Source organism: Nocardia huaxiensis (assembly GCF_013744875.1).
Lineage (GTDB): Bacteria > Actinomycetota > Actinomycetes > Mycobacteriales > Mycobacteriaceae > Nocardia > Nocardia huaxiensis.
Map to the genome: position 1 here is coordinate 2,815,174 of NZ_CP059399.1, position 230,686 is coordinate 3,045,859.

The 230,686-nt window shown below is 67.6% G+C and carries 205 protein-coding genes, 3 tRNA genes, 1 other RNA gene, 2 pseudogenes and 1 riboswitch (2 of these 212 running past the window's edge); of the genes and pseudogenes, 122 read left to right on the plus strand and 89 right to left on the minus strand.

The genetic code is table 11. The annotated features are described in order from the left end of the window. Positions 1-209, minus strand: partial view of an HTH-type transcriptional activator FasR gene (locus tag H0264_RS12560; protein ID WP_181584115.1) — the 5' portion only. The gene continues 457 nt to the left of window position 1, outside the view; only the first 209 of its 666 coding nucleotides appear in the window; it begins with the start codon at positions 207-209; its stop codon lies beyond the left edge, outside the window. Positions 210-719: 510 nt separating this feature from the next. Between H0264_RS12560 and H0264_RS12565 the strand changes: the two genes are divergently transcribed. The 7 genes from H0264_RS12565 (at position 720) to H0264_RS12595 (ending at position 6,805) form a co-directional block, all read left to right on the plus strand. Next, positions 720-1,694 (plus strand): DUF3152 domain-containing protein, encoded by a 975-nt coding sequence (locus tag H0264_RS12565; RefSeq protein ID WP_231087130.1) that lies wholly within the window; start codon positions 720-722, stop codon positions 1,692-1,694. A gap of 118 nt (positions 1,695-1,812) precedes the next feature. After that, positions 1,813-2,997: an adenylyltransferase/sulfurtransferase MoeZ gene (gene moeZ / locus H0264_RS12570; RefSeq protein ID WP_181584117.1), complete on the plus strand. Its 1,185-nt coding sequence runs from the start codon at positions 1,813-1,815 to the stop codon at positions 2,995-2,997. 152 nt (positions 2,998-3,149) lie between these two features. Beyond that, positions 3,150-4,091 carry an RpnC/YadD family protein gene (locus H0264_RS12575; RefSeq protein WP_181584118.1) on the plus strand — a complete coding sequence of 314 codons (942 nt, stop codon included), beginning with the start codon at positions 3,150-3,152 and terminating at the stop codon, positions 4,089-4,091. A 194-nt stretch (positions 4,092-4,285) separates the two neighbouring features. Next, positions 4,286-4,609 carry a WXG100 family type VII secretion target gene (locus H0264_RS12580; protein WP_244976168.1) on the plus strand — a complete coding sequence of 108 codons (324 nt, stop codon included), beginning with the start codon at positions 4,286-4,288 and terminating at the stop codon, positions 4,607-4,609. Continuing rightward, positions 4,606-4,911: a WXG100 family type VII secretion target gene (locus H0264_RS12585; protein WP_181584119.1), complete on the plus strand. Its 306-nt coding sequence runs from the start codon at positions 4,606-4,608 to the stop codon at positions 4,909-4,911. Before H0264_RS12580 ends, H0264_RS12585 begins: the two co-directional genes overlap by 4 nt. A 36-nt stretch (positions 4,912-4,947) precedes the next feature. Further along, the gene (locus H0264_RS12590) at positions 4,948-6,351 is read left to right on the plus strand and encodes a deaminase domain-containing protein (RefSeq protein ID WP_181584120.1); all 1,404 of its coding nucleotides are present in this window, start codon (positions 4,948-4,950) and stop codon (positions 6,349-6,351) included. Then, positions 6,344-6,805, plus strand: a complete 462-nt coding sequence (locus H0264_RS12595) for an SMI1/KNR4 family protein (RefSeq protein ID WP_181584121.1) — start codon at positions 6,344-6,346, stop codon at positions 6,803-6,805. Before H0264_RS12590 ends, H0264_RS12595 begins: the two co-directional genes overlap by 8 nt. Positions 6,806-6,823: 18 nt before the next feature. Here H0264_RS12595 and H0264_RS12600 read toward each other — a convergent pair whose 3' ends face one another. Continuing rightward, positions 6,824-7,123: a hypothetical protein gene (locus H0264_RS12600; protein WP_181584122.1), complete on the minus strand. Its 300-nt coding sequence runs from the start codon at positions 7,121-7,123 to the stop codon at positions 6,824-6,826. Between the two features lie 377 nt (positions 7,124-7,500). Between H0264_RS12600 and H0264_RS12605 the strand changes: the two genes are divergently transcribed. From H0264_RS12605 to H0264_RS12615, 3 genes are all read left to right on the plus strand, one after another. Beyond that, positions 7,501-8,391, plus strand: a complete 891-nt coding sequence (locus tag H0264_RS12605; RefSeq protein ID WP_181584123.1) for a helix-turn-helix domain-containing protein — start codon at positions 7,501-7,503, stop codon at positions 8,389-8,391. Next, positions 8,388-8,597: a DUF397 domain-containing protein gene (locus H0264_RS12610; RefSeq protein WP_181584124.1), complete on the plus strand. Its 210-nt coding sequence runs from the start codon at positions 8,388-8,390 to the stop codon at positions 8,595-8,597. The genes H0264_RS12605 and H0264_RS12610 overlap by 4 nt, the downstream gene beginning before the upstream one ends. Positions 8,598-8,696: 99 nt before the next feature. After that, positions 8,697-9,548 (plus strand): TIGR02569 family protein, encoded by an 852-nt coding sequence (locus H0264_RS12615; RefSeq protein WP_181585500.1) that lies wholly within the window; start codon positions 8,697-8,699, stop codon positions 9,546-9,548. 123 nt (positions 9,549-9,671) lie between these two features. Here the strand turns inward: H0264_RS12615 and H0264_RS12620 are convergent, their stop codons facing one another. Both H0264_RS12620 and H0264_RS12625 read right to left on the minus strand, forming a co-directional pair. After that, positions 9,672-11,141: an MFS transporter gene (locus H0264_RS12620; RefSeq protein ID WP_181584125.1), complete on the minus strand. Its 1,470-nt coding sequence runs from the start codon at positions 11,139-11,141 to the stop codon at positions 9,672-9,674. Between the two features lie 197 nt (positions 11,142-11,338). Then, positions 11,339-12,010: a FadR/GntR family transcriptional regulator gene (locus tag H0264_RS12625; RefSeq protein WP_181584126.1), complete on the minus strand. Its 672-nt coding sequence runs from the start codon at positions 12,008-12,010 to the stop codon at positions 11,339-11,341. 221 nt (positions 12,011-12,231) lie between these two features. Between H0264_RS12625 and H0264_RS12630 the strand changes: the two genes are divergently transcribed. The 9 genes and pseudogenes from H0264_RS12630 (at position 12,232) to H0264_RS12670 (ending at position 21,773) form a co-directional block, all read left to right on the plus strand. Beyond that, positions 12,232-13,383, plus strand: coding sequence for an MFS transporter (locus H0264_RS12630; protein WP_181585501.1), 1,152 nt, complete (start codon positions 12,232-12,234; stop codon positions 13,381-13,383). Between the two features lie 257 nt (positions 13,384-13,640). Continuing rightward, positions 13,641-15,110, plus strand: coding sequence for a nitrate/nitrite transporter (locus H0264_RS12635; protein WP_181584127.1), 1,470 nt, complete (start codon positions 13,641-13,643; stop codon positions 15,108-15,110). Positions 15,111-15,139: 29 nt separating this feature from the next. Then, positions 15,140-17,704, plus strand: coding sequence for a nitrite reductase large subunit NirB (nirB, locus tag H0264_RS12640; RefSeq protein WP_181584128.1), 2,565 nt, complete (start codon positions 15,140-15,142; stop codon positions 17,702-17,704). A 65-nt stretch (positions 17,705-17,769) separates the two neighbouring features. Then, on the plus strand, positions 17,770-18,165 hold the full coding sequence (nirD, locus tag H0264_RS12645) for a nitrite reductase small subunit NirD (protein WP_181584129.1): 396 nt from the start codon (positions 17,770-17,772) through the stop codon (positions 18,163-18,165). Continuing rightward, positions 18,162-19,304: pseudogene (locus tag H0264_RS12650) on the plus strand (uroporphyrinogen-III synthase); the annotation flags it as partial. The gene nirD and the pseudogene H0264_RS12650, both read left to right, overlap by 4 nt. 434 nt (positions 19,305-19,738) lie before the next feature. Then, complete coding sequence (locus H0264_RS12655) at positions 19,739-20,527, plus strand: sirohydrochlorin chelatase (protein WP_181584130.1); 789 nt, start codon at positions 19,739-19,741, stop codon at positions 20,525-20,527. An 86-nt stretch (positions 20,528-20,613) separates the two neighbouring features. Beyond that, the gene (locus tag H0264_RS12660) at positions 20,614-20,781 is read left to right on the plus strand and encodes a hypothetical protein (protein WP_181584131.1); all 168 of its coding nucleotides are present in this window, start codon (positions 20,614-20,616) and stop codon (positions 20,779-20,781) included. A 147-nt stretch (positions 20,782-20,928) separates the two neighbouring features. Next, positions 20,929-21,144, plus strand: coding sequence for a hypothetical protein (locus tag H0264_RS12665; RefSeq protein ID WP_181584132.1), 216 nt, complete (start codon positions 20,929-20,931; stop codon positions 21,142-21,144). 224 nt (positions 21,145-21,368) lie between these two features. Continuing rightward, entirely contained in the window at positions 21,369-21,773 is a 405-nt protein-coding gene (locus H0264_RS12670; RefSeq protein WP_181584133.1) for a nuclear transport factor 2 family protein, read from the plus strand. Positions 21,774-21,780: 7 nt separating this feature from the next. On the opposite strand, the gene H0264_RS12675 is transcribed toward H0264_RS12670, so the two are convergent. Continuing rightward, positions 21,781-22,413 (minus strand): TetR/AcrR family transcriptional regulator, encoded by a 633-nt coding sequence (locus H0264_RS12675; protein WP_181584134.1) that lies wholly within the window; start codon positions 22,411-22,413, stop codon positions 21,781-21,783. A 114-nt stretch (positions 22,414-22,527) separates the two neighbouring features. Here H0264_RS12675 and H0264_RS12680 point away from each other — a divergent pair, with 114 nt between their 5' ends. Genes H0264_RS12680 through H0264_RS12700 form a run of 5 tightly spaced genes read left to right on the plus strand, consistent with a single transcriptional unit; the run spans position 22,528 to position 29,270 of the window. After that, positions 22,528-23,895, plus strand: a complete 1,368-nt coding sequence (locus tag H0264_RS12680; RefSeq protein ID WP_181584135.1) for a flavin-containing monooxygenase — start codon at positions 22,528-22,530, stop codon at positions 23,893-23,895. An 11-nt stretch (positions 23,896-23,906) separates the two neighbouring features. After that, a complete protein-coding gene (locus tag H0264_RS12685) occupies positions 23,907-25,055 on the plus strand; it encodes a serine hydrolase domain-containing protein (RefSeq protein WP_181584136.1) in 1,149 nt (382 codons plus the stop codon). Beyond that, positions 25,052-26,710 carry a steroid-24-oyl-CoA synthetase gene (gene casG / locus H0264_RS12690; protein ID WP_181584137.1) on the plus strand — a complete coding sequence of 553 codons (1,659 nt, stop codon included), beginning with the start codon at positions 25,052-25,054 and terminating at the stop codon, positions 26,708-26,710. Before H0264_RS12685 ends, casG begins: the two co-directional genes overlap by 4 nt. 6 nt (positions 26,711-26,716) lie before the next feature. After that, positions 26,717-28,462: an N-acyl-D-amino-acid deacylase family protein gene (locus H0264_RS12695; protein WP_181584138.1), complete on the plus strand. Its 1,746-nt coding sequence runs from the start codon at positions 26,717-26,719 to the stop codon at positions 28,460-28,462. A 25-nt stretch (positions 28,463-28,487) separates the two neighbouring features. Next, positions 28,488-29,270 carry an SDR family NAD(P)-dependent oxidoreductase gene (locus tag H0264_RS12700; protein ID WP_181584139.1) on the plus strand — a complete coding sequence of 261 codons (783 nt, stop codon included), beginning with the start codon at positions 28,488-28,490 and terminating at the stop codon, positions 29,268-29,270. Here the strand turns inward: H0264_RS12700 and H0264_RS12705 are convergent. Then, positions 29,233-30,348, minus strand: a complete 1,116-nt coding sequence (locus H0264_RS12705; RefSeq protein WP_181584140.1) for a GGDEF domain-containing protein — start codon at positions 30,346-30,348, stop codon at positions 29,233-29,235. The two genes, H0264_RS12700 and H0264_RS12705, sit on opposite strands and share 38 nt — an antisense overlap. Positions 30,349-30,537: 189 nt before the next feature. Between H0264_RS12705 and H0264_RS12710 the strand changes: the two genes are divergently transcribed. Together H0264_RS12710 and H0264_RS12715 are read left to right on the plus strand one after the other, a co-directional pair. After that, positions 30,538-31,173, plus strand: coding sequence for a hypothetical protein (locus H0264_RS12710; protein WP_181584141.1), 636 nt, complete (start codon positions 30,538-30,540; stop codon positions 31,171-31,173). Next, positions 31,170-31,370, plus strand: a complete 201-nt coding sequence (locus tag H0264_RS12715) for a hypothetical protein (protein WP_181584142.1) — start codon at positions 31,170-31,172, stop codon at positions 31,368-31,370. The genes H0264_RS12710 and H0264_RS12715 overlap by 4 nt, the downstream gene beginning before the upstream one ends. 43 nt (positions 31,371-31,413) lie before the next feature. Here H0264_RS12715 and narI read toward each other — a convergent pair whose 3' ends face one another. The 5 genes from narI to H0264_RS12740 form a co-directional block, all read right to left on the minus strand. Next, complete coding sequence (narI, locus tag H0264_RS12720) at positions 31,414-32,148, minus strand: respiratory nitrate reductase subunit gamma (RefSeq protein ID WP_181584143.1); 735 nt, start codon at positions 32,146-32,148, stop codon at positions 31,414-31,416. Beyond that, positions 32,145-32,825: a nitrate reductase molybdenum cofactor assembly chaperone gene (narJ, locus tag H0264_RS12725; protein ID WP_181584144.1), complete on the minus strand. Its 681-nt coding sequence runs from the start codon at positions 32,823-32,825 to the stop codon at positions 32,145-32,147. Before narJ ends, narI begins: the two co-directional genes overlap by 4 nt. Beyond that, entirely contained in the window at positions 32,825-34,543 is a 1,719-nt protein-coding gene (narH, locus tag H0264_RS12730) for a nitrate reductase subunit beta (protein ID WP_181584145.1), read from the minus strand. Before narH ends, narJ begins: the two co-directional genes overlap by 1 nt. Positions 34,544-34,554: 11 nt before the next feature. Further along, complete coding sequence (locus H0264_RS12735; RefSeq protein ID WP_181584146.1) at positions 34,555-38,274, minus strand: nitrate reductase subunit alpha; 3,720 nt, start codon at positions 38,272-38,274, stop codon at positions 34,555-34,557. Positions 38,275-38,647: 373 nt separating this feature from the next. Then, positions 38,648-39,388: an MHYT domain-containing protein gene (locus H0264_RS12740; protein ID WP_181584147.1), complete on the minus strand. Its 741-nt coding sequence runs from the start codon at positions 39,386-39,388 to the stop codon at positions 38,648-38,650. A gap of 247 nt (positions 39,389-39,635) precedes the next feature. Between H0264_RS12740 and H0264_RS12745 the strand changes: the two genes are divergently transcribed. After that, complete coding sequence (locus H0264_RS12745) at positions 39,636-40,274, plus strand: Uma2 family endonuclease (protein ID WP_181584148.1); 639 nt, start codon at positions 39,636-39,638, stop codon at positions 40,272-40,274. A gap of 15 nt (positions 40,275-40,289) precedes the next feature. Here the strand turns inward: H0264_RS12745 and H0264_RS12750 are convergent, their stop codons facing one another. Next, on the minus strand, positions 40,290-42,602 hold the full coding sequence (locus H0264_RS12750; RefSeq protein WP_181584149.1) for an arylsulfatase: 2,313 nt from the start codon (positions 42,600-42,602) through the stop codon (positions 40,290-40,292). Between the two features lie 166 nt (positions 42,603-42,768). On the opposite strand from H0264_RS12750, the gene H0264_RS12755 reads away from it, so the two are divergent. The 7 genes from H0264_RS12755 to H0264_RS12785 all read left to right on the plus strand — a co-directional run bounded on the left by H0264_RS12755 (position 42,769) and on the right by H0264_RS12785 (position 51,468). Then, positions 42,769-44,358, plus strand: coding sequence for an ABC transporter substrate-binding protein (locus H0264_RS12755; RefSeq protein ID WP_181584150.1), 1,590 nt, complete (start codon positions 42,769-42,771; stop codon positions 44,356-44,358). 70 nt (positions 44,359-44,428) lie between these two features. Then, positions 44,429-45,388 (plus strand): ABC transporter permease, encoded by a 960-nt coding sequence (locus tag H0264_RS12760; protein WP_181584151.1) that lies wholly within the window; start codon positions 44,429-44,431, stop codon positions 45,386-45,388. Continuing rightward, the gene (locus H0264_RS12765; protein WP_181584152.1) at positions 45,385-46,269 is read left to right on the plus strand and encodes an ABC transporter permease; all 885 of its coding nucleotides are present in this window, start codon (positions 45,385-45,387) and stop codon (positions 46,267-46,269) included. The genes H0264_RS12760 and H0264_RS12765 overlap by 4 nt, the downstream gene beginning before the upstream one ends. Further along, the gene (locus tag H0264_RS12770) at positions 46,266-48,020 is read left to right on the plus strand and encodes a dipeptide ABC transporter ATP-binding protein (protein ID WP_181584153.1); all 1,755 of its coding nucleotides are present in this window, start codon (positions 46,266-46,268) and stop codon (positions 48,018-48,020) included. Before H0264_RS12765 ends, H0264_RS12770 begins: the two co-directional genes overlap by 4 nt. A gap of 217 nt (positions 48,021-48,237) precedes the next feature. Then, entirely contained in the window at positions 48,238-49,020 is a 783-nt protein-coding gene (locus H0264_RS12775) for a helix-turn-helix domain-containing protein (protein WP_181584154.1), read from the plus strand. A gap of 77 nt (positions 49,021-49,097) precedes the next feature. Then, positions 49,098-50,276: an AMP-binding protein gene (locus H0264_RS12780; protein ID WP_181584155.1), complete on the plus strand. Its 1,179-nt coding sequence runs from the start codon at positions 49,098-49,100 to the stop codon at positions 50,274-50,276. Between the two features lie 19 nt (positions 50,277-50,295). Beyond that, complete coding sequence (locus tag H0264_RS12785; RefSeq protein WP_181584156.1) at positions 50,296-51,468, plus strand: thiolase family protein; 1,173 nt, start codon at positions 50,296-50,298, stop codon at positions 51,466-51,468. A gap of 156 nt (positions 51,469-51,624) precedes the next feature. On the opposite strand, the gene H0264_RS12790 is transcribed toward H0264_RS12785, so the two are convergent. After that, positions 51,625-53,373 carry an NTP transferase domain-containing protein gene (locus H0264_RS12790; protein WP_181584157.1) on the minus strand — a complete coding sequence of 583 codons (1,749 nt, stop codon included), beginning with the start codon at positions 53,371-53,373 and terminating at the stop codon, positions 51,625-51,627. A 337-nt stretch (positions 53,374-53,710) separates the two neighbouring features. Between H0264_RS12790 and H0264_RS12795 the strand changes: the two genes are divergently transcribed. Further along, positions 53,711-54,556 carry a helix-turn-helix transcriptional regulator gene (locus H0264_RS12795; protein WP_181584158.1) on the plus strand — a complete coding sequence of 282 codons (846 nt, stop codon included), beginning with the start codon at positions 53,711-53,713 and terminating at the stop codon, positions 54,554-54,556. A 53-nt stretch (positions 54,557-54,609) separates the two neighbouring features. On the opposite strand, the gene H0264_RS12800 is transcribed toward H0264_RS12795, so the two are convergent. After that, positions 54,610-55,491 carry an alpha/beta fold hydrolase gene (locus tag H0264_RS12800; RefSeq protein WP_181584159.1) on the minus strand — a complete coding sequence of 294 codons (882 nt, stop codon included), beginning with the start codon at positions 55,489-55,491 and terminating at the stop codon, positions 54,610-54,612. A 221-nt stretch (positions 55,492-55,712) separates the two neighbouring features. On the opposite strand from H0264_RS12800, the gene H0264_RS12805 reads away from it, so the two are divergent. Together H0264_RS12805 and H0264_RS12810 are read left to right on the plus strand one after the other, a co-directional pair. After that, positions 55,713-56,135, plus strand: coding sequence for a hypothetical protein (locus H0264_RS12805; RefSeq protein ID WP_181584160.1), 423 nt, complete (start codon positions 55,713-55,715; stop codon positions 56,133-56,135). A gap of 80 nt (positions 56,136-56,215) precedes the next feature. After that, positions 56,216-56,470, plus strand: coding sequence for a WhiB family transcriptional regulator (locus tag H0264_RS12810; RefSeq protein WP_181585502.1), 255 nt, complete (start codon positions 56,216-56,218; stop codon positions 56,468-56,470). Between the two features lie 26 nt (positions 56,471-56,496). Here the strand turns inward: H0264_RS12810 and H0264_RS12815 are convergent, their stop codons facing one another. Next, a complete protein-coding gene (locus H0264_RS12815; protein WP_181584161.1) occupies positions 56,497-57,261 on the minus strand; it encodes a VOC family protein in 765 nt (254 codons plus the stop codon). A 130-nt stretch (positions 57,262-57,391) separates the two neighbouring features. Here H0264_RS12815 and H0264_RS12820 point away from each other — a divergent pair, with 130 nt between their 5' ends. Then, a complete protein-coding gene (locus H0264_RS12820) occupies positions 57,392-57,880 on the plus strand; it encodes a DUF1269 domain-containing protein (RefSeq protein ID WP_181584162.1) in 489 nt (162 codons plus the stop codon). Positions 57,881-57,947: 67 nt separating this feature from the next. Then, the gene (locus H0264_RS12825; RefSeq protein ID WP_181584163.1) at positions 57,948-59,807 is read left to right on the plus strand and encodes a glycoside hydrolase family 15 protein; all 1,860 of its coding nucleotides are present in this window, start codon (positions 57,948-57,950) and stop codon (positions 59,805-59,807) included. Positions 59,808-59,823: 16 nt separating this feature from the next. On the opposite strand, the gene H0264_RS12830 is transcribed toward H0264_RS12825, so the two are convergent. Beyond that, positions 59,824-62,391: a winged helix-turn-helix domain-containing protein gene (locus H0264_RS12830; protein WP_181584164.1), complete on the minus strand. Its 2,568-nt coding sequence runs from the start codon at positions 62,389-62,391 to the stop codon at positions 59,824-59,826. A gap of 142 nt (positions 62,392-62,533) precedes the next feature. Between H0264_RS12830 and H0264_RS12835 the strand changes: the two genes are divergently transcribed. From H0264_RS12835 to H0264_RS12845, 3 genes are all read left to right on the plus strand, one after another. Next, a complete protein-coding gene (locus H0264_RS12835) occupies positions 62,534-62,929 on the plus strand; it encodes a DUF7144 family membrane protein (RefSeq protein WP_181584165.1) in 396 nt (131 codons plus the stop codon). Between the two features lie 252 nt (positions 62,930-63,181). Beyond that, on the plus strand, positions 63,182-63,973 hold the full coding sequence (locus tag H0264_RS12840) for an AfsR/SARP family transcriptional regulator (RefSeq protein WP_181584166.1): 792 nt from the start codon (positions 63,182-63,184) through the stop codon (positions 63,971-63,973). A gap of 113 nt (positions 63,974-64,086) precedes the next feature. Then, positions 64,087-64,902: a helix-turn-helix domain-containing protein gene (locus H0264_RS12845; protein ID WP_181584167.1), complete on the plus strand. Its 816-nt coding sequence runs from the start codon at positions 64,087-64,089 to the stop codon at positions 64,900-64,902. A 16-nt stretch (positions 64,903-64,918) separates the two neighbouring features. On the opposite strand, the gene H0264_RS12850 is transcribed toward H0264_RS12845, so the two are convergent. Then, positions 64,919-65,215, minus strand: a complete 297-nt coding sequence (locus H0264_RS12850) for an MGMT family protein (RefSeq protein ID WP_181584168.1) — start codon at positions 65,213-65,215, stop codon at positions 64,919-64,921. 4 nt (positions 65,216-65,219) lie between these two features. Beyond that, positions 65,220-65,996, minus strand: coding sequence for an alpha/beta fold hydrolase (locus H0264_RS12855; protein ID WP_181584169.1), 777 nt, complete (start codon positions 65,994-65,996; stop codon positions 65,220-65,222). A gap of 245 nt (positions 65,997-66,241) precedes the next feature. On the opposite strand from H0264_RS12855, the gene H0264_RS12860 reads away from it, so the two are divergent. The 4 genes and pseudogenes from H0264_RS12860 to nudC all read left to right on the plus strand — a co-directional run bounded on the left by H0264_RS12860 (position 66,242) and on the right by nudC (position 75,825). Beyond that, complete coding sequence (locus tag H0264_RS12860) at positions 66,242-69,790, plus strand: ATP-dependent helicase (protein WP_420832090.1); 3,549 nt, start codon at positions 66,242-66,244, stop codon at positions 69,788-69,790. Continuing rightward, positions 69,787-73,515 (plus strand): annotated as a pseudogene (locus H0264_RS12865) (ATP-dependent helicase); the annotation flags it as partial. The gene H0264_RS12860 and the pseudogene H0264_RS12865, both read left to right, overlap by 4 nt. Positions 73,516-73,783: 268 nt before the next feature. Then, entirely contained in the window at positions 73,784-74,869 is a 1,086-nt protein-coding gene (locus H0264_RS12870) for a potassium channel family protein (RefSeq protein WP_181584170.1), read from the plus strand. A gap of 47 nt (positions 74,870-74,916) precedes the next feature. Then, positions 74,917-75,825: an NAD(+) diphosphatase gene (gene nudC / locus H0264_RS12875; RefSeq protein ID WP_181584171.1), complete on the plus strand. Its 909-nt coding sequence runs from the start codon at positions 74,917-74,919 to the stop codon at positions 75,823-75,825. A gap of 63 nt (positions 75,826-75,888) precedes the next feature. Here nudC and H0264_RS12880 read toward each other — a convergent pair whose 3' ends face one another. Next, positions 75,889-76,140, minus strand: coding sequence for a mycoredoxin (locus H0264_RS12880; protein WP_276313938.1), 252 nt, complete (start codon positions 76,138-76,140; stop codon positions 75,889-75,891). Between the two features lie 26 nt (positions 76,141-76,166). Next, complete coding sequence (locus H0264_RS12885; RefSeq protein WP_244976170.1) at positions 76,167-77,405, minus strand: low temperature requirement protein A; 1,239 nt, start codon at positions 77,403-77,405, stop codon at positions 76,167-76,169. Positions 77,406-77,510: 105 nt separating this feature from the next. Between H0264_RS12885 and H0264_RS12890 the strand changes: the two genes are divergently transcribed. The 3 genes from H0264_RS12890 (at position 77,511) to H0264_RS12900 (ending at position 80,730) form a co-directional block, all read left to right on the plus strand. After that, on the plus strand, positions 77,511-79,745 hold the full coding sequence (locus tag H0264_RS12890; RefSeq protein ID WP_181584172.1) for an ATP-dependent DNA helicase UvrD2: 2,235 nt from the start codon (positions 77,511-77,513) through the stop codon (positions 79,743-79,745). Between the two features lie 143 nt (positions 79,746-79,888). Next, entirely contained in the window at positions 79,889-80,278 is a 390-nt protein-coding gene (locus H0264_RS12895) for a hypothetical protein (RefSeq protein WP_181584173.1), read from the plus strand. A gap of 167 nt (positions 80,279-80,445) precedes the next feature. Next, positions 80,446-80,730: a WhiB family transcriptional regulator gene (locus H0264_RS12900; RefSeq protein WP_181585506.1), complete on the plus strand. Its 285-nt coding sequence runs from the start codon at positions 80,446-80,448 to the stop codon at positions 80,728-80,730. An 86-nt stretch (positions 80,731-80,816) separates the two neighbouring features. Here the strand turns inward: H0264_RS12900 and H0264_RS12905 are convergent, their stop codons facing one another. From H0264_RS12905 to H0264_RS12915, 3 genes are all read right to left on the minus strand, one after another. Next, a complete protein-coding gene (locus H0264_RS12905) occupies positions 80,817-82,166 on the minus strand; it encodes an ABC1 kinase family protein (protein WP_244976171.1) in 1,350 nt (449 codons plus the stop codon). A gap of 80 nt (positions 82,167-82,246) precedes the next feature. Continuing rightward, entirely contained in the window at positions 82,247-83,137 is an 891-nt protein-coding gene (locus H0264_RS12910) for a TOMM precursor leader peptide-binding protein (protein ID WP_231083013.1), read from the minus strand. Positions 83,138-83,245: 108 nt separating this feature from the next. Continuing rightward, the gene (locus H0264_RS12915; protein WP_181584175.1) at positions 83,246-84,661 is read right to left on the minus strand and encodes a zinc-dependent metalloprotease; all 1,416 of its coding nucleotides are present in this window, start codon (positions 84,659-84,661) and stop codon (positions 83,246-83,248) included. A gap of 84 nt (positions 84,662-84,745) precedes the next feature. Here H0264_RS12915 and H0264_RS12920 point away from each other — a divergent pair, with 84 nt between their 5' ends. Continuing rightward, positions 84,746-85,771 carry a YlbL family protein gene (locus tag H0264_RS12920; RefSeq protein WP_181584176.1) on the plus strand — a complete coding sequence of 342 codons (1,026 nt, stop codon included), beginning with the start codon at positions 84,746-84,748 and terminating at the stop codon, positions 85,769-85,771. Positions 85,772-85,894: 123 nt separating this feature from the next. On the opposite strand, the gene H0264_RS12925 is transcribed toward H0264_RS12920, so the two are convergent. Next, complete coding sequence (locus H0264_RS12925; RefSeq protein ID WP_181584177.1) at positions 85,895-86,500, minus strand: PPA1309 family protein; 606 nt, start codon at positions 86,498-86,500, stop codon at positions 85,895-85,897. A 221-nt stretch (positions 86,501-86,721) separates the two neighbouring features. Here H0264_RS12925 and H0264_RS12930 point away from each other — a divergent pair, with 221 nt between their 5' ends. Then, on the plus strand, positions 86,722-89,691 hold the full coding sequence (locus H0264_RS12930; protein WP_181584178.1) for a UPF0182 family protein: 2,970 nt from the start codon (positions 86,722-86,724) through the stop codon (positions 89,689-89,691). 216 nt (positions 89,692-89,907) lie between these two features. On the opposite strand, the gene H0264_RS12935 is transcribed toward H0264_RS12930, so the two are convergent. Beyond that, on the minus strand, positions 89,908-90,441 hold the full coding sequence (locus H0264_RS12935; RefSeq protein ID WP_181584179.1) for a transglycosylase family protein: 534 nt from the start codon (positions 90,439-90,441) through the stop codon (positions 89,908-89,910). 491 nt (positions 90,442-90,932) lie between these two features. Here H0264_RS12935 and H0264_RS12940 point away from each other — a divergent pair. The 3 genes from H0264_RS12940 (at position 90,933) to H0264_RS12950 (ending at position 92,835) form a co-directional block, all read left to right on the plus strand. Beyond that, positions 90,933-91,006, plus strand: a tRNA-Met gene (locus H0264_RS12940). Between the two features lie 131 nt (positions 91,007-91,137). Then, positions 91,138-92,094: a GlxA family transcriptional regulator gene (locus H0264_RS12945; protein ID WP_181584180.1), complete on the plus strand. Its 957-nt coding sequence runs from the start codon at positions 91,138-91,140 to the stop codon at positions 92,092-92,094. 15 nt (positions 92,095-92,109) lie between these two features. Then, positions 92,110-92,835, plus strand: a complete 726-nt coding sequence (locus H0264_RS12950) for a DJ-1/PfpI family protein (protein WP_181584181.1) — start codon at positions 92,110-92,112, stop codon at positions 92,833-92,835. A gap of 7 nt (positions 92,836-92,842) precedes the next feature. Here H0264_RS12950 and H0264_RS12955 read toward each other — a convergent pair whose 3' ends face one another. Then, positions 92,843-94,207 (minus strand): DUF2252 domain-containing protein, encoded by a 1,365-nt coding sequence (locus tag H0264_RS12955; RefSeq protein ID WP_181584182.1) that lies wholly within the window; start codon positions 94,205-94,207, stop codon positions 92,843-92,845. Between the two features lie 154 nt (positions 94,208-94,361). Between H0264_RS12955 and H0264_RS12960 the strand changes: the two genes are divergently transcribed. After that, positions 94,362-95,237 (plus strand): DMT family transporter, encoded by an 876-nt coding sequence (locus H0264_RS12960; RefSeq protein WP_181584183.1) that lies wholly within the window; start codon positions 94,362-94,364, stop codon positions 95,235-95,237. A gap of 7 nt (positions 95,238-95,244) precedes the next feature. Here H0264_RS12960 and H0264_RS12965 read toward each other — a convergent pair whose 3' ends face one another. Next, positions 95,245-96,390 (minus strand): AI-2E family transporter, encoded by a 1,146-nt coding sequence (locus H0264_RS12965; protein ID WP_231083009.1) that lies wholly within the window; start codon positions 96,388-96,390, stop codon positions 95,245-95,247. A gap of 187 nt (positions 96,391-96,577) precedes the next feature. Between H0264_RS12965 and H0264_RS12970 the strand changes: the two genes are divergently transcribed. From H0264_RS12970 to H0264_RS39000, 6 genes are all read left to right on the plus strand, one after another. Beyond that, the gene (locus H0264_RS12970; protein ID WP_181584184.1) at positions 96,578-97,237 is read left to right on the plus strand and encodes a phosphate signaling complex PhoU family protein; all 660 of its coding nucleotides are present in this window, start codon (positions 96,578-96,580) and stop codon (positions 97,235-97,237) included. 143 nt (positions 97,238-97,380) lie between these two features. Beyond that, entirely contained in the window at positions 97,381-99,798 is a 2,418-nt protein-coding gene (locus H0264_RS12975) for an MFS transporter (protein WP_181585509.1), read from the plus strand. Between the two features lie 208 nt (positions 99,799-100,006). Then, on the plus strand, positions 100,007-100,438 hold the full coding sequence (locus tag H0264_RS12980; protein WP_181584185.1) for an MFS transporter: 432 nt from the start codon (positions 100,007-100,009) through the stop codon (positions 100,436-100,438). Positions 100,439-100,494: 56 nt separating this feature from the next. Beyond that, on the plus strand, positions 100,495-101,394 hold the full coding sequence (locus H0264_RS12985) for an SGNH/GDSL hydrolase family protein (RefSeq protein ID WP_181584186.1): 900 nt from the start codon (positions 100,495-100,497) through the stop codon (positions 101,392-101,394). Positions 101,395-101,539: 145 nt separating this feature from the next. Continuing rightward, positions 101,540-101,950: a hypothetical protein gene (locus tag H0264_RS12990; protein WP_181584187.1), complete on the plus strand. Its 411-nt coding sequence runs from the start codon at positions 101,540-101,542 to the stop codon at positions 101,948-101,950. 218 nt (positions 101,951-102,168) lie between these two features. Then, positions 102,169-102,936 carry a DUF6319 family protein gene (locus H0264_RS39000; protein WP_181584188.1) on the plus strand — a complete coding sequence of 256 codons (768 nt, stop codon included), beginning with the start codon at positions 102,169-102,171 and terminating at the stop codon, positions 102,934-102,936. A 57-nt stretch (positions 102,937-102,993) separates the two neighbouring features. On the opposite strand, the gene H0264_RS13000 is transcribed toward H0264_RS39000, so the two are convergent. Together H0264_RS13000 and H0264_RS13005 are read right to left on the minus strand one after the other, a co-directional pair. Continuing rightward, complete coding sequence (locus tag H0264_RS13000; protein WP_181584189.1) at positions 102,994-103,425, minus strand: excalibur calcium-binding domain-containing protein; 432 nt, start codon at positions 103,423-103,425, stop codon at positions 102,994-102,996. A gap of 40 nt (positions 103,426-103,465) precedes the next feature. Next, entirely contained in the window at positions 103,466-104,983 is a 1,518-nt protein-coding gene (locus H0264_RS13005) for a GGDEF domain-containing protein (protein WP_231083007.1), read from the minus strand. A 251-nt stretch (positions 104,984-105,234) separates the two neighbouring features. Between H0264_RS13005 and galK the strand changes: the two genes are divergently transcribed. After that, the gene (gene galK, locus H0264_RS13010; protein ID WP_181584190.1) at positions 105,235-106,404 is read left to right on the plus strand and encodes a galactokinase; all 1,170 of its coding nucleotides are present in this window, start codon (positions 105,235-105,237) and stop codon (positions 106,402-106,404) included. On the opposite strand, the gene H0264_RS13015 is transcribed toward galK, so the two are convergent. The 6 genes from H0264_RS13015 to H0264_RS13040 form a co-directional block, all read right to left on the minus strand. Then, positions 106,405-107,109: a DUF8020 domain-containing protein gene (locus tag H0264_RS13015; protein ID WP_181584191.1), complete on the minus strand. Its 705-nt coding sequence runs from the start codon at positions 107,107-107,109 to the stop codon at positions 106,405-106,407. 134 nt (positions 107,110-107,243) lie between these two features. Further along, complete coding sequence (locus tag H0264_RS13020) at positions 107,244-108,719, minus strand: PepSY-associated TM helix domain-containing protein (protein WP_338040146.1); 1,476 nt, start codon at positions 108,717-108,719, stop codon at positions 107,244-107,246. Between the two features lie 156 nt (positions 108,720-108,875). Continuing rightward, a complete protein-coding gene (locus H0264_RS13025) occupies positions 108,876-109,451 on the minus strand; it encodes a hypothetical protein (RefSeq protein WP_181584192.1) in 576 nt (191 codons plus the stop codon). Between the two features lie 207 nt (positions 109,452-109,658). Then, entirely contained in the window at positions 109,659-111,320 is a 1,662-nt protein-coding gene (locus H0264_RS13030) for an acyl-CoA synthetase (protein ID WP_181584193.1), read from the minus strand. Between the two features lie 224 nt (positions 111,321-111,544). Further along, positions 111,545-113,206 carry an acyl-CoA synthetase gene (locus H0264_RS13035; RefSeq protein ID WP_181584194.1) on the minus strand — a complete coding sequence of 554 codons (1,662 nt, stop codon included), beginning with the start codon at positions 113,204-113,206 and terminating at the stop codon, positions 111,545-111,547. Positions 113,207-113,329: 123 nt separating this feature from the next. Further along, entirely contained in the window at positions 113,330-114,175 is an 846-nt protein-coding gene (locus tag H0264_RS13040; protein WP_181584195.1) for an SDR family NAD(P)-dependent oxidoreductase, read from the minus strand. 105 nt (positions 114,176-114,280) lie between these two features. On the opposite strand from H0264_RS13040, the gene H0264_RS13045 reads away from it, so the two are divergent. From H0264_RS13045 to H0264_RS13055, 3 genes are all read left to right on the plus strand, one after another. Beyond that, complete coding sequence (locus tag H0264_RS13045) at positions 114,281-115,066, plus strand: helix-turn-helix transcriptional regulator (RefSeq protein WP_181584196.1); 786 nt, start codon at positions 114,281-114,283, stop codon at positions 115,064-115,066. Positions 115,067-115,091: 25 nt separating this feature from the next. Beyond that, on the plus strand, positions 115,092-115,904 hold the full coding sequence (locus H0264_RS13050; RefSeq protein ID WP_181584197.1) for an SDR family oxidoreductase: 813 nt from the start codon (positions 115,092-115,094) through the stop codon (positions 115,902-115,904). An 89-nt stretch (positions 115,905-115,993) separates the two neighbouring features. Further along, on the plus strand, positions 115,994-116,851 hold the full coding sequence (locus tag H0264_RS13055) for a S1/P1 nuclease (RefSeq protein ID WP_181584198.1): 858 nt from the start codon (positions 115,994-115,996) through the stop codon (positions 116,849-116,851). A gap of 60 nt (positions 116,852-116,911) precedes the next feature. On the opposite strand, the gene H0264_RS13060 is transcribed toward H0264_RS13055, so the two are convergent. From H0264_RS13060 to H0264_RS13070, 3 genes are all read right to left on the minus strand, one after another. Further along, positions 116,912-117,313, minus strand: coding sequence for a hypothetical protein (locus H0264_RS13060; RefSeq protein WP_181584199.1), 402 nt, complete (start codon positions 117,311-117,313; stop codon positions 116,912-116,914). Positions 117,314-117,467: 154 nt separating this feature from the next. Further along, positions 117,468-118,133, minus strand: coding sequence for a YdcF family protein (locus tag H0264_RS13065; RefSeq protein WP_181584200.1), 666 nt, complete (start codon positions 118,131-118,133; stop codon positions 117,468-117,470). A gap of 11 nt (positions 118,134-118,144) precedes the next feature. Beyond that, positions 118,145-118,915 (minus strand): GntR family transcriptional regulator, encoded by a 771-nt coding sequence (locus H0264_RS13070; protein ID WP_181584201.1) that lies wholly within the window; start codon positions 118,913-118,915, stop codon positions 118,145-118,147. 170 nt (positions 118,916-119,085) lie between these two features. Between H0264_RS13070 and H0264_RS13075 the strand changes: the two genes are divergently transcribed. Further along, complete coding sequence (locus H0264_RS13075) at positions 119,086-119,457, plus strand: hypothetical protein (RefSeq protein ID WP_244976173.1); 372 nt, start codon at positions 119,086-119,088, stop codon at positions 119,455-119,457. Between the two features lie 106 nt (positions 119,458-119,563). Here H0264_RS13075 and H0264_RS13080 read toward each other — a convergent pair whose 3' ends face one another. The 4 genes from H0264_RS13080 to H0264_RS13095 form a co-directional block, all read right to left on the minus strand. Then, positions 119,564-119,953 (minus strand): hypothetical protein, encoded by a 390-nt coding sequence (locus H0264_RS13080; protein WP_181584202.1) that lies wholly within the window; start codon positions 119,951-119,953, stop codon positions 119,564-119,566. A gap of 150 nt (positions 119,954-120,103) precedes the next feature. Further along, on the minus strand, positions 120,104-120,682 hold the full coding sequence (locus H0264_RS13085) for a hypothetical protein (protein ID WP_181584203.1): 579 nt from the start codon (positions 120,680-120,682) through the stop codon (positions 120,104-120,106). A gap of 170 nt (positions 120,683-120,852) precedes the next feature. Further along, positions 120,853-122,082: an acyl-CoA dehydrogenase family protein gene (locus H0264_RS13090; RefSeq protein WP_181584204.1), complete on the minus strand. Its 1,230-nt coding sequence runs from the start codon at positions 122,080-122,082 to the stop codon at positions 120,853-120,855. 77 nt (positions 122,083-122,159) lie between these two features. Continuing rightward, positions 122,160-123,554 (minus strand): acyl-CoA dehydrogenase family protein, encoded by a 1,395-nt coding sequence (locus tag H0264_RS13095; protein WP_181584205.1) that lies wholly within the window; start codon positions 123,552-123,554, stop codon positions 122,160-122,162. Between the two features lie 233 nt (positions 123,555-123,787). Between H0264_RS13095 and H0264_RS13100 the strand changes: the two genes are divergently transcribed. Both H0264_RS13100 and H0264_RS13105 read left to right on the plus strand, forming a co-directional pair. Then, positions 123,788-124,075 (plus strand): hypothetical protein, encoded by a 288-nt coding sequence (locus H0264_RS13100; protein ID WP_181584206.1) that lies wholly within the window; start codon positions 123,788-123,790, stop codon positions 124,073-124,075. Positions 124,076-124,169: 94 nt separating this feature from the next. Further along, positions 124,170-125,600 (plus strand): glycosyltransferase family 39 protein, encoded by a 1,431-nt coding sequence (locus tag H0264_RS13105; RefSeq protein WP_181584207.1) that lies wholly within the window; start codon positions 124,170-124,172, stop codon positions 125,598-125,600. Positions 125,601-125,613: 13 nt separating this feature from the next. On the opposite strand, the gene hisN is transcribed toward H0264_RS13105, so the two are convergent. The 4 genes from hisN to H0264_RS13125 all read right to left on the minus strand — a co-directional run bounded on the left by hisN (position 125,614) and on the right by H0264_RS13125 (position 128,432). Further along, entirely contained in the window at positions 125,614-126,399 is a 786-nt protein-coding gene (hisN, locus tag H0264_RS13110) for a histidinol-phosphatase (RefSeq protein WP_181584208.1), read from the minus strand. A 57-nt stretch (positions 126,400-126,456) separates the two neighbouring features. Further along, positions 126,457-127,053, minus strand: coding sequence for an NADPH-dependent FMN reductase (locus H0264_RS13115; protein WP_181584209.1), 597 nt, complete (start codon positions 127,051-127,053; stop codon positions 126,457-126,459). Between the two features lie 379 nt (positions 127,054-127,432). After that, positions 127,433-127,783: a DUF732 domain-containing protein gene (locus H0264_RS13120; protein ID WP_181584210.1), complete on the minus strand. Its 351-nt coding sequence runs from the start codon at positions 127,781-127,783 to the stop codon at positions 127,433-127,435. Between the two features lie 175 nt (positions 127,784-127,958). After that, on the minus strand, positions 127,959-128,432 hold the full coding sequence (locus tag H0264_RS13125; RefSeq protein ID WP_181584211.1) for a DUF4189 domain-containing protein: 474 nt from the start codon (positions 128,430-128,432) through the stop codon (positions 127,959-127,961). Positions 128,433-128,568: 136 nt separating this feature from the next. On the opposite strand from H0264_RS13125, the gene H0264_RS13130 reads away from it, so the two are divergent. The 12 genes from H0264_RS13130 (at position 128,569) to ssrA (ending at position 138,970) form a co-directional block, all read left to right on the plus strand. Then, positions 128,569-129,420, plus strand: a complete 852-nt coding sequence (locus tag H0264_RS13130) for a helix-turn-helix domain-containing protein (protein ID WP_181584212.1) — start codon at positions 128,569-128,571, stop codon at positions 129,418-129,420. A 245-nt stretch (positions 129,421-129,665) separates the two neighbouring features. Then, entirely contained in the window at positions 129,666-130,790 is a 1,125-nt protein-coding gene (gene prfB, locus H0264_RS13135) for a peptide chain release factor 2 (protein ID WP_181585513.1), read from the plus strand. A 6-nt stretch (positions 130,791-130,796) separates the two neighbouring features. Beyond that, complete coding sequence (locus tag H0264_RS13140; protein ID WP_181584213.1) at positions 130,797-131,654, plus strand: mechanosensitive ion channel family protein; 858 nt, start codon at positions 130,797-130,799, stop codon at positions 131,652-131,654. Next, positions 131,641-131,808, plus strand: coding sequence for an Rv3103c transmembrane domain-containing protein (locus tag H0264_RS13145; protein ID WP_181586147.1), 168 nt, complete (start codon positions 131,641-131,643; stop codon positions 131,806-131,808). Before H0264_RS13140 ends, H0264_RS13145 begins: the two co-directional genes overlap by 14 nt. Positions 131,809-131,865: 57 nt before the next feature. Continuing rightward, complete coding sequence (gene ftsE, locus H0264_RS13150) at positions 131,866-132,555, plus strand: cell division ATP-binding protein FtsE (RefSeq protein WP_181584214.1); 690 nt, start codon at positions 131,866-131,868, stop codon at positions 132,553-132,555. Further along, complete coding sequence (ftsX, locus tag H0264_RS13155; protein ID WP_181584215.1) at positions 132,555-133,460, plus strand: permease-like cell division protein FtsX; 906 nt, start codon at positions 132,555-132,557, stop codon at positions 133,458-133,460. Before ftsE ends, ftsX begins: the two co-directional genes overlap by 1 nt. 113 nt (positions 133,461-133,573) lie before the next feature. Then, entirely contained in the window at positions 133,574-135,844 is a 2,271-nt protein-coding gene (recQ, locus tag H0264_RS13160) for a DNA helicase RecQ (RefSeq protein WP_244976174.1), read from the plus strand. Between the two features lie 166 nt (positions 135,845-136,010). Next, a tRNA-Glu gene (locus tag H0264_RS13165) sits at positions 136,011-136,083 on the plus strand. A gap of 201 nt (positions 136,084-136,284) precedes the next feature. Further along, positions 136,285-137,487, plus strand: coding sequence for a lipase family protein (locus H0264_RS13170; RefSeq protein WP_181584216.1), 1,203 nt, complete (start codon positions 136,285-136,287; stop codon positions 137,485-137,487). Positions 137,488-137,561: 74 nt separating this feature from the next. Further along, positions 137,562-137,627: riboswitch (guanidine-III (ykkC-III) riboswitch) on the plus strand. A 10-nt stretch (positions 137,628-137,637) separates the two neighbouring features. After that, the gene (locus H0264_RS13175) at positions 137,638-137,952 is read left to right on the plus strand and encodes a DMT family transporter (protein ID WP_181584217.1); all 315 of its coding nucleotides are present in this window, start codon (positions 137,638-137,640) and stop codon (positions 137,950-137,952) included. Between the two features lie 85 nt (positions 137,953-138,037). Next, the gene (gene smpB / locus H0264_RS13180; protein ID WP_181584218.1) at positions 138,038-138,514 is read left to right on the plus strand and encodes an SsrA-binding protein SmpB; all 477 of its coding nucleotides are present in this window, start codon (positions 138,038-138,040) and stop codon (positions 138,512-138,514) included. Positions 138,515-138,597: 83 nt separating this feature from the next. Next, positions 138,598-138,970: a transfer-messenger RNA gene (gene ssrA, locus H0264_RS13185) on the plus strand. A gap of 346 nt (positions 138,971-139,316) precedes the next feature. Here the strand turns inward: ssrA and H0264_RS13190 are convergent. Then, the gene (locus H0264_RS13190; RefSeq protein ID WP_181584219.1) at positions 139,317-140,999 is read right to left on the minus strand and encodes an ABC-F family ATP-binding cassette domain-containing protein; all 1,683 of its coding nucleotides are present in this window, start codon (positions 140,997-140,999) and stop codon (positions 139,317-139,319) included. A gap of 48 nt (positions 141,000-141,047) precedes the next feature. Next, on the minus strand, positions 141,048-141,737 hold the full coding sequence (locus H0264_RS13195) for a DUF899 domain-containing protein (RefSeq protein ID WP_181584220.1): 690 nt from the start codon (positions 141,735-141,737) through the stop codon (positions 141,048-141,050). Between the two features lie 133 nt (positions 141,738-141,870). Between H0264_RS13195 and H0264_RS13200 the strand changes: the two genes are divergently transcribed. Further along, on the plus strand, positions 141,871-142,296 hold the full coding sequence (locus H0264_RS13200) for a nitroreductase/quinone reductase family protein (protein ID WP_181584221.1): 426 nt from the start codon (positions 141,871-141,873) through the stop codon (positions 142,294-142,296). Here H0264_RS13200 and H0264_RS13205 read toward each other — a convergent pair. Together H0264_RS13205 and H0264_RS13210 are read right to left on the minus strand one after the other, a co-directional pair. Then, positions 142,271-142,723: a hypothetical protein gene (locus H0264_RS13205; protein WP_181584222.1), complete on the minus strand. Its 453-nt coding sequence runs from the start codon at positions 142,721-142,723 to the stop codon at positions 142,271-142,273. The two genes, H0264_RS13200 and H0264_RS13205, sit on opposite strands and share 26 nt — an antisense overlap. A 266-nt stretch (positions 142,724-142,989) precedes the next feature. After that, the gene (locus tag H0264_RS13210; RefSeq protein ID WP_181584223.1) at positions 142,990-144,003 is read right to left on the minus strand and encodes an Lrp/AsnC family transcriptional regulator; all 1,014 of its coding nucleotides are present in this window, start codon (positions 144,001-144,003) and stop codon (positions 142,990-142,992) included. 101 nt (positions 144,004-144,104) lie between these two features. Here H0264_RS13210 and H0264_RS13215 point away from each other — a divergent pair, with 101 nt between their 5' ends. After that, positions 144,105-145,628, plus strand: coding sequence for an MFS transporter (locus H0264_RS13215; RefSeq protein WP_181584224.1), 1,524 nt, complete (start codon positions 144,105-144,107; stop codon positions 145,626-145,628). 13 nt (positions 145,629-145,641) lie between these two features. Here the strand turns inward: H0264_RS13215 and H0264_RS13220 are convergent, their stop codons facing one another. Then, positions 145,642-147,114, minus strand: a complete 1,473-nt coding sequence (locus tag H0264_RS13220; protein ID WP_181584225.1) for a serine/threonine-protein kinase — start codon at positions 147,112-147,114, stop codon at positions 145,642-145,644. A 157-nt stretch (positions 147,115-147,271) separates the two neighbouring features. Between H0264_RS13220 and H0264_RS13225 the strand changes: the two genes are divergently transcribed. The 4 genes from H0264_RS13225 (at position 147,272) to H0264_RS13240 (ending at position 151,463) form a co-directional block, all read left to right on the plus strand. After that, complete coding sequence (locus tag H0264_RS13225; protein ID WP_181584226.1) at positions 147,272-148,621, plus strand: MFS transporter; 1,350 nt, start codon at positions 147,272-147,274, stop codon at positions 148,619-148,621. A 117-nt stretch (positions 148,622-148,738) separates the two neighbouring features. After that, positions 148,739-149,416, plus strand: coding sequence for a VC0807 family protein (locus H0264_RS13230; protein WP_181584227.1), 678 nt, complete (start codon positions 148,739-148,741; stop codon positions 149,414-149,416). A 101-nt stretch (positions 149,417-149,517) separates the two neighbouring features. After that, on the plus strand, positions 149,518-150,009 hold the full coding sequence (locus tag H0264_RS13235; protein WP_181584228.1) for a VOC family protein: 492 nt from the start codon (positions 149,518-149,520) through the stop codon (positions 150,007-150,009). After that, on the plus strand, positions 150,006-151,463 hold the full coding sequence (locus tag H0264_RS13240) for an FAD-binding protein (RefSeq protein WP_181584229.1): 1,458 nt from the start codon (positions 150,006-150,008) through the stop codon (positions 151,461-151,463). Before H0264_RS13235 ends, H0264_RS13240 begins: the two co-directional genes overlap by 4 nt. Here H0264_RS13240 and H0264_RS13245 read toward each other — a convergent pair. Next, positions 151,439-153,922 (minus strand): DUF4132 domain-containing protein, encoded by a 2,484-nt coding sequence (locus H0264_RS13245; protein ID WP_181584230.1) that lies wholly within the window; start codon positions 153,920-153,922, stop codon positions 151,439-151,441. The two genes, H0264_RS13240 and H0264_RS13245, sit on opposite strands and share 25 nt — an antisense overlap. Positions 153,923-153,969: 47 nt before the next feature. Here H0264_RS13245 and H0264_RS13250 point away from each other — a divergent pair, with 47 nt between their 5' ends. Then, positions 153,970-156,087, plus strand: coding sequence for a prolyl oligopeptidase family serine peptidase (locus H0264_RS13250; RefSeq protein ID WP_181584231.1), 2,118 nt, complete (start codon positions 153,970-153,972; stop codon positions 156,085-156,087). A 15-nt stretch (positions 156,088-156,102) separates the two neighbouring features. Here H0264_RS13250 and H0264_RS13255 read toward each other — a convergent pair whose 3' ends face one another. Then, positions 156,103-156,732 (minus strand): TetR/AcrR family transcriptional regulator, encoded by a 630-nt coding sequence (locus tag H0264_RS13255; protein WP_181584232.1) that lies wholly within the window; start codon positions 156,730-156,732, stop codon positions 156,103-156,105. 52 nt (positions 156,733-156,784) lie between these two features. Continuing rightward, positions 156,785-157,381, minus strand: a complete 597-nt coding sequence (locus tag H0264_RS13260; RefSeq protein WP_181584233.1) for a TetR/AcrR family transcriptional regulator — start codon at positions 157,379-157,381, stop codon at positions 156,785-156,787. Between the two features lie 77 nt (positions 157,382-157,458). Between H0264_RS13260 and H0264_RS13265 the strand changes: the two genes are divergently transcribed. The 4 genes from H0264_RS13265 to H0264_RS13280 all read left to right on the plus strand — a co-directional run bounded on the left by H0264_RS13265 (position 157,459) and on the right by H0264_RS13280 (position 161,330). Then, entirely contained in the window at positions 157,459-158,850 is a 1,392-nt protein-coding gene (locus H0264_RS13265) for a YhgE/Pip domain-containing protein (RefSeq protein WP_338040147.1), read from the plus strand. Between the two features lie 172 nt (positions 158,851-159,022). Beyond that, on the plus strand, positions 159,023-159,769 hold the full coding sequence (locus H0264_RS13270; protein ID WP_181584234.1) for a GAF and ANTAR domain-containing protein: 747 nt from the start codon (positions 159,023-159,025) through the stop codon (positions 159,767-159,769). 112 nt (positions 159,770-159,881) lie between these two features. Further along, positions 159,882-160,592, plus strand: a complete 711-nt coding sequence (locus H0264_RS13275) for a GAF and ANTAR domain-containing protein (RefSeq protein WP_181584235.1) — start codon at positions 159,882-159,884, stop codon at positions 160,590-160,592. Positions 160,593-160,748: 156 nt separating this feature from the next. Further along, positions 160,749-161,330: a sigma-70 family RNA polymerase sigma factor gene (locus H0264_RS13280; RefSeq protein ID WP_231082985.1), complete on the plus strand. Its 582-nt coding sequence runs from the start codon at positions 160,749-160,751 to the stop codon at positions 161,328-161,330. Positions 161,331-161,357: 27 nt separating this feature from the next. Here the strand turns inward: H0264_RS13280 and H0264_RS13285 are convergent, their stop codons facing one another. The 7 genes from H0264_RS13285 to H0264_RS13315 form a co-directional block, all read right to left on the minus strand. After that, on the minus strand, positions 161,358-162,908 hold the full coding sequence (locus H0264_RS13285) for an MFS transporter (protein WP_231082984.1): 1,551 nt from the start codon (positions 162,906-162,908) through the stop codon (positions 161,358-161,360). Positions 162,909-163,000: 92 nt separating this feature from the next. Continuing rightward, the gene (mscL, locus tag H0264_RS13290) at positions 163,001-163,426 is read right to left on the minus strand and encodes a large conductance mechanosensitive channel protein MscL (protein WP_181584236.1); all 426 of its coding nucleotides are present in this window, start codon (positions 163,424-163,426) and stop codon (positions 163,001-163,003) included. A 149-nt stretch (positions 163,427-163,575) separates the two neighbouring features. After that, positions 163,576-165,114: a BCCT family transporter gene (locus tag H0264_RS13295; protein WP_181584237.1), complete on the minus strand. Its 1,539-nt coding sequence runs from the start codon at positions 165,112-165,114 to the stop codon at positions 163,576-163,578. A gap of 75 nt (positions 165,115-165,189) precedes the next feature. Beyond that, positions 165,190-165,516 (minus strand): hypothetical protein, encoded by a 327-nt coding sequence (locus H0264_RS13300; protein ID WP_181584238.1) that lies wholly within the window; start codon positions 165,514-165,516, stop codon positions 165,190-165,192. 8 nt (positions 165,517-165,524) lie between these two features. After that, positions 165,525-165,749, minus strand: a complete 225-nt coding sequence (locus tag H0264_RS13305; RefSeq protein ID WP_181584239.1) for a hypothetical protein — start codon at positions 165,747-165,749, stop codon at positions 165,525-165,527. A gap of 151 nt (positions 165,750-165,900) precedes the next feature. Continuing rightward, positions 165,901-167,196, minus strand: a complete 1,296-nt coding sequence (locus H0264_RS13310) for a D-arabinono-1,4-lactone oxidase (RefSeq protein ID WP_181584240.1) — start codon at positions 167,194-167,196, stop codon at positions 165,901-165,903. Positions 167,197-167,229: 33 nt separating this feature from the next. Then, positions 167,230-167,910 carry a TetR/AcrR family transcriptional regulator gene (locus tag H0264_RS13315; protein WP_181584241.1) on the minus strand — a complete coding sequence of 227 codons (681 nt, stop codon included), beginning with the start codon at positions 167,908-167,910 and terminating at the stop codon, positions 167,230-167,232. Between the two features lie 114 nt (positions 167,911-168,024). On the opposite strand from H0264_RS13315, the gene H0264_RS13320 reads away from it, so the two are divergent. After that, positions 168,025-169,521, plus strand: coding sequence for an MFS transporter (locus H0264_RS13320; RefSeq protein ID WP_181584242.1), 1,497 nt, complete (start codon positions 168,025-168,027; stop codon positions 169,519-169,521). An 85-nt stretch (positions 169,522-169,606) separates the two neighbouring features. Here the strand turns inward: H0264_RS13320 and H0264_RS13325 are convergent, their stop codons facing one another. After that, positions 169,607-170,746, minus strand: a complete 1,140-nt coding sequence (locus H0264_RS13325) for a lipase family protein (RefSeq protein ID WP_420832091.1) — start codon at positions 170,744-170,746, stop codon at positions 169,607-169,609. Positions 170,747-170,930: 184 nt separating this feature from the next. Between H0264_RS13325 and crcB the strand changes: the two genes are divergently transcribed. The 6 genes from crcB (at position 170,931) to H0264_RS13355 (ending at position 175,824) form a co-directional block, all read left to right on the plus strand. Beyond that, positions 170,931-171,341: a fluoride efflux transporter CrcB gene (gene crcB, locus H0264_RS13330; RefSeq protein ID WP_181584243.1), complete on the plus strand. Its 411-nt coding sequence runs from the start codon at positions 170,931-170,933 to the stop codon at positions 171,339-171,341. Positions 171,342-171,413: 72 nt separating this feature from the next. Next, on the plus strand, positions 171,414-171,758 hold the full coding sequence (locus H0264_RS13335) for a DUF190 domain-containing protein (protein ID WP_181584244.1): 345 nt from the start codon (positions 171,414-171,416) through the stop codon (positions 171,756-171,758). After that, positions 171,755-172,117 carry a fluoride efflux transporter FluC gene (locus H0264_RS13340; RefSeq protein WP_181584245.1) on the plus strand — a complete coding sequence of 121 codons (363 nt, stop codon included), beginning with the start codon at positions 171,755-171,757 and terminating at the stop codon, positions 172,115-172,117. The genes H0264_RS13335 and H0264_RS13340 overlap by 4 nt, the downstream gene beginning before the upstream one ends. Before the next feature lie 47 nt (positions 172,118-172,164). Beyond that, positions 172,165-173,805 carry a phosphoglucomutase (alpha-D-glucose-1,6-bisphosphate-dependent) gene (gene pgm, locus H0264_RS13345; protein ID WP_181584246.1) on the plus strand — a complete coding sequence of 547 codons (1,641 nt, stop codon included), beginning with the start codon at positions 172,165-172,167 and terminating at the stop codon, positions 173,803-173,805. Next, positions 173,798-175,024 (plus strand): MFS transporter, encoded by a 1,227-nt coding sequence (locus tag H0264_RS13350; protein ID WP_181584247.1) that lies wholly within the window; start codon positions 173,798-173,800, stop codon positions 175,022-175,024. The genes pgm and H0264_RS13350 overlap by 8 nt, the downstream gene beginning before the upstream one ends. A 62-nt stretch (positions 175,025-175,086) precedes the next feature. Next, positions 175,087-175,824, plus strand: a complete 738-nt coding sequence (locus tag H0264_RS13355; RefSeq protein WP_181584248.1) for a DsbA family protein — start codon at positions 175,087-175,089, stop codon at positions 175,822-175,824. A gap of 184 nt (positions 175,825-176,008) precedes the next feature. On the opposite strand, the gene H0264_RS13360 is transcribed toward H0264_RS13355, so the two are convergent. Further along, complete coding sequence (locus H0264_RS13360; protein WP_181584249.1) at positions 176,009-177,949, minus strand: DUF222 domain-containing protein; 1,941 nt, start codon at positions 177,947-177,949, stop codon at positions 176,009-176,011. A 127-nt stretch (positions 177,950-178,076) separates the two neighbouring features. Between H0264_RS13360 and H0264_RS13365 the strand changes: the two genes are divergently transcribed. The 3 genes from H0264_RS13365 to H0264_RS13375 all read left to right on the plus strand — a co-directional run bounded on the left by H0264_RS13365 (position 178,077) and on the right by H0264_RS13375 (position 178,915). Then, positions 178,077-178,149 (plus strand) — tRNA-Ala (locus H0264_RS13365). Between the two features lie 95 nt (positions 178,150-178,244). Beyond that, on the plus strand, positions 178,245-178,475 hold the full coding sequence (locus tag H0264_RS13370; RefSeq protein ID WP_181584250.1) for a ribbon-helix-helix domain-containing protein: 231 nt from the start codon (positions 178,245-178,247) through the stop codon (positions 178,473-178,475). Further along, positions 178,472-178,915, plus strand: a complete 444-nt coding sequence (locus tag H0264_RS13375; protein ID WP_220139970.1) for a PIN domain-containing protein — start codon at positions 178,472-178,474, stop codon at positions 178,913-178,915. Before H0264_RS13370 ends, H0264_RS13375 begins: the two co-directional genes overlap by 4 nt. Before the next feature lie 21 nt (positions 178,916-178,936). Here the strand turns inward: H0264_RS13375 and H0264_RS13380 are convergent, their stop codons facing one another. After that, positions 178,937-179,500 carry a PadR family transcriptional regulator gene (locus H0264_RS13380; RefSeq protein WP_181584251.1) on the minus strand — a complete coding sequence of 188 codons (564 nt, stop codon included), beginning with the start codon at positions 179,498-179,500 and terminating at the stop codon, positions 178,937-178,939. A gap of 124 nt (positions 179,501-179,624) precedes the next feature. On the opposite strand from H0264_RS13380, the gene H0264_RS13385 reads away from it, so the two are divergent. The 3 genes from H0264_RS13385 to H0264_RS13395 are packed head-to-tail and all read left to right on the plus strand — an operon-like array spanning position 179,625 to position 181,606. Continuing rightward, positions 179,625-180,041: a nuclear transport factor 2 family protein gene (locus H0264_RS13385; protein ID WP_181584252.1), complete on the plus strand. Its 417-nt coding sequence runs from the start codon at positions 179,625-179,627 to the stop codon at positions 180,039-180,041. Between the two features lie 60 nt (positions 180,042-180,101). Further along, entirely contained in the window at positions 180,102-180,923 is an 822-nt protein-coding gene (locus tag H0264_RS13390; RefSeq protein ID WP_181584253.1) for an SGNH/GDSL hydrolase family protein, read from the plus strand. Then, complete coding sequence (locus H0264_RS13395) at positions 180,923-181,606, plus strand: TetR/AcrR family transcriptional regulator (protein ID WP_220139971.1); 684 nt, start codon at positions 180,923-180,925, stop codon at positions 181,604-181,606. The genes H0264_RS13390 and H0264_RS13395 overlap by 1 nt, the downstream gene beginning before the upstream one ends. A 53-nt stretch (positions 181,607-181,659) precedes the next feature. Here the strand turns inward: H0264_RS13395 and H0264_RS13400 are convergent, their stop codons facing one another. From H0264_RS13400 to H0264_RS13420, 5 genes are all read right to left on the minus strand, one after another. Continuing rightward, positions 181,660-183,000 carry a lipase family protein gene (locus tag H0264_RS13400; RefSeq protein WP_181584255.1) on the minus strand — a complete coding sequence of 447 codons (1,341 nt, stop codon included), beginning with the start codon at positions 182,998-183,000 and terminating at the stop codon, positions 181,660-181,662. 269 nt (positions 183,001-183,269) lie between these two features. Beyond that, entirely contained in the window at positions 183,270-183,656 is a 387-nt protein-coding gene (locus tag H0264_RS13405) for a hypothetical protein (protein ID WP_181585520.1), read from the minus strand. A gap of 50 nt (positions 183,657-183,706) precedes the next feature. Then, on the minus strand, positions 183,707-185,119 hold the full coding sequence (locus tag H0264_RS13410) for a sensor histidine kinase (RefSeq protein WP_181584256.1): 1,413 nt from the start codon (positions 185,117-185,119) through the stop codon (positions 183,707-183,709). A 46-nt stretch (positions 185,120-185,165) separates the two neighbouring features. After that, entirely contained in the window at positions 185,166-185,936 is a 771-nt protein-coding gene (locus H0264_RS13415; protein ID WP_231082973.1) for a sigma 54 modulation/S30EA ribosomal C-terminal domain-containing protein, read from the minus strand. Between the two features lie 131 nt (positions 185,937-186,067). Then, positions 186,068-187,585 (minus strand): flavin-containing monooxygenase, encoded by a 1,518-nt coding sequence (locus tag H0264_RS13420; protein WP_181584257.1) that lies wholly within the window; start codon positions 187,583-187,585, stop codon positions 186,068-186,070. Positions 187,586-187,715: 130 nt separating this feature from the next. Between H0264_RS13420 and H0264_RS13425 the strand changes: the two genes are divergently transcribed. Continuing rightward, positions 187,716-188,711, plus strand: a complete 996-nt coding sequence (locus tag H0264_RS13425) for an AurF N-oxygenase family protein (RefSeq protein ID WP_181584258.1) — start codon at positions 187,716-187,718, stop codon at positions 188,709-188,711. Positions 188,712-188,714: 3 nt separating this feature from the next. Here the strand turns inward: H0264_RS13425 and H0264_RS13430 are convergent, their stop codons facing one another. Further along, the gene (locus H0264_RS13430; protein WP_181584259.1) at positions 188,715-189,911 is read right to left on the minus strand and encodes a 3-ketosteroid-9-alpha-monooxygenase, oxygenase component; all 1,197 of its coding nucleotides are present in this window, start codon (positions 189,909-189,911) and stop codon (positions 188,715-188,717) included. A 208-nt stretch (positions 189,912-190,119) separates the two neighbouring features. Between H0264_RS13430 and hsaA the strand changes: the two genes are divergently transcribed. Beyond that, on the plus strand, positions 190,120-191,283 hold the full coding sequence (gene hsaA / locus H0264_RS13435; protein WP_181584260.1) for a 3-hydroxy-9,10-secoandrosta-1,3,5(10)-triene-9,17-dione monooxygenase oxygenase subunit: 1,164 nt from the start codon (positions 190,120-190,122) through the stop codon (positions 191,281-191,283). A gap of 51 nt (positions 191,284-191,334) precedes the next feature. Here hsaA and H0264_RS13440 read toward each other — a convergent pair whose 3' ends face one another. The 8 genes from H0264_RS13440 to H0264_RS13475 form a co-directional block, all read right to left on the minus strand. Next, the gene (locus H0264_RS13440) at positions 191,335-191,520 is read right to left on the minus strand and encodes a hypothetical protein (protein ID WP_181584261.1); all 186 of its coding nucleotides are present in this window, start codon (positions 191,518-191,520) and stop codon (positions 191,335-191,337) included. Then, on the minus strand, positions 191,517-193,256 hold the full coding sequence (gene ctaD / locus H0264_RS13445; protein WP_181584262.1) for an aa3-type cytochrome oxidase subunit I: 1,740 nt from the start codon (positions 193,254-193,256) through the stop codon (positions 191,517-191,519). Before ctaD ends, H0264_RS13440 begins: the two co-directional genes overlap by 4 nt. Positions 193,257-193,558: 302 nt before the next feature. Then, on the minus strand, positions 193,559-194,533 hold the full coding sequence (locus H0264_RS13450) for a glycine betaine ABC transporter substrate-binding protein (RefSeq protein WP_181585522.1): 975 nt from the start codon (positions 194,531-194,533) through the stop codon (positions 193,559-193,561). An 8-nt stretch (positions 194,534-194,541) separates the two neighbouring features. After that, complete coding sequence (locus H0264_RS13455; RefSeq protein ID WP_181584263.1) at positions 194,542-195,291, minus strand: ABC transporter permease; 750 nt, start codon at positions 195,289-195,291, stop codon at positions 194,542-194,544. Continuing rightward, positions 195,288-196,472 (minus strand): ABC transporter ATP-binding protein, encoded by a 1,185-nt coding sequence (locus H0264_RS13460; RefSeq protein ID WP_231082967.1) that lies wholly within the window; start codon positions 196,470-196,472, stop codon positions 195,288-195,290. Before H0264_RS13460 ends, H0264_RS13455 begins: the two co-directional genes overlap by 4 nt. After that, complete coding sequence (locus H0264_RS13465) at positions 196,465-197,115, minus strand: ABC transporter permease (RefSeq protein ID WP_181585524.1); 651 nt, start codon at positions 197,113-197,115, stop codon at positions 196,465-196,467. The genes H0264_RS13460 and H0264_RS13465 overlap by 8 nt, the downstream gene beginning before the upstream one ends. Positions 197,116-197,187: 72 nt before the next feature. Continuing rightward, a complete protein-coding gene (locus H0264_RS13470) occupies positions 197,188-198,702 on the minus strand; it encodes a serine/threonine-protein kinase (RefSeq protein ID WP_181584264.1) in 1,515 nt (504 codons plus the stop codon). A 52-nt stretch (positions 198,703-198,754) separates the two neighbouring features. After that, complete coding sequence (locus H0264_RS13475; RefSeq protein ID WP_181584265.1) at positions 198,755-200,434, minus strand: tetratricopeptide repeat protein; 1,680 nt, start codon at positions 200,432-200,434, stop codon at positions 198,755-198,757. 110 nt (positions 200,435-200,544) lie between these two features. Between H0264_RS13475 and H0264_RS13480 the strand changes: the two genes are divergently transcribed. Next, complete coding sequence (locus H0264_RS13480) at positions 200,545-202,596, plus strand: M3 family metallopeptidase (RefSeq protein ID WP_181584266.1); 2,052 nt, start codon at positions 200,545-200,547, stop codon at positions 202,594-202,596. Here H0264_RS13480 and H0264_RS13485 read toward each other — a convergent pair. After that, on the minus strand, positions 202,561-203,160 hold the full coding sequence (locus H0264_RS13485; protein ID WP_181584267.1) for a TetR/AcrR family transcriptional regulator: 600 nt from the start codon (positions 203,158-203,160) through the stop codon (positions 202,561-202,563). The genes H0264_RS13480 and H0264_RS13485 overlap by 36 nt on opposite strands. A gap of 93 nt (positions 203,161-203,253) precedes the next feature. Between H0264_RS13485 and H0264_RS13490 the strand changes: the two genes are divergently transcribed. From H0264_RS13490 to H0264_RS13505, 4 genes are all read left to right on the plus strand, one after another. Further along, positions 203,254-203,700 carry a VOC family protein gene (locus tag H0264_RS13490; RefSeq protein ID WP_181584268.1) on the plus strand — a complete coding sequence of 149 codons (447 nt, stop codon included), beginning with the start codon at positions 203,254-203,256 and terminating at the stop codon, positions 203,698-203,700. Between the two features lie 84 nt (positions 203,701-203,784). Next, complete coding sequence (locus H0264_RS13495) at positions 203,785-204,765, plus strand: alpha/beta hydrolase (protein WP_181584269.1); 981 nt, start codon at positions 203,785-203,787, stop codon at positions 204,763-204,765. 94 nt (positions 204,766-204,859) lie between these two features. Next, positions 204,860-205,612 (plus strand): HAD family hydrolase, encoded by a 753-nt coding sequence (locus H0264_RS13500; RefSeq protein ID WP_181585525.1) that lies wholly within the window; start codon positions 204,860-204,862, stop codon positions 205,610-205,612. Then, positions 205,609-207,954 carry a glycoside hydrolase family 65 protein gene (locus tag H0264_RS13505; protein ID WP_181584270.1) on the plus strand — a complete coding sequence of 782 codons (2,346 nt, stop codon included), beginning with the start codon at positions 205,609-205,611 and terminating at the stop codon, positions 207,952-207,954. The genes H0264_RS13500 and H0264_RS13505 overlap by 4 nt, the downstream gene beginning before the upstream one ends. On the opposite strand, the gene H0264_RS13510 is transcribed toward H0264_RS13505, so the two are convergent. The 3 genes from H0264_RS13510 to H0264_RS13520 all read right to left on the minus strand — a co-directional run bounded on the left by H0264_RS13510 (position 207,939) and on the right by H0264_RS13520 (position 210,665). After that, the gene (locus H0264_RS13510) at positions 207,939-209,153 is read right to left on the minus strand and encodes an MFS transporter (RefSeq protein WP_181584271.1); all 1,215 of its coding nucleotides are present in this window, start codon (positions 209,151-209,153) and stop codon (positions 207,939-207,941) included. The genes H0264_RS13505 and H0264_RS13510 overlap by 16 nt on opposite strands. Before the next feature lie 77 nt (positions 209,154-209,230). Next, positions 209,231-210,022 (minus strand): hypothetical protein, encoded by a 792-nt coding sequence (locus H0264_RS13515; RefSeq protein WP_181584272.1) that lies wholly within the window; start codon positions 210,020-210,022, stop codon positions 209,231-209,233. Between the two features lie 97 nt (positions 210,023-210,119). Beyond that, entirely contained in the window at positions 210,120-210,665 is a 546-nt protein-coding gene (locus H0264_RS13520; protein WP_181584273.1) for a lipoprotein LpqH, read from the minus strand. A 148-nt stretch (positions 210,666-210,813) separates the two neighbouring features. Between H0264_RS13520 and H0264_RS13525 the strand changes: the two genes are divergently transcribed. The 7 genes from H0264_RS13525 (at position 210,814) to H0264_RS13555 (ending at position 219,028) form a co-directional block, all read left to right on the plus strand. Then, positions 210,814-212,136, plus strand: coding sequence for a hypothetical protein (locus H0264_RS13525; protein WP_181585526.1), 1,323 nt, complete (start codon positions 210,814-210,816; stop codon positions 212,134-212,136). Continuing rightward, positions 212,133-213,206 carry a hypothetical protein gene (locus H0264_RS13530; RefSeq protein ID WP_181584274.1) on the plus strand — a complete coding sequence of 358 codons (1,074 nt, stop codon included), beginning with the start codon at positions 212,133-212,135 and terminating at the stop codon, positions 213,204-213,206. The genes H0264_RS13525 and H0264_RS13530 overlap by 4 nt, the downstream gene beginning before the upstream one ends. Position 213,207: 1 nt before the next feature. After that, positions 213,208-214,755 carry a tetratricopeptide repeat protein gene (locus H0264_RS13535; RefSeq protein WP_181584275.1) on the plus strand — a complete coding sequence of 516 codons (1,548 nt, stop codon included), beginning with the start codon at positions 213,208-213,210 and terminating at the stop codon, positions 214,753-214,755. A gap of 213 nt (positions 214,756-214,968) precedes the next feature. After that, on the plus strand, positions 214,969-216,237 hold the full coding sequence (locus H0264_RS13540) for a CHAT domain-containing protein (protein WP_181585527.1): 1,269 nt from the start codon (positions 214,969-214,971) through the stop codon (positions 216,235-216,237). 9 nt (positions 216,238-216,246) lie between these two features. After that, complete coding sequence (locus H0264_RS13545; RefSeq protein WP_181584276.1) at positions 216,247-217,698, plus strand: MFS transporter; 1,452 nt, start codon at positions 216,247-216,249, stop codon at positions 217,696-217,698. Between the two features lie 11 nt (positions 217,699-217,709). Beyond that, positions 217,710-218,633 carry a cyclase family protein gene (locus H0264_RS13550; RefSeq protein ID WP_181584277.1) on the plus strand — a complete coding sequence of 308 codons (924 nt, stop codon included), beginning with the start codon at positions 217,710-217,712 and terminating at the stop codon, positions 218,631-218,633. 83 nt (positions 218,634-218,716) lie between these two features. Then, on the plus strand, positions 218,717-219,028 hold the full coding sequence (locus H0264_RS13555; protein ID WP_181584278.1) for a hypothetical protein: 312 nt from the start codon (positions 218,717-218,719) through the stop codon (positions 219,026-219,028). A gap of 68 nt (positions 219,029-219,096) precedes the next feature. On the opposite strand, the gene H0264_RS13560 is transcribed toward H0264_RS13555, so the two are convergent. Genes H0264_RS13560 through H0264_RS13570 form a run of 3 tightly spaced genes read right to left on the minus strand, consistent with a single transcriptional unit; the run spans position 219,097 to position 222,692 of the window. Next, entirely contained in the window at positions 219,097-219,288 is a 192-nt protein-coding gene (locus tag H0264_RS13560) for a hypothetical protein (RefSeq protein ID WP_181584279.1), read from the minus strand. 45 nt (positions 219,289-219,333) lie between these two features. Continuing rightward, positions 219,334-221,037: an AMP-binding protein gene (locus H0264_RS13565; RefSeq protein WP_181584280.1), complete on the minus strand. Its 1,704-nt coding sequence runs from the start codon at positions 221,035-221,037 to the stop codon at positions 219,334-219,336. Further along, complete coding sequence (locus H0264_RS13570; RefSeq protein ID WP_181584281.1) at positions 221,034-222,692, minus strand: AMP-binding protein; 1,659 nt, start codon at positions 222,690-222,692, stop codon at positions 221,034-221,036. Before H0264_RS13570 ends, H0264_RS13565 begins: the two co-directional genes overlap by 4 nt. Before the next feature lie 56 nt (positions 222,693-222,748). Here H0264_RS13570 and H0264_RS13575 point away from each other — a divergent pair, with 56 nt between their 5' ends. Further along, positions 222,749-223,609, plus strand: a complete 861-nt coding sequence (locus tag H0264_RS13575; protein WP_181584282.1) for a helix-turn-helix transcriptional regulator — start codon at positions 222,749-222,751, stop codon at positions 223,607-223,609. Positions 223,610-223,613: 4 nt separating this feature from the next. Here the strand turns inward: H0264_RS13575 and H0264_RS13580 are convergent, their stop codons facing one another. Further along, positions 223,614-224,033 carry a VOC family protein gene (locus H0264_RS13580; RefSeq protein WP_181584283.1) on the minus strand — a complete coding sequence of 140 codons (420 nt, stop codon included), beginning with the start codon at positions 224,031-224,033 and terminating at the stop codon, positions 223,614-223,616. Between the two features lie 150 nt (positions 224,034-224,183). After that, complete coding sequence (locus tag H0264_RS13585; RefSeq protein ID WP_181584284.1) at positions 224,184-225,023, minus strand: LysR family transcriptional regulator; 840 nt, start codon at positions 225,021-225,023, stop codon at positions 224,184-224,186. A 106-nt stretch (positions 225,024-225,129) separates the two neighbouring features. Between H0264_RS13585 and H0264_RS13590 the strand changes: the two genes are divergently transcribed. Beyond that, the gene (locus H0264_RS13590; RefSeq protein ID WP_181584285.1) at positions 225,130-225,855 is read left to right on the plus strand and encodes an SDR family NAD(P)-dependent oxidoreductase; all 726 of its coding nucleotides are present in this window, start codon (positions 225,130-225,132) and stop codon (positions 225,853-225,855) included. A 48-nt stretch (positions 225,856-225,903) separates the two neighbouring features. Here H0264_RS13590 and H0264_RS13595 read toward each other — a convergent pair whose 3' ends face one another. Beyond that, the gene (locus H0264_RS13595; RefSeq protein ID WP_181584286.1) at positions 225,904-226,254 is read right to left on the minus strand and encodes a ribosomal subunit interface protein; all 351 of its coding nucleotides are present in this window, start codon (positions 226,252-226,254) and stop codon (positions 225,904-225,906) included. Positions 226,255-226,376: 122 nt separating this feature from the next. Continuing rightward, the gene (locus H0264_RS13600) at positions 226,377-227,585 is read right to left on the minus strand and encodes a UDP-N-acetylglucosamine--N-acetylmuramyl-(pentapeptide) pyrophosphoryl-undecaprenol N-acetylglucosamine transferase (protein WP_181584287.1); all 1,209 of its coding nucleotides are present in this window, start codon (positions 227,583-227,585) and stop codon (positions 226,377-226,379) included. A 190-nt stretch (positions 227,586-227,775) separates the two neighbouring features. Between H0264_RS13600 and H0264_RS13605 the strand changes: the two genes are divergently transcribed. Continuing rightward, positions 227,776-229,950 (plus strand): terpene synthase family protein, encoded by a 2,175-nt coding sequence (locus H0264_RS13605; protein WP_181584288.1) that lies wholly within the window; start codon positions 227,776-227,778, stop codon positions 229,948-229,950. A gap of 31 nt (positions 229,951-229,981) precedes the next feature. Then, on the plus strand, positions 229,982-230,686 hold the 5' portion of the coding sequence (locus H0264_RS13610; RefSeq protein WP_181584289.1) for a polyprenyl synthetase family protein. The gene runs 354 nt beyond the window's last position; the window shows 705 of its 1,059 coding nt (coding positions 1-705); it begins with the start codon at positions 229,982-229,984; the stop codon falls past the right edge of the window.

Here is a 230,686-nt window from a genome sequence, read left to right on the forward strand (position 1 = left end):
TGGTAGAGAACGGGTTTGCTGACGCCCGCGCACTGCGAGATCTCGTCCATGCCCGCCGAGTGATAGCCCCGCTGTACGAAGACCTCGCCGGCGGCGGCGAGTAGCTGCGCGCGTCGCGCCTCGCGGGGCAGGCGGGTGCCGCGCTTAGTCGGCGCCATGGCCTCGGATGCCAAGCGGTGCGTGGTCATCCGGTCCACGAGGTCAGTCATTCCGATCTCCCAGTTGATTCCCGGCGGGAAGGATGTCACCGGGTATCCACCGAACGATACTCGCTCGGGCTCCCGATGCCGATCCAGGTTCCGAATATTGGTGTGCTGGATGTTCCCGATCTGTTCGGGAAACGCACGGTGTCGATATACCTCCGCAGGCGCGGAACGTTTCGTTGATTATGCGAGGCGGGTCACAGAAGTGGAACACATGTGCCGATTTGTGAGATGTGCCGCTTTTCTTACCGGATGCCTCGAACGAGTACGGGTTCGCCCCCCGCCCCTGAGTGTCACGGCGCCCTCTGTGAGACTCTGGTGATCGTGACCGACCATGGGGGCAGATACACCGGTGGCCGTGATTCACGCCGTCCGGTCGGAACCGGGGCGTCGCGGACGGCCGGTTCCAGGCGGCGCGGAAGACCCACGGGGCCGGTCTACGATCCGCTCGGCCTCTACTCCGAGCAGAACCCTCCGCCCACCGGCCCCGCCGCTCCGCCCGGCACTCTCGATCGGCTGCCGGAACCGGCTCAGCTGCCGGAACCGCATCAACCGCTGCGGGCGCGCTGGGATCCCACCGCACCGCCCGAAGGCGGGCCCGCCCGGCCGCGGCCGGAACGGGAGACCAAGAAGCAGAGCGCGCTGGGCCGTTTCGTCTCCGCCTACGGCTGGCGGGCGTACGCGCTGCCGGTGCTGCTGGTGGTGACCGTGCTGGTGGTCGTGGACGCCGTGCGCGGGGACGGTGGAAGTGTCACGGGGGTGCCGACTTTCGGCCGGCTGAGTGAGCGCGGGGACACCTCCGGCGTCTACGGCGCACCCCCCAAGGGCGACGGGAAGTTCGCCGCCGACCTGCCCACGGGCGCGGTTCCGGGTGGCGGTCCCTTCACCGAATCCGGCAAGGGGACTTGGCATGTGGTGCCGGGAACCACCGGCCAGGTCGGCACCGGCTCGGAACACGTCTTCACCTATACCGTCGAAATCGAGGACGGTGTCGACACTTCCGGGTACGGCGGTGACGACGCGGTCGCCAAGATGGTGGATGCGACGCTGTCCAATCCCAAGAGCTGGACTCATGATTCGCGTTTCGGATTCAGGCGCCTGGATGCCGGTGACCCGGATTTCCGGATTTCGCTGACCTCGCGGCAGAGCACGCGCAGCGCGTGCGGATTCGAGATTCCCATCGACTCCTCCTGCTACAACTCCGATTTGGACCGCGTGGTGATGTCGGAGGTGCGCTGGGTGCGCGGCGCGCTGGCCTTCGAGGGCGATATCGGCTCGTATCGGCAGTATCAGGTGAATCACGAGGTCGGTCATGCGATCGGCTATCACCAGCATCAGCCGTGTGATTCCGACGGCGGGCTGGCGCCGATCATGATGCAGCAGACCTTCGGCACCAAGAACAACGACATCGCCAAGCTGGATCCGGACGGCGTGGTGCCTTCGGACGGGAAGACCTGCACCTACAACGCGTGGCCGTATCCGCGCGGCTAGCCCTGACGATTCCCCGGTGGCGGCTGCCACCTACGCTTGGGAAGAACGCTCCGAGTCGTGGTGTTGCACGTATGCGCCGCGAGTTTTCGGCGAATTCGATTCTGAGGAGTCCGCACACGTGTCAACGCATAAGCCCCTGCCGCCCCTGGTGGAGCCGGCCGCGGAGCTGACCAAGGACGAGGTCGCCCGCTACAGCCGTCACCTGATCATCCCCGATCTCGGGGTCGACGGGCAGAAACGTTTGAAGAACGCGCGCGTGCTGGTGATCGGCGCGGGCGGCCTCGGTTCCCCGGCGCTGCTGTATCTGGCCGCCGCCGGTGTGGGCACCCTGGGCATCGTCGAGTTCGACGAGGTCGACGCCTCCAATCTGCAGCGCCAGATCATCCACGGCGAATCCGACATCGGCCGCTCCAAGGCCGACTCGGCGCGCGACTCCATCCTGGAGATCAACTCCGGAATCACCGTGCAGCTGCACAAGATTCGCCTCGAGCCGGACAATGCGGTCGACCTGTTCCGCCAGTACGACCTGATCGTCGACGGCACCGACAACTTCGCCACCCGCTACCTCGTCAACGACGCGGCGGTGCTGGCAGGCAAGCCCTACGTCTGGGGCTCCATCTACCGTTTCGAGGGCCAGGTCTCCGTCTTCTGGGAGGACGCCCCCGACAACCGCGGCATCAACTACCGCGACCTCTACCCCGAGGCCCCGCCGCCGGGCATGGTCCCCTCCTGCGCCGAAGGCGGCGTGCTGGGCGTGCTCTGCGCGTCGATCGGCTCGATCATGGTCACCGAGGCCATCAAGCTCCTGACCGGCATCGGCGACCCCCTGCTCGGCCGCCTCATGGTGTACGACGCACTCGACATGACCTACCGCACCATCAAGCTCCGCCGCGACCCCGACCGCCAGCCGATCACTGAACTCATCGACTACGACGCCTTCTGCGGCGTGGTCTCCGAAGAGGGCCAAGCCGCCGCCATCGGTTCGACGATCACCGCCCGAGAACTCAAAGACCTCCTCGACGCAGGCAAAGACATAGCCCTGATCGACGTCCGTGAGCCCGTGGAATGGGACATCGTCAATATCGAAGGCGCGACCCTGATCCCCAAGGACCGCATCCTCTCCGGTGAGGCCCTGTCCACCCTCCCGCAGAATCGCCCGATCGTCCTCTACTGCAAGACCGGCATCCGTTCGGCGGACTGCCTCGCTGCCCTGAAGAACGCCGGCTTTTCCGACGCGACTCACGTGCAGGGTGGAATCACGGCCTGGGCCAACCAGATCGACACCTCCCTGCCCACCTACTGAACCTCCGCCGAAGACTCGGGTCCGACCGATCGCCGAACCCGAGTCTTTTTGCCCTGCAAGGGAATACCTGTCGGACATGCCCAAGAAGCGACAACCCGGGCATGTCCGAGGATTCTGGAACGTCTGTTCGATCGGCCGTTTAGCGTCGTCGTGTGCCGTCCATCCGTCACGAGATCTCGCTGCAGTTGTTGCGTCATCGCGCCGAGGTCGCCCCGCTCATCGCTCGGACGGTGCTCGGTGTGCCGGTTCCTGACCTACCCTGCTGGCGACCGGGCCCGGAGACGGTGACATTGCTGTCTCCGGGTGAGCTGCACCTGGATCTGGTCCTGGTCGGTTCGACTGCCGACAAACCAGAGTTCGCGGTCATTCACGAGGTCCAGAACTCCTGCTGCGCTTCCGAACTCGACCGCATCGCACTCAGCTGGCCCGCCTATGTCACACACGTGCGACAGCGACTGGGGTGTCCGGTGGTGTTGCTGGCGTTCTGTCCCTCCGAATCGGTCGCGGGCAAGATCTCCACCCCGGTGGAGACCGGACATCCCGACTTCGTGTTCCGGCCCCGCACCTACTGGCCCGGCATGCTGCCCGCGATCACCACCGTCGCCGAAGCCGACCAATGGCCGGAACTCGCGCTGCTGTCGGCACCGGGGCATCTCGGTGACAACGAGCGACACAGAGTGCTCGCCATGGTGCTCGAGGCGATGCAACGCCTCGAGCCGGACTGGCGTGTCCACTACCATGACTACATCAGCAAATGCGTACCCGCCCGGTACCGGAAGGAGTGGGAGGACCTCGTGGCCATGGCGATCGAGAACTACCACTGGGAAAGCGATTTCGCCCGAGAGCATCAGGCCATCGGCCGAGCCGAGGGCCGCGTTGAAGGGCGCGCCGAAGGGCAGGTGGAGGCGCTGGCGGGGTCCGTTTTGCGGATTCTCGAGCGGCGCGGGCTCGACATCGACGAGGCCGTTCGCACACGGGTCACAGGCTGCTCGGATCTCGCGCAATTGACGCGCTGGCTGGATCTGGCGCTGGTGGTGGATTCCGCCGAGAAAATTCTCGAATCAGGGACGCACCCACGGGGCAAACCGCACTAGCAGGTCCGCCGACCGCGGAATCGCAGCCTGCGTCAGCAGGCCCTCAGCCCGCGAGGCCGAGCCAATGCGATGGAACGGTCGTGCGCCCGAACTGGCAGTCTTCCCATCGTCCTTCGTTGTGGAGGTGCAGTAAGCTGCCGCACGAACATGTAGAGCAGGACTGCGGCGGATGGAGCGCCGTGGAGGGGGCGGGCGTGGCGACAGAAGCGGGTGGCACCGGTACGTTCGGGGTGATTCCGGACGATGTGCAGGGTTTCGGGCGTGCAGCCTATGCGATCGCTGAGGAATTGCGTTCGGCTTCAGCCAATCTCGACACCGAAGTGCAGGGGTTGATGGCTACCTGGAAGGGTGCTGCAGCCGATTCCTATCTGGTGGGGTGGGATGAGATGCACAGCGGTGCAATGGATGTGTGGGACACGCTCTTCGCACTGGCAGAACGGCTCGGAATCACCGCCGAGAATTATCGCGATGCCGATACCGCCTACTCGGCGGCCGTGTCTTCGCTGGATCTGCCATGAGTGGGGTTGCGGGCGAAGGGTTCTCGGTTGATCTCGAGCACCTGGACTCGGTGACGGCGCGGATGCGTGCGTTGAAGAGTTTCGTCGTCGATCAGCTCGCGGCATTGGACGCCAAGGCGAACGCGGTGATGCCGACCTGGACCGGTGAGGCCGCGACCGCCTATCAGGTCGCGCACCAGGAATGGGCCGACGGCGCGACCGACGTCCAGGACGGGCTCGCCGTTTTGGAGAAAGCCGCGCAGACCGCCCACGGCAACTACACCGGCGCGATGGCCGCGAACCTGAAACGACTCGGGTTGTAAAGCGTTCCGTTCCAAAAGCTTTCGGGGATCTGGTAGATGAATCTCACGTTCGGCGCGTACTACGCCGTTGGCGAAGCGTGTTTCGACCTGGCCGATGCTTTGCAGACCGCGTTCACGACCGAGACAGCCACGCTGAACACCTGCGACGGTATGGCCGGTATGGACGAGGAGGGCAAGTCGTGGGCCACCGACTACGACACCCGGGTCAGCGAGCTGTTGACCCTGGTCGCAGACCTCGGCGAGGGTGTGCAGAAGCTGGGCCGGGTGGCTGTCCAATGCGGCTACGACCTCTACCTCGCCGACTACAACAGCATCGTCAACCCTGTCGGGCAACCGGCCGCGATGCCGACGATGCCAATTGTCGAGCGGCGATTCTATGGCGCACCGTGCAAAGCCGGAACCTCTCCACAGGGCGGGCTGCGTGACGCGGCGGACGATGTCATCGGGCTGGCCAACAAGGTCGGGATCGCGATCCCGGACGGCGACACCGACCAACTCGATGCCGCAGCCGCTGCGTGGAATCGGTTGCAGAACAACTACACCGCGAACTTGTCCTCGGTCCTGACCAACGCCGCCACGGTGATGGATGGCTGCGACGCCGACGACGCCCGCGCGATCGCGGAGAAGTTGCGTGGCCTGCAAGGCGTTGTCGACGACGTCCTGGCAGCTTGCGGCGAGCTGTCGGCGATGTGCACCGAGTTCAAGGACGCACTTTGGACTTTGCGCAAACAGATGCTGTGGAGCATCCTCGAGGAGCTCGGCTGGAAGGTCGCAGAAAAATTCGCCCTGACGGTCGCCAGCTCATTTCTCACCTTCGGCGCTTCCGCCGTGATCGGTGCCGCATCGATCGCGACCACCGTACTCGAGTATGCGGCCAAAATCGCCGACAAGGTCCGGGACTGGCGAAAGCTGAGAGCACAGGCCAAAGCGGTACGAAAGCAACGCGACCTGGGAGACTCTCAACGTAAGGCCAACGAAGCGAAGAACCTCGATGATGATCCATCATCTGGCAAGGGTGACGGCAAAACGCAAGGAAAGCTGCCGGAATTCGACGGTAAGCAGGAAGCTCAAGCTGTACGTGACCGGCTCGCGGCGAGCGGTCAGACCATCGCAGGCACCAGGAACGTAGCCGTGACTCGTGGACAGATCGATGGTCAAGATATTTCGTTGGATGCAGTCAGTGGAGGGAAAACGCCCGATGGAACGGTGGGTACGCCGAAAGAGCCGATGTTCAACCCAGTCTCTGAGGATGGGTCGGTAATTCGACCGACTGATTCTGAATACAAAATACTGGAAAATCTTGGACAACAACTCCGACCCGATTCGAAAGGTTCCATCAACTTGTACACTGAGCGAGAGCCTTGCGGCGCATGCCTGAGTGTGATAGAGCAGTTCAGGGCAAAATTTCCTGGAGTGGAGGTGAACGTAACCCATGGTTAGCTTTGAGCATGTCGAAGCGATGAAGGTCCTGTGTCGCGAACTGCTGGCCTCTGGAATTGCGACGGTCGATGAAATAGAAGGATGCTCTGCGTCCGAAATTGGTGAGGTAGTTTCCGCTGCGGCGCAATTCCCTCTCCCTGACGAGTACCTCGCATTCCTGCGGGTACTGGGTAAGAAGGCTGGAGCGCTGTTCAGGGGTACCGATCTATTCTTCCCGACGTTGTTGGAGGCGAAGGAAGCCGCTCTCGATATTGCTGAAGGACCTGATGAATCTTTGAAGCTGGAGGATCGCTTCTTCTTTGGCCATCATCAAGGCTACAAGGTGTACTTTTTCGAGTTGGGATCACCGGCTGTGTTCGCTTACCAGGAAGGGCATCCGGAGGTTGAGTTGTTGGCAGATTCATTTCTGAAGTTTTTGCAGCATGCGCTTGAAGTGCGTAAGTCCTTGATCTGAATGGGCTGAATTCTCCGCCTAATTGCAGTGGACGGTGTTGCTTGTGATGACGTCTTCGACCGGTTGTCCCGCGCCGCCTGGGGATTCGGTGCCGTCGAAGATTGCGTCGAGGATGTCGGCGCGGTCGAGGGTCGCGGGGATGCGGTGTGATGCGCGGGCGCTGAGGATCACCGCGTGTAGGACGGCCGCGTAGACCCGGGTGCGTGGCACGGTCAGACGCCACCCTCGCCGTTCGCACTCGAGCAGCCGGGTGTCGACTGCATCGAGCACATCCGCGATGACCTGAATCTCGATGTGGTCGGGGTCATCGGAGGGCATGGCGACCTCCGAGAAACAGTGTTCCCCAGCCGAATACCGCGATTCGCAATACGTCCAACAAACGCTCGCGGGTCGTTGCCGGTCTCCGGGCGGCTCGGCGGGCTGGTGCCGTGTGCCTGGCGGGGGTGGGCTGCCGCTTCTCGCGTTCGATGATTGCTTGTGCGGACCACGGATTCGGTTTGCTGCTCCACATCGTCGTTCTCCTCGTGATCGGGAGGTTGCGGTGTGATCAGGAGACCAGCGGATTCGGATGGGAACAAGCAGAATCGGACGTTTCACTCGGGTTGGTTCAATCGGCCAGGGCGTGGTTCGCGTCCGGCGTATGGTCTGTTCCGCGGTAGTGAGTGCTTCGTTCCGAAAATTCCGGGGATGCGAACATGACCAGTGATGACGAGCCGTCGACGCTGCCGCGACGGCAGTTGGGGCGATTTCTGCGTGAAGCCCGCGACAGCTGCGGGCTGTCCATGGATCGGGCGGCGCATTTGGTGGAGCTGAGTAAGACCGCCTTGCATCGCATCGAGACGGGCGGGGTGAAGAAGCTTCGTATTCGCGATATTCGAGCGCTGTGTGAGGTGTACGAGGTAGCGCCTGCGGATACCGATCGGGTCGTGGAGCTGGCGAAGCAGGCCCAGGTCACATCGTGGTACACAGCGTTCAGGGGTCTTTATGGTGATGCCACGTTCAACATGTATGTCGGTTTGGCCGCCTCTGCACGTCAATTGACGGCTTATCACGAGATCGTGCTGGGTTATCTGCAGACCGCCGACTACGCGCGTGCGCTGATCAGTGGGTTCTACGTGGACAGCAGCGTGGAGGACATCGACCGCCGTGTCGAACTGCGGATGAAGCGGCAAACGATCATCACGCGAAGAGCTGACCCCGTCAAACTCGAACTGCTGCTGCATGAATCGGCGCTACACCGCATGGTGGGCGGCCCGCGAGTAATGGCTGCGCAGTTGCGGCACTTGGCAGAGGTCGGCAAGCTGCCCAATGTCTCGCTTCGAGTGCAGCCCTTCGCTGGCGGATGCACCAGGGGCCTGTTGCATGGACCGTTCGTGATCCTCGAGTTCGGGGTCGATGCCAAGGTGCGCCCGATCGAGCCCCCGCTGGTCTACCTAGAGGGCGCCGGAAAACCCGACATCTACATGGAGAACGGTGACGACGTGCGGCGCTACCATGAAATCGCCTCTGCTATAAGGGAAACGGCCTTGACCGAGACCCAGACACGAGACCTGCTGCGGCAGGTGGCAAGGAGTTACGCGGTATGAGCACCGATCTGTCTGGGGTGCAGTGGTTCAAGAGCAGCCACAGCAGCGGCCAAACCGATTGTGTAGAAGTGGCGTGGTTGTCCGAGGGCATGGTCGGTGTGCGCGATTCGAAGAATCCCGCCGGCCCTGTGTTGACCTTTCGCCCCGGTGAGTGGGATGCGTTCACCGCCGGTGTGGTGGGTGGGGAGTTCTCGAGTCCCGCCTGATCGGATATCGGGGGAGCAACAGGACAATTCCGACCGAGCGGGCGCTCGGTGTGGCTTCCATTTCGGAAGTTGTTGCGGCGGTACCGTACGCGCGTGACCATGACTGCTGTGGAACCTCCCGAGCACGTGCGCTCGACCTTCGGGTTGCGCGAGGTCGTGCCGGATCCGCTGGGGAACTGGGACGGCGGGTGGCTGTGCGGGGATGTGGTGTTGAGTCCGGTGACGGATCATGCGCGGGCCGCCTGGTCGGCCAAGGTGCGGGAGACGTTGCGGGTGGACGGGCTGCGGCTGGCGCGGCCGGTCCGGGCCACCGATGGGCGATACGTCGTCAGTGGGTGGCGGGCGGATACCTATCTCGAAGGCGTGCCGGAGCCTCGGCACGATGAGGTCGTGTCGCTGTCGTTGCGACTACATCAGGTGACGGCGAAGCTGGAGCGGCCGCGGTTTCTGGTGCAGGCGCCGATCGCGCCGTGGGTGGATGTGGATGTGTTCGCGGCGGCCGATCGGGCCGCGTGGGAGGCGGTGCCGTTGCGCAGCCTCAAGGTGGGGGGCCTGCTGCCGGCCACCTCACCGGACGGGGAGCGGAGTTTGCAGCTCATCACGCAGCTGTCGACGCTGCGTAAGCCGGTGACGAGCCCGGCGCAGCTGGTGCACGGAGATCTGTTCGGCACGGTGCTTTTTCACGGTTCGTTCGCACCGGGGCTCACCGACATCACGCCGTACTGGCGGCCTGCCTCCTGGGCGGCGGCGGTCATCGTGGTGGACGCGCTGTCGTGGGGCGGAGCCGACGACGGGCTGGCCGAGCGCTGGCGGGATCTGCCGGAGTGGCCGCAGATGCTGGTGCGGGCGGTCATGTTCCGGCTCGCGGTGCACGCGCTGCATCCGCGGTCGACGCCGGAGGCGTTTCCCGGGCTGGCGCGCACCACCGACATGATTCGCCTATTGCTGTAACGGCATTCAGGGATCGAACGCGAAAACGACTGTCGCGCCGAGTGGATGAGAATCACTCGGCGCGACAGTCTTTTGGTGGGCGGGTGCGACGAATACCTGCCCAGGACTTACCTGTTCGCGGGACTAGACGTTGGCGTAGGCCAACGAGGGGACGCGGCTGACGGCGAACGAGGAGCGCAGGTAGAACCACCAGGTGGCGCCGGCCATGGCGAGGAAGACGACCGCGTAGGCGGTGAAGGCCGGGTTCATGCTGCCGAAGTTGATGTTGGACAACCGAAGTGCCTGCTGCACGAGCCAGCCGCCCGAGGCGCCGATCGCGCCGATCACACCGATGGCCGCACCCGCCTGCCGCTTGGCCGAGATGAGGGCCTCGGCCGGGGTCTGGCCGGTCTCGGAGGCGCGGCGCTTGGCCTCGGCGCTGAAGATGGACGGGATCATGCGATAGGTGGAGCCATTGCCGATGCCGGTGAGAACGAACAGCAGCAGGAAGGCGGTCAGGTAGAGCGGGAAGCTCTTGGCCGCCAGCGCCGCCATGATCAGCAGGGTGGACAGCGACATGCCGCCGAAGACATAGAGGGTGATCTTCGCGCCGCCGACCTTGTCGGAGATGAAGCCGCCGAAGGGACGGCTCATGGAGCCGACGAGCGCGCCGAGGAAGGCGAGGTTGCCGATGGTGCTCATCCAGCTGATCTTGGCCAGATCCGGGAAATTGGCCTTGAGCAGCGTCGGGAAGGCGAACGAGAAGCCGATGAAGGAGCCGAAGGTGCCGATGTAGAGCACCGACATGATCCACGTGTGCCGGTTGGTGAGGGCCAGCTTGTAGGACTTGCCGTCGGATTTCGCGCCGGAGATCGAGTCCATGTAGCGCAGCGCGCCGAACATGGCGACGAGGATGAACGGAATCCACATGAGCACGGCGAGGGTGATGCCGAAGCGGTAGCCGCCCGGATCCTTGGCGAAGATCATTGTGCCCAGGGTGATGACCAGCGGCACGAACAGCTGGGTCTGTGCCACGCCGAGGTTACCGCCGGCGGCGTTGATGCCAAGGGCCGCACCCTTTTTCCCCTCGGGGAAGAAGAAGTTGATATTCGCCATGGACGACGAGAAGTTGCCGCCGCCGACACCGGCGATGGCGGCCAGCAGCACGAACACCCACATGGGCGTGCTCGGCTGGTTCACGAAGTAGGCGATGCCGATGGTCGGGACCAGCAGCATGGCCGCGCTGAACACCGTGAACGCGCGCCCGCCGAAGCGCGGCACCGCGAAGGTGTAGGGGATGCGCAGGGCCGCGCCGACCAGGGTCGGGGTGGAGGTGAGCAGCAGGGCGTTGGAAACCGCGGTGGGATTGCCCTTTCCGAGGCCGGCGAGGAAGTCGAATCCGGCCGCGCCCATGGCGGTGACGATGGAGCCCCAGATAACCCAGACGCTGAAACCGAGATTCTCCGCGAATACGGAGAAGATCAAGTTTTTGCGGGCTGTTTGTTTACCCCCGTTTTCCCAGAATTCGGTGTTGTCGGGTTCCCAGTCGTCGAGCCAGCGGCCTCGCTTCTGGTACTTGAAGCTGGTCGTTTCCGGCGCGGCTGCAGTTGCCATGTGCGCTTCCTCTCGAGATGACGACCGCCCCTCATCGTGATCTCCGGATGGTGAATGTGGATCCGGAGGGATCCCTAGCGGTCGCACCTACCGTACGAAGGCACGGTTACGCCGACGTCGCTTTCAGTGACGTTGGGGGTAATTCCGGCTCACCTTCGGGGAATTCACATGGTGACCTTTCGGTTACCGATGAATTGTTAGCGAGCGTCAGGAAATTCGGCGATGAGGGACCCGAGGAAGCAGTTGGCCACGCGGGCCGCGCGCTCGGAGTCGCCGTCGATGACCGCGCGCACCAGTTCGGTGTGCTCGGTGTGGTACGCCTCGCCGGCCTTCTCGGAGCGGGACCGGATTCCGGCCTCGATCACCGGCAGCAGCGAGTCGTAGAACTCGAGGTACACGGCATTGTGGCTGGCGACCACGATGGCGCGGTGCAACTGCACATCGATCTCGATGGCGGCCTCGAAGTCGCTGTCCCACTTGCTCCGGCGTTCTTCCAGCAGCCGTTCCAGATTCGCGATGTCGATATCGTCGCGACGCCGGGCGGCCAGGGAGGCGGCGGTGGTGTCGAGGGCCTGGCGCAGTTCGAGGATGTCGCGCTGCTGCGATTCCGCGAAGTACTCGGTCAGGGCTCCGCCGAGGGTGGAGGTGGAGATGACATAGGTGCCGGATCCCTGGCGTCGCTCCACCATGCCGGCGTGCACCAGGGCCTGGACCGCCTCGCGGACGGTATTGCGGCCGGTGCCGGTGAGCTCGGTGAGCTCCGGTTCGGTGGGGATGCGGGAGCCGACGGGCCAACGGCCGGAACGGATTTCGGCACGCAGCTGTTCTGTCACCTGGGCGATGAGGCTGGTGCGCCGGACGGGTTGCACATTCGACAGCGTACCGTGCCTCACATTCGTTGCATCACATCATCGGGTCATCCTATGATTTCGTGGTGACTGCGACGCTGAACTCCACGACGGCCGCCACGCTTACCGAAGAAGCAGGCGGCCTTTCTTATACCGACAATCAGCGCACCCCCGATCCGCATCCGGCTCGCTCGCGCCGGGCGCTCACCGAGGGGCGGCTGCTCGTACTCGCCGCCATCCTCATGTCGGCCCTCACCTTGCGCGTCGCCGTCACCGCGTTCACCCCCCTTGCTACCCAAATCGGCCAGGACATCGGCTATTCCACCGCGATCGTCGGCGTCTTCGGCATGATCCCGACCGCCATGTTCGCGATCGCCGGTCTGCTGACCCCCGTCATGACCCGCCGTTTCGGCCTGGAAATGACCGCCCTGCTCGCCATGCTCATGACCGGTGTGGGGTCGGCCGTGCGCGCGTTCGTGCCCACCACCTGGGAGCTGCTGGTCTTCTCCGCCCTGGCGCTGACCGGCATGGGCATCGGCAATGTGGTGATCCCGCCGCTGGTCAAGCGGTACTTCTCCGATCGACTGGCCTTGCTGTCGGCCGTCTATATCGTCATGGTGCAGCTGGGCACGGTCATTCCCGCACTGGTCGCGGTGCCGGTCGCGGAGGCGCACGGCTGGCGAATCTCCTTGGGGCTGTGGGCCCTGCTGGCCTTCGCGGCCGCTCTGCCGTGGCTGGGTGTGCTGCGGGTACGCCGTCAGGCCGCGCTGGTGGACACCACCGAGTTGCCCGCCGACGCCGCCGAATCCACCGGCAAGGTGTGGAAGTCGCCGCTGGCGTGGGGCATGGCATTGATGTTCGGCATGACCTCGCTGATCACCTACTCGCTGTTCGCGTGGATGCCGACCATCTTCAGCGATGCCGGCGCGAACGCGGCCTTCGGCGGATCGATGGTGGGCATCTTCGCGCTCATCGGCCTGGTGGCCGCGCTGTCCGCGCCCATCGTGGTGGGCCGCATCGCCAATCCGTTCCCCATCGTGATCGGTTGTGCCGCTTTCTTTTTCATCGGATTCGCGGGCCTGCTGTTCGCGCCCATGAGCGCCCCGCTGCTGTGGGTGATCGCGGTCGGCCTGGGCCCGTCCACCTTTCCGATGGCGCTGACGCTGATCAACCTGCGCACCCGCACGTCCGCCGGTTCGGCCGCGCTGTCCGGTTTCACCCAGGGCGTCGGTTACTCCGTGGCCTGCCTGGGCCCGTTGCTGTTCGGCGCGCTGCACTCGATGACCGGAGGATGGCTGGCCCCGTTCGGCTTCCTCGTGGTCGCGGTGTTCGTGCTGCTGTTCGGCGGGTGGCAGGCGTGCAAGCCGCGCATGCTCGAAGACACCTGGAACTGAATTTCACTCCTCGAGTTGCGGTGCCGTGAGGTGCGCGCCATGCTGTGTGGCGGCGCTTACACCTCACGACCCGCGCTCGCCGATTTCGGTGATCGGTGACACTCGGAAACGCTTGTGTCACATGGCCGAAACATGGGCGAGATTCTCACACGATTTTCGGGGGAATCGTGAGCAACCGTTGATTTGCCGGAAATTTCGCGCAGCATCGCCGCAATACCGGTTTCCTACCTTTGGGTCATCCGATTTCAGGAGGACCCTTGTTGACGACGCTGAAGCGCAAGCGCGACATCGAGCATTGGGATGCAGAAGATGTCGAGGCTTGGGAAGCCGGTGGTAAAGACATCGCGCGCCGCAATCTGATCTGGTCGGTCTTCGCCGAGCATGTCGGGTTCTCTGTGTGGACCATCTGGTCGGTCATGGTGCTGTTCATGCCCGAGAACGTCTTCCACATCGACGCCGCGGGCAAGTTCTTCCTGGGCGCGGTGCCGACGCTGGTCGGCGGCTTCATGCGGATTCCGTACACCGTCGCGACCGCCAAGTTCGGTGGCCGCAACTGGACCATCTTCAGCGCGCTGGCGCTGCTGGTGCCGGTGCTGCTGACGCTGTACTTCATCAACCAGCCGGGTACCTCGTACACGACGTTCCTGGTCATCGCGGCCTTCGCGGGTCTGGGCGGCGGCAACTTCTCGTCGTCGATGTCCAACATCAACGTCTTCTACCCGCAGCGGCTCAAGGGCTGGGCCCTGGGCATGAACGCGGGCGGCGGAAACATCGGTGTGCCGGTGATCCAGCTGATCGGTCTGGCCGTCATCGCGACCCTGGGCAACGCTTACGGCAATGCCTCGGTGGTCTGCGCGGTCTACCTGGTCCTGGTCGTCGTGGCAGCCGTCGGTGCGGCGCTGTACATGGACAATGTCAAGAACCAGAAGGCCGACCTGTCCTTCATGATCACGGCGCTGAAGGTGCCGCAGTCGTGGGCGATCGCGTTCCTCTACATCGGCACTTTCGGTTCCTTCATCGGCTACTCTTTCGCCTTCGGCCAGGTGCTGCAGATCAACTTCAAGGCCGGTGGCGCGACTGCCGCCGCGGCCGCCCTGCACGCCGCGCAGATCGCCTTCATCGGCCCGCTGCTCGGTTCGCTGGCTCGGCCGTACGGCGGCAAGTGGGCCGACCGCATCGGCGGCTCCAAGGTGACGGTGTACATGTTCGCCGCCATGACCGGCGCGGCCGTCGTGGTCACCACCGCCAGCGCGCTCGGTGACAGCGCGGGCCGCCCGACCGGTCCGGTGCTGGGTCTGTTGATCGCCGGCTTCGTGGCGCTGTTCGTGATCTCCGGTATCGCCAACGGTGCGGTCACCAAGATCATCCCGTCCGTGTTCGAGGCCAAATCCCGTAGCCTGCCGGGTGATTCGGCCACTCGGGCCGCGTGGGCGCAGAACTGCTCCGGTTCGCTCATCGGCTTCGTCGGCGCGATCGGTGCACTGGGCGGCGTCGGCATCAACCTGATGCTGCGTTCCTCCTACGCCTCCACCAAGTCCGCGACCACCGCGTTCGCGGTCTTCATGGCCTTCTACATCGTGTGCGCGGTGGTCTGCTGGGCGGTCTTCCTGCGCCGCCCGAGCGCCAAGTCGCTCACCAAGGACTCCGACGTGGTCACCGAGGCCGAGGCCCTGGTGCTCGAGGCCGAGGCCAACGAATCCAACTCCACTTCGTCAGCGCGAGCCTGACCGAATCCCCTTCCACCGAAAGGACTGTCATGACGAACACAGTCGAACGCAAGATCGCGGTGGTTGTCGGCCACGGTATGGTCGGACACCGCTTCGTGGAGGCCCTGCGCTCCCGCGACGAGGCCGGGACCTGGCAGGTCATCGTGCTCAGCGAGGAGAAGCTGCCCGCCTACGACCGCGTGGGACTCTCGTCCTACGTGGGCATCTGGGAGACCTCCGCGCTGGCGCTGCCGGGCAACGAGTACGAGGGCGACGAGCTGGTCGAGGTGCGCCTGGGCGTGAAGGCCGACTCGATCGACAAGGCGGCCCGCAAGGTCACCACCTCCACCGGTGACGTGATCGGTTACGACGCACTGGTTCTCGCGACCGGCTCTTACGCCTTCGTGCCGCCGGTGCCGGGTCACGACCTGGAGGGCAACTTCGTCTACCGCACGCTGGAGGACCTGGACGGCATCCGGGCCGCGGCCGAGGCGGCCGGTCCGGGCGCGGTCGGCGTCGTGGTCGGCGGCGGTCTGCTCGGTCTGGAGGCGGCCAACGCGCTGCGCCTGCTGGGCATGACCCCGCACGTGGTCGAGTTCGCTCCGCGTCTGATGCCGGTGCAGGTCGACGAGGGCGGCGGCGCGATCCTGGAGTCGCTGGTCACCGAGCTCGGCCTGACCGTGCACACGGGTGTCGGCACCTCCGCGATCGAGATCGTCGAGGGCGCGGACCTGTCGGAGCGCCTCAAGGTCACCCTCTCCAACGAGGCCGAATTGCGTGCCGCCCTGGTGGTTTTCGCCGCCGGTGTGCGCCCGCGTGACGAGATCGCCCGCACCTCGGGCATCGAGGTCGGCCCGCGCGGCGGTGTCATCACCGACCTGGGCATGCAGACCTCGGACCCGAACATCTACGCCATCGGCGAGGTGGCCGCGGTCGAGGGCGTCTGCTACGGCCTGGTCGCCCCCGGTTACACCACCGCCGAGATCGTCGCCGACCGCCTGCTGGGCGGCGCGGGCGAGTTCCCGGGCGCGGACCTGTCCACCAAGCTGAAGCTGCTCGGCGTGGACGTGGCGTCCTTCGGTGACGCGCACGGCACCACCGAGGGCGCGCTGTCGGTGGTGCTGCACGACGCCGCCAAGGGCACCTACGCCAAACTCGTCGTCTCCGATGACGCCAAGACACTGCTCGGCGGCATCCTGGTCGGTGACGCCACCCAGTACTCGGCGCTGCGCCCGCTCGTCGGCCGCCCGCTGCCGGCCGATCCGGCCGCGCTGATCTCGCCCGCGGGTGCGGAACTCGGTGCCGACGCGCTGCCCGACGACGCCCAGATCTGCTCCTGCAACAATGTGTCCAAGGGCGCGATCTGCGGGGCCATCGCCGACGGCGCCTGCGACGTCCCGGCCATCAAGAGCTGCACCAACGCCGGAACCTCCTGCGGCGGTTGCGTTCCCATGCTCAAGAAGCTGCTCGAGCAGTCCGGCGTCGAGGTGTCGAAGTCGCTCTGCGAGCACTTCACCCAGTCGCGCGCCGAACTGTTCCACATCGTGCAGTCGACCGGCATCCGCACCTTCTCGGGTCTGATCGCCAAGTACGGCAAGGGCACCGGCTGCGATATCTGCAAGCCGACCGTCGCCTCCATCCTGGCCTCGACCTCCAGCGAGCACATCCTGGACGGCGAGCAGGCCGCGCTGCAGGACACCAACGACCACTTCCTGGCCAACCTGCAGAAGAACGGCACCTACTCGGTGGTGCCGCGCATGCCAGGCGGTGAGGTGACCGCCGAGCAGCTCATCGTCATCGGTGAGGTCGCCAAGGAGTTCGGCCTGTACGTGAAGGTCACCGGCGGCCAGCGCATCGACCTGTTCGGTGCGCGCGTGGAGCAGCTGCCGCTGATCTGGAAGCGTCTGGTGGACGCGGGCATGGAATCGGGTCACGCGTACGGCAAGTCGCTGCGCACCGTGAAGTCCTGCGTCGGCTCGACCTGGTGCCGCTACGGCCAGCAGGACTCGGTCGGCATGGCGGTGCTGCTCGAAAAGCGTTACCGCGGTTTGCGTTCCCCGCACAAGCTGAAGCTGGCCGTCTCCGGTTGCGCCCGCGAGTGCGCCGAGGCGCGCGGCAAGGACGTCGGCGTCATCGCCACCGAGCACGGCTGGAACCTGTACGTGGGCGGCAATGGCGGTCTGACCCCGAAGCACGCGGTGCTGCTGGCCGGCGACCTCGACGACGAGACGCTGATCAAGTACATCGACCGCTACCTGATGTTCTACATCCGCACCGCGGACCGGCTGCAGCGCACCGCGCCTTGGCAGGAGGCACTCGAGGGCGGCATGGACTACCTGAAGGCCGTCGTCTGCGACGACAGCCTGGGCATCGCCGACGAGCTGGAAGCCGCCATGGCCAAGCACGTGGACGGCTACAAGGACGAATGGGCCGCCGTGCTCGAGGACGAGGGCAAGCTCTCGCGCTTCGTGTCCTTCGTCAACGCCCCCGAGGAGTCCGATCCGACCATCGGTTTCGACGACAGCGGTGAGCGCAAGGTGCCCGTACTGCTGGGAATCCCGGAGATTCCCGTCGGTGTGGCCGCCGACACCGCATCCGCCACGAACGGGAAATGACCGCTTAACCGCTTGGAAACAGGGCGTCGGTACCAATAGGTAAGGCGTTCGGAGGAGAGTTACCGATGACCGTGATCGATACCCCCAACACGGCAGTCACCAGCATCAGCGGTTGGACCCAGGCGTGCCGGTTGGATTACCTGATTCCCGGCCGCGGCGTGGCGGTGCTGCTGAAGGGCGGCCGCCAGGCGGCCCTGTTCCTGTCCGACGACGGCACCCTGTACGCCGTCGGCAATATCGACCCGTTCGGGCGTGCGGCGGTCATGTCGCGCGGCATCGTGGGTGATCGCGGCGGCGTGCCGGTGGTGGCGTCCCCGCTGCTCAAGCAGGCGTTCTCGCTCATCGACGGGCGCTGCCTGGACGACGACTCGCAGAGCCTGCCGGTGTACGCGGTCAAGGTCGCCGACGGCGTGGTCTCGGTGTCCAACGACCCGCTGGCGTTCCCCGGCGGTACGGCATGACCGAGGTCGACGCGGGTACCCCGCTTGCCGGATTCACCGTAGGCATCACCGCGGCACGGCGCTCCGACGAGCTCGCCACGCTGCTGCAGCGCCGGGGCGCGAACATCGTGTCCGCCCCGGCCATCCGGATCATTCCGCTGGCCGACGACACCGAGCTGGAGCGCGTGACGCGCCAGCTGGTGGCCGAACCGCCGCAGATCACGGTGGCCACCACCGGAATCGGCTTCCGCGGCTGGATGGAAGCGGCCGAGGGCTGGGGCCTGGCCGAGGAGCTGCGCGACACCCTGGCCGCCACCCGGATGCTGGCGCGCGGCCCGAAGGCCAAGGGCGCCATCCGCGCGGCCGAATTGCGCGAAGAATGGTCTCCCGCTTCGGAATCCAGCGCCGAGGTGCTGGATCACCTGCTGGCCCAAGGGGTCGAGGGCGTGCGGATCGCGGTGCAGTTGCACGGCGCGACCACCGAATGGGAACCCGTCCCGGACTTCTGTGAGGTATTGCGCTGTGCCGGAGCCGATGTCGTGCCGGTGCCGGTCTACCGGTGGACGCCGCCGGAGGACCGCACCCCGATGGATCGGCTCATCGAGGCCATCGTCACCGCCAGCGTCGACTGCGTGACCTTCACCAGCGCGCCGGCCGTGGCCTCACTTCTCATGCGCGCCAAGGAAACCGGACTGCTCGAAGCGGTGCTGCACGCGCTGCGCGGCCGGGTGCTGCCCGCCTGCGTCGGCCCGATCACCGCGGCCCCGCTGGAGGAACTGGGCGTGCCCACCTCCATGCCCGGACGCGCCCGCCTGGGCGCGCTGGCCCGGCACGTGGCCGAGGAACTTCCCCGGCGCGCCAGCCGGATTCAGGCCGCCGGGCACATCCTGTCGGTGCGCGGCGCCTGCGTGGTCGTGGACGGCCAGGTCCGCCAGCTCGCCCCCGCTCCCATGGCGCTCATGCGCTCGCTGGCCCGCCAGCCCGGCCGCGTGGTCTCCCGCGAGGACCTCCTCGCAGCGCTCCCCGGCGGCGGCGAGGACACCCACGCCGTCGAAACCGCCATCGCCCGCCTGCGCGCCGGCCTCGGCACCCCGAAAGCCATTCAGACCGTGGTCAAGCGCGGCTACCGCCTCGCCCTCGACCCCGCCGAATGCGCCGACGACCCCCGCCCGGTCGCGATGAATCCCGCTGCCCGCCAGGCTGTTACGGGCCGCTCGGCGTTCGCCCGCCAGGACCTCCCGGCGCGCGGCCCGGCGGCCGCCCGCCCGGCCACTCCGCCGATCAACGGTGCGGCGGCCCGTCCGGCGGCCGTACCCGTGAACGGCACCGTCCGCCCGGCGGTCGCGCCCGTCAGTGGAAATGCTCGTCCCGTCGCTCCGGTGAACGGCACGGCGCACCCCACGCCCGCGCCGATCAGTGGAACAGCCCGGCCCGTCAGTGGTGCGGTGCGCCCCGCGCCCGCATCGGCCAACAGCCCTGCGCGCCCGGCATTTCCGGCTCGACCGGCGACTTCGCACGGCGGCGGACTGCCGCCGGTCTCGGGTTCCGGCGCTCCGGTCCGGCCCACCCGTCCCGCTCCGGCCACGGGGGCCTGGTGAGCACCCCGGCGCTGGTCCTGGTCGCCCACGGCACCAGGAGCGCGCGGGGCGTGCAGATGATCGGCGATCTGGCCGCGGCGGTGTCCCGCGAACTGGGTGCTCCGGCTCCCGGGTGCGGCAACACTCGTGAACTTGCCTCCGCCGCAACGGGTACCGGCGCGGTTTTCGGGGCCGCGCCGGTACCGCGGGTGCGCACGGCCTTCGTGGACGTGCTCGGCCCGGCTCCGGCCGAGGTGCTGCGGGATCTGGATCCCGTTCCCGCCGTGGTGGTTCCGGCCTTCCTGGCCTCGGGCTACCACGTGTATCAGGACGTGCCGCGAGAGGTGGCCGCGAGCGAGCACGCAGCGGTCGCGGTCACCCACGCGATGGGTCCGGATCCGGCGCTGGCCGCGGTCATGCGCATGCGACTGGTGGATGCGGGCTGGCGCCCGGGTGACGCGGTGGTCATGGCCGCCGCGGGCTCCTCGGACGCGCGCGCCCGCAAGGACGTCAAGCGGGCCGCGGGCATGCTTTCCGAGCAGATCGGCGCGCCGGTCCGCCTGGCCTACATCGCCACCGGCGAACCGCGGGTGCCGGAAGTCGTTGCCGCGGTGCGTGCTTCGGGTGCGCGCCGGGTCTTCGTGGCCTCCTATCTGCTGGCGCACGGGTTGTTCCACGAGCGGCTGCATCAGGCCGGCGCCGACGGCGTCGCCGAACCCATCGGCGTCCACCCCGCGGTGGTCCGCCTGATCGCCGACCGCTACCGCGCCGGCGCCCGCACCCTGGTCCCCGCCCGCGTCGCCTGACCTGCATTACAAGATCCCTTTCAGAACTTCCCATGCTGTGGCCGCACACTGGAGTGCGACCACAAGCAAGATCGGGAGGGACCCTCATGAAGAAGCTGATCGCCACCATCGGACTGTTCCTGGCCTGTGTCGCAGCCACTTTCGGCACCGCACACGCCGCGCCGGACCCGTGGGTGCAGGATCAGATCGACTGGGCCAACTGCATCAAGGAGCACACCGCGGCCGAGTGCCGCGCGATACTGAACCACAAGTAGCTACAAGATCGCTGCTGTTCCGGCGCAAGCCTTCTGGGGATTCCGGTCCACCCCGACCGGAATCGCCATAATTCCCGATCGTTTGGCGGTTCCCCGATACCGTGGCAATCTGTTCGCGATTTCGCTCTGATCGGGAGGATCCCTAACTTGAAGAAATTCGTCGTCACCGCCGGATTGTTCGCGGCCTGCGCCGCAGCCTCTTTCGCTCCGGCCTCCGCCGACCTGTACCAGCCCTACGATCCGTGGGTCGCGTGCAAGTCCGCGGGCAATTCCGACGAGACGTGCGCTCAGATGGCCGCCGGCCCGAATGCCGACCAGCAGAGCGGTTTCGGCTGGACCGGCTCCTCGGCCGTCACCCGCTGATTCCTCGCAATTACGCGGCTCGCCCGACACGAGCCGACCATTGCTGAATCAGGTGCATTTCAGAATTTGATGCGGTCCGGTGTCCTCGACACCGGGCCGCATCACATCTCGTGATCCACGCCACAATTGCCATGAGGTAACCGGGGTTTCCAAGGCCGCACCCGGCGTCCGATGATCGGGACCGGCGGTCGAGATTTCCCGCGCGGCATGGTGACGATGGCGGCATGACCGCCGAACATCCCGCCCGTCTGGCCGGCCTCGCCTCGCAGGCCGCCGTCCGCGCCAAGCACAAGGGCGACTGGCTGGCATTGTTCGCGGCAGATGCCCGGGTGGAGGATCCGATCGGCATCTCGCCCTACGACCCGGTGGGGGAGGGGCACTACGGCCTCGCGGCCATTGCGGCGTTCTGGGACAAGGCGATTGCGCGCAGTGTCATCGACTTCCGGTTCCCGGATTCCTTCGCCTGTGGCGACGAAGTGGCCTTCGTGGGAACCATCCGCAGCGAACGGTCCGGTGTGGCGGTCGAAGTCGATGGCGCATTCACCTACCGTGTGAACGAAGCGGGGAAAATCATTGCGCTGCGCGCCTTCTGGGAGCCGGCGCGCGCACGGACCACCCCGCTCGGCTGAATATCCCTCAAGCGCCCGGTGTTTGGAGCGCGGGGAACCAGATATCGGTGAGTACGACCGCCGCTTGTTCCGCGGTGACGTCCAGGGTGCCCTGCATGGCCCAGCGGGTGAAGAAGCGTTCCAGCTGGGCGACCAGCAGCTCTATCCGCAATTTGGCCTCGTCCTGTTGAGCGGCGGGCCAGCGGGACAGGTACGAGGTCATCACATTCGGCAGTGCGAGAATGCCCTCGCGCGCGACCTCGCGGAATTCGGGTTCCAGCGTGGTGGCCTCGTCCCAGGCGGGGAGCAGGTCCTTGTATTCCTGGAACCATTCGATGGCGCGGCGCATCCAGGCGGCGAACTCCTCGCGTGAGCCCGTGTCCAGCACATGGTCCAGATCTTCGTAGAAGTGCTGGACGCTGGGCAGGGTGCCCTGTTCGGCGATGGCGCGCAGCACATCCGGCTTCCCGGTGAAGTGCAGATAGAAGGTGGCGCGGCTGCAGCCCACGGCGGCGGCGATGTCGTCGACCCGGACGGGCGCGTAGCCCTGGGTGGTGAACAGCTGTTTGGCGGCCTCGATGAGCCGGCTGCGGGTGAGCCGTTTCTGCTCGTCGCGCAGGGAGGTGCGGCGGGTGGCTTCGGCCGGCTGTTCGGTCTGCATGCGGCCAATGATAGACGCTCGTACATTCACTAGACACTCTGTCTAGTGAGTGTTAGCGTGTGGATCAGATCACGTCCGGCAGGGGAATGTGACCCGCCGAACCAGGAGAGTGAATTGGAAACACGTGAATTGCCCCGGGTGTGCGTCATCGGCGCCGGACCGTCGGGAATCACCGCCGCCAAGCGGCTCGCCGAATACGGCATCCCCTTCGATTGCTACGAGGCCTCCGACGAGGTGGGCGGCAATTGGTACTACAAGAACCCGAACGGGATGTCGGCCTGCTATCAGAGCCTGCACATCGACACCTCGAAGTTCCGGCTCGCGTTCGAGGACTTCCCCGCCCCGGACGAGTGGCCGGACTTCCCGCATCACTCGCAGCTGCACCAGTACTTCAAGGACTATGTGGAGCATTTCGGCCTGCGCGATCGAATCCACCTGTCCACCAAGGTGATCTCGGCCGAGCGTGATGCCGACGGGCTCTGGGTGATCAGCACGAACACCGGCCGCACCGAGGTGTACGACGTGCTGCTGGTGTGCAACGGCCACCACTGGGATCCCCGGATGCCGGACTACCCGGGCGAATTCGACGGCGTGCTCATGCATTCGCACGCCTACAACGACCCGTTCGACCCGATCGACATGCGCGGCAAGCGCATCGTGGTGGTGGGCATGGGCAATTCGGGGCTGGACATCGCCACCGAACTGTCGCAGAAGTTCATCGCGTCCGAGTTCTTCCTGTCCGCGCGCCGCGGCGTGTGGGTGCTACCGAAGTATGTGAACGGCAAAGTCGGCGACAAGCAGTCGGTGCCGCCGTGGATGCCGTCCAAACTGGCGCTCAAGCTCAAGCAGCGGTTCGTGGTCAAGAATCGCGGGCACATGGAGGATTACGGCCTCCCCAAGCCGGATCACCTGCCGTTCGAGGCGCACCCGTCGGCCAGTGAGGAATTCCTGCACCGCGCCGGCTGCGGCGACATCACGTTCAAGCCCGCCATCACCCGATTGGACGGCAAGCAGGTGCATTTCGCCGACGGCACGGTGGAGGAGGTGGATGTGGTGTTGTGCGCCACCGGATATCACATCAGCTTCCCGTTCTTCACCGACCAGGAACTGCTGCCGGACGAGCGCAACAAGTTCCCGCTGTGGCGGCAGATGATGAAGCCGGGCGTGGGCAATTTGTTCTTCCTGGGCCTCGCGCAGCCCATGCCGACCCTGGTGAATTTCGCCGAGCAGCAGTCGAAGCTGGTGGCCGCGTATCTCACCGGCAATTACCGGCTGCCGTCGGAGACCGAGATGAATCAGGCCATTCGCGAGGTGGAGGAGAGCCGGTCCGGCCGGTACTACGACTCGCCCCGGCACACCATTCAGATCGAATTCGAGCCCTACGTCCGGGATCTGCAGAAGGAGATCGCGCGGGGCGCCAAGCGCGCCGCCGCCTACGGGTATGCGCTGCCGGTCGCGGCTCGCGCCGCCGTGCGAGTCTGAGGGGCGCACCGATGACTGTCGAGGGATTCTGCACCGGCGAATTCGCCGGGCTGCGTGCGGCTTTCACCGAGCAGGTGGAGTCGGGGGCGGAGCTGGGCGCGTCACTGTGCGTGACGGTGGACGGCGAACCGGTGGTGGATCTGTGGGGCGGCTGGGCCGACCCCGAACAGCGGAAGCCCTGGGGCGAAGACACTCTGGTGAACACCTTCTCGATCAGCAAGACCATGGTGGCGCTGTCCGCGCTGCTGCTGGTCGATCGCGGTGAGCTGGACGTGTACCAGAAGGTGGTGCACTACTGGCCGGAGTTCGCGGCCAATGGCAAGGCCGATATCGAAGTGCGGCACCTGCTTTCGCACACCTCCGGGGTGTCGGGCTGGGAAGCGCCGATCGAGCTCGCCGACATCTACGACCTGGAGGCGTCCACCGCGCGGCTGGCCGCGCAGCAACCGTGGTGGGAGCCGGGCACCGCGTCCGGGTATCACGCCATCAACTACGGGCATCTGGTCGGCGAGGTCATTCGCCGCATCACCGGGCTCACCCTCGGGAAATTCTTCGCCGAGGAGCTCGCCGGGCCACTCGGTGCGGACTTCCACATCGGCACCGGCGCAGCCGATTTCGATCGGATCGCCACTCTGGTCCCGCCGGAGTTCGGGGAGTTCGACCAGTCGCTCATCCCCAAGGACACCGTCCTCTACAAGACCCTGTTCCAACCCCTGCTGGACTTCGCCGAATGCGGAACCGCGGGCTGGCGGCAGGCCGAGATCGGCGGCGTGAACGGGCACGGCAATGCCCGCTCCATCGCGAAGATACAGTCCGTCATCAGTTGCGGAGGGGAGCTGGCGGGCCGGAAGTTCTTGTCGGACAAGACCATCGATCTCATTTTCGACCAGCAGTCCGACGGCGTGGATCAGGCGATTCTGGTGCCGCTGCGGTTCGGCATCGGATACGGTCTGCCGCAGCAGCAGACCGTCCCGCACGTCCCCGATCGCCGGGTGTGCTGGTGGGGCGGGCTGGGCGGCTCGATGGTGGTCAACGACCTGGAGAACCGGGTCACCGTCGCCTATGCCATGAACCGCATGGCTCCCGGACTGATCGGCTCGGAGCGCGCCGATGCCTACCTGCAAGCCACATTCGAAGCCGTTCGAGGACGTGAATCATGACCAATACCGTTGACCTGCAAGCGCTCGCGGCTCAGATCGCCGGCAAGCTGACCGGGCCGGGCGGGCCGTTCGAGATCACCGTGGAGCCGGTGCTGGGCGCGCCGATCCCGGTGTTCCGCAATCGGCGCCGCTCACTGCTCGAAATCCTGGACGCCTCCAAGGAACTGGGGGATCGGGACTACCTGGTCGCGGGCGAGCGGCGCTACACCTTCACCCAGCATCACGAGGCCGCCGGTGCGCTGGCGGCGGCGCTGCAGCAGCGCTACGGCATCGGAAAGGGCGACCGCGTAGGCATTCTCGCCGCCAACAGCCCGGAGTGGGTGCTGACCTTCTGGGCGGTACAGCGCCTGGGCGCGATCCCGGTGGGCTACAACGCGTGGTGGGCGCCCCGGGAGATCGCCTACGGGCTCGAGCACACCCAGCCGGTCGTGGTCGTCGCCGACGCCAAGCGGGCGGAACTGCTGGAGCAGACCGGAACCCGGATTCCGGTGCTCACCATGGAACGCGATCTGCCCACGCTGATCAGCGAATACGCAGGTGAGTACCCGGAAACCGCGGTGGCCGAGGACGATCCGGCCTGCATCCTCTACACCAGCGGCACCACCGGACGGCCCAAGGGCGTGGTGCACTCGCAGCGGAACATGGTGGCGGTCAGCGACTATCACCGCTTCACCGACGCCCTGGCGGCGGGTTTCCGCGGCCTGCCGTGGGACGGCAGCCCCACCGAGCGCCGCTATCTGAACACCTCGCCGCTGTTCCATATCGCGAGCCTGCACAATCTGGTGATCCCGCGACTGGCGACCGGTGACTCGGTGAGTTTCCCGACCGGCGCTTTCGAGCCCGACAAGATCATGAAGCTCATCGACGAGGAGCGGATCACCAACTGGGCGGCCGTGCCGACCATGGCCAGCCGGCTGCTCGAAACCGATATCGCGCAATACGACCTGTCCTCGCTGGCGGCGTTCTCGCTCAATGCCGCGCCGTCCTCGCCCGCCTTGCAGCAGCGGCTGCGGGAGCGGCTGCCGGTCGCGCAGGTGGCGTTGACGGTCAGCTACGGCTGCACCGAGAGCGGCACCGCGGCGACCGTGGCGACGCCCATGGAGCTGGCGGCGCATCCGGAGACCGTGGGGCGGCCCATCATCGGCGTCTCGATCGAGATCCGCGATCCCGAGGGCAAGGTCGTGCCCGACGGGACCGAGGGCGAGATCTGTGTGCGCAGCCCCTACGTCATGCTCGGCTACTGGAACGACGAGGCCGCGTCGAAGGCCGCCATCGACGAGAACCGCTGGCTGCGCACCGGCGACTTCGGGTTCCTCAGCGAGGGCCGGTTGCAGATGGCCGGTCGCCGTTCGGATCTCATTCTGCGCGGCGGCGAGAACGTGTACCCCACCGAGATCGAGAACGCGCTCGACGAGCATCCCGCCGTGCAGGAATCCGCGGTGATCGGGGTGCCGCACGAGGACCTCGGCCAGGAGGTGGCGGCCATTGTGGTCGTCGCCGACCCGGAGTCGCTCACCGAGGACGAACTGCGCGATCATGTGGCGCAGCGGCTGGCCTACTTCAAGGTGCCCGCGCGCTGGCTCATCACCTCGGAGGCGTTGCCGCGCAATGCGACCGGCAAGGTGCTGCGCCGTGAACTCTCACTAGGGGAGTGAAAACCCGTGTACGACACCATTATCAAGAACGGGCGCTGGTTCGATGGCACCGGTGCGCCGTCGGCCCTGCGGCATCTCGGGATCCGTGCCGGGCGGGTGGCCACCGTGAGCGCACAGCCGCTCGACGAAACCGGTTGTGCGCGTGTCATAGACGCGGCCGGGCAGTGGGTGATGCCCGGGATGCTCGACATCCACACCCACTACGACGTCGAGGTGCTGCTGGATCCGACACTGTCGGAATCGCTGCGGCACGGCGTCACCACGGTCATGCTCGGGTCCTGCTCGCTGTCCACCGTGCACGTGGACGGGGCCGACGCCGGTGACCTGTTCGGGCGGGTGGAGGCCATTCCGCGCAAGCATGTGGTCGAAGCGGTGGATGCGCTCAAGACCTGGAACAGCGCACACGGGTATGTGCGGGCGCTGGAGTCGCTGCCGCTGGGACCGAATATCGCTGCCTTCATCGGCCATTCGGATATCCGCGCCGCGCAGATGGGCCTGGAACGCGCCACCCGGCCGGACGAAGTCCCCACCGAATCCGAGCTGAAAGCCATGGAGCACAAGCTGAGCGAGGCGCTCGACGCCGGTTTCATCGGCATGTCCTCCCAGCAGCTCATGTTCGACAAGCTGGACGGGGAAGTGTGCCGATCCCGCACGCTGCCGTCGACCTATGCCACCGCGCGGGAACGGCGGCGGCTCAATCGGATTCTGCGGGACCGCAAGCGGGCCCTGCAGGGCGGGCCGGATGTGGCGCGCCCGCAGAGCCTGCTCGCCATGGCCGCCTCCAGCCTCGGCCTGTTCCGGCCGAATCTGAAGGTGAGCCTGCTGTCGGCCGCCGACATCAAGGCGATTCCCGGTGTGGTGCACATGTTTCCGCTCATCGCCAAGGTGCTGAACAAGCTGGGCGGCGACTTCCGGTGGCAGCACCTGCCGGTGCCGTTCGAGGTGTACTCGGACGGCATCGACCTGCCGGTGTTCGAGGAATTCGGTTCCGGCGCAGCGGCTTTGCACCTGTCGAATCAGCTGGAGGAGCGGCACGCGCTGCTCGCCGACGAGAACTATCGGCGCTGGTTCCGCAAGGATTACGACAAGAAGTGGGGTCCGCGGGTCTGGCATCGGGACTTCTTCGACGCCGAGATCACCGAGTGCCCGGACGCGAGCGTGATCGGCAAGACCTTCGGGCAGGTCGGCGTGGAGCGCGGCGGCGTGCACCCGGTCGACGCCTTCCTCGACCTGGTGGTCGAATATGGGTCGAAGGTGCGCTGGCGCACCACCATTTCCAATCACCGGCCCGAGGTGCTGGATCGGCTGGCCGCCGATCCCAGTGTGCAGCTGGGGTTCTCGGACGCGGGCGCGCATCTGCGGAACATGGCGTTCTACAACTTCGGGCTGCGGCTGCTGAAGCGGGTGCACAACGCGCAGCAGGCGGGGCGGCCGTTCATGACCGTGGAGCACGCGGTGCACCGGGTAACCGGGGAACTGGCCGACTGGTACGACCTGGATGCCGGGCACCTGCGGGTCGGGGATCGCGCTGATGTGGTGATCGTGGACCCCGCGCGGCTGGACGAGAGCCTGGAGGACTATGCCGAGAACCCCATCCCGGAGTTCGACGGCCTGTCCCGCATGGTGAATCGCAATGACGACACCGTCACCGCTGTGCTGGTGAACGGCGAATACGTGTTCGGACTGGGTGAGCGGGCCGCCGCGCTGGGCAAGACGCGGGTCGGCGACTTCCTGCGGGCCGGACGTCGGTGAATCCGGCCTCGAGACAAGGAATTTCATGAGTACAGCACGATTCGCCGGTAAGACCGCCGTGGTCACCGGTGCGGCGTCCGGTATCGGCGCGGCCATCGCCACCGCGCTGATCGCCGAGGGCGCGAATGTGGTCGCCCTCGATATCGACGAAGCCGGATTGCAGAAGAAGGCCGCCGAACTGGGCGACGCGTTCGTCCCGGCGGTCGCGGACGTGACCGTCGAAGCGCAGATCGAGGCCGGGATCGCCACCGCCGCAGAGCGTTTCGGGCGACTCGACGCGGCCTTCAATGTGGCGGGCGGCTCTCGGATCGGCGCGATCACCGATCTCGCCGAGTCGGATTGGGATTTCACCGTCGACCTGGTGCAGAAGAGCGTGTTCCTGTGCACCAAGCACGAGGCCCGGCTCATGCGCGATGCGGGCAATGGCGGTGCGATCGTGAATATTTCGTCGCTGGACGGCCGCATTCCCATGCCCGCGGGCAGCGCCTACGCCACCGGCAAGGCGGGGGTCGTCATGTTCTCCAAGAACGCGGCCCTGGAGCTGGCGCAGTACCGGATTCGCGTCAACGCGGTGCTGCCGGGTCTGGTGGACACCCCGCTGGTCGCTCCGATCATGGGTTACAAACCCGCCAAACAGATGTTCCTGGAACGCATTCCGCTGGGTGCGGCCGCCACACCGGAACAGGTCGCCGCGCCCTGCCTGTTCCTGGCCAGTGCCGACGCCTCCTACATCACCGGCACCGAGCTGGTGGTGGACGGCGGGTGGGAGGTCAGCAACTTCCCGAACCTGGCGAAACTGGCCGGCTGAGTTCGGCGCGGCCGTCCGCGTCCACCACAACGGTATTGCCGCCCAAACGTTTCGCCTGATACATGGCGGAGTCGGAGCGGCGGAACAGATCGTGGTAGGCGGCTTCGCCGCACGGCTCATCCCACTGCGTGGCGTCGAATACCGCGATGCCGACGCTGGTGGTGATGGGCACCGGCAGGCCCGGCAGGGTCTCGACCGCGCGGCGGAGTCGTTCGCCGGTGATGACGGCTTCGTCGCGCAGGTAGCCGACGATCACGAATTCCTCGCCTCCGGTGCGCGCCACCAGCGCATCGGAATCGGCTGTGCAGCTGAGTATCCGGGCGACGCCGGTGAGCACCTTGTCGCCCAGGGAATGCCCGTAGGTGTCGTTGACCGCCTTGAACCGATCCAGATCGAGGGTCGCCACGTAGGCCGCGTCCCGCTTGCGGCTGTCGGTGTGGGACAGCAGATACGAGTCGAGTCCGCGGCGGTTCAGCAAGCGGGTCAACGGATCCGACAGCGCGTCGCGGCGCAGCAGCCAGTGCGAGAACTGCATGAACGGCAGCATCACCCCGATCACCACCAGCATGACCAGCACCACCGAAAGCCCCACGGCGGCGCTGAACATCCGCACGGACAGCACCACGCTCGCCAGCAGCGACCACAGCACGTGCACCGCCAGCACCCGCGGACTGTGGAACACCGTCACATACGCGCCCATGGCGGCCAGCAGCATCAACCCCAGCACCCCGATGACGGGATCGTGCACCACCAGCGTGTTCCCCAGCGCATCCAGATCGAACAGTGCGATCCACGCCAGCGACTCCCGCTCGCCCGGCCAGCGCAGAAACCACCACCGCCACGTCCAGATCCCCGCGACCGCGGCCTCCGCGAGCCCCTGCGCGATCCCCGCGGGCCCCGCCAGCTCGTGCTGCGCCACCATCGCCAGCAGTGCGATGACCAGCATGACAATGCCCCCGGCCCCCAGCATGAACTTGAACCGCCCGAGCGCCCCGTGCGACTCGAACGTGCGCACCAGCCATCGGTAATCCACCCGGTCTCGCAACCAGGCCCGGAACATCGATCGACTGTCGGCCATCGAACCGCCTCACCCCGGCCTCACTGAAGAGCTGCCCTGGTACCGCACGTTCCCCAACCACAGAATTACTACTCGACAGTAAGTCGAGTTGATCACCCCCGCAATATGCGGCGACACACACCGGCGACGCGCCGATCTCTCGCGAATTCGTTCGAACAAAAGTTCGAATCTCGAGGTACCCTCATCGCCATGGTCGTTTCCACGCACGAGGAGTTGCACCGGATCCACCACGCCGTCCCGGCCGCCGCCCGGACCTTCCGCGCCCTCAACCTCCCGCTACCCGATCCGGTCGACGTGGCCCTGCTCCAGCCGGATCCCGCGGACCCGCCCGCGGCCCGCCATCGCCCGGATACCCTGCTGCGCATCACGACTCGCGTAGGCGCGTACCTGCTCCTGGTGCAGGCCCTCGCCTACGACGACCCGGCAAAGGCTTCGACCTGGGCCTACCACCTCGCCCATCTGTACGAAAAGTACCGTCTCCCACCGGTTCTCCTCGTGGTCTGCCGAGACAAGATCACCGCCATGTGGGCGGCCTGCCCCCAGGAAATCGGCCTCCCGCACTGGCCCGGCCTCTCCGTCCGCCCCCTGGTCCTCGGCCCGCACAACACCCCCTTCATGACCGACCCGAAGCAGGCTGCGAAAGACCTTCCCCTGGCGACGCTTTCGGCCCTGACCCATGCCGGTGGCCCTCAGGGCGCCGCATCTCTGCGCGCTCTCTCGATCGCCCTGCGCCGCACCCCTGCCGAAGACCGCCACCTGTTCACCGAACTAGCCGACCTGGCCTTCGCCCCTGTCCCACACCAGGAGTCCGGAACGGCCTCGTGACCCCCGACCCGCCCACCGAAAACCTGGCCGAAGCCATCCTCCGCATCCTGGACCGCCGCGGCATCCACCTCTCCGACGCCCACCGCGCCCGCATCAGCTCGGGAACGAACCTCGAACTCATGGATCTGTGGCTGATCGCCACCATTGCCGACCAGTTCGCGGACCAGCACGCCCCTGAATCCCCGCCGGAGACATGATCAGGGTTCCAGCTCGGACGGGCGGGGAATGTGTGTCGCTTGATCAGCGGGGTGGGAGGACGGGGGCGTCCCAGGCTCGGGAGTAGCGGCGCTTGTCCACGGCCTTGGTTTCCTTGCTGCGGTAGACGACGTAGGGGCGGACCAGGTAGCCGACGGGGGCGGAGAACATGTGGACCAGGCGGGTGTAGGGCCAGATGCCGATGAGGGCGAGGACCACCAGGCCGTGGGCTTGGAAGGTCCAGGGGGTGCCGACCATGAGGGTGGGTTCGGGGTGGGCGGTGAAGAGGCTGCGGAACCAGGGGGAGACGGTTTCGCGGTAGTTGTAGGTGCCCCAGAGCAGGTTGCTGCCCACCGTGTTGAGCAGGCCCGTCACCAAGGCCGCGCCCAGCAGGATGTACATGATCTTGTCGTTGGTGGAGGTGGCTTTGCGGACCGCGGGGACCGTGATACGGCGGTAGGCCAGGATGGCGGTGCCGATGATGACCGCTACGCCCGCAATGGTTCCCGCGGTGACGGAGAACAGGTGGTAGACGTGTTCGGAGATGCCGAGGGCCGCGGTCCAGGATTCGGGGATGAGGACGCCGATCACGTGGCCGCCGATCACGCCGAGCATGCCGAAGTGGAACAGCGGGCTGCCCAGGCGCAGCAGGCGGGACTCGTAGATCTGGGAAGACCTTGTGGTCCAGCCGAATTGGTCATTGCGGTAGCGCCACAGGTGGCCGAGGACGAAGGAGGTGAAGGCCACGTAGGGGAGGGTCATCCACAGGGTGGTGGTCATCGGCGGGACTCCGATCCGGTGAAGCTGAGGGGGTCCATGGCGAAGGGCTCCAGGCCGACTTCTTCCTCGGGGGGACCCTGGGCGGCGAGTTCGGCGATGCGGCGGCGGTCGGCGGTGGTCACCGGCGGCAGGGTCGCGGTGACGGCGGCCAGGATGCCGGCGTAGGGAGAACCGTTGTCGGACAACGAGAGCCGGAGCAGTTCCAGGACCGGAACGTGCTCGCCGAGCAGGCGCTCGCCGCCGACCGGGTCGACGGTGGCGGCGAACTCGAGCAGGACGGCCAGGTGGTCGGGCAGTTCCTCGTCGCCGAGTTCGACACCGGCCTGCCGGTAGGCGTGCTTGAAACGCAGCAGGGCCATACCGCGTTTGCGGGTGTCGCCGTAGGCGTAGAAGGTGAGGTGCAGGCTGGCGCGGCGGCGCATATCGAAGGTTTCGACATACTGCTGGGCCAGCAGGATCGGTCCGGTGGTGCGCAGGTGCAGCAGGAAGGCTTCCATGCCGGGCCGCACCGCATCGGGCAATTCGCTGATGGCGCCGGCCAATTCGTCGAGCATGGCCAGGGTCTGCTCACCGGGGTAGTCGAGCAGCAGCGCCGCGAGACGCCACACCAGGCGGCGTTCACGCTCGGACATCTGGACCGCCGGTTCGGGGCGGCGGCGCAGCTTGAGCAGGCTCATCAGTGGGCTCCGCTCGTTTCGGGCACGGCCTCGGCGGCGGCAGCGCCATTGGTGCCGTTCGCCGAATTCGCGGCAGCGCCATTGCTGCCGTTCGTCGTCGCGGCCGTGCTTCCGTTGGATCCGTTGCCGCCGTTCTTGCTCGGGATCAGTCCGTCGGTCTTCTTGCCGTCCCAGTTGAGCAGGTTGATGCGGGTCGACTTCTCGTCCGGCGCAGCACCATTGGTGTCGGTGAGGTGGAACTTCTCGGCCATGTAGTCGAAGGCCGTCATGCCCGGGCCGCCGTCGGTATCGAGGGAGCAGCCGGTGGCCAGCGAATCCAGTTCGTGCGCACGGGAAGTCGCGCCGGAGGGGATCACGTAGCGGTGCTCGTACTTGGCGATGGCGAGCAGCCGGTACATGGCCTCGATCTCTTCGGGTTCCAGGCCGACAGCGTCCGGAATGGTCAGATCGGGTTCCTGGCCGAGGTTGATCGACCGCATGAACGACCGCATGCCCGCCAGCCGCTGCAGAGACGCCCGCACCGGCCCGATTTCACCGGCGGTGAACAGTTCGGCCAAGTACTCCAAGGGAATTCGCAGCGCGTCGATGGCGCCGAACAGGTTGGAGTGGTTCTCGCCGTCGTGCCCGGTCTCGGTGAGCACGTCCACCACCGGCGACAGCGGCGGCACGTACCAGACCATCGGCATGGTGCGGTATTCCGGGTGCAGCGGCAGCGCGATCTGGTAGTCCACGATCAGCTTGTACACCGGCGAATCCTGCGCGGCGGCAATCCATTCCGGCGAGATCCCGGCGCGCTCGGCCTCGGCGATGACGCGCGGGTCGTGCGGGTTGAGGAATACGCCCAGCTGCGCCGGGTACAGCTCAGCGTCGTTCTCGACCGACGCCGCCTCCAACACCGCGTCCGCGTCGTACAGCATGACGCCGATGTAGCGCAGTCGCCCGACGCAGGTCTCCGAGCACACGGTCGGAATGCCGACCTCCACACGCGGGTAGCAGAAAGTGCATTTCTCCGCCTTGCCCGTCTTGTGGTTGAAGTAGATCTTCTTGTACGGGCACGCGGACACGCACTGCCGCCAGCCGCGGCACTTGTCCTGATCCACCAGCACGATGCCGTCCTCGGAGCGCTTGTAGATCGCGCCGGAGGGGCAGGCGGCCGCGCAGGACGGGTTGAGGCAGTGCTCGCAAATACGCGGCAGGTAGAACATGAAGGTCTCCTCGAATTCGAGTTTGACCTTGTCGGACAGCTTGGCCAGCAGCGGATCCTTGCCGACCTGCTCCGGGCCGGAGCCCAGCGAGTCGTCCCAGTTGGCGCCCCAGGTGACCTTGGTGTCCGCACCGGTGATCAGCGACTTGGGCTTGGCCGTGGGCGTGGTGTCCATCTGCGGCGACGACAGCAGATTGTCGTAGTCGTAGCTCCACGGGTCGTAGTAGTCCGACACCGTGGGCAGATCCGGGTTGGCGAAAATGTTCAGCAGCCGCTTCATGCGCGACCCGGACTTGAGGCTCAGGCGGCCCTTCTTGTCGCGGACCCAGCCGCCCTTCCACTTCTCCTGGTCCTCGTACCGGCGCGGATAACCCTGTCCCGGACGGGTTTCCACATTGTTGAACCAGACGTATTCGGTGCCGGCGCGGTTGGTCCACGCCTGCTTGCAGGTGACGCTGCAGGTGTGGCAGCCGATGCACTTGTCCAGGTTCATGACCATGGCAAGTTGAGCCATAACACGCATGATCAGTACTCGACTTCCTGCGAACGCTTACGAATGGTTGTCACTTCGTCACGCTGATTTCCGGTGGGGCCGTGGTAGTTCAGCGCGAAGGACTGCTGGGCGTAACCACCGATCAGGTGCGAGGGCTTGATCATGATGCGGGTCAGCGCATTGTGGATGCCGCCGCGTTTGCCCTTGCCCGCCTTGGTGTCGTCCGCGCCTTCGATGCGCGGCACGGCCACGGCGCGGTCCTGCGCGTGGTACATGAACACGGTGCCCTCGGGCATGCGGTGCGAGACGATGGCGCGCGCCACGACAATGCCGTTGCGGTTGATCGCCTCGATCCAATCATTATCGGCCACACCGATTTTCGCGGCGTCCTTCTCCGACATCCAGATGGCCTGACCGCCGCGCGAGAGCGTCAGCATGTGCAGGTTGTCCTGGTAGGCGGAGTGGATGGACCACTTGGAGTGCGGGGTCAGGTAGCGCACGGTGACGCCGTTGTCGCCGACAGTGCCGACCCCGGGCTCACTGAAGAGCGCCGACATGTCCAGCGGCGGACGGTAGATCGGCAACTGCTCGCCGAGTTCTGCCATCCAGTCGTGATCGAGGTAGAAGTGCTGCCGCCCGGTCAGCGTGTGCCAGGGCTTCTTGCGCTCCACATTGATGGTGAACGGCGAGTACCGGCGGCCGCCGGATTCACTGCCCGACCATTCCGGCGAGGTGATGACCGGCACCGGCCGAGCCTGGGTGTCGGCGAAGGTGATTCGCTTGCCCTCGGCTTCGGCGGCCAGGTCGGCGAGCTGGGTTCCGGTGCGCTTCTCCAGCTCGTGGAAGCCCTCCACCGCGAGCCGGCCGTTGGTGGTGCCGGACAGCGCGAGAATCGTCTCGGCGGCGTGGGTGTCCTTGGCCAGCGACGGACGGCCCTGTGCCACACCGGAAACCACGGTGCCGTTGACGCCCCTGAGGTATTCCACCTCGGCGTCGGGAATGGTGGTGACGGCCTTGGTGGTCACGCCGAGGGTTTCCACCAGCGGCCCGAGTGCGGCCATCTTCTCGGCGACGGCCGGGAAGTCGCGTTCCACGACCACCAGCTTCGGCATGGTCTTGCCCGGAATCGGTTCGCACTCACCGTATTTCCAGTCGAGCACCTTGCCGCCGGCCTGCGCCAGGGCATCCGCGCTGTCGTGCTGCAGCGGCACCGCGACCAAGTCCTTGCGCTTGCCGAGGTGCTTCTCCGCCATCCAGGAGAAGCCGCGGGCGATGCGGTGGAACGCCTCGAAGTCGGTGCGCGCCTCCCACGGCGGGGAGATGGCCGGGGTGAAGGCGTGCACGAACGGGTGCATGTCGGTGGAGGACAGGTCGTGCTTCTCGTACCAGGTGGCGGCGGGCAGCACGATATCGGAGAACAGCGTGGTGCTGGTCATCCGGAAGTCCAGGGAGAGAAGCAGATCCAGCTTGCCGGTGGCGGCTTCGTCGCGCCATTCCAGTTCCTGCGGGCGCACGCCGGTGGCCTCGCCGGTCTGCAGGTTGGAGTCCGCGCCGAGGAGATGCTTGTGGAAGTACTCGTTGCCCTTGCCGGAGGAGCCGAGCAGGTTGGCGCGCCACACGGTGAGCACGCGCGGGAAGTTCTCCGGGGCGTCCGGGTCCTCACAGGCGAAGCGCAGGTCGCCCGACTTCAAGCCGTCCACAACGTAATCCGCGGGAGCCTTGCCCGCGGCTTCCGCCTCGTCGACGATGTCGAGGGGGTTCTTGTTCAGCGTCGGGTACGACGGCATCCAGCCCAAACGCGTTGCGAGCGCGATATTGTCGGCCGCCGTGCGCCCGGCGAACTGTCCCTTGCCCAGCGGCGAGGAGAAGGTGTCGGAGGTGAACGGGTCGTAGCGCCACTGATCGTTGGTCAGGTACCAGAACACGGTGCCCTGCATCTGGCGCGGCGGGCGCTGCCAGTCGGAGGCGAAAGCCAGTGTGGCCCAGCCGGTTACCGGACGGCACTTCTCCTGGCCCACGTAGTGCGCCCAGCCGCCGCCGTTCACGCCCTGGCAGCCGGTGAGCAGCGTCAGCGTGAAGAACGAGCGGTAGATCTGATCCGAGTGGAACCAGTGGTTGGTGCCCGCGCCCATGAGGATCATGGACCGGCCCTTGGAACGCATGGCGTTGTCGGCGAATTCGCGCGCGATGCGCTCGGCCTGCTTGGCGGGGACGCCGGTGATGGCCTCCTGCCAGGCGGGCGTGTACGGCTCGTTGGCGTCGTCGTAGCCGGTGGGCCAGCTGCCGGGCAGCCCGGACCGCGCCACGCCGTACTGCGCCAGCAGCAGGTCGAACACGGTCGTCACACGTTTACCCGCGACGACGGTGGTCGGCACGCCGCGGGTGAGGACCTCCGCGGCGGGCCCGTCGAAGCGGGGGAACTGCACGGCCGCAGCATCTTCGGTGCGACCGTGCAGGGTCAGCAGGGGATCGACGTCCCCCAGATCCAGGTTCCAGTTGCCCTTGCCCGCCTCGGTGAAGCGGTGGCCCAGAGAACCATTGGGCACCTGCGGGTTTCCGTCCTGGTCGAGCAGAACGGTCTGGAATTCGACGCCCTCGCCCTCGATTCCGAGGTCGGCGGCGGTGAGGAATTTGCCGGGCTGGAAGATGTGCCCGCGGTATTCGCCCTCGGCGCTCCAGCCGCCGTCCTGCTCGTCGAGCACGACCAGGTACGGCAGGTCGGTGTAGCGCTTGATGTAGTCGTCGAAGTATTCGGTGGTCTTGTCGACGAAGAATTCCTTCAGCACCACATGACCCATGGCCATGGCCAGCGCGGCGTCGGTGCCGGGACGGGCGGGCACCCATTCGTCGGCGAACTTGGTGTTGTCGGCGTAGTCGGGGGACACCACGACGACCTTCTGGCCGCGGTAGCGGGCCTCGGTCATGTAGTGCGCGTCCGGGGTTCGCGTGACCGGGACGTTGGAGCCCCACATGATGAGGTAGCCGGCGTCGAACCAGTCGGCGGATTCCGGGACGTCGGTCTGGTCGCCGAACACCTGCGGGCTCGCCACGGGCAGGTCGGCGTACCAGTCGTAGAACGACAGCATGGAGCCGCCGATGAGCGAAATGAACCGGGCGCCGACGGCATGCGAGACCATCGACATGGCCGGGATCGGCGAGAAGCCCGCCACCCGGTCCGGACCGTACTGCTTGATGGTGTAAACGTGTGCGGCAGCGGCGATTTCGGCGGCTTCCCACCATTCGGCGCGCACGAAGCCGCCCTTGCCGCGGGCCTGCTTGTAGGTCTTGGCCTGCTCCGGGTTCTCGACAATGGACTCCCAGGCCAGCACCGGATCCTTGAGCCGGGTCTTGGCCTCGCGGTACATCTCCAGCAGCGCGCCACGCACGTAGGGGTAGCGGATGCGCGCCGGCGAGTAGGTGTACCAGGAGAACGACGCGCCACGCGGGCAGCCGCGCGGTTCGTACTCGGGCTTGTCGGCGCCGACGGACGGGTAGTCGGTCTGCTGCGATTCCCAGGTGATCACGCCGTCGGAGACGTAGATCTTCCACGAGCACGATCCGGTGCAGTTCACGCCGTGCGTGGAGCGCACCACCTTGTCGTGGGCCCAGCGGTCGCGGTAGAACTCGTCGGCGCTGCGGCCACCCACTTTGTGCAGGGTGCGCATATCCGCGGACACATCACCGCGATTGAAGTATTTTCCCAGCCGAAGCAGCGCATCTGCGGATGAGGATCCCGTTTGCAAGTTTGCCATGACGCCCCCATCGGGTGAGAAAAACCGGGCTGCTGCGTCGACTGTAAAGACGTCGCAGCGGGCGTCAAAACGATTCTCTCACAGTGCGCCTGGCCCCGTTGTGAGCTGTGAGGTCAGCGCAACGTGACGGTCACTGGGGGATAGCGGCAGTGCAGGTCACAATACGGTACGACCTGCGGGAATATGGTCGAATTGCTCGAATCCGGTCGTGCCGTGGAGGTTTCGGGAAGCTCCCGGTGAAGCTTTGGAAACGGCTGGTTCTTCGCGGGTTTACATTTGTTAACACAATTCGGAAGGGCCGCTGTACGCGCTTTTCCGCCAAACCGGCTATCGCTTACCGGTCTCGGAGTGACCTGCGTAACTCTCCGGCAATTCAGTTTGCTGATCGATTACTGCGTTCGTCCACCTCGGCCAGCCCGACCACGAGGATCAACACCATCATCACGATGGTGACCGTCATGAACAGCGGCGTCACCAACTGCATGCCGTCGGACCCCTGCGGCGGCGTCCAGTCGTGCATGCGATGCGCCCGCATGGATGCCATGCCCATGTAGTGCATGCCGCATACAGCCAGGCCCATGACGAGGGCGGCTCCGAAACTGGCGAGCAGCCCGCGGACGGTGACGGCGAACCACAGGGCCGCGGTCGCCGCCACGACCGCGATGAGCAGGGACAGCGCCACCAGCGGCAAGTGGTATTCGATGTGCGCGTTGGTGTTCATGGCGTACATGCCCAGGTAGTGCATGGCGGCCACGCCGAATCCGGTCACCAGCCCGCCCAGCGGCAGTGCCACCGCCTTGCGGGTGCCGCGCACCGCGACCGACAACCCGATCCACACCACCACGATCGCCACCCCGGCGCTCAGCAGCGTGACCACCCCGTCGAAGCGAATGGTGGCGTCATGAATGGAGAACCCCAGCATGGCGGTGAAATGCATGACCCAGATGCCCGCACCGCCCAAGGCCACGGCCCCCGCGATCAGCCACCCGTCCGGTTTCGCCGCCGCCCTGGCATAGGCCGCACACCGCAACCCCAGCATCGACCCCACCACCGATACCGCGTACGCCAGCGCCGGCGTGAACCACCCATAACTGAAATGATCGAGCTCTAGCACGCTCGCTCCCCCCGGAGTTTCGAGATTCTGGCCTGACGGCCGTGTGAAAACTAGTTCATCACAGCCGCTTTCGCACATCGATCCCCGAATTCCCCGGCAAAGCTCCCACCCTGAACCCCTCGACGAGGCCGAGTGAACCACCGATCGGCGCTACCCCGCATGCACAGAATGATCATGGCAATGTCCACCGCACACACATGGGCGGGAACACGCGATTCGGTGTAGTGCAGACACTACGCTGACTTCTATGAGCGAGGCGTACGACTGGTCCTGGATGCGCCATCCCATCCCGGTGATCGACCTGGACATGTATCTCGACATGCCTGCGGACCTTTCGCGTGCCATCGAGGTGAAGGACGGCATGCTCGTGCACTGTGAGTCGCCGTCGCCGAACCACATCGCGGTGACCTCGGCGATCGAACAGGGGTTGCGGCGAGCGATCCGGGAGCGCGCACCGTTCGAACCTTGTGTGCGGGCCAGCCGCGAAGTGGACATGCTCGTATCGGAGGTGCCGTTCAGTTTCCGGCGGCCGGATGCGATCGTCTACCGCTGCATCGACGACCCTCGCGAGAAATGGGGGCGTAAGCCGACAGCGGGTGACGCGCTCCTCGTCGTCGAGGTCGTCTCGCCGTCCACCGTGACTGCCGACTGCATCGAGAAGCGGGCGCTGTATGCGCGGCTCGGCATTCCGCACTATTGGATCGTGCGGATGGCCAATGATGACGGACCGGTGGTTTCGATCGAGCGACTTCGGTTGACCAGTGGCGGCGCCTACGTCACCGAAGATACCGCCCTGCGTTCCAAGGACCCGGTTGCCGCGGTGTCTGTCATCGATCCGTTGAAGGCCGAGATCACCTGGGCCGAGTTGGATCTCGACGTGGAGTGATGTTCGCCAGGTGTGTTATTCGGCGATGAGTTCGGCCTCCGAATCGAGGGTCTGCCGGGTTTCCTCCGGGACGCCGATCGCGCCGGGGGAGTAGGTGACTGCGCGGAGCGCGCCGGTGTAGCGGAAGACGCCGCGGCGGTCGCGGAGGTCCCAGTCGACGGGGCCGCGGGCGTCGAGACCGATGGAGATGCCGGTCCAGGGGGACATGCCCACGAGTTGAACCTGATTGGGGAGGGTGGCGGCGGGGATGGCGTCGATGGTCAGGGTGAAGTCCCAGCGGAGGTGGGGGCGGACTGTGGCGGAGAGGGTCAGGCGGCGAGTGGCTTCGGGGACGGGGCCGGCGTCGAGGGTGGTGAAGCGGCCGTAGGCGTTGTAGCCGAAGTGGAGGTGGTCGTTTTCGATGTAGAGGAGGTAGCCGCCGAGGGGGTCGCCGTGGGCGACGAGGACGCCTTCGTCGCCGGGGCGGTAACCCTCGAGTTCGACCGCGATGGTGAAGTCGCGGTAGGCGATCAGGCGTTGGGAGCGGTAGCGCTCGAGGGTGGGGGTGCCGGGGAGGATGCGGACCTCGTCGGTGAAGTGGGACTCCTCGGGGCGGCGTCGCGCGAGGTCCTTACGGGTGATGAGGGGGAAAACGGTGTTGTGCCAGGCGGCTTCGTCCCAGGCCGCGGCGAGTTCGGCGACTTTTTCCGGGTACTCCCCGGAGCGGTCGTGTAGTTCGGTGGGGTCGGTGCGGACGTCGAAGAGCTGCCAGTGCGGGTCGTCGATGTCGCGGGCGGGGTCGTGCAGGGCCAGGAGTTTCCAGCCGTCGCGGTAGAAGCCGCGGTGGCCGGTCATTTCCGAGTACTGCTCGACATGCCGGGATTCGGCGGCCGGATCACGGAGAACATCCACGGCGGATATTCCGTCGAAATCTTTGGCGGGCAAACCATTACGTACGGTGGGGCGCGACAGGCCGGCCAGCTCCAGGAGAGTCGGCGCCAGGTCGGTCACGTAGATGTATTCCCGGCGGATGCCGGTGTCGCCCTCGGTGCGAGGGAGTCCCGCAGGCCAGGAAAGGACGAACGGGACACGGACGCCGCCCGCGAAGGTCTGGCCCTTGTAGAACCGAAAAGGTGTATTGGAGGCTTGACCCCAGCCGCGCGGATAGTGCACACCGAGCTTCGCGGTGCCGATGAGTTCGTCGTCGTGCGGGACGTCGCGCTCCCAGTCGGGCTCGTCCACCTGAGCGAACTGCGCGAAGTAGGTGCGGGTGCCCTCCGGGCCGCCCTCGGCGGTGCCGCCGTTGTCGGAGGTGAACACGATGATGGTGTTGTCGAGTTCGCCGAACTGCTCGAGGGTGTCGACAATGTGGCCCAGGCTCTGGTCGATGCTGTCGACCATGGCCGCGTACACCTCCATGTATCGCTCGAAGCGAGACTGCTGTTCGGGGGTGAGCGAATCCCACTCCTGCGCTTCGTAACCCGGTTCGGTATTGCGCGGCTTCTGCCCGGTGCCGGGCGGGAACAGGCCCTGCGCGAGCTGTGAGCCGAACCGGCTCTGCCGCAATCGATCCCAGCCCTCCCGGTACCGGCCCCGATACTTGGCCAGATCATCCGGCTTGGCCTGGAGCGGCCCGTGCATGGCGGTGTGCGCGAAGTACAGGAAGAACGGCTTGGACGCGTCGTGCGCGCGCAATTCCTTGAGGTACCCGACCGCTTTGTCGGTGTAGTCGTCGGTGAGGTAATAGCCCTCCGGGTACTCGTCGAACTCGACCGCCGAGGCATCGGAGACGAGCTGGTTCGGGTAGTAGAAGGAGTTCAACCCCTCCAGCGACCCGTAGTACCGGTCGAATCCGCGCTGTGTCGGCCACGAATCGCGATTGGCCGCCGGATGCAGCGTGGCATCCCGCACCAGATGCCACTTGCCGACGGCGTAGGTGGCATATCCATTGGCGCGCAGGATCTCCGGCAGGGTCAGCACATCGTCGGCCAATTCCAGCCGCAACCCCGGATATCCCGGATCGGCATTGGCCACGAAGCCGAATCCCGCACGGTGCGAATTGATTCCGGTCAACAGCGCCGCCCGCGACGGCGAGCACAGCGGCGTGGTGTGAAAGTTGGTGAGCCGCAAGCCATTCGCCGCCAGTCGATCCAGCGTCGGCGTCTCGATCTCGGAGCCGAACGGCCCGATATCGCTGTAGCCCATATCGTCCACCAGCACCACGACGATATTGGGCGCCCCGGCGGGGGCGGCCGGCGGATACACCCACTCGGGTGTGGACTCGGCGGTGGTGCGGCCGAGCGCGCCGGTGAAGTTCTCGTAGCCGCGGGCATGGGACGGGACTGGCATTCTCCCAGCGAAGAGCCCGAAAACGATTCTTTCCAGGGTTTCACGCACGCTGCGTACAACCGCTGTCCGGGCCCGCACCGGCTGTTAGCGTCGCCGCTACTCAAAGTCTCCCGGTGCCGTCCGCGCACTCCGCCGTCCCGACGGCACGTATTTCGAGGTGTTCCAGATGAATTCGTCCCCCGGCGGTCTAGGCCGCCGCCATTTCCTGCGCAACTCCGGCATTGTCGCGGCCGCCATCGTCGGCGGCGCGGCGCTGGCCGCCTGCACCTCGGCGGTGAACCAGCAGAAGGGCGGCGGGGACGACAACGCGCAGCCGGTGCGCGGCGGCACACTGAAGTACGGCGTGAATGTGGACCTCATTCCGGCCAATATCCTCACCAATACCGGCACCACGCCGTATGTGATCGGGCTCGTGTTCGAGACGCTGGTGCGGTACCCGCACGACAGGCTGGAACCGCAACCGAGCCTGGCGAAGAGCTGGACTCTCGCGCCGGACGGGCAATCGATCACGCTGCACCTGCGCGATGATGTGAAGTTCCACAGCGGGCGGGCCTTCACCTCCGAGGACGTCGAATTCTCGCTGCGGCAGTACGCCGATCCGAAATGGTCGGCGCAGTTGAAGAGCACGGCGGCGGCCGTCACCGGTTTCGACACCAGCGATCCCCACAAGATCACGCTGACGTTCGCGCACCCGCTCGGCAACCTGTTCGATCTGCTCGACACGGTGCCGATTCTGGACAGCGAATCCATCGACCAGCTGGCCACCGGCGACAAGATCATCGGCACCGGGCCGTTCCGGTTCACCAGCCGGATTCCCAACTCGCAGTTGGTCTTCGAGCGCAACGAGCACTACTGGGTGCCGGAGCGGCCGTACCTGGACCGGGTGGAACTCACCGTCATCTCCGACAATCAGGCGCAATTGAACGCCCTGAAGTCCGGGCAGATCCAGCTGGCCGATGGCGTCAGCTACCGCGACAACGAAAACCTCGCCAAGACAGCCGGTTTCAAGACCATCGTCTACGAGGGCGCGGAACTGCAGCTGTACGTCGGCGCCAATGTGCAGGATCCGACCCTGGCCGATGTGCGGGTGCGGCAGGCCATCGCCTACGCACTGGACCGCGAGCGCATTATCAGCGAGGTGTTCCGGGGAGCCGGATATCCGCTGAATGTGCCGTGGCCCAAAGGTTCTCCGGCCTTCGACGACGCCCGCAACACGCGATACTCGCGAGATGTGGCCAAGGCCGAGCAGATCCTGTCCACCCTGCCCAAGCCCGGCAAGCTGCCACTGGCCTACAACACCGCACTGGCGACCTACGCGGCCACCGCGCAGATCGTGCAGGCCAACCTCGCCGAGATCGGCCTCGAGGTGGAGTTGGTGCCGACCGACAACGGCACCTTCATCAAACAGCTCATCGGCGCGCAGTTCCCGGGCCTGTGGATCACCGACCACTCGTGGGCGCAGTTCGTGCCGTCCACGCTCACCGTGAGCGCCTACCCGTTCAACGCGCGAAAGAATGCCTCCCGCTACGAATCTCCCGATTACGTGAAGGTCGCCGACGCGGCGTGGAAGCTGCCGCAGTCCACCGGGCCGGACGCGCAGCGGGCCTACCAGGCGCTCAGCGATCAACTCCTCGACGGGCTGTTCCTCATCGAGATCGGCGTGCGTTACGCCCAGGCCGCAGCCGGCACCACACTTCACGGATTCGACTGGACCAAGCGCCGGGAGACCGTCTTCACGGAGGCGTTCCTGGCATGAGCGGTCAAGCGCGTAGTCGGCAGCGGAGCGTAACCACGCAGCGCTCCGCTCATGCCCGAAACGGCGCAGCATGAGCGGGTACCTGCTCAGGCGCGTGCCCTCCGCGCTGGCGGTGCTGTTCGGCGCGTCGGTGCTGATCTTCCTGCTGCTGCGGCTGGTGCCCGGCGATCCGGCGAGCACCCTGGCCGGACCCGACGCCACACCGGAAACCATTGCGGCCATTCGACATCAGCTCGGATTGGACCGGTCCATTCCGGCCCAGTACCTCACCTGGCTGAGGGGCGTGGTCACCGGCGACCTCGGCCGGTCCTACATCATCGGCGGCCAAATCTCCGACCTGGTCGGGCGTGGGCTCACCAACACCCTGGTGCTCACCGGGTCCGCGCTGTTGCTCGCGGTGGTGGTGAGCCTGGCGGTGAGCATCTCCGCCGTCCTGTGGAACAGGCCGTGGCTGAATGCGATCGTGGCCGCGGCGAATACGGTCGCCGTCGCGATCCCGACCTTCGTCACCGGCGTGCTGCTGGTGCTGGTGTTCGCCGTCGCCATCCCGATTCTGCCCGCGGGCGGCGTCCCGCCGGACGGGTTCGTGGCGCACCCGGATATCGCCGTGCAATACCTGCTGCTGCCGTCGGTCTGCCTGGCGTTGCCGGTGACGGCGGCGCTCACCCGCTTCCTCACCGAGGCGCTGCGCACCGAACTGCGTAAGCCCTACGTGCTGACCGCACGGGCCCTGGGCATCTCACATCGGCAGATCGTCACGCGCGGCGCGCTGCGCAATGCGCTGCCGACCCTGCTCACCGTGCTCGGCATCCAAACCGGGCATCTGCTGGGCGGCGCGGTGCTGGTCGAAGCCGCCTTCGCGTGGCCGGGTATCGGACAGCTCATCGAACAGGGCATCAACCGCCGCGACTATCCGGTGGTGCAGGCGCTGCTGCTGTTCTCGGTCGTGGTGTTCGTGGCCATCCAGCTGCTCACCGATCTCGTGCATGCCTACCTCGATCCGCGAATCCGTCTCGGAGGCAAGGCATGAGCGAGATCGTGCGCGACCAGGCGGCCGTCGATACAGCGAAAATCGGTGAGCGCGAGCCGAATCCGGAAAACCCGCTGTGGCGGGCCCTGCGCAGGGGGCAGGGTTCGGCCGGGCTCGTGCTGATCGTGATCATCGCGGGGTCCGGGCTGGCCGCGGGCGTGCTCGCGAAATATGATCCGCTGACCCAGATTCCGGGCGCCAACCTGCTCGGTGCGAGCGGGGAGCACTGGCTGGGCACCGACAATCTCAATCGCGATCTGTTCTCACGGGTGCTCTACGGCATTCGCTCCAGCCTGCTGATCGCGTTCGTGGCGGTGCCGCTGGGCGCGGTGATCGGCTCCCTGGCAGGGCTGCTCGCGAGCGTGAACACCGTCACCGATGTGATCACCCAGCGACTGTTCGATCTGATCCTGGCCTTCCCGACACTGATCTTCGCCATTGCCCTGGCCGCCGTCACGGGCCCGGGCGCGCACGCGGTGATCATCGTGATCGTGGCCGCGGAGATCCCCATCTTCGGCCGCCAGATCCGCACCGCCATCCTGGCCGTGCGCGAGCAGGCGTTCGTGGAGGCGGCCGAGGTGATCGGCGCCGGCACCTGGTGGACCCTGCGGAAACATGTGCTGCCCAATGTGATCGAGCCGCTGACCGTACAGCTGTCGCTGTCGTTGTCGCTGGCGGTGTTCGTGGAGGCGGCCATGAGTTTCATCGGCATCGGGGTGCGCCCGCCGGACCCGTCACTGGGGTCGATCATCGCCGACTCGATCGCCGATCTGGACGCCAATCCGGCGTTCGCGGTCGGACCGCTGCTGGTGGTCTCCGGCCTCACCCTCGGATTCCTGTTGATCGCCCAGGCTCTGGGCCGTGCCCGGAGGATCGGATGAGCGAGTACACAGGTCCCCTGCTCGAAATCGCGGAGCTGGTGGTGCGTTTCGGCGACCGCACGGTGGTCGACGGCGTGCACCTGCGCGTCGGTCGCGGCGAAACCGTCGCGCTGGTGGGCGAATCCGGCTCCGGCAAGTCGCTGACCGCCCGCGCCGTGCTGGGACTGCTGCCCGACGGCACGCACGCACACGGGTCGATTCGGCTGGGCGGCACCGAAATTGCCGGAATGCCGGATGACGAGCTGCGGGTGCTGCGCGGTACCCGCGCCGCCATGGTGTTCCAGGAACCACACACCGCGCTGAACCCGGTGCAGCGCATCGGCACCCAGATCGCGCAGGCGCTGCGCGCGCACGGCCCGATCAGCAAGGCAGACGCGCGAACTCGCGCCATCGAACTGCTGACGCTGGTCGACATCCCGGAAGCGGAGCAGCGACTCGACTGGTATCCGCACCAACTGTCCGGCGGCCAGAAGCAGCGCGTGGTCATCGCGCTGGCCCTGTCGGGTGAACCGGACCTGCTCATCGCCGACGAGCCCACCACGGCGCTCGATGTCACCGTGCAGGCGGAGATCTTGGACCTGCTGCGAGAACTCCAGCGCCGCAAGGGAACCGCCATCCTGTTCATCACCCACAACCTGGGCGTGGTCGCCGAGATCGCCGACCGCGTGGTCGTGATGAACGCGGGCAGGGTGGTCGAGGACCAGCCCGTACGGGACCTGTTCGCCACACCGCGCGAGGACTACACCCGCACCCTGCTGGCGGCCGTCCCGAAACTCCCCGAGCCCGAACCGGAATCGGTACGGGAACAGGTATCCGTGACGTCCGTGCCCAGTCCCCCCGTCATTCCGGCGCGCTTGTGGCCGGAATCCACCACGGGCGATGGATCCCGGCCAAAAGCACGCCGGGATGACGAAGGTGGTGCACGCCGGGATGACGACGCGGACGTCCTGCGCATAACCGACCTCGATGTCGTCTACCGCAGGCGCGGCCGCGACTTCCAGGCCCTGCACCAGGTGTCGCTCAGCCTGGCCGCCCGTGAGGTGGTCGGCCTGGTCGGCGAATCCGGTTCGGGCAAGAGCACACTCGGCCGCACCGCCCTCGGCTTGATTCCCGCCACGGCGGGAGAGGTGGTGCTGCAGGGCGTTCCGCTCACCGGGCTGTCCCGGCGAGAGCTGCGCGGTCTGCGCAGGCAGGTGGCCCTGGTGCATCAGGACGCCACCGCCTCACTGGATCCGCGCCGCTCCCTGGCGGATTCGATCGGTGAACCACTGCTGGTGCACCGGGCCGCCTCCGGTGCGCTGCTGCGCGCCAAGGTCGGCGATCTGCTCGAATCCGTGCGTCTGCCGCGCTCCTACGCCACGCGGCGGCCGGGTGAGCTGTCGGGCGGTCAGCGTCAGCGTGTCGCCCTGGCGCGCGCCCTCGCGCTCGCCCCGCGGCTGCTGGTGGCCGACGAACCGACCAGCGCCCTGGATGTTTCGGTGCAGGCGCAGGTGCTGGAGCTGTTCGCGGATCTGCGCGCCGAATACGGATTCGCCTGCCTGTTCATCAGTCACGATCTGGCCGTGGTGAATCGGGTCTCCGATCGCGTGGTGGTGTTGCGCCAGGGGACGATCGTCGAAACCGGAACGGTGGAAAAGGTTTTCGGTAATCCCGCCCAGGATTACACCCGGCGGCTGCTCGCGGCCGTTCCCATTCCCGATCCGGCGCGGATTCGCGTCGATACTTCCGCTCGGGTCGCGGTCGGAGCATAATCGCGCTACCTCCTGGCATACGGCCCGGACCGGTGCAGATACCGTTCGGTCCGGTCGTCAACCAGGTAATTCACCCGGCTCGCCGCGCCGAACCATCCCTGACAGGATTACGCACTGATACAAACAGGAACAGTTCAGCGTGCGGGTTCATCCGATCTTCCGTGGGAGCATTCACCGGAAGGATGAACTCGATAGGGCACCGGCAAGGAGGACTGTGGTGGTCGCCGATGTGGGATGCGGACCGTATTCCGGCGAACTCGAGGCCCCTACTTTCGGCAACCTGCTGCGCCGCCTGCGCGATCAGCGGGGCGTTTCCCGGGAGCGCCTGGCCTTCAATGCCGGGGTGAGCGCAAGTTACATCACGCATTTGGAGAAAGGCGACCGCGGCAACCCGACCCGCGAGGTGGTGGAGGCGCTGAGCCGATATCTGGACCGGCTCATGCCCCTCTCCAGCTCCGATCACCGGCAGTTGATCGACCTCGCCGGACTCGATACCGGTGAGTTCCCGGAAGTGTCGGAGCTGCGGGCCGCCGTCACCACCGAAATGCGCCGGGTGCTCGACATGCACGGCCCGAATTTGGCCGCCTATGTCGATATCCGGGGAAATCTGCTGGCCTGCAACGACAGTTGGGACGCCGCGTTTCCCGGCGCCACCCTGGACGGCAATATGCTGCGCTGGTTCTTCAGCAGCGACATGGCCGCGCGGGTGCTCGTCAATTGGGAAGCCGATGTGCGCCGGACGGTCTACTGGATGCGCGGGCTCATCGGCCGCTCCGGCAATACCGACGGTTTCCTGGATCTGCTGCGCGAACTGGGCGAATTCCCGGCATTCCGGCAAGCCTGGGCCGAAGGCGGCGTGGAGTTCGCCCCGCACGTGTGGACCATGCATCTGCGCAATCCCGCGACCGGCCTGCGGCGCCGGATCGTCGCCCAGGCCGGTCGGCTGCAGAACGCTGTTCACCCCGGTCAGGTCGTCATGGTCCTGGGTCTGCCCGGGTGAGTGAGCTCGCCGTCAACGGGGTGTGGTGAAGATCGCTGCCGGGTTGCCGCACCGGTGATCGCACGTAGAGTCGAACAGTGCTGACTACCGCCGTTCCCGCCGTTCCGCTGCGGCCCGTGGTGCTGCCCGCGGACCCCGAACAGGCCGTCGATCTGCTGCAACGCGAAATCGAACGGATCCACCGGGACGGCCGCGCCATTGCCCCGCTCACCAGCGCGGAGCAGGGACAGGGGTTGCCGGAGACCGTGCCCGGCAGCACGGCGGTGGTGTTGTCCACCTCCGGTTCCAGCGGAGTCCCCAAGCGAACCATGCTGTCGCGCAGCGCATTGCGGGCCTCGGCGCGCGCCTCCTCCGCACGGCTCGGCGGGGCCGGTGACTGGTTGCTCTGTCTCCCAGCCGGTTTCGTGGCCGGATTCCAGGTGGTCTCGCGGGCCGTGCTCGGTGGCACCCGGGTGCTGGCCCTGGGCAGCGGGCCGTTCGACGCCGCCGGCTTCGCGGCCGCCACGCGCCGGCTCGGCGCGGGCCCGCGCTACACCTCGCTGGTGCCCACCCAGGTGAAGCGGCTGCTCGGCGACCCGGCGGGCCGGGCCGCACTGGCCCGCTACGACCGGGTACTGATCGGTGGCGCGCCCCTGGACCCGGACAGCGACCGGCGTCTGCGCGAGATCACCGGCGCGGTGGTCACCTACGGCATGACCGAGACCTGCGGCGGCTGCGTCTACGACGGCCTGCCGCTCGACGGCGTGCGAGTCCGGGTGGCGGACGGCGTGATTCACCTCGGCGGGGACGTGCTCGCCGACGGCTACCTGGACGCGGCGGCGGGCGAGGCCGGACAGTTCTACACCGAGGACGGGCAGCGCTGGTATCGGACGGCGGATCGCGGCCATTGGGCCGACGGGCTGCTCGTGCCCACCGGCCGCCTCGACGATCTGATCAATACCGGCGGTGTGAAGGTGTCCGCGCTCGCGGTCGAACAGGCGCTCGGCGCAATGGATTCGGTGGATTCCGCCGTCGTGCTGGGGTTGCCCGATCCGGAATGGGGAGAGCAGGTCGGCGCGTATGTCGTTCCGCGCGCGGGCTGTTCGGCCGATGCCGCGGCCCTGTGCGCCACGGTCCGGGAACGCCTGGGTCGTGCGGCCGTGCCCAAGCGGATCGTGGTCGGCGAAACCCTTCCGCTGCTGCCCAATTCGAAGGTCGACCGCCGGTCGGTGCGCGCGCGGCTGCTCGCCGCACCGCCGGTCACGCTCGGAAACTAGTTCGGGAGTAAGAAATGTCATGCGGGATGCGGTAATCGTCGCCGCGGTGCGGTCACCGATCGGCCGCGGCAAGCCGGGCGGAGCGCTGGAGCACGTGCACCCCGTCGATCTGATGGCGCACAGCCTGCGAGCGGTGGTGCGGCGCACCGGAATCGATCCGGCGTGCGTCGACGAGGTCATCGGCGGCGTGGTCAGTCAGGTGGGGGAGCAGGCCACCAATATGACCCGGCGCGCCGCCCTGGCCGCCGGGCTGCCGGAATCGGTGGCCGCCAGCACCATCGACCGCCAGTGCAGCGCCAGTCAGCAGGCGCTGCGCTTCGCCGCGCACGCCGTGATCGCCGGGGACTGTGACGTGGTGATCGCGACCGGTGTGGAGTCGGTGAGCCGAATTCCCATGGGCACCAGCCTGCTCGACGCCGACAACCTGGTCGGATCGGCCTTCATGGAACGCTATCCGCAGGGCGTGCCGTGGCAGGGCATCAGCGCCGAACTCATCACCGCCCGATGGGGATTGAGCCGCGCCCAGCTCGACGACTACGCGCTGGAGAGCCATCGGCGGGCCGCCGAGGCGACCAAGAACGGGCTCTTCGACGCCGAACTCACCGGTCCCATCGCCGATCTGGCGTTCGACGAGGGCATTCGCTACGAGAGTTCCGCGCAGGCGCTGAACGCCCTGCCCGCCTCGTTCCACAACCCGGCCATCGCCCGCCGCTTCCCCGAAATCCAATGGCGCATCACGGCCGGCAATGCCAGCCAGCTCGGCGACGGCAGCGCCGCGGTCATGGTCACCACCAGTGAACGCGCCCGGCAGCTGGGTCTGAAGCCCTTGGCGCGCATCCGATCCCACATCGCCGTCGGCGACGACCCGTTCCTCATGCTCACCGCCGTCATCCCCGCCACCGAACGCGCGCTGAAACAATCCGGCCTGAGCCTGTCCGACATCGACCTCATCGAGGTGAACGAGGCCTACGCCAGCGTCATCCTGGCCTGGTCCCAGGAAACCGGCGCCGACCTCGCCAGGGTCAATGTCCACGGCGGCGCCATCTCCCTCGGACATCCGCTGGGCGCCAGCGGCGTTCGCATCACCGCCACCCTCGTCCACGCCATGCGCGCCCGCGGCGCCCGCTACGGCCTCCAAACCATGTGCGAATCCGGCGGCCAAGCCAACGCCATGATCATCGAAGCGCTGTGAGCCCCACGCCATTCTGACTGACCGCCTTCGTCGTCCCGGCATGTTTTCGGCCGGGATACACCCGGACGGGCACATGAACGGCCAGTGTGGATTCCGGCCAAAAGCACGCCGGAATGACGGTGGTGGCTGTGAGCCGGAATCGCGGCCCGGGATGAATCAGCCTCGTAGGGGGATGAATTCGACCGGTGCGCCGTCTGGGGCGTCGGCGGGGACGATCACCAGGCCGTCGCGGTCGAGGAGTCCGGCCAGGTGGGCGGTGCGCAGGGCGGCGTCGCCGAGCCAGCCGCCCTCGGGCAGGGCCTGCGCCGGGACGATTCGCGGTACGGGACCGGCGATTTCGGCGGCGTTGGCCAGCGGGCCGATCAGCGGGCGGGTTTGGTCAACGCCGGTGAGGCCCTCCTTCAGGGCGGGGATCAATGCCAGCAGGGTGGCCACGGCGGCGTAGGGGTTGCCGGGCAGGCCGAGAACCGCGGGCCCGGAGTCCAATTGGGCCACCACGGTGGAGCCGCCGGGGCGCAGGCGCAGGCGGTGCACCAGCATGCGGGACTGTGCGCGGTCGAGGGCGGCGCGCAGCTGATCGGCCGCGCCGCCGCCGGTGGCGCCCACGATGACCAGCAGGTCGCAGTCGGTGGCGGCGGCCAGCACCTCGTCGAAGGCATTCGCGGTGTCGCGCAGGTGGACTCGATCGACCGTGGCCACGCCGTACCAGCCGAGCAGATCCGGCAGCACCGGACCGATGGAATCCCTTGTCTGCCCCGCGTACAGCGGGCCGTCGCTGCGAATCTCATCGCCGGTCATGACGATTCGCGCCCGCACCGGGCCGCGCACCGTCACGGTGCTCACCTCGGCCGACGCCGCGACCGACACCAGCGCGGGGGTGACCGGCCGCCCGGCGGGCGCGAGCTCGTCACCGGGCATCCAGTCCTCGCCACGGCGGCGCACATCATCGCGAATCGGGCTGTCCGGCAGGCGATGCAGTGATCCGTCGGCGGCGATCTCCACGAATTCGTCGCGCACCACCGTGCTGGTGCCGTCGGGCACATGCGCGCCCGTCGCGATGCGCACGGCCTCGCCGTCGAGCAGTCCCACCGGCCGCTGCCCGCCCGCGAAACCGATATCGCGGCGCAGCTGCCACGGCCCGTCCCCGCTGACCGCGTACCCGTCCATGGCCGACACGTCGAACCGCGGCAGCGCCTCGGCGGCGCGCAGCGGCTCGGCCAGCGCCGCCCCGCGCGCGGATCGCACCGGGGTCCGGTGGGCGGGCAGCCGGGAAATGTTCCGCCGGAGCAATTCTCGCGCCTCGGCCAGGCCCAGCGGCGCCGCCGACCGGGCCGCGGCCGCGCGGGCGTGGCGCACATCGTCGGGGGTGTCGCAGTCGGCGACTCCGGCCAGCCGCACGGTCACGGTATCGACCGGAACGAGAGCTTTCATCGGCCGATTCACCAGTGATTCCAGTCGATTCAACGCCTCGCACAACGCGGCGCGGCGCCATACGCCGACCAGATATTGCGGCCGCCCGGATTCATCCGCGGCGAATACCGCGTCGCTTCCGGATTCCCTTGCATTGGAAAGGAGTTCGTTCACTGCGTGTGCGGTCAGGAATGGCATGTCCGCGGCCAGCACCACGATCAGTCCGGCCGGAAACTCACACCCCTCGAGTACGCCCACACCGGCTGCGATGGCCGACACCGGACCCGCCCCGGCCGGTATCTCCTGTGCCTGAAGGATTTCCGCCGGCAATTCCGGCCGATGCGGTCCCACCACGACGGTTCGCGCACACCCGGCGACGGCGGCGAGCGCGGCATCCAGCATGGATTGCCCGCCCACCACGATGGCGGGCTTGTCCACGCCGCCCATGCGGCTGGCGCGCCCGCCCGCGAGCACAATCGCGTCGACAGTCGTCACAGGGCGAACTCCGGCGCGCAGTTGATCATGTCTGCCGATCGTAGTGGTTCGGTGTTTCCCGGCCGTGAACCGGTGACCGCGTCACTTCGAATGAGGCTTGCTAAGCAATTGCTCAGCTGTAAGCGACTATGCGATGTGTCGCGACACATAGTAGAAATGGTTACGTTTTGGACTGGTGCACAATGCAGTATGGCAGTATCCGAACCCAGAACTGGCGGCGTACCTGGGCGAATCGGCGCGGTTCAGAGGAGGCGCTGCAACCGGGTTCCACTCACCGGGACCCTGCACTCCGGCTGATGAGGGACGGTTGCTGAATGTTTGTGGAGAGGGAACGGACGTGACGTTGATCGTGAAGCCGAATAGAGACCCGGACGAGTTGAGGCCGCCCAGTTTCGGACTGCTCCTGCGCAAGCTGCGTGACGCCCGCGGCGTCTCCCGGGAACGTCTCGCCTTCAACGCCGGTGTCAGCGCCAGCTATATCAGTCATTTGGAGAAGGGCGATCGCGGCCATCCCACCCGCGAAGTGGTCGATGCGCTGCTGCGATACCTGGATCGAATAGATCCGCTTTCCACCGTCGAACGCCGGCATCTGCTCGATCTGGCCGGTCTGGGCACCAGCGAATTCCCCACGGTGGAACAACTCCGCGACGAAATCACCGACGACATGCGTCGCGCCCTGGATCTGCACGAGCCCAATCTGGCCGCCTATGTCGATACCCGATGGAATGTGCTGGCATGCAACGCCAGTTACTCCCGGGCCTTCCCCGGTCTGGAAGAAGACGTCAATATTCTGCGCTGGCTGCTCGGCAATCCGGCCGCGCGCGAAGTCATGCTGGACTGGGAGGAAGAAGTCCGGCTCACCATCCACTGGCTGCGCGGTTTGATCGCCGGTTCCGGCGACACCGCCTGGTCTGCGGATTACCTCTCAGAACTCGGACGTTTCGGGCTTTTCCGGGAAATGTGGGACGAAGGCATCGCCGCCTACGGCCGTCCCCGCGCCACTATGCATCTGCACGACACCATCTCCGGCCGCTGCCGCGCCATCGCGGTCCAGATGTTCAGCGTCTTCTGCGCGGCCTACCCCAATCAGATTCAGATCTTCCTCGGCATCCCGTCCTGGTGCTCCGAGGACGGCGAACCGCTCGATCCCGGTCACCTGCGCGACGCCGCGCAGGACGAATAGGCCGCGCGCTCGCACGCGGCCGCCCGATCGATCGAGTCCCGCCACAGCCCATCTCACCGGGCGATCTGGATCTCGCCCGCGCCGCGCCCCTTCAGCCACGGGCCGGACAGCGCCCGCGCCAGGCTGTTGTCGCGCCGTGCCGTCGCCCGCTGCACCAGCCGGATCAACAGCGGCGCCACCACATCCGGATGCGTCCAGGCCGCCCCGTGCCCCGCGCCGGGCACGGTCACCACCCCCGCCGCCCCGGGCAGTCCGGCGGCCAGCAGCTCGGACTTCTGCGCGGTGCTGGTGCCATCGTGGCTGCCGCGCACGATCAGCGCCGGCGCGGTGATCTCGGGCAGCCGGTGCAGCACCGAGCGCCGGTCCATCAGGCACCGCGCGGCCGGGGCCAGGGCCTGGCGGTCCGAGGCGTACCAGCGGCTGGTCCACACCCGCCACAGCCGCGGATCGGTGCCGCCGATGAGCTGCGGCGCGAGTTCGGCGACCAGCGGCGCCATCGGCTCCGGACTCAGCCAGCGCTCGAAAAAGGTGCGGTAGAAAGCCAATTCGGCGGGCGTGCAGGCATCGCCCTCGGTATCGAGCAGCGCCAGACCGCGTACTCGTTCCGGTTCCGCGAGCGCCATGCGCATTGCGGTGAATCCGCCCTGGCTCATTCCGCCGATTACCGCTTGTTCGATTCCCAGATGATCCAGGACCGCGAATGCGTCGGCCGCGAGATCCCAATAGCTGAACTGTTCGCCCTCCGGTGTCTGAGTGCGTCCGTGGCACCTCGCATCGACCGTTACGAGATTGATACCGGCCGCTGCCAGAGGTTCGCGCATCGGTTCGAACATCGACTCGTCCATGAGAAATCCGTGGCTGAGCAGAAGTGTCGGGCCGGAAATGTCGCTGGTGACGAAATGGACTGTGGCTGAACCTGATCGCACGTAAGGCATGGTCAGAACGGTAAACGACGAAGTGGCCGGTTCCTATTGTTTGCCGGAGCGGTGCCGAGCACGCTTCAGTGCTGTTCCCGATGAGTACCAACACTGGCCAGTGTCGGTACTGCTAGGGGTTTGCTCCAGATAGCTCCCGAGCTGGACAACGTGATGTCGAGCGCATTTAAATCAGGCCGTGGCGTTTTTGGGACAAGCGCCAAACACTTGGGAGGAAAGAAATGCTGGACATCACCACCGCCGCTCGTCGCAATGACTTCCGCGTGGATCAGGGTGCGGGTCTGCGTGAATCTCTGGAGGGACTCCTGCTGCACGACGGCGTCGGTTTGGATGCGCGTATGCGTCATGCCATCGCGGCCGTCGTTCACCTGGCCGTCGACGCGCCGCTGGGCGTTCCCGAAGACGCCGAGGAATTTCTGGGCCGGCTCGACGCCTCATGGCTGTTCGCCGCCTGGAACGATTGCGATTCCGAATTGTCGTTGCTCAATACCCTGGCCGGCGGCGAGGTTCCCGCGCTGTCCTGGTGCGAGCTCATGTTCACCACGGCATTGGCGCCCTGGTCCTCCGCTCCGGCCGCGGTGCACGCGCGCCGCGTTTTCGTCACCGGCGAGCAGGCCCGGCTGGCCGCCGTCGGCGACCGCTAGCAGTACGCGCGTGTCACCGAATTTCTGACGTATTGAAGGGGTGCTTTGAAGTGAAACTGCTTTTCACGAATTTCGATGCCATGTTCGAAACCATCGCGCGCCGCGACGAGTTCGAGCCCGAAGCCTGGCACAAGCGCGCATTGTGCACCCAGACCGATCCCGAGGCCTTCTTCCCGGACAAGGGCGGGTCGACCCGTGAGGCCAAGCGGATCTGCGGGTCCTGCGAGGTGAAGAAGGAGTGCCTGGATTACGCCCTGAGCCATGATCAGCGCTTCGGCATCTGGGGCGGGCTCTCGCCGCGCGAACGCCGTCGTTACGACCGCGGCGCCGCCTGAACTCAGGTGGCACGGGGGATTGCGAGTCAGTCGGAAGCCGCTCGCAGCAGACAGAATTCATTGGTTTCCGGATCGGCCAGCACCACCACCGGAGCATGCGCCGGCGGCGGGGCGAGGTTGATCGGCGAGGCTCCTGCGGCCTGCAGCCGAGCCGCCTCTTCGGCCGGATCATCGCTGGGGAAGGCGATGAGATCCAGATGCAGGCGACTGCGTTCCCCCATTGCCTCGGGGGTGCGCAGGAACTCCAGCCACGGGCCCTGCCCGGTGGCGGAACGAATTCCGGCATAACGGGCACTGTCATGGGTGACGGGCCAGCCGGAGGCCGCGGACCAGAATCGTGCCAGGCGTAGCGGGTCCTGGGTATCCACCACGATCGCGGCCACCGCTCCGGTGTCGACATAGTGCTCGCGCGGTTCCAGCACGCAGAATTCATTGCCCTCGGGATCCGCGAGCACCGTCCACGGCACCCCGTTCTGGCCGATGTCCAGCCGCCGCGCACCGAGCGAGAGCGCCCGATCCACCTGCACGCGCTGATGATCGAGCGAGCGGCTCGACAGATCCAGGTGCATCCGGTTCTTCGCCGCTCCACCCGTTCCGGCGGACCCCGCCGCGGCATGCCGGGCGGGCAGGAAGGTCAAGGCCACATCCAGCCCGTCCGGATCCGGCGCGGCCACATCCACCTGGCCCGGCCGGTCGACTGTCACCTCCCAGCCGAGCAATTCCGCCCAGAAACCTGCCACGGTCCTGGGCTCGACCGAATCGAACACCACGCACGCCAGACGGGTGGACATTCATCCACGGTAACCGCCGCGCCCGGCGTGGCGTGCGCGCTTCATCCGAAACGTGTGAGCCGTCCACCACGTCCCGGGTCCTACCTTCGGCGCTGCACACCGAACCGCTCGACCGATTCGAGGAGGACCCGTGGCAGGAACCCTGACCGTCTGGAAATTCCCCACCCCCGACGGCGCCGAAATCGCGGTGGAGACGCTGGAGGAACTGGCGAAGGAACAGCTGATCTCGGTGCACGACGCCGCCATCGTCAGCTGGCCCGAGGGCGCCAAGAAACCCAAGACCAAACAATTGCGCAAACTCACCGGAATCGGCGCCCTGGGCGGCGCGTTCTGGGGCCTGCTGTTCGGGCTGATCTTCTTCATCCCACTGCTTGGCCTGGCGATCGGCGCGGGCCTGGGCGCCATGACCGGCGCCATGCGCGATGTCGGCATCGACGACGAGTTCATCAACCGCCTGCGCGCCGAAATCACCGAGGGCACATCGGCTTTGTTCGTGCTCACCTCCGACGCCGTCCCGGACCGCGTGCTCGAGCGCTTCCCCGGGCAGGAGGCGCAGCTGCTGGCCACCAATCTGTCGCAGGCGCAGGAGGAGATGCTGCGCGAGATCTTCTCGGCCTGACCACCGTGCGCGCCGGAATCATTGCCGCGCAGGTGATTCCGGCGCTGCCGACGACAAGGAGCTGCACGTGGACAACTACCCACCCATTGCCGACCACGGACTCATCGGAGACCTGCAAACGGCCGCACTGGTGGCGACCGACGGCACCATCGACTGGATGTGCCTGCCCCGCTTCGATTCCCCCAGCATCTTCGGAGCCCTGCTCGACCACCGCCGGGGCGGGCACTGCCGGATCCGCCCCGCACCGGGCTTCCGCAGCAGGCAGATGTACTTCCCCGACACCGCCATCCTCATCACCCGGTTCATGACGGCGTCGGGCACCGGCGAAATCGTCGACTTCATGCCGCCGCTCACCGACCGGACCCCCACCGACAATCACCGGCTGGTGCGCATGCTGCGCTGCGTGCGCGGGCAGATCAGTTTCGACGTGGACCTCATGCCGCGCTTCGACTACGGCCGCCGCCCGCACACCACCCACATCCTGCCCGACGGCGCGGTCTTCGACGGCGGCGACCAGATGCTCACCCTGCACGCCGTGCGCGAGCCCGGCGACGCCCGCCTGGGCCGGATGCAGGTCGCGGGGGAGGGGCACGTGCGCGGCTCGATCACCTTGGAGGCCGGGCAGGTTCGCGGCATCGTGCTGGAATCCGGGGCGCGCACCACCCCGCACGCCATCCGGGTGAGCGAGATCGAGGAGCTGTTCGCCGACGCCGTCCGGTTCTGGCACGGCTGGCTCGCACAATCCACCTACCGGGGACGCTGGCGGGAGATGGTGCACCGCTCGGCCATCACCCTCAAACTCATGACCTACGCGCCCACCGGGGGGCTCATCGCCGCGCCCACCGCCGGACTGCCGGAACAGCTGGGCGGGGAACGCAATTGGGACTACCGCTACACCTGGATCCGGGACGCCTCGTTCTCGGTGTACTCCCTGCTGGCGCTCGGATTCACCGAGGAGGCAGCACAATTCGCGACCTGGCTGCGCGACCGCTACCGCGCGCACGGCGGCCCGCTGAAGATCATGTACCGGGTGGACGGCACCTGGGATCTGCAGGAGCAGATCCTCGACCACTGGGAAGGCTACAAGGGTTCGCGCCCGGTCCGGATCGGCAACGACGCCTCCGGACAGCTGCAACTCGACATCTACGGCGAGATGCTGGACAGCATCTACCAGGCCGACCGGCGCGGACTGCGCATCGGGCACCAGGGCTGGCACGACGTGGTCGACATGCTGGACTGGCTGGGCGACAACTGGGACCAGCCCGAGGAGGGCATCTGGGAAACCCGCGGCGGCAGAGCCGATTACACCTACGGGCGGCTCATGAGCTGGGTGGCCTTCGACCGCGCGGTGCGGCTGTCCGCCGAGCACAGCCTGCCCGGCCCGGTCGAGCAGTGGCGGCGGCACCGCGACCGGATCTACGCCCAGATCTGGGATCGCGGCTGGAATCCGGCCCGGCAGTCCTTCGTCCAGCGCTACGGCTCCGAGGTGCTGGACTCCTCGCTGCTGCGCATGGCCCAGGTCGATTTCGTGGCGCCGCGCGATCCGCTGTGGCTGTCCACGCTGGGGGAGATCAGCACCGACCTGGTCACCGACAGCCTGGTCTACCGCTACGACCCGATCGCCGCACCGGACGGGCTGCGCGGCGACGAGGGCACCTTCTCGCTGTGCACCTTCAACTACGTCAACGCGCTCGCCCGCGCCGGCGAATTGAGCCAGGCCCGGCTGGTTTTCGAGAAGATGCTCACCTACGCCAACCATCTCGGGCTGTACGCCGAGGAGATCGACCTCACCGGCGAACAGCTCGGCAACTTCCCGCAGGCCTTCACCCACCTGTCGCTCATCGACGCCGCCATCACCCTCGATGACGCCATGAACCGAACCCGGTCGGCCGATATCGGTCAGCTCGCCGGGCTGCTCCAGGGGTGAGTCCCCGCCGCGCCGGTCAAAGGAGCCCGGCGCGGCGGGCCTTGTCCAGCGCGGCCGTCCGCGAATTCACGCCCAGCTTGGCGTAGATGCCGCGCAGATGGGTCTTGACGGTATTGACCGACACTCCCAGGTCGACGGCGATCTGCTGGGCCGTGCGACCCGACGGAAGATGTTTGAGCACAGTCATTTCCGTCGCCGTGAGCTGCTGATCGGCCGAACGCCGCCGCGCCAGTGGATGATGCCGGACCCGATCGACGAAATCGTCGTGGTGGCCGAAACTTCCGGCCTGACCGTCGAGCACGGCAATGGCGTCGGGCACGTCCAGGAACGGTCGCACCAGGCAATCCGGGGCGGCGTAGGCGAGGGCCATCTCCAGAGCGCGGCGCACCTTGTACGGTGAGCGGCTGGCCTCGTGCCGGACCGCGTACAGCAGCCACAGCGTCACCCGATCGGCCACCCCGAACACGGTGTCGTCGGCCAGCAGCGGCTCCAGCACGACATCCACCGTCGCCGGTTTGCTCGTCACCAGAGCCAGTGCGGCCCTGGACAATTCCACCTCGGGACCATCCCCGTGCGCGGCGCGCGCCTGCTCGATCAGCAGCCGCGCCGTTCGCGGTTCGCGCACCGCGAGCAGCGCCCACACCACGTGGGTCAGCAGGCGGCCCGGCGTCATCGGCAACGGGCCGCCCTGGGTGAGCAACGACAGCATGGCCCGGCGCAGTTCCTCGACGGCGGTGTGGTGATCGGCCTCGGTCTGGCAGGCCAGCAGCCGGCCGACCACATGCGCCGACCAGCCGGCCGCGGGCCGGACCGACCCGTCCAGATGCTCCTGCATGGTCAGCAGCTCCGCGGTCTGCTCGACGGGCCACGAATCCCCTTGCAGATACGCCGCGAATCCCGCCAGGGCCGTGGCGTGGGCGGCGTCGGCGCAATGCTCCAGCCCGTACTCCGCGGCGATGGCCAGCGCCCGCCCGGCCCGGTCCCGCATGGTGGTGACCGCGCCGTCCATGGCCGCCGACATGGCCAGCCGGGTCACCGAACGCAGCGCCAGCTGAGGATGATTCGTGCTCTCCGCCAAGGCGAGCCCGCGCTGCAACTGCTCCTCGCCGCCCTCTCGGTCCCCGCGCAGCAGCATGGCGGTGGCCAGCTGGATGGTCAGGTAGCAGTCGATATCGGGATGCCCGACCGCCGGATGCGGACCGGTGCCGGGCAGCGCCGCCATATCGTCGGCGAGCAGGGCCGCGTCCACCCGGGCCGCCAGGGCCAGCGGCGGCAGCCAGGCCGCCGGAACCACCGAATCGCCGGTGCCGCCGGGGATTCGGACCATGGCCAGGTAGGTGGTGGCGCTGGTCGCGTCGCCGTGCGTCAGCGCGTCGATCGCGCGCAGCAGCCAGATGAAGGGGTCCTCGGACAGCGCCGGGCGCAGGCTGTCGAGCTGCGCGAACAGTCGAGCGCCGGCGCCGTCGAGCACGATGGCCATGCCGCGGCGGCGCAGGAACTCCACCAGCCGGTCGTGCGCCGAGTCGTCGAGCAGATGCGGCAGCGCCGACAGCGGCAGGCCCGCGTCGTCGTACCAGGCCGCGGCGCGCAGATTCAGGTCGTCGGCCAATTCCACACCGGCATGCCGGATTTCGGCGCGGAAGTGCGAGCGCAGCATGGGGTGGTAGCTGAGCCAGAGTTCGTTGTCGCGGGTGGTGCGGGTCATCGGATAGTTGACGCGCTCGAGTTCATGCAGCAGATGCCGGGCCGACGGCCCCGCCAGGGCCTCGGCCAGCCGCGGCGTGAACGACACCGGAATGCTGGTGTAGAGCAGGAATTGGCGCAGCGGCACGGGCAGCGCGTCGACCAGCTCGCCGAGCAGGAAGTCCGAGACCGCGGGGGGCGGCTGGGTCAGCATGGCCGGGGCGGCGCGCGGATCGTCGCCGTGGGCCGCGAGATAGCGCGCGGTGATGCGGACCAACGCCACCCAGCCGTGCGTCAAGGCCATCACCTCGGCCAATTCGGCGTCGTCGAGCCGACAGCCGTGCTGGGCGCACAGCAGGCGCGTTTCCGTCTCGGTCAACGCCAGATCGGCGGAACCGAATCGGGTGAGAACACCGCTCAGTTCGAGGGTGTGCCAGCGGAGCGGCGGGTCGAAGCGGGCGCAGACGACCACGATCACCGCCGTGGGCGGATACCGCAGGAAGTACTCGAGCCCGGCCAGCGCGGGCGGATCGGTGAGGCGATGCGCATCGTCGATGATCAGCACCCGGGGAACGTCCGGATCATCGAGCGCGGCAATCAGATTCGCCACCGGTGTGGTTTCCGAGCCGGAGTGGTCGTCGCGGGCGGGGGCGGGCAGGGCCAGGCAGTCGTGCACGGCCTCCCACAGTCGCCCCGCGTCGTCGAGCCGTTCGTCGATGGCCAGCCGGCCGACCACCGTGCCGGGGTAGTGCGGGCGACGGCGCAGCCAGTCCGCGATCGCGACGGTCTTCCCGGTCCCGGCGGCAGCGCACAGCAGCAGGACCTTTCCGCCGCCCGCGGCCGCGGTCTCGAAGCGGTCGTACAGCGCGGGCCGGTCGATCGAGGGAATCGGATCCAGCATCGAATTCTCCTTTCGGCGAACGAATCACCCCGATGTGATCTGCATTGCGTCGCGGACTCATCCGCCAAGGGTGAGGCGATCCCGGGTGCGGCGGCGCACAGTCGGAAGCGGGTCCACACCATTCGAGAGATAGGGGTTGACTATGACCGAACATCCCGTGCGGCAAGGTATTGCGGCCGGTACATCGATCGGGGCGGCAATACTTCTGCTGACCGTGGGCGTGCTGTCGGTCCTCGCGGGTATAGCCGCGGTGGCGAATGACGCGATGTACGTCGTCGGTTACGAGTACATCTACGAATTCGACATCACCACCTGGGGCTGGACCCATATAGCACTGGGTGCGGTACTGCTCATCTCCGGCGTGGGACTGGTGACCGGCAGAACCTGGGGACGCGTGGCGGCGATGTGCGTGGCCGCGCTGTCCATCGTCGCCAATTTCCTGTGGCTGCCCTACTACCCGTGGTGGTCGGTGCTCATCATCGCGCTCGATGCCGTTGTGATCTGGGCAGTCGCCACCTGGAAGGGATATGCCACCTGAGCGATCCGAACCTGATTGTGTGATCGACCACAGCTGACCTCCGAGTCATCGCTACGTTCAGCAGTCTCCGTCACTGCGCTTCCTGGCGACTTTCTGCTCAGTTCTCGAATGCTTGACAGGACAACGAGTTCGACGCGGAATATGACACGCTATGCGCATATTCAACTGAATAGTGAAGCGGATAGCTAACGTTCAGCAAGCCGGGGGCCCGGCGATGTGCTTCGAAAACATATAGGCGGACCGGGTGCTGTGATGAACGAGCGTCAGATACGAGTACTGGGGCCGCTGCGGGTCGTGATCGACGGAACGCCGACACCGATTCGCGGACGCATTCAGCGGGCGCTGCTGGGCCGCCTCGTGGTGGCCCACGGGCGTGCGGTGTCCACCGACCGACTGGTCGACGATATTTGGGAGGGGGAGCCGCCGCCGAGCGCCGCATCCGTGGTGCAGGTCCAGATCCACAATCTGCGAAGGGTTTTCGAACCCCGCCGGGCGCGTCGCGCCCCGGCCGCGGTGGTGGTGTCCGAATCCGGCGGATATGCGCTGCGCATGGCCTCGGACCAGGTTGATTCCTGGCGGTTCGAGGCCATGCTGCGCGCCTATCAGGACCGGGTGCGCGAACTCGGCGGCGAACTCGACCCCGGCGAAGGCTGCCGGCTGCTCGACGCCGTGCTGGGCTGTTGGCACGGACCGGCGCTGGAGTCGTTCGAAGGCGCCGGCTGGGCGGTCGGGGAGGCGGCGCGCCTCACCGACCTGTGGCTGCTGACCGCCGAGCTGCGCGCGCAGTGCGCACTGGAGCTCGGCCGGGCCACCGAAGTGATCACCGGTCTGCGCCCACTGCTGGAACAACACCCCGAACGCGAGGAGAGCGCGCGCCTGCTCGCCACCGCGCAATACCGTTTGGGGCAGCAGGCCGACGCGCTGGCAACCTTGCGGCGTGCCGGCGAATATCTGGTCCGGGAGATCGGGGTGGACCCGGGCCGACGGCTGCAACGGCTGGAAACCGCGATTCTCAACCAGGCGGAGGATCTCGGGGATCGCTGAAATAGGTCGCTCGCCTGCCCGCGGGTCGTTCCCGAGCTGATGAAACACGTTGTCTGGCAATACTGTTCGCGGGTCGCTATATCTATGTACAAACGGAGACAGCGAGGAAACCCATGGCATTGAATGCGGAATACGCCATAAGACCCGGGTATCTACAACCCCCGACATTGGGGAAACTATTGCGGAGATTGCGCGACGAACGCATGGTTTCGCGCGAGAAGCTCGCCTTCAACGCGGGCGTCAGCAGCAGTTACATCACACATCTCGAGAACGGAAACCGCGACCGTCCCACCCGCGAGGTGCTGCACGCCCTGGTGCGATATCTGGACCGCATCGGCCCGCTGTCGGCGGTGGAACACCGGCATCTGCTCGATCTCGCCGGACTCGGCGCCGGAGAATATCCGGACGCGGAACAGCTGCGCGCCTGGATCACCACGGATATGCACCACGCGCTGACATTGCACGAGCCCAACCTGGCCGCCTACTTCGATACCCGGTGGAATCTGCTGGCCTGCAATGACAGCTTCGCCCAGGCATTTCCGGGAATCGCCGAACAGGGCAATTTCCTGCACTGGTTCCTGGGCAACGCGATCTCCCGGCGCACGGTGGTCGAATGGGAGCAGGAGGTGCGGCTGCTGGTGCACTGGCTGCGTGGCCTGCTGGCCGGCTCCGGCGACGCCGCGGCCTCGGTCGCCTTCCTCGCCGAACTCGCGCAATACGAACAGTTCTGCCGCATCTGGGACGAGGAAGCGGTGGCCTACGGGCGGGACCGGCCGCTGCTGCACCTGCGCGACCTCGATACCGGTACGCGGCGCGGCGTGGTGGTGCAGATGTTCCGGGTGGACTCGGTGCCGCACTCCGACCGGATCCAGATCTTCCTCGGCATTCCCGTGGACAGCCTCGCACCCGTGCCCAGCGCCGCCGGGTGAGCGCCGATCCGGCGTCCTACGGGAACACGAAACGCGCGCGGCGCAGATCGACCCGATCGCCCGCCAGCGGACAGCCCTCCTCCGCCAGCAGCCGCAGCTGCCGCTGGGCCAGGTGCGAGGCCGGACTCCCGTCCGCGCGCAGCACCCGATGCCACGGCAGATCCGCGGAATCGGTGCGCATGATCCAGCCGACCGTGCGCGGGGTGGACAGGCCCGCCGCGGCCGCGATATCGCCGTAGGTGGCGACGCGGCCGGGCGGGATGGCGGCGACCAGTTCCCGCACGCGTTCGATATCGGCATCGGAGGTGGGCATGCGGTTATCCCAGCACGGATCGGACGAGTGCGGCGGTCTGTTCGGGACGCGACTGCTCGACCATGTGATCGCAGTCGAACTCGTGCACGGTCAGGTGTGCGCCGAGGTGTTCGGCGAGCGCGGCGCGGAAAGCCGGTGTGACGAACGGGGGTTGCACCTTCATGGCCTGCACCAGCACCGTGGGCAGGTGCGCCGGGGGTAGTGCGTAGTCGCGGGCCAGCTGACCCCAGTACGCGATGATCGCGGGCATTTCCAGCCGCCAGGCCACGCGGCCCTGCGGCGTCGGCACCAGATGTTCGGCCAGTTCGGCCTCCAGAAGCTCCGGATCCACCTCGCCCCAGGCGGTTTCGAGCTTGTCGAAACGCGCCTGCTCGATGTCCGCGTAATCCGGGTGTTCCAGAACGGAATTCGCGATCCGGAGCATGAACTCGGGGTCCAGGCCGATGGCCGGATCCAGCAGGACCAGCGCGCGCACCAGCTCCGGATGCCGCCGCGCCAGATGCACCGCCGTGGCGCCGCCGAACGAATGCCCGAGCACCACCACGGGTTCGCTCACCTCGCTCGCCAGCAGTTCCACCAGGTCGTTCACCAGGGTTTCGAAATCCCACGGCGGCACACCGGGCGACCTCCCGTGCCCGCGCAGATCCGGCGCAATAATCCGGACATCGGGCAGATATCGCTCGGCCAGTACTTGCCAGCGCCGACCGTGACCCGTCAGCCCATGCAGAGCCAGAACGACCGAACCGGTCGAAGGACCGAAGCGATGAACATTGAGATCCACTGTCCCGCCTCTCCGCGCCTTTGCGCACCGCTTGGGTGCCGCCGACCGTATCGCACGCGTGCCGGCGGCCGGGTGCCGAACCTGTTTCGGGCGTACCAGGTGAGTTACCCGGCTCACGAAATCAGTTGTTGTCGCCTTCGCCCTGACTGTGATCGACTGCACGGGAAACTCGGGGCAAACGAAAACTGTCGGGCCGGTCTGTTGAAATAGCCCGCGTGATGCGATCGGATAGCTCGGTGCAGCTTGTGCGCCGGGCAGCGGCAGCCTCCCCACCACGGGAGTGGGACGCCGCTATCCGGCCGCTGTTCACCGACCTCGGCGCGGACCCGGGCTGGAGCCCGTGGCAGGTGCTCGGCGGGCCCGGCACCGGCAAGACCTCGCTGCTGGTGGATCTGGCCGCCGCGCGGATTCTGGCCGGGGCCGAACCCGATTCGATTCTGCTGCTCACCTACTCCAAGCGCGCCGCGACCGCCGTGCGCAATGCCATCACCGCGCGCATCGCGGAAGCCGATCCGGAACTGGGCGGCGTACCGGGGGCCACCCGCGGGCCGCTGGTCCGCACGGTGCACTCCTACGCCTTCGGTCTGCTGCGCACCTTCGCCGCCACGCACGGCAATCCGCCGCCGCGCCTGCTCACCGGTTCCGAACAGGACATCGTGCTGCGCGACATGCTGCGCGGTGAACTGCTCGACGGCGCGGCGGACTGGCCCGAGCGCCTGCATCCCGCGCTGCCCGCCGCCGGATTCGCTGAACAATTGCGGGACCTCATGCTGCGTGCGACCGAACGCGGCCTCGGCCCCGAAGATCTGGTCGCGCTCGGCCACCAGCACGACCGCTCCGAATGGGTCGCCGCCGGCCGCTTCTTCGAACGCTACGAGCAGATCATGCTGCTGCGCTGGTCCGTCGGCATGGACGTCCCCGAAGCCAGCGCCCCCGCCCTGGACGCCGCCGAACTCGTCACCGCCGCCCTGGAAGCCTTCTACGAGGACCCCGACCTGCTCGTCGCCGAGCGCACCCGCCTGCACACCATCCTCGTCGATGATGCCCAGCACCTGGATCCCCATGCCGCACAACTCATCCGGCTGCTCGGCGCAGGCCCCGCCAGCACAGTTGTAGCAGCCGACCCCGACCAATCCGTCTTCACCTTCCGCGGCGCGGACTCTCGCTTCGCGGCCGACCCGCAGGCGCCCGAGGACCGCCGAATCACCCTGCGCCACAACCACAGATCCGCCCGCGCGATCCGGGAGATCGGTGCGCGGATCTCCGCCCGCCTGCCGGGCGGCGGCGCACACCGCGCGGCACCGGATCAGCCGGTAATAGCTCCCGGCACAACAGATTTCCTGCGCGAGCTGATGGAAGGCCCCGTTCCGGCGGAGCCGTTCGCAGACGGTCCCGTGGCCGAGATTCATCGCGAGGCGGACATCGCGGACGCGGCCGGACTCACGGCGGCATCCGAGCCTGGAGCGCGGATCGGCTGGGACGCAAGGACATCGGCCGGTGAGGTGCGCGTCCAGGTGCTGACCACTCCGGCCAAGGAGGCGGCGCTCATCGCCGATCACCTGCGCCGCGCCCATCTCACCCATGGCGTCCCCTGGTCACGCATGGCGGTCATCGTCCGCTCGGTGCCACTGTCCCTGGCCCCGCTCCGGCGTGCCCTGCTCGCCGCCGGTGTGCCGGTGCGCCAGCCACCCGCCGATGTCCCCCTGGCCCGCCGCCGCGGCGCGGCCTGGATGTTGCTGGCCCTGCGCGCCGTAACCGCAGGCGATCCCACCCACGTGGCCTACCCGCGGCCGATCCCGTTCACGGCCGAAGAAGCGCTCGACCTGCTGGCCGGACCCCTCGGCGGTGCGGATCAGATCAGCCTGCGCCGCCTGCGTCGTGGCATCCGCCGCACGGTCCTGGAACTCGGCTATCCGGAGCGGACGCCCACCGAGCAGGACGGCGACGAGCCGATCGCGGCGGACAAGACTGTGCGGCACCGTGATTCGGAAGGCTCCGAGGACGCCGAGGCGGCGGCGCGCTATGCGGATCTGGATCGGTCGTCGGCGGAGATTCTGCGGGATCTGTTGGTGGGAGCGGGGAATCGGGAGATTCTGGAGCGGCTCACGGAGGTGGAGTCCGCGCCGTTGCGGCGGGTGTTGAAGGCGGTGTGGAAGGCTCGCAAGGCGCGGCGGGACGGGGGCGGGCTGGAAGAGGTCATGTGGGGGTTGTGGTCGGGGTCGACGCTGGAGAAGCGGTGGTTGGGGCAGTCCGAGCGCGGGGGAGCGGTCGGGATGCAGGCGGATCGGGATCTGGACGCGGTGATCGGGCTGTTCGAGGCGGCCGCGTCGTATGTGGATCGGCTGCCGCGCGCCACCATCGAGGGATTCGTGGAATACCTGGAGCAGCAGGAGATTCCGCAGGACAACGCACCGCACACCGATCCTGGTGAGGCGGTGACCGTGTGCAGTGCGCACGCGGCCGCGGGACGGGAGTGGGACACCGTCGCGGTGGCCGGTGTGCAGGAGGGGATCTGGCCGAACCTGCGGCCGCGCGGCTCGCTGCTCGGGGTCGAAGATCTGGTGGATCTGCTTGCGGGCGTGGGAGATACCGGGGAGCGGGTGAGCCGCGCCGCGCCGCTGCTCGCGGAGGAACGGCGGCTGCTGCTGGTGGCCTGCTCGCGGGCGCGGCGGTCCCTGCTGGTGACGGCGGTGGAATCGGTGACGGGAGACCAGGATCTGGTGCCCTCGCGATTCCTGGCCGAACTCGACGCCGAAGGGGAGGACGGGCAGCCGGGGCGGATACCGCCGCCGGTGGATCCGGGACGAGCGCTGGCCATGCACGCGCTCATCGCCGAATTGCGCGGCGCCGCATGCGATCCCGAGACCACGCCGGAGCGGCGGGCGCGGGCGGCGCACGAGCTGGCGCGACTGGCGGAGGCCGGGGTGCGCGGCGCGCATCCGCGGGACTGGTACGGCATCGCCGAACTGTCGTCGCTGAATCCGCTGTGGGACAGCGAGGACGGGTCCATCTCGCTCTCACCCTCGACGGTGGAGCAGCTCAAGACCTGCCCGCTGCGCTGGGCGCTGGAGCGGCACGGCGGCGGGGATGGCGAGAATCCGCACGCGCTCAAGGGCAATCTCGTGCACACGCTGGTGCAGGCGCTCGCCGGGCAGGTCGACGAGACGCAGGTCAAGCAGGCGCTCGTGAAAGCCTGGAAGAAGGTCGATCCCAGCGCTCAGCACGGCGAGAACTGGCATTCCCGCGCCGAGCTGCGCCGCACCGAAACCATGGTCGACACCTTCCTGGCGTGGCTGCGCAATACCCGCGACGAGCTCACCGCCATCGGCGTCGAGGTGCCGGTGGACTGTGTACTGCCCGCACGCAATCCGGGCGAGCACGCGGTGCGCATCAGCGGCCGGGTGGACCGGGTGGAGCGAGATGCGCTGGGGCGCTTCGTCATCGTCGACGTGAAGACCGGGAAGACACCCATCTCCAAGCAGGCCGCCGAAGAGCACGCCCAGCTCGCCACCTACCAGGTGGCCGCCGCCGAAGGCGCGCTCGGCGAAGGCGAACCCGGCGGTGCGCGCCTGGTCTACGTGGCCAAACCCAGCAGCCGCGAGGGCGCGTCCCAGCGTATGCAGCTGCCCCTCGACGGCGAGGGAATCGACAACTGGCGCAATGTCATCCACGACGCCGCCGAATCCTCCAAAGGCCCCAGCTACCTGGCCATGCGCAATGACGGCTGCCGTCACTGCAAGGTCGCGGGCAGCTGCCCCGTCCAGGACACCGGGCGACAGGTGACGGACGAGTGAACGCGGCATCGCACGGCGATTCCGCGGCCGGTGACACCGGGCGCATCACGCCCCGGCAGCTCGCCGACGCCCTGGGCCTGCCCCCGCCCACCGACGAGCAGGCCGCGGTCATCGCCGCCCCGCCCGGCCCCACCCTGGTGGTGGCGGGCGCGGGCGCGGGCAAGACCGAGACCATGGCCGCCCGCGTGGTCTGGATGGTCGCCAACGGCCTGGTCGAACCCGAACAGGTGCTGGGCCTCACCTTCACCCGAAAAGCCGCCCAGCAGTTGACCACCCGCATCCGCACCCGCCTGGCCCGCCTCGCGGGCGCCCCCCTCGTGCGCGACATCGACCCCACCGGCCGCCTGCGCGCCCTGCTCACCGGCTCCGAACCCGAGATCAGCACCTACCACTCCTACGCCGGCCGCCTGCTCACCGAATACGGCCTGCTGCTGCCCGTCGAACCCACCGCCACCCTGCTGACGGTGACCCAGCTCTGGCAGCTCGCCTACCGTGTCGTCTCCACCTGGGACGGCGACCTCGACACCGACCGCAGCCCCGTCGGCGTCACCGAAGCCGTCCTGGCGCTGTCCGGCCAGCTCGCCGAACACCTCGTGGAACCCGCCCAATTGGCCGGCGCCCACCGCGAATTGGAGCGCCTGGTCCACACCCTGCCCGCCGGCCCCCGCCAGAAGGGCGGCCCCAAGAAGGCCCTCCTCGACCTCCTCCAGGTCCAGCACGAACGCATCGCCCTGCTGCCCCTGGTCGATCGCCTGCACGAAGAACTCCGCCGTCGCGGCGCACTGGACTTCGGCGCCCAAATGTCGCTCGCCGCCCGCCTCGCCGCGCTCCACCCCGAAGTCTCCCGCTCCGAACGCGACCGCTTCCACCTCGTCCTGCTCGACGAGTACCAGGACACCGGCCACTCCCAGCGCATTCTCCTCGCCTCCCTGTTCGGCTCCGCCCAGCCTGAAGGCACCGCGGATGAAGGTGCCGTCCCCGGGGCGACCGCCTTCTCGTCATTCCGGCATGCTTTCGGCCGGAATCCACAGCAGCGGGAGACATCCGACAGCGTGGATCCCGGCCAAGAAGCGCGCCGGGATGACGAGGGCGAAGGCGTCAAGTCGACGCAGCGGCCGGCGGCTCAGCGGCTTGCGGTGACCGCGGTGGGTGACCCGATGCAGTCGATCTACGGGTGGCGCGGGGCGTCGGCGGCCAACCTGCCGCGGTTCGCGACCGACTTCCCCGCTGCGCCAGGGGTTCCCGCGCCGATCCTGCCGCTGCTCACCAGCTGGCGGAATCCGCCCGAGGCGCTGGATCTGGCCAATCTGGTGGCGGATCCCCTGCGGCTGCGGGCCATCGAGGGCGGGGGTGTCACCGTGGACGCGCTGCGGCCGCGACCAGGGGCGACTCCGGGGGTGGTGGCGTTGGCGCTGGCCGAAACCGTTACCGAGGAACGGGATTGGCTGGCCGAGCGCATCGCGGCCGAATGGGAGGCGGCGGCGGACGCGGGGGAGGAGCCGCCCACCTCGGCGGTGCTGGTGCGGCGCAATGCCGATGCCGCGCCGCTGGCGGAAGCGCTGCGGGAGCACGGGCTGCCGGTGGAGATCGTGGGGCTGGGCGGGCTGCTGCACACCCCCGAAGTCGCGGATATCGTTGCGACGCTTCGATTGATCGCCGATCCGTCGGCGGGCAGTGCGGCCGTGCGCATCCTGACCGGGGCGCGATGGCGGATCGGCGTCTCCGATATCGCCGCGCTGTCGCGGCGAGCCCGGGAACTGTCCATCTCGCGGCCTGCCGGGCAGAGCGATGCCATCACCGACACCGCGACGCTCGACGACGCGCTGCGGGAGGTCGCGCCCGAGCCGTCGGAGCGGGCGGGACTCGGCGACGCTATCGCCGATCCCGGTGCGGCGGACCAGTATTCGACACAGGGGTACGCGCGGATCACCGCGCTCGGGCAGGAGCTGGCGCAGCTGCGGGAGCGCAGCGGGCAGCCGCTCGCCGAACTCGTCGCCGATGTGGAGCGCACCATCGGCATCGGCGTGGAGACGCAGGCGCGGCGGGTGCACGCGGCGGCCGGGCGGGAGCACCTGGATGCCTTCGCCGAAGTGGTCGCCGGATACTCGGCCGATCACCGCTCCTCGCTGAACGGACTGCTCGACTTCCTCACCGCCGCAGAGGAAGTCGAGGGCGGCCTGGAACCCGGCGAGGTGGAGGTCGCCCACGACCGCGTGCAGGTGCTCACCGTGCACGCCGCCAAGGGCCTGGAGTGGGAGGTGGTCGCCGTCCCGCACGTGGTGGACGGCATGTTCCCCTCCGGCACCGGCACCACCACCTGGATGGGCGCGCTCGCCGAACTCCCCACCTCCCTGCGCGGCGACCGCCAGTCCGACGACGCGGGCGACGGCGTGCCCGTCCTCGACCTGGAGGACATCTACGACCGCGCCGACCTGGAGCGCTCCCTCGACCTCCACAAACAGGCCCTGGCCCGCCGCCGCCTCGATGAAGAACGCCGCCTGTTCTACGTCGCCCTCACCAGAACCGAACGCGCCCTGTTCGTTTCGGCCCACCACTGGTCCGAGACCGGCAGCAAGCCCAAGGGCCCCTCCGACTTCCTCCTCGAACTGAAACAGGCCACCGAAACCCCCGACACCCCCCTCGCCCGAGCCGTCCGCATCGACCGCTGGGACGACCCGCCCGCCCCCGACACCCCAAACCCCTTCACCGACAACCCGCCCACCGCCGAATGGCCCCGGGACCCCCTCGGCCCCCGCCGCGAAGCGGTAGAAGACGGCGCCGCCCTGGTCGACGCCGCCCTGGCGGTCCTGCGCGCCCGCCAGGCCGCCCCCGACCTCGGCGACGAATTCGCGGGCACCGCAGCCGATCCCGTTAGCGCGACGGAGTCGGCGCGGCTGGTGGGTGGCCCACCCGCCAGGGCCGCGACCATGGACGTCGCGGAAGCCGCCGAAACAGGCCGGGCCGCAGCTGATTCCGTCGGATCCATCGAATCCGGCAGCGCAGCAGTGGATTCCGGCCGGGACGCCGACGTCGACCCGGACCCGGAGGGCTGGGCCACCGATGTGGACGCCCTGCTCGCCGAGCATTTCGCCGCCGAACAGGCCATCCGCGAGGTGGAACTGCCGGGCCAGCTGGCCGCCACCTCCCTGGTCGATTTGCGTTCCGACCCAGCCAAACTCGCCGCTCGCCTGCGCCGCCCACTGCCGTACCCGCCGAGCCCGTACACCCGCCGTGGCACGGCCTTCCACGCGTGGGTCCAGCGTTGGTTCGGCGCGGGCCGCCTGCTGGCCTTCGACGAGCTTCCGGGGGCCGCCGACGTCACCGACACCGACGCCGGGCTCATGCGTCTACAGGAGGCGTTCCTGGCCTCGCAGTGGGCCGACCGCAATCCGGTCGAGGTCGAGATCTCCTTCGAAACCTCGTTGGCGGGCACCGTGATTCGCGGCCGCATGGACGCCGTGTTCCGTGAGCCGGACGGCAGCTGGATCGTGGTCGACTGGAAGACCGGCTCCGAACCGCACGCCGACCAGGAGCAGGCGGTGGCCGTCCAGCTCGCCGTCTACCGCCTCGCCTGGGCGCGGCTCGAGGCCGCCCGCACCGGCGTTTCCGAAGCCGAGGTCCTCGAGCGCGTCACCGCCGCCTTCCACTACGTCCGCTCCGGCCGAACCATTGCGCCGGACCATCTTCCGGGCCCCGCCGAGCTGGAACGTCTCATCACCGCCGCGGCCCCGGTGCGCCGCGAGAGCAATGGCGCACCGCCCGGCACGGGCAATGGGGCACCGCCCGCAGCACCGCCGGAACCCGTCGAGGTCGAATCGCTGACGCCGCCGGGTTGGGAACCACCTCCGGATCCGCAGGCCGGCTGGGACTTCGAACCCCCGCCGGACCCGGAATCCTTGCCGCCGGACCTGTCCCGCTAGTCGCGACGCGCCCGCCGTCGAGGCGGCGATCGTCTCGCGAGCCGGGTACGCTGCGGTCCTGTGCCGCAGCTAGATGTCCCCGGAATGGCCGGTGATCCGCGTGTTCGCTGATAATCCGCGTGGGCTGGGCAGGCTCACCGACCGGCCGGATTTCGCGCTGGTGGGTATCCTGCGCATCCCGGAAACCCAGGAAAGCCCTTGGCGTTCGCTGTGGAAGCGGGTGGCGCTGGCGGCCCTGCTGCTGATCGCCGCGACCCTGGTGGTGTTCTTCGGCCGCGACGGCTACCGCGATAGTTCCGGCACCGAGCTGTCCCTGCTGGATGCCGCCTACTATTCGACGGTGTCGCTGTCCACCACCGGCTACGGCGACATCACCCCCGTCACTCCGGAAGCCCGGCTGGTCAATATCGTCGTGATCACGCCGCTGCGCATCCTCTTCCTCATCGTCCTCGTCGGCACCACTCTCTCGGTCCTGACCGAACGTTCCCGGCAGGCATTCAAGATCCAGCGATGGAGGCACACCGTGCGCAATCACACCGTGGTCGTCGGCTACGGCACCAAGGGCCGCACCGCGATCGACGCCATGCTGGGCGACGGCGTGCAGCCCGGGGACATCGTCGTCGTGGACAGCGACGCGAACATGCTCGAGCGCGCCGCCAATGCCGGCCTGGTCACCGTGCACGGCTCGGCCGCCCAGTCGGATGTGTTGCGCCTGGCCGGAGTTCAGCACGCGTCCTCGGTGGTGGTGGCCACCAATCGCGACGACACCGCCACCCTGGTCACCCTCACCGCCCGCGAGCTCAACCCCAAAGCCAAGATCGTCGCCTCCATCCGCGAGGCCGAGAACACCCACCTGCTGCGCCAATCCGGCGCCGACTCCGTGGTCGTCTCCTCCGAAACCGCGGGCCGCCTCCTCGGCATCGCCACCACCACCCCCAGCGTCGTCGACATGATCGAGGACCTCCTCACCCCCGAGGCCGGCTTCGCCATCTCCGAACGCGAGGTGGAACCGGAAGAAGTCGGCGGCTCCCCCCGCCACCTCCGCGACATCGTCCTGGGCGTGGTCCGCGACGGCGAACTCATCCGCGTCGGCGAACCCGAGGTGGACGCCCTCGAATCCGCCGACAAGCTCCTCTACCTCCGCCGCGTCCAGGCATAAACAAGCCCGAACCCGCCCGGAACGAGGCGGAGGGCAAAATAGGCAGAGTGTCAGGTTTTCAGCTGAATGCTGTTCCGGTTCTTTCTCGTTCGTCGCTCGATCGCGCGGAGCATCTGCGCGCCGACGAGCAGGCGTTGAAAGAAGGCTGGGCGCAAGCGAAATTGCTGCGGATGAACAAGCGCGGCCAGGTGCGCATCGCGGAGGGTGCTGTCGTCCTGGAGGCCGCCGTGACCCTCGCGGAGGAGCCCGCCGCCGATGCGGTCTTCCTCGGCGTCGACGAAGGCATCCACCTGTGGGCGGTGCGCGACAACGACATCGAGGGCGAGCTCACCGACCTGCGCGCCTTCGGCGCCACCTTCACCCTCAATGATTTCGACACCGGTCTGCTCTCCACCGCCATAGCCCTGCTGAACTGGCATCACGCCGCCCGCTACAGCAGCCGCGACGGCAGCCTCACCACCGCCACCAACGGCGGCTGGTCCCGCACCAGCGAGGCCGGGCACGAGGAGTTCCCGCGCACCGACCCCGCCGTCATCGTCCTCATCCACGACGGCGCCGACCGCGTCCTGCTGGCCCGTCAGCACACCTGGCCGCAGGGCCTGTTCTCGCTGCTGGCAGGTTTCGTGGAGGCCGGTGAATCCCTCGAGCGCTGCGTCGAACGCGAAATGCGCGAGGAGGTCGGCGTCGACGTCCGCGACATCACCTATCTGGGCAGCCAGCCGTGGCCGTTCCCGCGTTCGCTCATGCTCGGTTTCGCCGCCGTCGCCGATCCGGACGCCCCGCTGACCTTCCACGACGGTGAGATCGCCGAGGCGTTCTGGTTCACTCGCGCCGAGGTCCGCGAGGCCCTGGCGGCCGGTGCGTGGGGGAGCGGTGATCCCGATGCCCGCCTGCTGCTGCCCGGTTCCATTTCGATCGCCCGCACCATCGTCGAATCCTGGGCCGCGGCACGCTGACCCCGGACAGCACGAAGCCGCACACCCGGTGAGGGTGTGCGGCTATGTCGTGTTCACGGGCGTTCAGCCGATGGCGGCGAGCGCCTGCTTGACCTGTACGAGGCTGGGATTGGTGGCGGTCGACCCGTCGCTGTACTTGACGGTCGGCACCACGTGATTCCCATTGTTCACGCTGCCCACGAATTCAGCGGCCTCGGGATTCTCTTCGATATCGACCTTGGTGTAGGTGATGCCGGCCTCGTCGAGTTGCTTCTCGAGCCGGCGGCAGTAGCCACACCAGGTCGTCGAGTACATGGTCAGATCGGTTGCAGTCACGGTTCATGCAACGAGGTCGCCCCCGATCATGTTCCCTGGCCGCCCGCCCGCGCACCCGAGCCGCCGCGTCGCAGCCGATCGGCCCGGGTCTCCCAGGCCAGCGGCCACAGGATCACCACGGCCAGCCCGCACACCGCGCCCAGCGCCCCGATGTGCGGGGCGAGGATTCCGAGCGCCACCGCGGCGACAGCGCACGGCACCGGCCAGATCAGACTCCACTTCCAGCCCGGCCGGGTGCGCAGGCCGACCAGCGCCGTGATGGTGAAATACCCTGCCGCGCCGCCACACAGGGCCCAGCCGATTCCGGTGCTCAGATGGCCCGCGGCGTGGTCGATGGTCAGCCCCAGCCCGCCCGCGATCATGGCGATGGCCCCGGTGAGGAAGCAGTGCATGGCCAGGACGTGCCGGCGCGGGAATTTCTCGTCCGGCACCGAACCGGTGAGCAGCCGCGCCACCACGCCGTAGAGCAGGGTCAGCGCCCACAGTCCGGCGAGGATGACGAAGGCCGCGAAGCCGAGGGTCAGCACGCGCGCGTTCCAGGCGACGCCGCCCACGGCATTGATCACCACGATCACGCCCTCACCGAGCACGATGATCACGTAGAGGCCCAGCCGTTCGCCCAGATGCGCCGGATCGGTGTGCACCGCCTGGATTTTCGGCACCTGGTCGAGGTCGAAGTCGCGAATTCTGCGCATGCGCCGCAGCCGCCGATCGAAGTGCCCCTGCACTTCGGTGAGCAGTTTCTCGCCGGTGACGGCGAACATGACCCACACGTCGAGGGTGAGGCCGACGGCCCAGCACACGTACTTCCACGGTTCGGGCACCCACAGCGACACGAGCCACGGCAGCACGCCCACGCCGAGTTCGATTGTCGGCCAATCCACTACGACCTTGCCGCGCCCCCACAGCCGGCCGGAGGCGATGCGCACGATCACGTAGACGGCGGCGAAGGCGGTCGCGTGCCGGTCCGGGATGCCGGCCACGGCCGCGATCATGACGCCGAGACCGAGCATGGCGGCCAGCATGAGCGGCACCCGGGTGTGGTCGCGGGCGATATTGCCGTACAGCATGATCACCGCCCAGACCATCCAGAAGGCCAGGTAGAGCAGGGCGTACAGGGCGAAGTCGCCGAGCGCGGGCCCGCGGTGCAGCAGATGGGTGAGCTGGCCGATGCCGGCCACCGCGACGAGGTCGAAGAACAGCTCCATCCAGGAGGCGTGCCGTTCGTGGGTTTCGGCGGTCTCCGGGGGCGTGTCGGTTGTCACGAAAAGACAGTAATTGTGCAGAACGGTCGGTCCTGTGAGGCGGCCGCCCGAAGTCACCGTGCCCTCGGTGGGCGCATAGTGCCGACGCTGTCGGAGCCTGCTGCCATGATGGTGCGCGTGACTGCCGCGACGACCACCAAGCTCCGGCTCGACGACCTCGATGCCGAGCAGGCGGCGGCCGTGCGCGCACCCCGGGGCCCGGTGTGCGTGCTGGCCGGTGCGGGAACAGGCAAGACGCGCACCATCACCCATCGCATCGCACACCTGGTCTCGGCCGGGCACGTGCGGGCCGATCAGGTGCTGGCGGTGACCTTCACGGCGCGGGCGGCCGGGGAACTACGCAACCGCCTGCGGGAACTCGGGCTCGGCGGCGACGCCGGGCAGGTGCAGGCGCGCACCTTCCACGCGGCGGCGCTGCGGCAGCTCAAGTACTTCTGGCCGCAGGTGGTCGGCGATGTGCCGTGGCGGCTCATCGAGGGCAAGTTCCCGATCGTCGCGCAGGCCGCGCGCGGGGTCGGACTGTCCACCGACACCGAGACGCTGCGCGATCTCACCAGCGAAATCGAGTGGGCCAAGGGCTCGCTCATCGCCCCCGAGGACTACGCGGGCGCGGTGGCGCGACTGCATCGAGACGCGCCCTACGAGGCATCCAAGGTCGCCGACGTGTACGCCGTGTACGAGAAGCTGAAGGCCACCCCCGACGGCCTGCTGCTGGACTTCGACGATCTGCTGCTGCACACCGCGGCCGCGCTCGAGGACTACGTCTCGGTGGCCGAGGAGTTCCGCAACCGCTACCGCTGCTTCGTGGTCGACGAGTACCAGGACGTCACGCCGCTCCAGCAGCGGGTGCTCGACGCCTGGCTGGGCGAACGCGACGATCTGACCGTGGTCGGCGACGCCAACCAGACCATCTACTCCTTCACCGGCGCGAGTCCGGCCTTCCTGCTGGACTTCTCGCGCCGCTTCCCGGAGGCCACGGTGGTGCGGCTGGAACGCGACTACCGGTCCACCCCGCAGGTGGTGTCGCTGGCCAACCGGGTGATCGGCGCGGCGCGCGGCCGTATCGCGGGCACCCGCCTGCAACTGATCGGCCAGCGGCCCGACGGTCCGGAACCGGTCTTCGCCGAATTCGACGACGAGCCCGCCGAAGCCGCGGGCACCGCCCGCGCCATTGCCAAACTGCTCGAAAAGGGCGTTCCCGCAGCCGAAATCGCGGTCCTCTACCGCATCAACGCCCAATCCGAGGTGTACGAGCAGGCGCTCACCGAGGCCGGTATCCCGTACCAGGTGCGCGGCGGCGAAGGCTTCTTCCAGCGCCCCGAGGTGCGGCAGGCCGTCCAGGCGCTGCGCCAGGCCCACACCCGCGACGATCTGCCCGACGCCCGCGGCGCCAACCTGGTGACGCTCGTGCGCGCGATCCTGCGCGGCATCGGCCTCACCAAGGAGGAACCCACCGGCGCGCAGGCCCGCGAACGCTGGGCCTCGCTCATGGCCCTGGTCCAGCTCACCGAGGAACTCGTCGGCTACGACGCCGACGCCGAGCCTGTAGACGGAGACGCCGGGTCCGGCGACGAACGTGACGAAGCCGGGCTCGACGCAGACCCCGACTCGGGTCTCGATCTGACCGGCCTGCTGCGCGAGCTCGCCCTGCGCTCGGAGGCCAGGCACGCGCCGACCGTGCAGGGCGTCACCCTGGCCTCCCTGCACGCCGCCAAGGGCCTGGAATGGGACGCGGTATTCCTGGTCGGCCTGGCCGACGGCACCATGCCCATCCAGCACGTGCTCGGTTCCGACGGCGCGGTCGCGGACGAGACCGCCCTCGAGGAGGAGCGCCGCCTGCTCTACGTGGGCGTCACCCGGGCCCGCGAGCATCTCCAATTGTCCTGGGCCCTGGCACGTTCCGCGGGCGGCCGCAAGATCCGCCGCCGCTCCCGCTTCCTGGCCGGTCTGGTCCCCGACGATTCCCCGGCCTCGCGCATCGCCAAGCACACCACCGCCCCGCGCGGCCCGAAGCGGGTCCTGCCGACCTGCCGCGTGTGTGGCCGCCCGCTGCTCAATACCGCCGCGACCATGCTCGGCCGCTGCAACCGCTGCCCCGCGGATATCGACACCGGGCTGCTCGAGGCGCTCAAGGAATGGCGCAAGGAGAAGGCCGACGCCCTGTCCCTGCCGCATTTCGTGGTGTTCAGCGATGTGACGCTCACGGCCATCGCCGAGCAGCGCCCGGCCGACGATCGCGCCCTGGTCGCCATCCCCGGGATCGGCGCGAAGAAACTGCAGACCTACGGCGCGGATGTGCTCGCCATTGTGCGATCCAGATCCAACAGCGCGAACCAGTAGTGCGCAAGACCGCAAAAGTGCTGGTCAAAAATAGGTTGTGCGTACCCGTATATCTACCTAGGGTGTTTGACATGCACACGGGAAGGGTCTTCCCGGCGCGCATAGGAACTGATCGCTAACGAGTGAAGGAGGGAGGCAGACCAATGGTGAACATCACGAGCTTCGACCGGAACGGCAACTTTGCCGCGGCCGGCGCTGTCGCGTTCACACCCGCACTGTGCAACCAGTCGGCGTTGTCGGCCTCCCGGGGGATCCTCGCCATGCAGGGGATTCGTCTGTCCAGCCACAGCGAGCGCGGCTCCGATCTTGGCCTTCAGGTTTTCGCAACCAAAGCCCAAGCGCCGAAGCACATCGTCAAGCAGGACAAGCCCATGGGTGGCTGGCACCCGGCAGTCGCGTATGCGGCTACCGGAACCGTCGCCGTCGATATCGAAGCCGGAATCACTCTGGCCGACGTACTGGCAGCCCGCCTCCGCCCGACCACCCACCCAGCGACCGTGATCAGGAGTCGACACCGAAGTCGACTCAGGTAGGGATCTCACTCCCAGCCCCTGGCCACGGATCGCGATAGACGCGAAACCGTGGCCATATTTCTATCCGGCCCTTCGGCCACCGGCACCGGTTTCGCGGACCACCAACGAAACGACCGCTGCACGAGCTGAAGGAGCACGACGTGTCGAACACGGTTACCCGTGACCGCGTGACATGCCGCAACACCGTGGCCCCGACTACCCGCCGCCGGGTTGTCGCTTTGACCCTCCCTTGCCGAGTGGGCAACCCCGACCTGTGGTTCGCCGAGAGCCCGGCCCAGCTGGAAGAGGCGAAGGCGCTCTGCGCTGCCTGCCCGATCCGCCAGGGCTGCCTGTCGGCCGCCATCGATCGGGCCGAGCCCTGGGGTGTGTGGGGTGGTGAGATCTTCGACCAGGGTGTCGTGATCGCCCGCAAGCGGCCTCGCGGCCGCCCGCGCAAGGTCGCGGTGGCATGAGCCCCCTGTATGACGGGGGAGTAGAACCGATACGACCCGCTTACCTGACGGTAAGCGGGTCGTGTTGTTTTGTGGGGCAGCTGTTTTCAGCTGGCGGTGCGGTATTCGGCGTAGCCGGGCACCCAGTCGTGCATGAGCTTCATGAAGGGGATCTCGGCGTCGAGCTGAGCGCAGATGCCGACCGAACCGCCGAGGACGCGGAAGATCATGATGTGCTCGGCCGGAAGTTGCAGGGAGCGAGCGGTTTTCATCATGTCGGTATTGCTGATGTCGGTGGCCTTGCCCGCCACGCGCTGCATCCACTTGCGGGTGAAGTGGAAGGTCTCGGTCTTGATCGGATCGGTGAAGGGGCGCAGGTAATCCTGAATCTCCTGGCGGCTCACCGTTTTACCGGGAATCACCCAGCCGTTCGCGTGTAGCAGTTCGACCAGCTCGTCGTAGCGGTCCTCCACCTCGAGCGCCACCAGCTGACCCAGAATGGGCGGGAAACCATTGGGCAGCGGAGCGCAGGCGCCGTAGTCGATGACGGCGAGGCGGCCGTCCTCGAGCACCATGAAATTGCCGGGATGCGGATCGGCGTGCAGCAGGCCCGCGATGGCCGGTGAGCTGAAATGGAATTCGCCCATCAGGGCGGCGGTGCGATTGCGCAGCTCGACCGTGCCGGCCGGATCCGCCGCGCCGCGCTCGATGATCTTCGAGACCGGAGTGGCATTGTCCAGCCACTCGGTGACGATCACCTTCGGCGCGCTCGCAACGACTTTCGGCACCAGGAAGCGCGGATGCTCGGCGAACGCCTTGGCGAACTGACGCTGATGGCCGCCCTCGATGCGGTAGTCGAGCTCCTCTTCGGTGCGCTCGCTGATCTCGGCCAGAATCGGCTTCACATCCGCGCCGGGAATGAGCGCGCCGATCATGCTCGCCATGCGGTTGAGCGTCTTGAGGTCCGAGCGCAGCGCTTCGTCGGCACCCGGGTACTGCACCTTCACCGCGACCGTGCGCCCGTCGGACCATTCGGCCTTGTGCACCTGGCCGATGCTGGCCGAGGCGGTCGGGGTGTCGTCGAAATGCTTGAAGCGCTGCCGCCAGCCGGTGCCGAGCTGCTGGTCGAGCTGCTTGTGCACGGCGGCGGCCGGCATGGGCGGGGCCGCGGCCTGCAACTTGGTGAGCGCCTCGCGGTAGTGCTCGCCGAACTCCTCGGGGACCGCCGCCTCCATGACGCTCAGCGCCTGCCCGAACTTCATGGCGCCGCCCTTGAGCTCGCCGAGGACGGCGAAAAGCTGTTCGGCCGCCTTCTGATTCAGTTCGGCATTGATTTCCGTCTTGTCTCCCCCGGCAAGTTTGCGGCCGAATCCGACGGCCGCCCGCCCTGCGATGCCGAGTGGAATCTTGGCCAACTTGGCATTGCGGGAAGAGCGCTTGCTCACAATCTCTGACACGTTCCCATCATGCCGATGTCCCAGACGGGGCGCTATGGGAATTCGGTGTTCTCCCGGGTCACCCATGACCGTGTTATCCATCACAGTGCGACCCTCCCGCTCATAACTCCGCAGTCGCACTGCGGATGCGCAATCCAGCGGCGGCGATCCAACCGGTGCGAATCCAGATTCAGTTCGAGAGTGGCGTTCAACGTCGCGGGTGGATGGGACGGGTTGCCGTGCGCGACCGTCTCGAGCTCGTTGAGCGCCAGGGCGGCAGCCGCCGCGACACCGGCGGGGGAGGCGTAGCCGGTGCGGCCCAGTAGCTGTGCCGCGAGCCGCGGCCACTCCGGCTCGCGATCGCAGCGATGCAGATCGGCGCAGCGCAGGCAGCTGGTCTCACCGGGCAGCACCAGCGGGCCGATGACCCCGTGCCCGTCCCGGATGCGCACCTGGAGGTGGGGGATGCGCCTGCGCATGAGGTCCGCGGCGCAGGCGGGGTCGGGGACCAGCGCATCGGCCAGCACCACGAGATCGGGTCGCGCCGGATCCGGCCGGGCAGCCCGTGCCGTATCGGGCCGGGCCGATCGAGCGGGCTCCGCCTCGCCGGTTCGCGCCGCCCGCAACCCGATGCGCCGCACTCCTTCGAGCAGCACATCCGACAGCGGCCCCCGCCCGTGGATCCGCACGGTGCGCAACCGCCCGCGCGGTCGTTCGGGCAGCAGCAGTTCGGCGGCCGCGAGCTCCTCGAGCAGGGCGCGCGTGGTCGCGGCATCGAAACCCAATGTGCTTGCCGAACACAGGATCTGCGACAGCTCGGTGGTGCCGTCGAAGAGCCGCAGCAGTTTCGGCACGGCGTCCGGCGGACCTGGCAGCCGCACGATGACGGCGCGCTCGGAGTGCCAGCCCAGCTGCACCCGCCCGTCCCGGCGTATCAGCACGGCCAGTTTGGGATGCAGCATCGGGCCGCGGGTGCTCGTCGCAGTGGTCACCTCCGCAGTATGCGACGCCCCGGAAACGAAGAAACCCGCGAAAACGCCTGACCATCAGCGCTTTCGCGGGTTATCCACAGGTTCACCGATGCCGGGTCCGGTGCCGTCCTAAGCGGGCGAATCGCCGGAGTTGCCCTTGTCCTCGGGCTCCTCGGCCTTCTTCTCCTGCTCCAGCCGCTCCTTCTCCAGCGTCTCCGCCAGCTGCGCCAGCGGATCGTCGAAAGCGGTTGTGCCGCCGCCGATCACGGAGTCGATGAAGCCGGCGGGGGAGTCCAGGTCGGAGGAGTCCGGCAGCAGGTCCGGGTGCGCCCAGACACCGTCGCGCTTTTCGACGCCGGTGTCGGTGGTGAGCCGCCGCCACAATGCCGCGGCCTCGCGCACCTTGCGGGGGCGCAGTTCCAGTCCGACCAGGGTCGCGAAGGTCTGCTCGGCCGGGCCGCCGGTGGCGCGGCGCCGGCGCAGCGTCTCGGCCAGCGCACCCGCACCGGGCAGCCGGTCGCCGACCGCGTCGGTCACCACGACCTCCACCCAGCCCTCGATGAGCGCGAGCAGCGTCTCGAGCCGTTCCAGCGCCGCCTTCTGCTCCGGGGTGGTCTGCGGCTCGAAAGTGCCCTGCGCGAGCAGTTCTTCGAGCTTGGACGGGTCGGAGGCGATGGTCATCGGGTCGATGCTCTGCGCCGCCTGCTCGATGGCGGAGAAATCCATCTTGATGCCGCGCGCGTAATCCTCCACCGCGCCCAGCACCTGCTGGCGCAGCCACGGCACGTGCGCGAACAGGCGCTGATGCGCGGCCTCGCGCGCGGCCAGATAGACCAGGATCTCGCTCTCCGGCTGCTCCAGGCCCTCACTGAATTCGGCGATGGCCGCGGGCATGAGCGCCGCGGTGCCGGCCGGGCCGAGCGGCAGGCCGATATCGGTGGAGGTCAGCACCTCCTTGGCGAGCTGGCCCAGCGCCTGACCCAGCTGCGAGCCGAAGGCCAGGCCGCCCATCTGCCCGAGCATGCCCATCATGGGGCCCGCGATCTGCTTGGCCTCCTCCGGCAGGGTGGCGGTCCACATGCCCGAAACCTGCTGGGCGACAGGATCACACAGCCGCTTCCAGGTGGGCAGTGTCTCCTCGATCCAGTCGTTGGCCGTCCACGCCACGGTCTTGGTGGCGCCGGCCGGGAAGGTGGTGGCCTGATCCAGCCAGAGTTCGGCCAGGTGCGCGGCATCGGTGACGGCGCGCTGGGAGCCCGCGCTGACCGGGGTCACGCTCGCCCCGAGCTGCTGGCGGGCCAGCCGCTTGGCGATGTCGTAGTTCACCGGGCCGGACTCCGCGCCGCCCGGCGTGCTCATGCTGGTGAACATGGCGCCGAGCTGCTGGAGCATCTGACCGAGCTGCGAGGGATCGAACCCGGCTCCGCCGGACCCGCCGAGCGGGAATCCGAACGGATTGTTCGCACCGGAACCGCTGGACTGGTCGCCCGGCTTGCGCTCCGGGTCGTCGTCGCGATTCGAGAATCCGAACGGGAAATCACTCATAGTCACTACGGTACTGGAGCCGCGCAGGGTGCGAACCGGCGAGCGGACGCGGCAATCGGGCACACCATCGGTACCCTTGGCCCGGTGAACCGCCGCATATTCACCCTGCTCGCCGCCCTGATCCCGATTCTGGTGCTGGGAATCGTGGGCAGCGTCGTCACCGTCCCGTTCGTGGCGCTCGGACCTGGGCCGACCTTCAATACGCTGGGCGATGTCGAGGGAAAACAGGTGGTCGAGGTGCGGGATGTGCCCGTCGATCCGACCACCGGCAACCTGAATATGACGACGGTCTCCGTTCGCGATCGGCTGAATATCTTCGAGGCGTTCGGGCTGTGGCTGGACGGTCAGCACGGGCTCGTCCCGCGCGCGGAGGTGTATCCGCCCGGCGTCTCGCGTGAGGAAATCGACAAATCGAATCAGCAGGAGTTCAAGAACTCCGAAGACGACGCGGAATTGGCGGCGCTGAATTATCTGAAGATGCCGACCGCGGTCGAACTGGTGAATGTCACCGAGGACGGTCCGGCCAAGGACGCCGTGCGCAAGGGCGATCTGCTGGTGAGCGTCGACGGTAAACCGATCGTGACGGCCAAGGACGTGGTGGCGGCGGTGTCATCCACGAAGCCCGGCACGGTGATTCCGGTGGTGTTCAAGCGCGACGGCGTCGAGCAGCGGGCCGAGGTCACCGTGGGCGCGCGCCCCGACGACGCCGAAAAGGGTTATCTGGGAATCACTCCGGTGGAGAAGTCCACCGGCCCCATCCAGGTCGACTTCAACCTGGCCGAAATCGGTGGCCCCTCCGCGGGTCTCATGTTCACCCTGGCACTCATCGACAAGCTCACCCCGGGTGAACTCAGCGGCGGCAAGTTCGTGGCGGGCACCGGCACCATCGACCCCGACGGCAAGGTCGGCCCGATCGGCGGCATCCAATACAAGATGATGGCCGCCCGCGAAGCCGGCGCCGAAACCTTCCTGGTCCCCGCCGCCAACTGCAACGAGGCCCTCCAGCGCACCCCGGACGGCCTACGCCTGGTCAAGGTCGAAAACCTCGGCAGCGCAGTGGATTCCCTCGAAGCCATCAAGGCGGGGAAAGACACTCCCTCCTGCGGATAGCCCTCCCGTCATCCCGGCGCGCTTTTGGCCGGGATCCACACGGTCGGCTCATGCGCGGGACTGTGTGGATCCCGGCCGAAAACATGCCGGGATGACGAGGGTTGCCCTCAACGAGTTGGCGGCTCAGTCGAAGTCGTCGGGTTCGTTCTCGAAGGTGTGGCGCAGGGCCTGGACCAGGTTGGGGGCCAGGTTGGGGGTGGTGCGCAGGTCCAGGTCGGCGAAGGGGTCTTCCTCGTCCTCGCTGGGACGGACCTGGAGCAGCGACAGGGAGGTGCCGTCGCGCAGGACGCCGGCGAACAGGCGGGCGTCGCGGCGGCCCGGATGGGTGACGGCGGCGCGGCGGGCGGCGTGGTCGGCGGCGTCGGGGTCGGCGAGCAGGGGTTCGATGGCGTCGTCGAGGGTTTTCTCGGCGGCGGGCGGGAGCACCACGATCTGCTGCACCAGCACGCAGCCTTCGACGGCGTCGGGCCAGCTGGTGGTGGCCAGGAATTCGTCGAGCGCCATGGAGTTGCCGGTGATGTCGTCCGGGAACGGTTCCTGCGCAATGGGTGTCAGCGCCGCCGCGTCGTCGAGCTGATCGATCAGACCGGGTTCGGCGGCGACCAGGTCGGCGGTGGGCACGAGCGCGAACATCTGCGGCGGCCGATCCCAGCCTTCGCCGTCGACGTACTCCGCCACTTCGCGGATGCATCGGTACAGGGCGGACGCGGCCCACTGCTCAGGGTTCACGGCGGTAATCCTCGCATCGCGGAACCAGCTCCGGGAGCGCGGGTGCCGACCGATTTCGCTACCCGCTGAGATATGGCGTGTCGGGTGATGGGCCGGAATGCGGGCGTTTTACGTAGAGTGGGGCGCGAACGGTCCCCTGGGACCGAAACTCATCATCGGACTGCGGCGAACCGACCGGTAATTCCGGCGCGGGCGCCGCCGGACCCTGGGAGAGTGGCATCGTGGGCATGCGCCCCCCGAGCGGCTTACCAACGCTGTCTCGACGCAGCCGAATCCTGCTCGTCACAGCCCTGGTGCTGGCGGCTCTGTTATTGGTCGGGCCGCGGCTCACCGACGCGTACACCAACTGGCTGTGGTTCGGCGAGGTGGGTTTCCGCAACGTCTTCACCACGGTGCTGGTGACCCGGATCGTCTTGTTCCTGGTGGTCACCCTGGTGGTGGCGGCCATCATCTGGCTGGCGCTGTTCCTGGCCTATCGTTCGCGCCCGGTGTTCGTGCCGTCGGCCGGTCCGGGTGATCCGATCGCCCGCTACCGCACCACGGTCATGAGCCGGCTGCGGCTGTTCGGCCTCGGCATTCCGCTGATCATCGGTCTGCTGTCCGGCCTTGTCGCGCAGTCGAGTTGGGTGACGGTGCAGCTGTTCCTGCACGGCGGCGACTTCGGCGTGAAGGACCCGCAGTTCAATCTGGACGTCGGTTTCTACGCCTTCGATCTGCCGTTCTACCGGATGCTGGTGAACTGGCTGTTCGTCGCGGTGGTGATCGCCTTCTTCGCGAACCTGGTGACGCACTACGTGTTCGGCGGCCTGCGGCTGTCCGGCCGCGAGGGCACGCTGAGCACGGCGGCCCGCGTGCAGCTGGCCATCCTGGCCGGAATCTTCGTGCTGCTCAAGGCCGTCGCCTACTGGTTCGACCGGTACGCACTGCTGTTCAGTCAGCGCAAGGACACCTTCACCGGTGGTTCCTACACCGATATCAACGCGGTGCTGCCAGCCAAGCTGATCCTGCTGTCCATCGCGGTCATCTGCGCCCTGGCGTTCTTCGCCGGAGTCGTCCTGCGCGACTTGCGGATTCCGGCCATGGCGGCGGCGCTGCTGGTGCTGTCCTCGATCCTGGTGGGCGCGGTGTGGCCGCTGCTCGTCGAGCAGTTCTCGGTGCGACCGAACGCGGCCACCAAGGAGAGCGCCTACATCGAGCGCAATATCGCGGCGACGCGGCAGGCGTACGGCATCACTGAGGACACGGTGGAGTACAAGGACTACCCGCCCGCGGGTGCTCCGGCCGCGGCGACGCCCGAGTCCCAGAAGGCCGATCGCGAGACCATCAAGAACATCCGCCTGCTGGATCCGAACCTGCTGACGCCGACCTTCACTCAGCTGAAGCAGCGGCAGAACTTCTTCGGGTTCGCCGATCCGCTGGATATCGACCGGTACACCATCGGCAATCAGAAGCAGGACTACATTGTCGGCGCCCGAGAACTGGTGCCGCAGAACCTGTCCGACAATCAGAAGGACTGGATCAACCGCCACACCGTGTACACGCACGGCAATGGTTTCGTCGCGGCCCCGGCCAACAAGGTGAACGAGGCTCCGCCGCAGGAGGCGCAGGCCGCCTCGGGCGCGAGCGGTGGTTTCGGTTATCCGGTGTTCGATGTCGACGGCAAGACCTTGGTCATCGATTCGACCACCCCGGCGGAGAATCAGGCCATCAAGGTCGAGCAGCCGCGCATCTACTTCGGTGAGCTGATCTCCAAGACCGATGCCGACTACGCGATCGTGGGCGCCAACGGCCAGCCCGCCCGCGAGTACGACATGGACAATGCCCGGTTCTCCTACACCGGTTCGGGCGGCGTGCCGATCGGCAACTGGTTCAACCGGCTCGCCTTCGCGGCGAAGTACGCCGAGCGGAACATCCTGTTCTCCAGCTCGATCGGCGAGGATTCGAAGATCATCTTCAATCGCAATCCGCGCGACCGGGTGCAGGAGGTCGCGCCGTGGCTGACCCCGGACGGTGACGTCTACCCGGCCGTGGTCGGCGGCAAGATCCTCTGGATCGTGGACGCTTACACCACGCTCGACAACTACCCGTACGCCGAGCGCACCTCGCTCGACGGCGTGGTCGAGGACAGCATCGACCAGACCACCGGTCGTCTGCTGCCGCGCAAAGAGGTGAGCTACATCCGCAATTCGGTGAAGGCCACCGTGGACGCCTACGACGGCACCGTCACCCTCTACGAGTCGGATCCCACCGATCCGGTGCTGAAGGCGTGGCGCGGGGTCTTCCCGGGTTCGGTGAAGCCGGCCAGCGAGATCAGCGATGAGCTGCGCCAGCACTTCCGCTACCCGGAGGATCTGTTCAAGGTGCAGCGCGAGATGCTGTCGCGCTACCACGTGAGCGATCCGCGCGAGTTCTTCAATGCCAACTCGTTCTGGTCGGTGCCCAGTGATCCGACGGTGGAGGGTGCGGGCAATGCCCATCAGCCGCCGTACTACGTGCTCATGGGTGATCAGTCGACCGGCGATCCGACCTTCCAATTGACCAGTGCCATGGTCGGTTTCCGGCGGCAGTTCCTGTCGGCGTACATCTCGGTCCAGTCGGATCCGAAGAACTACGGCAAGATCACCATCCTGAAATTGCCGGGCGATTCACAGACCGACGGTCCACAGCAGACGCAGACGCGAATGACCAACGACCCCAGCGTCTCCAGTGAGCGAACGGTGCTGACCGGTGGCAATACCGCGAAGGTCAGGTACGGCAACCTGCTGACCCTGCCGATCGGCAGCGGCCAGTTCCTCTACGCCGAACCGTGGTATCTCGAACGGGCAAGCGGCTCAGCCAATTCCGCGTCCTTCCCGCAGCTGGTGCGCGTGCTCACCACCTACGACGGCAAGCTCGGCTACGCCCCGACCTCCGCCGAGGCCCTGCGCGAGGTGGGCCTGGACGCCGGCAGCGCCACGGTGGTGCCGCCCAGCCAGGGCAGCGCGAATCCGCCGAATCAGGGTGGGACACCGCCCAATCAGGGCACGGTGACCCCACCGGCCACCACCGGCAAGGACGAGGCGGTCAAACAGATCGACGCCGCCCTCAAGGCCGTCACGGACGCCCAGAAGTCGGGTGACCTGGCCGCCCTGGGCAAGGCGTTCGAGCAGCTGCAAACCGCCATCAACGCCTACAACAAGGCCGGCGGGTAAATTACCCAGGGCGACAACTGATTTCGTGCGGTCCGGGTAACTCACCGGGTACGCCCGAAATCGGTTCGGCTCTCGACCGCCGGCACGCGTGCGAGACAGTGAGCGGCTCTCAGCCGGGCGCTGAAGGCGCGGAGAGGCGGAACAGAAAGGCGCTGCCGTCACCATTGACGGCAGCGCCTCTCCTTTTCTCCGGTATGGGAGAGAAAAGCTGGTGGGTCAGCGACCCCAGGACTCGATGAGGGCGGCATTCTGCTCGAGCACCTGGTTGAACTGGGGCTCGACGCCGAACTGCTGGGCCAGGCCGCCGGCGACCTCCTTGGCCTGATCGATCAGGACCTGACGATCGGTGGGGGCGACGGGCGCGGGGGCGGGGGCGGGGGCGACGGGCTCGGGCTCCGGCTCGGAGACGCCCGCGCGCAGGTACTGGCCGCAGACCGGCCAGGCGCCGACGCCCTGGCTGACGAGGACGTTCTCGGCCACGCGGATCTGCTCTTCCTTGCTGGCGGTGTGCGCCATGCCGGTGCCGCCGTTGGCGACCCAGGTGCTGTGCGAGAACTGCAGGCCGCCGTAGTAGCCGTTGCCGGTGTTGATGCCCCAGTTACCGCCGGACTCGCACTGGGCGACTCCATCCCAGTCGTGCGTCGGTGCGGCGGAAGCGGTTGCGGAGAAGCCGAACGGGACGGCAACAAGTGCGCCGGTGACGGCCGCGAGGCCCAGGACGCGAGTGTTGATCTTCCGGTTCTGTTTCATGGCGATGTCCCTCCCTGTGCCCACCTACCAGGCCGAATGCTCGCCTGCCCTGCCCCCAGGAGGTCGGGGTACCCGACCGCGGGGCAGGGTTGCCGGTGTGCAGCGGTTCGGGTCGGAGCCCATCACAGGTTTGATCCGGGCCGCTCCTGACGATAACGACCAAATCTCGGCAGATCACGTCTTGATAACTTCTGAATTGCATGAAGCGAATGACCGTAAAAATGGTGTTGATGCAGGTTGGCTATGCTGTATTTGCGAATTCCGAGCGGTCTGTTATAGCACCGTGATGTGATGTATATCACCTTGAAATTGTGAACTACTTCACGTTTCGCGCAATTCCGGCCGTCAACGCATGTGAACACCCCGCTGCGCAGCCTTCGCAACGAGGTCCCGAAACCCCTGTTTCGTGATCACCGCCGCGCCCCCGAAACCCCCTCTGACCTGACGATTTGGCGTAGGTGTGCGGCCGTGTGTAATGTTGTGTTCACCGACGCGGGGTGGAGCAGCTCGGTAGCTCGCTGGGCTCATAACCCAGAGGTCGCAGGTTCAAATCCTGTCCCCGCTACAAAGCAGGAGGCCCGGAACCATCAGGTTCCGGGCCTCTTTGCTATCTCCTGGCAGTCACCGATCGGCATGGCCGGATTTGCAATAGTCGTGTCGTTGACGCCATCGGGGTCGCGGTCGCAGCCTTGAGGCATGCGGACAGTGCTGATCGTGGTGTTCGACGGGTTCCAGCTGCTGGACATGGCCGGGCCCGCCGATGTGTTCAGCTCCGCGACCACGCTGGGCGCGGAGCCCGGGTATCGGGTGGAGATCGCGGCGGCGCCGTCCGGGCCGGTGCGGTCGGCGTCGGGGACGACGGTGCTCGCGCCGCACGACCTCACCTCATGGACGGAACCGGTGGACACGCTGCTGGTGGCCGGTGGGCTCGATATCCGGGCGGCCACCGCGGACGAGCCGCTGGTGGCGGCGATCGCGCGCATGAGCGTGCGGGCCGAGCGGGTGGGGTCGGTGTGTTCCGGTTCGTTTCTGCTCGCGCACGCCGGAGTCCTGGACGGACGGCGGGCCACCACGCATTGGGCGGGCGGTCAGCGGCTGGCCGAACGGTATCCGCAGGTGATCACCGAACCGGACCGTATCTATGTGCAGGACGGGCGCGTGTGGACCTCGGCGGGGGTGACCGCGGGCATCGATCTGGCGCTGGCCATGGTGGCCGCCGATCACGGTCAGGGGCTGGCGCGGGAGATCGCGCGGTGGCTGGTCGTCTATCTGCACCGGCCGGGCGGGCAGAGCCAGTTCAGCGCTCCGATCGGCGCGCATGCGCCACAACGGCACGGGCTGCACGAGTTGCAGGCGTGGGTGGAGGAGAACCTGTCCGCCGATCTGTCTCTGGCGGCGCTGGCGGCCCGGGCGGGCATGAGTACCCGGCATTTCTCCCGGGTGTTCACCCACGAGCTCGGCACCACGCCGGCCCGCTACGTCGAGCGGGTGCGCGTCGACGCCGCGCGCCGGCTGCTGGAGACCACCGATCAGCCGCTGGATCGCGTCGCCGCCGCCGTGGGCATTGGCGCTCCGGAAACCCTCTATCGAATCTTCCACCGCCACTTGGGCATACCGCCGGGCGAATACCGCGCCCGGTTCACCGGTATCTGAAAGAAGGAGTGCCGCATGGCCTTCCAGATCGCTATCGTTCTCTATCCCGGCATGACCGTGCTGGACGCGATCGGCCCCTATGAGTCGCTGCGCATGCTGCCGGACAGCGAATTGCGTTTCGTCTCCAATGAAGTCGGGCCGATCGTGTCCGACAGCGGTGTGCTGGCGCTGGGTGCCACGCACACCTTCGCCGAGACGCCGAGCCCGGATCTGGTGCTCGTTCCCGGTTCGGAGGGCGCGACCACCGAGGCCATGGCCAATCGGGAGCTCATCGACTGGCTGCGGGCCGTGCACGAGACGACGCAGTGGACCACCTCGGTGTGCAGCGGTGCGCTGGTGCTGGCGGCCGCCGACATTCTGCGCGGCCATCCGGCCACCACGCACTGGCTGGCTCAGCCCATGCTCGCCACCTTCGGCGCGACATCGCGGCCGCACGATCGGATCGTACGGTCCGGCAAGATCGTCACGGCCGCGGGCGTCTCCGCCGGAATCGACCTGGGCCTGTGGCTGTTCGGCGAGATCGCCGGCGCCGAGGAAGCGCAGATCATCCAGCTGGCCCTCGAATACGACCCGCATCCGCCGTTCGACTGCGGCCATCCCGACAAGGCTCCGGCCGCCATTCTCAATCGCGCCCGGCTGCTGATGGCCAAGCGGGCCGCCAATCCCCGTGTCCCCCTGGAGATCGCCAGTACCTACTGGAATCTGACCCTCAATCGCATTCGCGCCCGCGCCGGGCGCTGATCCGCGTTCACTCCTCGGTGGCGGCGGTGATGCGTCCGGAATCGATTCCGGCCAACAGGGTTTCGTAGTCGCGCGCGGTCTGGTCGGCGTAGGCGAGAGCGAATTCGCCCATGGCGCGGTCGAATCCGTCGCTGCCGCCCAGATAGGCGGAGATGGCGACGCGGTCACCGGAGCGGGCGTGACCGCGGGCCAGGGTGTGGCCGCACAGGATCGCGTACTGCCGCAGCTGTTCGGCGGACATGTCCTCGATGGTGACCGAGCCCTTCATATCGCGCAGCTGCCGCCAGTAGTAGAAGTTGCCGTCGGGGCCGGTTGCCCAGCCGAGGAAGATGTCGCCGGCCGCCTGGGTGAGCCGCTGGCCGTGCACGACCCGGTGGCCCTGATGCCGGAAGATGCTGGCGCTCAGGTGTTGTGCGAGCACCGAGTCCTCGGCCTGCTTCACCTGGAGGAACAGCGGGTCGCCGGTGCTGCGGCCGGTGAGCAGCGCGACGAAGCAGCGGGTGCCGACACTGCCGACGCCGACGACTTTCATTGCGACATCCCGGAGTTCATAGCGGTCGAGCAGCACCCGGCGTTCCTCGGGCAGGCTCTTGCGATAGTCGGACAGCACCGAATCGATCTCCGCCAGCAGGGTTTTCGGAATGGGCATGAGCAGCGGCGGATCGTGGCGAATGATGGGCGTGCCGTCGGGTCCGGGCTCGGTGAGTTTGTCGAGCGCCTGCAAACTGGTGCGGGACTTCGCCTTCGAGGTCACCTTGTCGATGAGTTTGCGATCCTTCGGGCTGAGCAGGTCGGCCACGGTCTGGGCGTCGGTCATCTGATACCAGACATCGGTCTCGCCGAGCAGGGAGAATCGATTCATGGCCTCTCGATACGCGCCCGCAGCGGCCGTGGCCGCCGCGCCCGCGGCGGTGTCGTCGCAGCCATTGGCGCGGGCCGCCACCGCGAGGCTGGCGGCCAGCCGCTTCACATCCCATTCGAAGGGGCCGGGCAGGGTTTCGTCGAAGTCGTTGAGGTCGAATACGAGTGCGCGTTCCGGCGAGGCGAACAGCCCGAAGTTCGACAGGTGCGCATCGCCGCAGAGTTGCACGGTGAGCCCGGTGTGCGGGCCGGAGGCGAGGTCGGCGGCCATGATGGCGGGCGCGCCGCGATAGAACGGGAACTGTCCGGCGGCCATGCGCGCGTAGCGGATTCGCACCAGATCGGCGACGCGGGTGGCGGCCTGCTGTTCGAGGATGGCGAGCGGGTCGGCGCGGTCCTCGGGCGGGTTCCACGCGCCGAGCGCGGATCGGGCGATCCGTTTGCGCGCCGCGCGCCCGGTCTCGATGGCCGTGGGATCGTTCGCCGCCGCCTGCGCTTCCGGAGTCGCCATACCCTCGGACTCTAGCCCGGGAGGATCTCGGTCCGATGAATTGCCAAGTAGTTGCTGTGTCACGGCCCCGGCGGACCCTGTCGGACGTGTGCTCTACGCTCCTGAAGGTAAGCAGTGGTGGGATGAATTGCGAGGACGCCATGAGGGCCGGGCTGTGACCAAACGCGGGTGGGTGCTCTTCCTGACCATGGGCCTGATCTGGGGCGTCCCGTACGCCATGATCCGGGTCGCGGTCGCGGACTTCGATCCGGTGGTGGTGGCCTTCGGGCGCACCGCGCTGGGTGCGCTGGTGCTGCTGCCGATCGCGCTGTACCGCAAGGCTTTCGCGCCCGTCCTGCGGCGATGGGGCTGGGTGCTGGTCTATACGGTGGTGGAGATCGTCGGCCCGTGGCTGCTCATCGGCCAGGCCGAGACCACACTGAACAGCTCCACCGTGGGCCTGCTCATCGCGGCGGTGCCGCTGGTCGCGGTCGTGCTGGTCACGCGGCTCGGGCACGAGCGCCTCGACCTGCGGCGCATTGCCGGTCTGCTGGTCGGCCTGGCGGGCGTGGGCGCACTGGTCGGACTGGACATCGACGTCTCGAATCTCGGTGCGCTGGCGGCCATCGCGGTCAGCGTGGTCGGGTACGCGGTCGGTCCGATCATCATCAACCGGAAGCTGGCGGACCTACCTCCGATGGGCGTGGTCACCGGCTCGCTGATCATGGCGGCGCTGGTCTACCTGCCCTTCGCCGTGTGGCGGCGGCCCGAGCACTACCCCGCGGACGCCACCTGGTCCGTGGTAGGGCTCGGATTGCTGTGCACGGCACTGGCTTTCGTGGTGTTCTTCGCGCTCATCACGGAGGTCGGGCCGTCCCGGGCCACGGTCATCACCTACATCAATCCGGCGGTGGCGCTGTTGATCGGCGTCTCGCTGCTCGGCGAGCCGTTGACCGCGGGCATGGCGATCGGCTTCCCGCTGGTGATCCTCGGCTCGATTCTGGGCACCGCCAAGGCCAAATCGGCGACGAAGGAACCCGCGCCGGTCTGAGTCAGGACTACGAAGTGGACTTGCGGCCGCGCCGGTCGATGCGCGGATCGTCGGTGACCTCGTAGCGCGTGATGTACTCGCTCAGGAACGCCTGCACGGTGGCCGTGGCGGGAATGGCCAGCAGCGCCCCCACCGCACCCAGCAGCGCCGCGCCGACGATGACGGAAAGCAGTGCGACAGCGGGGTTCACATCCACCGTGCGGGCGGTGATGCGCGGTTGCAGGACGTAGTCCTGGATCCACTGGTAGACCACCACGAAGATGAGGATCCAGACGGCGTCGATGGGCCGGATGGTGAGCGCGACCAGGATCGGCAGGGTCCCGGCGATATAGGTGCCGATGGTGGGCACGAACGAGGCGATGACGCCGAACCACACACCCAGCGCGATGGCGTTCGGAAGTCCCAGCAGCGCAAGGAAAGCGCCGTGCGCGACGGCCGAGATGACCGCGAGCAGGGCACGGGAGTAGATGTAGCCGCCGGTCTTGTCGATGGCCAGATCCCAGGCGTGCAGCACCGTCGTCTGCTTGGCGGGCGGCAGCAGCGAGCACACCGCGCGCCGGAAGTTCGGTCCCGCCGCGGTCATGTAGATGGCGAACAGCGCGATGGTGAGCACGCGCGCCAGCCCGCCCAGCACGGTGCTCGACAGCCCCCAGGCATTGTTGGCCGCACGTTCGGCGTACCCGCTGACGATGTCGGAGTCGTGGAACATCCGGTCCCGCAGTTGATGCACGGTGAAATCCTGATGGAACGTGCGATTCACCCAGGCGACGGCGGAGTCGAGCAGTCCGGGCAGTTCGTCGAGCACACTGCCGACGGTTTCGACCAGCAGCACGCCGAGCGCGCCGGTGAAGGCGACGATGGCGGCCAGCACCAGGATGAACACGCCGGCGGTGGCGAGCCCGCGTGGCATGCCCCGGCTCGCCAGCGAATCCACGGCGGGTTCCATGGCGAGGGCGATGAAGAACGCCACCGCGAGCATGATGATGATGCCGAGCAGCCGGTGGGTGGCCCAGTTCGCGAGTTCGAAAAGGCCGAGGAACACCAGTGCGAGCACCATGGCGCGCGGCAGCCAGGCGGGCATGTGGTTGCCGGGCGGTTCGGCGCCGTCGGTCGCCGGGTCCTGCTCCTCGGGGGTGGTGGAGGGGGTGGCCACGGACCCAGTCTTGCCGGGCGGCCTGCGGTTTTGCCGTAGCGACGCACCGTCGTGTCCGTTGTGCCGGGAGTCTGGATCATAGAAACTGGTTGGTACTTGTGACGTTCAACTATCGAGACTCGTTCGCGGGCAAAAGATTTCCCCGCGATACTGTGCAGGGGTGCTTGTGGGCGGACAAACTATGCGGGTGCGGACGAAATTCTCCATCGAGCTCATGGCTCTGACCGATGAGCTGGCGCATATGGCCCGGCTGACCCATGAGGCGGCCGAGCGGACATCGGCGGCGCTGGCCGGAAGCGATCTCACCGCCGCGTACGAGGTGTTCGCGCTCGAGGAGCAGATTCAGGTCGAGCACGCCAAGTGCGAGGACCGGTCGGTCATCCTGCTGGCGCTGGAGGCTCCGGTGGCGCGGGATCTACGGCATGTGGTGACCGCCATGCAGATCGCCGATGACCTGCTGGCGGTGAGCGACGCGCTCAGCCGGGTCGCCGACAATGTGGTCCGGCGTTATCCGGAACCCGTTGCGCCACAGCACGTCGTGGACCTGCTGGTGGAAATCGCCGGGGCCGCAATAACAATCGTCGAGACCGTGGTGGGAGTCATTGCCGCACAGAGCCCGCCGCGCGATCAGGTGCTGGTGACCCGCGACGAGCGCATGGACCGGTTGCGCGCAGAGGTGCTGGAGATCGCCGCCGACGCCGAGTGGTCGCACGGGTCGGCCATGGCCATCGATCTGGCCATGCTGGTGCACCACTACGGCCGGTGCGTGGACCACAGCGTCCGGGTCGGGCGGCTCATCCGGTTCTTCCACACCGGGATTCCGCTGTACGCACAAGTGGAGGCATAACCTCCCCCGGCCCGTTCGTCGGATTTCGGGTCCGGGTAGGCTGCGGAATTGCTTCATGGCGAGGTCTTTTCGAGTAGCACCGCAGGTACGGACACCCGAATCCGACAAGGGCCCCAAACATGACGAATGTCACCGCCCGGGCAATGCCGCAGCAGGTGAGAGCCCGGGAGTTCGACCCTGATCCGAATGCCGTTCCGGCGCAGTCGTTGTCGCACCGGCAAATCTTGACCGTTTTGTCCGGACTATTGCTGGGCGTATTCCTGGCCGCGCTGGATCAGAACATCGTGAGCGTGGCGATCGTGCGAATCGCCAACAGCCTGCACGGATTCGACCAACAAGCCTGGGCCACCACGGCATACCTCATCACCGCCACCATCAGCACCCCGCTGTACGGCAAGCTCGCCGACATCTACGGCCGAAAACCCTGCTACCTCATCGCCATCGGGGTGTTCATCCTCGGCTCGATCGCCTGCACCTTCGCCGGCACCATGTATCAGCTCGCGGGATTCCGTGCGGTACAGGGCATCGGCGCCGGCGGGCTCATGTCGCTGGCCTTCACCATTATCGGCGATATCGTCCCGGCCCGCGAAAGAGTGCGCTACCAGGGCTATTTCATGATGGTCTTCGGCATCGCCACGGTGCTCGGGCCAGTCCTGGGCGGCTTCTTCTCCAATGCCGACCAGCTGCTGCGGCTGGAGGGCTGGCGCTGGGTGTTCCTGGTGAACGTGCCCATCGGCCTGGCCGCCATGCTGGTGGTGGCCAGGTTCCTGAACGTGCCGTTCCAGCGGCGGCCCCAGCGCATCGACTGGCTGGGCGCGATCACGCTCACCATGGCCACGGTCCCGATGCTGCTGGTCGCGCAGGAGGGCCGGGAGTGGGGCTGGCGGTCGGATCGCGCGCTGCTCTGCTACGGCATCGCGGCGGCCGGGCTGGTGCTGTTCCTGCTGGCCGAGTTCTTCATGAAGGAAGCCGCGCTGATTCCCCTGCGGCTCTTCCGCAGTGGGACGTTCTCGGTGGCCATCCTCGGCGGATTCATCGTGGGCGTGGCCATGTTCGGCGCGATCATTCTGGTGCCGCTGTATTTCCAAGTGGTGCGCGGATATTCGCCGACGGCGGCCGGGCTGTTCATGCTGCCGCTGGTGCTGGGCATCATGGTCGGCGCGCAGATCGCCGGGCTCATCACCAAATACACCGGACGCTACAAGGTCCTGCCGATTCTGGGGTCGCTCATCATTGCCGCCGGATCGGTGCTGTTCGCGCTGGTGCAGTACGACTCGCCGCTGTGGCAGCCGCTGGTGTACTGCGGCGTCATCGGTTTCGGCCTCGGTTTCTGCATGCAGACGCTCATCATCGCCACCCAGAACGCCGCCCCGGCAGCGGATATGGGCGTGTCCACCGCGTCGGCCACCTTCTTCCGGCAGATGGGCGGCACGCTCGGGGTGGCGGCCTTCCTCACCATCCTGTTCAACCTGCTGCCCGATCGGATCATGCGCGCCTTCGGCGGAGCGCTGCCGCCGGGATTCGATGCGGCCCAGCTGAATCAGGTGCAGAGCAATACCGGCGATATCGCGGCATTGCCGGAGGCGGTGCGCGATCCGATCCTGATCGGGTTCACCGACGCCATGAGCGGAGTCTTCTATGTGGCCGCGGCGGTGGCGGCCCTGGCGGCGTTCGTGCTGCTGTTCATGAAAGAGCTTCCGCTGCACGATCTTCCGACGCCCGTCGCGGAGCTGCCGGTCGAGGAGGAACCGGAGCCCGAGGGCGAGCCGGTCGCGACGACCAGCGCACTCTCGATCGGCGGCGGCGTGCGGCGCGAGGACGGCCATGAGATACCCGACGCGGTGCTGACCCTGATAGACCAACGCGGACACCAGGTTTCGCGGGCGATCGGTGAGGAGGACGGTAGCTACATCATCGGTGTCCCGCGCGCCGGATCCTATGTGCTGATCGTCTCCGCGAACGGCTACCAGCCCTCGGCGGTCACCGTCACCGTCGGCCGCCGCCCGCATCAGCTCGATATCGCACTCATGGGTTCGGGTGAGGTCTCCGGGGTGATCCGGTCGGCGGAACGCGGTGTGCCCCTGGCGGATGCGACCGTCACCCTCACCGACGGCTACGGCGATGTGGTGGGCTCGGCCGTCACCACCGCCGAGGGCCGCTACGCCTGCCGGGGCGTGCTCGCCGGGACCTACACCCTGGTGGCGGTCGCCGAGCACATGCGCCCGGCCGCCATCAGCCTCACCGTGCCCGAGAGCGGAATGCTGCGCCACGACCTGGAACTCGCGCCCCGCGCCGTGCTCGCGGGCGCGGCGTGGACCGAGGGCGGCCTGGCGGTGCCGAACGCGCAGATCACCATTCTCGACGAGGCCGGCGACCTGATCGCCACCACCCGCACCGACGATCGCGGCCACTACAAGGTTCCCGACCTCGCGGAAGGTCGCTACACCGTCATGGCCCGCGGCTACCCGCCCGCGTTCAGTCGGGTCACCGTCGCCGATGGTGAAGTCGCGCACGATGTCCTGCTCGGCTACGAACGCGCCGAGTCCGTGGACCGCGTGTGACCGAACCGGTGCGCACCGGTGCTCCGGCCGTGCCTGATCCAGCGCGAATCGCGGTGCGCAAGGCCGTGATTCGGCTGCTGCCGTTCCTGGCGCTGCTGTACTTCGTGAACTATCTGGATCGGGTGAACATCGGGTTCGCGGGGCCCAATGGGATGAAAGCCGATCTGGGACTCACGGATACGGCGTTCGGGCTGGGCTCATCAATGCCGTGCCGTACCTGGTCGCCACGGTGGCCATGGTGTGGTGGGGCCGTTACGCCGATCGGTTCGACGGCGGCGGATGGCATGTGGCGCTCCCGGCTCTGGTTGGGGGAGTGGCCATTCCGGTGGCCCTGTACCTCGGCAACCCCTTCGCCGCCATGGTCGCGGTGACCGTGTGCACGGTGGGCGTGCTGTGCGCCCTGTCGGCGTTCTGGGCGCTGCCGGGCGGGTTCCTGTCGGGTGCGGCGGCGGCCGGTGGCATCGCCTTCATCAACTCGATCGCGAACTCGGGTGGGTTCGCCGCACCGTATGTGACCGGCTGGCTGCGCGATTGGACGGGCAGTCAGCGCGTGGGCATGTGGGTGGTGGGCGGCTGCCTGGTGGTGGCGGGCCTGGGAATCCTGCGGATTCACCGCGCACACCGCCCGACCGGCTGTTAGGTTCGCGCTGGACGACGGTCCAGGATTGCGCCGGGCCGGGTGAGGGGAAGTCGGACATGAGAATCTCGCGCGTGGTGGCCGCGGTGGTGGGTGCATCCGGAATTCTGGCGACGGCTCTGCTGCCCGTCGCTCACGCGGACCCGGACGATGCCGGCACCGGCTTCAACGAGTATGTGGCACTGGGTGATTCATGGGCGGCCGATGCCACGCTGAGTCAGATCACCACCGTCTTCACGCCCGCGCAGTGCGTGCAGAGCGCACGCAACTATGCCAAGCAGGTGGCCGCCACCCTGAACATCCCGGTCTTCCGCGACGCCACCTGCGGCGGCGCCACCACCAAGCACATGACCGCACCGCAGACCGGCACGCTCGGCACCAACGCCCCGCAGTTCGATCGGCTGACCGAGACCACCGATCTGGTGACCCTCGAAATCGGCGGCAATGACGCGGAATTGGCCGCCACGGTCATGACGTGCGTGACCCTCGATCCCGCTGCGACGCCCTGCCGCGACCGCATGGTCGTGGACGGCGAGGACCGCATGTCGCGCAATCTCGCCGCCACCGCCAACCGGGTGATCGCGACCATCGCGGGCATTCGCGAGCGCGCGCCGCAGGCCCGCATTCTGCTGCTGGACTACTTCCAGGGCGTGGATCTGGACGGCGGTTGCTTCCCGGAGATCCCGATCTCCGACGGTGACGCGATCTGGCTGGGCCACAAGCTGCTCGAATTGCACCAGACCCTCGCGTGGGTGGCCGAGACCACCGGCGTCGATTTCGTGAACACCTACGACGGCAGCGCCGGACACGACGCGTGTCAGCCGGTCGGTACGCGCTGGGTTGAGGGGCTGCTGCCCTTCTCCGGCAATCCGATCGGGCTCGCGGTGCCGTTCCATCCCAACCAGCTGGGCGCGGACTATCAGGCCCGGCGGGTGCTGGAAACCCTTGGGGCGCGCTGACGTGCCGGTTCGCACCGTCAACGAGCGACACACCTACGCCGTCATGTGACGACACGCGGTGAGCGTGCGGTACTCTGCTGCCCGCAGCTAATTAGCGGCAATGGTAGTTGCGGGGGCGGAAGTGCGCGGTGGAACGGGAGATTCGATGATCGCCCCTGGTCTGAGGCTCGCCGGTACCCGGCGGCTCACGTCGATTCTGCTCGCGGCCGGATGTGCCGCGCTGCTGCCCGGCTGTGCGCAGCAGCGCCCGGCCGACGAACCGGGAACCGAGACCACCGACGCCGCCGCGCGCCGCAGCGCGTTCCTCACCGCGTGCACGGGCACGGCCGTGGGCTGGGAGGCCACCGCGGTGGTGAGCAATCTCGATCAGGTCGATCACCGGTATCTGGTGGTGATCAGTTTCCTGACACCGGAATCGACGCTGCTGGAACGCACCACCACCGAGGTGCGGGTGGGCGCCGGGGCCACGCAGGGCTTCGTCACCGAGACCCGGCTGGATCCGGTCAATCGCCCGCAGACCGTCCAGTGCGAACTGCGCGGCGTGCAACAGCTGTGAAAAGTTGCGCGGGGGTGGTGGTCCGGGCCTAGGATCGGTGCCGCCGGTCATGCTCGCAGGCCGCATCGATCGAGTCGGAACACGCAGATCAGACGGATAGCTGAAGGTTCGCGAACCCGTGCGGTGGTGGCGGGGCGGATTCTCCGGATGTGGATTTGTCGGTGCCATGGTGCATGCTCTTGGCACGCAGATGTCCGACCGTCCGCCCGGAGAGCCCAATGTCGTCCCGTACCACCAAGCCACTGCCCTTGTCGGAGACCGAAATTCGGCACATCGCCGAACAGATCGACGCCGGCCGTCCGCCCATGGTGTGGTTCACGGCCGCGGCTGTCGGCGTGCCGGAAGGCCGTTCCGGAAAGGTGATTTCGCTCGGCGATCCGTCCGAGGGTGATTACCTGCAGGTGAAGCCGACCGGTTCCAAAGATGTGCTGTCGTTCGGCCCCACCGAGGTGACCCTGACCAAGCCGGCCCGCCCCACCGCGGCCGCCGGTGCGAAACAGAAAACGGCAACCAGGAAGGACTCCACAGTGACCATGTCGTCGCCCGTGACGGCCCCGGCGGCCCCGCCGAGCGTGCCCGCCCCCGTGCCTGCCCCGGCCCCGAAAGTCGAGGCGCCGCAGCCCGCTACGGACGCCGCACCCGCCGCGGAGTCCAAGCCGGGCGCGGCCAAGCCCGCCGCCAAGCCCAAGCCCGCCGCCTCCGCGGCCGCCCGCAAGCCCAAGGCTCCGGAGGTCACGGTCACCCTCAGCGGCACCGCCGACGGCGAGTGGACCCTCGATGTGGTGAACGGCAAGAAGCGCACCATCAAGGGCCTGTCGGTGCCGAGTTCGGCTGTGTCGCAGGCGGCCAAGCTGCTGCACCCCGAGGTGGCCGAGGTGGTCGACGGCGTGCTGGAGGCCGTGCGGTCCTCGCAGCGCGCCAAGGTCGAGCAGTTGCAGGCCGAGCTCGAGAACGCCCGTCGGCTACTCGACGAGCTGGCCGGCTAGTTAGAACTCCCGGTCATCCCGCTGGGCCGATCGGCCCACCGGGATGGCGAGGGTTGTTCAGTCGCAGGCGATTCCGTCGCCGTCGGGATCCAGCACCGGGTTGAACCCGGGCGCGCCACGCAGTAGCGGAGCGGCCCCGTTGCGTTCGACGTCCGCGCAGCTGAGGTAGAGGCCCGGCTGGAATCCCAAGCCGCGCACGAGCGCTTCGATGCCCGCCGCGATGCGCGGTCCCATCATCCCGACGCGTTCGCCGAACTTGGCCGAACCGCTGTTGGGGTTGTACGCCGAACCCGTTCCGGGAGTGGCCGAGCCGGAGTTGGCCGACCCCGAGGCCGAACCCGTGACGAGGGCCGTGGCCGAGCCGGAATCGGACGAGCCCACCGGAATCGCGAGCGCGGTGGCCGAGGAGCCCGCGATCAAGGCCGCGGCGAAGAGCAGTGTGGTGGTGTAGCGCAGGGTAGTGGTATGACGACGTGTGGCGAACTGCATGAAAACCTGAATATCCGTGCGGTGACAACGATTACCGATGTCAGACCGCGGACTCCCGTCGCCACGTGCGCGGTCCGGACTCCGGATGACCGTGCCTGAGATCATCATGGAAAACGTACCCGAGCGAATACTCCTTCGCGTGGTACATGGCCGAATCCGCTTCTCGCAGAAGCTCGTACACGGTGACGTCGCCACGCGTGCCGCTGTAGGCGATGCCGATGCTGGCCGCGATGCGCACCTCGGCCGCACTCAGTTCGAAGGGCTCCCCGAGGGTGGTCAGCAGCCGTTCGGCCAGCAGCAGCGCCTGCTGCCGGGCCAGCGGGGCCAGCACCACGAATTCGTCGCCGCCGTAGCGCGCGGCCGCATCGTCGCGGCGGATGATGCGCCGAATCCGCGCCGCCGCATTGGCGATGAGCTCGTCGCCGACCGCGTGCCCGTAGTTGTCGTTGACCCGCTTGAAGCCGTCCAGGTCTATGAACAGCAGCGCGAGCGGTTGCTCACCCCACCGCTCCCGATTGCGATGCAGGGCCCGCAGCAGGGCGGCGCGGTTCAGCAGTCCGGTGAGCATGTCGTGATCGGCCTGGTACTGCGCGCGCCGTTCGCTGCGGGCGCTGCGCTCGATGGCGCGTTCACTGCGTAGCAGCACACCGGCCAGCAGCAGCGCGAACAGTGACGAAACCACCACGCGGTCCATCATTTCCAGGCTGGAGCCGACCACCGGCACCAGCGCGGCCACGATCATGATGATGGCGATGATGCTGGCCCGCTGCCGCGACCGGTGCGCGTGGATATCGCGTGGCCCGCCCAGCACCACCATGCTGGGGTGCAGCGCCGCCGCGCCGGCCAGCATGTAGGCGAATTGCAATGGCATGAGCAGGAACTCGCGGCTCAGATCGGCCGAGCCCACCATCTCCAGGTTGTAGCCGAGATCACCGACGAGAATGACCAGCATGGCCACATACACCAGGCGCAGCGAGGTTTCCGAGCGCGCCGAGGTGACGATGGAATGCGCGACCACGGTGAGCAGCAGCGCGTCCACCACCGGATAGCTCACGGCCACAATGGTGGTGAGGTCGACCGCGGTGGCCTTGTGCAGCATGGGGGAGATCAGGAAGGTCCACGACACCAGCAGCGCGCCCAGGCCGATCAGCCCGGAATCCAGTAGCAGGTCGTGATCGGTGCTGTTCTGCCGGGGGCGTAGCCACAGCACCGCCGCCATGCCGAGGAAGCAGTACCCGCTGAGGGTGAACAGATCGTCGAAGGGATGCCGCTGCCAGTCGCTGATTTCGCGCAGCACGGTGCCGACGGTGACCTGCACCACCGAGGCGGAAAGCAGATACCAGGGCACGGTGTGCCGGGGCCGGTACCGGTGCATGCCCACGCCGATCATGACCAGGCTGAGGGTGACCGAACCGATGAGCGTGGCCAGCGCGAGGGTGTGGGATTTGAAGATCAGCGGTAAGGCGACGATCAGAAGGCCGGAGTAGAACAGCACGGAACGCCAACAGACCTTGAACCGCCGACCGGACTCACCGGCCGGTGTTGTGCCTGTTCCCACCAGCCCCCCTTTGCCGCTCCATTCCCGAAGACCGTGCCACGCACCGACCCCTCGAACAGTGCTCGAAGGGGCTTTCGGTGATCATGAACCGAGTACTGCTGTACGAGCATAGGACCCAGTGGACGACGGGACAGCGCTGGCCGGGAGTACTGCCGTCCAGATCTGGGTAACCAAGTCGATCATGGCACGAATTTCCGCGCCGCGTATCCCTGTTGGCGGAACCCGCAGTCTCGCTTTTCGCGAGACTCGTTATGCTCCCTGCCAATCCGAAGCGTACGGCCTGGACGACCTTTCGACAGGAGTTGCAGGTGGAAGCCACAGCGGGACGATGGCTCGCGCCCGGGCGCGTGAACCTCATCGGCGAGCACACCGATTACAACGACGGATTCGTCCTGCCGATGGCCTTGCCGCTGGGTGTGACCTGCGTCGCAGGAGTGCGCGGAGATGGCGTGGTGCGGTTGCGATCCCGGCAGCGCGCCGGTGAACCCATCGAGACCAGCACCGGCGCGCTCGGTGTTTCCGGATGGTCGGAACTGCCGGAGTGGTCGCACTATCCGCTGGGTGTACTGCGCGAATTCACCCGTCGCGGTTACGAGGTGCCGGGGGTGGACCTCGATGTCGACGGTACGGTGCCGATCGGCGCGGGCCTGTCCTCCTCGGCCGCGCTGTCGTGCTCGGTGGCCCTGGCCCTGCGTGACCTGTTCGCCCCCAGCGTTTCCGCCGCCGAGATCATCGATATCGCGCGCACGGCGGAGAACGTCTATGTGGGCGTGCCGACAGGCGTGCTCGACCAATCGGCCGCGATCCTGTGCACCGCCGGTCATGTCCTGTTCCTCGATGTGCGCACCGGCGAGCACGAGCAGATTCCCTTCGATCTGGAAGGATTCGGCCTCGAACTGCTCGTGATCGACACCGGCACGCCACATCGACTGGTGGACGGTGAGTACGCGCGTCGCCGCACCGAATGTGCCACCGCCGCTGAAGAACTGGACGTTCCGTTTCTGCGCGATGTCGCCTCGATCGACGACACCGATCGACTCACCGACCCCGTTCTGCGCCGCCGCGCCCGGCACGTCGTATCCGAAAACGCCCGTGTCCGAGCAGTTGCCGAACAATTGCGCACCGGCGGCGACCCACGCGCCATCGGCCCCGCCCTCACCGCCGGACACCGCTCGCTCCGCGACGATTTCGAAGTCTCCGCACCACCGCTGGACACCGCCGTGGACACCGCCACGGCCCAGGGGGCCTATGGCGCGCGGATGGTCGGCGGCGGCTTCGGCGGCAGCGTGATCGCCCTCGTGGACCGCGACACCACGTCGCGGGTCGTCAAGTCGATCCGGGAGGCGTTCTACGCCAGGGGTTTCCAGCCACCCCGGACCTTCGCGGTCACCCCTGCCGCCGGAGCGCATCGCCTGTCCTGACTACTTCGCCGCGGGAGTGAACGGCTGGTTGATCGTCGTGAAGTATTGCGCCGCAGCGAGAATCGCCACCGGGGCGGTCACGAAAATCTGGCCGAGCAGCGTGCCGAGGAAGCCCACGGTGCTCATGCCGATGATGCAGCCCACGGCCACGCCGCCCAGTGCGCCGAACATGGCGGTCAGCACGCCGGTCACGGTGCCCAGGGTGGCGCCTCCGATTACGCAGCCGATGGCCGCGCCGCCGAGTCCGCCGACCAGCGTGCCGATGCTCGCACCCATGCCGATGGTGCTGGTCATGCGGCTCCAGGCGGCCTGCTCGCGCTCGTACTCGGACTTCCACGGCGCGGAGTTCTCGTAGGGCAGCGCCACCGGCTTGTAGACCGCGTGCGCCAGGTCGAACTGCGGAGTGAGGGTGGCGACGCGGTCGTGGATCTCGGCGGCGATGGGGAACTCGAAATCGTCGACGCGGAACTTCAATTCGGTTCCGGCGACCGTGGTTCCATTGGCCGCCTTCACCTTGAAGACGCCGTCCTCGACCACCATGGACCCGGCATCGGTCTTGATGATGGCCTGGGACTCGGTATTGGTCGCCGCGTAGTTGATGGCCCCGTCCTCCGCGACTTCGGGTGCGGCGGAGGCGATTCCGCTGGTGACGGCGAGGGAGGCCGACAGCAGGGCAGCGGAGACGGCGAACTTGTTGATCTTCATCAGGGGGACATTCCTTGTGTCGGTGCAGTTCAGGGTGCTGCACGTGGAGCCGATCCCGTTCAACGGGATCCGGAGAAGAGTAGGGGTACCGGCGGCACCGCCCGGAGGCGGTGTCGCTCAATGGAATCGACGGTCTAGGCGGCCGAAGTGTGACTGCGGCGGGCAGCCAGGCCCACCAGCGCATCCACCACCAGGAAGCCGAGCAGCGGAATGCCGATCATCGGCACGTACCAGCTCACGAACAACGCGGCCGCGGCGAACGGCACCAGCACCGCGATCGGCGTCTGCCGCAGCGCGCCGCGGCGCGGGGCCCGGCCCGCGGACAGCTTCGACTCCTTGGTCGGCCGGCGCCGCCACCACATGAGGTAGCCGCGCACGATCACCGTGATCAGCCCGATCATGATGGCCAGCAGCAGCAACTGGTTCAGCAGCCCGAACATCAGGCCCATATGGAACTGGATGCCCCAGTTGGTGAGTTTGGCCATGAGCGGCCAATCCGAGTACCGCAGGATATCGGTGACATTGCCCGTGGACCCTTCCACCGCAATGGAATCCAGCGTCAGCACACCCGGGCGGCGCAGCTCCTTCGCGGTGAAGGCGGTGCCGTCCTTGGCCGGAATGCTGATCTCGAGCGGACCCTCCAGGCCGTTGGCGCGCGCGACTCCGTACACGGTGTCCACGAGTGCGGCCTTGTTCGGCGAGGGCGCGTCCGTCGGCGCCTTGCCGTGATCGGCGTGGTCACCGCCCGGGGGCATGGCGGGCATGGTCGAGCCCGGCAGCTTGGCGCTGACCGCCGGGGTCTTCCAGTTCATGGCCGCGCGCAGGTCCGCGACATTCTCACCGGCGTACTTCGACCAGGTCATGCCGGTGACCGACAGCAGCAGGATCACCGGCAGGATCCAGATGCCGACCGCCGCATGCCAGTTCAGCGTGCGAGCGCGCGGCTTGGACCGATCCGGCCGCAGCAGCCAGCCCGCCGAACGCTTCTCGCGGCGCGCCCGCACCCGGCGGTACCAGAGCACCAGCCCGGCCAGCGCCACCAGCCACATCCAGGACGCGGCGATCTCGCTGTAGTAGCGACCGACGTCGCCCAGGTGCAGATCCTTGTGCAGCTTGTCGATCCAGGTGCGGGTGGGCAGCGCGCCCGAACTGCCGTAGACGACGCTCTCGCCGACCGGCTGCGCGGTGACGGGATCGACGAACACGGCCCGCCGCTCGGAGGCCCCGAGCGTCGGATCGTTGAAGATGACCCGGGTGGTGTCGCCCTGGTTCTGGGCCGGGGCGACCGCGCCGAGCGGCAGATCCGGCCGCAGTGCCGTGGCGGCGGCCACCTGCTCGGTCAGCGGCTTGGCCGGACCGGTCGAATCGGTGTGCAGCAGTCCGCGATCCACGACGGACTCGAGCGTGGGGGAGATCGCGTACAGCGCACCGGTGACGGCCGCGATCAGAATGAACGGTGCGATGAAAAGGCCTGCGTAGAAGTGCAGTCGCAGCATGAGCGCCTGGAAGGCGTTGCCCGCACCGCGTTTGCTCGACTGTTCTCTGGTTCGGGCAGGGGAGGGCGGCGGTGCCGAATCAAGCTGTTCGACACCGCTTTCTGTGATGGTCACAAGCGGTCTTTCCGTGTGTTCGAGGAACCCCGGCGCCGTGGCCGCTGATCAGGGCGTGCCGCGGTAGAGGTGTGCGGCACGGTCGATCAGCATCGGTTGCCGATACGGCGAAATCACACGAACGAGCTGGTCCGTGTGCCCGGGTGCAGGATGAAGTCAGACTCGAACGAGCGCGGGCGGACCGCGCGTGCGGAATGCGTCGGCCGCGAGGACGCGCAGCACGACCCGATCGCGATGACCGATCGGAAGTGCCGCCGGACCCGCGGGAACGGGCAGCGCCAGGGGAATCGGCAGCACCCACGACAGCACGGTGGTGACGATCCGATACGCGGCTTCCGCGCCGACGATCACCACGGCCGCGAAGACCGCCGCCACGGTGTGCGCGGCCAGCATGGCCGGACTCCACATCCCGGCGGAATGATGATGGTGGTGGCTCTGCCCCGGCGATCCCCACATCATGCTGACGTGCCCGAGCAGCTGCCCGCCCACCAGCGCGGCGACCAGGCCGAGCCAGGTGGTGCGTAGCGCGTTCACCCCCGAGACCAGCGCGCCCACCGCCGCCGACACCGCGATGAGCAGCGTCAGCGGCCCGGATTCCGGTGGCGCCGCCCCGGAAATCCAGCCGTGCGCCGCGACCGCGAGCGCCCCGGAAACGAGTCCGGCCGCCCCACCACGCAATACCGCAGCATCACTGCGAACATGCGCCGAGGGTCGGCCGGACTCGAAACTCACCGCCTGATGATAACGGAGCGTACGGGCTGGTTTCCGGGCCGCATGCGTCGATCCGGATGAACGCCCGTGCGGGATCCACCGTTGCGGCGACGGACCCGATCGCTCATCGGCTCCGCTCCGGTCAGGCGCGCCAGCCGCCGCACCGAACGAGAAAGCCTCCGGCGCGCACGCGGCACACCGGAGGCTTCGTGGCTGTGGCAGCCCGAATTACTCTGCGGGAACTTCCATTTCGATGAGCGGCTTGCGCAGCAGCTTGCCGGTGGCGTTGCGGGGCAGCTCGTCGAGGAAGATCACCTCGCGCGGGACCTTGTAGCGGGCCAGGTTCTCCTTGACGTAGTCCTTGAGTTCCTGGACGTCGCGCTTGGAGTCCGGGCCCGGAACGACGATGGCGCGCAGGCGCTTTCCGAAGTCGCGGTCGTCGACGCCGACCACGGCGGCCTCGAGCACGTCGGGGCGGTTGGACAGCAGGTTCTCGACCTCCTGCGGGAAGACGTTCTCGCCGCCGGAGACGATCATGTCGTCGTCGCGGCCGTCGATGAACAGCAGCCCGTCGTTGTCGAAGTGGCCGACGTCGCCGGAGGACATGAGCCCGTCCACATACTCCTTGGTGCGACCGTCGGTGTACTGCTTGAACGAGTGCCCGTTCTCGATGAAGATCGTGCCGGTCACGTTCGGCGCGGTGATGCGCTTGCGGTTCTCGTCGTAGAGCGCGATGCGGATGCCGACCGGCGGCTTGCCCGCGGTGGTCGGGGCCTTGCGCAGTTCGGCCGGCTGGGCGACGGTCATGACCGCGCACTCGGTGGAGCCGTACACGTTGTAGAGGCTGTCACCGAAGTAGTCGAGGGTGCGGGTGACCACGTCCGGCGGGATGGCCGAACCGGCGGCGAACAGCACGCGCAGGGTTTCGCTGGGCTTGTACTTCGCCAGAATCTCCGGCGGCAGGTCGAGGATGCGCTGCAGCATGGTGGGCACGACGACCAGGCCCTGCGCCCGATACTTCTGGATGTTCTGCAGGGTCAGTTCCGGGTCGAATCGCCGCTGCTGGAACACGACTCGGTTGCCGAGCGCGATGGCGATGGTGAACTGCGACAGGCCGGTGGCGTGGAAGATCGGCGCGGCCATGACGACGGTGCTGTTGCGCGGCAACGGAATCCGGTCCAGGAACTGCGCGGTAATGAACGGGCTCACCTTGTCGCGCGGCGCGCCCTTCGGGGTGCCGGTGGTGCCGCTGGTGAGGATGACCATGCCGCCCGGCTTCTCCGGCGGGGCCAGCGGCGCGATGGACTGCCCGGCCGCCACCGAGTCGATGGTCGGAATCGACGGGTCGGCATTGTCCTTGGCGTCGACCCAGGTCAGGATGCGCGGGATCTCGGCGGGGATGGCGCTCATGAGGTCGAAGAACTCGCTGTCGTGCAGCACCGCCTTGACCTTCTCGCGGGCGGCCACGTCGGCGAACTGCGGCTTGGCGAAGCCGGTGTTCATCAGCACCGCGCGCACGCCCAGCTTGCCGGCGGCGACCAGGCTCAGCACCATGCCGCGATGGTCGCGGGCCAGCACGCCGATCACATCGCCGGGGCCCAGGCCCTGCGCGGCGAGTCCGCGCGCGAAGGCGGTGGACTGCTGATCGATCTGCTCGAAGGTGAGCTCACCGGCCTCGTCCACGATGGCCGCCGCCTTGGGGCTGGTCTTGGCGGCGTGCGCCATGGCGCCCGCGAAGGGGCCGAACTTCAGCACGTTCACGGCCGAACGGACCGCGTGGTCGGGCCGCAGCGGGTTGAACAGTCCCCCTCGGACCATGGCATTGACGCTCAGCGCGGCATCGCTCGCCTTGCGTAGAACCGTGCCTGCCTGTGGAAGGGCAAGTGACATGGGTACAACCTTCCGCGATCCCCTGCCGGACGAGTCGGCTGACGGACCGCAACCTCGAGATCCAGTGCGGTGCTAACACTAGCAAGCACCGCGCCGAACAGTGTGGCCGAGGTCTCTGTAACCTGCGGTTTCGAATACATCGCGCAGGTCGTGGCGCGCGTGACAGGCCGATAGGGGGTCCGATCCGCCGGATAGGGGGCGCGGCCCGGTGGTTTCGCTGAGCGCTAGCTGCCGGCGGCGGGAGCCTCGAACTCGACCAGCACCCGGCGCAGCAACTTCCCGGTGGCATTGCGGGGCAGCTCATCCAGGAAGAACACATCGCGCGGCACCTTGTAGCGGGCCAGATTGTTCTTCACGAACAGCTTGATCTCGTCCGGATCCGGCTTCTCGCCGGGCTCGGCGACGATGAAGGCGCGCAGGCGTTTCCCGAACTCCGTATCGTCCACGCCGACCACCGCGGCATCGAAGACGTCGGTGCGCTCCAGCAGCAGATTCTCCACCTCCTGCGGGAAGACGTTCTCGCCGCCGGAGACGATCATGTCGTCGTCGCGGCCGTCCACGAAAAGCAGTCCGCTGTCATCGAAATGGCCGACATCGCCGGAGGACATGTAGCCGTCGATGATCTGCTTGTGCCGGCCGTCGGTGTAGCCCTTGAACGGTGCGCCCGAGCGGATGAAGATGCGACCGGTGACATTCTTGGCGCGAATGCGCTTGCCGTCGTCGTCGAACAGCGCCACCTCGCAGGTGATGGGGGAGCGGCCCGCCGTGCCGGGCGCGACGGCCAGATCCTCCGGCCGAGCCACCGTGGCCACCGCGCATTCGGTGGAGCCGTACAGGTTGTAGAGCACATTGCCGAACACCTCGGCGGTGCGGATGCTCAACTCCGGTGAGAGCGCCGAACCCGCGATGACAATGCCCTTCAGCGAAGAGGTGTCGTACTTTTCGCGGATCTTCGGATCCAGTTCGACCATGCGGTGCAGCATGGTCGGCACCGCGACCAGCATGTCCACCTTGTGCTCGGCGATCAGCCGCAGCGTCTGTTCGGCGTCGAAGCGCCGCGCCACCACCGTCTTGTTGCCCAGCGCCACGCCGACCAGCCAGGTGCCCAGCCCGGTGCTGTGGAAGATGGGGGAGACGATGAGCATGGTGCCCTGGCGCGGGAAGTCGATGCGGTCGATCATCTGCACCGTGGCCAGCGGGGTAACCTTGTCGCGCGGCGCGCCCTTGGGCAGGCCGGTGGTGCCGCTGGTGAGGATGATGAAGCCGCCCGGCTTCTTGGGCGCGGGCAGCGGCTCGCGGTTGTTGGCCGCCACCAGGGCATCGAGAGTTGTTGCGTTGGCGGGCAATTCGGTGCCCGCGTCGACCCAGGTGAGCACCCGCGGGAGGTCCGCCGGGAGGGCGTCGAGCAGTCCGAGGAATTCGCTGTCGTGCAGCACCGCCTTCACGTTCTCCCGCGTGCACACCTCCGCGAACTGCGGTTTGGCGAAGCCGGTGTTCATGAGGGCCAGACGCGCACCGAGCTTGCCCGCCGCCGCCATGGACAGCAGCAGTCCGCGATGGTCGCGCGCCAGGATGGCGATCACCATGCCCGGCTTGATGCCCATGCGCTGTAGTCCGCGCGCGATGGCATTGGACCGCTCGTCGAGTTCCCGATAGCTGAGCTCACCGGCCTCGTCCGCCAGCCCGATCGCATCCGGCCAGATCCGGGCCGCGTGCCGCACCATGGTCGCCTGCGGGCCGTACACCCGCGAATCCAGTGCGGTGCGCACGGTTTCGAGCGGCTCCTTCGGATCGCTCACCCCCTGCTCCCGCAACCGCTTCAGCCCCTTGAGGGCCTCCACGGTGTGCGTCATTCGCTGCTGCGCCGAATGCAGAACCGAGGCCATCGCGCCCACCTCCATTGACGTGCTGTTTTCGCCCGCCGCGGCGACGGGTTGTCGCCACGGTAGCAGTGGAGTGTGACCGTCGTTACACAAATTCGGTCAGAACGGACACGGTTTGGTCTGTGCTCAGTCGGCGACCGGATCCAGTCCGGTATTCAGGCCGAGCTCGGCGGTGGCGTCGAGATCCGCGGCGACGGCGGCCAGCTTGCCGCGGATCGCCTGCACCGCATCCGGGCCCAGGGCCAGGCGCAGCGGCGGATTCGGTTGTCCCACAGTGGTGATCACCGCGGCGGCGGCCTTGGCCGGATCGCCCTCCTGCTGCTGATCCGAGGCGGGCAGGCCGTCGCGAATCGCGCCCACGGTGTCGGTGTAGTCGGCGATGCCGGTGCTGATGGTCAGCGCCGCGGGCTTGGCGAAACTGGTGCGGAACGCGCCCGGCTCCACGATCAGCACCTGGATGCCGAGCGGATTCACCTCCGCCGCAAGGGCTTCGCTGGCCAACTCGAGCGCACCCTTCGCCGCGGAGTAGATGCCGACCCCCGCGAAGGACATGAACCCGCCCATGCTGCTCACCTGCACGATCGCGCCACTGCGGCGTTCGCGCATCTGCGGCAGCACCAGCTGGGTCAGCCGCAGCGGACCGTGGAACATGACCTCCATGGCATCGCGCAGGTCGGCCTCGGCGGTCTCCTCGATCGCGCCGACGATCCCGTAGCCCGCATTGTTCACCAGCACATCGATGCGCCCGGCCTCCTTCACCGCGCGCTCGGCGGCCTGCGCGTCCCGCACGTCCAGGGCCACCACGGTCACCCGATCCGGATGCGCGGCAACCACATCCGCCATGCTTTCCGGACGCCGTACGGCCGCGATCACGTGGTCCCCGGCCTCCAGCGCCGCCTGGGTGAAGGCCGCACCGAATCCGCTGTTGGCTCCGGTGATCAGCCAGCGGCGCGGGGTGGTCTGTGCACTCATGGTCGATCCTTCGCTCGAGTCCCGGGCGGCTTGCCCGAGGTCCTGCGAACAACAGTGCCCTCCGCCCTGCTCGCCCGGTATGGCCCAAAGGTGGAAAATCGATCCGTGACTGGAGCTTTGAGCGATCCCGTTCGCCGTCCGCGCCCGCTGCCGGAGGGCGAGCCGCTGTCCGCCGAGGACCACCGGCGCGTGCTGGGCGTCCTCGAATCCGTCGACCGGGCAAGCGATCTCCCGGAATTCCGGGAACGCCTGATCCATGCCCTGCGCACCTGGTTCGGCTTCACCGGAGTAGCTGTGCGACACGGTAGTTCACTGCCCGAAGCCCTCCGCGAGGGCTGCGGTGTGCTCGGCGGTTACACCCCCGAGTTCCTGACGGAATACGAAGAGCGCTGGGTGAACTCGGACCCCCTGCGCAGCGAGCACACCGCGAACCTGCTCATATCCCGCGGCGTCGCCCGCCTCAGCGACATCGCCCCCGACTCGACCTTCCTGCGTGACTTCCTGCGCCCCAACGGAATCACCGACAAGGCCGTCATGGTGGTGGACGCGGGCCCGGCCGGTGTGGTGTTCGTCGGCATGGCGGTCTGCGACGCCCCTCGCGTCCCCGAACGCGACCTGGCCGTCCTGCACACCCTGCGCCGACACCTCACCCCACTGGCCACCGAGCAGCTCTCCCGAGACCACGACCGCCGCGCCATCGGCGCGAATTGGCAACTCACACCGCGAGAATGGGACGTCGCCGACCTGGCGGCCCAGGGCCTCACCAACCGCCAGATCGCCGAACGCCTCTTCATCGGCGTCGACACCGTCAAGAAACACCTGACCCGAGTCCTCGCCGAAACCTCCTGCACCTCCCGCACCCAACTGGCCCTGCGTTTCGCCGCCGCGTGACCGGTCCGCGCCGCAGAATCGGTGAATGACAGAGCAATTCGACTTCTCCGGTCGCACGGTCTTCGTGGCGGGCGGTACCAGCGGGATCAATTTGGGTGTGGCGCAGGCCTTCGCTCGTGAGGGTGCGGCGGTGGCGGTACTGTCCCGCAGTCCCGTCAAGGTCGAGGCGGCCGTTGCCACTCTCGCCGAATACCGGGTGCCCGCAGTGGGTTTCGCCGCAGATGTGCGGGAGTACGACGCGGTTGCAGAGGCCATGTCGGCTGCCAGTGATCAGTTGGGCGAGTTCGACGTCCTGGTCTCCGGTGCGGCGGGAAACTTTCCCGCCACTGCGCGGGACATGTCCGCGCGCGCTTTCGCCGCCGTCGTCGATATCGACCTGAAAGGCACCTTTCACGTTTTGCGTGCGGCCTATGAGCACCTTCGTAAGCCGGGCGCGACCGTCATCAATATCTCCGCGCCCCAATCCAGCATCGCCATGGAACTTCAGGCTCATGCCTGTGCGGCGAAGGCCGGCGTCGACATGGTGACTCGTGTCTGCGCTCTGGAGTGGGGTCCCGTCGGCATCCGCGTGAATGCCATTGCCCCCGGCCCGATATCCGGCACCGAGGGCATGGCCCGCCTGGCTCCCACCCCTGAACTCGAGAGTCTCGTCACCGACTCCGTGCCGCTGGGCCGTTACGGTGTCGCGCAGGAGATCGCCGACTGCTGTCTGTGGCTGGCATCGCCTATGGCCTCCTATGTCACCGGCGCGGTGATCCCTGTCGACGGCGGCTGGTCCCTGGGTGGCGCATCTCAGCTGTTCACCGGCATGCGAAAGCTCTTCTCCGGCAATCCGTGACCGCCGCCACCGCGCGGTGAGTTCGCCTGGAGTTTGCTTGCGCATAATGGCCGTCGCAGACACTCGTATGAGGACCGGACCCGCACACCATGAAAGGATCCGCACTCGTGCGACTCAGAGCAGCCACGGCAGCACTATGTGCGGTTGCCGCAACCCTGTTGGTCTTTCCCCCGTCCGCGAACGCGTGGGGCACGCAGGGGCACAACACCGTGGGCGCCATCGCCGACCTGCGCCTGAGTGCCACGGCCCGAACCGAGGTCTCCCGCCTCCTTTCCGGCGAGCCCGACCCCACCCTCGCAGGCGTCTCCACCTGGGCCGACGAGATCCGCGCCACCGACCCTGACCTCGGAAAGCGCTCCGCCCCCTGGCATTACGTGAACATTGCCGAGAACAACTGCGTTTACAACCCGGCGGTGAACGGCAATGACGGCTCGAATGTCATCGAGGCCCTGCGCACCCAATCCGCCACCCTCGCCGACCGCACCCAGCCGGATTCGGTCCGCCGCCAAGCCCTGAAGTTCATCGTCCACTTCACCGGCGACATCCACCAGCCCATGCACGCCGGCTACGCCCGCGACCGCGGCGGCAACAATATCGAACTCCGCTACCTCGGCAAGAACACCAACCTGCACGCGATCTGGGACAGCGGCCTGCTCGACACCCTTCAGCTAAACGACGCCGCCGAACTCGAACGCCTACTGTCCCTCCCCGCCCCCAACCTCCCTGCCGTACAAACGAATACCGCCCCCGTCCAATGGGCCCAATACAGCTGCCGCATCGCCCTCACCCCAGGCGTCTACCCCGACTCCTCCACCATCGGCGACGACTACACCCGCCAATTCCTCCCCATAGCCGAAACCCAGCTCCGCCTGGCGGGCGAACGCCTCGGCCAACTCCTCAACACCCTCCTGGACCCCACCGCCGGAACCATCGTCACCGGCTCCTGAACGCCGAAAACCGGTGCGAGACCCACAGTCTCGCACCGGTTTTCCTCACTGATTCAACTCCTACACGGTCCCGAGGGCGGCGCTGATCTTGTGAGCCATCGCGGCAACCGCAGGGGTCGGCTGCCCCTTGGCATAGGCGGCAGACTCGACGGCGATCGTGACGATGGTCTGGAAGTTGTCGGCCTCAGCAGGATCCTGAGCCCGCAGCAGTGCCACAGCCGCGCTCAACGCCGGCAACACCTGCTCGGCCAACTCCGCAGTGTTCTTGCCGGACAACTGAATATCCCGCGACTTCGCGGCAAGCACATGCCCGCACAGCCCGGTCGCCGAGGTCAACGCGATGGAAGCCCGCGAAACCCCCTTGTGCGGCGCCCCCGCCGCCGACATCAGCGACACCGCCCCATACGCAGCGGTCCGCAACGTGCTGTTGTCATGAGCGGTGAGAGTGACGGTGGCAGACATGATGTGTACTCCTTCGAAGCGGTGCTTGTCTCGGCCGATTCCGTTGTGGCTCCGGCCCGTTGTCCTTGATGTACACACTGTCGCCGCTCCGCCTGACACAGCACTGACACCACCCTGACACCCCCGCGCCACCGAGAAAGCCCTCGCCACAACCCTATTCAGCCAGCAGCCGACCGGTGAACCCAGCATCGACCAGGCGCCCGTACGCCGCCCGAACCTCCTCCGGCACAACCTGTTCCACAGCCCACCCCTTCGCCGGATACACCCACACCCGCTGGGTGTCACCCACCAACATGTTCACAACCCGATCCACATCCCCGATCCCGGCAACATACTCATCGAGCCCGAGCGGAAGCGACCCGCAAATCACATCCACCCCCGGCCACCGCTTCCGGCAAATCCCATAACCCCGCCGCTGCTGATACGGCCGAGAAATCAACATGACCGACTTGATCGAATCCGCAATCCCGAGGCCCTCCAACAGCGCCCGGCTGAAGTCGATGTTGTCTCCCGTGTTGGTAGCCAGGAGCTCGATCAGCACCGCATCCGCGGGTACCCCAAGCTCGAGAGCCCGCTCCCGAAAATGCACAGCCTCTCCGCGCGGAAACCGCTCCACCGTCGTAGGAGCATTCGCCCCGCTGAAAACTATCAGTGGCAGCATCCCCGCGTGATAGAGCTCGGCCGCATGGATGGCGACTCCGATGTCGTGCCCACCCAACCCGATCCCCACGTCAACCGCCCGCACCTCGTGATGCATCTGGTTGTACTCCCATAGGATTTCGACATCCGCGCGAAACTCCGCAGGCAACCGCGTCACCATCAGTCGGTCCCTCACTCCGGCAGCTTGAAGTCGTAAGTCCACGCGAATCGAGATCCCGCGTGGACGCCACGGGCGAACTCGATCAGCACATCGTTCGCCGTGTAGGTGCGTCGTTCGAGGACCATCACCGGTTCTCCGGCCGGAAGATCGAGGGTCGCAATCTCATCCGGCGTCGGCATGCGCGCGGAAAGCGACTCGGAAATGTGATCGGGTTCGTAGCCCTGCAGGGTCAGCACCGCAAACCCGCCACCTGGACCGGCTGGGCCTGGAGCCGCGTCTACGAGAGGCGTTCCCGCAACGTGCTGGGGAAGGTAGTAGCTGGTGAGGGTATGCGTCGGTTGGCCGGCATCGCGCACTGTCCGGGCACGCTCATACACGGGCGAACCGACTTCCAGCCCAAAGGCTTTCGATACCTCCGCATCTGCCTCGACCAACGCGACGGTCTGTGTCTGATCGGTCCGGTTCCACGAGCGGCCGGATGCTTCGCGGTCGGCGGCGAACGCGACGGTGTCTCCGTACTTCCACTTCTGTTTCGAGTACCGCTCGATGCCGAGCCTCCGCATCGGCGGCCGTTCGCGAACGACAGTGCCGCGCCGCCGGATCGGCGTCACGAGTCCTTCTGCTTCGAGTAATCCGATCGCCTGGCGGACAGTCTTGATGTTCACGCCGTAGCGTTCGGCCAGCTCGTCTTGTTTGGGCAGCGTAGAGCCGGGAAGGTGCTCGCCGCGCTCGATCGCCTCCCGCAGGCGCGCAGCCAGCCCCCGGTATCCGGTGATGCTCATCTGATACCTCCGCCTTCGTCTCGACGCTCCCCATAAGGCTAGCTGTACATATCGCACGCACCAGATAGGCCGAATAAAGCTGGTTGTAGCCACATCCTCTAGGCCCTATTCTTCAATAGAGCTACCTTTATTTATGGTGTTGATCTCCGTCGGATGCGAGAGGATCCGAGATGGGCTGGCGCACAAGGCTCGCGGAGTTTCCGGGTGGATGTTTCCTGCCGGTGAGGGGCGAGATGCGTTACAGGCCAACGGCACTGGGCTATATCCGAACCGACGTATCCGGGATCGGGCAACTCTGGGACGAATCCCAGATCCGTGCGCTTGCCAGGCGTCTGGGCTACGACTTTGCCGGCGTTGTTGTCTACGACCCGACATGTGGTCGGCCGCCCTTGGCGCGATTGAAAGTTCAGGTGACCCTCCTCGATGCAGAAGCCGTCATCGTGCCCGGTGTCGAGCATTTCGAGGGTGGGCAAGTGCCTGGATCGCTTGTGGCGCGGGCGGATGTGATCACCTGCCACCCGGAGGAAACCTTCACGCGATAGACCTCGTCCGGTGTTGCTGTCGTTGGGGGTGGCCGCGGCGAGGATGGTGGCGGAGAACGCGAAAAGCCGGTGCGAGCTGGAGCTCACACCGGCTTTTCGCGGTGGGTTACGCGGCGTCGAGGGCCGCGATGATCTTGTGGGCCATGGCGGTTACGGCGGGGGTGGGCTGGCCCTTGGTGTAGAGGGCGGCATCCACGGCGGTTGTGATGATGGTGCGGAAGTTGTCGGCCTCGGCGGGGTCCTGGGTCTGCAGCAGGGTCATGGCGGCGGTGAGGGCCGGGAGGACCTGGTCGGCGAGTTCGGCGGTGTTCTTGCCGGGGAGGTGGATGTCGCGGGACTTGGCGGCGAGGACGTGGCCGGACAGGCCGGTGGCGGAGGTGAGGGCGATGGAGGCCTGGGAGATGCCCTTGGCGCCGGCGGAGGCGAGGAGGGAGACCGCGCCGTAGGCGGCGGTGCGGAGGGTGCTGTTGTCCTGGGCGGTGAGGGTGGCGGACATGGTGTGCTCCTTCGAAGCGGTGATGTTCGGTCCGGAACCCCTGTGGTTCCGGGCCGTTCGGCTTGATGAACACACTGTCGCCGGGTTGGCTGACATGGGACTGACACCGCCCTGACGGTCCGCTGACACGGGTTTGCCAGTGGTGACCGATCAGTTGTGGCAGGTGTCCTGATCGGAGTAGAGGAGCAGCGCGGTCACGGTCTGGCTGCCCTTGCCGCTCTGGGTGATTCCCATGAATCCGTAGTGGAATCCCGGCTGGTCGGGGACGGCGGCGGAACTCCAGTTCACGCCCAGACGCAGGGTGGGGTAGGCGTCGCGGACCTGGTCGACGGTGGAGCCGATCTTGATTCCCTCAGGGGTTCGGACCTGCGCCGACTTGTCCGGGAACAGGGCGACGACCTTGCCGTCGTTGAGATATCCGTTGCCGGTGGACCAGAACCGGAAACCGGCGCATCCGACCATGGTGCCGCCGTCGTCGAGTATGCCGCGCGGCTTGCCGTTGTTCCGGGCGGTTTCTTCGGTCCAGTCGGCGCCGAGGTCGAGGCCGCGGTAGCCGGTCGGACCGAGGATTTCGGTCTCGGACGTGGCCGGGCTCAGCGGCTGCATGGCCGCGAGCGGATCCCGTTCCGCCGCAGGGGATTCGGAGACGCTGTCACTGCCGCAGGCCGTGAGCCCGGTGATGAGGGCGACAGCGGCCAAGGTGGCGCCGATGGTCTGCTTGATGCGCATGAGGGTTCCTCGCGGTCGGGCGTCGAGCCCCCGGCTCGATCGTTATCTGTCGGCGTTGATCATGTTCGGCCGACCTTGCGGAACGCCCAACGACCGCTTAAGAACGAATCCCGGAACGAGAACCGGCGCGGACCTCGAAAGGTCCGCGCCGGTTTCCGTTGTGCCAGTGCTTACTTCAGCTTGTCCGAGGACAGCCCCAGGACGCGGCGGGCCACGATGAGCTGCTGGATCTGCTGGGTGCCCTCGAAGATGTCCAGAATCTTCGAGTCGCGGCCCCACTTCTCCAGCAGGGTGCGCTGGGAGTAGCCGGTGGCGCCGGCTAGCTCGACGGCCTTCAGCGTCACATCGGTGCCCATGCGGCCGGCCTTGGCCTTGGACATGGACGCCTCGAGGGAGTTCGGCTTCTTGTTGTCGGCCATCCAGGCGGCGCGCAGCGAGAGCAGGTAGGCCGACTCGTAATCGGCTTCCATGCGCAGGAATTCGGCGGCGGCGGCGTGCTGGTTGTTGGCCGGCTTGTCGTAGCTGATCTCGACGCCCGCGTCCTCGAGGACCTTGCGGAGCTCTTCGAGGGCGGCGCGACCGACACCGACGGCCATGGCGGCCACGAGGGGACGGGTGTTGTCGAACGTCTGCATGACGCCCGCGAAACCCTTCTCCACGTTGACTTCCGGCGAACCGAGGATGTTGTCCTTCGGAATCCGGCAGTCCTCGAAGCGGATCTCCGCGGTGTCGGACGCCTTGATGCCGAGCTTGTGCTCGAGGCGGGACACGGTGAGGCCCTTGGCATCCCGCGGCACCACGAACGACTTGATGGCCGCGCGACCCAGCGAGCGGTCCACGGACGCCCACACCACGATGTGGGTGGCGCGGGAACCGGCCGTCACGAAGATCTTGGTGCCGTTGAGGACCCACTCGTCACCGTCGAGGGTGGCGGTGGCGGTGACGGCGGCCGAGTCGGAACCGAAGGACGGTTCGGTGATGGCCATGGCGGCCCACACCTTGCCGAAACGCTTCAGCTGCTCGTCGGTGGCGACCGCGGCGATGGCGGCGTTGCCCAGACCCTGGTAGGGGATCGACAGCATGAGGCCGACGTCGCCCCACGAGGTCTCCAGCGCGTTCATCAGCGCGGACATATTGCCGCCGTTGGTGTTTCCGAGCAGCTCGGTGGCGTGGGCGTCGCCCTCACCCTCGACCTGACGGCCACCGGTGGCGCCGGAAACCTGCTCGGTGCCCGAGTCGGACAGGCCCTCGACCATGGCGGCCATGGTGTCCAGCTCGACCGGGTACTCGTGCTCGGCGAGGTCGTACTTGCGCGACGCCGGGCGGAAGATCTCGGCGGCGACCTGGTGGGCCTGGTTGGCGCTGGCCCGCAGCTTCTTGGGGAGTTCGAGATTGATCATGAGTGGTCTCTCCGTTGAGGATTCGTCCAGCGCCGCGTAGCGGCTCGATACAAGGGTGGCGGCGGGGACGAGGCGGGCTAGATGAGGACGATGCCTTCGGCGACGCCGACGGCGCGGAGATCGCGGTACCAGCGCTCGACCGGGTGCTCCTTGGTGAAGCCGTGGCCACCCAGCAGCTGCACGCCGTCGAGACCGATCTGCATGCCCTTGTCGGTGGCCAGCTTCTTGGCCAGCGCCGCCTCGCGAGCGAACGACAGCCCCTGCTCCGCGCGTGACGCACCCCGCAGAGTCACGAGACGAAGACCATCCAGCTCGATGGCCATATTGGCGACCATGAAGGCGACCGCCTGACGATGCGCGATCGGCTCGCCGAACGCCTCGCGCTCCTTCACATACGGAATCACGTAGTCCAGCACGGCCTGACCGGTGCCGACCGCCAGCGACGCCCAGCCCAGGCGGGCCAGCCGCACGGCGTCGGCGTAATCCTCGGCGCGCTGCGCGACCTCGGCATCGCCCAGGATCGCGTTGGTGGAGACCGCGACATTGTTCAGCAGCAGGCGGCCCAGACCGGCGGCCCGCAGACCCATCGACGGATCCGCCTCGATCACAACACCTTCGGTGTCGGCCTCGACGATGAAGAACGCCGGACGACCATCCAGCTCGGCGGCGACGATGAACAGCTCGGCGTCACCGGCGGCCGGAACCAGGCTCTTCACGCCATTGAGGCGGTAGCCCGACGGCGAACGAGTGGCCTTGGTCTTCAGCGCGAACGGATCGAACAGCGCCTGCGGCTCGGCGATGACGACCGCCGACTGCGGCACGTTCTCGCCGGTGTAGGCGCCCAGGTAGGTCTTCTGCTGCGCGTCGGTGCCCCACTGCGACAGCGCGACCGCGACACCGCTCGGCGCCAGGATCGGCAGCGCCAGGCCCATGTCGCCGTGCGCCAGCGCCTCGGCGACCAGCGAGTTGGTGACCGCGCCGCGCTCGGAGGCGGCACCCTCGAGCTCCTCCGGCACATTGATCAGGGTGATGCCGAGCTCGGCCGCGCGCTCCAGCAGATCACGCGGAGCCTTGGCGGCATTGTCGGCGTCGTAGGCGGCCGGGCGCAGGATCTCACCGGCGAACTCGCGGACCGTCTCGACGATCATCTGCTGCTCGTCGGTCGGAGTCAGGTCGAAGTAGTCCTTCTTACGGGACTCGTTGGCGGGCAGCCGCTTCGGCGCTCCACCACCGGAGACCTTCTCGAACGCGCGGGTGGCGGCGCCGAGCGTGCGGAAACCGGTCTTCGTGCCCTCGTACGTAAGCCGCTCGATGGGCTTGCGCAGGTTGTACTTCTCCGCGAGTTCCGACCCCGTGATGGTCGTCATGACCCGCATCGCCGTGCCCATCCAGTCGCGCTTGACCGGGTTCAGGCCAACAGCGGAAGTATCCGGACGTCGCTTCTTTGCGGTGTCTCGAGTGCTCATAATCACCAGTTTTCTTGAGAGTGGAGGGTGATCCTGCCCAGCAATCTTACTCCTGAGTAAGACTATCTTACTCCAGAGTAAGAACAACCGTCGAGGGTTGTCGAATCGGCAGGTGGAGGCGGTGGTTTGCGAAGGCGGGCGGAGTTGTCGGGAAATAGTGAAACAAACATCCTTCAAACGGGTGGCGAGTGGGCTACCGTGGCGCGCACCAATGTCCCCCATAAGGAAGGCCCTGTCATATGAGAACGCTGGTGGGTACGACCGGCGCGATCGCGATCGCCCTGTGCCTCACGGCCGGACCGAGTTCGGCCGAAGGCATCCCCCTGGAAACCGTCGCCGGTAGCGGCTCCGGCACCCAGTCCGAAACCGAAGCCGGCATGGAAACCGGCTCCGGCAACAGCTCGCCGGGGGAAGCGGAAACCTCCGTCGGCCTCGGCTCCGTGAACGTCGGCTCGAGCAGCAAGGACGGCCCGTTCCTCGACTTCGGCTCGGTCCGCGTCGGCAATTCGGGCTCGGCCCTCAGATAGAACGACACCGGCGCCGGGGTCCGCAGACCCGCGCCGGATACACCAGTGGGGGAGAAACCACCCGCCGTTCACCGAAATCTGTCACTGTGACGGAATGTACTGGGTAGCGGGGGTTTTCGCGGCGGTACTGCTGACGGTGTCGAACCGGTACGGATACCACCGGGACGAACTGTATTTCCTCGCGGCGGGGCGGCATCCGGACTGGGGGTACGCGGATCAACCGCCGCTGGTGCCGTTGATCGCACGGGGGATCTCGGTCATCGACTCGCAATCGCTGGTGCTGCTGCGGATTCCGGCCATCCTCGCGGCCGTCGCCGTCGTGGTGTGCGCGGGGCTCATGGCGCGGGAACTGGGTGCGGGACGGGTCGGACAGGCGCTGGCGGCCGCGTTCGTGGCCTCCGCCGCGCTGCTCATGGCCGCCGGGCATCTGCTCGGCACCACCGTGTTCGATCTGGCGTTCTGGTCCGGCATCGTGCTGCTCGTACTGCGGCTGCTGCGGCCCGAGACCGATCCGCGCTGGTGGCTGGGGGTCGGCGTGCTGGCCGGGCTGAGCCTGCAGAACAAGGCCCTGTCCGCGGTGCCGATCGCGGTGCTCGCGGTGACGCTGGCGGCCATCGGACCGCGAAAGATATTCGCCACCAGATACTTTCCGCTCGCGGTCGGTATCGCGGCGGTGATCGCGCTGCCGTATGTGCTGTGGCAGGCCCGAAACGACTGGCCGCAATGGGAACTCGGCCGGGCCATCGCGGGCGGATCCTCCGGCACCTCGGATACGCCACTGACCTTCGTACTGCTGCAATTCGGGCTGATGGGCCCATTCCTGGTGCCGCTGTGGATATTCGGGCTCTGGTGGCTGTGGCGGCAGCGACGGTATCGTGCCCTTCCGCTCACCTATCTCGTGCTGTTGCTGCTGTACACGGTGTCGAGCGGCAAGGCGTACTACCTCGGCGGCATGTATCCGCTACTGCTGGCCGCGGCGGCCGCCGGGGTGGAGCCGATGCTCGAAGGCCGCCGAATGCGCACGGCCGCAGTGGTATCGGTGACGGCGGTCAATGCTGTCGCCGGAGCCGCGCTGTTCCTGCCGATCATCCCGGTCACTTCGGTGCGCGATACAGCCGTGCTCGAAATCAATTACGACGCGGGCGAAACCATCGGCTGGCCGGAGTTCGTCGACCAGATCGCCGAGATCCGCATGCGGGCGGGCCCGAATGCCGAACTCCTGACCGCGAATTACGGTGAGGCCGGAGCGATCGAACGCTATGGCGCACTGCACCGGCTACCCACTCCGCACAGCGGCCACAACTCCTACTGGTGGTGGGGCCCACCGCAAGACGCCCGCCCCGCCCTGCTCATCGGCTTCGGCGTGGATCGGGCGCTGGAGCTCTGTCCGCAGATCGAACAGGTCGGCCGCATCGACAATGGCCTCGGCATCGACAACGAGGAACAGGGCGGACTCGTCTACCTGTGCCGCGCTCCCCGCGCGGGCTGGGCCGAAATGTGGCCCAGCCTCAGGCGTTTCGGGTGAACGCGGCCCGGTGTCAGGCCGCCAGCGCCGCCAGCACCTGATCCTGCAGATGCCCGTTGGTGGCGACGGCACTGCCGCCGTGCGGTCCGGGGTTGCCGTCGAGCGAGGTGAACGTGCCGCCCGCCTCCCGGATGAGAATGTCGAGCGCGGCCATATCCCACAGGGACAGTTCGGGTTCGGTGCAAATGTCGACCGCGCCCTCCGCCAGCAGGCAGTAGCCGAAGAAGTCGCCGTACCCGCGCACCCGCCACACCTCGTCGGTGAGCACGAGCAGCTTCTCCCGCCGGCCCAGCGCCCGCCACCCGGACAGGCTGGAGATCGCCAGACTGGAGGCCCCCAGCTCCGCCACCGCCGACACCGAAATCGCTTTGGGCTCACCCTTTTCGAAGGTCGACCAGGCGCCCGCGCCGGAAGCCGCCCACCAGCGCCGGGACAGCGCCGGAGCGCTCACCACGCCAACCACCGGAACCCCGTCGACCAGCAGCGAGATGAGCGACGCCCACACCGGCACCCCGCGCACGAAATTCTTGGTGCCGTCGATGGGATCGATCACCCACTGCCGTCCGCTGAACTCGGCATCCCCGCCGAACTCCTCACCGAGCACCAGATCACCCGGCCGCTCCGCGGTCAGGATCTCCCGCAGCGCCCGCTCCACGGCCAGATCCGCATCCGACACCGGCGTCAGATCCGGCTTGGCATCCACCTTCAGATCGAGTGCGCCGAACCGCTCACGCGTAATGGCGTCGGCGGCATCGGCCAGTCGCAGGGCCAGGGCGAGGTCATCGGAGTAGACGGTCACCGGGGACACGTTAGTGCCTGAATGTGACCGTCGCGCGTCGGCCGCAAACTTCCCGCATCACGCCGAAGCGGACAATTCGCGCGCCCCGGCCACCGCCCTCGCCCACCAGTGCATCTGATCCAGCATCGACTTGGCCGCATACTCGAAGTCCGCGGGCTCCAGCAGCGTCCCATCCGCCCCGAACAGCTGGTAATACTTCGGCAGCGACACATAATCCCGCACCGCGTGCGCATTCATCTCCGCGAAGATCTGCCGCAGATGCTCGATGGCGAACATCCCCCCGCTCTTCCCGCTGTACCCCACGAACCCGACCACCTTGCGATCCCATTCGTCCCAATGCCAGTCGATAGCGCTCTTCAACGAAGCCGGGTAACTCCGATTGATATCCGGCGTCACGATGACAACCGCATCGGCCGCCGCCACCCGCCGGGTCAAATCCCCCATGCTCTCGTGCCGCTCCGGATTCGGCTCCATGAGCAACGGCACCGCCGGCAACGGCACCGGCACCGTGTAATCCGCCAGATCGATCACATCCACCTCGAACCCGCCGTGCTTGCGTGCCTCGCCGGCGAACCAGCTCGCCACGGTTGGTCCGAACCGCCCCTCCCGCACACTTCCGATGATCACTGCCAGCCGCAGAGTCCTACTGCTCATTGCCGTCTCCTTCGAGAGTTCCACCCGGCCGTTCGGCCGCTGGAACCGACTCTGCCGCCCGCCCGAATCGCTAGGGAGACCACGCTGAGAGTGGTAGTGACAGGGCCACCCTGAGCAGCGCTGGGAGCCCGCGATGGCAAGGCCCTCGGTAGCCGCGAGACCTACCTCAGTCCTCACTCCACACGGATTCGATCGCAGCGGAAAGGAATTCGTCGAGGTCCTGGTCCTCGTCATCGACCGGCTCACACGGAGGGCGAACGGTGATCTGCTTGCGCATGCCAATCATGATGCCGAGTCGGTGTGAGGTCGGAGTTCGATTGCGGAAGGCATTTCGAGTGTGGGAAACCCTCAGATAATCGAGGGTTTCCCACTGGTGGGATCAGCTGATGGGGGCGTTCTTGAACTCGGGGCACAGGTAGTAGGCCGCGTCGACCGTCAGGTCGATGGAGGCGTCCTCGGTGAGGCCGCGATCGTGCAGGGTGACGGCCGCGTCGACCATGGTGCCGCCGTTGCGGAGCACGCCGCAGGCGGCGTACCCCTCGGTGAGCAGGTCGTTTTCGCTGTCGACGGTGTAGCCGTCGTCGCGCGCCTGCTGCAGGAAGGTGCGCTCGTTCTGGGTGCGGGCCTGGCCGGAGCCGGAGGAGCCGGTGTCGAAGGGACCGGCGTTCGCCGCACCCATCCCGAGGAGCGGGATGATGGCAATCAGCGATGCGGCTGCGAATTTACGCATGGGGAGGGTGTTTCTTTCTCTCATGTGATTGTTCGATGCGGCACACGGGCAGGCAACGAACTGGTTTGAAAACACCCCGACCCCCAATTCCCTCCCCGTAGCAGCGCGGGTAACACTACCGTCGAACGGTGACAAACTCCCACACGAGAGTCGTAGTGGCAGGCGAGGATTGGTGCTATCCGGCGTTCGAGGTGCAGATTGTGTCGAGTACCGTCGGCGCCTGCACGATCTGACCCGAACCGGCATTCATTACCGGATTGTTCGTGAGAATTCGGTTCGCTCCGTCCAGTGCGCTCTGCTGCGCGGCGGTAGCGGTCGGTCCCTTGCCGAACCAATAGATCGGCCTGACCTCGTTGTTGACGAGGATATTGCCCTGTATCAGCCCCTGCACCGCCGCGCCGCACTCGTTCTGAATGGACAACACGACGGTGCACCGTGAATTGCGCTGCTGGCAGGCCTCGATCGCGGCCTGATTCGCCGCCTCCTGCGTCGGATAGTCCACCGCCACACCGAATCCGGACGCACCGTGGATCCCGTTGTCGCTGTGCTCGGCTATCGCCCCGTACAGATCCCCGGACGCCTGCGCCGTTCCGGCTCCCGCAGCGATCAGCGCCGGGATCGCCAACGCGATCATCCCCATCCGAAACATGAAGCTCTCCCCTCGAAGTTCGTCCTGAGGGTAAACCAGATCCGCAGCTCGAGACCGCCGAGCAGGACGAGTTTCTCGCGCAGAGTGGTAGTGACAGGGCCACTCTCGGGCGGTCGGCCGCTGTTACGTTCGAATGGTGAGTGACAACGAGTTGGGGCTGTTTCTGCGGACGCGGCGGGAAGCGGTGACGCCTGCGGCGGTGGGGTTGCCGACCGGGCCGCGGCGGCGGACTCCCGGACTGCGGCGGTCGGAGTTGGCCATGCTCGCCGGGGTGAGTGTGGAGTATTTGACGCGGCTGGAGCAGGGGCGGGATCGGCATCCTTCGGCGGAGGTGCTGTCGTCGCTCGGGGATGCGTTGCGGCTCAGTTCGAGTGAGCGCATTCACCTGTATCAATTGCAGAAGACCGGTACCGGATTCCACTGCATGGGTGGTGCGCAGCCGAATCGTGAAGTGCGACCGGCGGTTCGGGCGGTGCTGGATCGGCTCGGGCCCGCGCCGGCGGCGGTGTTCAATCGGCTGCACGAGGTCTTGGCCTGCACCGAGGGTTATGAGCGGGTGATGGCTCCGGTGGGGTTGCTCGATGCCGGGCTGCCGGCCAATTTCGCGCGGTTCGTCTTCACCGATGAGCGGGCCCGCACCGTCTTCGCGGACTGGGACCATATGGCCGATCAGGTGGTCGCGGCGCTGAAATCCGGGCCCTTCCGAACCGACGCGGCGGTCGCGGCGCTGGCCGACGAACTCGCGGTCACCGCCGGGCTGGCCTTCACCGATCGCGTGCTGTCCATCCCGGGATTCATCGGATCGTCCGGGGTCGACCGGCTCGCGCATCCGGAAGCGGGGGAGCTGCGGCTGGGCTACGAGCGCCTGGACCTGTCCGCCGACGATGACCAGCACATCATGGTCTACCTCCCGGCCGACGAGGCCACGGCGGCCGCGCTCGACGGTCTGCTCGGCCGCCGCCCGGGCGGTCTGCGCGCCATCGGGTGAGGCTGATCTCGTTGGCGTGGAAGCCGATTGGAGGCGTACCCTCGCGATCATGAACGGTTATGCGAACGGCCATCCGGCCCAGTCCCATAAGAGTGGTGTGTTCGAGCACGCCTGAAGAGCGCTCGCCCCCGATTCCGTTCCTCCGGTGTCGTGCACCGGTCGTCACACAGGTCCTACTTGACGCTTCGCCGCGCCCAGTCATCTGTGTTTCATCACCAAACCGAGGAACGGTAGCCTTGACCATCGTGCATCCTGACGTATCAGCCGATCTTGCCGAGCTCGACACCACTCTGAAGACCATCGAGTCGGTGCTCGACATCGAAGAGCTCGCTCGTCGTATCGACGAGCTCGAGCAGCAGGCGGCCGATCCGGAACTCTGGAACAACCAAGAGCACGCGCAGAGCGTCACCAGTGAGTTGTCGCATGCGCAGAGTGAACTGCGTCGCGTCCGCGACCTGCGGCAGCGGCTGGAAGATCTGCCGGTGCTGTACGAGCTCGCCGAAGCGGAGGAGGGCGAGGACCGCACGGCCGCGCTCGCCGATGCCGACGCCGAGCGCGCCACGCTGCACAGCGACGTGGAGGCCATGGAGGTCCGCACCCTGCTGTCGGGCGAATACGACAAGCGTGAGGCGCTGGTCAATATCCGCTCCGGCGCGGGCGGCGTGGACGCGGCGGACTGGGCGCAGATGCTCATGCGCATGTACGTGCGCTGGGCCGAGCGGCACAAGTACCCCGTCGAGATCTACGACACCTCCTACGCGGAAGAGGCCGGCATCAAGTCGGCGACCTTCGCGGTGAAGTCGCCGTACGCCTACGGCACGCTGTCGGTCGAGATGGGCACGCACCGTCTCGTGCGCATCAGCCCGTTCGACAATCAGGGCCGCCGCCAGACCTCCTTCGCGGAGGTCGAGGTGCTGCCCGTGGTCGAGACCACCGACCACATCGACATCAACGAGAACGAGGTGCGCGTCGACGTGTACCGCTCCTCGGGTCCGGGTGGCCAGTCGGTCAACACCACCGACTCCGCGGTGCGCCTGACGCACATTCCGACCGGCATCGTCGTCACCTGCCAGAACGAGAAATCCCAACTCCAGAACAAGATTTCGGCCATGCGCGTGCTGCAGGCCAAGCTGCTCGAGCGCAAGCGGCAGGAGGAGCGCGCCCAGATGGACGCCCTCAAGACCACCGAGGGCGCGTCGTGGGGCAACCAGATGCGCTCGTACGTCCTGCACCCGTATCAGATGGTCAAGGATCTGCGCACGGCCTACGAGGTGAACAACCCTTCGGCCGTGCTCGACGGCGACATTGATGGTTTCATCGAGAGCGGCATCCGCTGGCGTATGCGGGAGCAGCAGACAACCCAGGGGTAAATCAGGATGAATTCGTATCTCGCCGCAAGCACCGGAGCCGATTTCACCAACTGGATCCGGTCGAGTGGTCTCGAGATCGTTCTGCTGATCGTCGGCGTGATGCTGTTCAGTCGCGCCGTAACCTTTGTGCGAGACCGGATTACGCGCAAGATCGACGCCGGCTTCCGCTCCAGTGACTCGCTGGTGCGGTCGGAGGCGGCCAAGCATCGGCACGCGCTGGCTCAGGTGATCACGTGGGTGGTGCTCTCCATCACGTACTTCCTGGTCGGTCTGGAAGTGTTGAAGCGCTTGGGATTTGAGCTCGGTGGCCTGATTGCGCCCGCGGCCGTTCTGGGCGCCGCGCTCGGTTTCGGCGCGCAGCGCATTGTGCAGGACCTTCTGGCCGGATTCTTCCTGATCACCGAAAGGCAGTACGGCTACGGCGATGTCGTGCGCATCGCCGTCACTGGATCTGCCAATGACGCTGAAGGTACGGTCGAGGACGTCACGTTGCGCATCACGACTCTGCGTAGCGCTGATGGCGAAGTCATCACGGTACCGAACGGTCAGATCGTGAAAGTCATTAATCTGTCGAAGGATTGGGCACGCGCGGCCATCGATGTCCCCGTGCCGGCGACGGCTGACATCAACAAGGTCAACGAGATCCTGCACGATGTGGGCGCCAAGGCATTCGCGGATCGCAAGCTGAAGTCGCTACTGCTGGACGAGCCCACCGTCATGGGTGTCGAAGATCTCACCGTCAACCAGATGAACATCAAGATGGTGGCCCGGACGCTGCCGGGCAAACAGTTCGAAGTCGGGCGTGAGCTGCGCGTGCGAGTCGCCGCAGCGCTCCGCCGGGAGGGTATAAGTGAAAACACGTAGGTCCACGGCGATCCTGCTCACCGTATGGGTCGCCACGTTCGTGCTGTACCTGTTCGTCAAGCCCGAAACCCCTCAGACAACGGGCTATTCGCCCATCATGAACACCATGCTCAGCAACTACCTACCGGATGAGGAAAACCCTCAGCAACGTTGACAAGTCCCCTGCGCGGCGCGCGGGCGCGGCGAGACCAAACCGTTACACTGGCAACTCGTGATCAGTCTGCGGAACGTCACCAAGTCGTACAAGACCTCGACGAGACCCGCCCTGGACAACGTCTCCGTGGAGATCGGCAAAGGCGAATTCGTCTTCATCATCGGGCCTTCCGGGTCCGGGAAGTCGACATTCATGCAGCTGCTGCTCAAGGGAGAGAAGCCGAGCGCGGGTGAGGTCTGGGTCTCCGACTTCCGGGTCGACAAGCTGCCGGGGCACAGGGTGCCCAAGCTGCGCCAGCGCATCGGCTGCGTCTTCCAGGACTTCCGGCTGCTGCAGCAGAAGACCGTCGAACAGAACGTCGCCTTCGCGCTGGAGGTGATCGGCAAATCGCGGGCATTCATCGACCGCGCGGTCCCGGAGGCGCTCGACATGGTCGGGCTCGCCGGCAAGGCCGACCGGCTGCCCGGCGAACTGTCCGGCGGTGAACAGCAGCGCGTGGCGCTGGCCCGCGCCTTCGTGAACCGGCCGCTGGTGCTGCTCGCCGACGAGCCCACCGGCAACCTCGACCCGGATACCAGTCAGGACATCATGACGTTGCTGGAACGCGTGAACCGCACCGGAACCACGGTGGTCATGGCCACCCACGACAACACCATCGTCGACGCCATGCGCCGGCGCGTGATCGAACTCGATCGCGGCCGCGTGGTGCGCGACGAGGAGATGGGCGTCTACGGGGTGGGCCGGTAATGCGCGCGGGATTCCTCTTCGGCGAGATCTTCACCGGTCTGCGCCGCAATGTGACCATGACCCTGGCCATGATCCTCACGACCGCCGTATCGCTGACCATGCTCGGCGGCGGGCTGCTCATGGTGCGGCTGGCCGACAAGATCCAGACGTATTACGAAGAGCGCGTGTCCGTTCGGCTGTACCTGGACCCCGACGCCACCCAGACGGACATGGACTGCACGCAGGATCCGTGCAAAACCCTGATGGCCAAACTGAAGTCGAATCCGGCCGTGGTGAACGTGCAGTTCGTCAACAGCCAGGATTCGCTGAAGGAGGTCCGCGAGCGCATCTTCAAGGACGAGCCGGCGCTGGCCGAGGAGGTCAGCAAGGAGGCGCTGCCGTCGGTGCTGCTGGTCAAGCTCAACGATGTCACCAAGTACCGGGCCATCTACGACGAGTTCAAGAAGGAACCCGGCGTGTGGGAGGTGCTCAACGACGTCGACATCGTGGATCGGCTGGTCGGCTTCTTCGTGGGCGTGCGCAATGCGGCCTTCGGGCTCGCGGCATTGCAGGCGCTGGCCGCACTCCTGTTGATCGCCAATATGGTTCAGGTGGCGGCGCTCGCGCGCAAGACCGAGGTCGGCATCATGCGACTGGTCGGCGCCACACGGTGGTACACACAGCTGCCGTTCCTGCTGGAGGCGGTGATCGCCGCGCTGGTGGGTTCGGTGCTCGCGGTGGTCGGATTGTTCATCGCGCGGCCGCTGGTGATCAACAAGGCGCTGGGCAGTCTGGCGAATGATCAGGTGCTGCCCAAGATCTCGGTCGACGACCTGGCGACCGTGGCGCTCGTCATCACACCGGTGGGTGTCGTCTTCGCGGCGATCGCGGCCTATGTCGCATTGCGGATCTATGTGCCCGAGTGAAATCGGTTGCCCCTGTTCACCTCTGGCGTTCAGTCGACACGCCGGGGGTGGGCAGGGGTGCGAAGCCGCGCGACGCGCCGCCGGTGTCGGCGGGTATCCGTAGGATTGCGGCCGTGAGTGCACCGGAGGTCGAGACAGCTGTCGGCAACGAGTCCGCGAGAGGCGGAATCGATGCGGCGCACGAGGTGCTACGGCGGGTCTTCGGTTACGACAGTTTCCGCGGCCCGCAGCGCGACATCGTGGAGCAGGTGATCTCCGGTGGAGATGCACTGGTGCTCATGCCCACCGGTGGCGGCAAGTCGCTGTGCTATCAGATTCCGTCGCTGGTGCGGCCCGGCGTGGGTGTGGTGATCTCGCCGCTCATCGCGCTCATGCAGGACCAGGTGGACGCGCTGAACGCGCTCGGTGTGCGGGCCGGATTCCTGAACTCGACCCAGTTCCCGGACGAACGGCGCACGGTGGAGGCGCAATTCGCGGCCGGCGAGCTGGATCTGCTCTACCTCGCGCCGGAACGGTTGCGGCTGGAGTCCACCGCGCAGCTGCTGGATCGCGGCAAGATCGCGCTGTTCGCCATCGACGAGGCGCACTGTGTATCGCAGTGGGGCCACGACTTCCGGCCCGATTACCTGGCCCTGTCCGTGCTGCACGAACGCTGGCCGGACGTGCCGCGCATCGCGCTGACGGCCACGGCCACCGCGGCGACCCGCAAGGAGATCGCCGAGCGGCTGGATCTCACGCAGGCCAAACACTTCGTGGCCAGCTTCGACCGGCCCAATATCCAGTACCGGATCGAGGCCAAGAACCGGCCCGAGCATCAGCTGCTGGCGTTCATCCGCAACGAGCATGCCGGGGACGCGGGCATCGTCTACTGCCTGTCGCGCAATTCGGTGGAGAAGACCGCCGCGTTCCTGAGCGCCAATGGCGTTGCGGCCGTGCCGTATCACGCCGGGCTGGACAATCGCACCCGCGCGGAGAACCAGGCGCGTTTTTTGCGCGAGGACGGCCTCGTGGTGGTCGCCACCATCGCCTTCGGCATGGGTATCGACAAACCGGATGTGCGTTTCGTCGCCCATCTGGATCTGCCCAAATCGGTCGAGGGGTACTACCAGGAGACCGGCCGCGCCGGGCGTGACGGCCAATCCTCCACGGCCTGGATGGTCTACGGCCTGAGCGACGTTGTGCAGCAACGCAAAATGATCGACAACTCCGACGGTGACGCCATGCACCGCCGGCAGTTGCAGCTGCATCTGGACGCCATGCTGGCGCTGTGCGAAACCGTCGAATGCCGGCGCACCCAGCTGCTCGCCTACTTCGGTCAGAACGGCACGGCCTGCGGCAACTGCGACACCTGCCTCAATGCCCCCGAATCCTGGGACGGCACCGTCGCGGCGCAGAAGTTGCTGTCCACCGTGCTGCGCCTGAAACGCGAACGCGGCCAGAGCTTCGGTGCGGGCCACATCGTCGACATCTTGATCGGCAAGCGAAACCCCAAGGTGGAGCAGCACTCCCACCACGAGCTGAAAACCTTCGGCGTCGGCACCGAACTCCGCGACATCGAATGGCGCGGCGTGGTCCGCCAGCTTCTGGCCCAGGGCCTGCTGGCCGTGCACGGCGACTACGGCGTCCTCACCCTCACCGAATCCTCCAACGAGGTCCTCTTCGACGGCCGCCAGGTCAAACTCCGCCGCGAAGCCGAACGCGCCAAGGCGGCCCGAACCCCCAAGCCCGCCAAGGCATCCCGCCTCGCCGCCGCGGACCTCACCCCCGCCGACGCCGACCTCTTCGAAAAGCTCCGCGCCTGGCGCGCCGCCACCGCCAAGGAACAGGGCGTCCCCGCCTACGTCATCTTCCACGACGCCACCCTCCGCGAAATCGCCGCCCGCAAACCGGCCTCGCTCGCCGACCTCGGCGGCATCTCCGGCATCGGCGAGAACAAGCGCGCCAAGTACGGCGAGGGCGTCCTGGAGGTCGTCGCGGGCGCGGGCGGTTCACCGGCGGCGCAACCCCCCTCCGGCGCAACGGTAAAGAGCTCGGACGGCGTGGGATCGGCCGGCGCGGCCCCCCGTGCGGCGAGTTCGATGCGCGCCGAGAGCGGGGCGGGAGCGCGCACGCCCACCCGCACGGGGACAAGCTCTCGTTTCGATGCCGCGGCCGATCCGGCTGCCCGGCCGGTCGCGCGCGGTGCGGCGGGCGGCGGTTCGGGTGCGGGCTCGGTACGCGAAATCGATTCGGCCGGACCGGCTTCGCGTGGTGGCGGCGTGCGCGCGAATGCCGCACCCGCTCGGCCCACCGGCTGGAGTGGCGGAGCATCCGCGGCCGATGAGATCCCGTGGCCGGACGAGGCTCCGCCGGACTTCGATGAGCTGCCGCCGGACTACGCGTGAGGTGAGCTGGGCCGCGGGCGCGTGGGTGGCCCCGAATAGGTGTCCGAGGCAGCCGTGCGGCTCGAAGTGATCTCCGCGGGCCTGTCAGCAGCGGATTTGGTTGCTGGACGGTTGGCACGTTAAGCTTTCGGGGCTGCCGCGGTCCACGGATCGCAGCGAGCGACCTGGTCCCGTCGTCTAGCGGCCTAGGACGCCGCCCTCTCAAGGCGGTAGCGCGGGTTCAAATCCCGTCGGGACTACTGTGAAGCCCCTCAACCGATTCGGTTGGGGGGCTTCTTCGTTGTGTGATGCCGAATGCGCTGGTGCGCAAGGGATACTGTCGCGTCGGCAACAGTCGCTCGGCGCGCCGAATCGGCATGAGCAGCGACACCATGGCAAATGTCGCAAATGTCCGTGTTCTGACTGTGAAACCGGCTGGACCACCCATAAGGTCGGACTCCATGTCACGTCGGATGATTCGCTCCATGATTGCCGCGGTCGCGATCGCGGCCGGGCTCACCTCCATGCCGCAGGGCCACGCCGATCCCGGAACACCGCCGCTGCCGGGGCAGGATCCGTTCTACACGCAACCCGAATCGCTGCGTGGCGCGCGCATGGGTCAGATCGTCGACAGCCGACCCATCACGCTCACCGGCGTCTCCACGCAGGCGCCGGTGACGGCGTGGCAGGTCAAGTACGTCAGCCAGGACACCAAGGGCAAGTCATGGACGACCATGGCCACGGTCATCCGGCCGAGCGGGCAGACCGGCGCGCCGAAGCTGGTGTCCTTCCAGCCCTGGATCGACGCCCTCGACACCCGCTGCAATCCGTCCTATCAGCTGCGCGCCGGCGTGCCCTACCTGGCGAGCACCGGCATGATCGCGGAGAACGGCAACCTCGCCACCTTCCTCGACCACGGCTTCACCGTCGTCGTCCCCGACTACCTCGGCCCCGAAAACCAGTTCGCCGCAGGCTATGTCGAAGGTCGCAACACCCTCGACGGCATTCGCGCCGCCCTGAACTTCGAGCCCGCCGGACTGGACGGCGCGAACACTCCGGTGGCCCTGTTCGGCTACTCCGGCGGTGCGCGCGGCACCGAGTTCGCCGCCGAACTCGCCGCGGACTACGCGCCCGAACTGCGCATCGTCGGCTCGGCCGCCGGTGGCCTGCCGGCCGATATGGGCAAGTCCGCCGAGATCATGAACGGCGGCCCGTTCGGCGGCATCAACTTCTCCTCGGCCTACGGTCTGGCCCGCGCCTACCCCGAACTGAACATCCCGGCCATGTTCACCGATCCGGGTCTGGAGCCCGCGCTCTCGGGCATGTGCCAGACCCAGATCCTGGCGAGCTACCCGTTCACGCCCATGCAGTCCAAGACCGTCGACGGTATGTGGCCGCTCGGCGAGCCCGAGGTCGCGGCCGTGCTGGACACTTTGAAGGCCGGTCGCTACGGCACTCCGAACGCGCCGGTGTACCTCTTCATGGCCGACCATGATCAGATCGCGGTCACCGAGCGCGCCCGCGACCTGGTGGCCGATTACCGCGGTCGCGGCGTCGACATCACCTATGTCGAGTACCCGGGCACCGAGCACGTCACCGCCGAATCCGCCGGCTCCCCGGCCGCCATCGCCTGGGTCGCCGACCGCTTGAACGCCGCGAACTGACGCGCCGCCGCCCGGTGGAGGCCAATATCACCGCCGGGCGGTTTGCCCGAGTAACCGGGTATTTGCGATGGTGGAAGTGGTTCCTCGACGGAACCCCGGACGAGGGAGCCGTACCCGGCGAGCGACAAGACGGACTCTGTGGAGGCTGTCATGTATTGGCTGGTTCTCGTGGTCAGCGGTGTTCTCGAAGCCGTTTGGGCCACCGCGCTCGACAAATCCGAAGGTTTCTCCAAGCTCGTCCCGACCGCTGTCTTCGCCGTCGCGCTCGCGGCCAGCATGGGCGGACTCTCCTATGCCATGCGCGGCCTGCCCGTCGGCACCGCGTACGCGGTGTGGGTCGGCATCGGCGCGGTGCTGACCGTCGCCTACGCCATGGCCACCGGCGGTGAATCCGTCAGCGCGCTGAAGCTCGTGTTCCTCGGCGGCATCGTCGTGTGCGTGGTGGGACTGAAGGTCCTGCACTGACCGATTCCGGAGATGCCCCGCGTGGTCGCGGAATATTCGCTTGTCCCCGCCCATTAATGTTGACCGTTATGAAGGCAGGGTCCCAATGAAAGAAAAGGGCCGCAAGGTCATCGCCACGAACCGCAAGGCGCGGCACCTGTACTCGATCCTGGACACCTACGAGGCCGGGATCGCGCTGGTGGGCACCGAGGTGAAGAGCCTGCGCGAAGGCAAGGCGTCGCTGGTCGACGCCTACGCCACCATCGACGACGGCGAGGTCTGGCTGCGTGGCCTGCACGTTCCCGAGTACGGCCACGGCACCTGGACCAATCACGCCCCGCGTCGCACCCGCAAACTGCTGCTGCACCGGCGCGAGATCGACAAGCTCACCGGCAAGACCAAGGAGTCGAGCCTGACTCTCGTGCCGCTGTCCATGTACTTCTCGGACGGCAAGGTCAAGGTCGAACTGGCGCTGGCCAAGGGCAAGCAGGACTACGACAAGCGCCAGGACCTGGCCCGACGCACCACCGAGCGCGAGATCACCCGCGAGCTCGGTCGCCGTATCAAGGGCATGCGCGGTTAATGGGATGATCCGGCGTTTGACCGGTGTTAGTATGGGTTGCCCGGTGCGAGCCGGGTGATTCATCTGAATCGATGAAAGTGCTCGGGGCTGAACGGTTTCGACTGCGTACGTTGATTCAGGGGAAGCGTGTCGGTGCAGGCAGGAGACCACCGTATAAGCGTCGCTGTAACCCTATAAGCGCCGATTCTCATCAGCGCGACTACGCTCTCGCTGCCTAAGCAACGAAGCGTGTCTGTCAGCCCGGGTTCGCCCACGACCCGGTCCCTGGCATCAGCTAGTGGGCTCTACAGTCCGTCGCGGCCGCGGCGACGGACTGGACACCTAACAGCGGCTGGGATCGTCATCTCGGCTTGTTCGCGTGACCGAGAGATCCAAGCAGAGGCATAGCGAACTGCACACGGAGAAGCCCTGAAGATGCGGCGGAGGACCCGGGTTCAATTCCCGGCAGCTCCACTGACACGAAGGCCCGGTCCACCAGGACCGGGCCTTCGTCGTTTCGTTCGTCTTCAGCGAGCTGCGTACCGACCGGCCATCCTTTTCTGGCATCGCACCGAATATCGGATCAGCACAACTCTCATCAATTGCGAAGGAGGACCGTGTGATCCCGCACTTCATCGGTGACGTCATCGACAAAGTGAACAGTTTCCTGGTCATGCTGCTGGTCCCATAGCGGCGCGCTGGTCCAGGACCACGATGCAGGCCCTCTCCCCGACATCTCGGGGAGAGGGCCTGCATCATTGCGGCGGAGGACCCGGGTTCGATTCCCGGCAGCTCCACTGCCTTCGGTGTATCCGGGGTGCGGTCAGCGGGTGCGCTGGACTCGGGGTTCGTCCCAGACCGGGGTGTTGCTTTCGTAGACGGTGCCGTCGGTGCCGAAGACGAGGAAGCGGTCGAAGTTGCGGGCGAACCAGCGGTCGTGGGTTACGGAGATGACTGTGCCTTCGAAGGTGGAGATGCCGTGTTCCAGGGCTTCGGCGGAGTGGAGGTCGAGGTTGTCGGTGGGCTCGTCGAGGAGAAGCATTGTGACGCCGGAGAGTTCGAGTAGGAGGATTTGGAGGCGGGCCTGTTGGCCGCCGGAGAGGTCGTCGTAGCGCTGTTCGGCGGCGCGGGCCAGTTCGTAGCGGTCGAGGACTCGGGTGGCGGCTTCGCGGCCTCGGCCTTCACGGTGTTCGTCGCCCAGGTGGAGGATTTCCAGCAGGGTTCGGCCGGAAAGGTCGGGGCGGGAATGGGTTTGGGCGAAATAGCCGGGGCGGACTCGGGCGCCGAGGGTGGCGGTGCCGGTGTGCGGGACCTCGGTGAGGTTGAGGGCCTGGATCGGCTGGTGTTCGGTGTCCGGGTCGGTGCCGCCTCCGGCGAGCAGGCGCAGGAAGTGGGATTTTCCGGAGCCGTTGGAGCCGAGGACGGCTACGCGGTCGCCGTACCAGATTTCGGTGTCGAAGGGTTTCATCAGGCCGGTCAGGCCGAGTTCCCGGCACACGAGGGCGCGTTTGCCGGTGCGGCCGCCGGCCAGGCGCACGGAGACGTTCTGGCGCAAGGGGATTGCCTCGGGCGGGCCTGCTTCCTCGAATTTGGCCATGCGGGTCTGGGCGGCGTGGTAGCGGGCGGCGACGCCGTCGTTGAACTTGGCCTTCTCGCGCAGGCGCAGCACCAGGGCGCGGAGTTTGGCGCGGTCTTCGTCCCAGCGGCGGCGGAGTTCGTCCAGCCGGGCATTGCGGTCCTCGCGGGCCTGCTGGTAGGTCGCTAGGCCGCCGCCGTGCACCCAGGCGGTCGCGCCGTTGACGCCGGGTTCGAGGGTGACGATGCGGGTCGCCGCGTTCGCGATGAGCTCGCGGTCGTGGCTCACGAAGAGGATGGATTTGCTGGATTCGGCGATGGTGCGTTCCAGCCACTGCTTGCCGGGGACGTCCAGATAGTTGTCCGGCTCGTCCAGGAGCAGCACCTCGTCGGGGCCGGCGAACAGGGCCTCGAGGACCAGGCGTTTCTGCTCGCCGCCGCTCAGTGCGCTCGCCGACCGCCATTTCGCGCGATCGAAGGGGACACCGAGCGCGGCCATGGTCACCTTGTCCCAGAAGGCCTCGAACTCGTACCCGCCCGCATCGGCCCAATCCGACAGTGCGTGCGCGTATTTCAGCTGGGCGGGCTCGGTGTCGTCTTCGATGAGCGCGTTCTCCGCGGCATCGAGGGCCTGAGCCGCGGCCTTGATATTCGGCGGGGAAACCGACAGCAACAGGTCCCGCACCGTCGACTCATCGCGCACCTGGCCGACGAACTGCCGCATGATTCCCAGCGATCCGGACCGGGTGACCGCCCCCTCGTCGGCGGCGACGTCACCCGCGATGATCCTGATCAACGTCGTCTTGCCGGTGCCGTTCGGCCCGATCAGCGCGGCCTTGACGCCCGCGCCGATCCGGAAACCCACCCCGCCCAGGAGCGGTCGCCCGTCGGGCAGGAAGTATTCGACCTCGCTGACGTCTATATGGCCCATGCACCCCAGCCAACCCGCTGACCCGGGGCGAACACAACTCGATCAGCGCTACGCCCCGGGTTCGCCGTAGGCGGCGGCTACCTCCTTGGAACCCATCCAGCGGCTGTACGTGGGCGATTGCGGCCAGCCTTCGGGGGAGTCCTGCCAGACCTCCTGGCGGCCGTAGGGGAGCAGGTCGATGAGACCGAAGGAGTGGCTGAGCTGTTCGGTGCCGCGCCCGTCGGTGTGCCAGGTTCGGTAGACCGTATCGCCGTGGCGGAGAAACACATTCACGGCGAAACCGGCATTGGGCGGCGCACCCACGTCGGCGCCGAAGGGGCTGTTGGCGGTGGAGTACCAGTCCATCTTGTTGCCCACACGCCGTTTGTAGGCGAGGGCCTCATCGATGGGGCCCTGGGTGACGATGACGAACCGGGCGTCGTAGTTGTCCAGAAACGCCAATCGGGTGAACTGCGAGGTGAATCCGGTGCAGCCGCCGCACTGCCACTCCTCGCCCGGGAACCACATGTGGTTGTAGACGATGAGTTGCGTCTTGTCCCCGAAGATTTCGGCCAGGCGAATGGGCCCGTCCTCACCGTCGAGGGTGTAGTCGGGCATCTCGACCATCGGCAGGCGCCGGCGCTGCGCGGCGATGGCGTCGAGTTCGCGGGTGGCGGCCTTCTCTCGGGCGCGCAGCGCATCGAGTTCGCGCTGCCAGGTGGCGGTGTCGACAACGGGCGGCAGGGCTTGGGTGCTCATAGGTCCTCCCTGAGGGGGTTTCGAGACTTCGGGCTGACTGTGTAGACCGCGCTCGGCCTCCGAATTCATCGGTGCGGGAGTGCTCGAGCGGGGAAAGAATTCAAGCCGGTCCGACCGCCCCTACGATCGGCCTATGTCGTATGAGGAGAGCCAGCGCATATATCGGGAGGTGATCGCCGAGTTCCGCGCCAATGGCGGGAAACTCGGCGGCCCCTACGCGGATATCGATGTGCTGCTGCTGACCACCAGCACGGACAGCGGATCACGCACCATCCCGATCGGCTACGCCCGCGACGGTGAGCGACTGTTCGTCTTCGCCGCCGACAACGGCCGGGAGGGCGGCCCGAACTGGTACCACGATCTGCTCACCCACCCGCACGCCCAGGTGGAGGTGGGCGCGGACAAATGGCCGGTGCTCGCCTCGGTGGCCCCGGCGGCGGAGCGGAAACGCCTCTGGGACAAGCAGATCGAGCACTGGCCGTTCATCGAGGAGATGGCGGCTCAGGTCCCCTGGGAGATCCCGGTCGTGATCCTCACTGCGGAACAGGCTGCGGGCTAGCGAGATAACCCTCGACCGCCCCCGCAGCGGCGCCCACCGCGGCGCCGACCGCCGCGAACGGCGCGGCAACCATGGCGTACCCCAGTGCCGCACCGATCGCCGGAACGATCACCAGCCCGATCGGCGCGAACGGAAGTCCGGCCACAACCCCCGACACCATGCCGATAACCGCACCCACTCCGGCGACAGGCGCCGCGGCCGCAGCACCCACCACGGCCCCGACCGCGGCGTCGCCGAGTATGGCCCCGGCGATCTGATCGGACCGCTCCGGCGTGAGCCCGGTCGACTCGAGAGCCTGCGACAGCGCGGATTCCGCCCCGATGCTGGCGGTATTGAACTCCCCGGCCTGCTCGGGCGACACCCAATCCGGCCGCACCACTTGCACATTCCCGATCCGGATCACCGTATCCGTTGGGCCGACCGACATTTCGACAGTTTCAGTGCCCGCGTGATCCTCCGCGGCAGCGGGCGCAGCGGCAATCAGGACAAGCGATAACGGCAGAGCACTCACCACGGCGAGTGCCGCCGCGCGACGATGGAAGGGAAGAATCGAACCGGTGGGCCGCTGTCTGCCCATGAGAAACCTCATTCCGAATGACCGATACCTGCCTACGTCATTCGAAACCGCCGCGCTACCGGATACATCCGCCCGCCCCCCTAGGCCCAAAACAATCTCCGGGCCGGATCGCCGGGTCAGCGTTTTCGAGTGGGACGGGTTGCGGGGGTGGGAGGGGCGAGGCGGTCGCCGTGGGTGCGGGTGCCTGCCTGTTTGAGGCGGCGGAGGAGGGGGGAGAGTTCGAAGTCGTGGATGCCTGCCAAGGACGCCATGGTGGTGGACATGAAGCGGTAGAGGTGGGCGGGGGAGTCGCAGAAGAGGGTGGCTACCAGGTTGAAGGGGCCGGTGATGGCGGCGGCGTAGGTGGTTTCTTCGAAGTCGGAGACCGCCGTGCCCACTGAATGCAGGTGGGCGGGGGAGACTTTGAGCCAGAGGTAGGCGGCTATGCCGGTGCCGAAGGCGGCGGGGGCCATGTCGAGGTCGAAGTAGAGGATGCCCGCCTCTTCCAAGGCGGTGATGCGGCGGATTACGCGGGCGTCGGAGAGGCCGGTTGCGCGGGAGAGGGCGGCGTAGCTGGTGCGGCCGTCTCGGGCCAGCATGTCCAGCAGGGTTTGGTCGGTGGGTTCGAAGGTGAACTTGCGGGGCTCGGTGGGAGTGGGGGTTTCGCGGTCGCGGCGGCCGCGGGCATCGATGGCGTGACGGCCGATGAAGCGGTGCAGGATCATCGCCGCCGTGATGTCGAGGACGGGGGTGCTGCGCTGTAGACGCTGGACCAGCAGGTCGTCGCGGTCCTGCTGGGTGCGGGGGTGCAGGGAGAAGGCCACTTCGGAGCCGCCGGCCGCGATGCCGACCCAGGCGGCGTCCTCGCGGCGGGCCAGGGCCTCGGCGACCTGGGTGGCCGATTCGGGGCGGCAGCGCACGCGGACGATCCAATCGTTTTCGCCGAGGGCGGGGGCGTCGACGGAACCGATGACACGGACCAGGCCCTCGCGGCGGAGGCGACGGTAGCGGCGGGCGACGGTCTGCTCGGCTACGCCGAGCTCGAGGGCAATCTGGCGGAACGGCATGCGCGGGTCGATCTGAAGGGCGCGCACGATCTCGCGGTCCATGGGTTCGAAGGCGGAAGTTTCCTTCGGTGGAATCGCTGCCATTGCACGAAATCTACGGGAACCGGCTCCGCAGTCGACCGGAAGCCTTCTCGAATCGGAAACTCGGTGCCCACCTTCGGATTCCACAGAGAGGACATCGGCGCATGCGCAAATGGCTACCGCTGCTGACGATCTGCTCAGGCACCTTCATGCTGCTCATCGACGTCACCATCGTGAATGTGGCGCTGCCGGACATGGCCGCCGACCTCGGCGCCTCGTTCGGTGCACTGCAATGGGTGGTGAACGGGTACGCGGTGGCCATGGCCGCGCTGCTGCTCGGTGTCGGGGCCATCGCCGATCTGGCCGGGCATCGGCGGATCTACCTCTCCGGTCTCGCGCTGTTCGCGATTTCCTCACTGGTGTGCGGGATTTCGCCCAACTCGACGGTGCTCGTCGCCGCGCGGGTGGTGCAGGGCATCGGCGCGGCGGCCATGGCCGCCACCACTTTCCCCATGTTGAACAGCGCCTACGACGGCCGGGACCGGGGTACGGCGTACGGCCTGTGGGGTGCGATCGCGGGCGCTTCCTCGGCCATCGGGCCGATCGTCGGCGGCGTGCTCACCGAAGCCGCGGGCTGGCGGTGGATCTTCTTCGTCAACCTGCCGGTCAGCGTGGCGGTCATTGTGCTGGGGCTGTGGGTGCTCGCCGATCGCGATGAAAAGCAGGGTGGCCGACTGGATCTCGCGGGGATGGCCGGGTTCGCAATCGCTGCCGGAGCGGCCACGTACGCGCTGATCCGGGCCAATGAACATGGTTGGTCCGAGGCCGGCACGTGGTCGATGCTCGGGGTGGCGGCGGCGGCCCTGGTCGCTTTCGTCCTCGTGGAACGGCGCGCGACGCAACCGCTGTTCGATCTCGCCCTACTGCGTCAGCGATCGTTCGCGGGTGTGCTGATCGCGGGTGCGGCGCTGTTCTTCTCCGCGTTCGCGGTCCTCATGTACACCTCGATCTGGCTGCAGTCCGAGCTGGGCATGAGCCCCATCCAGACCGGCTTGATCGGATTGCCGCTGTCCGCCATGGCATTCGGGGTCTCGGCCGGGTTCGGCCGTCATCTGCACGGTCCGAATGCCGGGCGGATCATCGGCGGTGGCCTGTTCGTCATCGGTGCGGGCGGTGTGCTCGGCGCCGCGCTGGTGCACGGTGACGCGGGCTGGCCGGCGTTGCTTCCCGGCTTCGTCGTTATCGGCACCGGTGTCGGATTGGCCACGGCCACTTTGGGTTCGGCGACGATGAGTGCGGTGGAACCGCGCCGCGGCGGTATGGCGACAGGTGCGGTGAACACCGCGCAACAGCTCGGTATGGCTTTCGGAATCGCGGCTCTGGGCGGTGTTTTCACCGTCCGTGCGCAGAATGTCCTGGCGGACAACGCGATTCCCGACGCGGACGAGGCCGCACGCGTCATCGCCGGTGGTCGCTCGGGACTGCTGCTGGCCCAGGCTCCCGATTCCGCGCGACCCGCGCTGGCGGAGGCGGCACGACTGGCGGCGGTCGCGGGGCTACAGGGGGCATTGGCCGTCGCGGGAGTGGTCGGCCTGCTGGGCGGTCTACTGGCGGTGCTGCTCATCAAGCCGCAGCCTTCGGCCGGAACGCGAACTCCCGCAAATGAATCCGAGGAAGCGATCGCCTGATCGGACGCCCGGCCTAGTCCAGGGTCACTGTTTTCAGCCAGGCCACGAGGTCCTGCTTCTCACTGGAGGAGCGGGGCCTCGTGTACATGAGGAACGGTGCGCGGTCGGTGTTCAGGAAGACGGTGACTATGGCATCGCCCCAATACGACTTCACCCGGTAGTGGGTGTAGGTGGTGCCGTTGTTGGTTTCGGTGAAGCGGGTTTTCGCGTCGAGCAGGGCGGCCACCGCGCGGACGTCCTCGGCGGATTTGTAGGCGTAGAAGCGGAAGGCCGGGTCCTTGGAATCGCTTCCGCCGCTTTCGCATTCCCACATGGCCGTCCACAGGCCGAAGTCGAGGCCGTCGTCGCTGTCGACCTTGCGCTTGTTCTCGGAGGTCGCCTCGCAGCGGGCGGAGTTGTAGCCCTCTTTGCGTTTGGTGTCGACGGGGACCATCTTCGGGAAAGCCGCCCAGATGGCGGCGTGGTCACCGGCGGAGGTTGTCGTCTCGCTCGCGTCGGAGCCGGCCGTGCCGTACCAGATCGCCCCTGCCGCAACGACGGTCGCGGCCAGCGCGGCGGCGAGGCCCGCGTACAGCCTGCGGCGCGCGGGCTTGGGCGGGCTGGGCAGGACGGTGGTGGGCGAGCCGGTCGCACTGCGCACCGTGGTGGGTTCGGGGCGGGCGGTGACGGCGCGGCGGGCGGCGGCCGCGAACTCCGCGCAGGTGGGGTAGCGGTCGCCCGGATGTTTGGCCATGGCCTTGGCCAGCACCGTGTCGAGCGCGGGCGGCAGATCCGGGCGCAGCGAGGTCAGGGTGGGGACGGCCTCGTAGAGATGACCCTGCATGATCACGCCGGGATGTTCGGCCTCGAACGGTCCGACCCCGGTGAGCAGCCGGAAAAGCGTGCAGGCCAAGGAATATTGGTCGGAATGCGGGCCGAGGTCGGTGCCGGACAACTGTTCCGGGGACGCGTAGGCCAGCGTGGCGGTGAAGGTGCCGGTGCGGGTGAGATGGCCGCCGTCATCGCGCAGACGGGCGATTCCGAAGTCGGACAGCAGGACTCGCTCGGGGCGGCCGTCCACCGGATGCTCCAGCAGGATATTGGCGGGCTTCACGTCACGGTGCAGGACGCCCTTGCGGTGCGCGTAGTCCAGGCCCTCCGCCACCTCGGCGATGATGCGCACGGCGCGCTCGGCCGGCATGCCGCCGTCGAGTCCGGAGGCGTCGGAGCCTTCGACATACTGCATGGAGATCCACAGCTGCTCACCCTCGGAGCCGCGATCGTAGACCGAGACGATATTCGGATGATCCAGGCGCGCAGCGAGTTCCGCCTCCCGCTCGAAGCGCGCACGGCTCTCCGGATCGGAGAACAGGTCCCGGTTCAGGACCTTCAGCACCGTCAGGCGGGGCAGCCGGGGATGGCGCGCCAGATAGACGGTCCCCATTCCGCCGCGACCAACCTCGCGTTCGATCACGTATTCGGCGAACGTCTCACCGCCACGAAGCATCTATCCCACTCCCGCACTGCCGGACTTTCCCCAGTCATCGTGTCCTATTGCCGCGCGGCCCGCGTGTCAGGGGTGCTCGGCGGGTGCGGGTCGCGCTACGTTCGAGAGGTTTGCTTGATAGTTGCCTATAGGGGTACCGCCCTGTCGAGGAGGCCGCATGAGCACCGTGATCGACACCGCGCCCTTTACCGGATTCCACAAGCGCCTCGCCGTCGCCTGCTCCGGCGGACCGCTGCTGGACGGCTACATCCTCAGCATTGTCGGGACCGCGCTGATCGGCATGCAGAATGAGCTGTCGCTGAGCACCGTCGACGTCCAATTGATCGGAGCCGCGGCGCTGATCGGCATGTTCGTCGGCGGCGCCCTGTTCGGGGTGCTCACCGACAAGATCGGCCGGGAGGTCATGTACACCGCCGACCTGGTGGTCATCGGCGTCTGCTCGATCCTGTCGTTCTGGGCCGAATCCACCTGGCTCATTGTGATTCTGCGCTTCGTTCTCGGCATGGCGGTGGCCGCCGACTATCCGATCGCCACCTCATTGCTGGGTGAATGGCTGCCGACCAAGCAGCGCGGCAAACTGCTCGGATTCCAGATCGTGGCCTGGTACGCGGGATCCGTGCTCGCATACGTGGTCGGCTACCTGCTGCTGACCTTCGGCGGTGACGGCAGCTGGCGGTGGCAGCTGGCCAGCGGTGCGGTGCTGTGCGCGTTCTTCCTGATCATCCGGCAGAGCACCGCCCCGGAATCGCCGCGCTGGCTGGCCACACACGGCAAGGGCGACAAGGCCGCGCGGATGGTCGAGAAATACCTGCATGTGCAGGTGCGGCCGGAGGACCTCCTCGAGGAGGGCGGCGGCGGCCCGGTCAAGCACGGGTCGCTGCGTGAGCTGTTCCAGCCGGAATACCTGAAGCGGACGGTGTTCTGCAGCGGCTTCTTTCTGTGCCAGGTGACGGTGCTGTTCGCCATGCTGACCTTCGGCCCGCAGATCCTCATGGCCTTCGGAATGCCGTCCGGTACCTGGATGGACACGCTCGGCACCGCCATCATCAGCATGGTGTTCCTGATCGGCTGCCTGCCCGCCATGCGGCTCATCGACACCGTCGGCCGCCGCCCGACCATCGTCTGGTGCTTCGGGCTGATGATCATTCCGGTGCTGTTCATCGGCGTGTGGCCGGGCATGCCCGCCATGCTGGCCTTCCTCATGCTGTGCCTGTACGCGTTCTTCTGCGGCGGGCCGAACGTGCTGGATTGGACCTATCCGAACGAGCTGTTCCCCACGCACATTCGCGCCACCGCCGTCGGCTTCGCCACCTCCATCAGCCGGGTCGGCGCGGCGCTGGGCACCTACCTGCTGCCGTGGTCGCTGGACCATCTGGGCATGGGGCCGACCTTCCTGGCGGCGGCGGTCATCACGGCCGTCGGCTATCTCATCTGTGTGTGGGGCGCGCCGGAAACCAAGGGCCGCACCCTCGATGCCGCGGCGGCGAAAACCCTCGCGCCCGCCTGAGCGGCGGGCATGACAACTGTCATGGCCGAGAGGTGATGGTTGGCAGATCCCGTGCGCGCCGCCCGTCCGTAGCGTCGTTTCTCGTAGCGCAGAGCCGAATACGAGGAGCGAAACGCCATGGTCACCAACGCAACCGCCACCACCGCACCTGTGGCCGCCGCGCCCGCCGCCACCACCCGGCCCGCCCGTCGCAGCCCCTGGCGGATGCTGGCCCCGATGGCCTTCGACATCGCCGTCCCCATGACCGCGTACTACCTGATGCACTGGCAGGGCTACTCGGATTTCACCGCGCTGCTGGCGGGTGCGCTCGCCTCGGCGGCCCTTGTCGTGGCCGGGGTGATCCGGGCCCGCCGCATCGACGGCTTCGCGCTGATCATCCTCGCCGGTTTCGCCATCGGCCTGGTGGGCGCCATGCTCAGTGGCGACGCCCGGTTGATGATCATCCGTGAATCCTTCGGCACCGGCGTGGTGGGCATCGCGTTCCTGATCAGCGCCGTGATCGGCAAACCGCTGACGTACGCGGCAGCCCGCAGGGCGATCGGCACGACCGACGCGGCGCACCTGCCGGTGCTGGAGCGGGCCTATCGGACCGACGCCTCGGTGCGCCGCACCCACGCCAATCTGTCGATCCTTTGGGGCGCAGGTCTTTTCGGTGAGGCACTGGTGCGCTCGGTGCTCGCCTACCAGCTGCCGATCCCGACCATGGCCTGGCTGTCGACCGTGCTCATGGCGGCCACCATGGGCGGGTGCGGCGTGATCACGATGCGCACCGTCAAGCGCCTGCGCAAGGCGTGACAGGTCGACCGAGCAGCCCGATCCCTCGCCATGAGGGGTCGGGCTTTACATTTTAAGCGAATGTGATTAACTGCCGTGAGGACACGGCGAGCGGAGTTGCGATGACGGTGGCAGCGGGGCCCATCACCCAGATCGCGTGGGTGGTCACGGATGTGGCGGCGAGCGAGGAATTCCTCGGCACCTGCTTCGGGGTGCGCAAATGGATGCGCATGCCCGACGTGCACTTCGGACCCGAAACCTGCACCTACCGAGGCGAACCCGCGGACTTCACCGCGCACATCTCGCTCGCCTACAACGGGGACACACAACTCGAACTGATCCAGCCGGTGCGCGGAACCTCCATCTACACCGAGTTCCTGGAATGCGGCGGCCCCGGCCTGCACCACGTGTGCGTGGAACCCGCCGACTTCGACGCCGCCCTGAAAGACGCTGCGGCACAGGGCATCGACGTGGTGCAGCGGGGAGACATGGGCGGGCAGATGCGCTTCGCCTACCTGGACGGGACGGCCGCGGGCGTGCCGTACCTCGAGCTCGCGGAGATCGGCCCGAATATGCGACTGTTCTTCGACCAGATCAAGAAGGATGCGGCGTGACAACACAGATTCCGGAAATTATTGCGGCGGAGACGATTTCCGAATGGAGCGACGACGTCGACGTGGTCGTCGCCGGCTTCGGCATCGCGGGCGGCTGCGCGGCCGTCGAAGCCGCGGCGACGGGCGCCCGCGTACTGGTGCTGGAACGCGCCGCGGTCGCGGGCGGCACGACGGCACTGGCCGGCGGGCACTTCTACCTCGGCGGCGGGACGGCTGTGCAGCGCGCCACCGGACACGAGGATTCGGCCGAGGAGATGTACCGCTACCTGATGGCGGTGGCGCGCGAGCCGGAAGAGGAGAAGATCCGCGCCTACTGCGACGGCAGCGTCGAACACTTCGACTGGCTGGAGGGACTCGGTTTCGAATTCGAGCGCAGCTACTACCCCGAGAAGGCGGTCATCCAGCCCGGCACGCAGGGGCTGATGTACACCGGCAACGAGAAGGTGTGGCCCTACCGGGAGCAGGCGACGCCCGCCCCGCGCGGGCACAAGGTCCCGGTGCCGGGTGACACGCAGGGCGCGGCGCTGGTGATCGAACTGCTGGTGAAGCGGGCCGCCGCCCTCGGCGTCGAGGTCCGCTACGAGACCGGCGTGACCAACCTGGTCGTCGACGCCGGCGGCGCGGTGGTCGGCGTGCAGTGGAAGGAATCCGGGAAAACCGGTGCGGTGCGGGCGAAGTCGGTGGTGCTGGCGGCCGGCGGGTTCGTCATGAACACCGAGATGGTGGCCGAGCATGTGCCGTGGCTGGCGGAGAAGCCGTTCGTGCTCGGCACCACCTACGACAACGGTCTCGGCATTCGGCTGGGGATCTCGGCGGGCGGCGACACCCGCAATATGGATCAGGCGTTCGTCACCGCGCCGGTGTACCCGCCGTCCAAGCTGCTGACCGGAATCATTGTGAACCGCAAGGGCGAACGGTTCGTGGCCGAGGACTCCTACCACGCCCGCACCTCGGCGTTCGTGCTCGAACAGCCGGACGCCGCGGCCTATCTGATCGTCGACTCCGAGCACATGGAACAGCCCATGTTCCCGCTCGCACCGCTCATCGATGGCTGGGAGACCGTCGAGGAAATGGAGACCGCGCTCGGAATTCCCTCCGGCGCACTGCAATCCACGCTCGCGCGGTACAACGAGAATGCCGCGCGCGGCGCGGACCCCGACTTCCACAAGGGCGCGGAGTGGGTGCAGCCGCAGGACCAGGGGCCCTGGGGCGCGTTCGATCTGACGCTGGGCAAGGCGCTGTACGCCGGGTTCACCCTCGGCGGCCTGTACACCTCCGCCGACGGGGAAGTGTTGCGGGAGAACGGATCACCGATTCCGGGGCTGTACGCGGCGGGCGCGACCGGCTCGACCCTGGCGCAGGACGGCAAGGGTTACGCCAGCGGCACCCAGCTCGGGTCCGGTTCGTTCTTCGGCCGCCGCGCCGGACGTCACGCGGCCAGCCGCTCCAGCTGACGCAGCAGTTCGGAGGCCGTGACGGCATCCAGGGCGCCGAAGTGGCTGTTGATGCGCACGGTGAGAATCCGCTGCTCGTCGGCCTCGTAGCGGTAGCCGCCCTGGATGCCGGGGTCCACCACGATGGTGACGTAGGTCAGCACGCCGAAGCGGCGTTTGACGTCACCGTAGGACATCTCCCAGCCGTGATGGCGCAGGCCGTAGAGCCTGCCCGTCGGGATCGTCCGATCCACGAAGCGCGGCAACTGATCCGAGGCCGCCTCGGCGGGCGTGAACCGATACACGCCCCGATCGAGCTGTTCGAAGGGTTGCAGCAGTTCGTAATCCGCGAACAGCACCCGCCAGCGGTCCAGATCCTCGCCCAGGTGCATGGGGTGCGCGATCCCCACGAGTGCGTCGTCGGGTAGCTCGAAACGTTCGTCCTCGACATCGGCGAAGGTGCGGTCGTCGTCGACGCGGAATGCGCCGCCGACCGTGCCGTCGGCGGCGAAGACCGCCCACACCAGGCGGCGCGCCAGCTCGCCGAGCACCGGATGGTCCACCACCAGAGCGCGATACGAGCAGGCCCGCCAGCGGCGGCCGTCGATCATGGCCGCCTCGAATCGCCGGACCTGGTCGTTGGTGACGGTCGCGAGTTCCTTCGCGGACAGGCCCGTCTTGGGCACCGCGCGATCGGCCAGCTCCTCGTCGCTCACATCCATTGCGCGGCTGAGCTCTTCGATCATGGCCTTGGCGCGGGTCTTCAGTGTGGCCTGCTTGGCCTTCTTGGCGATGGTGTGCAGATGCATGAGCGCCACATCCCCGCCGATGGCGGCCAGCACCGACAATCCCTCGATGGCGCGCGCCGTCGCGGAATTGCTCGGCCAGCTGCTCAGGAAGGGCGCGAAGCGGCGCACGGTGTCCTCGGTGCCCCACCGGCCCAGGGTGTGCAGGACCCAGCCGTTCTTGGCCGGATAGGCGGCCAGATGCCAGGAATCGAAGACGGCCCAGGCGAATTCGCTCAATGAGACGGGATCGGCGAGCGCGGTGACGGTGGCCAGCTCGGGGTGATCGCCTTCGGGTCCCGAGGCCATGAGCATCGTGATCACCTGCACGACAGCGGATTCAGGCAGCGCGGTCTCGGTGTCGCGCAGGCGGATCTGCGGCAGCAGCACGGGCGGCAGCCAGCGCGGCAGCTTGGGTGCGCGGGCGGGCAGGTCGGTCAGGACGGCCGGCAGTTCGGCCGCCGTCACCGGCAGTGGCCGTGGCGGGTCCAGCAGCGATTTCGACGCCGAATCGGCCTCTTCCGCGACAAGTTTCGGCTTCGCCAGCGCGTGCAGCTGAAAGGTCCGGACGACCAGCGGTGATTCGGTGGTGACCGCCCGGCGGGACAGCAATCGCATGGCGCGGCGCGGGAACTTGGTCGTCGCCTTGGTGAGCGCGGGCAGCACCCGCTTGTCGTCGATATGGTCCAGCAGCGCCTGATAGGCCGCGTCGCAGGGGATGTGCGGCAGCAGGCTCGCGGCGAGTTTGACATCGCCCGGGGGATGCCCCGGCGCGTCGATCAGCTCGGTGGCGAGCGTATCCACGGCTGCCGGGCCGACCTGCGTGAACAGGCTGTACCACTGCGAGACCGGGCCGTAGAGAACGCGTTTCACGATCTGCCGGTACCGGGTGAGCTGTGCGGGCGTGGTGAGCGAGGTGATCAGCATACGTACGGCGTGCTCGGTGGTCAGCCCCTCGAGCGCGAGATCGGCATCGACCCAATCCTGGCGCTCGGGAACCAGATACGAGGTCGCCAACCGTGCCCACACCGTGCCGGGATCCGAGCGAAGCTCCGAAAGGCGCTGTACCGCGGTCCGATAGGCGGATTCCGAAGCATCCGCCAGGATCGCGCGGACCCGTAGCGCGGCATGATCGTAGCCGGTGATGACCAGCTCGCCGGGCGCGGCAGCCCGCAACCAGGCCGTCATCCGCCCCTGTTGCGGGCGCGCCGGCTGTACGCTGACCGCGCGCTGCCAGACCGCGGCCTCGGCGGCGAAGGTCACGCCGTGCTCGAGCATCCAGCTGTCCACGAACAGCGCGTGGAATTCCCGCCGGTGCTCCGATTCGGTCATCGGACCGACCGCGATCCAGCGCAGGATCGTCAGCACCACGCCGGCGCCGAGCGGCGTGGCGGTGGCGCTGTCCGGCGCGTCGATATACGCCTGCGCGGCGTCGGCGAACTCGTGCAGTCCATCGTCCCGCGCCGCCGTGAGGACCGTGTCCACCAGCCTCCGGTTGCCGTGCAGCAGCTGCTGCACGTGCACCGTCGCATACGGCCGAAGTGGTTCCGGCCGTACCTGATTCAGCCCGCGGAACGGCTCCGCCTGCTCCCACCATGCCGCGGGGAGCGTCCACGTGTTCTCGTCGGCCATGGCCATGATCTTGCCCGCCGACACCGACAATCGCGTCGGCGCCCGGTTGTACTGTGGTGGCACGCTTTTTCGAGCACGGCAAGTCGCATGATCACCGGACGGGGGACGGCATGGGTCGAGCACGGACGAAAACAGGGTGGCGGACTGCGCTGGCGGTGCTGTCGGCGGTGCTCGTGACGGCTTGCGGGGGCTCGGGTCCGGCGGCCGATCCGCATCAGTGGCTGGAAGAGCTCGACAGTCCGCGCGTGCAGGACTGGGTGGCGGCCGAGAACGAGAAGACTCTCGCCGTGCTGGAGGCGGATTCGCGCTACGCCGAGAATTTCCGGCAGGCCCTCGATCTGGCCGGCGCGTCGGACCGGCTGCCCACGCCCGCCTTCGTGGACGGCATGATCGGCAATTTCTGGCAGGACGGCGAGCATCGGCGCGGCATCTGGCGGGAGACCACGGTCGCCGATTACGAATCCGCGCAACCACAGTGGCGGACCGTGCTGGATCTGGACGCCCTGGCGCTGTCCGAGGGCCGCGACTGGGTGTGGAAGGGCATCGACTGTTCCCCGGCCACCCGCACCCGCTGCCTGGTCGAGCTCTCCGAGGGCGGTGAGGACGCCGTCACCGTTCGTGAATTCGACCGGGCCGCAGGCGCATTCGTCGCCGGTGGGTTCGAGCTGGAACGCGGGAAGCAGCAAGTCACCTGGGTGGACGACAACAGCCTGCTGGTCTCGCGGGAATGGAATCCGGGGGAGAAGACCGCCTCCGGCTACCCCTATGTGGTCAAGCGCTGGCAGCGGGGGCAGACGCTCGATCAGGCGGTGGAGATCGCGCGCGGCGAACCGTCGGACGGTCTGGCCACCGCCGCGATCCGGCTCGACGGCGCCCAGGGCAGACGGCTGACGCTCGTGGGGCGGCGGCCGTCGTTCTATGAGAGCCGGATGAGCCTGGTGGACGGCACCCGGACCACACCGGTGGCGCTGCCCGCGAAATCCGACCTGGAAGGCATGGTCGGGGACCGGGTGCTGCTGTCCTTGCGCGCGGATTGGTCCACGGGCGGAACAACTTTCACGGCGGGATCGCTGATCTCCTTCCGGGCCGACGAACTCACCGCCGATCCCGGAAACCCGCGCCCCACCCTGGTGTGGGCGCCCGGCCCACTCGAATCGCTGCGGCAGGTCGCGACCACCGCGGACCGGGTGGTGGTGACCTCGCTGTACGACGTGCGCGGCCGCGCCACCGTCTTCGCCCCGCAGCCGGACGGAACCTGGTCCGCCACAGCGGTTCCGGTGCCCGACAATGCGACGGTCACCGCGGTGGACGCGGATTCACGCGGCGACACCGTCTACCTGTCGGTCACCTCCTTGCTCACCCCGGCGACGCTGTGGCGGCTGCACACCGAGGATGGGCGCTTCGATCCGGTGAAATCGGCACCGGCGCGGTTCGATTCGTCGCGCTACGTGGTGGAGCAGCTCAAGGCCACCTCACCCGACGGCACCCAGGTGCCGTACTTCCTCGTGCGCGCTACCGACCTGCGCTACGACGGCACCAACCCGACGATTCTGTGGGGCTACGGCGGTTTCGGCATTTCCACCCTGCAGTCCTACAACGGGCTGCTCGGCAGACTCTGGCTCGACCGCGGCGGCGTCTACGTCCTGGCCAATATTCGCGGGGGCGGCGAATACGGCCCGGCCTGGCACGATGCGGCGCTGAAAACCCAGCGGCAGAACGCCTTCGACGATTTCGCGGCGGTGGGCCGCGATCTCATGGATCGCCGGATCACCTCACCGCGGCATCTGGGCATTCAGGGCCGCTCCAATGGCGGGCTGCTCATGGGCGTCGAGTTCACCCAGCATCCGGAGATGTGGAACGCGGTGAACATCCAGGTCCCGCTGCTGGACATGGTTCGCTACGAGCAGATCGCGGCGGGCGCGTCCTGGGTGGGCGAGTACGGCTCCGTGGCCGAACCCGCCGAACGTGAGTTCCTGGAATCGATTTCGCCCTACGCCCATGTGAGGGCCGGTGTGCGATATCCCGAGCCGCTCATCTGGACCACCACCAAGGACGATCGCGTCGGCCCGCAGCACGCGCGCAAGTTCGCGGCCCGACTAGCCGAACTCGGCGTCGGGTACCTGTTCTGGGAGCCCACCCAGGGCGGGCACGGCGGCACCACGAACATCGACGAGCAGGCGCACACCAGCGCCCTCGAATACACCTACTTCCAGCGTCAGCTCATGTAGGAGGTGCGAACCGGCTCAGTCCCGGACGATGAGCGACAGCGCGATCGGCACGAGCACATCGACCAGCTCGCGCACCGGGGGTCGGGGATCCGACAGCAACCACTCGTGCGCGAGCCCGTTGATCGCGCCGATGAGCGCGCTGACGCCGAGCTCCGCATTGCCGCGCACGTGTGCGCCGGGCCCGGCCAGCGGGTCCACGGCCGCGGTGATGATGGCGATCCAGCTGTGCCGGCGCTCCCGGCGGTGCTGTTCCATCCGCTCGCTGACCCCGACCACCTCGACGAAGGCGACCTTCGCGCGATTGGGATCGGAGCCGACCGAGCCGAGGTAGGCCGACAGCGCGGTGGTGACCGTATCGGTGGGAACGGGATCGGGCCCCAGCTCGCTCAGCGCGGTCGCCAGCGCTGCTCCCGCCTGCTCCTGAATGTGGTCGTAGGCCGCGACCAGAATGTCCTCGCGGGTCTGGAACTCCTCGTAGAACTGGCGTTTCGACAGTCCCGCGGCGGCGCACACATCGGCCAGCGAGCAATTGGCGTACCCGCGTTCACCGAATATCAGGATGGCGGCATCGAGGAAGCGCTGTCGGCGTTCGGCTTTGCGCTCGACCACGGCCCGGCCGCCGTACTGTCGTCCCTCGATCGTCACTCCCCAACGGTAACGGCACGGAGGCCGAAGACGGCGACGGGGACGCAAACCGTCAATGACGTGGTCGCAAACCATCAATCATGTAGCCGACGGTGTCGTCCAGCAGCACGTCCGCATCCGCCGCATTGACGAATCCGGAACCGACGAAGGTGGCCAGCCCCTGCAGCGCGGCCATGGCCGACAGGCAGATGCTGCGCGGGTCGCCGTCCACCACTTCGCCGCGCGCCTGGCCGTCCGCGATCATGCCCACCGGCACGGCGTACGCCCGCGCCACCGCCTCTTCCATGGCGGCGGTCGGGTTGTTGTGCCGCCGGGCGAACATGAGCGCCAGCAGCGCCGGATTGTCGACGGAGAAATGCAGGTAGGCCCGCGCCATGGCGTGCAGCCGCTCCAGGAAAGTGCCGGTGGCAGCGGCCTTTTCGAACTCCGCGCCCAGACGCGTGAAGCCTTCGGCGGCCAGCGCGTCCAGCAGCGCCTGTTTGTCGCGGAAATGCCGGCTGGGCGCGGCGTGGCTGACGCCGGTGTCGCGGGCGAGCTGCCGCAGCGACAGGCCGTCGACCCCGACACGGCGCAGTGCGGCCTCGGCGCGGCGCAGGAGTTCGGCGCGCAGATCGCCGTGGTGGTAGGAGCGCAAACGGGCAGCGGACATCGAGAAGCAGGATATCCGACACACTTCCGATGTTGTCGTTGACTACTTTGTAGGCACTGCCTACATTGGCATGCACCATGACGAACAACAGCGTGTCCGCATCGGAAGGCGGGGAGTCCGTGTTGAAAGACAGTGCGTCCGCAGTGGTTTCGGAGGAGACCGGCGGCGGCCGCCCGCGCGTGCCCCTGCGCGGCTGGGTCGTCCCGATGCTGGTGGTCACGCTGCTGGCCGCGCTCATGGGCACCATGTACCTGGGCTACACCTCCGATCCGGAGAAGAACCTGCACGACTTCCCGGTCGCCCTGGTCAATCAGGACGACGGCGATGTGGTCGACGGCCGTGCCGTCAATGTCGGCAACCAGATCGCCGAGGCGCTGATCGACAAGGTGCCCTCGGACAAGGTGGACCTGCGGCTGGTCGGCATCAACGAGGCGCAGCGGGAACTCAAAGAGGGCCAGATCTACGGAGCCATCGTCATTCCCAGCGATTTCAGCAAGCGGCTGTCCATCCTCGCCGCGGCCTCGGTCGTGCCCGGCGATATCGAGCGGCCCGTCATCACCGTGCACACCAACCCGCGCGCCGGCACCTATGCGTCGGGCATCGTGCAGCGGTTCAGCGACCGCGCCATGGCCGAGGTCAATGCCACGGTCGGCACGCAGCTGACCGAGCAGGTCAAGGCCGCGCTGCAGCCCGCCCCGGGCGCGGCGGCCACCGAACTCAGCGGTGCGGCCCGGCTACAGCTGGCCAAGCCCATCGACGTCGAGGTCGGCCCGTACCGGCCGCTGCCCGAGGGCACCGGCCAGGGCCTGTCCGCCTTCTTCTACACGCTGATCCTGCTGTTCGCCGGGTTCAGCGGGGCCATGATCCTGCACGCCATGGTCGACAATGTGCTCGGCTACGCACCCGCCGAATACGGCCCGTGGTACCGCTTCATCGAGCCGGTGGCCATCAGCCGCTGGCGCACGCTGCTCGCCAAGTGGGCCATGGCCGCGCTGACCGCACCGGTCATCTCCGGCATCTTCCTCGGCATCGCGAGCCTGATGAACATGCCGATCGACCATCCGCTGCCGCTGTTCCTCTACGGCTCGCTGGCCGTCGCGGCCGTGAGCATCACCGGCCTGTCGGTGCTGGCCGCCTTCGGCACCGCCGGTCTGCTCATCAATATGATCGTGTTCGTGATCCTGGGCCTGCCGTCCTCCTCGGGCACCATTCCGATCGAGGCGACGCCGCGCTACATCGCCTTCCTGGCCGACTTCGAACCCATGCACCAGATCTATCTGGCCGTGCGCGCCATCCTCTACTTCGACGGCCACCTGACCGCGGGGCTGGGCACCGGCCTGTGGATGACCCTGTTCGGCTTGGCCCTGGGCCTGCTGCTCGGCACCATCGCCACCCACACCTACGACCTGCGCGGCCTGTACCGCCTCGGCGTGTCGCACCGGCCCGCCATGGCAGGACTGGCCGAGTAGTCCCGGCGTCCGAAATCCCTTGGCTCGCACCGACGCTGTTACCTGTGATGACTGGTGGCGGTAGGGCACAGGGACTTTCGACCCTGGTCGTTGTGGACTTGTGACGGCAGTATGGGCCCCGGGCACCGAATTACTCATCGCAGAGCGCGATGATCGTGGGGCGGTTCGTTGGATGGGTTCGTCACAGTTCGACCAGCTGACAGGACAGTTCCTGCGTGCCGTCCGCGATGCGGGCGGCGGTCTCACCGCCGTCTGCGCGGCGTGCGTGCGGGTGCTGCCGGTGCAGCGTGCCGCCATCGTGCTGGAAGAACGCGACGCCGGCATGCAACCCTGGTGCGCCAGTGACGAATTCGCCGATCGGGTCGAGTCCGCACAGGCCACGGCCGGGGAAGGACCGGCGGTGTCGGCGGTGGCCGACGGCGTGCCGATCCTGGTCGAGGACCTGGCCGGGGAATTCGATCGATGGCCGGGATTCGCGGCGGCGCTGGCGAATACACCGGGCGTGCCCGGCTGCGGACATCCGCTCCCGGCCCGCGCATACGGTCCCGCACCCGGCGTGGCCGTCGGATCCATGCTGGCGGTGCCATTGCGGCTGGGCGCCATCCGGCTCGGCGCGGTCGATCTGTACCGCGAGGTCATCGGGCGGCCGGGGCCCCGGCTCATGTCGGCCGCCCTGCACATCGCCGATCTGGTGACCGCGAGCCTGGTGCTGTCCTCCGGGGACGAGGCGCGGCAGTGGGCGCAGCCGGTGTCGAGCCGCTGGATCCACCAGGCCGCGGGCATGACCAGCGCGCAGCTGGGCATCGATATCGCCGACGCCTACGCCCGCATGCGCGGATATGCCTTCACACATGGGCTTTCGCTGGTCGAGGTGGCACACCGCGTAGTAGACCGCAAGGTTCGGATCGAACCCGAATGAACGCAACTATTCCGTAGCGCCCCGGCGGGCCCATACGATTAGCTGACAGCAAGAGCGGCACAGGAAACTTACGTGGCGGCGCCCCGGCGCCCGCCGATGCGGGGTGATTGCGGTGTCCGACAGTGAGTTGCTGGTGGCGGTGCTGGCGAGGTTCGCACGGCTGCTTCCCGCGGCACACGAAATGCCCCACATCCTGGAACAGTTGATGCGCAGTGCTATCGATGTGCTGGAACCGGCCGGGGCCACCGTCGCACTGTCGGCGCAGCTGAGCTCCGCGGAAACCGACCCCTTCAGTGGAATTCCCGCCGAACTGCTGGATCTCGAAGTCTGCCAGCGGGACTGCGCACGCGGACCGGGCGTGGTCGCGCACACCTGCGGTGCGCCGGTGACCATCACCGATATCGGCAACTACGGCGACATGTGGCCGGAGTACGCGGATCTGGCTGGGCAGCACCGGATTTCCTCGGTGGCCGCCATTCCCATGCGCCTCGACGACACCGAAGCCGGTGTGCTGAGCCTGTATTCGCGGCAACCCCGGCGCTGGTCGGGGCGGGATCTGTCGGTGGCGGCACTGCTCGCGGGCATGGCCACCGGGCACATCGTGACGGCGAATCTGGTGCAACGCCAGCAGCGGGTGACCGAACAGCTGCAGCACGCGTTGAACAGCCGGATCGTGGTGGAGCAGGCCAAGGGCGTGATCGCGCACGCCCGCCGGACCACCCCCGACGCCGCCTTCGAACTCATTCGCGCACACGCCCGGCGCAATCGGGTGACGGTGCGGGCCGTGGCGCACGGGATCGTCGAACTGGGGCTGCGGATCTGACTCATCTGCGCCACCGTCTCGATCGGTGCGGTAGGCTGATCAGTTGGCGGAACCGAAAGCCCCTGTCCCCGGCCGGTTTCCGTGTGTTTTCCGACCGTCCCTGCCCCTCGACGGCTCGTATCGGCAACTCTGATTCCCGCAGAAGTAGGGGCAGCAGTGAACGTGTCACGAGCACCGCGAAATCCCGGAAACACCCGTCGCGCCGTCGAATACGACGAACTCGTCCAACGCGTCGCCACCGGCGACAACCACGCTTACGAGGAGCTCTATCGCGCCACCCGCGGGCTGGTCTACAGCCGTGTCCTGACCATCGTCCGCGACCGCGGCTACGCCGAGGAGACCTGTCACGAGGTGTACCTCCAGGTCTGGCGCAGCGCAGCGGGTTTCGACCCGCAGCGCGGCAGCGCGCTGACCTGGCTCACCACCCTGGCGCACCACCAGGCGGTGGACCGGGTGCGCCGGGAATGCTCGGCCGCCGGGCACGAACACCGCTGGGGCGTCTGCGATTACCGGCCCGCCGCCGATGTGGTGGCGGAGGAGATCGTGCGCCGGCACGAGGTGCAGGCGGTCCGGCGGGGCCTGCGCTCGCTCACGCCGTATCAACGGGAATCGGTGGTGCTCGCCTACTACGGCGGGCTCAGTTACGCGCAGGTCGCCGCGCGGCTCGGCATCGGCCTGCCCGCCGTGAAGGCGCGCATCAGATCCGGTCTGGCACAACTGAAGACCTCGCTCGCATGAGCGGGCCCGGTGCGCTGTCGGCGTCTCTCAGTGTGCGGAGGTGGCTCGGAATCCCTTGGGCACCAATATGACCGCGAGCACGGCCACGGTTCCCACCAGCCCCGCCGAAATCCACGACGTGGTGGTGAGCGCGGAATCGAAAGCACGCTGGGCGATTTCGAGCACCTCGGTGCCGAGCGGCCCGCCGACCTGGTGGGCGATGTAGGCCGCGCCGCCGACGGAGCCGCGCGCGGTGTCCAGATCCTCCCCGGTGAGCGGGAGATCGGTCATGTGCTCGACGAACAGCCGGCCGTGAATGCTGCCCAGCAGCGCCACACCGAGTCCGATGCCGAGTTCGTAATTGGTCTCCTCCACCGCACCGGCCTGCCCGGCGCGTTCGGCCGGCACCGCCGCGACCAGCACCGCGGCGGCCGTCGTAATCGCCACGCCGTCACCGATTCCCAGGCACATGAGCACGAACGCCACCAGCGGATACGACGTGGTGGGCACGGCGGCCAGCACCACGAAGCCGACCGTCAGCGCGCCCAGGCCCAGCGCCATGAGCGGCCGCACGCCGATGCGCTGCATGAGCCACGGCGTGGACAGCGAACCCACCAGTGTGGCGATGGCGGCGGGCAGGGTGCGCAGCCCGGCCTCGGACGGGGTGTAGCCGTGAATGTACTGCAGCCACAGCGAAATCAGGAACAGCGCGGCGCCGATGGCGAGCATGGCCAGCAGGGTCGCCAGCGCGGCGGCCGTGAAGGTGCGATTGCGGAACAGGCGCACGTCCAGCAGCGGGTCGGGGGAGCGCAACTGCCGATACGCGAACAGTCCGAGCAGCACGAACGCGGCCACCAGGACCACCAGATCCAGCGCCGCCGGTTCGCCCTTGGCCACATGCTTGATGCCCCAGGCCAGCGCCACGATGCCGAGCACCGACAGCACCGCGCTGGTCCAGTCGAGCGAGCCCTCCTGCGGCGCTTTGTATTCCGGCAGCAGCCACAGTCCGGCCGTCACGGTCAGCACCACCACGGGCACGTTCAGCCAGAAGGCCGCCGACCAGCCGAAGTGTTCCACCAGATAGCCGCCGACCAGCGGGCCGATCGCCGCGCCCGCACCCGCGACCGAGGCCCAGATGCCGATGGCCAGGGTGCGCTCGCGATCATCGGTGAAGATATTGCGGATCAGCGACAGCGTCGACGGCATGACCATGGCCCCGCCGACACCGAGCAGCGCGCGGCCCGCGATCAACTGCGCGGGCACATGCGAGGTGGCCGCGACCACCGACGCCAGGCCGAAGAGCACGAACCCGGCGATGAACAGCCGCTTGCGCCCGAACCGGTCGCCGATCGCGCCGCAGGTGATGAGCAGACCGCCCAGCACCAGCCCGTAGAGATCCACGATCCACAGCTGCTGCATGGGGCTGGGTTCCATGTGGTCGATCAGCGACGGCAGCGCGACATTCAGAATCGTGGCATCCATGGCCACCAGCAGCAGGCTGGCGCACAGCACCGCCAGCATGGCCCAACGCCCGGCCGTGCGTGGCTGAGCCTGTTCGGATCGAGCTTCTGACTCCTGCCGGGGTGGGATGCTTCCCACGATTCCCGCCTCCTCGATTAGGCGCTATCGATCACAGCAACACTCTGGCTAGCACGATAGTCGCCGCTGAGAACCCCAAGAGCGGGACCTCGCTACTGCTGCAAGGAGCTGCTGTTCGCAGCCTCGCGCTCGGCCTTCTGAGCGGCGAGCAGGTCGCGGATTTCCATGAGGAGTTCCAGCTCGGTGGGGTCGGCCTTGACCTCGGTGGGCTTGGACAGCCGCTGCTTGAGGTGGTTCATCGGCACGATCAGGACGAAGTAGAGCACCGCCGCCACGAGGACGAAGTTGATGATCGAGCTGACGATCGGGCCCAGCGCGATGAAGGTGGCCGGCTTGCCCGCGAGCAGCTGCACGCCGAAACCGAACTCGGCATTACCGCCCAGCACCGCGAGCAACGGCTCGAGCAGGCCCTTCGTGATCGAGGTGACGATGGCCGTGAAGGCCGCGCCGATCACGACGGCAATCGCCAGATCGACGACATTGCCCCTCATCAGGAATTCTTTGAAACCCTTGAACATGGTGCTTGGTAATTCCAATCCGCGAGCTGTATTCGTAAGTTCAGCGCCGAAGTCTATGGGTTGCGCCGACCGCGGTGAGCAATTGCCACACCCCCTTCGCGGTGACCGTCACACCCGGCCATCCGAAGTGAGCCGGCCGCCCGGAGCAATCAGCTGCCGCGCTCGGCTCGGAAGGTCTTCACCAGCGACCAGCACATGCCCAGCATGACCACGGAGAACGGCAGCGCGATGAGAATCGCCACCGTCTGCAGGGTGGTGAGCGCCGACGCCCCGGACCCGCTCGCCACCAGCAGCGCGATGGCCACCGCACCCTGCGCGAAGGTCCAGAACGCCCGGCTCCAGGTGGGCGGCTCCGGATTGCCGCCGGAGGACAGCATGTTCACCACCAGCGCGCCCGAATCCGCGGAGGTGACGAAGAACAGCACGATCACCAGAATCGCCAGGCCCGCGGTAATGGACCCGCCGGGCAGCGTGTCCAGCAGCGCGAACAGCGCGCTGTCGCGATCGGGTCCGTCCGGGCCGACAAGTCCACCGCCGCCGAACATTTCGCGATGCAGGCCCGCGCCGCCGAACACCGCGAACCACACGAAGGTCAGCAGGGTCGGCACCAGCAGCACGCCCGCCACGAACTCGCGTACGGTGCGGCCGCGCGAGATGCGCGCGATGAACACGCCCACGAACGGCGCCCACGAGATCCACCAGCCCCAATAGAAGACCGTCCACTGCTGCGTCCACTCGGTGCCCGTCGGGCCCTCGGTCGCGCCGGTGTAGAGGCTCAGCTTCGGCAGCGTCTGCAGGTAGGCGCCGATGTTCTGCACCAGATCATTGACGATGAACAGCGTCGGCCCCGCCACCAGCACGTACAGCAGAAGTACCGCCGCCACACCCATATTCGTCTGCGAGAGCAGCTTGATGCCCTTGTCCACGCCGGTCACCACCGAGATGGTCGCCAGCACGGTGATGCCGACGATCAGCACCACCTGTAGCCCCTTGCCCGGTTCGTGCAGCCAGCCTTGGAAATTCAGCCCCGCCGAGATCTGCAGCACGCCCAGCCCGAGCGAGGTGGCTACGCCGAAGACGGTGCCGATGACCGCCACCACATCGATGACATCCCCGCGCCAGCCCCGAATCCGTTCTCCCAGTAGCGGTTCCAGTGACCACCGGATCGACACCGGCCGCCCCTTGCGATGAATCGCGTACGCGATGGCCAGCCCCACCACCACATAGATCGCCCACGGATGAATCCCCCAGTGCAGGAACGTCTGCACCATGGCCGCATCCGCCCGCTGCGCCTGCGTCTCCCCGACCCCCGGCCGCGGATCCTCGTAATGGAACAGCGGCTCGGCCACGCCCCAGAACACCAGCCCGATGCCCATTCCCGCCGCGAACAACATGGAAAGCCAAGCCCCCATGGAGTATTGCGCCTTCTCCCCGTCCTCCCCGAGCGGAATATCCCCGAAACGCCCCAGCCCCAACCAGATCGCGAACACCACGAACACCGTGACCAGCACGATGTAGTACCACCCGAACCCGCCGATCACATTGTCCTGCAACGCTTTCGCCTGCCGGGCAGCGGTCTCGCGAAACACGATGGCGTACACCGTGAACGCCGTGACCACAATCGCCGCGGGCCAGAACACCCGCGGTGCGACCGCCGCTCGATGATGAACCGTGCCGGGTGCGCTCACGAATCCCTCTCGCTGTGATGTTGATACGGCGTCAGTCCTCCGGGTGGAGGACCGACGCCGTACTGCTCCCAGGACCTAGTTGATCCGGGTCTTGATGTTCTCGACGATCTCGTTGAGGGCCTTCATGACGTCGGCCGCCGCGCCTTCGAGATTGGCGCGCACCTGATCGAGGGCCTTCTGCAGATCCTCGGTGCTGAGTTTGTCGGCGAATGCCTTTGCCATGTCGGCGAATTCGGCGGCCGCGGTGCTCGCCTTGTCGGCGAGTTCGGCGGCGGTGGCGCTGGCCTTCTCGGCGAGCTGTCCCGCCGCGTCACCGGCCTTGTCGGCGAGACCCCCGACGGTCTCGCTGACATTCTCGGCGAGTTCGTCGGAGGTGGCCGTGAGGTTGTTGTCCTCTGTCACGTGGTCGCCTACTGCCCGCTGCCGCCGAACTTGTCCTTCATGTTCTGCATGGCATCGTCGGTTTTGTCCCGCGCCTCATTGGCCATGTTCTTGGCGTCGTTCTTGGCCTTGTCGGTGGCGTCGTGGAATTTCGACTCGAACTCATCGGCCTGATCTTCGATCTTCTGGCCCATGCCTTCGGCCTTTTCCTTGGCCTTGGCGGCCATCTCCTTGGCCTTGTCCATCAGAGACATCGAAACCTCCCTAGGTGTGTCACGCCCGGGGTCCGGGCGTGCATGCGGGGTACTTCGACGAGCCACAGCGATTGTTCAGCAAACAATCGGTGTACGCCTATCGTGGCGATTTCTGGTGGACGGTGTCAACTCACGGGACAGATGTTGCAGGTCAGCCGACCGGTCCGAGCACCCGTTCGATGTAGCTGTTGGTGAACCGGCCCTTGGGATCGAAGCGCCGGCGGACTTCGGCGAACCGATCCCACTCCGGGTAGCGCCCGCGCAGCGTCTCGGCGGTCTGGAAGTGCCGCTTGCCCCAGTGCGGGCGGCCGTCGTACTTGTCGAACACGGCCTCGCAGGCCCGGAAATACGGCTCGTACTCCATGCCCTCGTACTGGTGCACCGCGATGTAGCAGGTGTCGCGGCCACCGGCGGGGGAGAGGAAGGCGTCGTCGGGGGCCACCCAGCGCACCTCGATCGGCATCGGGGTGTCGAAGCGCGCCGCGACCTGTTTGATCTCCCGGATCGCGGCCACCGAATGTTCGCGCGGGATGGCGTATTCCATCTCGGTGAACCGGAACAGTCGCGGGCTGGCGAAGACCTTGTAGGACCGCTCGACCTGACGCCGGTAGCTGCCCGCATACGCCGCGCCGCGCTGCACCCACGGAATGAGGGTGGGATTGCGCCGGGTGAGCCGGCACAGCGCGTCGAAGGTGTAGTTGGTCATGAGGATGTCGGAGAACCAGTCGACGGCCTTGCCGCGCGGCTGTTCGGGCAGGTCGACGGCATTGTTGCGCTTGGTCATGGCGAGCGGGCTGTGCGCGAACATGTAGAACTCGAAGTGCTCGTTACCGTCGACGTGGGTGTCGAGATCGGCGAGCACCTCTTCCACGGGCACGGGCCGTTCGATGCCCTCGAGCACGAACGACGGCACCATCTGCAGGGTGACGGCGGTGACCACGCCGAGCGCGCCCACATTCACCCGCGCGGCGCGCCAGCCGTCCGGATCGGTCTCCTCGTTGAGTTCCACCGTGCTGCCGTCGGCCAGCATGAGTTCGACGGATTGCAGTGCGGCGGACAGGTTCTGGAGCTTCGCGCCGGTGCCGTGCGTGCCGGTGGCCGTCGCGCCCGCGATCGACTGCACGTCGATGTCGCCGAGGTTCGGGAAGGCGAGGCCGAGCGGGTGCAGGGCATTGCTCGCGGCGTTCAGGGTGATGCCGGCTTCCGCGCGGACCAGGCCGGTGGCCCGGTCCACGGACAGGATCCGATCGAGCTTGTTCAGCCGCAGCATGGTGCCGTCGGTGAGGACGGTATCGGTGAACGAGTGGCCCGATCCGGCCACGCGGACGGTGTGCCCGGCCTGTTCGGCGCGGGCCAGGGCGTCCGCGATTTCCGCGGGTGAGCTCGGTTCGGCGATGGACGCCGGAGTGCAGCTCTGATCTCCGGCCCAGTTCACCCAGTTGGTCATGTGACCAACTTTAAACCGTGAGTGTGAGACGCGCTACCGTTTCCGGCACGCGTGCATGGCCTGCTTGGCCCTTTCCACCTCGTCGTCGGTGAGCGCGGGCTGGGTGAGCGGCAGCCGTTCCACGCTGTCGCCGCGCACGCCGTTGAGGATCAGGGCCATGTAGCGCCGCCACACATCGGGATTCACCGAGCGGGCGAAGCCGGCCACGCCGTCGACCATATTGACCATGCCGAAGAAGTCGGTGGTCTCGATCTCCGGCTGCAGCACCCCGGCCTGCTTGGCGCGGCCGATGACGGCCTCCATGCCCGGGCGGATGCGATCCCGCATGCAGGTGAAACGGTCCATGCTGTCGTGCAATTCGAGGACCACCTCGCCGAAGCCACGGTTGGCGGCCATGTGCTTGCAGGAGTACTCGAACAGCTCCACCAGGCCCTGCCAGGGGTCCGGGTGGTGCAGCGCGGTCTCGACCTGCTCGCCGAGTTCATTGACCATCTGGTCGAAGACCTCGGAGATGAGCTCCTGCTTGTTCGCGAAGCGGCGGTAGACGGTGCCGACGCCGACGCCGGCGCGCTCGGCCACATCGTCGAGGGTGACCTCGAGTCCGCGATCCGCGAAGAGCTCGCGGGCGGCAGCAATGATGCGCTGCTGGTTGCGCGCGGCGTCGGCGCGCAGACGCCGAGGTGGCGGGGCGGTGGTGACGTGATTCACACCCATATCCTAACAACAATCGGGATTAAGTGGAGGAGTTATCTCCGTTTTGCTGGTAGCTTGCAATACATGAAACGGAGATTAGACCTCCGTTAATCCTAGGGGACGAGGAAAATCACCATGACCACAACTCTCGAGAAAGACGTGGCTGCTCCGGCCGGCGCCGGTCGCCGCGGATCACATGCCATGCGCTGGTGGGTGCTCGCCGTCCTCGGCGTCGCCCAGCTGATGGTCGTGCTCGACGCGACCGTCGTGAACATCGCGCTGCCCGAGGCGCAGCTGGATCTCGGGTTCTCCAATGCCGACCGGCAGTGGGTGATCACCGGATACGCCCTGGCCTTCGGCAGTTTGCTGCTGCTCGGCGGACGCCTGTCCGACCTGTTCGGGCGGCGCACCACCTTCATCGCCGGACTGGTCGGCTTCGCCGTCGCCTCCGCCGTGGGCGGCGCGGCCGCCAACTTCGAAGTCCTGGTCGCCTCGCGCGTCGCGCAAGGTGTGTTCGGCGCGCTGCTCGCGCCCGCCGCGCTGTCGCTGCTGACCGTGACCTTCACCGAACCTTCCGAGCGCGCAAAGGCTTTCGGCATCTTCGGCGCCATCGCCGGCGCCGGCGGCGCGCTGGGCCTGCTGCTCGGCGGCGCGCTCACCGAATGGGCGTCGTGGCGCTGGGTCATGTACGTGAACCTGGTCTTCGCCGCCGTGGCGCTGGTCGGCGCGATCCTGCTGCTGGCCAAGCACACCAACACCGGCGATCGGCCGAAACTGGACGTGCCGGGCACCGTTGTGGTGACCGCCGCGCTGTTCGGCATCGTGTACGGCTTCTCGCACGCCGAGAGCGACGGCTGGACCAATGGCGTCACCCTCGCCTTCCTCATCGGCGGTGCGGTGCTGCTGGCAGCGTTCTTCGCCATCGAGGCGCGGGTCGCGCATCCGCTGCTGCCGCTGCGCGTGCTGCTCGACCGCACCCGCGGCGCGTCCTACCTGACCGTGTTCTCCACGGCCATCGGCATGTTCGCCATGTTCCTGTTCCTCACCTACTACATGCAGCAGCAGCTGGGGTACACCCCGATCGTGACCGGTGTGGCCTTCCTGCCCATGGTCGCGGGCATGATCGCCTCCTCCACCACGACGCCGTCGCTGCTGATGCCGCGCGTCGGACCCAAGGTGACCGTGGTGGTGGGCATGCTCATCGCCGCGCTCGGCATGCTGCTGCTGACCCGCATCGGCGTCGACACCGCCTACGCCACGCACATCCTGCCCAGCCTCATCCTGATGGGCGTCGGCCTCGGTATGGCCATGTCGACCGCGTTCACCGGCGCCACCTCCGGCGTGCACCACACCGACGCGGGCGTGGCCTCGGCCATGGTCAACACCAGCCAGCAGGTGGGCGGTTCGATCGGCACCGCACTGCTGAGCACGCTGGCGGCGACCGCGTTCACCGACTCCGTCGGCGCGCAGCAGCCGAGCCCGGGCGTCCTCGCGCAGGCCGCGGTCGACAGCTACACCACCACCTTCGGGTGGGCGGCCGGCATCTTCCTGGTCGGCGCCATCCTCACCGGCATCGTGATGCCGAGCAAGGTGCCCGTCCCGGCGGAGGGGGAACCGGTTCTGGCGCACTGACTTCCGCGTCCCGCATAGGAGAAGGCCCCCGCTCACGTCGGTGAGCGGGGGCCATTTCCTTGTCTACTCCCCAATGCCGCTGAGGTCAGCGGCAATTCGACGGCGGGGCGAGGCCCGCGAAACGGTCGGAGAGGTAGCCGACCGCGTTGATCGCACCCGGGAAGATCGCGGTGCCGTGATCGGTGCCCGGGATGACGTCGAACAGCACGGGTGTTCCCGAGGCGCAGTAGCGGCCCGCGGTGCCCATGGCGAGATCCAGTGGCACCTGGTCGTTACCGCCGTGCCACATGTACAGCGGCGCGCGCGGAACGCCCGGGTAGATCTCCATGGCGTTCTCGTGGAAGGTGTGGATGAGCGTCGGGTCGTTCTCCATGCCGAGGTGGAACACCTCGCTGATGCTGTGGCCCGCGCCGACCGAGATGATGTCGTCCACACAGGAATTGGCCATCCGGTCGCGCATGGCGAAGCCGGCCGGGGTGAGAGCCCGGTCCAGCGGCAGCTCATCCGGGTATTCGCGTTCCATGCCGATGGCCACCGCGAAGCCGAGCCCGAACAGCGGGTGCGGCGCATTGCCATTGGCGATGGCGATCTTGCCCGGATTCACCGGCGTGCCACCGATGGCCGCACCGACGATGGGCAGTTCGGGGGCGTACTCGGAGGCGAGCACCGTGGCGAAGCCGGTCGACATGGCCCCGCCGGAGTATCCGGCAAGTCCCACAGGGGAACCCGCGAGCCGGGCCGGGCCGAAGCGCAGTGCCGCGCGGACGCCGTCGAGGGTGATCTGCCCGCCCAGTCGGGCCGCTCCGTACGCGCTGGTCGGTCCTAGGTGATCCGGCACGGCGATCGCCCACCCGCGCGCCAGCAGCAGGTTCAGCGCGGATGCCTCCTTGAGGCTCCCGTCGAACAGGCTGTGCGAGGGCGCGCATTGCATCCCAAGCGAATTCACGAACGGCTGATACGACACCAGCGGTCGCGGCCCGCCGCCGCCCGGCACGATGAGCGTGGTGACCGCCGCGATCGGCCCGCCGGAGGAGTTGGTGGAGCGGAACAGCAGCTGCCACACCGTCGATCCGGCGAATCCGTGCGCGGGCACCACGCGGGCGTTGAGCACGTCGCCGGGCGCCGCGCCGTCGAGACCCGGTGGGGCGGCGTAGAACCCGTCCGCATCGGGAAATGGATAGACCGCCGAGTGCGCGGCCGGCGCCGCGGCCATGGCCGCGATCATGACCGTCACCGCTCCGACGCCCTGTACCAGCACCCTTCTGATCGATTGGCGCACCGCCAACTTGGCTCCTCGAGGCCGATGGGACAACACCGGGCAAGCCGCACTATCCTCGCAGTTCCCGGGTGTTGTTCGGGCTCAGCAACACGCCGAATAGCAACTAATTGGCAAACTGGAGAGGAGGGCGGTGGGCAGGAAAGCCGGCGGCAGCGACGCCGCCGTCCTCGCGGTCATCGCCCTCGGCGGCGGCACGGGTGCGCTCGCGCGCTACGGCGTGAGCCTGTGGGTGCCGGACAGCGGCGGAATTGCGTGGTCCACGTTGGCGGTCAACGTGATCGGCTGTTTCGCCATCGGCGTGCTCATGGTGTGCATCACCGAGATCTGGGTGGCGCACCGGCTGCTGCGGCCCTTCCTCGGTATCGGCGTACTGGGCGGTTTCACCACCTTCTCCACCTATGCGGTGGATGTTCGTAGACTGCTCGAATCGGGCCGGCAGCTCGCTGCGCTCGGATACCTCGGGGGAACGGTGGCGGCGGCGCTGAGCGCGGTGGTGCTCGGGGTGAGCGCGACGCGATGGTGGACGCGAAAGACACGGTGAGAACGGCGCGGCGTACGGCGATTCGGGAATTGCACGGTAAGTATCGATAAGCACGGCGATTGGGGGCAGGCGATGAGTGAAGCGGAACCGCGCTGGCGACCGGCGTCGCGGCTGACGGTCCTGCTCGGCGAGGACGATCGGTGGCAGCGCAAACCCCGCTACCACGAAATCGTGTTACGTGCCCGCGATGCCGGATTGGCCGGGGCGAGCGTGTGGCGCGGCGTCGAGGGCTACGGCGTCTCCTCGCAGATCCACACCACCCGGCTGCTCGATCTGGCCGAGCGGCTGCCGGTGCTGGTGATGATCGTCGACGACACCGATCGGCTGCGCGCCTTCGTGGAATCCCAAGCCGAGCTGCTGGATTCGCTCACGGTCACGCTCTCGCCCGTCGAGGTGTGGGACGGAGTGCGACGGTGACGGCGGTACTCGTGGTCGTCGGCGGCATGCTCGGCGCCCCCGCCCGATATCTGGTGGATCGCGCGGTGGCCCGTCGATTCGATAGTGTCTTTCCTCTGGGCACATTGGTGGTGAACGTCTGCGGGTCGATGCTGCTGGGCGCATTGATCGGTGCGGGAGCGAATCATTGGCTGCTCGCGACCGCGGGAGTCGGCTTCTGCGGTGCGCTGACCACGTTCAGTACGTTCGGTTATGAAACGGTTCGACTCGTCGAGGAGGGCGCTTACAGCTATGCGATGGCGAACGTCGTGATCGGCGTATCGGCAAGCCTGGCCGCGGCCTTCCTCGGTGGCTGGCTCGGACAGCAGGTGTGGCCATGATTCTCATGACCAGCCGGGCACAGGCGATACGGAAGGGAGGTGCGAGCATGGCCCACGATCGAGCCGGACGACCGGCACGGGCCACGGACCTCGAGGACATCGCGCATCTGGTGACCGCGTACTACAGCCAGATTCCGGATCCGGCCGATCCCGCGCAGCTGGTGTCCTTCGGCACCTCCGGGCATCGCGGATCGAGTCTGGACTGCGCGTTCAACGAGGCGCACATCCTGGCGATCACGCAGGCGATCGTGGAATACCGGGCCACGCGCGGGATCACCGGGCCGGTGTATCTGGCGCGGGACACGCACGCGCTGTCCGAACCCGCCTGGACGACGGCGCTGGAAGTGCTGGCCGCCAATGACGTCACCGCGGTCATCGATGCGCGCGACCGGTACACGCCCACACCGGCTTTGAGTCACGCCGTGCTGCGGCACAATCGCGGCGGCACGCGGCATCAGGCCGACGGCATCGTGGTGACGCCCTCGCACAATCCGCCGCGCGACGGCGGCTTCAAATACAACCCGCCACACGGCGGACCGGCCGACACCGTGGCCACCGACGCCATTGCCGCGCGCGCCAATGAGCTGCTGCGCAACGGGCTTTCGGAGGTCAAGCGCACGAGCCTGGCCCATGCGCTGGCCACCAAGGTGGAGCGCTACGACTATCTCGATCGCTACATCGGGGACCTACCCAACGTGCTGAACCTGGATGCCATTCGCGGCGCCGGGATTCGGCTGGGCGCGGACCCCATGGGCGGCGCGTCGGTGGACTACTGGGAGGAGATCGGGCAGCGCTACGACCTCGAGCTCGAGGTCGTCAACCCGTTCGTCGATCCCACCTGGCGGTTCATGACACTGGACAGCGACGGCCGGATCCGGATGGATCCCTCCTCGCGGTACGCCATGGCTTCGCTGGTCGCCATTCGCGACGACTACGACATCTCCACCGGCAACGACGCGGACGCGGACCGGCACGGGATCGTGACTCCCGATGCGGGACTGATGAATCCGAACCACTACCTGGCCGTGGCGATCGAATACCTGATCGCCAACCGCATGGGCTGGGACGCGCTCACCAAGATCGGCAAGACCGTCGTGACCTCCTCCATGATCGACCGCGTGGTCGGCGTGCTGGGCCGCGACGTGTACGAGGTGCCGGTCGGCTTCAAATGGTTCGTGCCCGGATTGTTCAGCGGCAGCCTGGCTTTCGGCGGCGAGGAATCCGCCGGAGCGTCGTTCCTGCGCATGGACGGCACCGTGTGGACCACCGACAAGGACGGCATCCTGCTCGCCCTGCTGGCCGCGGAGATCACCGCCGTCACCGGGCAGAGCCCGTCCACCCGCTACGCCGAACTCGAGAAGCGCTACGGCTCACCGGCGTACACCCGGGTGGACGCGAACGCCACCGCGGAACAGAAATCGCGGCTCGCGGCGTTGACGCCGGACATGATCACCGCGACAGAGATCGCCGGGGAACCCATCACCGGTATTCAGACCCGCGCCCGCGGCAACGGGGCGGCGCTGCACGGCGTCAAGGTCGTCACCGAGAACGCCTGGTTCGCCGCGCGGCCCTCCGGCACCGAGGACAAATACAAGATCTACGCGGAATCGTTCCAAGGCCCCGAGCACCTCGCACAGGTGCAGGCGGCGGCGGAAGAAGTGGTGGGACGGGCGCTATCCGGTGAGTAGAACTTCCGGGCCCACCGCCCAGCGTCACAAGGTTCCCGTCGAAATCTGGGTGCTGGTGGGCTCCGCCTTCACCATCGCCATCGGATTCGGCCTCGTCGCACCGGCTCTGCCGCAGTTCGCCCGTAGTTTCGGCGTGGGCGTCGCGGCGGCCTCGTTCATCGTGAGCGCCTTCGCGTTGATGCGGCTGCTGTTCGCGCCCATGAGCGGCAAACTCATGCAGCGGCTCGGCGAACGGCCGGTGTACCTCACCGGGTTGATCATCGTCGCCGTGTCGACCGGCGCGTGCGCTTTCGCCCAAACCTATTGGCAGCTGCTGGTTCTGCGGTCCTTGGGCGGCATCGGCTCCACCATGTTCACGGTGTCCTCGCTGGCGCTGGTGATCCGCATGTCCCCGCCCGCCGAACGCGGTCGCATCTCGGGCATCTACTCCACCAGCTTCCTGATCGGATCGATCGCGGGGCCGCTGGTCGGTGGCGCGCTGTCCTGGCTGGGGTTGCGTGCGCCGTTCATCATCTACTGCGTGGCGCTGCTGATCGCGAGCCTCATCGTCTATGTGGCGCTGAAGGATTCGCCGCTGGTGCAGCCGGAAACCGTGCACGGCATGAAGGTCATGACCTTCCGCGACGGCCTGGCGCGCCGCGAATATCGGGCCGCGCTGTGGTCCAACTTCGGCAATGGCGCAGCGGTTTTCGGCGTGCGCATGGCGTTGGTGCCGTTGATCGTCGTGGAAGTCCTGGACGAGGGCGCGGGCATGGCAGGCATAGCCCTCACCGTCTTCGCCATCGGCAATGCTGCGGTCCTGTTCCTCTCCGGCCGCTGGTCGGACCAACTGGGCCGCAAGCCTTTCCTGATCACCGGCACCCTGATCTGCGCGGTCGGCACAGCCGGTCTGGGCCTCGCCCCCAACCTGGCCTGGTTCCTCGTCGCCTCCTGCGTCGCCGGCATCGGCTCCGGCGTCTTCTCTCCGGCCCTGCAAGCCTCGGTCGCCGACATCGTCGGCCCCAACACTCGTGGCGGACCCGTTCTGGCCGGCTACCAGATGTCCGCCGACCTGGGCACCTTCCTCGGCCCGTACGCCATCGGCCTGCTCGCCGACCACGTCTCCTACGGGCTGGCGCTGGGCGTCACCGGCGTCCTGCTGGCCTCGGCCTCCGCCGCCTGGGTCTTCGCTCCGGAAACCCTGCGGCGCAAGGAGCCCGCGGTCTCGGCCCCGGCTTGACGCGTACCCGAATTCGGCCCCGATGGGACCGGCGGCGGGTCGCATCGGGCAGAGTGGTGGCCGTGAGCAAACCGTCTTCGAAGCACACCCCGCAGCCGGTCTCCAGCCGGACCACCTACGCGCTGGGTGCTCTCGCCCTGGTCCTCCTCGCCGTGATCGTGTTCGCGGTGTACCGGTGGAATCAGGGCAGCGATCAGCCCCGCAACGACGGGTACGGTTCGGTGCACGACGCGGCGGTGAGCGTGGCCCTGGACTCCGACGGCGCGATCGTGCTGGGCAAGCCCGGCGTCGCGAAAACCATTGAGATCTTCGAGGATCCGATCTGCCCCGCGTGCGGGAATCTGGAGCGCATCTACGGGCAGGAGATCGCTCAGCAGCTGGACGAAGGCAAGTTCGCCGTCCGCTATCGGCTCGTGAGCTTCCTCGACGGAATGTCGAAGAGCAAGGACTACTCGACTCGCGCCGTAGCGGCCAACGAATGCGTGGCGCAGGCGGGCGACGGCCGGGTGTACTCGAAGTTCCACGAACTGCTGTTCACCACGAAGCAGCCGGAGGAACGCGGGAACGACCACGACAACCAGGCCCTGGCCGCCATCGCCAAGGAGGCCGGCGCCTCCGACGACGTCGCACGCTGCATCACCGGCGGCCAGCGCATCGACACCGCCCGCAATCACGCCGAAGCGGCCATGAAGGCCCTGGAGGGCAAGCTCGGTGACGATGCCGGGACCCCGTCGATCTTCATCGACGACAAGCGCATCGACTGGCAGAACGACAACTGGGTGCTCGACGCCGCCAAGTAGCGAAGTCGATCCGCTGGGGCAGGGGGAACAGGTCGGGGGTGGGGTGCGGCCCTGCAGGGGGTACACGGGTGGACCGCACCCCGGGAGGAGCCGCGCTGGGTGCGTGGCTCCCTGGTCTGGCTCCCCGGCCGATCGCGCCGCCGGCTGGTTCTCGGCTGGTGTGGTGGTTGGGATATGTTGTGGCTCAGCCGTTTACGGCGCGGGCCGGGGTGTCGGGGATGTCGTTTTCCGGAGTGCAGCGGGAGAGCTGGGGGTGGATGAGGATGTGGTCGTCGACCGGGTAGGAGAGGTCGGCGGTGAAGGGGAGCGGCTGGGCGGGGGGTTCCACCGGGTCGGCGACCGCGCGTAGCGGGGTGGGGGTGGGGGCGTCGATGTCGGTGTGGGGGAACAGGTATCGAGCGCCTTCGCGGACGGTTTCGTGCGATTCGCCGGACGGGTCGATCCAGCGCATGCGGTCGGAGTCGGCGAGGTAGACGCGCCAGGGCTGTTTTCCCTTGTCGGCCAGCATCTTCAAGCGGTGGTGGTGGGTGCAGAGTACAGCGCGGGAGGCCGCGCCGGGGCCGCTTGTCAGGCTCGGCGGTAGCGGGCCGAACTGCGCCAGCACCGTTTCGGCGGCGGGCATTCCACAGTTGGGGAAGCGGCACATGCCGTCGACCGCGCGGATCTCCCGCGGCGGCGAAGCCGAGAACGGCCGCACCACAGCGGGTTTCTCCAGTTCACCGGCGCGTTCCCACGGTGCGGGCGCTGCGGATCGACGCCGCTGGTCCGGGCTCGCCTCCTCCCGCGCCGTCACTGCTCCAGCCCGCTCGGCCGCCGACGGCTCACCGACTCGATTCCGTGCGGGTCGCCCGGTCGAACTGTCCGGCTGGGCGGGTTCTTCGGCTCGGCCACCATTCCGCCGCTTACCCGGATGCTGTGACGCTTCGCCTGCCCGGTCCCGCTGCACTCGCCCGAACTGGGGACGATGCAGTGCCGAGGCGTCACCAGGCTGGTCCGGTGATGCGGTATCGGCGCTGTCCTGTGCTGGGCGAGTGGTGGATTCGGCTGTTGGTTCCGGTTCGGGGGAGTGGGTTGCTCGTGTGGTGCGAGGCCGATCTTTGTGTGGTGCGGCGGGTTCGGGGGTGGTGAGACGGGTTTCCGATGCGGGACCGGGTGGTGCGTCTTCCCCCGAGCCGGACTGCGGCGCTTCGCCTTCGGAGGTGGGTGCGGCGTCGGCGGGGAGGAAGTATTCCGGAATGACCTGGAAGCGGGCATGTTCGGCGATGGTGCGGGCGAGGGCGGCGTCGATCGGGCCGTAGCCGGCGAGGTAGCCGGGGTCGTCGCGCAGGCCGAGGAGGGTTTCGGCGGGGACGCCGATGTGGATGAGCGGGCGGCGGGGGTTGGCGGGAGCGCCGGATTTGGGGCAGTACTTGCCGTGGCCGCAACCGCAGCGCAGGCGGCCGGACCCGTCGGCGAGGGCGACCAGGGCGTCGGCGCGGCGCTGCGGCATGCTGCGCGGGTCGTCTTCACAGACCTGCAGGCTCATTTCACGCAGGCGCATGGCCAGGGTTTGGGCGCCGGCTGCGGGGAGGAGGCCGTCGAACACCGCCATACCGTCCTGCATGGCCCGAATACGAATATCGCGGTCGTCCTCGCGTTCTTCGCGCCGCCGCTGCTCGCCCTCGGGGTCGAGCCGCGCGACCCACCGCCGCGCCGTCTGCCGCAGGCGGGCCGGATCCGACCGTTCCGCGGCCTCGATCAGCTTGGGCTCCAAGGCTTCTCGCACATCCGCCGGCAGACCCCGCATGCTGTCGGTGATGACCTGAACCCGCGACAGATCGATCCGCCCCGCCCCGAACGCCTTCCGCGTCAGCGGTAGCGAATCCAACGCCAGCCCGAGATCGATCATGGCCGTGGCCACCCCCTCCGAAACTCGCACCGCCACCGCCACCTCGGTGGCCGCGAACTCCCCGGCCCGCACCCCACCCGGCCCCGGCGCCGCATTCCCCGCCCGATGCCGCCGATACACCTCCCGAACGGCCGTGACCTCCGCCGCCTGCGCGAACGCCGCCGCCCCATGTGCCCGCCGCAACGCGTCGATCAGCTCCCCATCGCCCATGTCCTCCACCTCTCTGCTGTCGAACATACGTTCGAGCCTACGCCGAGAAGATCGCACACACCACCCCCTATCCAGGCGATTTGGTTAGTCCCGCGCGTGTCGTGTAACTTCGTTCAGGCAAGCGGGGCACGCCCCGCGAGCGAAAACTGAACACGGGGCTATGGCGCAGCTGGTAGCGCACCACACTGGCAGTGTGGGGGTCAGGGGTTCGAGTCCCCTTAGCTCCACAGCAATACAGAGCCGCAGGTCATCGACCTGCGGCTCTGTTGCATTTCTGGCAATGCACGAACCCGCCGGGTGCCCTACGCGGTACCCTACGTTCATGAAGGCAAAGACGAGCGTGTACCTCGACACCGAGCAAGCTGCCCGTCTGAAGGAGGCGGCAGAGGCGACCGGGCGATCCGAGGCCGACCTTATCCGCGAGGGGATCGACCTCGTATTGCTGCGAGCGCACAAGGTCCGCCGCACCCGTCCGCGGCCGTCGTTCGATTCCGGGGATCCGGAATTCGCTGCCAACAGTGCGGACATGCTTGGCGAGGCATACGGCAGGTGAGCTTCTTCATCGCCGACACCTCCGCCATCATCGCCGCTTACGATCGTGCCGCGGAACTGCATGAGCAGGCTCGCGAATACCTCGACACGTCCGTCGCCGTTGTCTCGCCCCTTGTCCTCGACGAGGTCGATCATCTGCTTATAGCCCGATTCGGAAAGGACCGCCGGACGGCCGATCTTGTACTCGACGACCTGCTCACCTCGGCGGAGGAGGGCGAGGTGCTCGTTCCGGTCGTCGACCGTGACGACCTCCGAGTGGCCCAGAAGATCATCGAGCAGTACCGCGGCCTCCGGCTCGATCTGGCTGATGCGGTCAATGTCGTGCTGGCCGAGCGGTATCTCACCAACGACCTACTGACGTTGGACGAGAAGGATTTTCGCGCGATCCGGCCGTTGACGTCCGCTCATCGGTCGTTCCGGCTTCTGCTCCAGGACGACTGAACGGCCGATCGTGGCGGGGTGCTATGCGGGTGCGGTGATGCGCCGATCGATCGCCGCGAGGGCGAACTCGGACCAGCGAATGTTCTCCTGTTCGAAGGAGATTCCGCGTAGCAGTGTCAGGTACGGGCCGATGCGGTCGGCCTCGGCGAGGTAGGCCTGTTCGCTGCGGCCGTTGAGCAGTCGGGTGCGCAGGCGTTCGTAGCGGGCCAGTTTCGCTTTCGACCACGCCATCCGTTCGGCGATCGAGGCTCGGACCGACGGGGCGTCCTCGGCGGTCATGGCCTGGACCTTCACCATCATCTCGTCGCGGATGGCGGTGGGTTTGGCTGGTGTGTCGATGAATTCGCGCAGGGCGGCGTGCCCGGCCGCGGTGATGGTGTGCAGGCGCTTGTTGGGGCGGCGCTCCTGCTGGACGACCCGGGTTTCGATGAGGCCGTCGGCGGCCATGCGCTCGAGTTCCTTGTACAGCTGCTGCGGGGTTGCCATCCAGAAGTTCGCGACCGAGGCGTCGAAGCTCTTGGCCAGCTCATAGCCGGACGCCTCGCCGTCGAGCAGGGCGGCCAGCACCGCGTTACGTAGCGCCATCCGGTCAATCTAGCACGGTTGTAGATTAGTCAAATATTTGTCTGTGCGGGCCTGGACGGCTCGGAGATCGCCAGCTACGGTTCGAGTCACCTATTCAACTAATTGAGTATGAGAGGTGAGGGGCATGCATCCCTTCCGAGCGGCCGTGGAGGCCCGCGACGAGGCGGCGATCGAGGCGCTGCTGGCCGACAATGTGGTGTTCACCAGCCCGGTGGCGTTCCAGCCGTACCCGGGCAAGGCGATCACCGCGGCCATCCTGCGCGGCGTGCTGCGCGTCTTCGAGGACTTCCGTTACGTGCGGGAGATCGCCGACGCGGGCGGGCGTGACCACGCGTTCGTATTCGAGGCGACCGTGGACGGCAAACAGATCACCGGCTGCGACTTCCTGCATTTCGACGCCGACGGCAAGATCGACGACTTCATGGTCATGGTGCGCCCGCTGTCGGCGGCCCAGGCGCTGGCCGCGCGCATGGGGGAGCAGTTCGACCGGATCAAGGCCGAGGCCACCGCGCAACTCGAGCGCGCGGCGACACATCCGTGAGCGATTACGACGCCATCGAGGCCGAGTTCCCGCGTGGTGGGGGTGGAGTTGCGCGGCGTCATGTCTGCTGACCGTGAGCGGACCTCCGCATCCGGCGTCTACGCGCGGTACGTCGCGCTGGGTGACAGCCAGACCGAGGGTGTGGGTGATGGCGATGATCTGACCGGGTTGCGCGGCTGGGCGGACCGTCTGGCCGAACGGCTCGCGGTGCTGAACCCTGAGCTGCGGTACGCGAATCTTGCGGTGCGCGGGAAACTCTCGCACGAGGTCCGCGCCGAGCAACTGGACGCGGCTCTGGCCTTGGAGCCCGATCTCGCCACCGTCCTGGTCGGCGTCAACGACCTGCTGCGACCCGGATTCGATCCCGACGAGGTCGGCGAACACCTGAACGCCATGTTCGCGGCCCTCACCGCCGCCGGGTCGGTGGTGGCCACGCTGACCGTTCCCGACATCACCCGCATCACGCCCTTGGCTCGGCCGATCAGTGGCCGCGTCACCGCACTCAATCAGCGCATCCGGCTCTCCGCCGCGCGATACGGCGTGCTCGTCGCCGAAACCGCCGATCACGCCGTCGTCACCGATCCCCGGTTGTGGAGCGTGGATCGCCTGCACGCCGGGCCGCTGGGACATCAGCGCATCGCCGATGCCGTCGCCCAGGTTCTGGATCTGCCCGGCACCGATGACACCTGGACCCAGCCGCTGTTGCCCGCTCTCCGGAAACCCCGCACCGCCATCGCCGCGTGGAACGAATTGCACTGGGCGGCAACCTTTCTCGGACCATGGTTCGGCAGGCGCATGACCGGGCGGTCCTCCGGCGACGGGCGTGCCGCCAAACGGCCGCAGCTCGCGCCCGTCCGCCCAGGAGTCACCGGGCCACGCTGATGGGGGAGGCCGGGATTGGTAGCGTGGTTTTCGACCGATTGATCGATTTCTACCGGGGAGCGGTGGTGGCAGGGACTCGGCGGACGCAGGCGGAGCGGGTGGCCGAGACGCGGGGGCTGCTGATCGACGCGACGATTCAGACCATTGTCGAGGCGGGGTACGCGCGGGTGACGGTCAAGGAGGTGTGCCGGCGCGCGGGGGTTTCGCACGGTGGGTTGTTCGGCCGGTTCGAAACATTGGCCGATCTGGTGGCGGCCGCGGCGGCGGAAGTCGGTCGGCGGTTGATGGCGAAGTTCGTCGCGAGTATGGAACAACTGCCCGATCGCGGTGACGTGAGCGCGGTTTTGGCACTGTGGCGTGATGCCGCACGCGATCCGCTCAATACGGTCTGGCTGGAGCTGACAGTTGCCGCGCGCACGGATTCCCAACTGCGCGAACGACTTCAGTCCGTGCGAGCGGATTACGCGAGCGCGATGCTGAAGAGCGGCAGCGAAATGCGGGCGGTGCGGGGGCTGCCGCCGGAGCGGATCTTCGTGCTGGGCTCGATCGTGGGGACGCTGTTCGACGGTGATGCCATCCATTCGGGGCCGTTTCCGCAGCCGGAGCTGGACGCGCCGCGGTTGGAAGTGCTCACCGCGATGATGCGGCATTACCTCGAGAGTGAGCGATCGCCTCGAGAGTGAGCGCGGCCCCGCATGGCAGGCCGGGAGCGCACGCACACGCTCCCGGCGAGAACTCAACGGCCTGTTCCGAGCGCCTGCCCGAGCAGGGTCCGCAGGGCGGCGTCCACATAGTCCGGTAGGGCGGCCGCGCCGACGGGGTCGAGTGCGGTCGATGCGACGGTGGTGGTTGTGCAGCCCGCGGGCTGCACCGGCCCCGGCGTGGACAATGCCCGGTCGAGCCAGGCGAGAATGCCGCCCGCGCCGGTGAGTGCGACGATCCCGTGGCTGCCGATCACCGAATCCGGTACCGCGTCACGCACATAGGTGATGGACGCGCCCCGCGCGCAGTAGTTCGCCACCAGATCGTCCACGGCGGCAATCGAACTCACTTCGTCGTGGACGCCGTTGAGCACATACAGCGGCGTGGTCGGCACGGCTGCCCCGCGTGCCCGCGCGGTGATGGCCGCACCGATGACCGGATCGGCCAGCGCCTCGTCCAGCGAGGTCGACAAGAGTTCGTTCACCGTGCGAAACCGGTTGGCGCTCACCGTGGTCGCGGTGCAGTTCAGCGCTGCCGCCGCGACTTCGGCGCGGCCGAGCGGAGAGAGATGCCGGTCGAGGTGTTCGGCGAATTCGGGGGAATCCTTCGCCATTGCCGCCATGCCGATCGGTATCAGCCCCGCGGTGTACCGGCCGTCGGCGCTTCGCATGGCGGCGCCGAAATCCTGCACCGGCGCACCGATCGCGGCGCCGGCGATATTCAGCTCCGGCGCGTACGCGGGCTGCACTTCCGCCGCCCAACTGGTGGCGACCCCGCCGCCGGAATATCCCCACAGCGCGACCTCGGTGTCGGCGCCGGGCAGCCCGAGCGGCGTGAAGCTCTCGGCGGCGCGAATGCCGTCGAGCGTGGTGTAACCCATGAGGCGCGGTGTCAGGAAGTGATTGTCGATGCCACCCGGGTCGGGAACGGCGACGGCCCAGCCTTTGGCCAATCCTGTTGCCGCCAAAGCGACTTCATAGGGGACGGTGGAGCGCCCCGATTGCTTCGAAACATCCGCCGGGTCGGTGACGCCGCCCGCGATCATCGAATACGACGGCATGCATTCGCGCTGGATCGCGTCGTATGCCATCTGATAGGACAGCAGTGGACGGGTTTGCACCGGCCCCTCCGGAATCATGACCGTCGTGACCGAGGCGTAGGGCCGCCCGTCTCCGTCGGTGGTCCGGTAGAGCAGCTGCCATGCCTGGACCCGCAATGGAAATTGTTGCAGGGCTTTGACCTGTACCGCGCGGGTCCTCAAAATCGTTCCGGGCGAGAGCATCTCGTACCCCGCCGGCGGCTGGTAGAAGTCATCGGCCACCTCGGCGGAGACCGATACCGGGGCGGCGAGGCTGAATCCGACGGCCAACAGCACGCTTGCGAGCAGTGGCGACCGGCTGCTCCGCCGTCGTCGGCCTGTCCGGAAAACGCTGTCTCTCAATGGTTTTGCGAAGAACCGGCTGGTTCGCCCCTGTAGCTTCATCTGTCCCACTTCTCGATCGCCTGGTGACCGGCTGTCCATCGGTGACCCGATGTTCTCCACCGGCGATCCGGGACGCTACGGGAGGGCGCGCCGGAAATCAATATTTCGATCGTTCGCAATATATCTGAGCGAACGAGCCGCGGACACGGCTGGTGGTCAGGTCAGGGCGCTGCCGCGATGGCGAGGCCGATCAGGGCGACGACCTTGCCGGCCTCCAGCCCGACATACCAGTAGTGCGCGCGGGAGCGCGGTGCTTGCTCGCCCGCGAGCACCCGGTCGGAGCGGCGGGTGAGGGGAGGCCGGACCGCCGCCAGCTGGAGGGTCAAGATCGTGACGGCGCCGGCGAGCCACCACCACGTGGCGTTGCCGGGACGCACCACGGCGGCCGAGACGAGCAGCAGGACGGCGATCACGGTCTCGGCGATGTTCAACGCTCGGAACACGATTCGCCCGATTCCCAATCCGAGTGGGATCGTGATGCCCGGCGCCCGGAACTTCAGCGGCGCTTCGAGGAACGAGATCGCCAGGACCATGCCGAGCCAGAGCATGGGCAGGAACCACAGCAGGTGCTGCGCAAGGGATTTCACGATCACTGACGCTACCCGGGTGCGCAGTCGTCGCCAGGGTCCAATGTCCCTGTTTCGCGGGCGTCTTGGTCGCTGCCGGCCGAGGCCGGCCAGGCGTGGGTGGTGTGCAGGTCGAGGATGGAGGTGCGGATTTCGTGCACGACGTCCTGCAGCTCGTCGATGACGTCGGAGAGTCGTTGCCGCACCTCGGGCGAGTGCGCGCGGGAGATCGTGGTCTGCAGGCTCAGCCCGGCCGCGAAGAGTCGCTGGATGACGTGATCGTGCAGATCGCGGGCGATGCGGTCGCGGTCGGTGAGGATGTCGAGTTCGCGCATGCGCTGCTGGGCGCGGGCCAGCCGGATGGCCACCGCCACCTGCTCGGTGAACGCCGCGGCCAGTTCCAGGGTTTCGTCGGAGTACGGTGGCGCGTTCTGGGGGCGCACCATGACCAGCACGCCGTGCGCCGAATCGGGTGTGCGCAGCGGCAGAATCAGCGTCGGCCCCGGATCGGTGAGCGGTTTCCCCAGGTCGATGTCGCGGGCGTCGTCGAACCGCAGCGGTGCGCCCGCGGCGAAGGCGCGGCCGATCGCCGTGCCGACGACGTCGACGACCGCGGCGCTCGGTCCGTCACCGGGGCCGGACCAGTGCGCGATACGGAGTTCGGCGATCTCCTCGGGTGTCTGCTCGGGATCGTCGGTCAGGGCGAGGAAGGTTCGCTGTGATCGGGTGAGCCTGCGGGCGTGTTCGACCAGTCGCGCCAGTACGGCGCCCGGGTCGGTGCCGGCGAGGAACTCGGTGGCGATGTCGCGGGTTGCCTCGATCCACGCCTGGCGCGTGCGGGAGGACTCGTAGAGGCGGGCATTGTCGATGGCGATCCCGGCTGCGGCGGCCAGTGCCTGCACGAGCACCTCGTCGTCCTCGGTGAAGGGCTGGCCGTTGGATTTCTCGGTGAGATAGAGGTTTCCGAAGATCTCGTCGCGGATGCGGACCGGCACACCGAGGAAGCTGTGCATCGGCGGGTGGTCCTCGGGAAATCCGACCGCGGCGGGATGCCTGGCGAGATTCTCCAGCCGGATCGGTTTGGGCTGGGTGAACAGCAGGCCGAGCACGCCGTGCCCGTGGGGTAGGTCTCCGATGCGCGTACGCGCGGATTCGTCGATGCCCGCGTAGACGAACTCGGTCAGCCGGGTGTCCTGCCCGCGCACGCCCAAGGCCCCGTAGCGGCAGTCGACCAGGGCGGTGGCGGACTGCACGATGGTGCGCAGCGTGTCGTCGAGATCCAGCCCCGAGGTGACGGTGAGCATGGCGTCGACCAGCCCGTCCATCCGGTCGCGGGCGTCGATGATCTGCTCGATGCGGTCCTTGACCTCGGCGAGCAGTTCACGTAATCGCAACTGGGACAGGGTTTCACGGACCGAATAGGCGTCGCTGGGCTGGGCGGTCATCTCGGCTGTTCTCGTACTCCGTTCGGGCGGCGGGCGCCACGGGTCGTCACTGGGCGGCGGTGTCGGCCGCCGGCGTGACGAGGGTGAGGCCGGCGTCGTAGCGGCGGTACAGCAGGTGTCCGCGACCGGTGTCGCGATCGGTGTAGAACAGGAATGGCAGCCCGTGCTCACACAGCCGTGCTGCCGCCGCGTGTTCGGGCGATACCGGCGCCGGGCGCGGGTTGATCGTCAGCACGCTCGGGTCAGGTTGCGGCCGTGGGGGATTCACGTGGTACTGCCGGGCGAGTTTCAGGCCGCTGGGGCCCGCGCGATAGACGATCGCGTCGTCGCCGGTCTCGGCGTCGGTGAACAGGTGGACGTCGTAGTCCATGGCGTCCATGATCCGTGCGGCGGCCAGCGGCTCCAGGACCCGCAGTGGAACGGATTTCCGGCGCGTGATGCTGCCGGGACCGGGGGTGGACAGCGCACGCCGGGAATCATCGGGCCAGGGGCGGGGATGCCAGGGCCGGGCCAGGGCGTGCAGCTGCCGTTCCAGGCGCTGCACCGCGGGCAGGATATTGCTGTGTCCGTTCGTGAGGGCCTGTATGCGCGCCGGGTGCTCGCAGAACCTGAGATTGGCCTGCACCAGCATCGGGCCGTTGTCGCAATTCGCGGCGGCGAGCCGCACGTGCGCGCCGCCGACGACGTGGAATTTGTCGAGCATTCGTCCGACCGCACCCGAGACGCGTTCGCCCTCGAGCAGCCGTACGCGACCTCGGGCGATGACGACGATGTCGGGGTATGTTGCCGACGACCATGCTTCTGCCGGGCGCAGCACGTGTGGTTCTCCTCTTCTCGGCACGGAAATTCCGTCGTTCGCCAGCGTCGGTGGTCGGTCCCGATCGAGATAGGGCCCAAAGTCCCTCCCTTGCTTCGGCGAAGGACTCTCGCCCGCTCGCGACGCGGTGCTCAGGCGGTGTGCTGTGGTGCGTGTGCGCTCGCCGAGCGGGTTCGGGCCGTCCCGGCCGCTGTGCCGTCGAAGGTGAGGATGCCGTCCTCCAGCGGTGCGTCGCGGAGCAGGTCGCGGTCACGGAAATAGTTGTTGATCACCTGCCATGGACCGCGGGTGCCCTGCCGGGGCATCACCGCGTCACCGCGCCGGATGTAGCCGGAGGTGAGCACATCGCCCATGACCGATTGCTGCGAGCGGTCGCCGGCCTCGGCCTCGGCCACCACCGTCGTGAATCCGCGCGCTCGCATGTAGGCGAGGATCCGGCAGAAGTATTCGGCTGCCAGGTCGGCCTTGAGCGTCCAGGAGGCGTTGGTGTAGCCGAGCACGACCATCGCATTGGGCACGCCGTCGATGAGAGTGCCTTTGTAGAGCACCTTTTCGCGGGTGTCGACGGGTTCGCCGTCCACCGCCAGTGTCGCTCCGCCGAGCATCTGCACGGTCAGGCCGGTCGCGCTGATCACGATGTCGGCGGGCAGTTCCCGGCCGGAGGCGAGCCGGATGCCCGTCTCGGTGAAGGTGTCGATGCGGTCGGTGACGATGGATGCCCGGCCACTGCGCAGTGTTTTGAACAGGTCGCCGTCCGGGACGACGCACAGCCGCTGATCCCAGGGGTTGTAGCCGGGAGTGAAGTCGCGCATGTCGGCGTCCTGGCCGACCTGCCGCCGGACCGCCGTCAGCAGCGCCTTGCGGACCAGTCCGGGGAAGCTGCGAGAGAGCTGATAGCTGATCCGCTGCAATGCGATATTGCGGGCGCGGCTCGCTCGATAGGCCAGCGCGGCAGGCAGTTTCGCCATTTTCATGGCGACGGCCACCGGATCCTCGGCGGGCAGGGAGGCGATGTAGGTGGGGGAGCGCTGCAGCATGGTGATGTGCGCGGTGTCGGCGGCCATCGCCGGGACCAGGGTGATGGCGGTGGCGCCGCTGCCGATCACGACGACGCGCTTGCCGCGGTAGTCGAGATCCTCGGGCCAGTGCTGCGGATGCACGATGCGGCCGCGAAAGGTCTTCTCGCCGGGGAATTCCGGCCGGTACCCGTGGTCGTAGTCGTAGTAGCCGGTGCAGCCGACGAGGAAGTCCGCGGTGTAGGTCTCGGTCTCGCCGGTCTGCTCGTCGATCGCTTCCACCGTCCACATGCCTTGCGCGCTGGACCAATTCGCGGTGAGGACTTTGCGTCCGAAGCGAATGTGCTGTGGCACGCCGTATTCGACGGCGGTGTCCTCGATGTACCGGCGGATGGCCGGGCCGTCCGCGAGGACCGTGGTGCCGGGCCAGGGCCGGAAGTCGTAGGCGAAGGTGCAGACGTCGGAGTCGGAGCGGATGCCCGGGTAGCGGAACAGGTCCCAGGTGCCGCCGATGGCGGTGCGGCGCTCCAGGATCAGGTAGCTGTGTCCGGTCCGGGCCCGGGTGAGATGGCAGGCCATTCCGATGCCGGACAGGCCCGCGCCGATGATCAGTACGTCGACATGCCGCGTCATTGAGGTCTCTTTCGTGTGGTCGGATCCGGGGGTTCGGCCGGATTGTCCAGGGACGGTATCTGTGAACCTCGGTTACGTATAGTGACCTAGGACCCTATTCCGCCTGCGGCGCGGGAAGAACGCTGTGACCATGACATCTGTAGCCAAGACGCCCGATCCCGTTGTCGCCGAAGCGCAGGCGTACGCGGACAAACTCCTGCTGCTCTCGGAAGGATCGGTGCGCAAGCATTTCGATCCGTTCACCGATATCGATTGGGACAACCCGGATTTCGATGTCGATGCCGATCCGCGGCGGTGGATCCTGCCGGAGTCCGCGGATCCGCTGGGCCGCCACCCGTGGTACCTGGCGCTGCCCGAGGACCGCAAGATCGCCATCGGCAAGTACCGGCAGGCCAATATCGCCAAGGTGGGCCTGCAATTCGAATCCATCCTGATCAGCGGCATGCAGCAGCACGTCTTCGGATTGCCCAATGGCTCACCGGAATTCCGCTACTGCTCGCACGAGATGATCGAGGAGCACTATCACACGCTCATGTTCCAGGAGATGGTCAATCGCGTCGGCATCGATGTGCCGGGCATGGGACCGGTGGTGCGTCAGCTGCGGCACCTCGGCGTGCCGGTCGCCATCGCGTTCCCGAGCCTGTTCTTCATGGCGGTGTTGGCCGGCGAGGAACCCATCGACCACATTCAGAAGGATGTGCTGCGGTCGGGCGAGGACGTGCATCCGATCATGCGCGGGGTGATGGCCATTCACATCGCGGAGGAGGCGCGGCACATCTCCTTCGCTCACGAGTTCCTGAAACATCATGTGCCGCAGCGCACTCCGATGAGCCGATTCGCGGTCTCGATCGCCATGCCGGTGGTCATGTGGATCCTCGGCCGATCCATCGCGACGCCGCCCAGGGCCTTCTTCGCCGAGTTCGAGATTCCGGAGCGGGTGCGCAAGGAACTGTTCTACGGTTCGAAGGAGGCCAGGCAGGTCTTCAGCGACTACTTCGTCGATGTGCGGGCACTGGCCGCCGAGCTCGGGCTGATGAACCCGGTCGCCAAGCGGGTCTGGAAGCTGCTGGGCATCGACGGCCCGGCCAGCCGATACCGTTCGGCGCCGATTCGCGTCGTCGGCTAGCTCTCACGAGTCCGACGATGCGGGAGCGGATTCGCGCATCCTGCGCAGGTTCTCGGTGACCTCGGCCTCCCACGCCTCGTTGGCTTTGCTGGTGTCGACCTCGAATTCGAAGCGGCGCTGCGACTTCGGATCGATGTCGGCGACGTCGACGTAGAACTGCTCATACCAGCGGCGCAATTGGTAGATCGGGCCGTCGTCCTCGCAGAGCAGCGGATTCTCGATCTTGGACTTGTGCTTCCAGATCTCGACGTCCTGGAGGAATCCCGCACCGATGCCCTCGGTCATCTTGGCCGCCAGCCGGTCCGCCGCCTCGGCCGGTATCCCCGTGGGTTTCTCCAGGGTGATCCCGTACTGCAGGACGAAGGAGTCCTGTGTGACCGGGTAGTGGCAGTTGATCAGGACGCTGCGCACTTCGAATCCGCCGTAGACATTGGTCAGCGGGTTGATCATGTACGACGGCCCGAAGTAGGACGCCTCCGAGGTCAGCAGGGTGTCCCCGCCGTACTTCGCCGCCGTGCCGATGTCCGGGCGGCCCTTGGTCGCCAGATACTGGGTGGCGACATGTCCTTCGAAGACGGTCTTGAAGTGGGTCGGGAAGGCGTAGTGGATGTAGAAGAAGTGCGCCATGTCCACGATGTTGTCGATGATCTCGCGGCAGTTGGAGCCCTCGATCAGGATCGACTTCCAGGTCCACGGCGTCCAGGCGGGGTTGTGCGTCGCGGTGGATTCACCGTTGTCGTCGCTGTACGGTCCCGCGATGTGGGGGATGGCCGCTTCGGGCGGCGGCGGATTGCCCTCGTGGTCGTGCCAGACGAACAGCTGCCCATTGCGTTCCAGGGTGATCCAGGTGCGGGTGCGGGCCAGTGGCGGGACGCGGCGCGCGTAAGGGATGTCCTTGCATTTCCCGTCGCCGCCCCAGCGCCAGTCGTGGAACGGGCAGGCGACGTCATCGCCCTTGACCGTTCCCGTGGACAGGTCCCCGCCGAGATGCCGGCAGTAGGCGTCGAGCACCTGAACCTCGCCGCGACTGTCCGCCCAGACGACCAGCTTGGTGCCGAAAGCCTTGACCGAGTGCGGTTTACCGTCGCGGAAGCTGTCGGCGAGGCCCAGGCAGTGCCAGCCTCTGGCGTACCGGGTGGGCATGGTGCCCACGTCGATCTCGCGGACCCGCCGGCCGCGGCCCGGGGGATTCGTCGCCATCGCTCGCTCCTCGAAGTGTTGAAACTGGTTTCAGAACTGTGTCAGCTTCTGGTACCGGTCGACGTCGGTGCAATGGCCTAAAGGCCCTATTTTTGAGTAGTTTTCTCCACTTTCGCGACGCTCCGGCATTTCGGATTCTCATCTGGAACACGTTCTATTTCTGGTGGGCGAAACGTCCGCCGGCCGACAGTCAGGAGCACCCCGCGAGATGGCCCAGGAAATCATCGACCGCGTCGAGGCACTGCTGCCCGCTCTGCGTGAGCGCGCCCAGCACACCGAGGACCTGCGACGCATCCCGGAGGAATCCATCAAGGATCTGCAGGAGGCCGGATTCTTCACGCTCATGCAGCCACGCCAATGGGGCGGCTGCGCGTCGGACCCGGTCGTCTTCTACGACACCGTCCGCACGATCGCGAGCGCGTGTGGTTCCACCGGATGGGTGGCCGGCATCCTCGGTATTCACAACTGGCATCTCGCGCTGTTCGATCAGCGTGCGCAACAGGATGTGTGGGGCCGGGATTCCGATGCGCGGATCGCCTCCTCGTACGCGCCGATGGGCGCGGGCGCGCGGGTCGACGGCGGATACCTGGTGAACGGTGCGTGGGCGTGGTCGTCCGGCTGTGCGCACGCGGACTGGGTGGTCGTCGGCGGGCCGGTGCTCGAGGGCGGCGAAGCGGTGGACTTCGGCAGCTTCCTCATACCGCGCGCCGACTATCGGATCGACGATGTGTGGAATGTGGTCGGCCTGCGCGGCACCGGGTCCAACACGATCATCGTCGACGATGTCTTCGTGCCCGGACACCGTTTCCTCGGTTTCGCGACCATGGGTGCGTCGAGGTCGCCCGGACTGGAGCGCAATACCGATCCGGTCTACCGGATGCCCTGGGGCACAATCCATCCCACCACCATTTCCGCTCCGATCGTCGGCATGGCCTACGGTGCGCTGGCGGCGCACGTCGATCATCAGGGCACGCGGTTGCGAGCCGCCTACGCCGGTGAGCGCGCCAAGGACGATCCGTTCGGCAAGGTGCGGATCGCCGAGGCGGCCAGTGATATCGACGCCGCGTGGCGGCAGCTGTCCGGAAACGTCGCCGAGGAGTACGCGTACCTGGTGTCCGGCCGCAAGATGCCGTTCGACGTGCGGGCGCGCGCCCGCCGCGATCAGGTGCGCGCCACCGGCCGCGCCGTCGCCGCGATCGATCGCCTCTTCGAGGCCGCCGGCGCCACCGCGCTCGCGAACGAAACAGCGCTGCAACGATTCTGGCGCGACGCGCACGCCGGGCGGGTACACGCCGCCAATGATGCCGAGCGCGCCTATCTCATGTACGGCAATCACGCCTTCGGGCTGCCCATCGGCGACACGATGGTGTGAGCCGGATGCGGCCCGGCCCGGGATGCCGGGCCGGGCCGTGATCCCGGGTCGTCAGCGCGATGTCGCGGCGGTCGTGGCCGATCCGGGGTGTGACGCCGGTTCGATGCCGGCGTCGGAGCTCGCGAGGTGCATCAGGATCACCATGCCGCCGATCAGTGCCAGCCCGGTCAGCAGGACCAGGAGCCCGTGCGGCACCTGCGGCACCCGGAAGGTCGAAAACTCGTGTGCGCGTGTCATTTCGTCACCGCGGGCCGGGTCTCGGACACCTCGTGGGACTTCGTGCCCCAGCCCACATGGGCCTCGGCACGCATGCGGTCGGTCATGTGGGGATGGTGCAGCTCGAAAGCCGGTCGCTCCGAACGGATTCGGGGTAGCTCGTAGAAGTTGTGGCGCGGCGGCGGGCAGGAGGTCGCCCACTCCAGGGAGTTGCCGCTGCCCCACGGGTCGTCCACGGTGACGACCTCGCCGTAGCGGTAGGACTTGAAGACGTTCCACAGGAACGGAATCATCGAGGCGCCCAGCAGGAACGATCCGGCGGTGGAGATCTCGTTGAGCCTGGTGAAGCCGTCCGAGGGCAGGTAGTCGGCGTAGCGGCGCGGCATGCCTTCGTTGCCCAGCCAGTGCTGGGCCAGGAAGGTGAGGTGGAAGCCGAAGAAGGTGGTCCAGAAGTGCCACTTGCCCAGACGCTCGTCCATCAGGCGGCCGGTCATCTTCGGGAACCAGAAGTAGATGCCGGCGAAGGTCGCGAATACGACGGTGCCGAACAGGGTGTAGTGGAAGTGCGCCACCACGAAATAGGTGTCCGACAGGTGGAAGTCCAGTGGCGGGGCGGCCAGCACGACGCCGGACAGGCCACCGAACAGGAAGGTCACCAGGAAGCCGAGCGACCACAGCATCGGCGTCTCGAAGGTGAGCTGCCCGCGCCAGAGCGTGCCGATCCAATTGAAGAACTTCACGCCGGTGGGCACGGCGATGAGGAAGGTCATGAACGAGAAGTACGGCAGCAGAACGGCTCCCGTGGCGTACATGTGGTGCGCCCACACCGCGATGGACAGGGCCGCGATGCCCAGGGTCGCGTACACCATGCCGGTGTAGCCGAACAGCGGTTTGCGGCTGAACACGGGGAAGATCTCGGACACGATGCCGAAGAACGGCAGTGCGATCACGTACACCTCGGGATGCCCGAAGAACCAGAACAGATGCTGGAACAGCATGGTGCCGCCGCTGGCGGGATCGTAGATGTGCCCGCCCAGGTGCCGGTCGTAGTACAGCGCCAGCGCCGCCGCGGTGAGCAGCGGAAACACCAGTAGGACAAGAAAACTCGCGACGACGACGTTCCAGGTGAAGATGGGCAGCCGGAACATGGTCATGCCGGGGCAGCGCAGGCACACGACCGTGGTGAGCATATTGACCGCGCCGAGGATGGTGCCCAGGCCGGAGACGCCCACGCCCAGGATCCACATGTCCGCCCCGACGCCGGGCGAGTGGATCATGTCGCTTAGCGGCACGTACGCCGTCCACCCGAAATCGGCCGCGCCGCCGGGGGTGATGAAGCCCGCCGTCGCCAGGGTGGCCCCGAACAGGTACAGCCAGTAGCTGAGCGCGTTCAATCGCGGGAACGCCACGTCCGGTGCGCCGATCTGCAGGGGCAGCAGGATGTTCGCGAATCCGAAGATGATGGCGGTCGCGTAGAACAGCAGCATGATGGTGCCGTGCATGGTGAACAGCTGGTTGAACTGTTCCGGCGACAGGAACTGCATGCCGGGCCGGGCCAGCTCGCCGCGCATGAGCAGGGCCATCAGGCCCGCGATCATGAAGAACGACATGGAGGTCACCAGATACATCTGCCCGAGCACCTTGGGGTCGGTGGTGGTGACCATCTTGTAGACGAACGAGCCTTTCGGCGCGGTCCGCACCGGATCGGCTCGTTTCGTCTGTAACCGCTGCTCGGGCTTCGGGGAGACCGCAGTCACCAGCCATCCTCCTCACTCGTCCGTCCGGAGCCCGCGCGTGGTTCCGGATCGCCTTGTCACACATGCCTTCTGGCAACGGCAAGGAAATCAACTACAGGCGGTAGGAGAACAGGGCTGCGGCGGGTGCGGTGACCTTCAGCCGTGGAATTGAGGACTTTTGTCCTGGGCGACCAGGGTTTTCGATGCGGACCCGCGCGTTGCGCGACGCACCGGTCCCGGGACGCGGAGGACTTTGGTCCTCCGATCTCGGGGCACCATGGCTCTCGCGGAGATCGCGTCCGGCCCCGGCGCTGCCGCCGGGGTCAGGGGATGGTGATGAAGCCCTGGTCGGACATCCACTGGCGGGCCACCTGGGCGGGTTCGCGGCCGTCGACGTCCACCTGGCGGTTGAGACCGGTGATGGTCTCGTTGGTGAGGAGGCGGGAGATGGGGGTGAGGATGTCGATGATGCGGGGGTGGGCGGTGGCGAAATCCTCGCGCATGACAAGGGCCGCATTGTATTTGGGGAAGAAGGAGAGGTCGTCCTCCAGGAGGCGGAGGTCGAGGGCGGGGATGCGGCCGTCGGTGGCGGCGACCGAGCCGAAGCGGCATTGGGTGGCGTCGGCGGTGGCCTGGTAGACGATGGCGTCCTGGACTATCTGCTTGGCTACCTTGCCGGTGTCTATGCCGTATTTGCGGGCCAGGCCGGGGAAACCGTCTTGGCGGACACTGAATTCGGTGCCCACGCAGGTGGACGCGGCCGAGGGGTCGCTGTTCACGAGGGCGGCGTACTGGGAGAGGGTGGTGACGCCGGTTTCGGCGGCGGTACGGGCGCTGGTCACCAGGGCGTAGGTGTTGTTCATGGGAGCCATTGCGGCCCAGACCATTCCGTGGGCGGAGCGGTCGGCGTCGCGGACGGCTTCGAACTGGGCCTGGGAGTCGGGGAGCGGGGTTTCGTTGCCCAGGTAGTTCATCCAGCCGGTGCCCGTGTAGTCGTAGGCGATGTCGACCTGACCGTGCAGCTGGGCGTCGCGCAGGCTGTTGGAGCCGGTGATATTGGTGAGGTCGCGGACCTCGGCGCCGGCGGCGGTGAGGGCGAACTCGATGAGGTAGCCGAGGATGCTCTGCTCGGTGAAGTCCTTGGAGCCGACGGTGATTCGGACTCCGTCCAGCGTGGGGTCGGGGCCGATGCTGCCGGGGGCGACGCGCAGGGGGACGGCGCTGCCCGCCTCCAGTCCGCAGGCGGAGGTCAGGAGCAGGCCGAGGAGGGCGGCGAACAGTGCTGTCCGGCAGCGCATTCGAGATCTCACCGCAGTCCTCTCGGGCCGAGGTAGCGTTCCGCCAGCGCGCCCAGCCAGTCGATCAGCAGGGCCAGCACGACGGCGAGCACCGCGCCCACCCACAGGGTCACGTTGTCGCGCAGCTTGTATCCGGTGTCGATGAGGATGCCGAGGCCGCCCGCGCTCACCAGGAAGGACAGGGTGGCGGTGCCGACCGCGAGCACCAGCGAGGTGCGCAGGCCCGCGAGGATGTAGGGGACGGCGAGCGGGAATTCGATGCGGCGCAGCACCGTGAGCGCCGACATGCCCTGTCCGCGACCGGCGTCCACGACCGCCGGATCGACCTGCTGGTAACCGAGAATGGTGTTGCGCAGCACCGGGAGCAGCGAGACGAGCACGATCGGCGCGACGCCGATCCAGAAGCCGGTGCGGCGGGTGATGAGATAGAACAGCACGATCAGGCCGATGGCGGGCGCGGCCGCCCCGACATTGGCCACTCCGACGAAAAGTGGTGCCAGCAGCCGGAATCGGCGACGTGTGAGCAGTGTGCCGAGCGGCACCGCGATGACGATGACAATGGCCACCACGGTGAGTGTGATGAACACATGCTGCCGCACCGCCGTGGTGATATTGCCGCCGGTGAGGCTGGCCTCCTGGGTGACGGTGAGATCGCGGGCGAAGGCCCATACCAGCACGCCCACCGCGAGCGCGAGCGCCAGCGCGGGCTGGGCGAGCAGGCGGATGCGTTCGGCGCGGTGTTCGGTCTGCGCGGTCATGCGGAGCCCTCGGCTGTCGCGTCGCCGGCGGCGGAACCTGCCGCGGTGGAACGCATTCCCGACAGGTGCGAGACCAGCGTGTCGATGGTGATCAGGCCCGCGTAGACGCCCCGGCGGCCGGTGACGACCGCGTTCGCGGTGCTCTCCGCGAGCAGGGCGGACAGCGCCTCCTGGAGGGTGGAGCGGAGCGAAACGCCCTTGCCCACAGGGGTTCCCGCGTCGTGCAGTGAGGAGGCATGGGCGAGCTGGGGGAGGGTGACCCAGCGCAGCGGGCGGCGCTCGTCGTCGAGGACGAGACCCCAGTCGGTGCCGTGGCCGGTGATCGCGGCGCGCAGTGAGTCCACCGGTTCGGTCTCCAGCGCGGTGGCGCACTCGACCAGGGTGACATCGGAAACCCTGGTCAGGGTGAGCTGTTTGAGCGCCGCGTCCGCGCCCGCGAAGCCCGCGACGGTCGCATCGGCGGGGGCGGCCAGGATCGCGGACGGGGTGTCGTATTGCAGGATGCGGGATCCCTTGCCCAGCACGGCGATTCGGTCACCGAGTTTGACGGCCTCGTTGAAATCGTGGGTGACGAACACGATCGTCTTGCGCAATTCGGCTTGCAGCCGCAGCAATTCGTCCTGCAGCAGGCCGCGGGTGATCGGGTCGACCGCACCGAACGGTTCGTCCATGAGCAGGACCGGCGGGTCGGCGGCCAGCGCCCGCGCGACGCCGACCCGCTGCTGCTGACCGCCGGAGAGCTGGCGTGGATAGCGGTTGCGGAACGAATCGGGTTCCAGGCCGACCAGTTCCAGCATCTCGTCGATGCGGCCGGCGACCCGCTTGCGGTCCCAGCCGAGCAGGCCCGGCACCGTCGCGATGTTCTTCGCGACCGTGAGGTGCGGGAACAGCCCGGCCTGCTGAATGGAATAGCCGATCCCGCGCCGCAACCGATCGGGATTCACCGCCGATGTGTCCTGCCCGCCGATGGTGATGGTGCCCGAACTGGGCTCGATCAATCGGTTGATCATGCGCAGCGTGGTGGTCTTGCCGCAGCCGGAGGGGCCGACCAGCACCACGATCTCCCCGGCCGGAATGGTCATGGAGATCCCATCGACCGCCGGATCACGTTGCCGCGGATACGCTTTGGTGACCGAGTCGAGCACGATCCCGACCCCGGACGGTTCGGCGCCTTCAGTCACGGATACCCCCGGGAGTGGTGAGCCGGCCGACGAGTACGAGCACGGCGTCGAGCAGCAGAGCGAGCAGGATGATCAGCACCGTTCCGGTGAGGGCCTGCGGCAGGGCGGTCGGTGTGCCGAGCCGTTCGAGCCCGGAGAAGATGACATTGCCCAGCCCGGGACCTTTGGCATAGGCCGCGATCGCCAGAATCCCCATGATCAGCTGGGTGCTCACCCGCATCCCGGCGAGGATGGCGGGCCAGGCCAGCGGCAGTTCGATCCCCGCCAGCACCCGCATCCGGTTCATGCCCATGCCGCGCGCGGCATCGGTCACCGCCGGATCCACCGCCGTCAGCCCGACGATCGTATTGCGCAGAATCGGCAGCAGCGCGTAGAGCACCAGTGCCGTGATCGTCGGCGGAACACCAAGCCCGAGAACCGGAATCAGAATCCCCAGCAGCGCGAACGAAGGAATCGTCAAGATAATGCTGGCCGCCGCCGTAGCCGCGGCAGACCCCAGCGGACTGCGATGCACCAGCACCCCGATCACCACCGACGCGACCGCCGCGATCAGCACCGCCTGCACCACCGCCGAAACATGCAGGTAGGAATCCGTCACCAGCTGCTGACGATGATCAACCACATAGTTCCACAACGTGTCCAGTGCCCTGCCCTCCCACTGGTCGTGCCGCAGTGAGCATATCGACAATCGCGTACCGACGGGCAGGTTCTGGATTCACTCGCCGAACTGGTGCGACCGCGTCTGCGGAACCACCTGTGGCGCTTGGGTTGCCGGGCTCTGCTGGCGCGGAGCCACGGCCACGGTGGTCTGTCGCGGTTGCACGGGCGGCACGTAGGTATCCGGCGGCGGCGCTTCGACCGGCGGCGGAGCCTCCACCGTTGTCGGCGCGGACGTCACCGGCACAGTGGCTGAGGCGACTGTGGTCGTCGACGTAACCTGTTGCGTCACAACGCTCGGTGAGGTTGTCGGCGGTGTGGTACCCGCGTCGACGGAGTTTCCCCGGAGCGCGAAGGCCACGGCGATCACCACGCCGACACCAGTCAGTAGGGCCCCTGATGCCACTGCCATGCGCCGTCGTCGAGTGGCCGCAGTACCACCACGAGTGCTGCCCGCGCCCGGCATAGGCGCTCCCACAGCACGAACGACAGTCGGTACGTCCGCCTGATCCGGAACCGGCAGGCTTCCCTGTTCGGCTCCTGCAGCACGGACGACGGTCGTCCCCGCACCCTGATTCGACGGCGGCGAATTGTCTTCTGATCCTGAGGAATACAGGAAAGCGGCACCCGCGGGATCTGGTGCCGGTGCGGCCGGCGCCGCCACCGCGGCAGCCTGAACCGGGGCTTTTGCCAGTGAAATCGACTCTCGGAGCGGCCTTTCCAGAGCGGCTGCCGTGCCGTCCGGCAGTGCGCTCGCCGCGGCTTCGGCGAGGGCGGTGCAGGTCGGGTAGCGGTCCTGCGGGGATTTGGCCAGGGCGGTGGCTATGACGGCGTCCAGGGTTGCCGGGAGGTCCGGGCGCAGCACGCGCGGGGAGGGCGGCGGGGCGGTCAGGTGGGCGCCGATGACGGCGGCCTGGTCCTTGCGGGGGAAGGGTTGTCGGCCGGTGAGTAGCTGGAAGAGGGTGCAGCCCAGGGAGTAGATGTCGGCCTGGTGGGTGGCGGGGGCGTCGGTGAAGCGTTCGGGGGCGGCGTAGGCGAAGCTGGCGGCGATGCCGGAGAGGGTGACGGTGTCGTCGAGGGTGCGGGCGATGCCGAAGTCGCTGAGCAGGGCGCGTTCGCCGGATCGGGTGTCATGTTCGATGAGCAGGTTGGCGGGTTTCACGTCGCGGTGCAGGACGCCGCGGGCGTGTGCGTAGTCCAGGGCGTGCGCGGCGTCGGTGACCAGGCGGACCGCGCGGGCCGGATCGAGACCGTCGGGGTGCTCGCGCAGCAGCGCCGCCGCGTCGCCGCCCGCGATATAGCGCATGGCCAGCCACAATCCGGGATCGTGGGGGCCGCTGCGGTCGTAGACGGGGACGATATTGGGATGGTCGAGCCCGGCGGCGACGGTGGCCTCGCGGTCGAAGGCGGCGCGGGTCTTCGGGTCGACGGTGAAGGTGTCGGTGAGCACCTTCAGCGCGACCTGGCGGTGCAGTCGCGGATGTCCGGCGAGGTAGACCGCACCCATTCCGCCCGCACCGAGCAGTCGCTCGATGGTGAATCCGGCGAACACGGCCCCCGGCTGCAAACCCACGACGATCGATCCTCCCCGGTACCCGTTCCGGAGAGAATCTAGCGCAAACCTTTCAGTGGCAGCAGTGCCCGTCGGACCGGTCGGTCGCGGGCAGCCGGCAGAAGCACGACGCCTGGATCGGCACATCCGCCACCGCCGCAGCGAGTTTCAGCTGCTGCGCGATGATGGCGGCGGCCTCGGTCTTGCCCAGCCGCACCAGGCATTCGTGATACCCGTGCAGCGCCCACACATTGCCCGGATGCTGGCAGGCGCGCGGCAGCGTGTGGTCGAGGCCCAGATCGGCGCGATACACGGCCTCGGCCTCCACCACCCGATCCTGCTCCAGCAGCAGCGCGCCGAGCGCGTGCCGGGCGGGTTGCATCCAGCCCCACGGCTCGTCGTAGGGCAGATTGTCGTCGAGTTCGACGGCCCGGCGCAAAGCCTCGAATGCCTTGTCGTACTCGCCTTTTCGATAGAGCAGTTCACCGTCCAGCATGGCGGCGGCGATGGCGAGGATATCGCGGCAGGTGTTGTTGAACAGCGTGCGCGACTCCGGCACGCGTGCGACGGCGGCCTGGAACAGCTCCCGCTCGCGCTCCGCCTGCTCGATCCGGCCGGTCGCGGAACAGGCCACGCCCTTGCCGTAATGCAGCAGCGCGGTCGTCACGCAGTACAGCTCAGGGTCTTTCGGCAGCGGCAACGCCAGGATCTGCGCCCACTCACCGAATCGGATGAGCACGTGCACCCGCATGGCCACGAAGCTCTCCAGCCAGTCCGCCATGGGCGGCGACGGCACCCGCAGCAGCTCTTCGGAAATGGAATGCTCCAGCTGCGCAACGCTTTCCAGCGCGGTGGCGGACTGTCCGAGGAACATGGCGCCGTAGATCTTGAAGTGATGGTTGTGCGCCCGGTACAGCGTGTAGAAGTTCAGCGCCCCCGCCTCCCGCACGAACTTCTCGTCTGCGGCGATGGCCGCCGAATTCGCCGCCACCACGCTGCGGTAGTCGCCGCACAGGACGTCCAGGTGCGACGGCATGTGCTGCAGATGCCCGGCGTCGGGCACCAGCCCGCGCAGCCGATCCGCCACGGCCAGCGCCGATTCCGGTGCGGGCGACATCTCCATCAGGTGGATGTAGAGGTGCAGTATCCCCGGATGCGTCCGTCCCGCCTCGGTGCGCAGTGCCCGTTCCAGCACCGCCTTGGCCTCCAGGGTGAACGCCCCGGCGGCGGGTTCCCCGGTGCGCTGATCCCACAGCGCCCACGGGCTCAGGTTCATCAGCGCGTCGGCATACAGCGCGGCCACGTCGAGGTCGTCCGGGAACCGCTGGTAGGCCGTCCGCATGGCATCCGCGTAGTCCCGGTTCCACCCGGTGTGATCGCCCTCGGGCGCGGGTCGCGGATACCGGGCGCACAGAGCCTCGGCGAGCGCCCGCTCGACCGGGGTCGCGGATTCGGCGAGGGCCAGCGCCCGCCGCGCCGCCTCGTGTGTCCCGACCACGGTGGTCGCCAGCTCCTCGGCGTCGAAGAACTCCCACGGCTTGTTGTAGTTGGGCCCCAGCGCGAAGGCCAGCCCCCAGTGCGCGAGCACGCAGCCGGGGTCGGCGTCCAGCGCGCGCCGGAAGCAGCGCACCGCCTCTTCGTGGTTGAAGGCGTAGGTCCAGATCAGGCCCCGGTCGAACCACAGCCGGGCGTCGGGCGAGGAAGTCGTGACGGGCCGCGAGTACGCGCCGAGATCGAAGTAATCCGCACTCATCCCATGATCGTGCCACCAGCCCGCCTCGCCCGTGCGGGCGTTGCGCGCCGAGCGTGCCCGGGACGCGGGCGTGTCGGTGCAGGTCGGGCCGCACGCATAGGGTGGCGGGTATGACGAGCAACCCGTTCTTCGAACGCAGCACCCTGGCCTATGAGCTGCCGCCGTTCGCGGAGATCCGCGATGAGCACTACCTGCCCGCGTTCGAGCGGGGAATGGCCGAACAGCTGGCCGAGATCGCCGTGATCGCGGCGCAGGAGGAACTGCCCACGTTCGCGAATACCATTGCGGCGCTGGAGCGTTCGGGTGCGGTGTTGACACGGGTGTCGAATGTGTTCTTCAACCTGGTGTCCTCGGACTCGAACGAGCGCATCGACGCGATCGAGGCGGAGGTCTCGCCGCGGCTGGCCGCGCACGCGGATGCCATCCACCTGGATCCGGCGCTGTTCGCCCGCATCGACGAGCTCTACACACGGCGCGGCGAACTCGGGCTGGACGCCGAAGAGTTGCGCCTGCTGGAGCGCTACCACCTGCGGTTCGTGCGCGCCGGTGCTCGGCTGGACCCGGTGCAGCAGGCTCGGCTGCGTGAGCTCAATGCCGAACTGGCGTCGGCCTCCACGGAATTCGGTCAGAACAATCTGGCCGCCACGAACGCGGCGACGCTGATCCTGGACCGCGAGGAGGAACTGGCCGGGCTGACACCGGCGGCGGTGGCCGCGGCGGCGGAGAACGCCCGCACCCTCGGGCACGACGGCAAATGGGCGCTGAGCCTGCAGAACGTCTCGAACCAGCCCGTCCTCGCCGATCTGGCCGACCGGGCCGTGCGCGAGCGCATGCTGGCGGCGTCGCTGGACCGCGGCTTCGGCGCGAACGGCGGCAATGCCGTCCTCGGCGCGCGCATGGCCGCCCTGCGTGCCGAACGGGCCGAACTGCTCGGCTATCCCGATCACGCCTCCTACGCGGTGGCCGATCAGACCGCGAAAACCACTGCGGCGGTAGAGGATATGCTCGCGCAGCTGGTGCCGCCCGCGGTCGCCAATGCCGAGCGGGAGGCGGGCGAGCTCACCGCCGCCCTGCACGCGGTCGACCCGGACGCCGAACTGCGCGCGTGGGATTGGCAGTTCTGGTCGGAAAAGCTGCGCGCCGAACAGTTCTCGGTGGACGCGGAGGCGCTGCGCCCGTACTTCGAACTGGAACGGGTGCTGTGGGACGGCGTGTTCCACGCGGCCGGACTGGTCTACGGCCTCAGCTTCACCGAGCGCCCGGATCTGGTCGGCTATCACCCGGAGGTGCGGGTGTTCGAGGTGTTCGACGCCGATGGCACCGCCCTGGGTCTGTTCCTCGGCGACTTCTTCAAGCGCCCGTCCAAACGCGGTGGCGCGTGGATGAATTCGCTGGTGCGTCAGTCGGTCCTGCTGGGCCAGCGGCCGGTCGTGGTCAACAACCTCAATATCGTGAAGCCCGCCGAGGGCGAACCGGCCCTGCTGACCTGGGACAATGTCCGCACGCTCTTCCACGAGTTCGGGCACGCCCTGCACGGGCTGTTCTCGAAGGTGGTGTACCCCTTCTTCTCCGGCACCGCCGTACCGCGTGATTTCGTGGAGTTCCCGTCGCAGGTGAACGAGATGTGGATGTCGCGCCCGGAAGTTCTGGCCAATTACGCCCGGCACTTCGAGACGGGCGAGCCCATGCCCGCCGAACTGGTGGAGCGCATGGCCGAGGCGGAACGCTTCGGCGAGGGCTTCCGCACCGTCGAGTATCTGGCCGCGGCCCTGCTGGATTGGGCCTGGCACCGCCGCACCCGGACCGACGCGTCGGCCGACACCGATGCGGCGGGCTTCGAGGAGCAGGCCCTGCGCCAGGCCGGCATCGCTCTCGCCGCCATCCCGCCGCGCTACCGCACCGGCTATTTCGCGCACATCTTCGCGGGCGGTTACGGCGCGGGCTACTACTCCTACATCTGGAGTGAGGTCCTGGACGCCGACACCGTGCAGTGGTTCGACGAGGGCGAGGCGCCGATCCGCGAGAAGGGTGAGCGCTTCCGGCGCGAACTGCTCTCGCGCGGCGGCTCGGTCGACCCCCTCGAAGCCTTCGCCGCATTTCGTGGCCGCGCCCCGCGGATCGACCCGCTACTGGTCCGCCGGGGCCTGCAGCGCGCCGAGTAGCCGGCGCAGCGCCGCGAGCGTCTCGTCGAGCGCGTCCGGTGCGGTGGCCGTGGCCAGCCACAGTGCGGCCTCGTTCATCGCGCCGGACAGCAGGTGGGTGAGCGGTGCGATCGGTTGCGGCGGAATCACGCCCGCCGCAACGAGTTCGGTGAGCACCTCGCCGAGATGCCGGGCCGAGGCGGCCTCGTCCATGGCCCGCCAGTCGTGCCAGCCCAGCACCGCCGGTCCGTCGATCAGCATGATGCGCTGGATCTCCGGAGCGGTGCAGGCGGTCAGGAAAGTCTCACAGCCGGTGACCAATTGGTCCCACGGCTGCGTTCGCTGCTCGGCCGCCGCGGCGACGCGGTCGCCGACTTCGTTCTGCACCTGCTCCAGGACGGCGCGGAAGAGTTCGGTCTTGCTCTCGAAGTTGTGGTAGAGCGCGCCCTTGGTCACGCCCGCCGCCGCGGTGATCTCCGAAAGCCCGACGGCCGCATAGCCTTTCGTCGCGAACAGTCGTCTGCTCTCGCGCAGCAGGGTGCGCCGCGTCTGTTCCCGCTGTTGGGCGCGCAGCGTACCGGCCATGCCGAACCTCCCCGTTGACGTACCACTGGTATGTGAACTATGGTCGTTGACGTACCGATGGTACGTCAACTGCTTCGCTCGAAAGGCCAAGTCGTGCAACTCAGCAGCTTCTACCCCGTCGTCGGCACCACCGAACTCGCCGCCTCCCGCGACTTCTACACCAAGTGGTTCGGCTTCGACATCACCTTCGAAGCGGACTGGTACATCAGCCTGCGCCGCACCGACGGCGAGCGCTCGTTCGAACTGGCCCTGCTGGATCACACCCACCCGACCATTCCGGACGGCTACCGCAAACCGGTGCAGGGTCTGCTGCTCAACTTCGAGGTCGACGATGTGGACGCCGAGTGGGAGCGCATGGTCGTACAGGGCGGCCTGAAGGCCGAATTGCCCATTCGCTCAGAGGAATTCGGCCAGCGGCACTTCATTGTCGCCGACCCCTCCGGAGTGCTGATCGATGTCATCTCCGAAATCGCCCCCGCCGGTGAGTTCGCCGAGCAATTCAGCGCCGAGTACACCGCCGAACGTTTCGGCGATCAGTAGCAGATTCCACTGAGCCACAGCGCATTCCCGACCGGATGGGGTACTTTACCCAGAGACCAGGTGGGAGGTGCGCGAATGGTGGGTATGGCGCGATCCGGGGGCCGCCGGACGTTTCGCGGTGTAGTACGGAAGTCGGTGACCGCCGTGGCGGCGGTCGTGCTGATGTCGTCCGCAGGGGCGGTGCAGGCCACGTTCGGGGCAGGTCAGGCCGTGGCCGCGCCCTCGGGCGGATACGAGGAACTGTGGGTTCCGTCCAGCATGGGGCCGATCAAGGTGCAGGTGCAGTGGGCCGCCCGCGGTGGCAGCGCGGCCCTGTACCTGCTCGACGGCCTGCGCGCGCCCGGCGACCACAGCCAGTGGACCTCCGACACCGACGCGCTGCGCCAATTCGTCGGCGACAATGTCACCCTCGTGTTCCCGGTGGGCGGCCACTCCAGCTTCTACACCGACTGGTTGCGGCCGAGCAGCACCAACGGCCAGGCCGTCACCTACCGCTGGGAGACCTTCCTCACCGAGGAGCTGCCCGATTTCCTTGCGGGCTACGGTGTCTCGCGCACCAACAATGGCATTGTCGGGCCGTCCATGGGCGGCAATGCCGCGCTCACGCTGGCCGCCCATCACCGGGATCAGTTCCGCTTCGCCGGATCCTTCTCCGGTTACGTGAATCCGACCTTCCCGCTGTGGAACGAGGCCATGCGCGCCGCCATGCGCGACGAGGGCAACTTCAACCTCGACGACATGTGGGGTCCGGTCACCAGTCCGGCCTGGAGCCGCAATGACGCCACCGTGCAGGCCGAACTGCTGCGCGGGCTGCCCATGTACATCTGGAGCGGCAATGGCGTCCCCACCGGCGCGGACCTGCCCTACGGCGTGGGCAACACCATCAATGCCATGGCCCTGGAGGCGATGACCCAGACCGCCGCCCAGATCCTGCGAAATCGGTTCGCGGCCTTGGGGATCGGCGCTCGCATCGATATCGGCGCGGGCACCCACACCTGGCCGTACTGGCAGCAGGCGCTGCGCACCGCTCGACCCATGATCCTGGACGCGCTCGGCGCGCACTGACGCCTCCGGTTCCCGCGCACGGACGCCTGCGGAGCGCGGCGCGTTTGCCCGGTGACGCAGCGGGTACCGCTTTTTCGTGGCTCGTGCGAACGACATGCCCGCCGCCGGGCTGGGGTTGCCGGATTCCATTGCCGTGGTGCTTTTCGACTTGGACGGTGTGCTGACCGATACCGCCGCCGTGCACCGCCGGGCCTGGAAGGAGGTGTTCGACGAATTCCTCGCGCGGCGGTGCGGGCCGGATTTCCGGCCCTTCAGCGCCGGGGACTATCTGCGCTACGTGGACGGGCGGCCGCGCGCCGACGGGGTCCGGGAATTCCTGAGATCGCGGGATATCACACTGCCCGACGGGAATTCGGCGGACGAGCCGGGGGACGAGAGCGTCAACGGGGTGGGCAATCGCAAGAACGCATTACTGCTGTCGCTGCTGGATCGTGAAGGCGTGCGGGTGTATCCGGGTTCGGTGCGCTATCTGGAGGCGGTGCGCGCGGCGGGATTGCCGGTCGCGGTGGTGACTTCGTCGGCGAACTGCGCCTCGGTGCTCGAGGCCGGTGGGCTCGAGCCTTTCGTGGATGTGCGGGTGGACGGGCACGATATCGCGCGACAGCGATTGCGGGGGAAGCCCGCACCGGATTCCTTCGTCGCCGGCGCGGCGCTGCTGGGCGTGAAGCCCTCGCGGGCAGCGGTATTCGAGGACGCGGTGGCCGGAGTAGCGGCCGGGCGGGGTGGGCGGTTCGGCTACGTCGTCGGCGTGGATCGGGTGCGCGACGGCACGCATGCCGAGGAGCTGGCGCGGGCGGGCGCCGATGTGGTGGTCGCCGATCTGGCCGAACTGATGGAGGGACGATGATCGACTGCAATCCCGGATTCGATGTCGCGCCCTGGCATTTGCGTTGGTGCGGACTGGATCTGGACGCGCTGCTGCGCACCGAATCCATCTTCGCGCTCTCCAACGGGCACCTCGGACTGCGCGGCACCCTCGAGGAGGGTGAGCCGGTCGGGCAGCCCGGCACCTATCTGAACGGCTACTACGAGAAACGCCAATTGCCTTATGCCGAAACCGGTTACGGCTATCCCGAGGTCGGCCAGAGCATTGTCAATGTGACCGACGGCAAGATCATCCGCCTGCTGGTCGCGGACGAGCCGATGGACATGCGCTACGGCAAGGCCCTGGAGCACGAACGCGTGCTGGACTTCCGGTCCGGCACCCTGCGGCGCAATACCGTGTGGTCCTCGCCGACCGGACGCACCGTGCGCATTCGCTCGGAACGGCTGGTGTCGTTCACCGACCGGGCCATCGCCGCCATCCGCTACGAGGTCGAACCCCTCGACGGGGAGATCGATCTGGTGGTGCAGTCGGATCTGCTGGCCAATGAACCGGCCGCGGCCACCACCCGCGATCCCCGGCTGGCCGCCGCGCTGGATCGGCCGCTGGTCGCGGATTTCGCCACGGCGCGCGACTATTCCGCGCTGCTGGCCCATCACACCCGGCACTCCGGGCTGCGCATGGCGGCGGGCATAGATCACGAACTCGAGCTGCCCGGTCCGGCCCGCTGCTCGGTGCAGGTCGAGGATGATCTGGCGCGGGTCACCATCGCCGTCGATGTGGCGCAGGGGGATCGGCTGCGATTGACCAAGTACATCGCCTACGGCTGGTCCAGCCGGCGCTCGACTCCCGCACTGCGGGCGCAGGTGGCCGCGGCACTGGCCGCCGGGATGGAGACCGGGTGGGACACGCTGCTGCGGCGGCAGCGCGACTACCTCGACGAGTTCTGGGCGACCGCCGATATCGAGATCGACGGCGACCCGGAACTACAGCAGGCGGTGCGGTTCGCACTGTTCCATGTCCTACAGGCGGGGGCGCGGGGTGAGTCCCGGGCCATACCGGCGAAGGGATTGACCGGGCCCGGCTATGACGGCCACGCGTTCTGGGACACCGAGACCTTCGTGCTGCCGGTGCTCACCTGCACGGTGCCGTCGGCGGCCGGGCAGGCGCTGCGCTGGCGGCACTCCACCCTCGACACCGCGCGGCGGCGGGCGCGTGAACTCGGCCAGTCGGGGGTCATGTTCCCGTGGCGATCCATCAATGGTGAAGAGGGATCGGGGTATTGGCCCACCGGCACGGCCGCCGTGCACGTCAATGCCGATATCGCCGACGCCACCGCGCGCTATCTGGCCGCCACCGACGACGAGGAGTTCGAAACCGATTGCGGGGTCGAACTTCTCGTGGAAACGGCGCGCCTGTGGGCCGGGCTCGGCCACCACAATTCCTCCGGCGACTTCCGCATCGACGGTGTCACCGGTCCCGACGAATACTCGGCCCTGGCCGACAACAATGTCTACACGAACCTGATGGCCCAGCGGAATCTGCGCGAGGCCGCCGCGGCCTGCGCCCGCCGCCCCGAAATGGCGGACAAGTTCGGCGTGACCCCCGAGGAGACGGCGCGCTGGCACGACTGCGCCGATCGAATGGCCCTGCCCTACAACGAGAAACTGGGCGTGCACGAGCAGTCCGAGGGCTTCACCCGCTACGCGCGCTGGGACTTCGCCGCCACCACGGCCACCAATTACCCACTGCTGCTGAACTATCCTTACTTCGAGCTGTACCGCAAACAGGTGGTCAAGCAGGCCGATCTGGTGCTGGCCATGCAACTGTGCCCGACGGTCTTCACCGCCGAGCAGAAGGCCCGCAACTTCGACTACTACGACGCGCTCACCGTGCGCGACTCGTCGCTGTCGGCCTGCACCCAGGCGGTGCTGGCCGCCGAAGTCGGCCATCTCTCACTGGCTTTCGACTACTTCGTCGAAGCCGCGCTCACCGACCTGCACGACCTGCACCACAATGTGGCCCACGGCCTGCACATCGCCTCGCTCGCCGGGACCTGGCTGTGCTGTGTGGGCGGGTTCGGCGGCCTGCGCGACTGCGGGAAGGATCTCTTCTTCGCGCCCCGGCTACCCGACCAGCTCGATCGGCTCACCTTCCGGATCGCCTGGCGCGGCCGTCGGCTCGCCGTCGAGATCACCGCCGACTCCGCGACATACAGTCTGCTGGGCGGTGATTCGATCCGCCTGTCCCATCACGGGCGTGACTTCACCCTCGATGCGGACCCGGTGACACTGCCCATCCCGTTCCTGCGTTCCCGCCCCGCACCCGAACTCCCGGACGGGCGCAGACCCTACCGCCGCTTCTGAACCGCGGCCGCGTGCTCGCGGAGCGCGCGCGGAAGGGTCAGGGCGACAACCACGGTGGCCAGTATTCCGCCGGACCCCGCGAGGATCAGGGTGGCCGGGGCGCTGGTGGCATCGAGCAGCGCGCCGCCGCCGACATAGGACAGGGCCGCCGCAATCCCGATGAGGCCGTACAGGTTTCCGAAGACACGACCGAGCAGATGGTCCGGCACGATGCGTTGCAGCAGCGTGCTGGAGGCGACATCCATGCCCGCCAAGCCCAGTCCGCGCACGGCCTGCACGGTGAAGGCGGCGGCCACCGACCAGGCGAGGCCGGTGAGCAGATTGCCCGCGCTGCTGACGAAGAAGCCGCCCAGCAGCAGTGCGGTCATGGACAGCCGGGCGCCGTAACGGGTGAGCAGGCCGTAGCCGATCAGCAGGCCGATGCCGACCGCGCCCAGCAGCAGGCCGACCGAGGAGTCGCCGGAGTGCAGCGTCTCGGTGGCGAGCAGGACCAGGGCGACGTCATCGACGCCATTGCAGGCGACCACCGCGCAGAACCCGAGGGAGACGATCCGCACGGCCGGGATGCGGCGAATATAGCCGAGGCCGATGCGGGCTTGGGCCAGAAGGGATTCCGGGACCTCGCCATCCGGGCGGGGCGGCAGCGCCGGAAGCACGAGCAGGATGACCGCCGACACGAAGAACGAGGCAGCGTCGACCAGCAGCACCCCGCGAATGCCGATGAGCGGGAACAGCGCCGCGGCCAGCAGCGGGCCGAACGCCTCGGCCGCATTCGCGCCGAAACCGATGGCGGAGTTGGCCTTTTCCAGATCCGCGCCCGCGACCAGAGCGGGCACGGCCGATCGGGACGCGGGCATGAAGATATTGGCGGCGATCGACCGCGCGGCCACCAGCGCGAGCAGCAGCGGCAGCGGCGGCAGGGACAGCGCGATGAGCAGAACCAGTGTGCCCTGGGCCAATTCGCAGATGATCATGACCCGCCTGCGATCGAAGCGGTCGCTGATCGCGCCGGCGATCGGACTCAGCAGCGAGGGCACGAAATCCCCGACCAGCAGCAGCAAGGCCACGGCCAGACCCTGTCCGGTCGTATTCGCCACGTGCAGCATGAGCGCGACCAGGCTCAGCGAATCACCCGCGTACGAGATGACCCGCGCGCTGAACAGCGCGGCCAGCGGGCGGTGTGTGCGCAACAACTGCATACGCCGGGATCATGCCGCAATGCGAAAGGCCAGGCACGGCGGTTTCGCCGTACCTGGCCTGGCTGTGAGTCGAAAAGTCAAGCGGTGGAAGCGTTCATGGGAAGCGAGAGCACCACCTCCTGCTCGTTGCCGGGCAGGTAGTGCACCCCCACCACCCGTCCCACCTGTACCTGCGAGACCGCGGTAGGAGGGAGGAACTTCTCGGTGCGGGCCTCGAAGGTGCTGCCGTCGGGGCGGGTCACGATGAGGGTCAGGTCCAGGCGGGAGTGGCCGTCGCGGATCTCGCCGGGAACCGAGAGGGAGCGCACGACGCCCTGGGTGGCAATGCCGCGGCGGGCGATGTCGAGCTTCTCGGGGGTGGTGAAACCCTTGCGGATCATGGCCGCGTTCATGGCTTCCTGGGCGGCGGCGGTGTCGCCGGACAGGTCCACCTCGACGCGGTCGGTGCGTTCGGGCAGGTAGCGGACCGGCAGCACCACGCCGGGGCGCAGTAGGGCCAGCTGGGTGATGGGGACGATCATCTTGGCGTGCGAGGCGAACACCTTGCCGTCCACGCCCTCGACGCGGAAGTCGATGCGCACCTGCGGCTGATCGTTGAGGGTGACGCCGGTGTGGCTGATGCCCTCCACGGTGCCGATTCCCATGAGGCCGTCCCGGAATTCGGAGCTGTTGTTGCCGGTGAGCGCGGACAGGATGCTGTCGCCGGTGAAGGCGAAGACGATGGGCACCAGCGTGATCGCGATCATCGGCAGGGCCATGTGCCCGCCCACCCAGGGCAGGAAGGCATCGGAGGTGAGGCTGACCCACAGATAGATCAGCACGGACAGGACGAGGAAGGCGACGGCGGCGATGCGGAGCTGGTGCTTCATGATGTCCTCGAATTCGAGTGCGGGGGAGTCTTATCGGAATTAAGGGGGCGCTGGCCCGCTCATGCCCGATGGCATGAGCGGGGCGGGTGGGGGAAGATCAGCCGCCGACGATGCTCGAGCAGGCGAAGGTGATCTCGAACTTCGAGTTCTTGACTCCGGCAAGCGGATTGGACATGTCCGGGGCGCCGACGCCCTCACCGGTGATGGTGTAGGTGTTGCCGCTCTTGCTGAGCTTGGCCGAACCGCCCTGCGCGCCGTTGCCGTAGCCGACCGCGTAGGGCATGCCGCTGTCGCCGCCCTTGGAGCCCGCGATGCCGACCGCGGTCACGGTGTCGCCGGTGACGGTGGCGCTCACGCTGAGCTGGCCGTAGGTGGCGTTGGCGGTGTCGGTCAATGCCAGCGCGAGGTCATTGCCGTTCTTGACGCAGGTGGTCTCGAACTTGGCGTCCAGGGCCTTGCCGTCGACGGAGGCGGCGGACTTGCCGGCCGGAGCGGAGCCGCCGCCGGGGGCGGCCGAGGTCGCGGCCGAGGTGGTGTTGTTGCTGGAGCTGGTGGACTCGTCATCGCTGCACCCGGTCACCACCAGGGCGGCAGCGGCGGTGGCGGCGAGGACGGCGGTCAGGCGGATGGACTTGACGTTCATGGTGTTTCCTTCTTCTCGGTGGATCCGGTCTCCGGTGGAGCCGATGCGAGAACGGTAGAAACGACCGGTCGCCCTACCGATACCAACTTTCGGGGCGCGAAGGCCGGGGAAACTCCGCTAACCTGGGCGAATGCGACGACCCCGGGCCATGGTGCTGGATGAGGTGTGGCGCCGCCTGGACGGAGTCGAGGCCCTGAGCGGACCACACGGCGGGCCGCTGCGCCGCACCGTGAAGCTCATCCTGGACCCGCTGGTCATCCGGCCGGTGCAGCATCCCGAATGCGCCGGATCCATCCTCACCGCGGACGGGGCCGTGCTGCTGGCCACCCGCATGCACGCCGCCGCCGACGTCCTGCGGGCCACGGCCGACTGGTTCACGCTGCTCAAGGCGACCCGGCGGGCCCTGCGCATCACCGAGGGCAATGCCCAGGACCTGTACTTCCAGCGCTGCTTCGAACTGGCCACCGTGTCCGGAACACCGGACCCGGTGCGCGATCGCGCCGCCGCCGAGGAAGCCCTGCGCGATATCCACGACATGACCGCGGGCCGCACCACCCAGGCGCTGAAGGAGTACCTGAACGACCCGGAGAATGCCCGCGAGGTGGCCGAACTCATCCAGATCGCCTGGCGGCGCAGGCCGTTCACCGCCGTCGACCACCACACCGCGCAGCTCACCGGGCTGTTGGAGGCGTGCGCGGCCGAACGGCTCGGCCGCACCGGCGACGACGACAGCTTCGACGACCTGGTGACGCGATCGGTGGGCACGCATACCGGAATCCGGCTGTGGCAGGAGGAGAGCGGCGGGTTCGCCCAGCAGCTCGGCCTCACCGCGCACCCGCTGCCGCAATCACCGGAGGTCGGCCGCTCGGCCGCCAAGGCCACCCTCGGCCTGCCGCTGGATCGGACCATTCACGAGCGGGTCTTCACCGTGCTGCAAGCCTCCATCGAACGCTCCGAACTGCCCTCCATCCCCGAGCTCGTGGACGCGGAGATCGCCCGCGCCTGCGCACCGTGGGCGCTGCTGGACGAATCACTGCGCGTGGCCGTGGCGGCGGGAGCCACCCTGGCGGTCCGGCTGCAACCTCTCGACAGCCTTGCCGGACAGGAAATGCCCACTGCGGCAATCACATCCGGCCCGGAACCGGCCGCAGCGCAGGTGATCAACGGCCGCTGGCAGCGGGAAGCCTACGTACTTCAGGCCCGCCGGCTCGTGGTGCACGGCGAGGCCGAGGGACCGCTGGGCGCGATCGCCAGTGAGCTGCAAGTACCGTGGAGACCGTATATGCGGCGATTGTGGGCGCGCATGCACGGCCGCGATGTACGCGAGCTGCCGGTGTACGCCGCCGATGAACTCTGGGACGTGCTGGACGGAGTGGCCCGGTCGGTGATCCTCGACCACAGGGCGCGCGTGAAGAAGGCCCTGGCGCTGGTCGTGACCGAGCCCGAGACGATGGAATCGAGGGCGGGATGAGCGCGGTGACGATCATGCGCTACGGCGGCGGGGTGTACAGCATCGTCCCGCCCGGAGCGCCCACGGTGCTCGGCCCGGCGGCCGGCGCCGACGTCATGGTGCTGGAGGTCGCGGGCGCGCACCTGACCTGGAATGTGCTTGCGCCCGAACAGGTTCCGGCCGCCGTCATCCACGATGTGGAACTGGCGCAGGAGTGGCTGTGGGCCATCTACGGTGAGTCCCTGGCCGTGGCGCTGGCGGACGAGCAGCTCGGGACGGCCGACGCCGCACCCGCCCGCACCCCGCTGGCGGTTGCTGTACGTCGACTCGCATACGCCCACTGGGCTTCTCGCTGGTGGCCCGCCTCCACCTTGGACGGCATCGCCGCCCTGGACCAGGCCCTGCTCGACCGCGATATCGTCACTCTGACCGAAGAGTGCGACGCCCTCGTCGACGGCGCGGACGCGCTCATCCCCGAAGTCCCCGAGTTCGCCGAAACCTTCCCGCGCGCTTCGGATTACGCGCTGGCAGCAGGCGATGAAACCCCCTCCGGCGGCCTGGTCCTCGCCCGCGGCAGCGGCGGCTGGGACTGGCGGCAATGCCCGCCCGGCCTGGTGGACGCCTCCGAACGCGCCGTCTCCTGGCAGCTGGTCCGTGACGCGGGCACCACCTCGGTCACGGTGAGCGCGGTCGCCGCCCCCGGCATTCCCGCCGCGATCCCGCCCCACCTGCACCCGTGGGTCCGCGTGAAAACCGATGCGGGAGTGGTCGATACGCCCCTCACCTCCGCACGCGACGCCTGGGTGGGCACCACCACCGCCCCCGGATCCCCCCTGCACATCAACCTCTTCGTCCCCGGCTTCGGCCCCCGCCCCGCCGACACCCCGGACACCGGCGCCGACGCCCGGCTCGGCGGCAACGGCAATGGCAGCCCCGGCGGCGGCGCGAACCCGGCCGCTGAACTACGAGCCCGCATCCGGCAGTTCGCCGCCGCCCGCCTGCGCCTCGCCGCCGCCGACCCCGAACCGACCGCGCCCGACGCCCCGCTACTGGCCGAAATCGCAGCAGCGGCGGAGGATTCGGACTTCTGACATGATCGATTCGACGCCGGATCCTGAACTACCGCCATTCGACGGGCCTACGGTTTCAGGCGACTCGGAGATCCTGCGGGCGGGCGGGGAGGCCATGGCGCGGGGGGAACTGGGGGAGGCGCTGCGGATCTTCGAGCATGCCGTGGAGGTGGAGAGCGGGACGTATCGGGTGTGTGCGCTGGTGAATATCGCGTCGGTGAAGAACCAGTTGGGGGAGCATGCGGAGGCGGCGGAGCGGTATCGGGAAGCGTTGGGGCAGATGCCCGCCGAGGCGCCGCGGTTGCATCCGAGCACGTTGATCGGGTTGTCGCAGGCGCTGCAACACCTGGGGGAGTTGGACGAGGCGCAGGAGCTTCTGGACGGCGCGCGGGAGCTGCTCGCTGTCGACGGTGCGCCCGGCGATCTGCGATTCGCGTGCCTGGTGTCGGCGACGGCGGTGGCGCTGCATCGGCACCAGTTTGCGCGGGCCATCGAGTTGGCGCACGAATCACTGCACGCCGCACGGCAATTCGCGCCGGAGCAGGCCGGGCATCCGCTGAACAATTTGGCGGCGGCGCATTTCGAGACGGGGCGGTGGGAGCTGGCGGAGGATTTCGCGGGGCAGGCTTTGATCGCGTTCGAGGTCTCCGGGAATCCGGCGGGTGTCGCCGAAACCCAGTTGAATCTGGCCACCATGTACGTGCGGCTGGGGCGGTTCGACGCGGCCGAACCGCTGCTGTCGCGCTCGCAGCAGTTCTTCACCACGGCGGGCGCGGCCTATTACGCCGGAATCGGCTGGAAGATGGCCGGTTTCATCGCCCAACATAGGGACCAAGCCGAACGCGCCGAGGAGCGATATCACCGGGCTCTGCGCGGATTCGAGGAGTCCGGCGCGGTCATCGACGCCGCCGATGTGCGCACCCGCCTGGCCACGCTCGCCTTCGCGGCCGGCCGATTGGATGTCGGGGAGACCGAATTGGCCGCCGCGCGCGCCACGTACGCCGAGCACGGCCTCACCATGCACTGCGCCCAGCTGGACGCCTGGCATGCGGGACTGCTGGAGCCGCTCGTCGAATCCGTTCCCGGAATGCTCTCCCACGCAGCGGGTCTGGCCATCCCCGCCGCGCTCATCCTCGATGCCGCCCGCTACGAACTCCCCGACGGCACCCAGCGCGAGAACTGGGACCGCCGCATCGCCGACCCCGCGCTGCGCCTGGCCTTCCGCTACGCCTTCCTGGCAGGCGACGCCACCCTCCTCGCCGACCTGATCGAAATGCGCTGCGCGGGAACAACCCTGGACATCGCCCGGCTCTCCGAGTCATCGCCCCACCTGTCGACGGGCACCCTCGAACCCTTCGAACCACCTGCGCCCACCTCCGGCCCGGGAAACGACGCCCTGCAACTCGGCACCGCCCTCGCCGCCGTGGCAGCCGGTGCGGGCCTGCCGGTCACCCCACCCCCGCACGTGGCAGTGCCTCCGGACGGTCACCTCGCCCTCGCCGGCTGGATCACGGCAGCCGAGCAACGCTACGACCGCCGCCTGCGCGCCGACCGGGTGGTCCACGCATGACCGGCGAAAGTCCCAGGCGCTCAGGACTACTGAGGTTCCTGCGGCGATATCGTCAGCCCAACCCTCGTCATCCCGGCGTGCTTTTGGCCGGGATCCACAGAGCAACGCACGCTATCCGTGTCGATCCCGGCCAAGAACACGCCGGGATGACCGGGAGGCGGCGTCGTGAGTAGGAGCTCGGTCACCGGGCCGCAGCCGCGAGTGTGTGTGCGCATGGCGGATGCGGGGGATCTGTATGTCAGCTGGCGGTGGTTGGATGGTTCCGCGCAGGGCGGGATCGGGGTGGTGCCGGAAGCGCAGGCCGAGGCGGCGGTGGCGCGGTTCGCGGCGGCCTTGCCCGCGCCGGGGGTGCCGGGTGGGCTCGAAGCCGCGCTGACCACAGGTGAATTGGCGTCCCACGACTCGGAAGACGCACTGGCGCAGGAGTTGTCGGCGGCGTTTCTGCCGTACAACCTCGCCGTGCAGCTGCACGAGCGGTATGAGCGCGGGGTGCGGCCCCGGATCGGGATTCAGCCGTCGCCCCGGGTCGGGCAGATTCCCTGGGAGCTGATCGCGCCCGACCCGGGCTTGCGGTTGCTGGATTTCGCGGATGTCGGGTTGCTCGCGCCGCCCGGGATCGTGCAGGCCCCGGCCCGGGTCGGCAGGTCGTGGGGGCGGGATCGGGAGCTGCCGGTGGTGGCGGTGCTCGATCCCCGGGTGCCGGGATTCCGGGCGGATTCGGTGCTCGGGTCGGTGCTGGGCCGCATGGATGCGAGCGCGCCGGTCACCGCGCTGGTGGAGCGGCATGCCGAGCGGAATCGGCTGGTGCCGAAGGTCATCGACCCGCTGGAAGCCTTCCGGCGCACCGATGTGGACCGGGAGTGGCTGGGCGAGGTGTTGCGGGCGGGCGCTTCTCGGCTGCTGTACATCGGGCATGTGACGGCGGCGGCTCCGGCCTCCGGCCGAAGCGAGTCGGCCACAATGCATTTGGCATGCACCGCCGACACCGTAGGATTCGCCGATCCGCAACGCGATCACCGCCCGCTGTCGGCGCGCGATCTGCTGCTCGGCACCTACACCCTGGGCGATGACCCGCGCAGCGGCCCGCAGCTGTGGCCGATTCCCAGCCGGGTCGCACTCATCGCCTGTGAGAGCGGCGGTGACCTGCGCTTCGGGGAGGCGCTCGGCCTGGTGGCCGCCATGATCACCGGCGGGGCGGAGCTGGTCACGGCCGGCCGCTGGCCATTGCCTACGGACCTCGCCTTTCACCGGCTGGGCGGCGTGGCACCGGATATCCGACCTCTCCAGGAGGCGGTGTGCGCGGTCGATGCCGCCCACGAGCAACCCGATCCGGTGGCGGCGCTGAACCAGTGGCAGCGCGACCGTCTGGCCGCCTGGCGGACCCAGGGCGGCCTGGAAAACTCGCCGCTGGTCTGGGCAGCCCTCGCCACCGTGGAGGCGCGTACCGCGAGCGCACCGATTGGGAGCGGGCACGGCGGGTAGTCGGTCGTCATGCGAACCATCTCCACCGATATTCCGGCGCGAATGGATCGGCTGCCCTGGTCGCGGTGGCACTGGTTGATCGTGATCGGGCTGGGGTCGGTGTGGATTCTGGACGGGCTCGAAGTCACCGTGGTGGGCAGTGTGGCGAGCCGGCTGTCGCAGCCGGGCAGCGGCATCGACATCACGGCCGCGCAGGTTTCCGGGGTCGCGGCGGCCATGTACGTCACGGGTGCGTGCACGGGCGCACTGTTCTTCGGCTGGCTCACCGACAGATTCGGGCGCAAGAAGCTGTTCCTGATCACGCTGGCGGTGTATCTGTTCGCGACCGCGATGACCGCGCTGTCGTTCAATATGTGGTGGTTCGTCATCTTCCGCTTTCTCACCGGTTTCGGCATCGGCGGTGAGTACGCGGCCATCAATTCCGCTATCGACGAACTGATTCCGCGGAAGTACCGGGGCCGCATCGACATCGTCATCAATGGCACGTACTGGCTGGGTGCGGTCGGCGGCGCGCTGCTGTCCATCGTCGCGCTCAATACGCACCTGTTCCCGGCGGATATCGGCTGGCGGCTCACCTTCGCGCTCGGCGCGATCTTCGGCCTGATCATCCTGGTCGTGCGGCGCAATGTGCCCGAGAGCCCGCGCTGGATGTTCATTCACGGTCGCGAGGACGAGGCCGAACGGACGGTCGCCGATATCGAGGATCAGGTACGCGCCGACACCGCACGGGAATTGGCGGATGTCTCCGATCAGCGCATAGAGATCCGCCAGCGTCGATCCACCGGATTCGGCGAGATCGCCGCGGTGCTCATCAGGCACTATCCGAAGCGCGCGGTGCTCGGGTTCTCCCTGTTCATCGGCCAGGCCTTCCTCTACAACGCCGTCACGTTCAACTACGCCCTGATCCTGTCGAAATCCTTCGACATCGCCGACGACAGGGTCGGCTACTACTTCGCCGTCATCTGTTTCGGCAATTTCCTCGGCCCGCTGCTGCTGGGCAAGCTGTTCGACACGGTGGGCCGCGTGCCCATGATCGCGGGCTGCTACCTCGGCTCGGCGCTGCTGTTGTTCGGCACCGCATGGCTTTTCGGCCAGGGCCGGCTGTCCGCCGTCACGCTCACCGCCTGCTGGACGGCGGTACTGTTCGTGGCTTCGTGTGGCGCGAGCGCGGCCTACCTGACGGTGAGTGAGATCTTCCCGATGGAAACCCGCGCCATGGCCATCGCGTTCTTCTACGCCATCGGCACGTTCGCGGGCGGCGTCGCGGGGCCGCTGGTCTTCGCGAAGCTCTCCGAGGACGGCGACCCGGGCCGAATCGCTCTGGCGTTCACCATCGGAGCCATTGCCATGCTGCTGGCGGGCCTGGTCGAACTCGTCTACGGCGTCCGCGCGGAAGGCCGTTCGCTGGAGGATCTGGCCCGCCCGCTCAGTGCCTCCCCGGAACCCGATGCCGCCCGGTAACTTCGGACCCTATGGCGTCACCTGAATTCCTGGATATCGCGAAGCGCGTGAACAATTGGGGCCGTTGGGGTTCCGACGACGAGATCGGCACCCTCAACCTCATCACCGACGAGGTGGTCCGGGCGGCCGCCGCGACCGTGCGCACCGGCCGCCGCGTCGCGCTCGCGGTTCCCCTGAGCCAGCAGGGAATTCAGACCGGCATGATCCCCGGCCGGGTCAACCCGCTGCACAGCATGATCGCCGTCAACTGGGAGATGTTCGGCCCCAAGACCATTGCCACCAGTGACGACGTGGTCACCATGGGCCTGCAGGCCGGAACCCACTGGGACGCACTCACCCACATCTCGCGCGACGGCCGCATCTACAACGGTCGCCCCGCCGACACCATCACCGCGCACGGCGGCGCGGCGGTCAGCGGCATCGAGAAGATCCCGCATCTGGTCTCGCGCGGCGTGCTGCTGGATGTGGCGAAAGCCCGTGGCGTGGAGCGGCTCCCGTCGGATCACGCGGTCACCCCCGAAGACCTGGAGGCCGCCGAGGAACTGGCCGCAACCACCGTCCGCGCCGGCGATATCGTACTCGTGCGCACCGGCCAGATGCAGCTGTTCCTGGCCGGTGACCGTCACGGCTATGCCGTTCCGTCCCCGGGCATTTCGGTCCGCTGCCCGGAATGGTTCCACGCCCGCGATGTCGCCGCCGTCGCCACCGACACCCTCACCTTCGAGATTTTCCCGCCCGAACTCGAGGGCGTGTGGCTGGCCGTGCACGCCCTGCACCTGGTGGAAATGGGCATGCTGCAAGGCCAGAACTGGAATTTGGAACCGCTGTCGGTCGCCTGCGCGGAGGAATCGCGCTACGAATTCCTGCTCTCCGCCATGCCGGAACCCTTCGTCGGCGCCACCGGCACCCCGGTCGCTCCGGTCGCGATCTTGTAAGCCCGGTGCGTCGGGCCATCCATCGGCGGGCTAGCTTCGAACAGGTACTTGTGTCCGAAAAGTGTGCGTTGGAGGTAGAGAAGATGGCTCGAATTCCCTCGGTTCCCACATCGCTGCTGGCCGCGGGCGGCCTCACCGGCGGTTTCGCGCTCGCACAGGCGACGAAGAAGCGACAGCTGGGCGGTGCGGTGTTCGCGGCGGGAACCCTCGCGTCGGTGCCGCAGTGGTACAAGACCGCCGGTGCCGGCGGGGCCGCGGCCCTGGCCGGACTGTCGATCGGCGCCATGGGCGCCTCGCATCCGCTGGCCAAGAAGATCGGCGCCTGGCCGTCGGTGGCCGTGGTGTCGGGCGTGGTCGCGCTGGCCGCGTGGGCCGCGGTGGACCGGCGCGCCTGAAAGACCGGGCCGCGCCGGAAACCATGCCGGGCCGATCACCCGTGGTGATCAGCCCGGCCGTACCGCCGTCAACCCCTGAGGAACGCCGCCGCGATATTCCAGAACCTGGTGCGGTCCACCGCGTGGAAATCCCATGTCTCCGTGAGGTTGTGCGTCGCACTGACAATGCCGGGCACGTCGAAGTCGAAGCGGGTGGCGGTGCCCTTGGCCTCGAGTTCGGTGATGACGTACGCGGTGGCGGTTTCCACGGTGTGGGGCATCAGGGTCCAATCTGGTTGTAGGAGCGGGTGGATAGCGGGTGGTGCCTAGTGCTTCGGGTCGGTCAGGATCTCCTCATAGCGGTACTCGGTACTGATCGGGGTGCCGGCGGCATGCGCCTGCGCTTCGCGTCGGCGTAGGTCCACCCGGCGGATCTTGCCGGAGATGGTCTTGGGTAGCTCCGCGAATTCGAGGCGCCGCACGCGTAGGTAGGGCGCCAGGTGGTCGCGAGCGTATTCGAGGATGCTGCGGGCGGTTTCGGAATCGGCCTGCCAGCCTGCCGCGAGTGCGATATACGCCTTGGGCACCGATAGCCGGGTGTCGTCCGGTTGCGGCACCACGGCCGCCTCCACCACCGCCGGATGCTCGATGAGCACGCTCTCCAGCTCGAACGGCGACACCTTGTAGTCGGAGGATTTGAAGACGTCGTCGGTGCGCCCGATATAGGTGATGTAGCCGTCGGCGTCGCGGCCGGCGACATCGCCGGTGTGGTAGTAGCCGTCGGCCATGACCGCGGCATTGCGTTCCGGATCGCCCAGGTAGCCGGTCATGAGGTTCACCGGCGCCGCGGACAGGTCCAGGCAGATCTCGCCCTCGTCGCCGAGTTCACCGGTGACGGGATCCACCAGAACCACCGGCACACCCGGCGCGGGCCGCCCCATGGAACCGGGTTTGATGGGCTGGCCGGGCGTATTGCCCACCTGCAGTGTGGTTTCCGTCTGCCCGAACCCGTCCCGGATGGTGAGCCCCCACGCCTTCTCCACCTGTGCGATCACATCCGGATTGAGCGGCTCACCCGCGCCGAGGATTTCGCGCATACCCGCGGGCCGCTCGCCGAGCTCGGCCTGGATCAGCATGCGCCATACCGTCGGCGGCGCGCAGAACGTGTTCACCTCGGCGCGCCGCAGCTGATGCAGCAGCGCCGCCGCATCGAAACGCGTGTAGTTGTAGACGAATACGGTGGCCTCGGCCAGCCACGGGGTGAAGAAGCAACTCCAGGCGTGCTTGGCCCAGCCGGGCGCGCTGATGGCCAGATGCACGTCGCCGGGGCGCACGCCGATCCAGTACATGGTCGTCAGATGCCCCAGCGGATAACTGATCTGGGAGTGCTGCACCATCTTCGGGCGGCTGGTGGTGCCGGAGGTGAAGTACACCAGCAGCGGATCGGTCACCTCGGTGCGCGGGCGGAACGGCCCGGCGGATTCGACGGTGGCCGATGCGCTGTAGTCGTGCCAGCCCTCGACCGGCGCGCCCACCACGATGCGCGTGTAGTCGCCGGGCACCTGGTCGAACTTGGCCGCGTCGGCGGCATTGGCGATGACGAAACCGGCTCCGCCCCGGTCGATTCGGTCGATCAGATCGGCGGATCCGAGCGCGCCGGTGGTCGGCATGATGATCGCGCCGAGTTTGGCGACCGCCAGCATGGCCTCCCACAGCTCGACCTGATTGCCGAGCATGAGCATCACCCGATCGCCCTGGGCCACACCGAGACCGGCGAGCCAGGTGGCGACGCGATCGGACCTGTGGGCCATCTCGTCGAAGGTGACGCGCTCCTCGCGCCCGTCCTCCTCGACGATCCACAGCGCGAGCCGGTCGTTGCCGCGCGCGATCACATCGAACCAGTCGGTAGCCCAATTGAATTCGCCGGTCAGCCGCGGCCATTCGAAGGTGCGCAGGGCGGTGTCGTAGTCGGCGCCCGCGCTCAGCAGCGCGTCCCGCGCGGCGCGGTAGGCGTCGGTATTGGCGGTCACTGCTGCTCCTCCCCGGTCAGGCCGAGCAGGCGCGCGGAGATCTCACGCATCTCGACCTTGCGAATTTTGCCCGTCACAGTCATCGGAAAGTCGTCTACGACACGGACATAACGCGGAATCTTGAAATGCGCGAGCCGATCGTTACAGAACTCGCGCAGCGATTCCGCCGTCAGTGCGGTCGCGCCCTCCCGCATCCGCACCCAGGCCATCAGCTCCTCACCGTATTTCACATCCGGTACGCCGATCACCTGAGCATCCAGGATATCCGGGTGGGTGTAGAGGAATTCCTCGATCTCCCGCGGATAGATGTTCTCGCCGCCGCGGATCACCATGTCCTTGATCCGGCCGGTGATGGCGACATAGCCGTCCTCGTCCATGGTGGCCAGATCACCGGTGTGCATCCAGCGCGCGGAATCGATTGCCTCGGAGGTCTTCTGCGGCTCGTCCCAGTAGCCGAGCATGACCGAGTAGCCGCGCGTGCACAGCTCGCCGGGCTCGCCGCGCGGCACGGTCAGGCCCGTCACCGGGTCGACGATCTTGATCTCGATGTGCGGTCCGGCGCGGCCCACGGTGGCGGTGCGCTGCGCCAGGCTGTCGTCGGCGCGGGTCTGCGTGGACACCGGCGAGGTCTCGGTCATGCCGTAGCAGATGCTCACCTCGCGCATGCCCATGCGCTCGATGACCTGCTTCATGACCTCCACCGGGCACGGCGATCCGGCCATGATGCCGGTGCGCAGGGAGGACAGGTCGTAGCCGTCGAACTCCGGATCGGCCAGTTCGGCGATGAACATGGTCGGCACCCCGTACAGCGAGGTACAGCGCTCGGCCGCAACGGCTTCCAGCGTCGAGCGGGGGTCGAAGGACGGGGCCGGGATGACCATGGCCGCGCCGTGACTGGTGGCGGCCAGATTGCCCATGACCATGCCGAAGCAGTGGTAGAAGGGCACCGGAATGCAGATCCGGTCCTGTTCGGTGTACCCGCACAGCTCGCCCACGAAATATCCGTTGTTGAGGATATTGTGGTGGCTGAGCGTCGCGCCCTTCGGGAAACCCGTTGTGCCCGAGGTGTATTGGATATTGATCGGATCGTCGGCGGAAAGGCCCGACTGCGCCAGCGCCAGCTGCCGCCGATCACCCGCTCGGCCGGTGTCGAACAGCAGCCGCCACTCCGCGCTGTCCAGCAGCACCACCTGCACGAGTTCCGGGCACTCCGGCCGCACCTCGGCGATCATGGCGGCGTAGTCGGAGGTCTTGAACGACGGCGCCGCCACCAGCGTGTGAACCCCGGCCTGCCGCAAGACATATCGCAGCTCGTGCGCCCGATACGCCGGATTGATATTGACCAGGATCGCACCGAGCTTGGCCGTCGCGTACTGCACCAGCGTCCACTGCGGGCAGTTCGGCGCCCAGATGCCCACCCGGTCGCCCTTGCCCACCCCGGCCGCCAGCAGGCCCAGCGCCAGGGCATCGACCTCCGCTACGAATTCGCGATAGGTCCAGCGAATGCCGGTGGTGTAGTCGATCAGGGCGTCGCGGTCCGGGAACGCGGACGCGGTGCGATCCAGATTGGCGCCGATGGTGTCTCCCAGCAGCGGCGCGTTCCACACTCCGAAGGAATAGCTTGCCGGCCGAGGCCGGCCCGTGCTTGTACTCACTTCGATAGGATCCACGTCACACTCGCGCCCCTGCTACCCCCGGAAAGGGGTACCCGATGGTCTCGGCCTCCGACGCTCTCATGCGCCCGCGCGATACCGACGCGTTGCGGGCCGAGCTGCGGCGAATCTCCGCGATGTCCAAGATGCCGGTCGTATTCGGCGGCGAGGTGCAGGCCGGCACGCTGGTCCTGAGCGAGTTCGTCGGCACCCGGACCAATGGCATGCGGGGGCTGGCGGTCGCGCCGAGTTCCGGACTGGGCGGGGCGGCGGTGGCGACCGGGCGGCCGCGCTCGGTGGCCGACTATCGATCGGCGTCGACTATTACTCACCATTACGACGCCCCCGTGCTCGGTGAGGGGCTGCGCGCGGTGGTTGCGGTGCCGGTGGTGGTGCGCGGGGAGGCGCGGGCGGTGCTGTATGTCGCCAATCGCGACTCCGGGCCGATAGGGGATCGGGTCGCCGACGAGATGGTGCAGGCCGGTCAGCGGCTGAGCATGGAGTTCACCATTCGGGACGAGGTGGATCGGCGGCTGCGGCTGAACTCGGCGTGGGAGGCGGCGGCGGGTGCGAAAGCCGTTGTCACCGAACAGCTCCGGGATCTGCACGCGGAGTTGCGCGGCATTACACAGGGGGTGTCGGACGCACAGGCGCGCAGTCGATTACGCGATGTCAGCGACCGGCTGGCGCGGCTGGTCTCCGGCGTGGCCGAGCCCGAGGATCAGGTGGCGCTGTCGCCGCGCGAACTCGACGTGCTCGCACAGGTGTCCCTCGGCTGTACCAATGCCGAAGCGGCGCAGCGGCTTTCGGTGCGCGCGGAAACCGTGAAGAGCTATCTGCGCAGTGCCATGACCAAACTCGGCGCGCACACCCGGCATGAAGCCGTGGTCCGTGCGCGCCGAGCCGGTCTGCTGCCCTGAGGGCTCAGCCCAGCGGCTGGGCGAAACGCAGGTGGTTGCCCCACGGGTCGCGGAAGCCGCAGTCGCGCACGCCGTACGGCTGATCGACCAGCGGCTGCTCGACCGGGACCCCCGCCTCGCTCAGGCGGGCGAACGTGGCGTCCACATCCTCGGTGGCGAAGAACAGCGTGCCCATGGCGCCACTGGCGATGCGCGCCCGATTGCCCTCGGCCATCTCCGGCACCGGCACCATGGACGGGCTCTCCAGCACGAACTCGATAGCGGGCTGCGCGGCCGGCCCGACCGTGATCCAGCGCGCGCCCTCGATGAACGGCATGTCCTGCCGCACCTCGAGCCCGATCACGTCACGGTAGAACTCCAGCGCCTCCTGCTGGTCGCCGACGAGCACGGAAACATGGGTCAGGGTCAGATCTTTGGCGGTCATCGCAGGTCTCTTCTCTGTGTGGACTCAGTGTCATCGGGGTAGACGACACCCGGTTCACAAACTAATCGGTCTGCAACCCGGTGTGGGTGTCAGTGTCCGGCGCGCTCGGCCGTCGGCGACCTCGGCGGCATCCCCTGAGCGTGTTGTCGGTCAGAGGCGTGTGGCGGTGTGGACGAGGTCGGCTACGGCCGTGGATCTGCTGTGGGGTGGCCAGGCGATGACGGTGGTGACGAGTGGTGCGTCGGGTACGGGAACGACGGCGTGATCGTCGCGCAGCTGGGTTCGCAGCGACTCGGGCACGACCGCGCAGGCCAGGCCGAGGGCGATCAGTTGGAGGAGCTGGGTGTGGTCGCGCACCTGCGGGCCAGGGCCGTCCGGGTAGCTGCCATCCCGTGCGGGCCAGCGCGGGAGGGGGAGGTTCGTACGGGTGGAGACCTCGGCGGAGGAGATGTGGGTGCGGTTGGCGAGGGGATGGCCTGCGGGCAGGACCACGACCTGTGGTTCGGTGTACAGGTCCTCGGTGTCGAATCCGGCTGTGGTGTCGTAGGGGCGGTGCAGCAGGGCGACGTCGGCTCGCCCGGTGCGCAGCAGGCCCTCCGTCCGGCCGGGGCCGCACAGCATCACCTCGACCGTCACGGCGCCCGGTTCGGCGGCGTAGGCGTGCAGCAGCTTCGACAACAGCTCGGTGGATGCTCCGGCCTTGGCGGCCAGCACGATTCCGGGCCGGTCGGCCGCGGCGCGGCGGGTTCGCCGTTCTGCGGCTTCGACCGCTTCGAGGGCGAGCCGAGCCTCCTGTAGCAGGACCGATCCGGCGTCGGTCAGGCTGATGGCGCGCGAAGTGCGGTGCAGCAGAACGACTCCGAGCCGCCGTTCGAGTTGCTGGATGGCTCGCGAGAGTGGCGGCTGCGCGATCGCGAGACGTTGCGCCGCCCGCCCGAAGTGCAATTCCTCCGCGACGGCGACGAAGTATCGCAACTCCCGAGTCTCCACGCGGGTGATGGTATCCGGCGCTGACCGCGATCGATACCCGTGCGGTATCGACGCCCACTCGATCGGTCTTGGACGCCGCACTCGCCGGTCCCGCAGGATCGGCGGGGTGAGCGAACAGACGATCGCGCTGGTGACCGGCGCGAACAAGGGAATCGGATACGAGATCGCTTCGGGCCTGGGCGCACTCGGCTGGCGGATCGGGGTGGGTGCACGCGACCCCCGGCGCCGCGACCTCGCGGTGGCGACGCTGCGCGCGGACGGGATCGACGCGTTCGGCGTACCGCTCGACGTGACCGACGACGAAAGTGCCGCCGCGGCAGCCGAATTGATCGCCGACCAGGCCGGCGGGCTCGACGTCCTGGTCAACAATGCCGCAATCACCGGCGCGCTGCCGCAGACCCCGGCCACGCTCGATCCGGCAACCGTGCGAATCGTCGTGGAAACCAACGTGATCGGTGTCCTCCGGGTCACCAACGCCATGCTCCCGATGCTGCGCGCCTCCGCGTCACCGCGAATCGTCAACATCTCCAGCAGCGTCGGCTCCCTCGCTCTGCACACCACCCCCGGCCTCGACCTGGGCCCGATCCCCGCCGCCTACCTGGCCTCGAAGACCTTCCTCAACGCCTTCACCATTCAATACGCCAAGGAACTGGGTGACACCGGCATCCTGATCAATTCCGCCTGCCCCGGTCTCACCGCAACCGACCTCAGCAACTTCCGCGGCGACCGCACGCCACGGCAGGGCGCGGCCATCGCGATCCACCTCGCGACCCTGCCCGACGGCGGACCGACCGGCGGCTTCTTCGACGACGCCGGAACGGTGCCCTGGTGACCGGTAGCCGCAGCTGAAGGGGCTACCGGCCGTGTGTGCGAGCCCGGGTCAGTCGGCGGCCAGGTAGCGGATGGATTCGCCGCCCTTGGCGTGGTGGAGACGGCCGAAGCGGCTGTCGAGGAGGTGGGCCATGCTTTCCGCGGCGCCCAGGTAGGCGTCCTCGATGGTGCCGGCGCGGTGGGTGGTGGCCACCGGGGGCTGGCCCTTGGGACGGGCCTCGAGGCTGCACTGCTTGTCGTCGGCGCCGCCCTTGTGGGCGTTCACGTCGGTGATGTGGGCTTCCACTCGGGTGAGGTGATCGGAGAAACGATCGAGGACACCCGCGATGGCGTCCGTTGCTTCCTCGATGAGTGGCGCGCCGCCGCCGATGTGCTTGTCGGCGAAGACCTGGATTTGCATGGCATCTCCAATCACTCGGGATTGCCGAGAACTTGCTGACAACCTCGACATTACCCCTGCCCGGCACACCGTGTGTGCCTGATGCGTCACTGGATCCGGGGCGCGGCTATCGAGGGCGCGAGTCAGCGCACAGCCAGGTCCGCAACCGTGCGAGCGAGCTGATCCGCCGCGTCCGGATGGCCCATGGCGCGCGCCGACTTCGACACCGCCGCACGGGATTCCGGATCCTCCAGCAGTTCGAACAGCGCGGTGCGGAGATTGTCCACCGTGGCGTCGTCGCCGATGATCGCGCGCGCACCGCCGTGGTCGGCGAGGATGCGGGCATTGCGGATCTGCTCGCCGCCCACCGAATGCGGGTACGGAATCAGCACCGACGGCTTGCCCAGGGTGGTGAGCTCGGCCAAAGTGCCTGCGCCGGAACGTGATACCACCACGTCGGTGAGGGCGAGCACATCGGGGAGCTCGGCGCGGATGAAATCGCGCACCAGGTACCGGCCGCGCAGGTCCGCGGGCAGCGCGGCGGAACGCTCGCGTACCTGGTCATAGGAGCGGGCGCCGCACTGGTGGATGACATTGGCGCGGGTGAGCAGCTCCGGCAGCAGCTCGTGCACGAGATCGTTGATCTGCACGGCTCCCTGCGCGCCGCCGGTGACATAGACGGTGGGCAGCTCGGGGGTGTAGCCGGACCAGTCCAATGCGGGCACCGCGGCCTCGGCCCTGCCGGTGGTGAGGACCGGGCGAATCGGATTGCCGGTCACCACCGCGCGCCCGCGCACCTTGGCGGGCAGCAGCTCCACCGACGCCTCGGAACTGAGCGCGATCCGGTCGGCCATCCGGGCCAGCAGCAGATTGGCCTTGCCGATGCCCGTGGTCTGCTCGTGGATGACGAGCGGCTTACGGCGTAGCGCGGCGGCCATGCCGACCGGTGCGCACACATACCCGCCGGTGCAGAGCACGGCGTCGGGCCGGAACCTGCGCACCAGGCCATTGGCGGTGACCACGCTCAGCGGCACGCGCAGCGCATCCTTGGCGTTGTCGGCATTGAGCATCTTGAGCGGATTGCGGTCCCGGCGCAGTTTGCCCGCCTTGATGGGCGCGAACGTGATGTCGTTCTCGGCCGCGACCCGCGACTCCAGGCTGTCCGGCACGCCGATCCACAGCACCTCGGCCGTGGTCCCCGCCTCGGCCGCCAGGTCCCGCAGTGCCCGCACCGCCGACACCGCCGGGTAGGTGTGCCCGCCCGTGCCCCCGCCCGCCACGATCACCCGGACCGGTCCGTGGGCGGCGAGCCGGCGCAGCGTCTGGTCGCGGTCGACGGCGGGATTGGGCATATCTGGAGCCTCCTGGATTCACGGGTGCATGTGGCGCGCGGGCCGACAGCCAGGCTATCTCGCTTGATCAAACGTGTTGGCCTTCAGCTAACGGCCGTTTACCATGAGTGTGATCCGGATCACCTTGTTGCAGTGGAAGTTTTGACGCGAGTCCGTTTAGCAATGTCGCAGACCAGCGAGAGGGTCCGGCATGAAGCCGTTCGTCTTGCCCGAGTTCTACGTACCCCATCCGGCCAGGCTCAATCCGCATCTGGAATACGCGCGGGAACACTCCGCGGCGTGGGCGGTGCGCATGGGTTTCCTCGACGAGCGCACGCCGACCGGCGAATTGCTCTGGCCCGCAGACCGCTTGGAGCGGATGGAACTCGCCCTGCTGTGCGCCTACGCTCATCCCGACTGCGACGCCGAGGCTTTGGCGCTGGTGACCGAGTGGTACGTCTGGGTGTTCTTCTTCGACGACGACTTCCTCGCCAAGTTCAAGTACACCCGCGATCATCTGGCGGCCCTGGGCTATCTCGAACGCCTCGAACAGTTCATGGTCGAACCCGGCTGCGCCGCACCGGAACCCGCGAATCCCACCGAGACCGGCCTGCTGGACTGCTGGACGCGCACCATCGGCGCCATGTCTGCGGGCTGGCGGCGGCGCATGCGCGCCAGCACCCACAACCTCATGGTCGAATCCATGTGGGAGCTGGACAATATCGCCCGCGAGCGGGTGGCCAACCCCATCGAGTACATCGAGATGCGACGGCGGGTGGGCGGTGCGCCCTGGTCGGCCAATCTGGTCGAATATGCCTGTGGTGCAGAGGTGCCCGATCGCTTCGCCGGTGCACGACCGCTCGGAGTGCTGGTCGAAACCTTCTCCGACGCGGTGCATCTGCGCAACGACCTGTTCTCCTACGAGCGCGAGGTGCGGGTCGAGGGCGAGAACGCGAATATGGTGCTGGTCCTGGAAGAATTCCTGGGTCTGCCCACGCAGGCGGCGGCCGACCTGGTCAACGACCTTCTCACCTCCCGGCTGAAACAGTTCGAGGACACCGCCGAAGTCGATGTGCCGCTGATGTTCTCCGAGCACGCGGCGACACCGGCCGAGCAACTGGCGGTGGCGCGCTACACGCTCGGATTACAGGATTGGCAGACCGGCGGGCATGAGTGGCACCTGCGGTCGAGCCGGTACATGAACAGCGGCATCGGTACCGGGCCGACCGGGCTCGGCAGCGGGGTGGCGCGGTTGCGGGCCGGATCCCGGATTCAGCTCAATCAGTATGTGCCGCCGCCGCGTACACCGGGGCGGCTGCCGGTGGACGGGTTGCACATGCCCTCCGAGGCGGCGGTGAATCCGCATCTGACCGTGGCGCGCGCGGATGTGCCGCGGTGGCTGGCGGACATGGGAATGCTCGATCCGGCCGTCGGCTGGACGCCGGAGTATGTCGAAGGCGTGGATTTCGCCGCGCTGGCGGCGCTCATGTTCCCGGAGGGCACTCCCGAGGAGCTCGTCGCGCGCACACGCTGGTGCACGTGGGGCACGTACGCCAATGATCTACTCTCTCTGGTCTATCGTCCGCAGCCGATCGCCGGCCGGGAACAGTTGCGGCGCTTGGCATCACAGCTCACCGGTCGGGAAGCGCAAGCGCTGGCCCCCGTCGAGCGCGGTCTGGCCGATCTCTGGCGGGACCTTTGCGATATCGCGGGAGACAGTGCGCGGGAACGGATCCGGGCGGCGCTGCTCCAGCTGTTCGAATCCTGGGCACAGGTTCTGGAGAACGAAACTCGCGGGCGCATACCGGATCCGGTCGACTATCTCGACGGTCGCCGGATCGCCGCGGGCGGCACACTGCTCACCGCCCTGAGCCGGCTCACCGAATCCGCTGCTCTCACCGACGCGATAGCCGACACGAGTGTCGTTCGGCAGCTGGAGAATTCGGCGGCCGATCACGCGGCCCTCGTCAACGACCTGTACTCGTATCAGAAGGAGATCGAGTACGACGGCGAGCTGCACAATCTGGTCTACATCACCCAGTCCTTCCTGGGCTGCACCCGGGACGCCGCCCGCGCTATCGTCGTCGATCTGGTGAACGAGCGCCTGCACCAGTTCGAATACCTGGTGTCGGAGGAACTTCCGTCCTTCTTCGCCGACTATCAGCTGAGCGAGCCGGCCCGCGAGGCCGTGCTCGCTCACGCCGACGCCCTGCGAAACTTCCTGACCGGCAATCTGGCCTGGCATTCGGGTACCGCCAGGTTCACCGAAACGACTCTGCGCGAACGCCGTTCGACGCCGGTGCGCACCGGCCCGGTCGGCCGCTACGTCAGCGCGCTCGCCGATGCGGCGGGCCGGAAGTCGCGGCGCTCCGGCGCCTCGGCCTAGCGATCAGAAGTCCGCGAGTCTGGAGGTAGGCATGAGTTCGTCCACGGCAGCCGATCCCGCGTTCGGCACGGACCGGCCCCGGCGGCATTCCCTGGCGCGCGCGGCGCGAATACTCTCGCGTGCACAGCAATCCACCAGACCCCTGCTGCGGGCCGCGATCGACACCCTGCCCGGGCAGTTGCGGCTGATGGCGGGTTATCACCTGGGCTGGTGGGATGCCGACGGCGTGCCCACCGTCGCCGAAGCCGGGAAGGGGCTGCGGCCCGCCCTGGTGCTGGCTGCCGCCCGGACCGCGGGCTGTCCGCCCTCGGATGCCGTACATGCCGCTGCCGCAGTGGAATTGGTGCACAACTTCACCCTCGTGCACGACGACATCATGGACGGCGATCCGGTGCGGCGCGGCCGGCCGACGGTCTGGCGGGTGTGGGGTGTGGACGATGCCGTGCTGGCCGGGGATGCCCTGCACAGTCTGGCGGTGTGGACGCTGGCCGACGCCCCGGCCGCCGCGCTGCCGGGTATCGCGCGGCTGGAGGAGGCCGTCATCGAACTGTGCCTGGGCCAGCATCACGATTGCGCGTTCGAGACCATCGCCGAGGTCAGCGTGGAGCAGTGTCTGGAAACCCTGCGGCACAAGGGTAGTGCGCTGCTGGGCTGTGCGTGCGCCCTCGGTGCGCTGTGCGCGGACGCGCCGCCGGACATGGTGGAGACGCTGGATCGTTTCGGCCGGGAACTGGGT

Excerpts from the sequence above, each read along its gene's own strand:
- H0264_RS12585 (WP_181584119.1), top strand. The coding sequence starts at position 4,606 with ATGAGTGGGGTTGCGGGCGAAGGGTTCTCGGTTGATCTCGAGCACCTG.
- H0264_RS12590 (WP_181584120.1), top strand. The coding sequence starts at position 4,948 with ATGAATCTCACGTTCGGCGCGTACTACGCCGTTGGCGAAGCGTGTTTC.
- H0264_RS12595 (WP_181584121.1), top strand. The coding sequence starts at position 6,344 with ATGGTTAGCTTTGAGCATGTCGAAGCGATGAAGGTCCTGTGTCGCGAA.
- H0264_RS12600 (WP_181584122.1), bottom strand. The coding sequence starts at position 7,123 with ATGCCCTCCGATGACCCCGACCACATCGAGATTCAGGTCATCGCGGAT.
- H0264_RS12605 (WP_181584123.1), top strand. The coding sequence starts at position 7,501 with ATGACCAGTGATGACGAGCCGTCGACGCTGCCGCGACGGCAGTTGGGG.
- H0264_RS12610 (WP_181584124.1), top strand. The coding sequence starts at position 8,388 with ATGAGCACCGATCTGTCTGGGGTGCAGTGGTTCAAGAGCAGCCACAGC.
- H0264_RS12615 (WP_181585500.1), top strand. The coding sequence starts at position 8,697 with ATGACTGCTGTGGAACCTCCCGAGCACGTGCGCTCGACCTTCGGGTTG.
- H0264_RS12620 (WP_181584125.1), bottom strand. The coding sequence starts at position 11,141 with ATGGCAACTGCAGCCGCGCCGGAAACGACCAGCTTCAAGTACCAGAAG.
- H0264_RS12630 (WP_181585501.1), top strand. The coding sequence starts at position 12,232 with ATGTCGGCCCTCACCTTGCGCGTCGCCGTCACCGCGTTCACCCCCCTT.
- nirB (WP_181584128.1), top strand. The coding sequence starts at position 15,140 with ATGACGAACACAGTCGAACGCAAGATCGCGGTGGTTGTCGGCCACGGT.
- nirD (WP_181584129.1), top strand. The coding sequence starts at position 17,770 with ATGACCGTGATCGATACCCCCAACACGGCAGTCACCAGCATCAGCGGT.
- H0264_RS12660 (WP_181584131.1), top strand. The coding sequence starts at position 20,614 with ATGAAGAAGCTGATCGCCACCATCGGACTGTTCCTGGCCTGTGTCGCA.
- H0264_RS12670 (WP_181584133.1), top strand. The coding sequence starts at position 21,369 with ATGACCGCCGAACATCCCGCCCGTCTGGCCGGCCTCGCCTCGCAGGCC.
- H0264_RS12675 (WP_181584134.1), bottom strand. The coding sequence starts at position 22,413 with ATGCAGACCGAACAGCCGGCCGAAGCCACCCGCCGCACCTCCCTGCGC.
- H0264_RS12685 (WP_181584136.1), top strand. The coding sequence starts at position 23,907 with ATGACTGTCGAGGGATTCTGCACCGGCGAATTCGCCGGGCTGCGTGCG.
- casG (WP_181584137.1), top strand. The coding sequence starts at position 25,052 with ATGACCAATACCGTTGACCTGCAAGCGCTCGCGGCTCAGATCGCCGGC.
- H0264_RS12700 (WP_181584139.1), top strand. The coding sequence starts at position 28,488 with ATGAGTACAGCACGATTCGCCGGTAAGACCGCCGTGGTCACCGGTGCG.
- H0264_RS12705 (WP_181584140.1), bottom strand. The coding sequence starts at position 30,348 with ATGGCCGACAGTCGATCGATGTTCCGGGCCTGGTTGCGAGACCGGGTG.
- H0264_RS12710 (WP_181584141.1), top strand. The coding sequence starts at position 30,538 with ATGGTCGTTTCCACGCACGAGGAGTTGCACCGGATCCACCACGCCGTC.
- narI (WP_181584143.1), bottom strand. The coding sequence starts at position 32,148 with ATGACCACCACCCTGTGGATGACCCTCCCCTACGTGGCCTTCACCTCC.
- narJ (WP_181584144.1), bottom strand. The coding sequence starts at position 32,825 with ATGAGCCTGCTCAAGCTGCGCCGCCGCCCCGAACCGGCGGTCCAGATG.
- narH (WP_181584145.1), bottom strand. The coding sequence starts at position 34,543 with ATGGCTCAACTTGCCATGGTCATGAACCTGGACAAGTGCATCGGCTGC.
- H0264_RS12735 (WP_181584146.1), bottom strand. The coding sequence starts at position 38,274 with ATGGCAAACTTGCAAACGGGATCCTCATCCGCAGATGCGCTGCTTCGG.
- H0264_RS12745 (WP_181584148.1), top strand. The coding sequence starts at position 39,636 with ATGAGCGAGGCGTACGACTGGTCCTGGATGCGCCATCCCATCCCGGTG.
- H0264_RS12750 (WP_181584149.1), bottom strand. The coding sequence starts at position 42,602 with ATGCCAGTCCCGTCCCATGCCCGCGGCTACGAGAACTTCACCGGCGCG.
- H0264_RS12755 (WP_181584150.1), top strand. The coding sequence starts at position 42,769 with ATGAATTCGTCCCCCGGCGGTCTAGGCCGCCGCCATTTCCTGCGCAAC.
- H0264_RS12760 (WP_181584151.1), top strand. The coding sequence starts at position 44,429 with ATGAGCGGGTACCTGCTCAGGCGCGTGCCCTCCGCGCTGGCGGTGCTG.
- H0264_RS12765 (WP_181584152.1), top strand. The coding sequence starts at position 45,385 with ATGAGCGAGATCGTGCGCGACCAGGCGGCCGTCGATACAGCGAAAATC.
- H0264_RS12770 (WP_181584153.1), top strand. The coding sequence starts at position 46,266 with ATGAGCGAGTACACAGGTCCCCTGCTCGAAATCGCGGAGCTGGTGGTG.
- H0264_RS12785 (WP_181584156.1), top strand. The coding sequence starts at position 50,296 with ATGCGGGATGCGGTAATCGTCGCCGCGGTGCGGTCACCGATCGGCCGC.
- H0264_RS12800 (WP_181584159.1), bottom strand. The coding sequence starts at position 55,491 with ATGCCTTACGTGCGATCAGGTTCAGCCACAGTCCATTTCGTCACCAGC.
- H0264_RS12805 (WP_181584160.1), top strand. The coding sequence starts at position 55,713 with ATGCTGGACATCACCACCGCCGCTCGTCGCAATGACTTCCGCGTGGAT.
- H0264_RS12810 (WP_181585502.1), top strand. The coding sequence starts at position 56,216 with ATGTTCGAAACCATCGCGCGCCGCGACGAGTTCGAGCCCGAAGCCTGG.
- H0264_RS12815 (WP_181584161.1), bottom strand. The coding sequence starts at position 57,261 with ATGTCCACCCGTCTGGCGTGCGTGGTGTTCGATTCGGTCGAGCCCAGG.
- H0264_RS12830 (WP_181584164.1), bottom strand. The coding sequence starts at position 62,391 with ATGCTGGATCCGATTCCCTCGATCGACCGGCCCGCGCTGTACGACCGC.
- H0264_RS12835 (WP_181584165.1), top strand. The coding sequence starts at position 62,534 with ATGACCGAACATCCCGTGCGGCAAGGTATTGCGGCCGGTACATCGATC.
- H0264_RS12840 (WP_181584166.1), top strand. The coding sequence starts at position 63,182 with ATGAACGAGCGTCAGATACGAGTACTGGGGCCGCTGCGGGTCGTGATC.
- H0264_RS12845 (WP_181584167.1), top strand. The coding sequence starts at position 64,087 with ATGGCATTGAATGCGGAATACGCCATAAGACCCGGGTATCTACAACCC.
- H0264_RS12850 (WP_181584168.1), bottom strand. The coding sequence starts at position 65,215 with ATGCCCACCTCCGATGCCGATATCGAACGCGTGCGGGAACTGGTCGCC.
- H0264_RS12870 (WP_181584170.1), top strand. The coding sequence starts at position 73,784 with ATGTCCCCGGAATGGCCGGTGATCCGCGTGTTCGCTGATAATCCGCGT.
- H0264_RS12890 (WP_181584172.1), top strand. The coding sequence starts at position 77,511 with ATGATGGTGCGCGTGACTGCCGCGACGACCACCAAGCTCCGGCTCGAC.
- H0264_RS12895 (WP_181584173.1), top strand. The coding sequence starts at position 79,889 with ATGGTGAACATCACGAGCTTCGACCGGAACGGCAACTTTGCCGCGGCC.
- H0264_RS12915 (WP_181584175.1), bottom strand. The coding sequence starts at position 84,661 with ATGAGTGATTTCCCGTTCGGATTCTCGAATCGCGACGACGACCCGGAG.
- H0264_RS12935 (WP_181584179.1), bottom strand. The coding sequence starts at position 90,441 with ATGAAACAGAACCGGAAGATCAACACTCGCGTCCTGGGCCTCGCGGCC.
- H0264_RS12945 (WP_181584180.1), top strand. The coding sequence starts at position 91,138 with ATGCGGACAGTGCTGATCGTGGTGTTCGACGGGTTCCAGCTGCTGGAC.
- H0264_RS12950 (WP_181584181.1), top strand. The coding sequence starts at position 92,110 with ATGGCCTTCCAGATCGCTATCGTTCTCTATCCCGGCATGACCGTGCTG.
- H0264_RS12955 (WP_181584182.1), bottom strand. The coding sequence starts at position 94,207 with ATGGCGACTCCGGAAGCGCAGGCGGCGGCGAACGATCCCACGGCCATC.
- H0264_RS12975 (WP_181585509.1), top strand. The coding sequence starts at position 97,381 with ATGCCGCAGCAGGTGAGAGCCCGGGAGTTCGACCCTGATCCGAATGCC.
- H0264_RS12985 (WP_181584186.1), top strand. The coding sequence starts at position 100,495 with ATGAGAATCTCGCGCGTGGTGGCCGCGGTGGTGGGTGCATCCGGAATT.
- H0264_RS12990 (WP_181584187.1), top strand. The coding sequence starts at position 101,540 with ATGATCGCCCCTGGTCTGAGGCTCGCCGGTACCCGGCGGCTCACGTCG.
- H0264_RS39000 (WP_181584188.1), top strand. The coding sequence starts at position 102,169 with ATGTCGTCCCGTACCACCAAGCCACTGCCCTTGTCGGAGACCGAAATT.
- H0264_RS13000 (WP_181584189.1), bottom strand. The coding sequence starts at position 103,425 with ATGCAGTTCGCCACACGTCGTCATACCACTACCCTGCGCTACACCACC.
- galK (WP_181584190.1), top strand. The coding sequence starts at position 105,235 with ATGCTCCCTGCCAATCCGAAGCGTACGGCCTGGACGACCTTTCGACAG.
- H0264_RS13015 (WP_181584191.1), bottom strand. The coding sequence starts at position 107,109 with ATGAAGATCAACAAGTTCGCCGTCTCCGCTGCCCTGCTGTCGGCCTCC.
- H0264_RS13030 (WP_181584193.1), bottom strand. The coding sequence starts at position 111,320 with ATGTCACTTGCCCTTCCACAGGCAGGCACGGTTCTACGCAAGGCGAGC.
- H0264_RS13035 (WP_181584194.1), bottom strand. The coding sequence starts at position 113,206 with ATGGCCTCGGTTCTGCATTCGGCGCAGCAGCGAATGACGCACACCGTG.
- H0264_RS13040 (WP_181584195.1), bottom strand. The coding sequence starts at position 114,175 with ATGAGTGCACAGACCACCCCGCGCCGCTGGCTGATCACCGGAGCCAAC.
- H0264_RS13050 (WP_181584197.1), top strand. The coding sequence starts at position 115,092 with ATGACAGAGCAATTCGACTTCTCCGGTCGCACGGTCTTCGTGGCGGGC.
- H0264_RS13055 (WP_181584198.1), top strand. The coding sequence starts at position 115,994 with ATGAAAGGATCCGCACTCGTGCGACTCAGAGCAGCCACGGCAGCACTA.
- H0264_RS13060 (WP_181584199.1), bottom strand. The coding sequence starts at position 117,313 with ATGTCTGCCACCGTCACTCTCACCGCTCATGACAACAGCACGTTGCGG.
- H0264_RS13065 (WP_181584200.1), bottom strand. The coding sequence starts at position 118,133 with ATGGTGACGCGGTTGCCTGCGGAGTTTCGCGCGGATGTCGAAATCCTA.
- H0264_RS13070 (WP_181584201.1), bottom strand. The coding sequence starts at position 118,915 with ATGAGCATCACCGGATACCGGGGGCTGGCTGCGCGCCTGCGGGAGGCG.
- H0264_RS13075 (WP_244976173.1), top strand. The coding sequence starts at position 119,086 with ATGGGCTGGCGCACAAGGCTCGCGGAGTTTCCGGGTGGATGTTTCCTG.
- H0264_RS13080 (WP_181584202.1), bottom strand. The coding sequence starts at position 119,953 with ATGTCCGCCACCCTCACCGCCCAGGACAACAGCACCCTCCGCACCGCC.
- H0264_RS13085 (WP_181584203.1), bottom strand. The coding sequence starts at position 120,682 with ATGCGCATCAAGCAGACCATCGGCGCCACCTTGGCCGCTGTCGCCCTC.
- H0264_RS13090 (WP_181584204.1), bottom strand. The coding sequence starts at position 122,082 with ATGATCAATCTCGAACTCCCCAAGAAGCTGCGGGCCAGCGCCAACCAG.
- H0264_RS13100 (WP_181584206.1), top strand. The coding sequence starts at position 123,788 with ATGAGAACGCTGGTGGGTACGACCGGCGCGATCGCGATCGCCCTGTGC.
- H0264_RS13105 (WP_181584207.1), top strand. The coding sequence starts at position 124,170 with ATGTACTGGGTAGCGGGGGTTTTCGCGGCGGTACTGCTGACGGTGTCG.
- H0264_RS13115 (WP_181584209.1), bottom strand. The coding sequence starts at position 127,053 with ATGAGCAGTAGGACTCTGCGGCTGGCAGTGATCATCGGAAGTGTGCGG.
- H0264_RS13120 (WP_181584210.1), bottom strand. The coding sequence starts at position 127,783 with ATGCGTAAATTCGCAGCCGCATCGCTGATTGCCATCATCCCGCTCCTC.
- H0264_RS13125 (WP_181584211.1), bottom strand. The coding sequence starts at position 128,432 with ATGTTTCGGATGGGGATGATCGCGTTGGCGATCCCGGCGCTGATCGCT.
- H0264_RS13140 (WP_181584213.1), top strand. The coding sequence starts at position 130,797 with ATGAATTCGTATCTCGCCGCAAGCACCGGAGCCGATTTCACCAACTGG.
- ftsX (WP_181584215.1), top strand. The coding sequence starts at position 132,555 with ATGCGCGCGGGATTCCTCTTCGGCGAGATCTTCACCGGTCTGCGCCGC.
- H0264_RS13170 (WP_181584216.1), top strand. The coding sequence starts at position 136,285 with ATGTCACGTCGGATGATTCGCTCCATGATTGCCGCGGTCGCGATCGCG.
- H0264_RS13175 (WP_181584217.1), top strand. The coding sequence starts at position 137,638 with ATGTATTGGCTGGTTCTCGTGGTCAGCGGTGTTCTCGAAGCCGTTTGG.
- smpB (WP_181584218.1), top strand. The coding sequence starts at position 138,038 with ATGAAAGAAAAGGGCCGCAAGGTCATCGCCACGAACCGCAAGGCGCGG.
- H0264_RS13190 (WP_181584219.1), bottom strand. The coding sequence starts at position 140,999 with ATGGGCCATATAGACGTCAGCGAGGTCGAATACTTCCTGCCCGACGGG.
- H0264_RS13195 (WP_181584220.1), bottom strand. The coding sequence starts at position 141,737 with ATGAGCACCCAAGCCCTGCCGCCCGTTGTCGACACCGCCACCTGGCAG.
- H0264_RS13200 (WP_181584221.1), top strand. The coding sequence starts at position 141,871 with ATGTCGTATGAGGAGAGCCAGCGCATATATCGGGAGGTGATCGCCGAG.
- H0264_RS13205 (WP_181584222.1), bottom strand. The coding sequence starts at position 142,723 with ATGTCGGTCGGCCCAACGGATACGGTGATCCGGATCGGGAATGTGCAA.
- H0264_RS13210 (WP_181584223.1), bottom strand. The coding sequence starts at position 144,003 with ATGGCAGCGATTCCACCGAAGGAAACTTCCGCCTTCGAACCCATGGAC.
- H0264_RS13215 (WP_181584224.1), top strand. The coding sequence starts at position 144,105 with ATGCGCAAATGGCTACCGCTGCTGACGATCTGCTCAGGCACCTTCATG.
- H0264_RS13220 (WP_181584225.1), bottom strand. The coding sequence starts at position 147,114 with ATGCTTCGTGGCGGTGAGACGTTCGCCGAATACGTGATCGAACGCGAG.
- H0264_RS13225 (WP_181584226.1), top strand. The coding sequence starts at position 147,272 with ATGAGCACCGTGATCGACACCGCGCCCTTTACCGGATTCCACAAGCGC.
- H0264_RS13230 (WP_181584227.1), top strand. The coding sequence starts at position 148,739 with ATGGTCACCAACGCAACCGCCACCACCGCACCTGTGGCCGCCGCGCCC.
- H0264_RS13235 (WP_181584228.1), top strand. The coding sequence starts at position 149,518 with ATGACGGTGGCAGCGGGGCCCATCACCCAGATCGCGTGGGTGGTCACG.
- H0264_RS13250 (WP_181584231.1), top strand. The coding sequence starts at position 153,970 with ATGGGTCGAGCACGGACGAAAACAGGGTGGCGGACTGCGCTGGCGGTG.
- H0264_RS13260 (WP_181584233.1), bottom strand. The coding sequence starts at position 157,381 with ATGTCCGCTGCCCGTTTGCGCTCCTACCACCACGGCGATCTGCGCGCC.
- H0264_RS13265 (WP_338040147.1), top strand. The coding sequence starts at position 157,459 with ATGACGAACAACAGCGTGTCCGCATCGGAAGGCGGGGAGTCCGTGTTG.
- H0264_RS13270 (WP_181584234.1), top strand. The coding sequence starts at position 159,023 with ATGGGTTCGTCACAGTTCGACCAGCTGACAGGACAGTTCCTGCGTGCC.
- mscL (WP_181584236.1), bottom strand. The coding sequence starts at position 163,426 with ATGTTCAAGGGTTTCAAAGAATTCCTGATGAGGGGCAATGTCGTCGAT.
- H0264_RS13305 (WP_181584239.1), bottom strand. The coding sequence starts at position 165,749 with ATGTCTCTGATGGACAAGGCCAAGGAGATGGCCGCCAAGGCCAAGGAA.
- H0264_RS13310 (WP_181584240.1), bottom strand. The coding sequence starts at position 167,196 with ATGACCAACTGGGTGAACTGGGCCGGAGATCAGAGCTGCACTCCGGCG.
- H0264_RS13315 (WP_181584241.1), bottom strand. The coding sequence starts at position 167,910 with ATGGGTGTGAATCACGTCACCACCGCCCCGCCACCTCGGCGTCTGCGC.
- H0264_RS13320 (WP_181584242.1), top strand. The coding sequence starts at position 168,025 with ATGACCACAACTCTCGAGAAAGACGTGGCTGCTCCGGCCGGCGCCGGT.
- H0264_RS13325 (WP_420832091.1), bottom strand. The coding sequence starts at position 170,746 with ATGATCGCGGCCATGGCCGCGGCGCCGGCCGCGCACTCGGCGGTCTAT.
- H0264_RS13335 (WP_181584244.1), top strand. The coding sequence starts at position 171,414 with ATGAGTGAAGCGGAACCGCGCTGGCGACCGGCGTCGCGGCTGACGGTC.
- pgm (WP_181584246.1), top strand. The coding sequence starts at position 172,165 with ATGGCCCACGATCGAGCCGGACGACCGGCACGGGCCACGGACCTCGAG.
- H0264_RS13360 (WP_181584249.1), bottom strand. The coding sequence starts at position 177,949 with ATGTTCGACAGCAGAGAGGTGGAGGACATGGGCGATGGGGAGCTGATC.
- H0264_RS13370 (WP_181584250.1), top strand. The coding sequence starts at position 178,245 with ATGAAGGCAAAGACGAGCGTGTACCTCGACACCGAGCAAGCTGCCCGT.
- H0264_RS13380 (WP_181584251.1), bottom strand. The coding sequence starts at position 179,500 with ATGGCGCTACGTAACGCGGTGCTGGCCGCCCTGCTCGACGGCGAGGCG.
- H0264_RS13385 (WP_181584252.1), top strand. The coding sequence starts at position 179,625 with ATGCATCCCTTCCGAGCGGCCGTGGAGGCCCGCGACGAGGCGGCGATC.
- H0264_RS13390 (WP_181584253.1), top strand. The coding sequence starts at position 180,102 with ATGTCTGCTGACCGTGAGCGGACCTCCGCATCCGGCGTCTACGCGCGG.
- H0264_RS13395 (WP_220139971.1), top strand. The coding sequence starts at position 180,923 with ATGGGGGAGGCCGGGATTGGTAGCGTGGTTTTCGACCGATTGATCGAT.
- H0264_RS13405 (WP_181585520.1), bottom strand. The coding sequence starts at position 183,656 with ATGCTCTGGCTCGGCATGGTCCTGGCGATCTCGTTCCTCGAAGCGCCG.
- H0264_RS13410 (WP_181584256.1), bottom strand. The coding sequence starts at position 185,119 with ATGACCGCCCAGCCCAGCGACGCCTATTCGGTCCGTGAAACCCTGTCC.
- H0264_RS13420 (WP_181584257.1), bottom strand. The coding sequence starts at position 187,585 with ATGACGCGGCATGTCGACGTACTGATCATCGGCGCGGGCCTGTCCGGC.
- H0264_RS13425 (WP_181584258.1), top strand. The coding sequence starts at position 187,716 with ATGACATCTGTAGCCAAGACGCCCGATCCCGTTGTCGCCGAAGCGCAG.
- H0264_RS13430 (WP_181584259.1), bottom strand. The coding sequence starts at position 189,911 with ATGGCGACGAATCCCCCGGGCCGCGGCCGGCGGGTCCGCGAGATCGAC.
- hsaA (WP_181584260.1), top strand. The coding sequence starts at position 190,120 with ATGGCCCAGGAAATCATCGACCGCGTCGAGGCACTGCTGCCCGCTCTG.
- H0264_RS13440 (WP_181584261.1), bottom strand. The coding sequence starts at position 191,520 with ATGACACGCGCACACGAGTTTTCGACCTTCCGGGTGCCGCAGGTGCCG.
- H0264_RS13450 (WP_181585522.1), bottom strand. The coding sequence starts at position 194,533 with ATGCGCTGCCGGACAGCACTGTTCGCCGCCCTCCTCGGCCTGCTCCTG.
- H0264_RS13455 (WP_181584263.1), bottom strand. The coding sequence starts at position 195,291 with ATGACCGCGCAGACCGAACACCGCGCCGAACGCATCCGCCTGCTCGCC.
- H0264_RS13475 (WP_181584265.1), bottom strand. The coding sequence starts at position 200,434 with ATGAGTGCGGATTACTTCGATCTCGGCGCGTACTCGCGGCCCGTCACG.
- H0264_RS13480 (WP_181584266.1), top strand. The coding sequence starts at position 200,545 with ATGACGAGCAACCCGTTCTTCGAACGCAGCACCCTGGCCTATGAGCTG.
- H0264_RS13485 (WP_181584267.1), bottom strand. The coding sequence starts at position 203,160 with ATGGCCGGTACGCTGCGCGCCCAACAGCGGGAACAGACGCGGCGCACC.
- H0264_RS13495 (WP_181584269.1), top strand. The coding sequence starts at position 203,785 with ATGGCGCGATCCGGGGGCCGCCGGACGTTTCGCGGTGTAGTACGGAAG.
- H0264_RS13500 (WP_181585525.1), top strand. The coding sequence starts at position 204,860 with ATGCCCGCCGCCGGGCTGGGGTTGCCGGATTCCATTGCCGTGGTGCTT.
- H0264_RS13505 (WP_181584270.1), top strand. The coding sequence starts at position 205,609 with ATGATCGACTGCAATCCCGGATTCGATGTCGCGCCCTGGCATTTGCGT.
- H0264_RS13510 (WP_181584271.1), bottom strand. The coding sequence starts at position 209,153 with ATGCAGTTGTTGCGCACACACCGCCCGCTGGCCGCGCTGTTCAGCGCG.
- H0264_RS13515 (WP_181584272.1), bottom strand. The coding sequence starts at position 210,022 with ATGAAGCACCAGCTCCGCATCGCCGCCGTCGCCTTCCTCGTCCTGTCC.
- H0264_RS13520 (WP_181584273.1), bottom strand. The coding sequence starts at position 210,665 with ATGAACGTCAAGTCCATCCGCCTGACCGCCGTCCTCGCCGCCACCGCC.
- H0264_RS13525 (WP_181585526.1), top strand. The coding sequence starts at position 210,814 with ATGGTGCTGGATGAGGTGTGGCGCCGCCTGGACGGAGTCGAGGCCCTG.
- H0264_RS13530 (WP_181584274.1), top strand. The coding sequence starts at position 212,133 with ATGAGCGCGGTGACGATCATGCGCTACGGCGGCGGGGTGTACAGCATC.
- H0264_RS13535 (WP_181584275.1), top strand. The coding sequence starts at position 213,208 with ATGATCGATTCGACGCCGGATCCTGAACTACCGCCATTCGACGGGCCT.
- H0264_RS13540 (WP_181585527.1), top strand. The coding sequence starts at position 214,969 with ATGGCGGATGCGGGGGATCTGTATGTCAGCTGGCGGTGGTTGGATGGT.
- H0264_RS13545 (WP_181584276.1), top strand. The coding sequence starts at position 216,247 with ATGCGAACCATCTCCACCGATATTCCGGCGCGAATGGATCGGCTGCCC.
- H0264_RS13550 (WP_181584277.1), top strand. The coding sequence starts at position 217,710 with ATGGCGTCACCTGAATTCCTGGATATCGCGAAGCGCGTGAACAATTGG.
- H0264_RS13555 (WP_181584278.1), top strand. The coding sequence starts at position 218,717 with ATGGCTCGAATTCCCTCGGTTCCCACATCGCTGCTGGCCGCGGGCGGC.
- H0264_RS13560 (WP_181584279.1), bottom strand. The coding sequence starts at position 219,288 with ATGCCCCACACCGTGGAAACCGCCACCGCGTACGTCATCACCGAACTC.
- H0264_RS13575 (WP_181584282.1), top strand. The coding sequence starts at position 222,749 with ATGGTCTCGGCCTCCGACGCTCTCATGCGCCCGCGCGATACCGACGCG.
- H0264_RS13580 (WP_181584283.1), bottom strand. The coding sequence starts at position 224,033 with ATGACCGCCAAAGATCTGACCCTGACCCATGTTTCCGTGCTCGTCGGC.
- H0264_RS13595 (WP_181584286.1), bottom strand. The coding sequence starts at position 226,254 with ATGCAAATCCAGGTCTTCGCCGACAAGCACATCGGCGGCGGCGCGCCA.
- H0264_RS13600 (WP_181584287.1), bottom strand. The coding sequence starts at position 227,585 with ATGCCCAATCCCGCCGTCGACCGCGACCAGACGCTGCGCCGGCTCGCC.
- H0264_RS13605 (WP_181584288.1), top strand. The coding sequence starts at position 227,776 with ATGAAGCCGTTCGTCTTGCCCGAGTTCTACGTACCCCATCCGGCCAGG.